The organism is Bacillus sp. FSL R5-0585 (assembly GCF_038004545.1).
Classification (GTDB): Bacteria; Bacillota; Bacilli; order Bacillales; family Bacillaceae_G; genus Bacillus_A; species Bacillus_A cereus.
In genome coordinates this window covers 806,606-1,037,291 of record NZ_JBBORJ010000001.1, presented here as the reverse complement: position 1 = coordinate 1,037,291, position 230,686 = coordinate 806,606, and the positions used below count along the sequence as shown (strand labels likewise).

The window sequence follows — 230,686 nt, the reverse complement described above, 5'->3', positions numbered from 1 at the left end:
AATGAGTTCTTTTATTGAGAAACTTTGATTCTATATCATACATAAAAGGGCAACCAGTGCTAAAACAGCTGGAAGACCTTGTTTCACAATAATTGATTTATTAGATGTGAAACCTCCAAAAATAGCTGCTATCACCACACAAATCACGAAAAATAATTGCACCATATAACCAATTGGATTGAGCCCAAGTACAAGTCCCCAAATGAGACCAGCCGCTAAAAATCCATTATATAAACCTTGATTTGCAAACATAATGGCTACGTTTCGATCTCCTTCTAAATGCTTCGGTAATTTGAAAGCACGTTTCGCTACTTTTGAATCAATAAAAAACATTTCAAGGATCATGATAAACAAATGTTCTAACGCTACGATCCCGACTAAAATAGCTGCGATTATTTCCACACTATTCTGCCCCCCTACACTCTCTATTCTTTAATATTCTCTACATTTTTTTGCATCTGTAATAGAACATGAATAAGTATTTTGCGTTCTTCTCCACTGATATTTACGAACATTTCCTTCATAAAATGTTCCTTTTCTTTCTTGTTAAAATATTAATTGATATATCAATTATTGATATATCAATTAATATACATCTCTCTTTTTATTTTTGCAAGTTTTTTTGCTCAATTGGTTTTATTTTGTTCCAGCAACTTTAAACCAATTCAAAACATCAGTTCGCATTTCTAGAAATCATAATTACTTTAAGTTCATTCTGACAATCATATTTAACTACATATATAAAAGAATCGAGTTATATCTCCATCAATTTATAAAAATTAATTTTTTCTAAAAACAGATACTTTACGTTTTTTATAGTAATAAAAATCATTTTTTGTTTCAGAGGCAATCCATTTTGTTAGCTTGATGGGCATAGGATAGCACCCAGATGACGAACCAATTATCTTTCAAGAAGACGGCTAGAAAACTGGATTTGATACAGGAGTTGCCTACTTCCCCGATTCAGATGGTACTAATTTAGAGCTAATTGCTCCAAAAAGGCCATTCAGACGTGAATAGTTAAAATAAATTAATACCGAAACAAGCCACCTTCTGCCTGGAAGGTGGCTGTTTGTCGGCAAGTTGATAAAATGACTAAAAAAGGACAAACTCTCCAATGTGAGAAGTTTGTCCAAAAAGTTTTTCATATTAACTATTTTTACACTAATACGAATAATAGTGAATTAGAATAATGACTTAATACTTGCTAAGACAGTAAGTACACCTACAATAATAACAAATACGTTACTCATTTTCCCTTTGTATTTAGCTAGTACTGGCACTTTTTGAATCGCATACATCGGTAATAGACATAAGATAGCAGCAACTAAAGGACCGCTTAGAGAATCAATAAGTCCAAGAATACTTGGATTTGTATAAGCAACAAACCAGCATGATAATACAACAAAAGTAAGGATTACTGTCTTAATTGTTTTTTCTTCAATATCTTTTCCACGTGATTTACCGAACTTAATAATCATGTCACGCATTACTTCAAATGCTCCTATATAATGGCCAAGGAAAGACTTTGTAATAGCCACAAAAGCAATAATTGGAGCTGCAATCGTGATTACAGGCGAATTAAGCTCATTAGCAAGATATGAAAGAATTGATAAGTTTTGTTCTTTTGCCATTTTTATATCATCTGGAGTCAAGCTCAATGCGCTACTCCAAACGAAGAACATAACAACAGCGAATGTCATGATATAACAAACCTTTTGTATCTGCGCACATTTAGCATCAGTGGCTTCGATTCCATACGTAGCTCTCTGTTTCACAACAAATGATGAAATCATAGGTGAATGATTAAATGAGAATACGATGATTGGTAGAATCATCAATATCGTCCCAAAATAGCCTGTTCCTGTTGAAGCAGTTGAAACAGCTGAAAAACTAAGCATTGACGTATTCCACTGTGGAATTAAAGATATTGCGATAAAAAGTAGAGAAACTATGAAAGGATACACTAACATACTCATTACCTTTACAGTAATATCTTGACCAAAATTCAGTATAGCGATAAGACCAAGAACTAATACAAGTGATAAAATAGCTCTTGGAGGTTCTGGCATGTGCAATTGATGCACGATAAAACTACTTGCAGTGTTTGTAAGCGCAACCGAATACATTAGTACGATTGTATAAATTGAACCGAAATATACGATGTTAAAAATGATACTCGCTTTATTTCCGAAATACTCTCTAATTGTACCTGTGATCCCCTCATCAGCAGAATTAGAAGCGTATATCATTTTAGCAAGTGCCCTATGTGAGTAGTACATAACTGGATATGCAAGTAATGTAATTAGTAGTAAAGATAATAAACCACCTGAACCTGCATTAATCGGTAAAAAGAGCACCCCTGCTCCAATTGCAGTTCCAAATAGACTGAGTGCCCATGTAGTATCCTGCTTATGCCACTTTTTCGGATCTGCATATTGCTCATTTTTTCGTGCGGTATTTTCAGCTTGAACTTCTATTTTCTTTGCAGTATTCCCGTTCATATAATAACTCCCCCTTGTATCTATTCCTGCATCTCTCTTTGCACCTAACAAATATTCCCGTTTTGGAAAATGAATTCCTTACAAGTTGCCCCACATTGTATGTCCTTCATCATAATGAATCCAAATTGAAACATTCGCTAATTAGCGTCCTAATATAATTGTTAGCGTTCACAAAAAAGTTTACTCGTAATATCCGCTCTTTATATAAAGACCCCTTAAGAGAACAATATAGAATAGACTTCATAAATACGTTGCAACATTTCTAATAACAGTGTATTACTTTAATGGTTTCTCTTTTTTACTTTTAAAAGTAATTTTAGCTAAACCGGCCTCTCTTCATTTGCGAGGCGTTTCTTTCTCAATTCTATACATTACTTTCATAACTTCGGTAGCACTGATGATATTGCTTACACAAGCCACTGAAGCACATTACATACATTTCGCCTCTAATCACACACCTTTCTTACTAGTAATCGCATTTTTTATATTTTCTCCAGAGATAATAAAATTTCTCTCGACGCCCTCATTATAACGTGTATATTTATAAAATTAATATTTTTATATTTTCAGAAATATTAAAGTGGAATAATTTTATATGGATAATATTTTACAGTTAGCATGTAGCCATTGTTTTTATCGCTTAAAGCTGAATTAGTTAGTAAAAAAATACAATAATACATTGTTTTTCTAGGTTACTCATTATAAAGATACTTATATCCCCTTTATCAAAAAATTTCATTTTAAACATAAAAGATATTCTAATAAATAATTAATGTAGGTAAAAAGAAAAAATTCCAAAATAAAAAAACCAAATTTTAGGATATATATTATTAATATTGAATTCATATACATTTTAAAAAGATACACTGAGTAAAAAAACAAAAAAGCTGCCCCATATGGACAGCTCATTTACATAATTATCGTTATCAGGAATATCTCTATGTTTGTAATGAATCGTTTTTACATCATTTCCTTTTATGCGAAAAGTAATTATGTCCTCTCCATAAGGCGGATTGTGTGCATTCTCAAAAGTTTAAATTTTAAAATCCCTCATTAACTAGCTCTTTTATCGAGTTTAATTTTGAAGAAAGCTCGATAAACCATTCTTCATCCCCTGTTAATAATGCAAGATCTATAAGATAAAGGATTTGTTCCTTATTTATTACCTTTGATTCAGGAAGTTTGTTAACGTGTTTACTAAAGAGTAAAATCGCTTCATTTATTGTGTACTTGCCGTCACGTTTCACAATACTAACTGTAACTATATCCTCCACATCATCAAGTGACACAATATAACCAACTATTAACGCACCTTCATTTGATATTCCACGAACCCAATCTCCTACTTTTAAAACATGATTATTATTTGACATCATACCGTTTCACCTTCCTATAAATATTTTTTGTGACGATAAAAAAGATATAAAAACAATTATACTGTAATATTTTTCATTACATTTAAGTGTTAAGAACTCACGGCTATATAATAATTAAGCCGCTTAACGCTCTTGATTGATAAGGTCAACAACTTCTTTCATTGTATAATTCTTTAAGTATTCACCTAGATGCTCTTCAGCACCTAAGAAAATAGCGAAAAGAACTTTTCGCATGTTCGAACCTACAACACACTGATTGTTTGATTCTGGACACTTCGGCTGCAAAGCACCTTCAGAGGTTATCTGATAAATATGCCAAAGATTAATTTCATCTAAATCGCGAGCGAAAATAAAACCGCCACCAGTCCCCTCTTTCGATTGTATAAACTTATGTTTTTTTAACAAACTTAGTACTTTGCGAATGCGTACTGGATGTACACCTGCACTTTCTGAAATAGCATTACTTGTTGACATCCGATCTGGCTGTAAAGCTAAATAAGTTAAACTGTGTATGGCCAAGGTAAAGTCGCTGTTCATGATTTTCCTCCTACGATTCAAAATATTGTTTTTCATATATTAATATACTATAGCCATAAATATTACAGATAGGTTAGAACGTTAAAACATATAGAATACTTCTTGCCATAAAAAATTAATTCTCTTATATTCTATCCGGGCCCACCTATATCTGATAACTTCATTTAGCTTTTTAAGTTGAAAATAAAATTAAACACTCCACTGTTTCTTCACTTGTTCTTCTGCCAGTTGTTTAATTTTTGTCCAAATCGTATCTTTACTCACAATAACATTTGTTTGATAATTTCTATCATTATAATTAACTGTAACACATACTTCAATCATCTTCTGCTTCCTCCTTTCAAGAAAATTTTCCATAAGAAATATTATTTATTAATTAGCCAACTTTTGTAATTCAATGTTTAAAAATGTTCGGACGCTACGTGGTAAAAATTTACGAATTTCTTCTTCGTTAAAACCAATTTGCAATCTTTTTTCGTCCAGCATAATCGGGCGACGCAACATTAGTGGATGCTCAATTATTAATGTATAAAATTCATTTAGCGAGAGCTCATCAATATTTATATTTAAGTCCTGAAAAGTTTTGGATCTAGTTGAAATAATTTCAGTAGCCCCTTCTTCAGTTAAACGAAGAATCGATTTAAGCTCATCAACTGTCATAGAATTTGATACGATGTTTTTTTCAATATAATCAATTTGATGCTCTTCAAGCCATGCTTTCGCTTTTCGGCATGAGGCACAGCTTGCTGTTGTATATAGAATTACCATATTTAACTCACTCCTTTAATGTTATGAAACGTACATTTTAAACATCGGTTATTGAAATGTATTAAAAAAAATTACAGTTTAGAATCAAATACAAGCAATATTATTTATTCGAGAATATTTAATTTATCTACATTTTACAGACGATAACAACTCACTTCTAAAAACTATACTGTAATTTTAAACTTTACAGTTCTATAAATCAAATGTTAAGTCTTGGATGCATTCTATTAACGTATAATAGGAGCAGTTGAGACAATACTTGCCTCAACCGATTTTTATATCTCTTTATAATTTTTTGCAGTAATGACTGTTTCAAACTCAAAGGTTTCGGGTAGATGATCTGCATAAGAATATTCAAAAGTTCGTCCATCCGTTAAATAAGCTACTTGTTCAACTCGCATTAGGAAATCCTGATTTGTTAAGTTCATAAACTGCTTTTCCCTATCATCTGGGCGAATTCCTTTAACCCTGACAACAGATGTCCCTACTTCAAGACCAAGTTTATTTTGAATATGTGAGTATATAGACTCCTCTAAAACAGAAGCCTCAACACCTGGGATAACCGAAATTGGCATCCATGTATGCTCCATAATCGTCGGAATGCTGTGAATGATGCGGAGGCGAATGATTTTATAGACGAAATCACCGATTGAAACTCCCAATTTCTCAGCAACTACTTCATCAGCCCCAACAATCGCAAACTCGATAATTTTACTTTCTACCTCACTGCCGTATACAGCTTTCGTACCCGTTAAAGTTTGAATCATTCGTGCCTTTTCCTGTTGACGCCAATCTTGCACCACTGTTCCGCTTCCGCGCCGGCGGATGATGTAGCCATCTCTAACTAATAGATCCAGCGCTTTTTTAATCGTAAGTGCTGAAACACCAAATTCTTCAGCAAGGACGGGGCTACTCGGAATTTTTTCGTTGATTTTATATTCACCGTCTAAAATTTGCTGTTTAATCTTTTGATAAATGCCGAGGTATTTTACTTGTGTTGATCCGCTTGCCATTTTCATACCTCCTTTATACTGCAAACTCTCTTCTATTCATTCAAATGTAAAGCCTCAAGTTTGTAAACTGAAGGTGATGGGGCAGCAAATCCATTTTCTAAGATTTCAATATTCGTTACCGCTTCTTCGTCTTTCACAAGTTTTGGTGCACCATTTATAATTGTTTCATACGCGGCATCATAGAAACGACCGTAATCACCAAGCGGCGTTTTAATTTGTTTTTCAATCCAGTCACCATTTGCATTACGATATTTAGCAACTCCATAGTACATCGGTGAATCTTCACCAAACCCTGCACTCTCAGGCATAATCCCCGCTTTCAAATCATTTTCCTGCTGATCTTCACCATATTTAATAAATGATCCATTTGTTCCATGGACGATAAAGCGTGGATAATCTTTTGCTACGACATGGTTCGTTTTCAGCTTAATCTTCAACTGATTTCCGTAATGTAAACCAACATCGAAATAATTATCAACCGCACCTTCCACTTCATTATTGCGAATATCGTATGTCACCGTATCTGGACGGCCGAATAGTGAAATCATGCGGTCCATCGTATGAATACCTAAACTGTAAAATGAACCTTCTTCTTTTGGAGCTTCATGAGTGATTGAACCAGGACGGAAATAATCAATATGTGATTCAATCTCAATAATATCACCAAGGAATCCTTGTTCAACTACTTGCTTCACAGCTAAAAAATCACCATCAAAACGGCGGTTTTGATAAGGCATAACTACTACATCTTTTTCTCGTCCTAAAGCTAATAATTCTTTCGCATGTTCCACTGTATCGCAAAATGGTTTTTCAACGATAACTGATTTTCCAGCAAGTATAACTTTTTTCGCTAATTCGTAATGCGTATGTGCTGGCGTACAGACCGTCACCACTTGAATTTCCTTGTCATTCAACAATTCGTCCAAATCAGTAGTGAAGTAAACACCTTTTTCCTTATATGGAGCCGCTAATTTTTCATTTATTTGACGTACAAAAATCGTTTTTATTTTTATATTATTACGCGTGTTTACATAAGGTAAGTGATAGCGGTTAGCTGACTTTCCAAATCCAATAAAGCCCATTGTTAATGTCATATTTTTCAACTTCCTTGCTCATAAATTTTCATTTCTATATTTATTATATAATTTAATTATTAAAAGTATATAGTTTTAACTTTATAATTATATATTAAATAAAAAATCCGCGATAAAATTCATTCTCACTATAAGTTATGGACCTATAAAGTGAAACTTTAATCAGTGGGGCGGTTTATCCCCTACTGATTACTTACCCGTAAATACCGGGATGAAAAGGAGCGTAATGAACATGGCATATACTATTATATCTATGGAAATTTTCGGATCACCTGAACAAGTATGGCAATTAATCGGAGGTTTCAACTCCCTTCCAGACTGGTTACCTTATATACCTAGTAGTAAATTAACTGAAGGCGGTCGTGTACGTCATCTAGCTAATCCAGATGGTGATACAATTATAGAACGCTTAGAAGTATTCAATGATAAGGAACGCTACTACACGTATTCAATCATGAACGCACCGTTTCCAGTCACTAATTATCTATCTACAATCCGGGTGAAAAAAGGTACTGAAAGTAACACATCATTAGTAGAGTGGTCTGGTACGTTCACTCCTGTTGAGGTTAGTGATGAAGAGGCAATAAATCTGTTTCACGGTATATACAGCGATGGACTGAAAGCATTGCAGCAAGCATTTCTAGATTAATTCATGTAATTGATTGAGAAGAAAAAGTTAATTAACAGTCAAACATTCGATTTTGTGGTTAAGTTCATGATGAAAGATAAACAAATACAAATTTCATGCCTGCTTGGTAATGACAAGAAATAAAAAATACTACCTCCAAATGGAAGGTAGTATTTTTTTATTAATCAGGAAAAACAATTAATCCCTCTTCTTTTTCCTCCTGTTTTAAATCTTCTTCTGGGAAGGTTACAGTTGAATTTTTATCCCCGGTTCTTTTTGTTTCTTCACCTGGAAATACGAAAGTTGAATTTTCTTTTCCTTCATTTTTTTCTACGTTATCTGGAAATACCATAGGATCATTGGTAGTCAAATCACTATGAAATCCAAGGTTAGACAAAATCGCTTTTAAATCTGGTAAAACCCCTATTTTATCAGATGATGGATTATTAGACTTTGTGCCTGTATTAGGATTACTTAAAATTGCTCTCAATTCTTTTGGTGTATATGCCTTACCTAAATGTTTTTTAGCAATCCCTTGAATTGATACAGCAGCCCCAGCAATTATAGGCGAAGCGCTAGAAGTACCACGGAAGTTAGAAGTATAACGATTCATTATATTCTGATCTGTAACTTTTTGCCCTTTACTATTTTGATTTTGATATGTATCTAATGTATCAACATACTCTCCCCAACCATATACATCAATTCTACTACCATAGTTAGAGAAACCTAAACGTTTATGAGGAACTCTTGCAGTAGATGCTCCAACTATAATAGCTCCTGAATCTTTAAAGTCTGGACTATTTCGATTTAAAATCTGTTTACCATTGCGGTCTTTAAATTCATCTAAATCAATCCCACCATTACCAGCTGCTTCTACAATAATAATGCCTTTATCTGTACCTTTGCGAATTGCGTTAAATATACTCGGGTATACTTCTACTGGTAAAGGGTCATCTCCATATCCATCATATTTAAAGGATTCTTCTATTAATAAAACATCTCCAGCCTGTAAAGAATCTACGGCACTTAAAATAGCATCTCTTACATCGATTCTCCCATTATCTCGGATCACTGAAATTACTTTTGCCTTTGCTTTTGGTGCAATCCCAATGTTCCCAATCCGATTGTCAGCTGCAGAAACAACACCTAGAACTGAAGTACCGTGAGAAAGATCATTACTCATTTTTCCAGACATAAATTCAATATTTTGACCGACTAAATCTTCATGATTTAATAACCAGCCTTCTTCCAAATCTACAAAGGTTGCTCCTTGACCATCTCCTCCCTTAATTCCCCAAGCATAAGGAGCATTAATTCCTAAAGGTGCCTCTTCAAGATATCCCTGTCTCGAAAATCTAGGTTCATCATAAGGATTGATTGATAATACAGGCAATCTCGAGCTAGTTGTTGTGTTTATACTCTTATTAGAACGAAATTGTATTTTACTAGAATCGTTATTGGCAGCATGTACTGTATTTGTTACAAATGTCGTACCTACCCCAACAAAAGTTGTAATTGCAAGTGATGATATCAACATACCTTTAAAATTTTTCATCTTTCCACCTCTAGTTTTCTATTAGAATTAACATATTTAATAATGTGTATGAACCGAAAAGCTTTTTATCTTATTATAAAAGTTAATAGATTTTTATAACTTTTTGATTTACATAAAAACTCCCTTCATTCTTGTAATTCAATGTGTACATTTCAAAATAACAAACTCACTGTAACTATTATAGTTACACCTTTATTGATTTTCAACTACGAAATATAAATTTTTAAAAATAAATTTATATTACTTTAAAACAGAGCTAACCTTTTACGCATATAAAAAAAACAAAATATCTGTGCAAATTACAGCGGTGAATAAGTTTATAGACTGCAAAAAAACAAGAAAAAGCAAAGCACTAAGTGCTTTGCTCCTTATAAAATTCCTTTTAACTTTTCACCAATTAACCTCGCTACATACTCATAGCCTTCTGGTCCAAAGTGTAATCCATCTTTTTCACCATTTTCTACAAATCTTTTATAATCCCGTTCTTGAATCATTTCAGCGAATACGTTTAGAAAATAACTTCCTGTTTCCCTCGCCACTTTCTCCACCACGTCTGCATACTGACCAAGCACTCTATTTGTTCTATTACGCTGTCTTTCTTCATCAACTGGTGCAGGACTAATCAGTAGTACTTTATCTGATGAAATATGGTTCACAATCTTCTCTAAGTTTTCTTTATATGCTTGTAATGACACTTGAGAAAAAGAAACTGCATCATTCGTACCAAGAAAAACTGTTACGAAATCTGGTTTATATGATATTACATCTTCTTCAATCCTATTTAACGCATCAAATGTATTATCCCCTGGAACACCTGCATTCACTACTTTCCACTTCGGAAACATCTCTTGCAAACGTGGTGTTAATCTCGGCATTCCATCAAAAAATGTTTCATCAGCTGTAATACTATCTCCAAAGCATACTAACGTTTTCATTAAGCTACTCTCCTTTTACGTATGAAACAACTTTCCTTCTATTGCTTTTATATATCTTTCAGCAGAACGTTCAACTGCCTCATTTGCATTTTCTTTTACTACTCGATGAAAAGCATTGTATAAACGATTAAACTGTAACAGCTTCACTCGGTTCACCATTTCTTCCACTTTTCTCGCTGGTAATGGAATTAAGTTTGGATAGCTGTACATAAAACTTACCCACCGCTCATCCGCTACAACTTGAATAATATCACCTGTTAACAAAATCCCTTTTCCGTCATTACCTTCTTCCCAATGTAAGACAGATCCACCTTTAAAATGTCCCCCTAAACGATGAATGACTAATCCATCAGCTAATTGTAAAGACTCACCAGACCAATAAATAATACGACTACTCGGACGCATCACCCACTCTTTATCATCTTCATGTATATAAATTGGTACATCAAATGTCTCTGCCCATTCTACTTGCGTTGAATAATAATGAGGATGAGACAATGCAATCGCATCTAATTCGCCAAGCTCTTTTATTTTCGCAATTGTCGTTTCATCTAAATACGTAATACAGTCCCACAGTAAACGATATGACTCTGTTTTCACTACAAATGCCGTTTGACCGATCGCAAATCCTGGTTTTGTCGTAATACTATAAAGTCCATTTTCCTCTTTGATTATTTCATTTTTATATGTATCATCTGTTTGCAAATTTTCTAAAGTCGTCCAAGACTGCCCTTTCGGATTCACATACTGCCTTTCTTCATCACAAATATGACAACTCACCGGTTCTTCTACACTCGCTGCATACTGCACGCCACACGTTGTACAAACGAAATTTTTCATCATAATTTCCCCTATCCCTATATTTTTATTAAGCTAATTTTTGTTGATAATGATCTGCTTTTTTATTTTCAATTAATAAACTTATAAAAGTAAGTAAATAGACAACTGTAACCGATAATGGAATGACAGTAAATCCTTTTTCTGCAAAAAGAATCCCGCAAACTGACGTTACGAATACAGTCCCTACTGATAATAAACCATAACTTTTGCTTTCATAAATCCATACATACGGGATAAAATGAACACCTATTAACATTGCTACTACAAAAGGTAACCATTCTGGAAATTGAAAATAGGCAAGTAATACAAGTGGAATATTCAATACATTTATCCCACCAATTAATCCAGCCAAAATCCCTAACGGATTTCCTTTCGCAAACATATCAATTTTCAATATAGCAGCTATCATTAAGCCAAAAGGAAACACACAGCCCATACCGATTAAATATACCCACACCACTTGTTTTTCAGAAAGAACAAATCCTGTTATACTCATAACTACCCAAAATAAAACGCCGGCTAATATAATCGGTAAGCCTCTCTTCGTTTTTATTGCTAAATCCTTTTTCGCTTCTGCAACATTCATCTCACTATCTCCCCAAAAATATTTGTACTATAAAGTCACCTCAACCTCACCCATCCAATAACGCCAAGCTTCTAAATAATCTTTTAAATCTTTCGGGTGGTGCCGTAAACATGTATCTATACGAAAATATAATCCTATGACTATTTCTTCATATAAATCACGGTCATTTTTATGAAATACACATTGTTTCATCGCATAACCAATCGTTTCTTTTGTTAAATCTTCCGGAGTTGAACAGAACGCATAAATTAAATCATATATAGGATCTCCTAACACTGGTAAAGGATCAATTACACCGTGCAGTTTATTCTCTTGAAATATAAAATTATGAAATCCAAGATCACCATGCAATAAAAACGGCTGATTTATTCCAGCGTCCCTATTCGCTAACTTAAGAACCGTTCTATACTCTTCTTCACTTATGTAACGTCTTACATTTTCATGAGCTTCTATCACATTTGTTGTTAAAAATTCACTCCAAGATTGAACCGAATTTTCTTTCCATCCCCAGCCATCAACCTCTGTAGCTACTTCATACTCATTGATAACTTCTTTTACAAGTTTACAAAGAACACTCCGTTTATAGCCTAGTTTGCAAGAAGTTGTGCCCTCAAGGAATGAGTAAACAATATAGCGATTTAAAGGTTCCTTATATAAAAGCTTTGGAAATAATTCGTCCTTTTTATAAAACTGAAGAAAATAAGCTTCTTCACGTATGACATCCGATTCATTCAACTTTACAACGTATTGTTCATCTAACAAATATATAGTACTTGCCGTTCCCCCGTTTAATGCTTTTACGCTATTTGGATAATGTGAAATAACTTTTTCCTTAACTAGTTGTGCAGTGATTATTGAAATGTCCATTCTCTCACCCTTTAATTCGGAAGATTCCCTTAATTCAAAAGACAACTTTACTATTATTTGACAAACGCAAGGGAAATCCTCCCAACCATCCTAATATAACAAACAACAATTTTATTTTATTACAATGGCTTTCTTCCATATCTCATTTATGATAACGTGATTTTATCACTCTAAATGCTCTTCATATACTCTAATAATTTCTATTGCAGGGTCTATGTCTTGTAATTTATGAGCCAAACTTTCTACACCAAACACTTCTGTAAACGTATGACTGCCTACAATTAAATTAATCCCTTTAAATTTCGCATGTTGAACTGTATATAATGTTTTTTCACCTGTTATGTACGTGTCACACCCTTTTTCTAATGCACGTTCAATCAAATTTGTATTGTTTCCTGCACCGGTTAAAATCGCGATTCGTTTTACTGGTTTATCGTGATTTCTCCAGCTCTTCACTTTCTCTTCCATTCTTTCTTCAAGTTTTCCAACTAAGTTTGAAAAAGGAATCGATTCTTTATATTCTCCTATTCCCGGTAGTTCTTCTTCCTCATACGTGGAATATTCCAGTATTGTATCTATCCCAATTTCGTTAAATAACGAAGTACACGTGCCAAACTTTACAAAATCTAACGGCAAGTGAATCCAAAAATGATTCATTTCATATTGCTTCAATTTCTCAATACAAGCCTCTTCCATACCAAATAAAAAACTCCACGGCGCATGATGTGTAACTATCATATCGACTCCATTTTTATACGCTTCTTCAATCGTCTCTACTGTCAAATTTGTTGTGTAACCGATTTTGTGAAATTCATCTTTACTTATATGAGTAAAACCATATTCATCATCGCCGTATTTATGAAGGTCCTCTCCAAATAGTGATGTTATATGTTCGTTAAACTGCTTTATATTCATTTTATTTCTCCTTTCCTTTCATTTACTTTTATATTTCATAAATAAGGAAATACTAAATTACAACGTTACATACATATAGGAGGACACATATGAAACCTGAATTTTTAAAAGCTGTACATGATGCAATCGGAAATGTCGAACACATTCATATAGAAGAAAGCGGTGCTGACAGCTTACTTATTCATCATGATGATGCACAGCAATTACAACAAGTTGCTAAGGCGTTAGAAAATAATAATTTCCGCTCCACTTTAAGAACAACTGGAAATGCTTCGTACATTGAAGTATTGAACAGATAATGAAAGTCCGGATGTATTCCGGGCTTTCTTTTTTATCGCGCTATTCACCGAGCAGTAAGACCCCCACTGATTAAAGTTTCACTTTATATCGAAATTTCAAGCTCTTTCACATACACCGCTGTTCCAGCAATATCTATTTTTAACTTTTCGTTTTCTATCCCTTTCGTTACATAAACAGTTACACGACCATCTTTATTTATTTCCTGTCCTTGCTCAACGATTAAACCCAATTCATGTTCAAAATCTTTCTCTAAATACTCCGCATAATACGCTCCCATTACACCTGAAGCTGTTCCTGTCACTGGATCTTCAATCGTCCCAGCGTAAGCTGATGAAAAATGACGGCCGTGCATTTGTGCTAGTTCATCATAAGTTTCTAGACAAATTAGGTAAATAGAAGCATTAGGTATTTCTTTTAATACTGATGGAAATGCAGCATTATTAGGTTTCATTCTCTCAAATGCATTAAGATTTTTAATCGGTACAATTACAGTCCAATTACCAGTACTTCCATATACAATCGGTAAACTTACATCTAAATCATTTACTTCTAAACCGATACTATGAGCTAATTCTTCTTTTGAACCTGTAAATTCTTTAAACTGAGGTGCTGCCTGTCTCATTTTAATAAAGGGTTCTCCATTTTCATTTACACCTATTTGTATCGGTAAAATCCCAGCCTTCGTTTCAATCGTAAGGTTACTTTTCTCTTCTAATAAACCTTTTTCGCGCAAGGCATATATCGTCCCTACTGTCCCATGACCACATAAATCCATTTCAAAACCAGGTGTAAAGTAGCGCATTTTTATATCCGCTACTTCTGAAGGAAGAACGAAAGAAGTTTCGTTATATCCAACTTTTTCAGCAATAATTTGCATTTCCTCTTCCGTTAATCCACCTGCTTCTAATACAATACCTGCTGGATTACCCATATTCGGTTTATTCGTAAATGCGTCATAATGAAATACGTTTATAGTCTTCATTTTCTTTTCTCCTTATTTGTCCATTTCTTTATTTTTATAATCAATAAGAAAATCAATCTAACCAACTTTCATAATCAGCTTTTTGAAATGGACGGATAATGAGTCTATCCGTCTCTACTTCTAATAACGATAGCTTCATTTAATTTCATCCCTCGAAATATTAATTGAATTTTCTTTATTATCTTACACAAAATACAAAATCTAGTAAATCATTATGTTTTTGATACATAAAAACCCAGTCATGCTTTATACATAACTGGGTTCTCCATCGTTTCATAATTTTCTATTTCACAAGAACTGCATCTCGTAATTCCCTCTTCAACACTTTTCCTAAAGCGTTTTTCGGTAACTCATCTATGAATACTACTTCTGGTATTTTATAGCTTGCTAATTTCTCTTTACAATACTGAAGAATACTTTCTTCTGTTAATGTTGTTTCGCCATCCTTCACAATGTAAGCTCTTGGAACCTCTCCCCAAAAGTCATCTGGAACTCCAACTACTGCAACTTCTAAAACACCATGTATTTCATGAATAACATCTTCTACTTGATCTGGATATACGTTGTCACCACCGCGTATAATAACGTCTTTATATCTTCCCATAATATGCAGGAATCCATCATCATCTATCATGCCAGCATCACCCATGTTAAACCAGTTATCTTTTACTACCTTCTTTGTCGCCTTTTCATTATTCCAATATCCTTTAAACATGTATGGACTTTTCACATGAATCTCTCCAACTTCATTTGTCGTTAATTCATGTCCTGTTTCGGGATGAACAATTTTCACCTCTACATTTTTCAAGGTCTTTCCTACAGAAGACATCTTTTCTTTTCCCATCATTGGATGCCATGAGGTTACAACCCAACCTTCTGTACTACCATAGCCTTGCACCATATATATACCTTTTTCCATATATTTTTGAATGAGTGTTTCTGGCACTTTTGTACCACCGCTTTGTGCTACTTTAAAGGTTGAAATGTTACGTTCTTTTTTATTTAGTTCATCAAGCATGTAACTATAAACGGCTGGGAAAGCAAGCATCGTAGTAATTTTCTCTTCTTCAATCTTATCCCAAATAAGAGCAGGATTCGAATCAGCTAAGAAGATCATCGTAACGCCATGATAAATACAATTTAAAATAGAAAGCACGCCACTCATATGAAACAATGGATGCACAGATAAAAAGCGTTCACCTGCTGGGATTTCTCTTTGTCCCGCAATTTCAGCAAAATAATGATGTAAGTTTTTATGTCCAATTACACATGCTTTCGCCTGTCCAGTCGTTCCTGATGTAAACAAGTAAATGGCATCGTCTTCTTCATGAACTTCTACGTTCGGTTCTGTCGTTGGCTGTTTTTGCAACTCTAATTCAAATGAACCAAAGTCTTCTTTTGTCGTTTGAATTACATAAGGAATTTCTTTAACAGCATCAACCTTTAATAACACTTCATTAAATTCTTCATCAATAACTAACACTTTTAATTTCGCTTCTTTTACAATCGTTTCTAATTCATAAACAGTCAGCTGATGATTTAGCGGAATAAATACCGCTCCAATTTTTAAACTTGCCATCATAACGCTTGGAAATGGGTGATTATTTTTGCATAGTATTCCTATACGATCTCCTCTTTGCACACCATTATGTAACAAATAATGTGCAAACTGATTTACTCGTTCATTATATTGCTGAAACGAATATCTTTTCTCCCCCCCTACAAGCGCTTCCAAATTTGGTGATTGCATTGCTCTTTTTTGTAGTAATTTTTGCATCGTTCTCAAGTAAAACTCCCCTTTATATATGTTAGGTTTTTTATTTTACCAGATTAACTATTAATTTACTAAAGATTACACTTAGTGAATATAACGAAAATATAAAATATCCATTTACTTCACAAGTAAATGGATATTTTTCATTATATATTAGAATACTTCTTGTTCATCACATATTGCACATACTCAGGTGCACTTTTATCAATCTCTCCATCACTTAGTTTATATTCTGCACCATATAAATAAAAGGAAGGTATAAATTTCATACCTGTATATAAGCATGTAGCTTGGAATGGTTTCGTCAACTCATCCATTATAATTCCACTATTTTCATAGTCTTTTTCTAATCCACCTATAGAAATAGCTAAACCAAATTCTTTCCCCTTCACTTTATCTCCTTGTGATCCGTACGCAAATCCATACGTTAATACATCATCATACCATTTTTTTAATAATGGTGGTGTGCTGTACCAGTAAAGCGGAAATTGAAATATATATCTGTCATGTTCTACTAATAACTTTTGCTCTTCTTCAATATTAAACTCCCAATTCGGTGCCACTTTATACAATTCATGCACCGTAATTTCATCCGAATATTTCTCAAGTTCTTCAATCCATCTTTTATTAATTTTTGATTTTTCAATATCAGGATGTGCTACAATTACAAGTGTTTTCATCTTTTTTCATCCCCTTTATAAATTATTCAACCCTTTACGTATTAGTATGAATGAGTCACATATAATTGAAAAGTACGTACTTTAAAGTGCTATAGGAACCTTAAAGTACCTGTGGAGGTGTTATATGAATCAAAATGATAATTGCCCAATTGCAACAACACTCGATGTAATCGGTGGAAAATGGAAAGTTCATATTTTATGTATTTTGTCGGATGGAAAAATGCGAACAAATGAAATTAAACGAGAAATCCCAAACATTACACAAAAGGTTCTTACACAACAACTTCGGCAACTTGAAGCTGATGGGATTATCTATCGTACCGTATATCAAGAAGTTCCACCAAAGGTTGAGTACACACTAAGTGAATACGGAAAATCTTTAATGCAAATAATGGATAATCTGTTTGAATGGGGAAAAGATCATCAGATTAAAAGATTACATGACTAAAAAAGCACTATATACTTTGTTTCATCCTCTACGTTCATATTTTTTATTTCTATAAAGTTTATTTTCATCATTTTTTAGCTAACTTGTTTTCTTAGATTGATGGACGTGACCCCACATCCATCAATCTAAAAAGATACAATTAGAAAAATGAGATTTCTATAAAGTTTCGCATATAAACACTACTTCCGCCTCATTAAACGCTCGCTCTACTTTTTCTAATCTCAATTGTACGTAAGCTATAAAGAAGCACCCCTAAACCGAGAATTTTTTCATTATTAGACGCATTAGAACCTAAGGTAATAGTAGGTACATTTAAGCCCATAAACCTTTCGCTCCATTCTATAGGCATATATCCCTGCTTACCAATTGCTAATGTACGTCCGTCTATTGTACGGAGAGTACTTTGAATAAAATCAAACTCAACTTCTACATCTGACAATTTTGTGGCTTTATCTGTCATCAAAGTACCTCGTATCATAGTAAATCCTTGTATCATTTTTTCTTTAAACATACCAATTTGGTTATAATTCGAGTCATAAATTACCCAATCATATCCGTCCACTTCAGTATGAAAATAAGCTAGAATTTCCCCACTACTCGTTTCTAATCCGTAAACATCTTTATTATGTAAAAAAGGTATTACTGAAAAAAGAATATTTGATGAAACCATCTTTGTTCCTGCTATATACTTACCATCAGGATGATATAAACCAAATTGCTTGTTTCTTTTTGGTAATTCTAATACAACTAAAGTATCAACATCCCAAAATGTTGCATTACTTTTTATCATATTCTTTTGTATCAACTTTCCTTTTCTTAACTGCCAAAATCCAATTCCCAAAAAGATAGAAGCAGCGATAACAAAAAAGATAAACTGCCCCCAATTAATATGTCCCCAATCTTCATATACAGCGCATAAAGCAAGAATAAAAATACCCGTCCCAATTAACAGTTTCATCTTTCCTTTTCGCTTATAATAATCAAATAATTCCATTTCTATATCCCCCCTTATTTCTGTTCCCCAACTATTAATATATCAAAAACATAGAATGCCCTCTATTCAAAAATATAAGTTCTTCCACTATCCAGTTCATTGGAAACAAAGTGATAGTCGACCTTTTGAGCTCAAACCCCTGAGAAAGAATAAAAGCGAAAGCAATATTTTTGTATTTTAGAGATAATACCCTTCCACCATCAAGCTAATAAAAAGATACTCCTTAAAAATAAAAAACGCTATTCTCTCTGTAAAATCATAGAAAAGAATAGCGCTTTTTATTTTGAAATAGAAATCATCATTTAAACTAAACATGCTAATATTGATTTTGTGCGATTGTCAGTTACCTCATAATAAATTTCTAATCCTTTCCGAGTACCTGTAACCATTTTAGCAGCTTTTAGTTTAGATAAATGTTGACTAATTGTACTTTGAGGCATTTGTAAATCCCCATACATTGTTGTTACATTAGTAGGACCTTTTGCAAGCATTATTTTTACTAAAGATAGACGAACTGGATGCGCCAATACCTTTAACACCTCAGCGATTTCTTGAAACATTTCTTTTTTTTCTTTCATCTTATTTCTCCCCTTTTTATATACATATTTATGTTATCCATATATATAATTCGAAGGTATATGCGTTTTTGTGTCCGTCATTTTAAAAAAATATAAAAAAAATGTAATCCGAAACTAAAGGATTAGCTTAACATAATGTCTCACCATTAATGATGAATAGGAATCTCATTATAGAAGCAGCAGTTTTTATACTACACCTCTACATTCAACTAACTAAAACCAATGAAAAAAAGAGCAGATAGTCTGCCCTTTTATGATGCCTCCTTATGTTCCGTGGAATGTTTAACACTCCCCAGTCTCTTTAGTTTATTCCACCCTACCGCTACTCCTCGAAGCGATGAGAATATAGATTTAATGACAACATAAGTCATAAATTGACGATAAATAAAACGTTGTAAAATTAACCATGCCAATGGTTTTGGGTTCTCTTCCTCTAATTTAAATGCGAACAGAGAAGCGAGAAGATCCATTAAAAAGAATACAAGATAAAACCCTAAAACTTTTAGCGGATTACTACTAAATAGTCCTATAATCATTAATATATCTGCAAAAGGAGCAATGAATTGCAGAACATATTGGAATAACCACATATTAGGCAGTGCAATAAACCCTAATGTTTTATGTTTTGAATTACACAACGCTTTTCGATGTTTCCAAAGACATTGAAGTGTACCATATGACCAACGATATCGCTGTTTAATGAGACTTTTCACATCTTCAGGTGATTCCGTAAAAGCATGCGCTTTTTCTTCATATACAATTCTATGCCCTTGACGTAAAAATGTAATAGTAAGATCCGTATCTTCTGCTAATGTATCTTCGCTTAAATATCCAGATTCAACTACATTCTTCTTGCGCCACGCCCCAATAGCTCCTGGAACTACTGTAATACAATTTAACTCATCAAAAGCTCTACGTTCTAAATTAAACCCTGTAATATACTCAACATGTTGCCAAGTAGTTAACAAATTCCGTCTATTCCCCACTTTGACATTACCTGAAACTGCAGCTACATTCTGATCTTCAAAGTGTCTAACCATCAGAGAAATAGCGTCTTGCGCAATAATAGTATCCGCATCTAAAGTGACAATGATTTCTCCTCGCGATTGTTGAAACCCTAGGTTCATTGCCGATGATTTCCCCCCGTTTTCTTTCTGAATGAGACGAACTTTAGGGTGTTTATAAAATGTTTCTTGCATTACTTTTGACGTACCATCTGTCGATCCGTCATCCACAACAATAACTTCAAATTCTCTATAATTACTATCCAAAATTGAGTGAATCGTCTTAGCTATCACCTTTTCTTCATTATATGCTGCTATGACAACACTAACAAAAGGTTGATAAGACGAATTAATATATCGAGATAACGTTTTTCTTTTCTGCTTCCATGCAAAATAAATTAAGAATAAAAATCGAAAAATCCCTAATCCAATAGCAATATAAAAAATAGTTGTTAATATATGCTTAAAATATCCAGCTCCTGAAAAGACAGCTTTATTGTAAAGTAAATATTGCTTCCCCTCAGAAGAAACAGGAGGCATAATTTCATCTCGTTCTTTATTCATTAAATCTGAAATTGTTACAAAACTATATCCATGCTTTTTTAAGTCTTTAATAATGATTGGGAGCGCCTCTACTGTATGGGTACGATCCCCTCCCGCATCATGGAGAAGAATAATATTTCCCTCTCCCTTATAAATAGGATTAAGAGCACGTCTTACTAATTCATTTGTTGATGGTGTTGCCCAGTCTTCGGGATCAACTTTTTCCGCTACCATTGTATAGTTCATATTTTGTGCACGTAAAATAGGCAATATTTCATTTGATGAATCCGGGTTAGCATCCGCTTCATATGGCGGTCTAAATAAAACCGTAGAATGTCCAGTTACTTCCTGAATTAAACGTTGCGTCGTATTAAGTTCTACTTTCGTTCGTAGTAAAGACGTATCAGCTATGTTAGGATGCTTGAAAGTATGATTCCCAATTTCATGCCCTTCATCGTATATTCTTTTTACAATACTAGTATTTAGTTGTGCGTTTTCACCAAGTACAAAAAAAGCAGCTTTTATTTGATTCTCTTTTAATATATCTAAAATTTCTGGCGTATATTTCGGGTCTGGTCCATCATCAAATGTTAATACTACTTGTTTCCCATTTGGTTTTCCATATCGTTGCACTTCATATGCAGATGGTAAGGATTGATATACTTCATCTGTAATATAACCATCTTTGCCTACTTTAAAATCTCTCAATCCATTTTTTCTTTCATTCTCAATCTGTAAAATTTCACCTTGTCCAGAATAATTTACTTCATCTAAACTATTGATTTTATGTAATACATTAGGATTTTTTTGTGCCTCAATAGGATTTTTTAAAACTTTCCATATTGTAGGGTCTTCTGCTCCTAGTCTCCATAATGCAAAGCCCTTTGCATTGTTCTCCATTGCAATTTTCACTTGATTATAGAGAGTAACACTGTCTAAGAACCAAGCAGTATGTTCTTTCTCTCCTGTTTTATATCTAAAATAAGGATTTCCACTACTCTTATCCCATTGAATTTTCATATTTGAACCTTGAGCCATTGCCATAACTTCTGAAAAAGTTAATGATTTCGCAGCTTCTTTACTATTTACTTCCCAATCATATCCATAGTTACCGAAAGCAACTATAAGCTTATTAGACGGAATATTCAGTTCTTTCAATGTATGTTGGAACCATTTATTTGAAGCAATTGGTCCTGGTTCCCCGGCTCCATAGTGCTCATCGTACATCATTACAATCATTCGATCTATTATTTTTGCTAACGCACTATAATCAAAAGCCTTATCATTAGCTGGAACATCTTGTGTAACGAGCAAATCATGTTCATGAAATTCCGTAGTAAGTTCTTTCATAAAATTTGTTAAGTTTTCTCTATCACTTTCAGGTACGGCCTCAAAGTCAATATTAATTCCTGAAAAATGATTCTTTTTAACTTGGCTTACTAAATCATTAATAAACTTTGTCTTTACATCATTTGAGGAATTCAGTAACTTATGAATTAGCCCACTATCAGGACCAGAAGCTTCCTCAGTATAGTTAGTAAGCAAAGGCATAATCTTCACTTGATTTTTTTCTGCCAACTTTACTATCTCAGGTTTGATCTCACTTCTAATCGTTAAATCTGCTTTTAAATGATACCACTCTGGTACTAACGTAGTTAAGGAATCGATATTTTCTTTTAAAGAAGCGGTACTATTTTCATCCCAGTTTACGTAAAAACCATACACTTCTTTAGGTTGTTTACTATCCTTCGGCGGATTCACCAAATTTTTATTATCCTTCGTTTCGGTATTTGGGTTAAATTCTTCCTTCTTTAACTGCTGATCACTAAGTTTTTGATTAATTGGTACAAGTTTAGTATCTTGTTGTACAGCGGTATTCATATTTGGAATTTCTGGTGTTGAAAAAATACTTTGAAAGAAAAAATAGAATACAACACCTACACTAACTATTGAGATACATAGAAACGAAATAAAGGCTATGTTTCTCCTTCCTTTCGGATCATAAAAAACAGGTTTTTCTTTATCTTTGTCTTGTTGAATGTTTTTCTCCATTATATTTTTCACATACTCCTTCTTAATAGAACTATAAAATAATAAAGTGTAACTTTAATCAGCCCTCACCAATTGGGCATTTACAAGCAGCCCAACTCCCACCTAACTTCTTTGCCCAGCCAAATTTTGAGATGGGAGTTTTACTGCCCACAATAGCGAGAGAAATCCTTTTAGCTTTGAAATGAATCTCTCACTTCCATATTCTATTGATTCTTCTTTTCATTCCCTTGCTGGTGGCCTCTATTTTCTTGTTGAGACCCCCTACCATTGTTCCCTTGCTCGTTTCCACCATTTTCTTTCTGGGATCCTCTTCCATTGTTCCCTTGCCCATTTCCATTATTCCCTTGTTGTGACCCTCTTCCGTTGTTTCCTTGCTCGTTCCCATTATTTCCTTGTTGTGATTCTCTTCCGTTGTTCCCTTGTCCATTTCCATTATTTCCTTGTTGTGATTCTCTTCCATTGTTCCCTTGCCCATTTCCATTATTCCCTTGTTGTGATCCTCTTCCGTTGCTCCCTTGCCCATTTCCATTATTTCCTTGTTGTGATCCTCTTCCGTTGTTCCCTTGCCCATTTCCATTATTCCCTTGTTGTGATCCTCTTCCGTTGTTCCCTTGCTGATTCCCATTATTTCCTTGTTGAGCTTCTCTACTTTTATTCTCCTGTTGATTCCCTCTATTTTCTTGCTGAGATCCTCTTCCATTGTTTTCTTTTATTTGCTTCGATGGCTGTTCCTCTGTTTTCTTTTGTTCTTTCTGCTCTTGCTTTTCATATTTTTTTTCGTCTACAGGAGATAAATCCATTGATGCATCAGGAGATGACTCCGGCTGTGATTGCACCTCTTCTTCATTTCCCACCGGATTAGGCGGCGTGGCAGGAGGAGTAAGCGATTTGTTTTTCTCATTCTCTTGCTTTATATAGACACCTGTGCCAATTCCAGCTTTTCTAGCATTCTCTCGTACTTGCATCGTGCTACTTTGATATTCAACTGTAATATGTTTTAACTCATATTCTTTCTTCAATTCTTTCATTGCCTTTTCTAACTGTGGTTCTAGCGCCTTGTCCTTTGCAACTGCTGTTAGCATAACTTGCTTATCATTCGTTAAATACTTATCCTCTTGACTTTGCTTTATAATAGTACGTATTACTTCTTGTAATTGTTTATTTTCCCATTGCTTCAATTCTTTTAAAATACGCCTTCCATCATCATTACAAGCCTGTAAATCTATAACACGAAAATCCTTCGTTACGCTCACCTCTAAACTTGGATTTATATCAACTGAGACGTAAGCAAATACTTTTTCTTCTGGTTGGTTGTAGAAAAACAGCACTGCAAATAGAAAACAAGCAACAAGTATTGATGCAGGTTTTAAAAAGGAAGGGATCGAAAAATGCGATGCTTTTTGTTCTTGCTCATCAAATGAGATTTCCTCCCCGATCATGCAAGAATCCCCTTTTCTTTTACACGTAATAAACTCTCCATTTGGTGTTAAAACAACTACGCTATGCTTTTTTATATCCATCACAATTCCTTTATTCATCATGCTTTTCCCCTCTTATGTAATCCAGAATATATGTATAGTTGTTTGCAAAAATAATACACATTGCAATAATGTATTTTCTATGTCGTTCCAACGTTTTACGACTTACTCTAACACGCGGTTCAATATGTTTAAGCGGTAACTTTTTCTTTCGGAACAGCTCTTCCATCATTTCCTCTTCTTTTATAATAATTTTTACAATTTCTATTAAGTGCTCACGCGTATCACGATGCTTAGGAGATTCTTTAGCAAGCTCTGAGAATGTGATTTTAAACTCAGCTAGCACACTTTGAAAATGAAGAATTTCCTCCTTACGGTTACTATTTTCCATCTCTTTCATATACTCCGTAAGCGACACTTGCATTTCTAACATTTCCTCTTGCTCATCTTCTTTTAAAAAGACAAAGTTATGTTTAGACTCCTTACGTATATAGTCAATTACATCTCTTTTTATAAGAAGATCAGCAAACGCTAAAAAGGATTTTCCTTTTGTATAGGAATACTGTTCAATTGCTTCGTTAAATGCAAACAATCCAATGCTATATTCATCATCCTGTTCTGTAATATATCGGCGGCAGACAGATGAGATTGATTTTCTAATAAAAGGCTGATACTGTACGATAAACGCTTCTTTATCTTCTTCGTTGTTTTGTATGTTACATACGATATCTTCTATTTTCGGTTTTCTTAAGATCTTCATTACTAAACTCAACACTTGTAATCTCCCAGCCTCCTTCAAATAGCAAAATGGCCACTACAAAAGTGACCATTTAACCAGATTTTCTTGGTACTTTTCTTCGGTCTTGTTTTCTTGCTGTTAGTTATATTTTTAGAGTCTAACGTTTTCTTAATGATTTTTCCTTTTCTCTCGGCACTAAAGTTAAGTTTGTATTTTTATCTACTTTCTTATTTTCTACCGTTCGTTTTGCTTATTCATTTTCTATTTTATCTGCAATCCTTGAATAACTCTTCTCTATATAATTGGTAATTTCATCCTTCCGTTTTGGATGCCACTTAATCTAGTAATTTTATTAATACTTCTATATTCTTTCATAGTCATTTTTCTTCTATTTATTTTTTTCACTATACATATTCGGAGGAGTACAAAGTTTTATGGGGGTCAAAAAATATTTTTATAAAAAAATACATATTTATTTCAAAAATAAAAACCATCAATTTGAAAAAGGGTAATCAAATTGATGGTTTTCTTATAATATCTATTAAATTAAGTTGGATTCTCAGTATATCTAAAAAAGTACTAGCTATCCTCTTCTGATTTTCTCCATTTTTATCTTTCTTGGTTATCATAATATGTCTTATCTGCGTATTTTCTATCATTTCCTTTTAGATAAGCTAAAATTACTTTTGGATTTTTAAGTAAAGTCCAGTCTCCATATGTATCAAATCTTCTGCATGAAGTTATCATTCCATTTTTAATAGTACCGAATTTCTTATTATTTTTCTTTCCCCACTCTTTTAAACGTTTAGCGAAATCTGCATCTTCTGCCATAAGCATGTTTTCATTAAATCCGTTGATTGCCATAAAATCTTTTCTATAGCACCAAAAAATCCCTACAGATATAGCTCCGTACTTAAAAAGTAAGGGGATTATGATTAACATTGCGGAGAGAAATATTCCTAAAGATATTCTTTCAAACTTCCCATTTACCCCACCACCAATGTATTTACCTGAAGCTAAATATTTATCTACATTAGACAACATAGACTCTGTCATTATCGTATCAGCGTCTATAGTGACGATTATTTCTCCACTAGCTATTTTTGCCCCTGCATTCCGGATTTTAGATAAGTTTTTATCATTATTTTTCAATGTAACACAATTATAAGATTTTGCTATTTCCTCTGTTTTATCTGTGCAACGATTTAAAACAACTATAACTTCCGTTTGCTCTTTATATGCCTCTGATGCCTTTGCAATTGAATCTAAACATTTTCTAATGTACTTTTCTTCATTGTGTGCAGGAATTATAATAGAAAACTTCACATCTTTTTTCAAATTAACTCCTAAAGATTCGTTTGTCTCAGTCATAATATTCCCCCCTTATTTTATAAGGTAAATATCTGTTATACATAACATATATTAAAATTCAATAAATTATATGATAGGAACTGCAGGTAAACTATTACTTGAGTATTAAAAAACAAAAACGTTATTCTTTCTAAATAAGCAAAATTACTAGAAAGAATAACGTTTTTTATTAGTTACATTAATATTTTATTCGTTGCTTTATTTCTTCAAAACGAGCATGTATAATTTTTCTGATATCTGGATGATTCTTATATAAAGTAACAGTATACATGATGGAAGATGCAAGAATAGTAGACCATATTAACCAATCTCCAGCATGAAAAAGAACTTTAATTATTTCACTCGTAAATTCTTCCTGTCCGTCATGAAATGTATAGCTGAGTAGTTACCTTATTTTTAAAAAAACATTCTGATTATTTCTTTTTCACTTCTTCTACAAATTCCCATGTCTCTCCGTTATCTTTTGATTGATAAAGTGCACTACTATCGCCATTGTAGTCTCCATCTGCCCCTTGTCCAACTAACATATTAAAAACCCCATCTTTCTCATATGGCATACTAGGTGAATCAAAAGGAGTTATTGTGGACTGTGTATAATCTAATTTCACTTCATGCGGCGGATATTCTACCTTTTTGAAAGATACTCCCCCATCATCTGTGCGATATAACTCTCCTTCATTACCAGAAGGCCTAATTGCTCCTAAAAACCCAAGTTTATCATTTATAAAAGTGATTCCTGATACACTACCAATCCCCCCATTAAATGGGTCTGGATTGATAACCTCCCATGTTTTCCCTTCATCACTAGTCTTGCTTAATGAATAAAAGGCGCTCCCTAATGCTTTATCTGTCATATTTAGTTTATAACCAACTTCTTTCGATAGGAAAAACTGTTCTTTTTCATTCTTTAAATCTTGTTGTTCCTTCTCTTTAAGCATATCTTCTTTTGGAGGCGTCTTTGATTTACTCCAACTTGCGTCACTTATTAAATTATATCTAGCAGGGACTAGCTCTTTCTCTTTTCCAGGGACAAATATAGATACAGTATATCCAATGATATCAGAAGCTGTTTCTTTAACACTCTGCCTCTTACCATCCTCAGTAATATTAATAATCCCCTCTGTATTGGATCCCCAATTTCTTTTTCCATAATAAATCAACCCATACTTACTTTCATTCCATTTTTTGACCGTTTGCTTAACTGGGATCGCCTTAACCGTTTTAATTAAAGGTTCTACTAATTTATCATCATTATAATCGGGATTTGCATATCCATCTCGTATTATAGTAATATCTTCTGATTTCTTCTTATTATAAGAGATTAAATAAGTTTCTTCTTTCCCATCAACATTTTTCCCATAAACAAATGTATCAAACGCTGTGATTGTTCCATCTGAATGAAATGTAAGATCAAAATCAGTTGCCATATACAATTTCTTTGGCAAAGGATATTTTTTATTTATATCTTCAAAAATACCTTCTACTCCAGATTTATATATATTATTATGTTTAAGTTTAACTGACCTTTCATGTTTTAACTTTTCTATAAACCATGCCAATTTGCCATTGTAATTTATTGCACTTTTATAAATCTGCATCCCATAAAATGATGTAATTGCAACAATAATGATAATAGAAATGGATCTCCATGCTATTGAATTTGTTAATTTTTTAGATTCATATTCTCTATTTTTTATCACCCGCATTGTAGTAAATGTAGTTATGGATATAAAAAGTACTATACACAATAACAAAATGTAAATATTATAATTCATTCTTCCGTACTTACAGTATAAGGCCAACTCATAACAAAAAATCCCGTATACAATTATTAGTATTGGATTTGTTACTAATGACAAAATTATCCTTTTTGTATTTTCTCTAAATATAGAAACCACTCCTAATTACATGAATTACTGATATTAAGTATACTTTATGAATATTCACCATTTTTATCATCGAATTTATACACATTCAAATAATATTTTCCTTGTTTCGCTACGAATTTTCCCTTTATAGTATTTCCTTCATCTTTACCACAAGCTACGTAATTTTACATGTCTGATTCATGATAAAGTACCCATGTCGTCCCAATATTTTGTTCATTTATCACAGAAATATCTACTTCTTTCGGAACTGTAACATCAAACGTATAAACATCTGTCTGATCAGGAGTAATCAGATTCCCTTTTACAAGCCTATGGGGAGTCCTTCTCCTCTTCGAGGGATCCACCTGTTTGCGGATCTTGTTTTACAGTAACTTTTGTTTGTTCTTTACTATCCTCCACTGTTAGTTCCACAGTATATGTTCCTTTTTCTCCATATACATGGGTAAGATTCGCTTCTGTACTTGTTGTACCATCACTATGAAATTTAATTTCTTCATAAAAAAGATTTTCAATTTTTTTAGATACTCTTACTGTCGACGTTCAAAAGCTAAACGTACCGCAAGACCTGTCAAGACGCTTGCCATAAGCCAACGCTGCACTCGCAGCCACATTGGATGTGTGCCAGACCATTTCGCAATTTTACTTGCTGTACATACAATTAGAAGGTTAACTATAAAGCTAACAGTGATTTGCGTAAGCCCCAAAACTGCACCTTGAAAAAGCAACGATCCCTTCTCTGGATCTTCAAATTGAGGTAAAAGTGATACATACAAAATAGCAATCTTTGGATTCAGAAGATTAGTCATGAGTCCCATTAAAAATAATTTCCGTGGTGGTTCATTAGAAATCGTACGAGGTTCCATAATAGATATAGCACCCGGTTTAATCGAATTCCAAGCTAGCCAGAGTAAGTAAGCAGCACCTGCCCACTTTACTACTTCATATACAGCGGGAACAGCAAGGAATAGAACTGTAAGTCCAAACATAGTTGCGATTATATAGATTACAAATCCGAGCATGATGCCCAATAAAGAAATAAATCCCGCCATACGTCCCTGCGTAATGGAACGGGAAATGAGATAAATCATATTAGGCCCAGGTGAACAAACCATGCTAAGCGAAACAATTGCAAAAGCTATCAAGGTACTCAAGCTGACCATAAACCTTCCCCCTTTATGTTACATAAAATTTCCTATTGTACATTTTATCATGATTGAGGAGAGAAAAGATTAATATAAACCGATGCAGCTAAGTAATATTATCGGATCAAATGTAGTATAATCACATATTTCTCATTCTCTTAAGTAAGGACTAAAAATAACCTATCCATAGAGCTACTAAAACCACTACGAATAAAGCAACATGTAATATTTCGAATCCACTTTTGTATATCACCAAAATACCTTTCTATAAATATAGCGTTGATAGTAAGCATAAGAAATAAAACAATGTAAGTAAAAGCACCCAATTTATCGTTAAACTTCTCATTTGTAAATGTACTTACATGAAGGAATAGAAAAACAAACGTTACTATAAATAGCTCAAATAGCCTTTTTTTATTCACCCCACCACCACCTTACAGTAATCCCCTTTTATTCCATTTTATCAGAACATACTATGGAGCAGCATATGAATATTATATTCATGTTAAAAAGGCCAACAATCCAAGATTGTTAGCCTCTACTTCCCATATTTGTACCTTTTATCACTTTACTTCCTAACAACTGGAATCCACATTTCACCAAACACTAAGCCGTTTCTTTTCCCCATCTCAACCGTCGTATTTGGTCCACCAACATAAGCAAACTCATTTGCATCTGGTAAAGCTTGACCGAAGGCGATGCCAGTCAACTTATTACTTAGCTCTTCAGCCGTTTTGTCCTCCCCTTTCACTACTAAGTATTCTCCCCTCGGAAACTGGATTACTCTAGATTCTTCTATTTGTGCTTCTGTCATGACACCCGCATAATACATCATTTTGTTATTCACCGCTTCGCTCACAGAAAAAATGTATTCATTTGTCGCTAAAGCTTTTAAAGCGTCCAGCCTTCCATCTTCTTTAACAGCCGACCAAAAATCTTCCTTTTCTTTATTTATTCCAGCAAAGTCTGTGTATTCGCTCTTAATTTCAGTTCCAATACCTAACACAATAAAGCTATCTTTTTCTTCTATCGTATAATTTTTCATATTCAAAACCTGCCTCTTTTTTTATTAATCAAACGATTTATCTTTTCATCTGATGAGTTTATAATATCTTTAAATCATGTCAAAAAATGATACTGTTTAGGAGACTCCAATGAAAAAAGTTGAACGGATTAATACAATTATGCGATATATCAACAACCGCTCCCACTTTACAATTTCTGAAATCATACGAGAATTTAACATATCACGATCGACAGCTATTAGAGACATTAGAGAAATTGAAGCTATGGGGATGCCACTTGTAGCTGAAGTCGGAAGAGCTGGGGGATATTCTGTTATGCATAATTCTATCTTACCCGTTGTTCGCTTTACTGATAATGAAGTGAAAGCTCTTTTTATTGCCTTTATGGCTACAAGAAATCAACAACTTCCCTATCTAAAGAGTCGTCAATCTTTAGCCGAAAAACTACTAGGACTTATTTCAGAAACCCAGCAAGATGACCTTGTTCTTTTAAATCAACTCTTGCTTTTCCAAGGGACTAACCCTCATAATCCCGATCTACTTGAGCTTTCTGATCTCCCCCATCCTATGTTAGAAAAACTCATTCAAATCCTTCTTTTGGATAACCATTTATTGATTACCATTAAAGAAGATGAAGAAATCAAGTCTTATCCAATTTATCTATTACACCTTTATCAAGAAAAAAGCCATTGGATTATTGAAGGATTTGACTTAAAAGAAGAAAAGAAGTTGATGTTTCCTGTCGATGATCTCATCAATATCGAACCATACACGACGAATAAAAGACTCAATAAGAAAAAGATTTTAGAAAAACTAAGTAAGAAGGACGAAATAATCAACTTGGTACTTGAACTTGGACCAAAAGCAATTGCCCAGTTCAAAAAATACCATCCTTTAAAAATTTCAATATCTTATACTAATCCTTACCAATCCACAGCCATTTTAAAAACTTTTATCAATGTTAACAATCCCGATGAAGTGACGGAAATAATAAATTGGCTGCTTTTTCTAGGGAAGGATATTAAAATCAAAGAAATACCCGATGAAGTATTAGCAGATTTACAAAAACGAGTGTGCTTATACATTCCATAAGCAGTGAGCCTCAAATATTAAGCTTTATCACTGGATAATTATCCTATTTTTAAATACCATTTCATTTACTACAATGAGAGCATGATAAATAATAAAAGCACGGAAAATCTCCCGTGCTTTTCTAAATATATATTATTCCTGAAGGTTTCGTTTATCACGTTTCTTACCCTAACTGACGTTTAAATGCTTTACTGGCGAAAAAGTAAGAGATGACCATTATACCTACGCACCAAGCAAGCGCAATCCAAATATCGTTTCCAACAGTTCCTTCATATAAAAGAGCACGAATCGCATTCACGATTGAAGTTACAGGCTGATTCTCAGCAAATGCACGAACAATTTTTGGCATCGTTTCGGTAGGTACGAAGGCCGAACTAATAAATGGAAGAAAAACGAGTGGGTACGAGTATGCTGTCGCCCCTTCCATAGATTTCGCTTTCAGCCCTGGAATAATAGCTAACCATGTAAGCGCTAGCGTAAACGTTCCTAGTATCCCAGCTACTGCAAGCCATTCTAGAATATTAGCACTGGAACGGAAGCCCATTAAGAGCGCAACAAGAATAACCACCACGATAGTAAGAACATTAGCAACCAGAGAGGTTAAAACGTGAGCCCACAATATCGATGAGCGCTTAATAGGCATCGTAATGAAACGTGCCATCAGCCCACTCTTTACATCCGTAAAGAGTCGAACGGAAGTGTAAGCTACACCGGATGCGATAGCCATTAGTAAAATTCCAGGTAATAAATAATTAACGTAGTTATCCGTTCCTGTCTTTATTGCGCCGCCAAACACGTAGACAAACAATAGCATCATCATAATCGGTGTAATCGCTACTGTAATAATTGTATCCGGACTGCGCATAATATTACGCATTAAGCGCCCTAGTAATACCCCTGTTTTGCTTTTCATTTACATCTCCCCCTTTTTACCGATAATTGCAAGGAAAATTTCTTCCAACGTCGGCTGCTTCTCGATATACTCTACTTTTGCTGGCGGGAACATCTCTTTTAGTTCAGCAAGAGTACCTGTCGTAATAATTTTTCCGCCATGCAAAATAGCGATACGGTCTGCCAGTTGTTCTGCTTCCTCCAAATACTGAGTCGTAAGCAAAATAGTTGTACCGCTACCAGCAAGTTCCTTGACTGTATCCCACACTTCGATTCGCGCTTCAGGATCAAGTCCAGTCGTTGGTTCGTCAAGAAAAATAACTGCTGGCGCCCCAATCAAACTCATCGCGATATCAAGCCGGCGCTTCATCCCGCCTGAATACTGATCTGCCCTTTGGTTTGCTGCATCAGTCAGGCTAAATCTTGCAAGTAGATTGTCAGCAACTTGAGCAGGATTGGAAACACCACGTAATTTGGCGATCATTATCAAGTTTTCCCTCCCAGTCAGCATACCGTCTAAAGCTGCGAACTGCCCTGTCAAACTGATACTTTGACGAACATGATTTGGTTGACTCTGTACATCAAATCCACAAATACTTACTTCACCGCTATCTTGCTTCATTAGTGTCGAAAGGATGTTGACCGTTGTCGTCTTTCCCGCTCCATTTGAGCCTAGCAGCGCGAAAATTTCTCCACGCTGCACCTCAAAATCTACCCCTTTTAAAACTTCCTTATCTTTAAAGGATTTTTTCAAGCCTTTTACAGAAATCGCTGCATGACTCATACTTTTTTCCTCCCTATAAAAATGTTTTGCGAAGACTATTTATTTACCTCTATCTATTTAGTATCACTGATATTCTGTATTACTTAGTACCGAGTTAAAAATATAACTGAATAGCTATGATGGCAATTCATATGTGTAACCAGCTAATCAGTCGGTACTACTTATTCCATTTATTTTTTTCTCAATTTCTTCATAATACTTTCATTCAAATCTTCACGATACTTGGAGACGTAAGTTTTAGCATTTGCCACTAGTTCGTCAGCAAAGGAAGCCACGTCATCCCCAGTAATGTCAAGCACTTGTCTTCCTTCCGCTGCACCCGCTTCGAACAAATCGATTAATTCATACTGTATGTGTAACATATCCATCCCGTTACCCGCTGAAAAATTCCACATGTAGTTTTGAATTTTCTTAAATACAAATTGGTAGTCCTCTGGCAGAGCCTCAACTCGTGCCATCATCATTTTGTACTCTTTTTTATCACCAATTAACTTTTTGAACATTTCTAACATCTTATTTTCCTCCTTTTTTATAAAACCGAACAAGAAATTCCCAAAGTATCGGCCGGAACATTTTATCTTATGAACCTATTTTGACTTCAAGACGTTAATTTTTGACGATACAAAATCCCATTTTTCCCAAAACAATTCAAGCTCCTGGCGGCCTTCTTCATTTAATGAATAAAACTTACGAGGCGGTCCCATATCTGATGGTTTCTTTTCAATATTCACAAGCTTTTTCTTCTCTAATCGTACGAGGATGGTATACACCGTACCTTCCACAACTTCGGTAAACCCAAGATCATTCAGGTGGCGGGTAATCTCATAGCCATACGTTTCACGGCGACTAATGATTTCCAGTACACACCCTTCCAGTGAACCTTTCAGCATTTCAGTTAAATTTTCCATGTCCTGATCCTCCTTTACCCCCTATTCTGTCTGACTTATATTCAGTATCACAGAGTACTAAGGCGAATTTTTTACTGAACAGTTTTTGTGAATCCGAACTATTCAGTATCACTTATTACATCTACATTGTATGACTAAGTAGTTATGGATGTCAACTTTATTTTCAAAAAAATTAAAAATCCGCTTTACCCTAACCGGATACAGCCTACTTTTTTGTTGTAAGGACCATCACACTAGCAAAACAGAACTGATTCAAAGTGTAATTTAAATCAGCTCTGTTTTATTGTTTTTATACCGATATATCTTGTTTTTTCACGATACAAATTGTTTCTCACTACCATTCCCATTGCATATAAAGCATAAAGGCAAGTGCGGTCAGAGAAAATTTCCAGAGATTATCCGTACATGATACGAGCCCCTAAAATACAATTCTGTTAGAAATCTGTCTCTATATTCTCTTTTATTTTATTTCTGATAGTTGACTAGCAACACTATCTAAAAATTTTTCTACCTTTTCTTTTGATGTATCCGGCGCATGATAACCGATCGTCAATGTAAGCCTTCCATTATAAGAGCTTGCTCCCATTGAAAAGAATGGTGCATACATAATAGGTGATGTCATATACCCGTCCTCAGCTTGAATTTCACCAAACTGAATAGATTCATCAGCGATTACTCCCAAATTTGTCAGTAACGGTAACGCCATTCCCATCTGTACAGCCTGTTCATATTGCTGATTAAACATTTCCTTCACTGTAGATAGCTTCATTTCTGCCAGTAGCTCCATTCCTGCTGCTGAAGAAAGACCTGGATTTCGAGACTTTATTTTATCCATTGATTGTTTAACTCGAACAAGAGTCTGCTTAAATGTTTCATCGTCTTCCATTTTAATCACTGGCATTTCCATACCAGATAAGTTGCAAATAGCACCAGTTGTATTATTAGGCAAATATCGACGTAAATCAATTGTCAAGCCAATCATTTTTTCTGCAGTGCGAGGTTCTGCATACACAGTGAAATGTGATAAAGCTCGGAAGTATGCAGTCATGATTACATCATTCAAGGTAGCCTGTTGAGCTTTTGTCCATTGGGTTAAACGTAGAGTTTGCTCATGGCTCAATCGCCGTACGGACATTTGGGGAAATTTATTTTTGTTAGGTTGAGATGGAAAAGACCATAACGATGCCTGTTGTTCTTGGTTAGGACGATACGCACTTTTTATGTCCGATATTCCAGCGTATTTGAATACATGTGATTGATCTCGACAACTCTCATTTCCCTCATCAAATTCCTTTATAATTTGCTTCTTAGACCGTCCCAATGAAAGGTGAGTATATATTGTTCCAAGCAATTTAATATATTCCTTGACTCCTGCACCATCTGAACATAGATGAGATAATTTCACAACTAACATATCTGTTGTAGTGCCCCGTAATAATTTCGTTTGAACCATAGGCCCCTGTATACGATCACCAGGTTCCTTAATAAAATCTATTGCCATTATTTCAAGTTCTTGATTATTTCCTTCTGCAAAAAAGCAAATAGATGAGTTAGTGTCAGATGAATGCTCCTCCCAGTAAGGAATATCATTTTCTACAAACCGGCTGTTCAAAACTGGTTGCAATTGCAACGTTATCCTTACTGATTCTTCAAGTATTTCCTTGGATATACCTACAGGAAAATAAAGAACTGCATTAATTTGTTGATCTGCAGAATAAAGACCTAATACATAATTCATTCGATCTTGTGGTGTTACTGAATACTTTCCTTTCTCCATAATTCCGTCCCCCTTTAGAACTTTTTGTATAACCCTATTTTCCATATGCTTGTAATTTTTCTTCAAGAGCTAATAACGCTTATTTTTCGAATTTTTAATGAAATCATCTTCTCCGTATTGGTTTCATTCTTTTTGCAGGTGATATATCCATTATTTTATTGTTATCAACACTGCCCAACCTTACAATAAAAACAAACGAAAATAAATTAAGTTTACATATACATAAACATTTTATTATAACGTCTATAAATTATCAATACGGCAAATAAATCATTTTTATGTCTGTTAATAAAAAACAATATATTCAAGGGCCACTTTATAATAAAAGGTTGATGGGCATGTATATGTACCCATATCACTTTCAAAATAAGAATGAGAATTTTTTCAACAAAAATAAGCTGCAGTTATTGATTTTACAGTAAAAAAAGCCCCTCCATTTTGAAAATGCGCAATCAAAATGAGTAGGGCTATTTCCAATTTAAATTTTATAAAAGAATGATTATCATAAATAATATTTTACTTTTTAGTCTACCTTATTATTTTCAATCCATTTTCCTAATAAATGAATGGATTTTATTCATATAATTTGAGGTGGTATCGTTGGTTTTTAAAAATAGAAAGCTTATTTTCAAATCAAATGAAAAAGAGGTAAAATTATAGATATTCATGTAGAAATTTCGTTTTGGGGATACTTAAAATCTTAAGGTGATGGGCATGTGGTGTTATACTTTAAAAGCTCTATAAATTTTATAGATATAGCGATTTTCTTTATTAATAATCATTTGTATGTGCGTTTACTCACACACATACAAATGATTTATAAAGCCACAATTAAGTGAAAACATCTTTTCCGTTACGATAACATCATAGCCATGTCTTCTGCTGCATTTGTAATTAGTTTTAAACCAAATGTTTCTTGTAATACATCAAGCACGCCAGGTGAAATAAATTCAGGCGCCTTTGGACCGATGCGAATATCTTGAATTCCAAGACTAAATAGCCCAAGTAAAATCGCAACCGCTTTTTGTTCAAACCATGATAGGACAATACTAACTGGCAATTCGTTCACTTCACATTGAAAAGCATCAGCTAATGCAGCTGCTATTTTCACTGTAGAAATGGAATTATTACATTGTCCTAAGTCGATGTAGCGCGGAATCTCGGTACCAGGTACAACACCGTAATCCACATCATTAAAGCGGAATTTCCCGCAAGAAGTTGTTAAAATAACTGTTTCTGGCGGAAGTGACGTTGCTAATTCACGATAATATTCTCCACCTTTTCCCGGTGCATCACAACCGGCAATAACAAAGAAACGCTTTATCTTCCCCTCTTTTACTGCATTAATAATTTCCGGAGCTAATGATAATACTGTATTATGATGAAACCCTGTTACTAACTGTTCATCCGACTCCATATGTACTTCTGAAAGTTCTAGTGCTTTTTGAATCAATGGTGTAAAATCATCATTTTCAATTTTTTGTACACCTTCTAAACCTGCAATGTCATATGAAAAGAATCGATCAGAGTACGATCCTTTAATTGGCATAACACAGTTCGTTGTAGCTAATATGGCACCAGTAAATTTTTCAAAAAGGCGTCTTTGATCATACCATGCCTTGCCGATGTTTCCTTTTAAATGTTTATATTTTTTCAGCTGCGGATATCCGTGTGCTGGTAGCATTTCAGAATGTGTATAAATATTAATGTCTTTTCCTTCTGTTTGCTTTAATAGTTCTTCTAGTGCAAATAAATTATGACCCGTAACTACAATTGCTTTACCTTCTACACGATTTTGTGTAATTTGTACAGGCTCTGGCACACCAAAATGATTCGTATGTGCCTCATCTAATAATTCCATCACCCGTAAAGCAGATTTCCCCACTTTCATAGCCATATCAATATGCTCTTGTTCGTTAAAGTTAGAATTTGTTAATGTCATATATAAAGCTTCTTGTGTTGTTGCATCTACAAATGCATCCGTATACCCTAGCTGAGCGGCATGTGTGCGATAAGCTGCAATTCCTTTTAGCCCAAACACAATCGTATCTTGTAAACTCGCAATCGTTTCATTCTTACCACAAACACCCATTACTTTACATCCGCCTATTGGCGTTTGTTCACATTGATAACAAAACATATGATCCCACCCTCTCCCAATCATTCATTACACCTTAAGCATAATACCCATTGAAAAAAAGTGATGTGATATCAATCACAATAATATATAAAGATTTGTGACAGTTCATATTGTTGACATAATATTTTTATTGACACTAAAAAATATGCATTAGTGTACACACATCTTTCGATACTTTTAAATAGCTAATTAATTTGGAGAAATATATACAACAAAAAATTTTTTTGAATCCCATGTACAAATAGTTGCAATTCATCACATATGAAATAGATATAAAAATACGCTCTTCTTTCTATCATTCAATAGAAAGAAGAGCGTATTTGTCATTTTAAGGAACTATCATTTTTTATTAAAGTCTTTACTGTAAACCTTTTTATTTACAATACATTTACATTATCTTAACATTACTTACATTATTTATATGATATATTTATATAGAAGCTACTTAAGAAATTTCATATACATTTTATCTTTATGATCTCTTATCTAATCAATAAAAAGATCATGTTATATTTTTATAACAGGGGTGAATTACGATGACTGAAACTTTAAAAACACTTATAATGCTTGATGCTACTTATGTTGTTATAGCAATTATGACAGTACTAGTATTTGTATACTTGGAATTAAAATCTCAGTAATATATGCTGACGTAATCAACAGATTCAGCATTTAAATATAGTTAGAAGAAAGAGAGGAGAAAATTATTTCTCCTCTCTTTTGTATTTCTACAATTTCTTATTTTAATAAATCCAATGTATGTAAAAGTAATCCTTTGTTCCCTACTTCCCCATGACCAGGCACTACTGCATTTATATTTCTATATCGCTTCAGCACATTCTCAATCGATGTAGACCATTCATTTACATAAGCATCCGCAACGTTTCCTAAATCTTTCGCGGACGTAGATTTCACTAAACAGCCTCCAACTAAAATATTGTATTGCGGTAACCATACGACAATATTATCTTCTGTATGCCCTTTCCCTGGATAAAATGTTTCTACTTTCATATTTCCAAACTTCAAATTTGTAACGGTTTGTAAATCTCCAAGCGGTTCTTCATATCCATTTTTCTTTGCTAGTTCTGCGGTTAATGCTGTACTATGCGCTTTAATGCCTCTTTCTTTCAACGCTGTTATTCCGCCAATTCGATCAGCGTGCGCATGTGTAATAATGACATCCGTTACGCGCTTCTGAAATTTCTTTTCTACCATTTCTATTAGTTCCTTCGTTAATTTGTCATCCCAAGAAGAATCCACAAGTACTAACCCTTTAGAAGTATTAAGAACTAGACCGTTCGAAGGAACTGCTTCTCCATTAAAAGAACCTAACTCCGTATGAACCCATACATTCTTGTTTAACTGAGATATTGAAATGGTTCCCGTCTCATTTTTTATTACTGTTTTCTCTACCTTTTGTGATGCTTGTACAGAAGAAATTGTGCTAACAAATTGAATTGTTCCTAGTAAACCTACACATAATCCTACTTTTAACAACGTATTCTTTTTCATGTTATCAACCCTTTCTTTCAAGCTAAATAGTTATTACCTATATTAGACAATTTATCTCAAATGTTTGTTCCATCTTTATTTGCATATTTTTATGTAATTAACAAAAAAGCGTACAAAATTTTGTACGCTTTAAAACTTAATCTTTCATTCCATAATTCTCAAAATCTTCCTCATTCCCATAAAATACATTCAAATCAATATACTTTTCTTTCCCATTATAACCATTTAGTTTCCCGCGGTTCGTGTATTGCCAAAACGTCCATTTTCTCTCATCAGATAAACTCGGTTTTGTAAGAACACTACGAATCCATATATCACATTTGGGATACGCATCCTTTATATATAAATCATACACCTCTTGCGTTGCATACAATATTACTTTCTTACCGTAATGTTTTTCTAGCATTTCAATCATGACCGACAACTCTTTCGTAACATCTTCACGCTTAGGCGGATTATCTTTTTTGTTAGCGTAAAACTCAACATCAATTACGGGTGGCAGTGCTTGTTTATATTTTGGAACAGTTCGTATAAATTGCTCTGCTTGTGTTTCACCCTTACTATCGAAACTAAAAAAATGGTACGCTCCGATGCGCATATCTGTCTTATTCGCATTCGTCCAATTTTTTGAAAAGTACTTATCTACAAACGAGCTTCCTTCAGTAGCCTTTATAAACGCAAACTTCATATTTTGCTTTTCCAACTCTCTCCAATCTATATCCCCTTGATACGATGCGACATCTACACCTTTTATTTCATACTTTTCAGCACTTATTTGATTCGGAATGAATATGCCTTGAAAAACTAAGTAAACGACAACACTTATTACACTAATTAAAGTAAAGATTCCTCCTATAATAAGCTTCTTTTTCATTCATATCACCTATCTTTACAAATTAAAATTCTACTTACCATTCACGCTTTTTATTAATTTCCATTTTTTCTTCAAACGCCTTCTCTAAATCAACATTTAATTTATTTGCTAAATCACATACATTCCAAATTACATCAAACATTTCTAAACCGCTTTCTCTTTTCGCATCTTGTATTGTATCACGCTTTAATATGACTTCCGCTAATTCACCTAATTCCGCCATCATATATATCGTACGCTCTTCAATTGTTGTATCTTGAAATCCTTTTTCTTTACTGAAATTTGATACATACCTCTGAAACTCCACAATATTCATACTTAATCTCCCCTCATTACCAATACTCCATTTTTCTATTACACTTAAAACCAAAATTATATTTTGTTAAATTATAACATTCGGACTATAATTTATTTATAGCCCATTAACGGAGGTGTTTGCAATGACTCTCTTCGCTTCCCCATCATTATTCATAGTGGCAATCCTTTCATTTGCACTAGCTTATTTCATTGGAGTAAAACAATACACTTGGCTCTTATCAGGATTCAACGAACGCCGTGTGCCTGATAAAGTGAAGTTATCAAAAATAGTTGGTCTTTATAATTTAATTGCTGGTGTCATTGCCACAATCGGTAGTGTCTTCACTACTCCTAATGTCACAATCGTTATTCCTAACATTATAATTGGACACTTTATTATCGCCGCTTATGTAAATACACGCATGGTGCAGTGAAAAAGATCACCCAAATGGATGATCTTTTTTATAATTTATCAACATATTGCTTCGCTTCTAGTAAGGAAAAACCAAAAGCTTCTCTTACTCTCTTAACTGCTGTAATTTTTTTGCCTTCTTCTACAAGCTGGCGTAGTTCTTTATTAATTTCAGGTTCTCTTTCTATAATTCCCATTTCTTTCGTAATTAATTGTAATCTATCTTCAATTCTCTTTAAACGCGCATCATTTTTCTTTTCAATTGTAGTTAATTTTTCAGCGATATAAATGAAACCAACAGCTACTATCAGTATAACCATCCAGAATTCCATGAATGTTCCCCTTACTAACTTCCATTTGTTTTATTTCACTAACTTATGTAAATTTTACCACAGGACACATTTACTGTATAATACCACTATATCAAACTGTTAATAAAACCTATTATTTTAGGGGGACACTTTATGAAAAGATTTTTAAATACGTTACTTCAATTTGTAGTTCTTTCAATCGTGCTACATTTATTATTTGATATAGTTGGTTGGCTTGTTCTCAATGCACCAATTAAAAACAAACAAATCATTATTTCTTTAATAACAATCTCATGGGTTATGTACATATACCGAGACAAATTTTTTCAAAAGTTCACTTCAAACTAACTAAAAAAGAAAACACTTCATTGGTGAATGACGAAGTGTTTTCTTTTTTTACTACTGTATAATAAAAATAATATTCTGTCTTTAAAGAAAGGAGTCACCATGAACTTAAAAAGTAGCAATATATACGAGAAAATGAACCAATATTCCGTTGCAGGTTTAAGCCTCGCTGTTATATGTAATGGCAAACTAGATGAAGCGACTGCCTTTGGAACACTTGAAGCTAGAACAACTAGAGCTGTTACTACAAATTCTCTCTTTAATTCTTGTTCTATCAGCAAATTCATCACTACAATGCTAGTACTAACGTTATCAGATCAAGAAATCATACATTTAGATGAAGACATAAATGATAGACTCACATCTTGGAACATACCTACCAACCTATTTACCTCACAGAAAAAAGTCACCCTACGAAATTTATTAAGTCACCAATCTGGAATTATTGATCCTCCTAATAGTTTTGGACATTATACATTTGCACATGGGCGACCAAACATGTCTGAACTCCTTGCCGGTAAAACATCCTATTGCCCAGTACCGATAGAAATAACTTATAAACCAGAAAACGAATTTCACTACTCCGATGCAAACTTTTGTATTATTGAACTACTACTTGAAGATATTACAGGAAGATCATTTAGTCAGTTATTAGAAGAACACATCTTCCAGCCACTACAAATGAAAAATAGTACACTTTTCCCTCCAAAAGACATAGATAAAACCGATGTTTTTGCTTGCGGACATAATAAAGATAGAACTGTAACAAATGAGAAGTATCCATTTTATCCATTCGCAGCTGCTTCAGGTATTTGGACAACACCAACTGACTTATCAGCTTTAGTTATTGAAATCATTCATTCCTTACAAGGAAAGGGTAAACTAAAACTTTCTCAAAAATTAGTAATAGACATGATTTCTCCTCAAGGTTGCTCAAAATGGACTGGATTAGGTGTTTTTCTAGATGATTCTAATGAAGAATTACAGGTTTATTCACTCGGATGGGGCGTTGGATTTCAATGTATGATGGTTTGTTATCCATACTGCGGGAATGGTGCTGTTATTATGACCAATTCCGATTTAGGTGTTCATCAAATGGAAGGGATCATTGGTGAAGTTGTAAAAACGTTACCCTTATAATGAAAATAAAGAAGCTGTTCCTTCCAGCTTCTTTACCTATATAACATTTTTCGCAACAATTTTTATATGTTCTGGTGCGATAATCTCCGTTATACTTTCTTGGAAATCTTCCCGCAACATTTCTTCCAAATGTTCTAACTGCACTTCAACATGAGTGCATTCTAAATTATGTATATTTAACAGTGCATAATGATCTTTTTTCTTAATTACTAAATATTGATTTTCCTCTGTCACAAGTACAGAACCTAATCGGACCCCTAGTAAGCGTTGATCATCAAACTTCATAATTACTTCTCCTTCCCTCATATAAACAAAACTACAATGAAAATAATTACATTTATGGAAAAACACGCTTATTTAGACTATATCATAATTTACTAAAATAGAAATATCTTTTTCTGTTTTAATAAAAATCCCTATTCTTTCATATATTTCGATACAAAAAACTTTCTCAACATTTAATTCGAATTTTCAGTTTTTAATTCCGTGAAAATCTATTATAATAAAGTTAATAAATGTTTGACCTCTCCTAATTCATGTACATATGGATGATCAGTAGTTATCACTACTGATCTATTTTTTTGATTTCAGAAAGTACATACGCTGCATCCTTTCCTACACCACAAATAAGTGCGGAACCCCTTTGAGATTGCCATGGTAAACCGATATAATACAATCCTTTTACTGGACTGATTCCCTTTATATGATTAGGAAATCCATTCTCATTCACTGCCTGTTCAATTTCAATCCAATTATAATTTTGAATAAAACCAGTTGACCATATAATGCTTTCTGCACTATAAGTATCACCATTCTGAAACATGATGTTATTTCCTGATGCACTTACTACTTTTTCTTGCAGTTTAATTGCTCCATTACGAATAAGTTTCTTACCTTCAAAACCGAAAATAGGGTCCTTTCTCTTCTGAAACCATCTTCCCCTCTTTGTATTTATTTCAGCGTACAATAAACCCACTTTTTCTAGCAGATTAAAAATACTTTTTCCAAAAAGTTGTAACGGTAAAAACGTTAAAGGATGACTAATAGACACCGTAACTTCATGAGTCTTTGCCAGTTCTACTCCAATTTGCATTCCTGAATTCCCACCACCTACTACTAGTACTTTTCCCTTAGGAATTTGTGATGGTGATTTATATTGTGATGAATGTATTTGAAAAATATGTGATGATAGATTTGCTGAAACTGAGGGAATAAACGGTTGCTGAAAACCACCTGATGCGATAATAACTTTTTTCGTTTGTAAAATTTCTGTAGGAGTGTGTAATTCAAATATTTCTTTTTCTTTCTTTATCTTTAAAACTTCCGTTTGTAATTGTACCGGTAATTGAAAATGTCTTGCATATTCTTCTAAATAAGTTGCAATTTCATCTTTATATGGAAATTCATTTTTTTCACCTATTAACGTCATACCCGGCAAGCTACTGTAAGACCTTGAGGTAAAAAGCTGCAAAGAATCATATCGATTTCTCCATGAATCACCAACTCGTTTTCCTGCCTCAAGTAATAAAAAATTATTCCCTTCTTGCTTCAAGTAATATCCCATTGTTAATCCAGCTTGACCCGCCCCAATAATAATTAGATCTTTCATTCTAATCCCTCCTCTTCTTAAACATATGAATACTTGTTCATATATTCATACGTTTCCATAATCATAACATTTTCTTTTTATATGATTCAATATCTACTCAAAATAAAAAAGAGCAGTTTACCATAAAGTAAACTCCCCTTCATTCTATCTTCCCAGTCTTTAGCGCCTGTGCCCAGTCATATCTTTCTTGTTGAACAGCCAATCCAGCAGCTTCTTCCCAATTATAAGGAACTGAAATTTGTTCAATTGTCCATTCTCCCAAAACCTTTTCTATCACTACATATTTTGCATGCGGAGTTCCTGATTCCATTTTATGCATAACAGGTAACTCATCTTTGTATGCTGGAAGTCCTACACTTCCTGGATTTATAATGATCTTTCCGTTCGCTAAATAAACAACTCTAGGAATATGTGTATGACCACATACTATTATTTTTTGTTCTATATTTTGGAGTTGATCCATTATATTTTTTTCATTCTTTAATATTGCACCATTCTCATTCATCTCTTCTAACAAATACACTTCATCTGAAGTTGGCGTACCGTGACAACATAACATATCGTCTACAATAAATTGTGAAGGATGTTGTTTTAACCAACCTATATGATAATTTGTTAATTGATTTTGAACAAAAGTTAGTGTAGCAGATTGCTCTTGTATAGGTTCCCAAAGCATGCGATCACAATTGCCTTTAATATGTATCATCTCGCTACTCATTAATATTTCAATTGTCTCTAAAGGCTCTAACGGCCCATACACACTATCTCCTAGATTTATTATCATTTCGACCTTGCGACGTGTAATATCTTTTAATACCGATTTTAAAGCGTGACTATTTCCGTGGATATCTGAAATTATAGCTATTTTCATCTTAATCCCTACTTTAATATATTATTTATAAACATCTGCAGCCAATTCCCTCAAAACTTCTACATTCACTACTTCAAAACAACCATTGTTTTTCTTGATTATATTTTTATCACAAAAGAGATTCAAAGTACGTAATAAATGCCGATAACTCGTTCCTAACAACTCCGCTATTTCCGTTAAATTCCCACTAAACACAATTCTATTTTCATGCTGAACTGCTCGTTCTCCTGCTGCTAACATGTAACTCGCAAGTCTATTTTCAAGCGGATACAATAAATTAATTGTACTGTTTTTGGAAAGTCGGTTTAATTTATGTGCCAATGATCCGCAAATACATCTTAAAAATTTCGCATCATGAAATAGCTTATTTCTCACCTTTCCTAAAGGTAAACCCACACAATACGAATCTGCCATCACTTGTACATTTGAAGTAATCCTTTGGGAATGAATTAACTCCACATCTCCAAGTAACTGCAAACTATCATAAAAACACAGTAATACGGATTTCCCGTTACTTAATGTGTTAAACGCTTTCGCTTTTCCTTCAACAAAGAAATATAAATAATCTATCTCTTCATTTTCTCTACAAATAAACTCATTCTTTTTAAAAAATATAAGTTCCATATATGGCTTCATATCATGACTAAAAAATGAATCAATATTATTTTTCTTCATATACTCTGCTAATTTAATAGAATTACATACTTTCTTCATAGTTCCCCACCTTTACAACTCATCCCCATTGTAATCAAAATTTTCTTCTTCCACTATGACATATGTCATAACAATACACAATTTCAGCATGATACAGTCATTACAAATATGAAATACAAAGGGGATATTACATTGTATAACTTTCTTTCTGTCTTTATTGGTGTGCTCATCGCCGTTATGCTTCCATTGAATGGGATTTTATCTGAGTTAATTGGCAAGTACACAGCAAGCGTGGTCATTCACCTTGTCGGTTTAATTGCAGTTATCTTCATTTTAATCATAAACAAAAATAAAATTCGTTTCGATAAAAGTATTCCACTTTTTTTATATAGCGCTGGAGCGATTGGAGTATTCACTGTTCTTTTTAACAATATAAGTTTCTCCGTCCTTGGTGCTTCTATTACGATCGCATTAAGTTTACTCGGTCAATCTATTGCTTCCATCGTTATTGATCATTTCGGCTTATTAGGAATGAAAGTTGCAAAGTTTGAAAAGAAAAAACTAATTGGATTATGTTTCATCTCTTCTGGAATTATAATCATGACAATTTATTAATGGGGGCAAGAAAATGTTATATATTACGATCGCTATTTTAGCTGGTGTTTCTATCGTTGTTGCTAGAATTATTAACGCGAATTTAGCAAAGGAAATTGGAAACTGGGAAGGCACGTTTTTCAATTATATTACTGGATTATTTTTCTCTATGTTATTTTTAATTTTCAGTTCAGATTCATTGTATATCCCTATTCATACGTTGCAATCTATTCCTATCGCCGTATACTTAGGCGGATTAGTAGGAGTTATCGTTATTTCATTATCCAACTATATTACTCCTAAAATATCAGCCTTTTATTTAACATTACTCATCTTTATCGGACAATTATTTGCGGGGACTATTATTGATTTCTTCCTGACAAATGAACTCTCAATTGGTAAAGTTATCGGTGGCATTTTCGTATTAATTGGGCTCACTTACAATTTACTCATAGATCGCCCGATAAAAACTGTGAAGCATAACCAAGTTCAACTATAATACTTTACGCTTACCTATCATATATTAATAGAAAAGCTCTTCACACGAAGTAATAGAGAGGAGAAAATCCTATTAAAAAAATTATTTTATTGCTAGGTAGCGTATTAATTATTTCTGGAATTGCATGGTTTATAAACTCGGGAAAATCTATTCAAGATCTCTATACTGCAAATAAACCGAAAAAGAAAGCTACTATTATTTCAAGCTCGCGAGATCCAAATGAGCCCCCTGTTTTTTTAGGAAAACAGGAAATAAAAGATATACATGTAGAATCAATTAAAACAAAACAGGATATCTTTCTCACAAAAACAGATGAATTAAAAACGTTTATTAACAGTATGAATACCGCAAAAAAAGGTAAATTAACATTAGATGAAGAAGGATCAGACTTAATAGATTGTGATATGTGGATTACTTTCGAGGATGGAACTTATAAAAAATATTTCATATGGGTAGTTGATCATCACAGCAGCGAAGTGATGATTGCTCAGCAAGATACTCCTGATGATGTAAACCTTACGTACTATCAGTTAAACGAAGATAGTTCAAAAAAAGTTTATAATTTATTTAAAAAAATTATTTAAACGAAAAAGTCATGAGCACGCGAACTCATGACTTTTTGCACTATATATACTCCGGGAACACTCTACAACCCTTTTCCTGCTCTATATCATGACCAAAGAAAACAATCGGTTTCTCTTTTGTCACAACTTCTTTTAAGCGTTTGATTGAAGATAAAGCTAATTCTGGATCAAATCCTGCGAACGGCACTTCATCTTCAAAATTCTCTTTGGTGTACGATGCATCAATTGTTAATAAAACTGAACCGGATTGCTCCGTCTCAATGAATAGCGACTGATGGCCTGGAGAATGACCTGGCGTATACAATACTTGAACACCTGGTACCACTTCATAATCCCCTTCAATAATTTTGTAGTTCAAATGCGGTAATATACATTCTTTCATATATTCTTCTCTATAAAGTGCTGCCTCATATTCGGTTCGCTGCACAATAATCGGTGTATTTGTAAAAGCACCGTTTCCTCCTGCATGATCAAAATGTAAGTGAGAGCTAATAATATATAAAAGGTCGTCTGGCTCATACCCTACACGCTTTAATATATTCACGATTCTATCTTCTTCAGTCATTTTCGGTAAAATCTGTCCTTCAACAAATGTACCGTTAAAAAGCCCTTCATTATTAACTGCACTTTCTGGCATACCTGTGTCTACTAAAATAGGACCTTCTTCCGTCTCCAGAAGATAACACCACACCGGCAAGTTTAATAGTTTCCCCGGTGTTAACGCACTGTTAACAGACGAATGATCCAACATGCAACGACCTGCTGGGATGAAATAAAGTTTCTTTACTGTCATTATGTATCCACCTTTACATTTAGTTTTGGATAAAGTAATACAGTAAAAAATTCTTCTTTTTAGAAATAAACTCCTTCTAGACTATCAGTACAGCTTGCATAAAAAAGAGGGTATTTTTTTACATAGCAGTATTTCACCATCTATAATATAGAAGTAAAGGATTCTTACTTTAAATGAAACATTAACACCGATTAACGCTGAAAACTTAAAGAAAGCACATACACTACTTGAAAGCGGGCACACCATTGGGAAAATCGTATTAGAGAAATTTTAATCATGATAGCGACAGATAGTATGTGAAATTATACCAACGATTTTTCGAATATATCTATCATAACGTACAATATATCAACGATTTTTCAAATATATCTATCATAAATCAAATTATATCAACGATTCGACAAGGTATATCGATCTATCGACAAATAACAACAATAAGAAAAGGCTGTTCCAGATGAACAGCCTCTTCTTTATTTACTTGAAATCTCTTTATTATTTTGAACGTCTAACGGAGCTCGCTTTCCTATTCCGAAAGCATAGAAACTAATTGTAACGATAGCTAAGAAAATAATACCTACAACTAATGAAATGCGTGTATCATCGTTAAACCACATTCCGATTAATACCATAATTAAAAAGGCAATTGTTACATAGTTTGTTATAGGAGCAAATGGCATTTTGAACGGATGATCTTTCATCTCTGCTCCCTTTTCTTTTCTAAAATTAATTTGACTAATTAAAATGACAAACCATGGTACCATTCCAGGAAGTACACTCGCACTATATACATATACGAATAAGTTTTTCGGTGCGATGTAACTTAAAACAACACCAACCGCCAGACCGATAATTACGCCAACTGTACCGAATAAAGGTACACCATTTCCAGAAAGTTTCGTGAAATATTTCGGTGCTTGTCCATTTACACCTAACGTATAAAGCATACGACCAGCACTATAAATACCACTATTACAACCAGACATTGCTGCTGTAATAACAACGAAGTTAATTAATCCAGCTGCTGCCGTAATACCAACTTTCGCAAAAGTTGCTACGAACGGACTACCAATTGTACTTAATTGATCCCACGGATACACAGTTACAATAACGAAAATAGCACCGATGTAGAAAATTAAAATACGCCAAATTGTACTTTGAATCGCTCTTGTAAGTGTCTTCTTTGGATCCTTCGCTTCACCAGCAGTAATACCGATTAATTCCACACCTTGGTATGCACCAACTACAAGTGATAAAGCAAAGAAGAATCCTGAGAAACCACCTGTAAAGAAACCGCCATTTGACCAAAGATTAGATATGCCAATCGCTTCTCCGCCGTTACCAATTCCGAAGAAAATAAGGCCAAATCCTGCAATAATCATTAATAGAATCGTAACGATTTTAATCATCGCGAACCAAAATTCAAATTCACCAAATGACTTCACAGAAATTAAGTTAGCTGCACCAAGAATAACCATTGCAATTATACCTGGTATCCAAGCTGGTAAATCCGGGAACCAATATTGCATATACGCTCCAACCGCGATAATTTCTGACATCCCAACGATAACCCACTGGAACCAGTTACTCCACGCTGTCATATAACCAGCTAGTGGATGAATATACTTATGACCGAATGTCGCAAATGAGCCTGTACTTGGCTCCATATACAACATTTCTCCCATGGCACGCATGATGAAGAAGATGAAAATACCTGCAATTGCATAAGCAAGCATTACTGACGGACCTGTCCATTTAATTGTGCTGGCTGATCCCATAAACAAACCAACACCAATCGTTCCGCCTAAAGCAATCATTTGAATATGACGTGCTTCTAAACCTCTTTTCAATTCTTTGTTTGCCACTTCACTTCCCCCTCTTAGATGATTCATAGCCGCATTTTAACACAAGATGCTTTCCCCTAATTCCTTTCGACCCTGAAAATGATGAAGCAAACGTCATTTTACACTAGCTTTAAAGCTATCCTAAAATCTTTTTGTGCTCCTAATAAAATTCTCAGAACCTTTCATCTTCCAATATTCTATAAATCTTAAAATTACTTACCTTATATTAATTCATTAATCTGAAAAATTCAATTATTTTTTCAATAAATTATTATACATAAGTCTGATTAATTTTTAACTAAATTAACAATAAAATACATATATTCAATATGATTCCGGTATGTATATTATTACAATATAAATAACCGAGGAGAGCATCTCTTCCTCAGTTTCATATCTCAAATACTTCAACCTTTATAGTTAATAACGTAATTTCCCACACATTCAATTTATATACCAATGAGAAATTTAATATATTAATAAACTACTAACTTCTTTATCCCAGCAAAAATATAAAAGAGTCTCATTAAACAATGAGACTCTTTTACAATTTCATATTTAAATCGATTTCGAAGTTTGCTTACCAAAGATAAATACCCTAGTAAACACTGCCATTATAACTACAATAACTAGAAAATAAAATGGCATCACCAGTAACGAGCCCGTATGCAATTGACTCATTCCCCAAATTGTCATCGTTACAATTACATAGTATCCTAAGCTAAACAACGCTCCAGCTGTACCAATGACATCTTGAAAATCTACTAACGCTAAACTTAAACAATTAGGTAACGCTACTCCAATTCCTAATAGCAATATAAACATCGCTATTAAAAATACAACCATATATATTACATTCGGATTTGATCCCACAAACGTAATAACAGATAAAAGGATAGCTCCTCCTGTCATTACGAGACAACCGATATATATAATTTTCTCTGGTTTATAAGTAGCAAGTAAACGTTTCGAAACTTTCGCTCCAACAATAGAAGCAGAAGCAACAACAATTCCTAGAAATCCATACATACTAGGCGATAATTGAAAGTATTCAATAAAGATAAACGGCGCTTCTGCATAATAGCTAAATAAAACACCATTTGCTCCTCCAATTAATAGCCCATACGTTACTACTTTCGGATTTGTAATTAACTTCTTTAAGACTGAAAACACATTTATTTTATTCGTTACTGAGTCTGTCTTTGTTTCGGGAAGAGAAACAAATGTATACAGAAAAATTCCGACACTCATAACTACTAAACTTAAAAATACTATTTTAAATCCAAACATTTGATCAAGAAAGCCACCAATTAACGGTCCTATCGCTGGTGTAAAAGCAATGACTGCCGAGATTTGAGCAAACATAACATGCCTCTTATCCCCTTCTACACTTTCACGAAGAATCGTTTGCGTCACAACTGATCCTGCACTTGCTCCAAACGCTTGAATAAAACGACTTACCAATAAAACTTCAATGGAATTTGCAATAAAGCATAAGAAACTCCCAGTGCCATATACGACAATTCCAAATAACATTGCTGGGCGACGGCCAATTATATCTGATAGCCATCCAATAAAAAATACACCTAAAGCAAATCCAGCAAAATACACACTAAGCGTTAACTGCACCTCATTATTACTTACATGTAACGCCTTTGAAATGTCAGGTAACGACGGTGTGTAAATCGTTTCACTAATTTGCGGAAATGCGACAAGAACAATCATTAACAAAAGTGATGGTACTGAGACTTTTTTCATTTTTCATACCCTCCTATAACTTTGAAAATCTCAGAAATAAAAAGACTTTCCTTAGCTACGGAACAGGAGGGGCCATTATAGAAATCCGGTCATAAAACAACAAAGAAAACACCTCAATTACGTATGTTAATACTTATAGGAGGGTAATATTAACATCGATTTTTAAATATACTTTTTCAATTATATTACATATTACTTTTATTTTTCTAGTATTATCGTTCCGAATGTTCTTTTTATATTAACGAACAACTAATACATGCCATAGAAGATAACGACTTGATATAACCACCTTATTATGGAATAATTAGAAATAGTTTGAATTAATGAGCCTGATTATAAAATGATAAACTCATATATTCCTAATGTCATAAAGCTGAACAAGTAGGAGGACTTTCGTAATGATTGAAATTTTAAGGACAGTATTAAACTTTCTAATTTCTCTATTCTCAGGAGAATTACCAATTGTATATTATGTATGGATTATTAGCCTATTCCTAATTCAAATAACCCAATCTACTCTAAACTATAAACTCTTTAACAAGAAAGACAATTTCAGCACTTATATATTGGAAGGATTACTTGCTTTTATTATTTTATTGTTTGGAGGAATATTAGTATCTAAGTTACTTGCCTACATAATAGACGACCCTACTATTAGTATGACGAATTTAACACATTATTTTGTTTCTCTTATCATATTAACTATATTTGTTGTAATAACCTGTGTTAAAGACTTTATAGAAACATCTATAAAGAATAAAAATATCTCTCTTTTTAGCTTTTTAGTAATTTCCTTCATAACAAGTATACTTTCAGTCAAGTTTTTATCACCTTTAATTGAAAGTTCTTTTTCTCTTTCTAAATCTTTTATAACTACTTTAATCATTCTAGTAACCGTATCCATTCCTCTATTAATTTCTTTAGAGGAAAAATATGCAGGTGAAAAGGAAACAGAAAATTTATAGCTTCTCATTTACATAAAAGAAAGAGGGAGCTCCCCCCTTTCTTTTATATCGTTCTATTTCACAAGACTAAATCATTCCTTTTAATATTAATCCTAAAACTGACATTATTATCGTGCTAATAATAATTCGCAAAATCCAAGTAGTGTTTGTACTTATTTTTTCTAATTGCTTATTGATTGTTGCTATATCTTTCTCATTAATAGTGGTACGCGTTTCTAAATTTCGAATGTCTCTCATCATTTCTTTTTGCTCTGCCTTGAGACTATCAATTTTAGCATAAACATCTTCCATATATTCACACCCTCTGTTCATCTTAATAGAAAAATCTATATATATTATGAGACAACCCTCTTATCTGTGAATACATTGCGTACATTCGCGTACCAAATTTTTTTGTACAATCTAATTGAATTACTCACATGTTTCCATTCTTCTATTTATAAATTAGCGTTAAGATACATTAAAATTTTAAAAGGAACCCCTTGTTTATTTAACAACAAACAAGGTGCAATCCAACATTCGGGAGCACCTACGATAATTTCTATTGTTTTCATATTTACAACTCCATATAATCAGTATGATTTTCTGAAGAAGCCAATTTTTGAACTGCTTAAAGTATACTAATATGAATACGAAATAGCTGTATTGATAAACTCTCTAGAACAATAAATATACTGGCTGAAACGGATCTATATCCGATATTTTTTCCAGTAACATGAATGGTTATTTCTGATAAATGCGTTTGTACATCATTGTTTTCAAAAATTTCATCCTCAACCTTTACAATATCTGCTTCACAATCTACTTCTTTAAAAGTTTTCAATAATTTTGTTTCCAATAAACTACAATCAAAGCTCTCATCTTTTATTACGGCAAATTTAACCTTCATATCGATTTCCCCATTTTTAACAAACTAAAATCACTAAATCAATATAAATATATATTATTCTATTAAATAATTCAAAATATACGCTTCTTATATACATTATTAAAAATCAGTTCTAAAGAATTAAATAGTAGGCGTTCCACTAATCTTTCATATAATTCGTCTCTTAATTATTTTGCTCATTGCGCTTTTTTATTTTCCTCACTATTTCAACTAAACTTTCTGTAATAATACATATTTCAAATACATTATTTCCTTTCACTCATACTTTTATCATTGAGTTTTTATTCACAAATTCGTAACACATACATATGAGTTATCATGCTAAAATTAGTTTATTCACAAGAAGAAGTTCTTCTTAATAAATCAATAATTTTTAATACCCTGTTTAAAGCCTTGCCCCCTGCAAGGTTTTTTCCTATTTAAATAGAGTAGTAGTTTTCGTTATGCTTCTCTCCCCCTTGTTCCTTACCCTACAAATAATACTTCATATTTATTTTAATTTTTCAGCATCCGTACTCGCTCTGTTCGAGAGCTCTTTACCAAATATTCAATCTAATGATAAGATTGACCAAATTAATATTTTCGTCCATAACTGTATCAAAAAGTACACTAAAGAAAAAATAGCACTCTCACAATTAAGTAAACGCGAGCTTTTTCTTCTATCTACTTACTATTTAAGGTTAATAGTGATATAACCAGATTTTAAAATTCGACTTAAATTCATTGATGAATGGAGAGGTTTATATGAAATTGAAAGACAAAGTAGCAATCATAACTGGTGGAGCAAGTGGAATTGGCGAATCTACTGTTCGTCTTTTTATCGAAGAAGGTGCAAAAGTAGTTATTGCTGACTTTTCTGAACGTGGAAAAGAACTATCAGATGAATTGAATGCACATGGATATAATACGTTATTTATTAAAACTGATGTAACAAAAGAGGCAGATATTAAACAGCTAATTCATGAGACAGTAAGTACATACGGTAAATTAGATATTATGTATGCCAATGCCGGCGTTGCTGATGATGCACCGGCAAATGAATTATCCTATGAAAAATGGAAAAGAACTATTGATATTAATTTGTCTGGGGTATTCCTTTCTAATAAATATTCGATTGAACAATTCCTTAAACAAGGTACAGGTGGTGTCATCGTTAACGCTGGTTCGATTCATAGTTTTGTTTCATTACCTACCCCAACAGCATACTCCTCTGCAAAAGGTGGTGTGAAACTATTAACTCAAAATTTATGTACTGCCTACGCTAAATATGGAATACGTATTAATGCGGTGTGCCCCGGTTATATTGACACCCCTTTACTTGGTAGTGTTAATCCTGAACAGAAAGAATATTTAGCTTCACTTCATCCACAAGGCAGACTTGGAACACCAGAAGAAGTCGCTAAAGCTGTCTTATTTTTAGCAAGTGATGATGCTAGTTTTGTTAACGGTACAACACTTCTTGTTGATGGAGGCTATACTGCACGTTAATTTAAAAATTTTGAAGCCCCCTAAGAAATATATAGTCTTCAATAAAAAAAGCGCCATCACAAGTGACGGCGCTTTTCTATGTAAGAGCAACTAGAAGGTATCCTTCTAGCCTACTCCCATTTATAAGTCCAAAATTGTTCAAGTTGCAGCCATTTTAATGTTGCTGCATCTTTGTTTTTTATTTTTGCATGCGTGTCTTCAAGCATTGCTTCTGTTTGTGAACGGTGCGCACCTAATGCAGTTAATTTATGATCAAATACTTCACTAATGTTATTTACAACATCCGGTTCTCCTAATACTGCTTCACGATTTTTCGTAATCGCAACAGCATGAATAACTGGGCGCTCTTCTTTTGGCATACGTGATACAGCGCGAACGACAGCGCGGCCAAATGCATTATGATCTGGATGTACACCGTGCTCTGGATAAAATGTAATAATTCGAGATGGATTTACTTCTTGAATGATTGCTTCAATTTTGTCAGCAACGAAATCAACATCTTCAAATTCTAACGTTTTATCATGGAAGCCAAGCATTCTTAAATCTTTAATACCCATCGCTTCACAAGCATCTTTCAATTCTTTCTTACGGATATGTGGAATCGTTTCACGGTTAGCGAATACGTTCTTACCCATGTTACGTCCCATTTGTCCTAGAGTACCACATGCATATGTTACAGGTACTCCTTGATCTGTTAATAAGCGAATTGTTCCTCCCGCAGCATATGCTTCATCATCTGGATGCGGAAATACAACAAGTACATGTCTCTCCATAAGTTTCCCTCCTTCTTACTTAAATGGTGTTAAGCTTAACTCAAGTGCAACTGCTAGACGACCTAAATTATCATGTCCAGCTAATAATAAACGCTCTTGATCGTCTACTTCCCAGTGCGTAATACCTTCAGCATATACCCAACCGTGATCCATTTTCAGACCAACTCGGTATGGATTTGTTCCAGTTATCTTCCCGCGTTCAAAACGGATAATCGCATTTCGAATGAAAGCACCAACTGTCATCATCTTTTCATTTATGTGTGATGCATACGCTCCGTTTGTCGTTTCTAAATGAATATATACATCTTTATTTACAAAACGTTCAATTTCATTTTGAATAAGAGAACTATCTTTTACTATTTCCATCGGAATTCACCTCTTTAAACCATTTTACGCAAAAATAATGTAAATTGCTATCTCTATATTAGAGGACAACGCTCACTTTTCCTAATAATTTGCACTGTGTTTTTTATATTTTTTATATGATATGTAAAAAATACATTTTTTCCTTCACTTTGTTAAATAGTTTTCTTTCTTTTTTGAATTTGCTACAATATATTTTATCCCGTATTATTGCAGCGAGATACATTTCGACAATTGAATACATAATTTAAAGAAGGTGACATGATTGGAACAGTCAGCACATGAAGTAGCAAATTGGCAATATTATTTTGCAATTGCCGTATTTTTAATCACGTACGGATTTATTATTTCTGAGAAATTGAATCGTGCTGTAATCGCACTATTTGGTGCTGCTATTATGATTATTTTTGGAGTTGTAGATTTACATACTGCTTTCACATCACATATTCAATGGGAAACGATTACCCTTTTAATTGGGATGATGATTCTCGTACATATTACGAGTCAATCAGGCGTCTTTGAATTTGTGGCCATTAAAGCGGCAAAAGCAGCTGACGGAAAACCGATTCGCATTTTATTATTACTATCCCTATTAACTGCTGTCGGATCAGCATTTTTGGACAATGTAACGACTGTTTTATTAATCGTTCCTGTTACATTATCCATTACACGTATTTTAAAAGTAAATCCTGTGCCTTATTTGATTTCAGAAGTGCTGTTTTCAAATATAGGCGGAACAGCAACATTAATCGGTGATCCACCTAATATTATGATTGGATCAGCAAACAAGCATTTAGACTTTAACGCCTTTTTACTTAACTTAGCTCCAATCGTAATTATTATTTCTATCGTGACACTTGGCATTATTTACTTCATGTATCGTAACAAACTAAAAACAACACGTGAACAAATCGAAAAACTAATGGCATTAAACGAAAAAGATTACATTAAAGATCAAAGCCTCCTTTTAAAATCTATTTCGATTTTAGGACTCACTATTTTAGGCTTCGTACTTCATTCGATTATTCATGTAGACGCTGCTGTTATCGCGATGACAGGCGCTACACTTCTTATGTTAATCGGCGTGAAAGAACATGATATTGAAGATGTATTTGCCCACGTTGAATGGGTAACCATTTTCTTCTTCGCCGGATTATTTGTTCTCGTTGGCGGGTTAATTGATATCGGACTTATCTCTTCACTTGCAAGAGAAGTAATCGACGTAACAAACGGTGACATCGGATTCGCAGCTATACTTATTTTATGGGTATCTGGCATCGCATCTGCAACAATCGACAACATCCCATTTGTCGCAACGATGATCCCTCTTATTCAAGACTTAGCTACAGGACTCGGACTATCTGTCGATTCTCCGCAAATCGAAGTACTATGGTGGGCGTTATCTCTTGGAGCTTGCTTAGGAGGAAACGGAACGCTAATCGGAGCATCTGCAAACGTAGTCGTTGCTGGTATTGCAAAACGTGAAGGACATGGCTTCTCTTATATGGACTTCTTAAAAATCGGTTTACCATTAACTATTGTTGCACTCTTGTTATCACATGCTTATATATATTTACGTTATTTAATGTAAAGGTTGTATTGCATGAAATTATATCGTCAAATACAAAAGGTTTGCAGCATCGTGCTGCAAACCTTTTTTCATCACCAAAATATACCGATAATTGCTAAACCACCTAAAATCATACCACCAATTTGTCCGACAATTGTTGGTGATAATTGAACACCTTTTCTCACTTCAACAACTGGTCTTTCGTGCCTTAGTTGCTGCACTTCACTTTGAAGTTGGTGCACACTTCCGTGTAACTCTTTAATAAGTTCTTTTAATTCGGCGACCTCTTCATTTACTGGTTTTGCCTTTTCTAAATTCATTTTACATGACTCCTTATAAATTCAATCAACACACTGTAAATTTTCGCCAATTACCATTATATCTCCTGCATACTACATATATAATTTCGAATGTACTTTCTAACCTTGTAGCTCTATCCATTCATCCCGCAATATCCCCATAATCATACGGTCAAAACACTTCCCATCTCTTTGAACCGCTTCTCTCATACAGCCTTCCATTTGAAAACCCATCTTTTTATACAATGCAATGGCAGGTTTATTATACGAAATCACATCCAGACCGATGCGGTGTAAATTCAATTCATAGAAAGCATACTTTAGAATAAGATGTATTGCTTCTTTCCCATATCCTTTTCCTCTATCATTCGCATCTCCTATACCAATGGCTAATAAACCTGTTTTGTTATTCCACTCTATACCATGAATCGCCACAAAACCAATTAAGCGATCTTCTTGAACTGTCCTTACCATGAAAGAAACACTATTCGATCTCCGTCCTTTTAATAACCCATCACTTGCTATTTCATTTAAAGATTGCGGGAATGCTACATCTGTATCAACATTTCTTAAATACTCACTATCTTCTTGCCACATTGCCATTACTTCAGCATCTGTTTCTCTCATAGCTGATAATTTAATCGTTTTATTTCGAAAAAGATTCATTGTCATTTCAAACTCCCCCTTTTAAATAACAGGGATACTTATTTTAGCCTATTTATCCCCTTGTTCCATAAACTGTTTCATAAACGGGATACTTACAATAAGCACTGACATTGGCACATCTCCTCCATATTGAATTAACTTCATTGTATAATTTTTTATTTATTCTAACAATAACAGAAAGGCCCTCCAAATTTTGAGGGCCTTTCCTAATAGCAAAACTATATTATTTCGTAAACATTTTCTCTGCTTCATCCATTGCCATTTTGTTTCCTAAAGCAGAATAGTCAAGCCATGGTTGATCATTGATAATGTATACGTGCTTGCCTTTTACTGCTTTTAAGTCTTTCCAAATTGGTGTTTCTTGAAGTTGTTTAAATGCTGCTTTTGCTTTATCATCTCTATTTACAACAACGAAAATCGCATCTGCATCAAAGTCAGGTAATACTTCTTGTGAAATGACTTCGAAAGGACGGTTTCCATCAATTTTCTCTACACCATTTGCAGGTTGTAACCCTAGGTCTTGGAATAAAATCGGTCCCATCGGTCTTTTCGTACTAAATACACGCAATTCTTTTGCAGTAACGCGAATTGCCATTACTTTTTCGTTATTACCTAGCTCTTTATCTATTAAACCTTTTACTCGTTTTGATTGCTCTTCGTAATCTTGAATATATTTATCTGCTTCTTTCTCACGGTTTACAAGTTTACCAACTTGTTTTAAATGCTCTCTCCACGTACCTTCATCTAAATTGAAAGAATGTGTTTTTGCAATTTTTTCGTATTTCGCTACATCTTTACCAGCATATTTTTCATCAACATAAATGTCAGTTGGCTTTAATTGAAGTAACGCTTCCATATTCGGATCTGTTACAACACCAAGCTTCTTCGTATCTTTCAACTTCTCTTTAGCGTGCGGTAAGAAATCTTTTAAATCTCCACCAATAACAGAACCTACTGGTGTAATTCCTAATGCAAGTAAATCATTTGTTAAATGAATAGACATTGAAGCAATTTTTGGATCATTACTTTTTTCCGTTTTTTTCGTTGCCTCTTCATTAGCTTTCGTTTGACCACATGCTGCTAATACTAAAATACACATGATGCTAAATAAAATAGTAAGTTTCTTTTTCATATGTTCTCCTCTTTGAAGTATTTATTTTGTTTTTGTAAGTAAATAAAGAAAATACGGTGCTCCTAAAGTTGCCACTACTACACCAGCTGGAATAGAGTTTGGCTCAAATATAGAACGACCTATCGTATCTGCTAGCACTAAAATAATCATTCCGATAATGCCAGCTAAAGGAAGAAAGTGTTGATATGTAGTACCTACTAACTTCCTTGCGATATGCGGAGCAACTAAACCGATAAAACCAATTCCTCCTGCCATCGATACACTTGCGCAAGATAATCCAACCGCTGTAGCTAAAAGTAATAACCGTTCTTTTTGAACAGAAACACCAAGTCCTGCTGCTACACTATCACCTAGTGACAATGCATTTAACGTTTTAGATTTTAGCCACGCATAAGGGGTTAGTATGAAAATCCAAGGTAATAATGCAAGGACATGAATCCAATCCCTTCCCCACACGTTACCAACTAGCCATCTAGAGGCGAATGTATACGTCTCATCATTTAACTTGAGAGAGAAAAATAGCGAAATTGCACTAAAGCCAGCTGAAACTGCAATACCAACGAGAATAAGTCTAATGGGAAGTAAACCTTTTGACCGATCACTCGCAAGTAAAATAATAAGAAATGCAGCTAATACTCCTCCGCCAAATGTAAATAACGGTATTAAAGTGGATGCACTCTCATTAATAGAATGAAAGAGAGTAACAAATACGATAAGACCGAAAGATGCACCTGAATGCAACCCTAAAATACCAGGATCTGCAAGTGCATTACGTGATAACCCTTGCAAAATCGCACCGGAAATACCCAGACCAATACCGGCTAACATCGTGATTATTATTCTTGGCATACGATAATCATATAGCACGGTTGCACTCTCAAAATCACCATAACCCAAAAGTGTTTCAATTACTCTAAGTGGCGCTATACTCAGTGTCCCTGTATTTAAACTAATTAAAATGACAGCGATACTTATACATCCGAAGATTGTAGTTACAGTAATAGCTCTCTTTTTATCCGTATTAAAAAGATCCTTCACTTATAACTCCCTCCCAACTTTACGTGCTATATAGAGGAAGAACGGAACTCCAACAAGAGCTACCATAATCCCTATCGCAAGTTCCTTAGGAGGATTTACTGTTCTTGCTCCTAAATCAGCTACAACTAATAACATAGCTCCTAATAATGCTGACATAGGAATAATGAGTCTATAATTAACACCAACTAATTTTCTAGCAATGTGCGGGATAACTAGTCCTACAAATCCAATAGAACCAACAGCTGAAACAGAAACACCTGCCAGAATAACTACTATAATCATCCCTAGTATTCTCGTTCGGTTCGTTTTCACTCCTAAATTTGTAGCAACATCATCTCCCATTGATATGAGTGAAATAGATCTCCCTAGCATTGTCGCGAAAATAATCGTTATAAGAATAATAGGGACTAAAAATTTCAAGTGTTCCCACTTAACCCCTGCAACACCACCAGCATACCAAAACGCTAAATCTTGGCTTAAATCATAATAAATCGCAACACCTGAACTTAATGAATGTAAAAGCGCTGCCATAACCGCTCCAGCAATCGTTAACCTCATTGGTGTTAACCCGCCTGATGTTGCTGATCCAATAACAAAAATAAGTACTGTACTTAAGACAGCTCCAATAAAGGAAACAATCATTAAATAGGAATACGGCATATGTGGGAAAAAAGCAAAACTAAGTGCTACTACAAACATCGCACCTGCATTTATTCCGAGTACACCTGCATCAGCTAAAGGATTTCGTGTTACACCTTGCATAACGGCACCAGCAACCGCAAAAGCTGCCCCTACAACTGCTGCACCAATTACTCTCGGGAGCCTTAATTCATAAATAATTTGGTGCTGTGTTAGTTTCGGATTGTAATCCAAAACCGCAGTCCACACCGTTTGTAAATGAATATCTTTTGCACCAAATGAAATGGCTAAAAATATAAATCCAATTAAACATAAAATTGTTAAGCTCATGAAACATATGAACTTAATATGTTTCCAGCTGTTATTACCAGCATGTACAGTAGACTTATGTAACATGTTTCATTTCATCCTTTATATTCAGTTGTTTTTTGTAATTATTTTTTATTTATAATTATTATTGATAATAATTATCATTTTCATTTAGATATTATATCCCCACTTTTTTTAAATAGCAAACTATTTTTTCACTTCGCTAAATATTAAAATACTCATTACAATTCCCTTCCAAGACTTACAAATACACGCAAAATAGACTACTGGATTATTTTTTAAATTGTAGTATACTTATTAATTATTTTGATTTTTCTAATAAAAATCCCGAAGGTGACACAATGTTCTATATAAAACAACTACTACACTTCACTTACGAGCAAGCATTATCCTGTTTATTCCCAGTCGTTATTTTCTTAACACTAGCCCTATCAAAAATCATTTCCATCCCAGGGTTATACCGCTATGATTTCATACTCATCGTATGTCTTCTTATGCAGTGGATTATGTATAAGACTGGACTTGAGACGAAAGATGAACTAAAAGTAATTACTGTTTTTCACCTTATCGGGCTTTTACTAGAAATATATAAAGTACATTTCGGTTCATGGAGTTATCCAGAAGAGGCATATTCAAAAGTTTTTGGAGTTCCACTTTACAGTGGCTTTATGTATGCAAGTGTTGCCAGTTACATATGCCAAGCGTGGAGAAGATTACATTTACAAATGTACCATTGGCCGAGGGCTATTTTTGCTATACCGCTAGGCGCTATGATTTACTTTAATTTTTTCACACATCATTTTCTATATGACTTTAGATGGGTATTAACTGTACTTTTATTCATCGTTTTCTTTCGGACATTTGTAGAATTTTCATTACGAGGCGTTACATATAAAATGCCACTCGTTCTCTCCTTTTTCCTTATTGGGTTCTTTATTTGGATTGCAGAGAACATCGCAACATTTTTCGGAGCATGGCAATATCCAAATCAACGGGAAGCGTGGAATCTCGTTCACTTAAGCAAAATTAGTTCATGGTTTTTACTCGTTGTTATTAGCATTATGATTGTTACACAACTCAAACATTTGAAAGAGTCGAAAAAATAATGCTGATTATGTAAAAATAGTTAGCCCATCACTCATTAGAAAGTGATGGGCTTTTTTACCTTCCTTATTAAAGTAGTTACATATTATGAACTACTACTAGCAGAAGATGTTGCTGCAGATGAAGTGGCAATCGTTGCCATCATGGCTGCCTGTTGTGCTTGTATGAGGACTTCTATCATAGTTTGTAAACCTGTGTTGGTAGTTTTACTTTCCTCACCTTTCTGACTTACGAACAGTTGAATAGCAATAAGAATATTTGTATCTGTATGCCAACGGAACAATTTATCCCCCTGCAATTTTTCAATAAATGCTCTAATAGAATGAATCTCTTTTTCTCCGTCCTCGAGTAACGCTAGTAGCCCGATAGCTGGGTAATGCATCTGTTTTACTTTTACCTTTTCTTGCTTTAACAAATTCCATATATTTGTACATTTTGCAACTAATAGTTCTTCCCTGACCTCCTTCTTTAATGAAAGAATATGACTCAAAAATTGAAGATCATTCCCTTTACGCAAACCAGCTGTCGCTAGTTTCTGATAAAGACGTTCCACTCGATCCATAAGTGTTTCTACATGCTCTGATTGTCCTGCTAATAAAACTGCGAGCGGATAATCATTTGTACTTGTAAGAAAGAGATGATCCTTTTTCATGCGTTTATATACTTGCATCGAACGCTGAATGTGCGCGCCATGCTGTTCATCTTCTTCTGTCAAAAGCACAGCTGCTGCGAGATAAGTAAATATACTCCGGCTAAAGCCACCAGTGACCAATTGTTCATATAAATCTAAAAACGTCCGAAAAGCTTTCTTGTAATCTGTAAAGTGAATATCTAATGTTGCGGCCACTACAAAACGATGATAAGACTTTAAGTATGAAAACATCCCTACCTGATTCTTAATATAACTACTAATTTCTAAAAAACGTCCGAGATCAAACAATTTATCACTACCTGCATACATAGCAGCAATCATCATTCCTGTTCGAGAATCACTCGTTTTCCATTTTAGTTCTCCCTTTAACTGTACATATGTATGTTTATATTGCTCCAACTTTTTCTCTAATGTAATCATAGTATTCACCCCTATTTCTAGTTCTTCTCTATCATTATACGTATATTCCATATTTAGGAATACTACAATTAATAATCACAACATAAAAAATTATAAAATTCTCTAATCCTTCAAGAAGTTATACAAAAAAGGTAGATAATAATTTATCTACCTTTTTTGTATATATTATTTAACATTACAACTGTATTGCTTGTTATATGCAATTAAGACTAAAGAGCTTTAATAATACGTTCCATCGCCTTCATTTGCCCAATATGATCAGCTTCATGATAAAGCATCATACCGTAAAGCTCCCCTACTGTTTCCAATCCTAGGAATGGCTCTGGCAGTTTATTTTCAAATGCTTCTGCTGGAATTTCGTTAATACGTTTTGCTTGTTCTTTTAATTGAGCCGTTAACACTTCTAACGATGGTCCTTCTGTCGTCCATTTAGATGGTCTTGATCCATATCCAAACATACCTGGATAGTCAGTTGGCAATTGTTTAAATTCTCTTCCAAACATGAAAGTCTCTGCTGCTGTTAACACATGTCCAATATGCCAACGAATTGTATTGTTAAAACCCTCTGGCTGCGTATCCACAGTTTTATCATCTAACGTTTCCATAAATTTAAGTAACGCCCCGCGCGTTATTTCAAATTGTTTTAAACCCACTAGTCTATTCATGTTATCGTTCCCCTTCTTGATGTACAATTTATTATGAACTAAGAATGTTCAACTTATTAAAGTTTCACCATGTTTAATCTATCAGAAACAAATAAGAAATACATCTAATATGCTTATTAAAAATAATAAAAAGGTTCCCTCCTCGTAAATATAGAATTACTTACTATGTAAATAAAAGAGGAGTGTACTTACATGTTACATATTTTAAAACAACAATATAATCTTATTAGCTCTACAAGAGAAACTCTATTTTCGTTCTTGGAAGAAATCCCACTAGAAAAATTACATAGCACTGTTCCGAATTTCGGGAGCGGTAGTATTATAAAGACACATATTCATGTAGCCGATTGCTATCGATACTGGCTTGGATCATTCGCATTCAAACAAAAGCGAGTAGATTTTTCATTCGCTAGCGATTACGAAATTGAGCATGCAGATGTTGAAAAAGTCCGTGCTAGATTTAAGTTAGTAGATGAGACTGTACAACGTTTTTTAGATGAATACAATGACCGTTGGCTCGCAAATATAGCAAATGAAGTAAAATGGCAAAAAGAACCTTGGAGTACAACCCCGCTATGGCTTTTAACTCATACGGAGACGCATGAGTTTCACCATAAAGGACAAATTGTATCTATGGCTAGGCACCTTGGATATGTTCCTCCTGATACAGACCTTAGTTAATTCAATGGTTCATGATTACCAAAAAAATTAGAATGAATACAAATCGAGCATGTTTTGAAATCCAATCAAAACATGCTCTTAAAATATTCTATCTTACACTCTTCATATCCTCATCAATACCAAATTGTCTCAGCATAATTATAAGCATCGCTATTCGGAATTGCATGTTTCCCCTGCGCTTGCGCTTTCCTTGGATCTAAGTCATATACCATTGGCGTATAACATGATGTTTGCCCTTTATTTACAACACCATTTCCTCCAGCACTTCCACAAGTGTATGCCTTTCCATCTGTTTTTCTAACAATCCTTGCATCAGCTTCGTTATTATAAACTGCCGGGCGGGTTACAGTAACTTTTGCCCATGCTGTTTTACACGTCGTGCTAAATTTTAATTCTACATAAGAATTTGAATCAATCCACTTCTTTTCTTTCGTTACTGCGGATTGATCACAGCTATTGTAGTAAGGGCTTTTTCCATCATATGAATGGTCTTCTGCGTATGCTTTATCGCTATTAGTCGTGCTAAACATACTAGTTACAACGAGTAAAGATAGCAATAAACATGCACTCGTCTTTTTTAAAAGTTTCATATCTTTTCACTCCTTTATTAATAACGTGCTGTTTTCCCATAACCGTTATTAAACGTAACTGCTTCAGCATCTGCTGTGTATCCGAAATCAGCAGTTAAATCAAATACCATTCCTGTATAAGTGCTCGTTTGACCTGTTTTTATTGTGCCGTTCCCCTGATTAGAAGTAACTGATTTTTGGAATACACCATTTTTGTATTTATTCACAACAGCGTACGCGTACACTCCTCCCGAAACAGCTGGTGCTGGTTGATCTAAAACAAACTTAGCCCATGCTGCATGACATTTATTACTGTAACGTAAATACACTGTCCCTACTTTTTTACTACCTTCATATACAGCTGTAGATTTTGCATTAAATCCATCTGCATCACACGTTGTACTTCCCCCGTATACTTTCGTTGTTGCTGGATTTTTCCCGTCATAATAACTACTTAAATCAGTAGCTGCAAATGTACTTCCTTGAAAACTAAATAATACACCTATACTTGCCGCACTTAACACGCATACTTTCATTAACTTTTTAAACATTTTAAATTCCCCCTCAAAATGATTATGTATACTAAACACAACCTATACTGCTGTGTCAGCCCTCCTTCCATGCTTCCTAGAGGCATCTTACAGAAACGAATTAACGTTGTAAATTCCCTTATGATTATTGGAATATACGAAGAACTTTACTTATCCTTGTAAGAAAAAAAGTTGAGAAATACACATTTTATAGCATCCTTTATTTAAAACATAAAAGAACCGATACTTGTTATATTCAAGCATCGGTTCTTTATACAAAATTGCCATTTTTTCTTTTATATAAAATAAATATTTCTCCACTTAATCCGTTACAAAAAACTCCCTCGTTACATCAATAAATTGTCGCAGTGGCACTGTCATCCATTTGTCTTTATGCCAAGCGATTTGCGTATAAATCGGAGAGATTGTATTTTCTAAATGTAACTCTTTTATCGTCCCCTCTCGTATATCTTTTTCTACTACTATTGCTGGTAAAACGGCTATGCCTAAATCTGCAATAACACATTGTTTAATTGCTTCAACACTAACAAACTCAATTTTATTTGCTGGATATACATCTTCCCCGCGAAATAGCTCTTCAAATAAAGTCCGATACGAGCAGCCTAATTCTGTTAGTAAAAGTGTTTCACTCTCTAAATCTTTTATAGAAACAGTAGTCTGTTCAAGTAAACGATGCCCTGGAGCAGCTACTACTTTTAATTCTTCTTTCATAAGTGGTTCCACATGCAAAACATCTTCTGTTTTACATTCGTCCAAAATAAATGCAAGATCTACTTTCCCCTCCATCAATTGTTCCTTCGCATCTTTATTGGAATGTGCTGGTTTAAATATAAGTTTTATTTTTGGGAATTGTATTTTAAACCTCTTTAATATAGAAGGCAGTCTGTATGTACATTGACTTTCTTGTGCACCAATTATTAACGTACCTGCTATTTCCTCATCATCTTTCACAGCCGTCTTCGCTTCGTTACTAAGTGCGATTATCTTGTCCGCATATAGTTGAAACTTTCTTCCTGCTTCAGTTAAGAAAAGACGTTTCCCTAATCTCTCAAATAGTGGTGTACCGAGCTCAGCCTCTAACGTTTTAATTTGTGCTGTAACGCTCGATTGAGCAAAGTTTAATTTCTTCGCAGTTTGTGTAAAGTTCAAAGTATCTGCTGCTACTTTAAATGTAATTAATTGTTTTATCTCCATTTATCATCCCTCTTTTTCAATCGGTATTTCCGATTGATTTCATCGAAATAATCCTCTTTGTCTATTGATATTTATATTGTATGATAAAGAGCATCGACAAACAATAAAATGGAGGTATTCCATATGAAAGCACTTTGTTTCGAAACATTCGGAGACGCTAATGTTCTACACTATAAAGAAATACACGATCCAATCATAAGTCCAAATGAAATTCTCGTCCGCACGAAAGCAATCGGCTTGAACTTCGCTGATATTTATAGACGCCGCGGCGATTATCATCTTGCTGGCAATCCGCCTTATGTATTAGGTTATGAAGGAACTGGAATTGTTGAAAAAGTAGGAGCTGCCGTTACTACTATCAACCTAGGAGACCGTATTGCATTTGCGGACGTCCCATTTGCAAATGCAGAATTAGTTGCCGTTCCATCAGAGAGAGCAATTAAGCTTCCAGATTCTATTTCTTTTGAAACAGCCGCTTCTGTCTTATTGCAAGGTCTAACGGCACATTATTTAACGAAAGATAGCTATCAAATAAAACAAGGTGATACAGCTTTAGTCCATGCTGCGGCTGGTGGCGTTGGTCAACTTCTCGTTCAAATGATTAAACTATATGGCGGAAAAGTAATTGGTTTAACGTCATCAAAAGAGAAAGCAAAGATTGCTACATTAGCTGGTGCCGATCACGTATTTTTATATACGGAATCATGGCATACGAAGGTACTTGAAATGACTAATGGAACTGGAGTAAATATTGTATATGAATCAGTAGGTTCTACATTAGAGGAAAGTTTTAATGCTACTAAAACTGGTGGTACTGTCGTATTTTACGGAATGGCCGGCGGTAATCCTGCTCCCGTTGATCCGCGTATGCTTATGGATACTTCAAAAACTTTAACTGGCGGAGACCTTTGGAACGTGCTTACTACGTATGAAGAACGTAAAAAGCGATCTACTCAATTATTTAATTGGATCGCTACTGGAAAATTAAATATTGAGAACCCTACCACATTCGCCTTACAAGATGGTGCTCTTGCCCATGAATTATTAGAGAGCAGAAAAAGTACTGGGAAGATTTTATTAATTCCATAATTGTTCCAATAAAAAAGGAAGCTAGAATGTAGTTCTTTGCTTCCTTTTTTAACGTTATTTATGTTCAATTGTAAAGTGATAATAAAGTTATTTAATTCTGATCTAAAAATATAAGAGCCTGGCTACAAATCATATTGTGGTAAAGCTCTTTAAAGTTGTTTAATTTCTAACCATTTAAATGTGCTTGTAGACAAAAATTAATAATAAAGTTGTTTAAATCTTGTTCAACTAAAGCACCCGTTAGTTCAATAAGAAAAAATTATCTATTATTATTAAAGTGGCCCACCTTCAAAACCAATAGGCCATCCATCGTTTTTAAATTTTACTTTATACTGAAACTCAAAGTGACCATCATAAATAAAAGCTAAACTAAACCCAGAAAATATATAATCGTCAAAATTAACCATCTTTCCAAAAAATATTGTGGATAGATAGTAGTTCTTCATTTCTTGATTAGGGAAGAATTTCTGTAAATATTTTAATGCACAGCTTATATGTAGATGGAGTTCATCGAATGTTTTTTCTGCCATTTCGATAATCTCCATATCGGGATTTTCATTATTCCCCTGAATAATAATCTCCACATCTTCCCATTCTCCGATATTAATACTATAAAACCACCGTTTTTGAATGAGATACTTCTCTTTTTCGTATACAGGGGGATTAACTAGTTTTAATTTTTTTACCTCATCTTTAGTTAACGGTTTATCAAGAATAAGCTTTTTATGCAAAATTTCTTTGATATTAGAGACAATATATTTAGATTTGTTTAATTCTAAAGAGTCCATTTTCCACCTCATAAATTATAAAATAAAGTAAATTCCCCCTTAAGTATATCATCATCCTTATTCAACTATCCTGCACCGTTAATTCAATAAGAATTAAACAACTTTATTATTTTCAAAGGACTTTATTGTAAATTAAACAACTTTATTATCTCTTAACATCAATCTCGCTTCTTTTCAATAACCCTGTTATTTATATTTTTTCTCTACGCTTCTCTTTCTAGGCCCCTCATTTTTAAGTTTATATAATAAATGAATCTAAATATTAAAGGAAAGAACAAACCTCCTGATATCAACGATCCAATAAATACAGTATCAATAAAAGAAAGAATCCCAAATAATAGCATTCCAAAAAAATAAAATACAACTGCACTCCAATAAATAAAACGTGGAAACTTAGTTTGGAACGAATCACCTTTTTCACACGGTTTTCCAAATAACAAATGAACGAATTTAATCAACATAATCACTTCTCCATATAATTGTTAATATTTTTTTCTCCTTAGAACTGAACATAAATCACATACTATGTACCATCCATATTCACATATTCCTTACTTTGTTTTATCCCGCTTTAATGGGCAGTAAGACCCCCACCTCAAAATACAGCGAAAGCAAAGAAGTTAGGGGGGATCAACTGCCCATAAAAGTCCGATTGGTTCAACTAATAATCATTGGGGGATGAAGAAAACCCCCAATGATTAAAGTTTCACTTTATTTCTCGTATACTTACTTTAGATTCCGAGATGAAATGTAAGGCTAGACTAATGTCCCTCCAACTCCAATACACTGCAAACTAATTTATTGTTCCTACTCTCTAATTATACCATTACAATAATTTCAATAGTTAATTTTTAACAGAATATTCCGATTCATATTAATAAATGATATATTAAAAATAAGAAAAGGAAGCTAGATTTCTCTACCTTCCTTTTCTTATTTCTATTTGAGATTTAATTATATTTCCACACTTTCTTTCCCTTTTGCAACATAACTCATATCTCCAACCGACTCGACTGTATATGTTCCATCTTGATATACAATCTTCGTCACACTAGCATTTTCCACCCCAAGTTTTGTTTTGCTACTGTCTAACATTTCTATTAAAGTAGTAATCAAAAGCCCATGAACGACAACTAAAACGTTACCGCCACCATTTCCAGCAGCTTCTTCACTAATTTTATCTATCTCTTTTTTTATACGAGTAGAAAACAATTCCCAATCTTCCGCCTGTTTCGTAGGATCTGCTACTCTAATAAGATTAATCACTTCTTGAATAGAAAACTTCATAAGTTCTTCTGGTGATGCAACGCCTGCAGCTTTTCCAACCACATCCCACATGTTCTCAAGTTTTTCACCTTCAAAAATACCGAAATTTAATTCTCGCAAATCTTTTCTTTGCTCAAGTTTTAATTTTGATTGCTCACTATATTTTAATACTAAATTAGCAGTTTCAATTGCTCGGCCGCTATCACTACTATACGCATTCATAAAATGAATATCTTTTAATCCTATTCCTAAATTTGTGGCAACTTCAACACCTTTTTCTACTAATGGAGAATCAGCCCAACCTTGCGCGCGATGATTCGTATTTAATATTGTTTTACCATGTCTTGTAACATATAACGTCACTGCATTCTCATTGCTATCTGTTTCTCGCTTATTCATTTCATTCTCTCCCTTTACGTTTCTATATCAATTTTACCACCTCAATTATTCATTGAGCAAAATATACGTCAGTAGATCCGTTTAATAAAAAAAGCTATCTTTCTGTATATCCATACAAAAAGATAGCATCTTTTATGATTACATTTCTTAACCGTTACTCCTACTCAGCAAAAGCACTCGAATATTGTACAATTCCTTCTACACCTCGAAGAGAATTTTCTGTTAATTCCATTATCATAAATACCTCTTCAGGCACTTCAAACGGTGCTTTTATATTCCACTCACTTGCTTTCTTAAAACCAAATTTCGGGTAGTACTCTGGATGTCCCAATACTACAACTGATCCGTATCCACGTTCTTTCGCTTTTTCTAATGCAGCTACAATCAGTTTTCCACCAATTCCTTTTTTCTGATGACCCCTAGCAACTGAAACTGGTGCAAGTGCTAACGATTCTACAGAAGTTCCATCTTGTTCTATTGTAATTTTCGATAACATAATGTGACCAACTATATCTTCATCTACCGCAACAATTGATAACTCTGGAACAAACGCGTCACATTCTCTAATACGTTTTACAAGTTCATGTTCTGTTTTATCACTAAATTCTTCCTTTAAAAATGCTTCTTTTACGACTTCTTCTGTTTTTCTATAATCATTTTTTTGTTCTTGTCTAATCGTTACCATTTTAACTTATCCTCTATTCTTTCTTATTTCTTTTTGAATTTTACGCAGTGCTTTTTTCGATCCGCGCTCAATGTCGTGTTGCATTTTTCTTTCTTTATAATCAACAAATAGTGTATTTAAATCGTATCCTTCTGGATATAACTCCTTCGCTGCTACTTCTAAAGTAATACGTTTTACATTTACTTCAACGAATTCACCGTTATAATATACAACAACGTTATAAAAATTATCTTTTTCCTTATAGATGATACCAAAATCATCATGATCCAATAAATTCACACGATCGCCGATTTTGTACTCATAATGAGATTCTCTTTTTTCTTGTACAAATTTCGGTTTTCTAATTTTACTTTCATTCACTTTTTCTAAAGCGTACTCTTTATTTCCCATATACTCTTTCGCTCTTTTCAGTACATGTTCTTTTACGCTCATTTTATTCGCAATCCAAAGTGCATTACTTTCTCCTGATTTTCCGATAACTAATTTATAAAGCGGCTCTAGCGTTTCACTATTAAACTGCATCGCTGCATTCATAAAGTCATCATGCATTTCTGAGAATCGTTTAATTTCTCCGTAATGCGTACTCGCAACGGTAATACATCCCGCAAGGTACAACTCTTCTAAAATAGAAATTGCAAGTGCTGCACCTTCATTTGGTTCTGTACCGCTCCCTATTTCATCAAATAAAAGTAACGTATTATTATTTGACATCCTCATAATCTCAGAAAGATTTTTCATATGAGACGAAAATGTACTTAGTGCATTTTCAATACTTTGATTATCACCAATATCTACGAATACATTTTCGAAAATAGCGATTTCTGTACCTTTATCTCCTGCAATATGAAGACCTGACATTGTAGCTAATGTTAACAATCCAATCGTTTTTAACACAATTGTCTTTCCGCCCGCATTCGGCCCTGTAATAATTAAACTACGATACTCTTGACCAATTTTAAAATGTAACGGTACAACTTGCCCTGTTAAAAGCGGATGCTTACAATTCACTAAATGAATGTAGCCATGATCGTTTAACTTCGGTTCTATTCCATTGATCGATTTACTAAACTTCGCTTTCGCAAATACCATATCATACTGACTAATTAGCTCCATGTTAATCTTTATACTATAAATGTTTTCTAACACCATTCCTGATAAAGTCGCTAAAATCTGATACTCTTCAACCGCTTCTTCTGCTTTCAAACCTGCTAATTCTGCATTCAATTTCGTAACCGTATGCGGTTCTATAAATACAGTAGAACCTTTTGCCGAGGCTTCAATAATACTTCCAGCAACTTGGTTTTTATAGGAAGATTTAATTGGAATCGTATAACGGTCATCCTTTTTACTAATAAAGAATTCCTGAATGAATTTCTTATTTGCACTACTATTTAAAAACTTCGTTAAACGTTCTTTTATTTTCCCATCTACAGAATCGATATTATTTCGAATTCGTTTTAACTCTTTACTTGCAGCTGCATCAATACTATTTCCTTTAATTGAAAAGTTAATTTCCTCTTCAATACTTTTATATTCAGTCATTGAGTTTGCATAAGAAGCTAATACTGGTGCAAAAAATTCTTTATCTAACATAAACTTTTTAATCTTTCTACATCCACGTAAAAAGTCTGAAACACTCACTAATTCTTCTGGATCTAAAATCATCCCTTTTTCTAATTTTTGAATTGTACTAGCAATATTAGAAATTCCGAAGAAAGGAACATGCCCTTCTGCATCTAATATAGCTCGTGCTTCTGTCGTTTCATTCAACCGATTTCTCACTACTTTTATACTCGTACTCGGCTCTAATTTGTTTAATAACTCCTTACCTAATCCACTTACACAATAAGATTTCACTATATCCTTTAATTCGTTATATTGTAACTTTTCAAAAGTCATCGTATTCATTTTGTTTCTCCTCACTATGATTGATTTTTATCATAAATGAAGATACCTACTCATTAGATTCCAATGAGCTATATATAAAATTCCATAATTATACAATAAAAACATATACAAAAAAGCTGCGGGGATACCGCAGCTTTTACATTTACAAGGCATGTGTAATAACGTATGAGGAAATAAGCCATAAAAAATAGATGGCAGTCCCTTATTACACGCTTTATAAAGTATTGTAGGTATCTTCATAGGTTTTGAAATAAATGCATGACAAAATTAGGGGTATGATGTACATAAAAATCCCCTGGTCTTATCCGATTTATTTCATTAAATTTTTCCTATTTAATACCTACCGCACTCACAAAAAGCACCTCTCATTAATTTATACTATAGTCATTGAAATCTAATTTATTGAAATCATCATACTATATGTTACGTGAGAAGTAAAGGTGTCATACTTTAGTAGTACGTAACTATACATTTCAATATTGCTTAAATTAGGTCTATATTCGCTGAAGAGAAATTATAAGAAGCGCCTCCGCTATTGCGAATGTCATTTACTTCCCCTAATACATTTAATAATTATGACAAGCAATGATAGGAGGTTTACTATATGAATGAAGAATATAGTATTTTACATGGATCTGCTCTGGAACCAAATTTAATCGGTCCCACACTACCATCAATTCCACCATTTACTTTCCCTACTGGAATCACAGGCCCTACCGGAATTGGAATAACTGGCCCCACTGGGGTTACAGGCCCTACCGGAATTGGAATAACTGGCCCCACTGGGGTTACAGGCCCTACCGGAATTGGAATAACTGGTCCTACTGGCGCAACCGGTTTAGGGATCCTTCCCGTATTTGGAACAATAACTTCTGAAGTAGGAATCGGTTTTTCAGCAGTAGTTAATACAAATGTTAATTTTACCATTCCAGGACCTGCTAGTGGAACTACTATAAATCCATTAAATAATTCTATTACAATTGATACCACTGGCGTGTACTCTGTATCCTTTTCAATTGTATTTGTAATACAAGCTATATCGTCTAGTATATTAAATCTTACAATAAACGATTCCATTCAATTCGCAATCGAAACGCGAGTTGGTGGTGATTCTGGGATAAGAGCTACATCCGCCAGAACTGATTTACTATCTTTAAATCAAGGGGATGTTCTTCGAGTACGAATAAGAGAAGCCACGGGTGACATTATATACTCCAATGCCTCTCTTGTTGTTATAAAGGTCGACTAACTCTTTTATTACAATAAAAATTCAGGAAAAATAAAGTGAAACTTTAATAAGCCCTCACCAATCGGACTGACCACAAATAGCGGGATAAATATGCACAATATAAAAAGAAGAGGAAAACTTATATTTCAGTCTACCTCTTCTTTTTCATCACCAAATTACTGCTGAACATATATGGAAACTGATCCTCCACTTACTTGGAATTGTCCCCAACCATCCTTATTAATTGTTACAGTATTTGTTTGATTACCCGTAATATCGTACCATACTTCCCCTGCGTTATTCTTCCCAACATCCATCCACTTTGACCCTCCTGGTCCATCAGAGATTAATGTTGCTAAACCAGAATTAGCATGTACACTATCACCTTCTCTTGTCCAGCCAATTACATCTGGATGATCAAAATAATCCCGCTGCGTACCATATGCAAAGTTTTTTCGTGCCGTCAAAATCGGATCAATTTTGTCCTTTAACGCTGGAATTTCATAGTTACTATTTCCTTTTGTACCATAGTAATCACCATAGAAAACAGAAGGATATCCCTCTGCACGCGTTAAAATAAATGCATATGCCAACGGTTTGAACCAAGGGCTCACTACAGATTCCAATGACTGACCAGGCTGTGAATCATGATTTTCAACTAGAGTAACCGCAAGTGTAGGATGATTCGCAACTACCGTTCCTTTTAAAATATTTCTCATATCATAATTCCCATTTCCTGTTGAAGCATAGTGAAAATTATAATGAAGTGGTGCATCGAACACAGATTGATTATAATTGACCTTCGCTAAATAATTATTTAAAGTCTGGATATCATTTTGCCAATATTCAGCTACTGTAAACATTTCTTTCCCCGTTTGCTGTCTAACATGATTTACCCAATCGCGCAAATATTCATGATCAATATGTTTAACAGCATCTAAACGAAAGCCATCTAAATTTAATTCCTTCGCATACCACGTTCCCCATTTTTTCATTTCATTCGCAACATCTGGATGATCAAAATCAAGATCCGCGTACATCAAATAATCATAATTCCCATTCTCGCTAGACACTTCCCAGTCCCACGCTTTACCTATGCCCCTAAATTTATAAATTCGGTTTAATTTCTTTCCTTCATCCCAATCTGTTCCGTCAAAATGATACCATTTCCATTTGAAATTAGAATAAGAATCTCCACGCCCTGGAAAGTTAAATCCCGTCCACGCACTAATTTCATAATCACCTGATACTTCATTATTTCGATTGCTCGGGTCTACCTCAACTGCTGTGACAGTTTCTGTATAATCAGCCCCACCTTTATGATTCATAACTACATCACCGTATACATCGATGTTTTTCTTATGTAAAGCGTCAATTGCAGATTTCAATTGTGCTTTCGTCCCATATTTCGTCCGCACTGTGCCCTTTTGATTGAATTCCCCCAGATCATATAAATCATATGCTCCATATCCTACGTCATTTTGCGTAGTTCCTTTATATGCAGGTGGTATCCAAACAGATGTAATTCCTTTTTCCGCTAAATTTTCAGCATCAGTACGCAAACGATTCCAATGATCCCCATCATTCGGAGCATACCACTCAAAATACTGCATTAACGTTCCATTGTTAACTGTATCTGCATATGCTTTACTCTCCTCATATATACTAGGTAAAAACATAACAACTGACAATCCGACTATTGTTATTCTTTTAAACATCTGTACACCATCCCCTTCTAAGAAAGCGCTTGCATAGTTTATCAGAATTATTATAATATTCGTCCCACCGTTAGTAAAGTAACAATCTCTCACTCTCCCATATTATTTTTAATCTAATTTCAAATATTCAACGTAGTTTTAATTTCACATCCTATTCAAGATTGTTTACAATTTACCTATAAAAGCATAACGGAGGGATTTCGATGACAGACTTTCAAAAACAATTTTTCGCACGATTACATATAGAAGAAAAAGACACAGTTTCATTTGAAGATCTATCTAACATTATGTACGCAATGGCACAAACTGTTCCTTTTGAAAACTTAAATATTCTCGAAAAGAATTTTAAAGAAATATCAAAAGAAAATTTGAAAGAGAAAATTTTAGTAAATAACCGTGGCGGTCTTTGTTATGAACTCAATCCTACTATGTATTACTTCCTAAAAGATGCTGGATTCGATGTTCATCTCGTTTCAGGAACAGTTTATAACGCTGCAAACTCCATATGGGCTGTTGATTCTGGCCATATCGCAACCGTTTTAACACATCATAATGAACTTTATTTAATTGAAGTAGGATTCGGATCATACTTACCTCTTGCCCCTGTCCCTTTCTCAGGTGAAGTCATTCACTCTGTTACAGGAGATTATCGTATTCGTAAAGAAATGACCGAAAAGGGAAACTACATTTTAGAGATGCGGAAAAACAATGAGTTCTTGGATCAATCTTCTGCTGATGATTGGACGTTAGGCTATGCATTTTATATAGAAGAAGTGGATGAAGAAAAAGCAAATACAGCACAAAAAATTATCGTTGAACATGAAGGGTCACCCTTTAATAAACTACCTCTTATTGTAAAACTAACTGAAGATGGGCATGCCTCTTTAACGAAAGATAGCCTTACAGTAGCGAAAAATGGTAAAAAAACGAAAGAAACCGTTACAGACATGCAATTTACAAACCTTTTACATTCAAAATTTGGAATTACACTATAAGTATGTAAGCCTTGTTATTTTAGCAAGGCTTTTCAATTTTCAGCAGGGATTTTTTGCAATTTGTTGTATTTCATAGTTATATAGAAATATAACTACATGTTTAGAAAGGAAATGATTATGACAGAACTTAAAGATCGATTACAAGTAGCTGATATAGAAAAATGGGATTTAACAGACATTTACCATACAATTGAAGATTGGGAAAGTGATTTTCATAAAATTGAAGTATTAACGAAGGAATTACACGAGTTTAATGGCAATATTCACGACGGCAATAGTTTATTAGCTTATTTAACGAAGAGTGAAGAAATTTCTAGCATAATATCTTTAATGTTCGCTTATGCACGATTACAATCTGACCTTGATACACGCGATACTGACGCGCAATCTCTTGTCGATAAAGTATCACAATTACACGTGAAAGTAAGTGCAGCGAAATCTTTCTTTTCCCCCTTCTTACTTAGCATAGACGAAAACACATTACATTCTTACATAGAAGAAACAGAAGGCTTACAATATTATAAAGAAGACTTATTTGAATTATATCGTTATAAAAAACACGTATTGAATAAGGACCAGGAAGCAATTTTATCACAAATGGGTGAAGCTCTTTCTTCTCCACAGCACACATTTGGTATGTTAAACAATGCAGATATATTATTTGGTGAAGTGACGACTGACGATGGAGAAAAAGTGAACTTAACACGCGGAATGTATGCAAAGTTAATAGAAGATACGAATCGTGAAAAGCGTAAAGAAGCTTATAAAGCATATTACAAACCATATGTTCAGTTAAAGAATTCCATCGCATCTACTTTATCCGCTGCTATTAAAAATAATGTTACCGTTTCGAAGCTAAGAAACTATCCATCAGCGCTAGAGAAATCATTATTTGGCGATATGGTTCCGAAAGAAGTATATGAAAACCTTATTGATACAACGAAAAAAAACATTCAAACATTACATACATACAATGAAATTCGAAAAGAAAAATTAAACGTAGATGAACTAAGACAATACGACTTAGGCGTCGATTTAGTAGAAGGTGCAAAACAAGACATCCCATATAGTGAAGCATTTGACATTATGATTGCATCACTAGCTCCTTTAGGAGAAGAATATATTGAGACATTAAAAAGTTTTAAAGATAAACGATATATAGACGTAAGAGAAACACCAGGAAAACGTTCTGGTGCTTATAACTTTGGTGTATATGGTGTTCATCCTTTCATTCTTTTAAATCATCACGATGATTTAAATAGCCTGTTCACTCTTACTCATGAATGCGGGCACGGTATGCATACGCACTATTCACATGGATACCAACCAAGAATTTCTGCACATTATTCTATCTTTGTGGCAGAAGTCGCTTCTACAGTAAATGAAGTGTTATTAATTCACTATTTATTAAAAGAAGCAAAAGAAACGAACGTGCGTAACCATTTAGTTAACCATTTTATTGAAAAATTCAAAGGTACTTTCTTTACACAAATTATGTTTGCAGAATTTGAAAAAATCACACATGAAATGGCGGAACAAGGTAAACCATTAAATGCACAAGTCTTCAGTGAAATTTATGAAAAACTATTTAAAGAATATAACGGTGATTCACTTGTATTTGATGAAGAAGTAAAATACGGATGGGCTAGAATCCCTCATTTCTACCGCCCGTTTTACGTATACAAATATGCAACTGGATTCGCATCTGCCATTCAAATCGCTGATAAACTATTAAGCGGTGATCCGAATGCTCAGAAAAATTATATTGAATTCCTGAAAGGTGGAAGTTCTGATTATCCACTAAACCTATTGAAAAAAGCTGGTGTTGATTTAACTACGCCAGAACCGATTGAAAGTGCATTGAAACAATTCACTCAACTTGTTGAGGAGTTTTCAACATTATAAAAAGCATGCAGAGTATATGCTCTGCATGCTTTTTCATTTGAATTACTCTATTCTATATGCTGCTGCGTCACACAATGAATCATACCACCGTATGCATACAATTCGTTAACATATATACCAACAATTCTTCTCCCTGGAAATTGACCTTCAATGATTTGAAGCCCTAATTTATCATGTTCATCACCGTATATAGGTACCAACACAACTTCATTACCAATGTAAAAATTTAAGTACGATCCTTTACAATCTGCTTCTTTTACCACTTTTCTTGTTACTGGTACTGGAATGAGCTGAAATGGCTTTCCATCTATATTTTTCGCTTGCCGTAATTCTTGATAATGCTTTTCGTACGCCTCCAAAAGGTATGGCTCTCCTTCATCGAAAGGATCATATTCATACAGTATCGTATTTTCATTTACAAACCGTGCCGCGCCATCAATATGATAATCCGTATCTTCATCATAATTATCTTCTCCGCGTATACCAGTTATCCATATAAAATTTGTTACTCCTAAATATTTCGTTAACTCCATTTCAATTTCTTTCTGACTTAGTGTGGGATTTCGATTTTCATTTATAATAGACGTTTTCGCCGCCATTAAGGTCCCGTTTCCGTTTATCTCAATTCCCCCGCCCTCTAGACAGACACTAGATTCAACTTTTGGAATGCGATACATTTCACTTATTTTATTCGGAATATTAGCGTCTTTTTCGTACGGATATTTATTTCCCCAACCATTAAATATCCAGTGCGTTAGGCAGCGATTCCCTTCCTTATCCGTTACAAAGATTGGTCCGTTATCTCTTATCCAAATATCATCAGTTTCTTGAATTAAGAAATCAATTTTATCCATATTTACATTAGCTTCCATTAACTTCGATTGGACATGTATTTTCTCTTCTTCATCACATACAACAATATGGACATTTTCTCCATAGTGAAGCTCCTTTGCCATCGATATCCAAATATCATCTAACTTAGCTCTATAACCTTCACCTCTATGTGCTTTATCATGTGGCCATTGGAGCCATGTACCTTCATGTTTCTCCCATTCCGCAGGCATATAAAACAAACTATTTTCTATATTTCTCATACGTGTTCACCCCTTATATGAATGTACGTACAGTCTATACTTTGACATCGTGTTAAGGTCAACAGGAATATCTTCATTTACTTGTAGCAACTTTATAAGGTGACTCTTTATTTCGCCTTTTTATTATGATAAATTGCTTTCGTACATAGAATAAGGATTGACATAATGTTAATGTCAATCCTTATTCTCATTCTATTTTCGTAACTAAAAAACAAATTTGTGTCACATACTCTTCTGCTAAACAATCACATTCAGATCCCTTTATATAAACCTCATATGGCGAATTAACTATTACACACCCATTTTTTTCAACCCATTCTTCTAACGCTATATAAGCGTAACCTATATAGTCATAACTTCCATAATGCATAGTAGTAACGATATGATGTGGACTTAGTTGTTTCATTTCATACTTTGGTGCTACGTCTTCATCATTCCCCTGCATAACCGGAATTCTTAACTCAATATCACTGTTACTTGGAATATATTCTTCATCATAAAAGACTGCAGATGGAGAACCGACTATTTGAAAGTTATTTTTTTGTACCTCTTCATATAAGTCATAAAAATAATCATCCATATCATCTATATCTATTTTTACTCTTTGAGTAATTAGCGTTACTTCGTTCCTCATTCCCATTAATATATCGTAACTTCTATGGCGAGCAATATTTAGACTACTATTCACCATTACCATTTCATTCATTTCTGAAATAACCTGTAAATTTTGCTTCACTTCATGAGACAACTCGATAATTTGTGATTGTATATGTTGAACAAACGAATCTTGATCCGATGACTGCAAAACAATTTTAATTTTTGGAAGAGGAAATTTATACTCCCTTAGCTTTTTTATTTTCAATGCTACTTCCAGCTGCTCTTGCTCATAATACCTATACCCATTAACCGGATTCACATATGCCGGTTTTAATATCTCCTCTTTGTCATAATGTCTTAACTTCCGCGTACTCATTTTACAAATCCGAGAAAACTCAGCGATGGTATACATATCAATACTCCTTGAATATATTTTCTTTTCCTTACTTATTTATTAAAACCAATCAAAAATCTTCTTCATTGAAAAATATTTATTCTGATTTTTCAATCTTCTCATTTTCGAAGGTAACAAATGACTTGGACAATACCACGTTAAACAATTCATTGCGCCTCCCATTGTTGATATTTCTCCTACATGAATTTGAATAACTTGTTTCTCCGTATACTGTTGAATATATCGTAAAACTTCCTCATCTTTAGCTAGTCCAAACTTAGGAACATAAAGAGCATCACATGATTCTAACATATTTATATACAACCCTTTTGCTGATGCTATCTCTTGATCATATTGTCCTTTCTCTGTATATGATGAAGGAACAACTATAAATTCAGCTTCTGGCATTTGTTCTTGAATAATCTCTTGAACACTATATCTAAATTCATGATCCCCTAAAAAATCACTAATAAACATTGTATGTTCATCAATAAATTTTACCATTCCGTCTGCGTGTGCTAGTACATCCCCTTCTTCAGCAGGAATAATAATAACTCGGCTCACATCTAAATCCCATTCTAACTGCTCAATAATTTCCTCTTCTGTCCAATCATCGTTATCATCAAATATACGTTCTGTTAATATTACGGTATCTTTTTTATTCCAAATAAGATTACCACCATCTAATATTAATGGGGATTTCACATATTCAAAGTCATTCTTTTTCAACCATTTATTAAACTGTTGATCTAAATATCGCCCTTGATCATCTGGCAAATAATTTGGTCGATATTTAAATTTAACTAGATGATTTGTGACAACCGGTGCAACATCTCTTAGCCAAATATCATCATACTCAAAACAGCTCGTATGAAAGTCTTGTTCTTCAACAGATAAAGATATAAGTTGATCCGCAATTGATTTCTTTTCATTTAAACATTCATTAAAGTAAATCAAGTCTTCATAAAATGGTTGATAATATTCATTCGATTCGTCTGGTATTGCAGTAAAAATAATCCCATTATGTTTTTGTTCCATATTATTTACCTCGCTTTTTAATAGTAGTTACATAACTGATTTCACAAAGTCAACTATTCCTCAATTCATTTCTCTTTTCATTACAACTCATGAACCGCGTATATTTCATGAATGGATTATAGCATGGAGAAATATTATATATTTATATAAAAAATATAAAGCTGACGTTAAGCCTTAAATTGACTCTTGACAAGTTTTTTAAATACCATATTTTAAAACAACAATAAATGATTAAATGATTTTTTTATCAAAATTCAAACCCATTACTTCTAATAGATCGTTTTGATTATATAAATTCACTAAATGCGCTTCTACTCCTATACAAATTCCTTCTAGCGGAAGATCATTTGGATCCTGACCAAAGGGATCTTCAATTTCAACCCCTATTGCTTCAATACCTATGAATGCAAAACTTATAAATGTAAACTATTTTGATTATTGTAATGAACCATATTTACAAAAACCTCTTTCTCTATTAACCTTTTATTCTTTTAAATCACGAAAGTATACAATTAAATAATAGAATCATAAACCCTATCATTATGAGGCTGGTTAAGATTATTTCTTTCAATACCGTTACTCCTTTTTGGCAAAAAGATAAAATATCTTATTTAATTCAACAACAAATGTTCACTATTCTAAATCCCGACGCATCATTTTAGAATTCGCAATGAATAACGCACTAATTAATACAAAGATTGCACAGGCATATAACAATAAATCTAACGGACTATCGTGATCTATAATGATGAGACGCACAATAGCTGTTATACCTATATATATAAAATATCGTAATGGAAAATGAAAATTCATTTGAAAATACTTTATAATCATTACGATGAATTCAAAGTACAAAAAGAATACGACGATACTATCAATTAAATGATAACTAGATTCATTACTATCCAATTTCAGTTCTTGTATAAACTGAATGACTTCTTTCATAAGAAACACACTTAGAACAACCCCTAAGCAAATTAAAGCTACATTTAAAATGTACTGTAAAACGATAGGGAAATACGAAAACACTATTTTAAAATTCTTTAACACAAACATTTTTCTCCTTTACCATATAAAACGAAAAGCGAACATACACTACAATTCAATTATCATCATATTTAAATTTTATTTTTACAAATAATAAGGAACGACAAAATAGGTAAAGATAAGATTTCACCTATTTTGTCCATATAGCAGCACAACGAAATTACAATTAATTACTTCAATGCAATGGGTTGTTGTTGTGTCACACAATGAATCATACCACCGTTTTTATACAACTCTCTCACATCAATACCGACTACTTTACGATCTGGGTATAACTTCTGAATCGTATCGTTTGCGATTTTATCATTCGGATCATTATAATTAGGCACTAATACAACTGTATTTCCGATATAATAATTGATATACGACCCCTTATAATCGAGAGTTTTTCCATTTTCTAAAGCAACCTTTTCTTTACTAAGCGGCAAGTATTCATACTTATATTTCTGTCCTGAAGCATTTTTTGCATCTAACAATGTATCCATATCTTTATTAGATAAACCCCATTCGGCTAGGTCATCTTCTTTCATCGTTACAATGGTAGATTTATTATGGAATTTAGCAAATCCATCAATATGAAAGTCCGTAATATCTAAATTAGGTACTCCGTCTAACCAAATAAAGTTTGATACCCCAAGGTCACTTATATATTTTTCAATTTCCTTTTCTGATAAATCAGGATTTCTATTTTTATTCGTTACTGCACTTCGAGTTAATAAAGCAGTCCCATTGCTGTCTAATTCAATTGCGCCGCCTTCAAGGACAAATTTCCCCCAATCAACTCTTTCAATTCCTGATTGTTTACTAACATTCTTACGTATTTGAGCATCATTTTTATAAGGTGTTTTCTTCCCCCAACCATTAAATGCTGGATCTAATATTTTGAGATTTTTATTGCTGTCATAAACAAAAATTGGTCCACTGTCCCTTGCCCATACATCATCAGTAGGCGCGATAAAGAAATCAATTTTCTCCATATTTAACCCTTCATCTGTTAAAAGGTTATTGATTCTTTCTTTTTCTTCCTGGTCATATGCAACAATGTGGACTTTCTCACCCTCAGTTAAAGCACTTGCCATCTTAACCCAAATAGGTTCAACTTCCTTCTTATACTCTTCACCATATGTGTATTCATGTGGCCATTGCAGCCATGTACCTTCATGTTTATCTTTTTCATCTGGCATCGTATATTTCCCAGCATTTTTCTGTACCTCTACTTTTTCCCCTTCTTTCCCTTTAACATTTTCATTGTTACCCTCAAAAGAGCATCCACTAATAATTGTTGTAGATAATGTAGCTATTAAACAAAACTTTATTGCTTTTTTCATTTTTTCAACCTCCTGTTCTTGTCTCCAATAATATAAAGCTTCACATAGTGTGAAGCTCAAGCTTTTTTATCAATGTAAAAATTACCAATTTTTCTTTGCATTACTTAGCATTTAACTACCTATTTAGATTTATTCATATGTCAATCACCTTTCTTACCTATTTATCCCGCTATTTATGGGCAGTAAGACCCTCACCTCAAAATTCAGCGGAAGCAAAGAAGTTAGGTGGGAGATGAACAAAATCCCTACTGATTAAAGTTTCACTTTATTCAGTAAGTAAAACTTTACAAAATAAAAAAATCGGTATGGATAATTACATATCCATACCGATTTTTTATAATTATTTTCCTTCTATTAAATCATTCGCCATTTTCCTAAATTCTTGATTAAATGCGTCATTCATACCATTTTGGACGTTAGAAAATAATATGACAAACGTTCGTTTATCCCAGTTAAAATTATTAAAAGTGTTCCAGCCAGCTAATACACCGTGGTTATGATAATAATCTGGGTAAATATAGAAACTAAATCCATATTTTCTTGCAGGTGATGCAGAAAACATATCTGATACACTTTGTTTAGAAAGTAGTTTACCATCCATAATAGCTTCATCTAACTTTTTCATATCTTCAACAGTCGTATACATTTCACCACAACCATACAGCCAGTTCATTTTTAAGCGCGGCGTGGCTATTAACTTATTATCTTTTTTCGTATACCCTTCTGCTAAGAAAATATCTTCTGGAAGTGTTGCGCCCATTCCAGATTCATTCATTTCAACGGGAGTCAAAATATTTTCTTTCACATATTCAGCAAGTGGTTTATTCGATATTTTTTCTACAATATATGCAAGCACCATATAATTATAATCTGTATATTTCCATCCTGTCCCTGCTGGAAATTGTAACGTTTGTGCCCCAATCCACGTTACTAATTTTAACCGTGATGCTGCGTCAACACTACCTTGTCCCTGTTCTGGTAATCCAGACGTATGTGTTAACAAGTTTCGTAACGTAATGTTTTTATCTGCCGGAAACGATGGGATATATTTATTTACATTGTCTTCAATGTTCAACTTCCCTTTTTCTTTTAGTTGCATAATAGATATTGCAACAACTGTTTTCGTAATAGAACCAATGCGATATTTCGTTCTTGGCGTTGTTAATACTTGATCTTTCACATTCGCATAACCGTAGCCTTTTCGTAAAATTACATGACCTTTACTTGCTACAAGAACACTCCCATTAAATCCTTTATCTTTTAAGTACTGATCTAGTTTTCCAGCTGCAATTTCATAACGCTTTTTCTCATTCGCATCAATTTCCTGCTTAACATCTTTTTGCTTACTATTTACATTAGAAAATGCCTTTGCATCATATTTTTTTCCTTTATTTGCATGTATTAGCGTAACAATACTTCCACAAAAAACTGCAAAAATAAAGAAAACGATTAACCATTTCTTTAACATACTAGGAACCCTCTTTTATCTAGTTTCACTTAACGTACATCCATTCTATTTTATATCTTTTAATTATCAAGTATATTATAATATTATTTAATATTCACTCTGTTAAAACTAGATTCCTTTTTCTCATTTTCAATTTTGACTACTCTCTATTGTATTTCTTTCTTGCAAAATTTCCAACATACAATCGGATGCATTACACTATAATTTCAAATTCTTTTGTAACATTTGTTACATACTAAAAAGAATGGAGATGTAATATGAAAAACACCGATAAACGCAATCGTTTAGATGATAAGATGTTTCATTATCGGATAACAAAAAATAACATGGTATTAATTGAATATTACGGAAAACAAATAAAAACATTAAAAGGAAATGATGCTGAAAAATTTTTAAATAAAATAAATCATGCAAATAACGATAAAGAAAAACAGCTAATTATGGCTAAAATTACAGGTAATTTCAAAAGAGGTAATGAACGAAATTGAAAACGAATCTCATTTACATTTTGATTATACAACAAATAAAAAAAGAAATGTCGCTCATTCAACATTTCTTTAGACTTTCTTCATAAAAAATTTACATTACTAACATTCCTTCATTTTCTATACTTCCTATATAAGCTAACCGCTGAAATAGTTAGTAATACAACTATGCATAACCACGCATACGTATATCCCTTCTTATCTACAATATAACCAAATAAAGCAGGCGCAGCAATAATGGCAATTTGATTTAATGTAAGTGCAAAACTCACTGTCATCCCTACCGATTCTTCACTTGCTGATTCCGCAACTTCAGTTATAAAAAGGCTAAACCATCCAATTGAAAAGAACCCTAACAATGCACTTACACCATACAATACATTCGTTATTGTATGTATGCTCATTACTAATATTAGAATGAAGAAAATAGAAATACAAACAGTTATAAATAAGAGGGTACGCCTATTCCCCTTATAAAATAAATCACTAGTAGCTGCTAATATAACCCTACCAACCATTCCAGAAAAGAACATAACGGAAAATACTTTTCCAGCTAAAATTGGCGTGATTGATTGTTCCAATACTAAAAATTTTATAAAGTGCGCAACTAACACCATTTGCAATGAAATCATACAAATGCCAGTTATATAAATTGCATATAACTCTTTTTTACACATCACTTCTTTTAACTGCATCCAAAAAGAAAGTTTACTACGTTCTTGTTTAACTTTCTCTTGAATATATGGTTCCTTATAAAATATAAAAAATAAAAACCCTCCAATTATACAAATACATGCAATACTATTTACCGCATAGGCCATATTATATTTTATTGTAAGAACCGGGATCAATACTCCCGCTAATGTACCACCAATCGGTATACCGGCTTGTCTAATCCCCATCGCTAACCCGCGATTTTCTTTTGAGAACCACTTCATTATCACCTTACTTCCTCCTGGCTGCGAAACACTATAAAACGTTCCTACTAATAAAAGTACAAAGAGTAACCCATTAAATCCATTGACCATATTAGTCAGTAAAAACGAACCTCCTAGTAAAAATGAACTTATCGAAATTAACAACTTTTCATTGTATTGATCAAGTAGCCGCCCGACAAAAAGCATACAAAATAGCGGTCCTATATTTACAACACTTACTAACAATCCAATCTCCGTATTCGTAAGTGCATATTCTTCTTTCCAAAATAAAGCAAACGCTCCAACACCATATGTTATAAGTGTCGCTGTTGTTTGAGCAACCGTCGCAAAAATTAACATAACCCACTTATAAGTACTATTCACCCTTTCTTCCATTAACACAATAATCCCTCCATCCCCTTCCATTGTATGAAAGTTCTGATATCATATAAAATAAAGATTTATCATGTAATTCATCAAAAAAAATGATACCTTTTCTGGAGGGATGATACTTGGATATAAAAGATTTAACTGTATTTTACGAAGTTGCGAAAGAAAAAAACATATCTCACGCAGCTAAAAATTTAAACTATGTACAGTCTGGCGTAACAATGCGTATGAAACAACTAGAAAACGAATTAGGTGTGCCTTTATTTTACCGAAACGGAAAAGGTGTAACTTTAACTTCTAACGGTGAGATTTTATTAACATACGCCAAACAAATTATCTACTTAATGGATCAATCTGTTAAAGCAGTTCAAAGTAATGGGATCGAACCAAGAGGCACTTTAAAAATTGGATGTACAGAATCTACAACCGCTGTAAGACTTCCATCTATATTAACGGCCTATTATGAGAAATACTCAAAAGTCGAATTGATTTTAGAATCAAATACGACGGAACAATTGATTAGGCTTGTACTAGAACGAAAACTGGACGGAGCGTTTATAGCTGGCTCTACTCAGCATGCTGAACTTCATACAAATATATTTCGTGAAGAAGAATTAGTTCTCATTAGCAAAAAGCCTTTATCTTCCTTTAAAGACATAGGAGACATGAATTTACTTGCATTTAGTCATGGGTGCTATTATAGAAATTTATTAGAAGATTGGCTTCAAGAAGAAGGAATTTCACCTAAGCGAGTATTAGAGTTTGGAACAATTGAAGCGATTCTCGCATGTGTAAAATCAGGTATGGGCATAGCAATTATGATGAAGTCTATTTTAAGTGGTCATAAACATGACATATCATTCAATCCTTTACCAAATAACTTCAAAAAAGTTCCTACTACTTTTATTACTAGAAAAGATATATATCACTCTGCTGCATTACAAAAATTTATGGAGATGACTCACAATGCGTGAAAAGAAAATACGTGGTATGAACCGAAAAACAAACACTATGATAAACCGAATTGAGGAACATACAAAAACGTTCCCTTCTACTTTCTATAACGATGAATATTGGAATATGCTATTGCCAGTTTCGCAAGCTTTTATTGACTCTCGTAAAACACCTAGAAAAGTAAAACGGTTATGTATTCAAACCTTATTAAATCAAGCAAATCATTTAATAAATATGAAACCGAGCGATACACATACATATCGAGTTGTTGTTTTGATTTCTATAAATAATTTGTGGGATTCGGAAATCATTATATTTAAAAATGAGGACTATTTTCATAATTTCTTTAATAGAAATAGTGAATTTCAAAAATGGATCCTTCTTTCAAATGAAATTGATTTTTGGGAGACATGGGAAATTTCAGTTTATCATTCCTTCCAAACACTTCGCTTTCAAGAAATTATTTATGATGAAGATGAATGCTATGAAAAAGAGATTCTGTTTATCGGGGAGTTAAATTAAAAAGGGTATACCTAAAACACTGGTATACCCTTTTCCACTTATTTTTCCTTCAATACACTATGTAATCGATCCGGATAATTTGTAAACATTCCTGTAGCACCCCATTTGATTAACAGTCTCATATCGGGTTTCTCATTAATTGTATAAGGGTGAATTAACAGTCCATTTTTCCTAGCCATTTTCATATATGACTCATCAATAATTAGTTCTCCGTTATCATTACGTAAGTTTGGTCCAATACCAGCTGCATACTTTTTAATTTCTTGAAAATCATCATTTGTTACACTTTTCGGTTCATGTGTAATACCAGACCATTCAACAATTTCATTGTTTTCATTTGGATAATACCAAAGCAATTGAACTAACGGAATATTTTCATTCATACTATGAATCTTTTTCAAACTATCTTTACTAAATGATTGAATCATAACACGGCTAGAAGACATGTTTTGGCCTACTAAATTATATTTTTGTAACAACGCCAACAATTTCTCTTCCATTCCTGGATACACATCTGGTGATTTTGTTTCAATATAATACTTCATACTTCTTCCATATTTTTGGAATATTTCTTCAAGAGTTGGAACCTTTTGCCCAACATACTCTTGCTTAGCCTTTTCTGGATACGCTTTATTAAACCATGACCCAGCATCTAAACTCTTTATTTCACTTAACGTTTTATCGCGTACTTCGCCTGTTCCATTTGTAGTGCGATCAACTGCTGTATCATGCATTGCAATTAATTGGCCATCTTTTGTTAATTGAATGTCTAACTCTAAATAATCCGCTTTCATTTTTTTCACTAAATCATAAGAAGCAAAAGTATGCTCAGGTGCATGTCCACTGGCTCCGCGATGTGCAATATTTAAAAACTTATTCGTATTCCATTCATGCTTTCCTTCTGCTTTCGCATGAACAGCTCCCCCAGCAAAGATACTTCCCGTCATAAAGAAAATAACTAAAACGCTAATAATCTTTCTCATCCTTCTAACCCTTCCTACGTTGCAAATTTCAACAAGCTAATGAGATTTATACGAAACAGAAGACACACTTTCATTATTTTTATAAACCTATATTAAAATTCCAATCTTACAAATGTTTTCTATATTATTAATATAGAAAACTAGTATTATCCTATTTAATTTCTATAGCCCTCCTTTTCACATGTAACTCCCTATTTTGTACGGTTCATTCAATAAAAAAAGCCATAAATTATTTAGAATACACTCCTGTGTCCCTAAATAAATTTATGGCTTTTCTCAAATATCTCCGGCCTCTATTAACTTGTCGAATTTAATCATATCAAACCTATTGAAATTTGTGAATATTTTTTTCAGTACAGTGAAGCGCATAAAACAATATTTCTGTAGTTACTTAAAAATCACATAATAAATTTCTCATTACCCCTTCCAATACTATATCTGGATTTACTACCGTTTTTTCCGAACGCCATCCGATAAAGCCATCTGGTCTAATTAATACAGCACCTCCATTCTCTATACCATATAATTTGCTAAAAATATCTTCTGGAACAACAAAGTCTCCACTTAAGCCAACACGATACCCTTTTATATGTATTCCTAATTTAGCTGAAACAGCATGTGCTGCCTCAGCCCAAGAACTATTTTCTACTCCTGTAAGTAATACAAAACTGTTACCGAATAAGTCTAATGTAGAAACTTTCTTCCCTTCATACGTTCCCCATAAATGTGGCGCTCGCGTTCCAGGTCTTCCGTTCAACTCTATGCTATCCATTCTATGCGGAGTGACTGAATCATCTATAATTGCCTCTGAAACATACTGATATCCAACTGTAACAGCTAAACCATCCATATTATTCAAACTGCCTTCCTCTCTATTCGCAGCACGAAACAGTAAACTACTTGCATAAGCTGTCGTTAATTTTGCAACAGAGTGTCTCTCCTCATGATATGTTTCTAACAGTTTTGGTTTTGCCTTCCCTTTTATAACAGCCGCTAATTTCCAAGCTAAGTTATGCGCATCTTGTATTCCTGTATTTGAACCAAATCCTCCTGTTGGCGGCATAATATGTGCTGAATCTCCAACTAAAAAGGTTCGATTCCCTTGAAATTTCACCGCTGTACTTTCGGCCGCTTTCCACGGTAAAACACTTAATATTTTTGATTCAACATTTGTACTTCCAATTGCTATTTGAATAATTTGTTTACAACGTTCTATAGTGAAGTCCTCTAGCCCCTCTCCTTTTAATGGATCGTAGGCTACATGATAAATCCATTTTTTTACGTTATCAACCGGGATAAGTGCACCAAGAACCTCCGGATGAAGTACCATCGAAAAACCGAATGCGTCTCCTTGTATAAACTCTCTTAAATCAGCTTCAAAATAAATATTCATATAATAGCCACCAATGGTTCCACGACCCTCAGTTTTAATCCCTAACTGCTCACGTATTTTACTTTTCGCTCCATCCGCTGCAATTACATAGTCACAATGTATGACACTTTCTTTGTCTGTTTCACGATTTCGAAGCTTTGCTTTTACCCCGTTTTCACTTTGTTCAAATGAAACTAATTCATGATAAAAAGATAGTTGTCCGCCTAGCGTTTTTGCTTCTTGTAACATCATCTCTTCTAAAATAATTTGATAACATGCAGTTTGTTTTGATGGACTAATCTTTTCTATTTTTTGAAGTAACTCTTCATCGTTTCTGTATTGCGTCGCTCTCATTTGTTCCAATTCTTCTTTATTCGCTTCAGCTATTGTATGAACCGCTATTCTTCCTCGGCAGTTCTCTAATGCTTTACCTGCCAATTTAATTCTTTGTTCCAAGCCTAATTCTCGAAATAACTCCATTGTACGTAAAGTAAGACCACCTGCTTTCGGATGAATGGCAGTAGATGGATGCCTTTCAATAAGTAAGTACTCAATGTTATGTTTTGCAAGAAATAACGCAGACGCTAACCCAGATAATCCCCCTCCAACAATTAAAACTGGTACATAATTCGATTTCATATATTTACCCTCCACATCATTGTTCTGAGCACAGTGACATAAATATAATCAAAAAAAACATTAAAATATAGACTTATATTTCATTTTGAATTATCATATAGATAGATTACGCCCCAAAATTCCTTTTACCTTTTCATACATCTATAATCTACCTGAATTGTGTCTGTATGAAAGTGTAAAACAAAAGAATGTACTTTACGTTGAACCATGTTCTATCGTAAAAATCAAAAATAATACAAACATTATAAGCGGTCGTAACCTTATGGATTATACAAGGTTACGACCGCTTATTTTATTGTTACATCATTTTTTGTTTTTAAAACTTCATCTATTGTGTTATGTAATCCTTCCAATCCCTTTTCTATCTCCCTATAATTTTCAACAATAAAAAATTCATTCGTCTCGATTTTCTTTCTCAATATTGCACCTCATGCAACAATCATGTAGCATTACCGTATCGAAATAATGGTTTATCATCTTAAACCTTTCGACTAATTACCTGGAGGCAAAGTGATTGAAATGAATAAACAAGAACAATTAAATATTATAAAAAAAGATTTTATTGATTCTCAAAAAGTATTATTGGCAATTGGTGATGAAACACGTCAAGCTATTTTATTAGTGCTAATGGAAACGGAATGTCAAACAGGATTACGTGTAGGAGAAATCACGAAGCAAACACACCTTTCCCGTCCAGCAGTATCACATCACCTTAAGATTTTACGAGAAGCTGGCATTATTTTAATGAGAAAAGAAGGTACAAAAAATTTTTATTATATTGATATACGTACAAAATTAGGTTTATTAAAAAATCTTGTATTAGATATTGAGAAGCTATTGCAAAACTTTTATTAAAACTTGGAGGTATAAGATATGAAAGCAATGATAATTGATAGATATGGAAAAGTCCCAATGCGTATGGCAGAGGTACCTACTCCTGAAATTAATGAGTATGAAGTGCTCGCAGAAATTCATGCAGCTAGTATTAACCCAATTGATTTTAAAATACGTGATGGAAAAGTTAAAATGTTACTGAAATATGAAATGCCTCTAATCCTTGGGAATGACTTTTCCGGTGTCATCACGAAGGTTGGATCAAAAGTGACTCGTTTTAAAGTCGGTGATGAAATATATGCTCGTCCAAGAAAAAATAAGATTGGTACTTTCGCGGAGTATATAGCCATTCATGAAGATGATATTGCTTTAAAACCAAAAAATCTAAGTTTTGAGGAAGCGGCTTCGATTCCACTCGTTGGCTTAACTTCCTATCAAGCTTTACATGACATCATGCAATTACAAAAAGGACAAAAGATTTTAATTCACGCTGGATCCGGTGGTGTTGGTACTTTCGCTATTCAGTTAGCAAAAATAATGGGTGCTACTGTTACAACGACTGCTAGTGAAGCTGGTGCAAATTTAGTAACGTCTCTTGGCGCAGATGAAATTATTAATTACAAAACAGAAAAATTTGAAGATATACTAAAAAATTATGATGCGGTATTTGATACAATCGGCGGTGCAACACTTGAAAAATCATTCAATATTATAAAAAGCGGAGGAAACATTGTTTCCGTTTCAGGTATGCCGAATGCTCGCTTCGGTAAAGAATTTGGTTCAGGATTCTTTAAAACTCTCTTATTTTCATTAGCCAGCAAAAAACTTACTGCACTTGAAAAAAAGCATAATGCTCAATATTCATTTTTATTTATGAAGCCAAGCGGGGATCAATTACGTACTATTGCAAACTATATTGAAGCCGGAAAAATTAAACCGGTAATCGATCGAGTTTTCCCTTTTGAAGATGCGCAAAAAGCAATGGAATATTCAGAGTCTGGAAGAGCAAAAGGAAAAATAATTGTAAAAATTAAATAATAATAAAACCTCCATTTTCTTAAAATGGAGGTTTTAAATTTGCTGTTAAATAGACATAGTGCAATGAAGTCCTTACAATAGATTGCAAGGGGAAATATTATATTATACTTTTAGTTAACTTTACAAAGAATACATACGTACAAATACATAACTTAAAATACAAAAAGGAGGAGATACAATGACTAAAAATAATGAAACAGGTTGGAATTTAGATAATAGTTATACGACTTTACCACAATCATTTTATACAGAAATCCCCCCTACTCCCGTAAGTTCACCGGAGTTAGTTAAACTAAACCATTCATTAGCGATATCTCTTGGCTTGACCCCTGAAGAACTGAAAAAGGAAGCTGAAATTGCTATTTTCGCTGGTAATGCACTCCCAGAAGGAGCTCATCCATTAGCTCAAGCATATGCTGGTCATCAATTCGGACATTTTAATATGTTAGGCGACGGTCGTGCTCTTTTAATTGGCGAACAAATTACTCCTTCAGGTGAGCGTTTCGATATTCAACTGAAAGGTTCTGGCCCTACTCCCTATTCACGCCGAGGAGATGGCCGTGCTGCACTCGGTCCGATGCTACGTGAATATATTATTAGCGAAGCAATGTATGCACTCGATATTCCAACTACCCGCAGTTTAGCAGTTGTCACAACCGGTGAACCAACCTATCGTGAAACAAAGTTACCTGGAGCAATTTTAACTAGAGTAGCTAGTAGCCATATTCGCGTCGGTACATTTCAATATGCTGCAGCTCGTGGTTCAATAGAGGACCTGAAATCACTAGCTGACTATACGATAAAAAGGCATTACCCAGAAATTGAATCTCATGAAAACCGATATACTGCATTACTACAAGAAGTCATTAAAAGACAAGCCAGTCTTATCGCAAAATGGCAACTTGTTGGATTTATTCACGGCGTAATGAACACTGACAATATAACGATCAGTGGCGAAACAATTGATTACGGTCCTTGTGCATTTATGGACAATTACGACCAAGGAACTGTATTTAGCTCTATTGACACACAAGGTCGTTATGCATATGGAAATCAACCATATATGGCCGCATGGGATCTAGCACGACTAGCTGAATCTTTAATACCAATTCTGCACGAAGATGAAGAAGAAGCATTAAAAATCGCTCAAGACGAAATTTCGAAATTTAGCGTACAGTATGAAAAACAGTGGTTCCTTGGAATGAAAAAGAAATTAGGACTATTTAGCAACGAAGAACAAGATCACTCACTTATTGAGCAACTTTTAAAAATGATGGAGAAATATAAAGCGGATTACACAAATACATTCCGTTCATTAACTCTTGATGCTATCGAAAATACAGCTCTATTTGAAAGTCCTGAATTTAAAGAATGGTACAAACTGTGGCAATCTCGATTAGACAGACAAGAACAATCGAAAGAAAACGCCTACGAGATGATGAAAAATAATAACCCATCAATCATCCCGAGGAACCACCGTGTAGAAGAAGCATTAGAAGCAGCTGTTACAAATGACGACTATAGCGTAATGGAGAAACTTCTTGAAGCTTTATCAAACCCTTATGCGTATTCTACAGATCAAGAAGAATACTGCGCTCCGCCTGCACCGACGAATCGCCCTTATCGTACTTTTTGTGGCACTTGATTAAAAATTTGTTTTTATTTTAACCCAAAAATTTATTAAGTTAACTATTAATCACAAACTTAAAAGTTGCTTTCAATATTGAAAGCAACACATTTAGTATCCAACCTTAAACAAGTCACAAATTATAATTTGTGACTTGTTTAATTACCCACGTTCAATAGAAGATTTGTTTTGCAGGCATCGTTGTATCTTCAGAGACAGCATATGGATTTTCATTAGGTTTTATAATTATAAACGTTCCACCATATCCACTTTGAGCTAATTTATTACAAAGACCTTCTACCATAAAACCCCATAACTCCAGCTGCTATTCCCATTATAGATAATCCAAGTTTTTTCTTTATTTCAATGCTTCTTTTTCAAGTATTCTCTTTTTTATTTCATAACTCATAAAAAAATACTTTTCTGCTTTTTCTATATTACCTACTTTATGAAACTCTAATGCCAGACTTTCAGTATATTCGTGAATATACTCCGATAAATTTTTTCTTTCAAAGTAAGAAAAACCTTCGAGAATAATTTTTTCTATTTTTTCTACCTCTAAATGCTGACAAAATCCCTTTAGAATTAAAAAGTGATATCTATATTCATCATTTTTTAATTCCTCACAAACCTTCAATCCACTTTCAATTAATTCCTTCGCTTTTTCTATTTCACCTAATTTATAATATTCTCTTGCCTCTAAAAAGATTGCCTTATAATGAGTAGGCATTTTTTTAGAAACCTCAGATAAGTGTCTAATTGCTAAAACTGAAAGATTTTGACTCGCATACAATAAACCTAAATTATGTCTGATTCTTAATACTAACATTTCAGCATCATTTTTTTGTAAAATGTTTATTGCTGACGCAATATATTCCTCACCTTTATCATGCTGCTTTAATTCCGAAAAAGATAATCCTAATATATTTTCGCACAGCGCTATGTTCACTTCATACCCTGCTTGTTTAACAAAGATATCTCTTGCTTTTGAAGCGTATTCAATAGCTGAATATGCGTAATGCAAGTGGTATTTTAATATAGCAACTCTATAATTAAACTCTGCATATTCAATTTCATCTGAAATATGCTCTAATAACCCTTCAGCTTTTTCAAAATAGTTGCTAGCTTCACTATAATTAGTAAGAATTGTATAATGAATGGCTTTGAATAAATAATAATAATAATAATTAGAATATTCATCATTTGGTTTAGGCAATGCATCTATTTTATCAAAAGCTTTTTTCAAATTACCTAAACCATCTATTAACACTTTATATCGAAATTCTAACAGATAATAGTGAAATGAAACCTTTACATCTGATTCGATAATATAAAGCTTTTTATCGATCTCCCCTTTTAATTTTTTTGCTTCACTTATACGTTGAGCTCTAATATCTCGATACCAATCATTCAGCATCTTAGTAATTAATTCATTGCCAGTGATTTGTATATTCATCAAATCCACTCTCCTTCTTTTAATTATCATAAAAATAACATAATTCGATTTTTTATATCTATCTATATATATATTTCTCAACAATTGAACGAAATTCATTCACTGAATTTCGTTCAATATTTTAATAAATCCGCTGTAAATATGAATACTTTTTCTTATAACCTCTGAATATGAGTATCCTTAAAACCCGTCTCATATTTCAATCCATATCCAAACATTCGATCCATTCCAATATGTGCTGTCCATATTAAGCCAATCATTATAACGGTATCTATCTTAAAATAGACACCTATTAGAACAATTAATATGGATATGATATATGTGTGACATACATTGTATATTTTCGCACCAACGTGATTATTAATCCCATATGCTAACATTGATAGATCCGGCGCTAAAAGGAATACAAAAAATATAATCCAACTAAACTCATATATCGAATACATATAAATCGTGACTAAAAATACAACCATTCCTTCAAAATGTACAATACGTTTTTGCATTATTTATCATTCCTATTTTTCTATATTTATTAATACATTTTCATCGCTAAAAGTATTCTTTTCATTTTTTGCATTTTTTGACCAGATGGTTGCTAATATTGGCCCTGCAATGTTATGCCATACTGCCGCTAATACACTTGGGAGTGCAGCAGCCGGTCCAAAATGCAAAATACTTTCCAGCTACATTACTTATCGCTTCTAGTACTTTCATCCACTCAGCCCCTATCTTTTAATTGAAATACCTTATTCGGATTCAAAATATTTTGCGGATCAAGAGCTTTCTTTATTTTCTCCATTACAAATAATGCTGCCCCATGCTCTTCTTCTTGATACTTTCGTTTTCCGATTCCAACGCCATGTTCTCCTGTACACGTTCCTCCTCGTTTAAGAGCATACTGAACGATACTTTCATTTATTTCGTCTGCCTTCTTCACTTCCTCTTTATCATTTGTATCAATCATTAAGAGTACATGGAAATTCCCATCCCCAACATGACCGAGAATACCGCCAATAAGCCCTACTTTATCTAATACCTCTTTCGCATGTTGAATCGCTCCAGCTAATTCCGAAATTGGCACACATACGTCTGTACTCATTAGCTTTTTACCAGGATAACTATGCACGTAAGAGTACGCTAAGTTATGTCTTGCATCCCACAGTTTATTTCTCGCTGCTGTTTCCATCTCAAACGCAATTTCTATACATTTATGATCAAGAACGATTTCTTTCGTAAATTCAATATCTTGCTTTAACCCTGCTTCATTGCCGTGAAACTCTAAAAACAGTGTCGGTTCTTCTCTGTAACTTGTTTCATTGTAATGATTTACTTGTTTCATAGATAATTCATCAACGAGTTCAATTCTCGCGATTGGAATACCTGCCTGTAATATGTTAATTACAGCTTCTACTGCATCATTTATAGTTGGAAACGATGCCCTCGCAGCCATAACATGTTCTGGTATACCGTATACTTTTAAAGTTAACTCCGTGAAACATCCAAGTGTTCCTTCTGAGCCTACGAAAATACCATTTAAATGATAACCTGATGATGACTTCGCCGCTAAATTCCCGGTATGTATTACTACTCCATCAGCAAGAACGACTTCTAAATCTCGAACTTGATCACGCATTACCCCATACTTTACCGCTGTCGTTCCGCTCGCATTTGTAGCAGCCATTCCTCCTAACGTTGCATCAGCTCCTGGGTCTACACTAAAAAATAATCCATACTTTTTCAATTCTTTATTAAGCTGAGAGCGCGTCACCCCTGGCTGTACTCTCACAAGAAAATCCTTTTCTCTTATTTCAAGTATTTTGTTCATAAGAGAAAAGTCCATTGTAATTCCTTTTTCGTAAGGAATTACATGTCCCTCTAAACTGGACCCTACTCCAAATGGAACGACAGCTGTTCCGTGCTGACTCGCTATTTTCATTATCGCGCTAACTTCTTCGGTCGTTTTTGGAAAAACAACTACATCAGGTAAACTACTAACATGGTAAGATTCATCTTTACTATGTAACTCTCGTACTGTCATATTTATTACTACTCGATCTTCAGGAAGTATGCCTTTTAATTCATTTACTACATGTTCAATTGTTATTTCCATAATCAACTCTCCTTTTTAAATTTAAAACAAGTATACCATCTTTATACAAAATAATTAGAAAAATGAGATTTTTAAACCTAAACATACAAAAAAGAACCTGCAGCACACGCTACAAGTTCTTTTCCACTACATTTTAAACGATTTCTTTATTAACAACATAAACCAAATTAAAGTAACTGCCATCAACGAATGAGAAAATCCTACAATATAAGTTAACCCTTTAAAGTCAGCTCCATTTAACTGAAGAAGCCCTCTCGCTGCTAGCGAACCTAACATTAATGTTAATGCAATGTTATGTAAAACAAACCACTTATTAAACCCTTGCACTTCATGAAACGCGAATACTTTTGCTAATCCTAAAGCAATTAAAAAGAAGAAAAAGCCAAGTACAAGTGTATGTGTATGCAAAAGATTTAACAAAGTAGACCCTAAAATCCCTTTATACTTACCATACTCCCTAGCGAAAATCCCTGATAATAAACCGATAATCAAATACGTAAAAGATGCATTATATAATTTCTTCATTATATACCTCCTTGAGTAGAATGTGTAGTGTGTCATATTTAGTAATAATGATAGTTATATAGTAAAAACTCCTAGTCACCTAGGAGTCATTGTATAAGCATCTCACTCTTTACAATCAATCCTAATTATAAAATATCTCTCTATACAAAACAAACGAACTTTATGTGAACAAACAAAGCTCCATTAAAATATGTTGCACTTTTGTTTTACACAATCCATACTAATTGTTATAACTTTTTAAAGGTGGTGTAATAATTGATAGTTCTTGAAACCGAACGTCTTAACCTTCGTTGGTTTGATATAAAAGACGCTCCTTTTATTCTTGAGTTAGTAAACGATCCTGCATGGATTCAGTTTATCGGTGACAAAGGAGTTAGAAACTTAGAAGATGCAAAAAGTTATATTGTAAACGGTCCCATCGATATGTATAACAAACTCGGATTTGGCCTTTACTTAGTAGAACGAAAAGAAGATCTCACTCCACTTGGTATGTGTGGCCTTATTAAAAGAGATTCATTAGAAGACGTTGATATCGGATTTGCCTTTTTAGAGACATTTCGTTCACAAGGATACGGCTACGAGTCAGCTTCTGCGATAATCGAATACGGTGTACAAAAGCTCAGCATGAAACGAATTGTAGCAATTACTTCTATAGATAACATCGCCTCAGGAAAGCTTTTAGAAAAAGTAGGATTACGATTTGAGAAAATCATTTCAGATTCAGGAGAAGATTTAAAATTATTTGGGTATAACGCATAGTAAAGAAGGTCGCCGTGAATGGTGACCTTCTTTACTATTTTACTGATCTCGTCATAATACTTTTAGTTCCATTATAGTTTTGCAGTAATTCTTGTGATTACTACTATGCCTTTCATATCACATTTTTTGGAAATTCATAGAAATAAAACTTTCACATTTAAATAAATTATATTAATATATCAAATAAAGGAAGTGAGAATAAATGGAACAACCGCTATTTTTATTAGTTCTTCAATTCATTGCATTCATATTAATCATTTGTATCGTATATGGAATGTTGTACAATACCGTATTAAATTTAAATATGCCTAAATGGACTGCACATATAGTAGCTACGGTCTTTTCCCTTGGTATTACCTATTAAGCTTTTAGAAATTTTATTTAAAAAACTTTTGTAGCAATTACTTCTATTGTTGATGCAGTAAAGCTTTTAGAAAAAGCAGGATTGCAATTCGAGAGGGTTATTTCAAGATCAGAAAACGTAACCATTTTTTATAAAGTCTTTCCAGCGCAAAATAGTGAAGAAGTTAGTTCCGCTGAAAGTGTGTTTGCATAAAAAGAAATGAATTTAATTGATGCTACAAAAATTTTATTTTAATTCTGGTTCTATTGTTTGGAATCGTTCTAGGGTACCATTTGTGTGGACTTTAAAAATTTTCATTTGCGCACCAAAATGTTGCGTTAAGTAAAATGTATCACCAGTTATTAAATTTCCAATCTTCCAATCAGGTTGATATGTACTTTCCATGGAACTTTCTAAATCCCCAATCATTATTAAATTGATATATAATGAAGATGAACTACTCAACATTTTCGTTAAAGATAGTCTATCAACCTCTAACTACCTAATGAACTCAAGTAAACACATCTTCAGTCATTTTAAGAGGTACAAAAGGCACCCTTTCGGGTGATTTTTGTATAAAAATTCTATTTTTTTATATTCGATACCAACCACGAACCTTTTTAAAATAATAGTATCATTATGTCTCCTTTTTAGAGATTATTTTTAATTACCTTGAATTTTTTGCACCAGAACCGGAAAATCCCTGACTACTCGAAATATCAACTATCAGGTGCTAATATTCAATAACGCGTACTGAAAATGATTAAACATTTTTATAAACCAGTGGAACATTTAAGAAATCAATTTTTCTCTTATCGAAATTTAATTAGCTTACAGTAATACAGTGGTCATATATTTTTAAGAATAACGGAAGAATATATAGAAATTGCTACAGAAATGTGAAGTTTAATTAATTTAGGAGGAACAAACTTGTTTAATCAGCTTGTAAAAGTTATACCGAATTTATTTACGATTGGAAATTTATTGTGCGGTGTTTTCTCAATCACCTTGAATATGAGTGAATATTTAGGAGCAGCCTCCATTCTCATTTTCTTTTCAGCTGTTTTAGATTTTCTTGATGGAAGAATTGCAAGAAAATTAAAAGTGAACAGTGAGTTTGGCGTAGAATTGGATTCCTTAGCTGATATTGTTAGTTTCGGCGTCGCTCCTGCGCTTTTATTTCATACGATAGCAACACCTTCTATTTTAACTTCTTTGGCATTTATCCTATTCCCAACAATGGGTGCTTTAAGATTAGCTAAATTTAGTATTAAACCAACTATTGGATATTTTAAGGGATTACCTATTCCAGCTGCAGGATTATCATTGGCTGGTATGGCATTGTTTTCATATAGTAATGCATGGATTACTTTAATCCTCGCCCTCTTAATGGTAAGTCCCATTAGGTTTAAAAAATTTTAATGAAGGTCACGCCCAACGCCATTAAGGAGCATTTTAAATGGATTTAACGCGTCAATAAGTATAAAAAAGCGGGACAATAATATTAAATTAGGTGCCCTTCGAAAAATTAAAACCTTGTATTTATGGCTATTGGGTTAATCCATCGATATGTTATTCTGAAACGTCAGTCCACTTTTAACAGGAGCTCCCTTTATCAAGAGAGCTCCTGTTCTTATTTCTTCTTCTTTTCTGTCGGTTGGCTTTGTTTAGCAAAATTAGATGAATCATCAAAATTTGGTTGCTTTTTACCAGCATTATTACTTCTACCTTTTCCCATATGTAATGCACCTCCCCTCCCCCTTACTATTCCCAATAAAAAAATTCTCTTGCATCCAAGAGAATTTTAAATTGGGTTCTTATTGATAATACCTAAGTACTTCCAACACTGCCATTCCATAAAAGATGGATCCAATGTTAAATTATTTAATGCTAAAACAAATATTACATTTTCATATTTAACTGGATAATCAATTAATAATCCTAATGTATTTCCTGAATCTGCGACAATTATGATTCCCTTTTCTAACACGTCATCTATAACTTCTTTTAATTATTCTTACCTAGCATATAATATTTTCCTACACATTGAGATTGCATGTTGTATAAGGAAGCCCTTCTTCTTTCCATGCAAGAAATCCTCCCTTTAAATTCACTACTTCCTTTATACCAGCTCTTTGTAAAATACTAGCTGCTATAGCGGAACGTAATCCGGTTCGACATTGCAAAACTATTGGAAAATCTTTCGGTATATAATCTAGTTGTTCAAATAGATTACCTAAAGTGATATGTATTGCATCATGAAGGTGTCCTTCCTCCCACTCTTTTTTACTACGCACATCGATAACCTTAACGCTTCCACCTTTTATATGCGGATATAATTCAATCGATGTTTTTTCTTTGTAACTTTCAAATCTATCAAGTCTTTGTATTACTTTTAAGGGTGCAAAAGCAATAATATTATCTAACCCAATAGATTCAAATTCTCTAATAACTGCCTCTACTTTAACCTTTTCCTCATCTAGAATTATTAAAGTTTCTTTTTTATAATCTAATAACCATCCACACCAAGTTGTGAAATAATTGTTATAAGGTATGTTAATTGACTTCTCGATATGACCTGCAGCAAAACTCTCTACATCCCTTATATCAACTATTTGATAAACGCTCTTCAAAATTTCTTGAAGTTCTTCTACTGTATTAATAGCAGTACTTTTTCTCTTCTTACGAATTGGCGGACCATACTTATTTAAATTCTTCATTAATGAAAAATACTTTGGAGGCTCTGGCTGTCCCGTCAATAAAGTCGATATAAAATCACTTTCTTCATTACACCGAAATGCCCAATTGAACATCTTTTCATAACCTAATGTAGAAGTTGGAATTGCTCCTAATGCTTTTCCACATGCGCTTCCCGCACCATGTGATGGCCATATTTGCAAATAATCAGGAAGTATTTTTATTTTTTGTATAGAATCAAATAATTGTTTCGCTCCTATTTTTGCAGTATCTTTAATACCGACTGCAGTTTCTAATAAATCCGGTCTTCCTATATCTCCTACAAATATAAAATCACCTGTGAATATTCCTATCGGTTTATCATTCGTATAATTATTTTGACTTGTATCAGTTACTAAAAAAGAAATACTTTCAGGCGTATGCCCTGGGGTATGAATTACATTAAATTTTATATGACCTACTTTAAACTCTGTGCCCTCTCTAACCAATTTGTATCGACCTTCGTTAAGATATTGATATTTCCAATCACAATCTCCTTCATCAGATACATATAAATTTGCATGGTAAAGATTAGAAATTTCTCTAGACCCAGAAAGAAAATCAGCATGAATATGAGTCTCAGCCGCAGCAATTACTTCCATCCCCTCTTTCTTAGCAAATTCTATATATTGTTCTATATAGCGACTAGGATCAATAACGATTGCTACGCCTTCTTTCTGACAACCGACTAAATAGGAAGCATGTGCTAATTTTTCATCATAAAAATATTTTAAAAGCATAGCTATTCCCTCCAATTAGTTATTTCAAATTAATTTTCAATTTTTGTAACCACTTTTTATCTTCTCCTATAGAATCCCTTTCAACATTAAATTCCAATACATATATGGCAACATATATCTTTTAAGTAAAAACATACTATACCGTTCTTTCGCTTGATTAAATGGAAACGTTTCTTGAGGCTCATGTTCATAGTTAAATTCAGCAAGTATAAGACTTTTATATCCTGTAACAATCGGACATGATGTATATCCATCATATTTTGCCTGTAAATCTCTTCCGCTAAGTACGTCCATAATATTTTGTTTTAAGACGGGTATTTGTTTTCGAATTGCTGCTCCAGTTTTAGAGGTAGGTAAATTGGTACAATCTCCAAGTCCAAAAATATTTTTATATTGCACATGCTGCAAAGTATAAGGGCTTATATCTACCCACCCCTGATGATCACTTATCTCACTCTCTTTAATAAAATTAGGTGGCCCCATTGGCGGAACAACATGTATCATACTATATGGTACGGTTTCTCTTTTTAGTGTTTGCGTATCTTCAAAAATTGCCTCTCTCTTTTCGGCGATAATTTCCACTAGATTTTTATTATAATTCGTTATAATTTGCTTTCTTTCTAGTACTTGTTCTAAAGTATTTGCATATCTTGGAACCTGAAATATGTTATTGTTTGCAGAATAAAACATTACTTCACTTCTGTTTCTTAAACCACTATTACAAAAATACTCCTCTGCTAAGTACATAATTTTTTGTGGAGCACCACCGCATTTAATAGGAGTATTAGGGTGGGTAAAAAGCGCATTTCCTCCTTTAAATTTTTCGATTTCTCTCCAAGTAGAATCAACATATGTATAAGAATAATTGCTACATACCCCATTAGTGCCAATAGACTCTTTTAAGCCTTTAATACTGTCCCAATTTATTTGTATACCAGCTGCTACAATAAGAATTTCATACTCAAGTAGCAGTCCGTCATCTAAAAGTATCTTATTTTCAGATGGAAATAACTTAACAACACTTTTAGGGATCCACGTTGCCCCTTTTGGAATAAGCGATTCCTGATTACGCATCGTACTTTCCTTTGAAACAATTCCTCCCCCCACTAAACTCCATAGTGGCTGAAAGTAATGTTTTTTTGATGGATCAATAATTGCTATACTTTCTTTCAATAGGGGTACATTTCGTAATAAATGTGCAGTAGAAGATAGTCCTGCTGTCCCAGCACCAATTACAATAATTTTATAACTATCTCTGGTCTTCATTATCCTCTTCCTATCTAAAATTGATTTTTAAATTAACTAATTAGTAGCCATTTTTTCATCGTAGTAACATTATTATAAGTTAAAAACATCATAGCTTTATCTGATTCAAATGAAAATTTTGTTAATTTTACCATCAACATTACTATATGCGTAAATCCCCTATGTTACTTCCATATTTTAGTTTTAATATCAAAACTATATATTGTTATATAAAATAAAAAATATATTAAAATACTTTTCATGAATCCGGATAAGTAATGTTTAAAAAATAACATCTAACATCTTAGATGTTATAATAAGCAAATTCACATACTTCACAAATATGAAAAGTATTAAATATCACTTAAGTTTCGTTACTTTTTTTCTGTATATATTGATAAAAAATTGTGAAATTTCATCGCATTATGCAAGACATTTAATATCAAATATATTACTTTTACCATGAACTAAATGTGTTTATAGGAAATTTATAGATAAATAAAGTGCTAAATTGACTCTTATGCAGTAATTATCGTTTCATTTGTCTAAAAATTGAAAAAATATGTGTAGATAGATATCATTTAAAACACATATATAATTAATTTTAATTTTCCGACACGTTTTTTCACATAGTTCTTAAACTAGTTTTTTGCGTGCATTATGAAAAAAATTGTACCGTGTCAATCTTAAAAAATTATATATCATAACTTTAAGAGAGGAAGGAAAACTATGAAGATGAAACGAAAAATCATTATGACAACAGCACTTGCAGCAACATTAGCTACAGGTGCACTACCTACCACATCAGTGTTTGCTGCAGAAAAAGAGGCTCCTATCCAACAAAACAAGGAACAAATGAGTATTCAACCATTAGCACAAAATAATTTAGAAACAGCTGTTAATGCTGCCTTAAATGGTCCAGAAGTCAAAAAAATAAAAGTATTTGAGCATGAATTTAACGTAAAGGAAATAGAAGTAGTAAATCTAGGTGCAGGAAAAAAATATGTTAAGGGACAAATTTCTCATCATTTAAGTTTCCGTCCAGATGATCAATTTTATTATGAGTTTACTGTGCAAGATGGAAAAGTAGTAGATAAGCCTGTATTTAGTATTGATAGAGGTGGTTGGACACCATTTGCTGCTCCACTTTTATCAATTCTTGCTGCGTATAATGGAATTCCAGTTAATCCAAATGATTTAAATACACTTGGTCAGCAGATTGGTAAAGTTATAGATGGAAGCTGGGAACATGCAGCCCAATCTATCGCAACTGTAGTTAGTCTAAGTTTTAATGAGTAGAATTTTTCAATTTTTATTAGCATTGTAGGGATTCACTTTTTGTAATCAGCCTTGTTATAAGAGATTCTAAAACAGCTATTAATAAACTTTTACTACTCATTCACATTATTTTGATTTGTTTACCACCTTATCATTCATTATATGTCACAAAATAGAAGTCTTTTTTAAGGCTTCTGTTTTGTTTGTATACAATACGAGCAACGGTTGGTTTTTGGAGGCTATATTTCGATTTTTCAAGAATACGTTTGGCTATTAGGTACAATTCATAAAAACAAATTATTAAAGTCTCAAATAACTTACTCCCCCTGTTTTTAATTATTTTCAAATCCAAAAATTTATTACCTCAAGAATGAAAAACAATAAATATAGTAAAAACATCATCTAGCAATTGTTTAAAGATCAGGAGAGATAAAATGAAGAAAATAAAAATGAGAAATTTCATTAAAATTAGCATCCTCACTTGTATTACACTAGCAAGTTTAAGTACACCATCTACTCTTTTAGCTGATAGTCATCCAGGTTACTCCTATGAATCCAATATAGGATATCAAAATCCATCGTGGATGTCCAAAATAGAAGATTCAACAAAATTAAGTGAAATATCTATTCCAGGGACTCACGGTACAATGGCTTTACATGGAGCAAGCTTTCTTGATGAAAATTTGACAAGAAATCAAACTATGAGTCTATCCCAACAATTAAATTCTGGAATCCGATATGTAGATATGCGTGTTAAACGTGTAAAAGATTCTTTTGCAATGTATCATGGCATTGTAAATCAAAAAGCTGTGTTTGAAGATGTATTAAAAGAGACAATTCAATTTTTAAAAGAGCATCCAACAGAAACAATATTAATGCGCCTAAAAGAAGAAACTACTCCTGAAAGCGGCTCTCTATCATTTGAGGAGATATTTTTAAAATATAAAAACGTTAATGCTTCATATTTTTGGAATCCTAATTCCGTACCAACCTCAGATAGAAATAACCCTACTTTAGGAGATACCCGCGAGAAAATTGTAATCTTACAAAACTTTACATCTACTCAATTGTACGGCATTGATTACGAAAGTTTGAATATACAAGATAAATTTGAAATTGGAAGCGGACCAGACGAAATATATGCAAAATGGATTGCGATAAAAACCCATCTACAAAATACAAATACTAATTTTAATAATGGAAAAATTCATCTCAACCATTTTAGTGGTACGGGAGGCGCAGCAGCATTTTCAAATAATGTATATCCTTGGTTTGTTGCAAGCGGAAAAGAGAGCAGAAATACTGATAGTAGTCCTAAATTGATTCAAACGAATTCCACAAATGCATGGAGTGATTTCCCTCGCGATAGAAACGGACAAGTATACTATGGAGGAATGAATACACTTGGGACCGAACTCTTACAACAAGGCATAATTAAACATTCTGGTATCATCGCAGCTGATTTTCCTGGTCCAGGTTTAATTGATAGTATCATTAAATTAAATGGTATACATTCTAATGAAAAAGAAATATTAATTTCGCAAATATCATCTGAATCTTGTCCTTTATCCGGGCAACAAAATCGATCCAGTCAAAACTTTAAAATTGATAGTTTACCTGTAGGTACCAAAGAATTAAAATGGGTTATTGAGCCTTCAGAAAAAGATTATTCTTCTACTATCTCTTTCAATGTAATGATTGATGTTTCCCTAGGAATAGATTCTACTCGTTGGAAAAACATTTCACATGGATCTAGGACTGAAGCTTACACAAATACTAAATATTATATTGCAAGTCCAATGGGTGCCACTAACAAATTCACAGTGAAAATATACGCTATTACAAATTAGAAAATAAAGAATCCCAATGAAATTCCATTGGGATTCTTTTTTAATTTCATTTCGTAAACATTAGGATGGGGTTTAAATCTTATTGATTTATCATTTAAATCATAAGATAATTCATATTTGGAACAGCCCTTAATTTTTAAAAGAAAACCCAAAAATGTTAACTACCTTTTCCCACCTGTCACTTATTCAAAACTGGCTTCCAAAGCGATAAGGCAAAAATCCAATTTGAGTCGCCATTTCCTTGATGATCTTGAACTGCTTCATACACTTTTCCCTCATGTACTACTCTATCGCCTTTAGTATATGCTTTTCTTGCATCCCATTTTTCATATGTGGAATCCTCTGACTTTGTTGTTACAGTCAAAACATCACTTCTACTAGATTCATTTCCAGCTAAATCAACCGCCGTCACTACATATTTATACGATGTATTAGCCTTCAAATCTTTATCCATAAAGGATGTATTAGCCGCTGTCCCAATTTTATTCATAACCCCAGCGCTTTCTCTATATACAATATAATGGTCAACACCTACATTATCTTCAGACGGACTCCACATCAAATCAACAGTTTTCGCTGTTGTACCCATACTATGTAATCCTTTTGGTTGAGTTGGAGCCTCTATATCTGGGATTGCATGTGTTGTCTTAACCTTTAGTTTTTCACTTTCTTTTGATATGTTTCCAGCAGAGTCTAATGCCTTTATTGTATAGGTATATTCCGTATCTGCTTTTAGTTTTTTATCAATAAAAGTTGTACCTGGTACCGTATCAATTACTTCGCCATTACGTAACACTTGATATTCTTTTACACCTATATTATCAGTAGAAGCCTTCCATGTTATTTCAACACTATTGGCAGAAACTTTAGAGGCATTTAATTCAGTTGGTTGACTTGGAGCTACTGTATCGGGAGTTTCATTATTTACTAGATTTACATCAATTACATTATAAAACGCATTTGACGTATCTGCTACATCCCATACAGCTAAAATAACATGATAACCATTGCGATCAGTTGGTACATTAATTGTATGTGTTAAATTATTTGATGCGGCAGAACCATCATGTTTCACAGTTCCAATTGGTTCTAATTCAGCACGTGTTAATGGTTTATTAGGATCCCATCCCTTTTTTGTAATGTAATAATGCCATTTACTTGTAGGATGTGCAGCTGTATATTTCCATGTAAAGGTATTTGCTCCACCCTTAATCGTGTTTTTGAACCAGCGATTTGATGTTTGTTGGTCAAGAATTCCTCCAAACAGTCCTCCTGCCGAAGCGATTTTTCCATCAATCGGTCCCCCATCTGGGAATCCTTTAGGTGCTTCTAGGCTTTGAGGTTCGTACATTATATTTCCACAATTTAAATTCAATGCTCCATAATTCTGACTACATAAAGCAGCACGGCTACTTGGCTTTTCAACAAATCCATGTGCATAAGCACTTTGAGGAATCATAGTAATAGCCGTTACCCCTGCAGCTAAAACACAAGCACCAATTCCTTTTTTACTTTTTCTTAATCTTTCCAATTTAGATGTAAATTTCAAATTCATTCTTGTCCCCCCAATATATTATTGTTATCGCTAATATAATAGCAATATAGAGATAAACGAACAAATTACTAATAAATATACTAATACCTCTCATACATTGGTACGTTTATTATTATTTTTAATCTCATATAAAAATAAAATAAATACAATAAGTCTATTTTGTAACATTATGTTTTAAAAAAAGAATAAAAACTTCGTTTAATTTCACAAAAAATTCAAATATTAAAACAGATAATTAAATCATGTAGGAAAAATAATTTTTTTATATTACAAAAAAGCAAAAAAAGTCTGGAAGAAGCCGATTATATCCGTTTCTTCCAGACTTTCACTTCTTTTATAACACTCACAAATCCCTTAACCTTAAACATATACACTTGAGGTTAAAACCCACATAATCAATATAACCTATATGTTGACTAGCTTCTAAATGTTAAAATTCATAAATTAATAGTAACAGAACAATTAAAACAAGCCATTTAGCAATCACATATAATATTCTTACTAATTCAATCTAACGCTTAATTACTTATAAAATGACTTAAGGTATCTAGCTTAACTGTATTTTCTTTATTAATAACCATTGTCTATCCTGCATTTTCTTACTTTAAGCAGATTATCAAGAGATTGTTAATATTTAAGGAGAAAACCCATTTTTCATTATCATATTATAAAAATTTATTATATTATTTTTATCTAATAAGGCACAGAAACAACGGGTAAACTTCAGTGTGCTTGAGAAACGTTCTTAGGGTGAAACGTTTAAAGGGTACTTTAGTACTGAGTTTTTATTAAATGTTCCTGTACCTAATATTTAAATTAACGTATGTCAAAATATTTTACAATACGAGTGTTAAACGTTACATATTTCTATATAAAATGATACATTTCATCAGCACGCCTCCCTAATATTTATGCTAAATATAGAAAATTCAGCTCGTTAGGATTTAATTTTAAAATTCTTATAAAAGCATATGATAGATTAGGCACGTAATTGACACAAATTAATAGTCTATCTACTTTTTAATTACCTATAAAAACTCTATTACCGCTTTATTATTTACTCCTAAACCAAAGCACATCTATACCTACAATTTCTTAAAATTCTTTTAGATAATATTTCAAAAGAGTCGATAGTTTTATTTTTTTTATTTTTTTATTGTACATTTGTGCATTTGATGTTAGGATTATGCCTATTAAAATTGAATCCTAACGATTCTTCTTTATAATTTCCATATTTTAATTGTTAAATAAAAATATAGATTCTGATATATATTCAAAATCAGACCGAAAATATCTTTATTTTACAATGATGTCGTAGCATACCTTTAGAATGGAAAGATATATGCAACAACGTGTTAAGGGGTTACAGGAGGAACAAAAATGAGAGACTTTTTTGATGATAAGTACAAAAATATTGAATTAAAAAGGAGGTTAATCAATTTAATAAGTGAAATTAGCGAATTCAAAGGAAAATTAACTGCTTATCAGGAACAAAACCCTGACATATTTAATAGTTTAGAAAAAACTATACCACTACATTACATAAAAAATTTCACAACTATTTATGAGGATATAAAAGTTCCTAATAAAAGATTAAAAGAACTTATTTTAGATGATATAGTACCTCAAAATATTTCTGAAGATGCTATTTTTTGTTATTATCAAACACTTTCTTTTGTACATAAAAACTCCTGTACTTTATCAATTAATCCAGCAACTATACAGGAATTACATTTTCAACTAATACATTACCTTACCTCTGACAGTGCCAAATGGCGTGAAAAACCTTTTATTATTCCAGGTATTCCTGAGCATGGAATGCACTTGAATAGTTACCGCATTCTTCCGCATGAACTCATTCCACAGTTTATGGAGCAATTATGTGATCAATACAACTCATTAAATACTAGTAAGGGGCTACATTCACTTTTATTAATAGCTCGTTTTATATTAAATTTTTATTGCATAGTCCCTTTCAATCAAGGTAATAACAGGCTGGCATTTATGTTAATGCAATTGCTGTTAATTAAGAGTGGACATACATTTGTAAAATATGTATGTTTGGATAAATATATTAAGAAAAATGAATCTGATTATTACAATTCGATTTATAAATCTTCGGTCAATTGGTACTGCGAGGAACATAATAATAGCTTTTGGTTAAAAACGTTTTTAACAATTATATTAGAGGCTTACAAAGATCTTCATAACACAGTTCTAGATTCTATATGTAAACATACTAAAGTTGAGAGAATTCAAGATTTTATACTTAAACAAAAACAACCTTTTACTAAGGAGAGTATTCGTAACACTTATCCAGATATTGCAGAAAGTACAATCAGTAAGGCTTTAAATTCCTTGCAAGTGTTTGGCCATATTAAGCTAGTTACAAAAGGAAGAAACGCAACGTGGATTAAGATTTGACCATATTTTCAATACACATGAGGTTTAAAAATTCAATTATAACCTTATCATTGAATTTCATTTTAATTTTAAGCTAATATTACTTTTTTAGTTATTTCGAATTCCAACAAAACATTTTATAGGAAAAGGTCCGCTTTCCCCCGCCTTTTCCTATAATAAAATGAAATATAAACATAAAATAATTGTCGAAAAAAGTCTAATTTTAATATTTTTTCTTTATTTTCTGGTTGTAAGCGCTTCTATTTCATGTTACCATCTTAATCAAACAATAGATGGTCATAAAAATGAAAGTATTTCTTTCCCTTAGAAACATATAAACGTACGGTAATCTCAAGAAAATAAGGCCAAAGCAATATTTGATACCTACCAAAATAACTAATAGGAATTTTGCGCATATATTTTTCTGTTAATTCAGAAAAAAACATTTTGTCCCTAAACAAAATTTGTTAGCGCGCAAACTTTAATTACACTAGAACACCCAAATAAATATAATGTCTTTTTAATTGAGCATTAAGATATTAAAAAAGAATTCTTCCTACAAAATTCAGCTGATGAACTTAAAGACATCTAAATTACTACCTTAAACGCCATCTATTGTTGACAATATATTTATCAACTATGAAAAAGAGCCTATCAAGGGTTCTTTTTTGTGATAATCATTCAAATTTCAATTCTATCTTGGTACTTAGATTCCCCCACAAATCACCTCTACTTTTTTGCTCTCAATTATTAATTTCCGTTCCCAATTTGTTTAAATTTGTGAATAAAATTCCATCTTATAAAAATAATAAATATAACTAATCGTTATATATTAAAGAGGTGTCAATTTTGTCTTTAAATGAAGAGATCTTAGAAACTAAAACAGATAAAAACATTGAAAAGATCCAAACAAGTAACTTAAAAGAACTTAAAAATACATTAGATAACATCTTTGATATTAGTGCAGATTTAATTGAACACCCTTTGCAATTAAAAACAAACACGAATATTTTACTTTATTATTTTGAAGGCCTTACAGATGGTGTTGCATTAAAAGCCAATGTTGTTACACCATTATTACAAGAAGTAAATGAAGACAGTCAAATTTTTAATTCTAATATTATTGCTACTCATACAAAAATCGTATATACATGGAATGAAATTAAAGAAGGATTACTTGAGGGTCAATGTGTACTGTTTATGGAAGGAGAAAATCGGTCACTTCTAATAAATACAAAAGGCTGGGCAGAGAGAGCCATTCAAGAACCAATTTCAGAAGTTACTATTAAAGGCTCACATGATGGTTTTATTGAGAATGTCACAAAAAATATAGGCCTAATTCGTCGATATATTCCTTCTACAGAGTTAAAAATCAAAAAGCTGACGATTGGAGAACGAGCCACTTCTTTAGTCTATTTAATTTACTTAGGTGATGTAGCAAACGCAGATGTAGTCCAAGAAATAGAAACTAGAATCTGCAAAATCAAAACAGATGCGGTATTAAGTATTGGAGAGCTATCTAATTATACAAAAGATCAAAATTGGACTCCTTTTCCACAGGCTTATTTAAGCGAACGTCCAGACGCCATTTCAAACCATATACTTGATGGGAAAGTAGCGGTGTTAATGGATAGATCCCCTGGTGCTATGGTTGTTCCTATGAATTTGATTGGATTTTTTCAAACCCCAGATGACTATAATATTCATTGGCTCATTGCATCTTTTTTTCGCTTATTACGATTTGCAGGATTTATTATAGCTATTTTTTTACCCGCATTTTATATTGCTATAGTATCCTTTCACTTTGAGATCATTCCTATAGATTTATACACTTCTATTGCAACGTCAAGAGTTAAGGTCCCCTTCTCTCCCTTATTGGAAGCTTTTATAATGGAAATTACACTGGAAATGCTACGTGAAGCTGGTATTCGCTTACCACAACCTATTGGACAAACTATTGGTATTGTTGGAGGGATTGTAATTGGACAGGCGGCTGTTCAAGCTGGACTTGTGAGTAACGTTATGGTTATTATCGTATCTATTACAGCCATTGCATCATTTATTGTTTCTAATTATGATTTATCAAGTTCTATACGCCTTATTCGTTTTCCAATGATGTTATTGGCATACTTTTATGGGGTTGTAGGTATTGTTAGTGGATTAATGCTCTTATTTGCTCATTTTGTTTCACTGACTTCCTATGGTTCACCATACGGATTGCCAATCGCGCCATTTCGGCTTCAAGAGTTAAAAGATTCTTTTGTAAGGTTTCCTATTTCGATGATTACCACCCGTTCGAGTACTGGACAGCCGAAACAAGAAAAGAAAAAAGAAGGTGGTCCGCATGGGGAATCTTAAATTCAAAAATATAACTTTATTCGAATTTATTATTTTCATCCATTCGCTGCAACTTGCATCTGGTATGTTAATTATGCCAAGCCCACTTGCTACTACTGCTGGTACAGATGGCTGGATTTCAATCATTCTTGGATGGATGGTTACTTCTATAATCGGTGTATTTATTATATTAATGTTACAAAAAAATCCCAACAAAAATTTCTCGCAAATCTTAAAAACATACTTTGGTAAATGGCTAGGGACGATTCTTTTTCTTTTATATGCCTGTTATCTATTTTTTGCTGGCTTTAATACTTTATTAAAGGCAACTGATATTGTAAAAGTGTGGATATTCCCTTCCACTCCTACTTATCAAATCACCATATTATTACTATTACCTTTTATTATTTTAACCCTGAGTGGGTTAAGGGCCCTTACTAGTTATTCTATGCTTGTTTTCTTCTTCACTACTTGGATGCCACTATTTCTTCTGTTTTCACTAAAGACTAACTACACCCCTTTACACCTACTACCTATTTTTAAAGATGGATTATACCCTATTATAAAGGCAACAAAAGAAACCATTACACCTTATGCTGGCTTAGAAATTGCATATTATATATACCCGTTCTTACAAAAAAAACAAAAAGCCATAAAAGGACTACTAATAGCGAATACTGGAACTATGTTTTTCTATTTATATGTGACTATTCTTTCTTATATATACTTTAGTCCAGAGGGGATAAAAGACGTAATCTGGCCAGTATTTCATCTGTTAAAAGGGGTTCGTTTTTCTTTCATGGAAAGATTAGAAATTATATATATCGCTTACTACTTGATTGTATTTTCCACTACAATATATCCGTATTTATTTTTCAGTTTTGAATCTATGACCATATCACTTCAAAAAAACGCCCGAAATTGGGCGCTGCTTGCTTTTATGTTATTTATAGTTGGGCTATTTATTTTCCTAAATCCCGATGTGGATCAATATTTGTTTATATATTCTCTTATGGATATCTTAAATGTCATTTTCTTTATTCTTTTACCAATCTTATTTTTCGCTTACAGTATTCTTTTTACTTGGGTTACTAGGAGGAAACAACTTTGATTCGAAAATGGATATGGATTGTAATTTGTTGTGTGTATATAATTGGTTGTAGTCAGAGAGTTCCTCTTGAGAAGGTTTCATTAATCCTTTTAATTGGCTTGGATAGAACCTCTAATGGAGACATAAAAGTTGGAACAAGCATACCACTCTTTCATCATAAACAGTCAAAAAGTACTATAGAGCATTGGACACAAGCATCAACTGTATATACTGGATTCAGTAAGATAGATACAAAGTTAACGGGCTTTATGACAGCTTCCAAAGCTGAAATCATTTTAATTGGGAAAAAATTAGCGCAAGAAGCAAATTGGTTGCAGGAGCTTGATTCTTCTTACCGTGATCCTTACGCTACCATTAATGCTAAAGTAGTACTTGTAGATGGACCTGCAGAAGAAATTTTTAAAATTCACAAGCCTAGTAAACCATCACTTTCATCTTATATAAGTGGTGTAATTGAATCATCAATTCAAAATAACCAATCCGTCTCTTCTACAATTCAACAATTAATGAGAGAACAAAATGAAGAAGGAATGACGCAAACTGTTCCAATTATCAAAAAAACAAAGAATGAAATCGACACAGTAGGAATTGCATTTTTAAATCGAAAAGGGAAATATTTAACTCATATTCCTAAAAAAGATGTTAAATTTTTCAATCTTATAAATAAGCAAAAAAGTAGCGGGCGAATGATACTACACCTTGCGCTTCCTCCTAAAAAGTCCAGCAAGAAAACAAACACTTCTATCTTCGTACAGAACGCGACAAGGAAGGTAGTTGTTGCTTTCCAAAACGGAAAGTTTGTATTTAATCTCGATATATATGCTAATGTAGCTTTAATAGAAAAAACCAATGCGAATTTAATAAAGGGGCACTATGATAATAAAAAAAATGTAAATAATTTAGAAAGTGCTATTCAAAAAGAAGTTAATAAAAAGTTACAAAATATTTTAAATGAAATGCAGCAGAATAAAATTGATCCAATCGGATTATCCCTATATGCTAGAGCCTTTCAATATAAAGAGTGGAAAAAAGTAAAAGGTGATTGGTTGCAAGCATTAGCAGAGGCTAAAATAAATGTAAAGACACACGTTAAAATGAAAGATACTGGTACCATTAGAAATTAAAATAGACTAGTCTATTTTTCTGCTTAAAAGTCTTTCTAAGTGGTTTTCCATCTTCAATATTTATCATATAACAGATGCTAACTCAAAGAAAAATCTACTGGTTAAATGCTAACCAATAGATTTTTCTTTTTTATCTAAGGATTCTTTTAAAAGAACAACAATTTTACTACAGTAATCAAGAACAGGTTTCTAAATTAAGTTACTGGAGAATATATAACTCTGGCGCAATATCCCTACCAGCTTTCATTCCAATAATAACTCCATGATATAACGTCAAAGATGAAATCCCTCAACTTAGGTATTTGACTTTTTAAATTTATACAAATGTCTTAGCTCTATGTACTGTGATATATAGGTCCACATCAATATGTTATTGCATCATATACTGAACAGATAATTTAAATTACTTTTATAAAGGATGATGAGGATGAACCTAGAAGATATACAAAAATCCTATGGCGTAATTGTAAGTTTAGGAGGATTGTGTCAAGTCACCAACCAAATCAAAAGACACAATTTAAGAACATTTTCTGGACCTTTAGATTGGTTTTATTATCCATCACTTTCAGATGTAAACAGATTACTTCAAAATCGATTTAAAAAATTTATGAAGTTAGAAAATATGATTATAGAAGGTTCAGAAAGTTACGGTCTTATTGAATCAGAATTTGATAATCAAATTAAATGGGCAGAACGAATTACCTACTGTATAAAGGACACTTATTATAATTGTTTTTCAATGCATGATTTTCCTATTAATTCAGAAAAGGATTTGAAATCAACCTATCCTTCTTTTAAAGCTAAATTAGACACTAGAATTAATCAATTCCTTGAAAAAATAAATAGTAGTGAATCCATTTTATTCATTAGAATTTGGGGAAATCGAGATGAAGCGGTTGAATTACAAAACGTATTATCTAAAATTACAAATAAGGATTTTAATATCCTTATTTGTAATTTCAAGGAGGGTATATCTAATATTGTTGAACAAAATTGGGGAATATCGCGGGTTTGTTCAATTGAACTCCCACGTTATCAGGATAGATGGGAAGGTGATGATTCCGATTGGGATGTTATTTTAAACAAAATAACATTAACTTAATAATTTTCTTCTTTCTTTTAACATGATTTGGCCCGTAAAATCAAATAGGTGTAGAGAAATAAAATTCCTGTCTAATTGATACACACTTAATTAACAAAACGTTCATATAATAATTCGTAAGTCCTTCTTTATTGAATAAATAGTTCTTTACAAAATTAGTTCCATCACTAGAGCACCTTTATGCGGTGCTCTTTTTTGAATTTATAAAATGTAAAAATAGTTGTTCCATTTTCCTTCAAATGGCTAATTCCCTTTGTTATTCTTCTGTTGATTTCTGTATAATCATTTATGCGATCAGCATATTCTGCTTATGTAGTGCATTCACGACTACTTACTTCCATACTTTATCTTATATTTTGTCTTCTTGGATATTTCATTATAAGCTTCTTCAATTCCCTTGATTTCCTTCCCCTTCTTTTATCTTAAGAACAAGCAATTTCTTTCATTAATATTAAATAAACTAAAGCATAGATTTTAAAAGAACCTAATTTACATATAATTAATGATAAACTACAATGTGTATTCTCCACGTTTAATCAGCATCTGAATTATAAATCTAACATATTTTTTTTAGTTGATTGTCATTATGGTACAACCGTGTATACATTTACCAAACAAACTACATAGTTTAAATTAGTAAAATATATAGAGAGGAAGGAAATAAATCTATGAAAGTCATAATTTTGTGTGGCGGAAAAGGGCTTCGGATGCAAGGAATTTTAGAGGACATTCCCAAACCATTAGTTCGAGTTCAAGGAAAGCCTCTCCTCTTGCATATAATGAATTGGTATAGAAAATATGGACATTCTGATTTCATTTTGCCCTTAGGATATAAAGGTGAGAAAATTAAGGAATATTTTATGGACTTTAGCTGGAAAGAGAATGACTTTAGTTTGAATTTTAAAACCAGTCAATATACGCTACTTCAGAAATTAGAAAATTGGAATATACACTTTATAGATACAGGAATTGATACAATGACCGGGGCAAGACTAAAAAAACTTGAATCCTTTGTACAGGGTGAAACCTTTTTATTAACTTATGGTGACGGATTAGCCAATATAGATATTGATCAACTAATAGCATTCCATAAAGAAAAAGGAAAAATTGCTACATTAACTGGAATTAAAAAAAATAGTCAATACGGACTATTGGCGGTCGAAGATGGAATTGCTATTGATTTTAAAGAAAAACCATTACTTGATGAAGTAATTAATGGCGGTTTTTTTGTATTTAACAAAGAAATATTCAATTATTTAAGTAATAATGATGATTGTGTTCTAGAAGAAGATCCTCTTCGAAATTTAATAAAAGACAATGAGCTCGCAGTCTATGAACACAATGACTTTTGGGCTAGTGTCGATACACCTAAAGATTTAAAAACTGTAAATGAAAGTTGGAATCCAAATAAATTTTAGTGGAGAGGACTGAATAAGCATTGAACTCTAATGATAAAAAAATAAGTTTACCTCGATTGTATATCCCCTCTAATGAGAAAATAGTTAACCCACTTTCAACAGGAATTAAAGCTTCAAATCTCTCCAAAAAAAATACTCAAAAAAGAATTAATCCCCAATTCTATAATCAACAACATGATCTAAATAATCATTTCTGCGTCATTGTAGGTAGTGAGTATGTCTTGAAAATTATTGCTTTACAGCAATCATTAATGCAGTACTCAGAAAAATTCACATTGTGGATTTGTTGTATAGATCCTTTTGCATATTCACTATTAAAAGAAATGAGTTTAATTAATGTAAACCTTTTACAAGTTGAAGAATTAGAAGATCGTGAATTAAAAGCAATTAAGAGAAAAAGAAAAGTAAATGAATATTGTTGGACTTTAAAATCTGTCTTGATAGAATATCTATTGGTCAATTATGATTTACCATCTATTCTATATTGTGATGGTGATTTATGCTTTTTCTCTGACCCTAATATTATTTTTGAGGAATGGGGTGACCATTCTATTTTCCTAACCCCCCAAAGAGATCGTGATTGGGTAGAAAAAATGTATGGAAAATATCAGGCTGGTCTAATTGGATTTAAGAATGATCTCTATGGACTAAAAAGTGTAAGATGGTGGAAAAATAAATGTATAGATTGGTGCAGTGCCGAGGCTGAGGAGGGGAAATTTGGAGACCAAAAGTATTTAGATTATATCCCTATATATTTTCCAAAAGTAAAAATTTCAAATAACTTAGGTATAAATGCTGCGCCTTGGAACTGTATATATAATAACGATTATAAAATTGACAAGACTAAAAACGATATATTTATTGAAAACGACAAACTAGTTGTTTACCATTTTGCATGTATTACTATCTTTACTGAAAATGATTTTGATCTTTGGTCTTTGGGAGAAATTTCAATACCCAATAATATATTAAACCATATTTACACTCCGTATTTAGAGAGAATTCAATTTATTTTAAAGCAATTAAAGGATAAATTCAATAAAGATACTAAACAATTTTTAAGTAAAAAAGATATAAATAAAGCTCAAACTTTATATAAAGATTCACAATTAAGAAGAAAAATGAATCAATCCAATCATTTTATGAACTTTTCCATGATTATAAGTAAAGAACGATTAATTCAAGGATTGACCTCTTATTATTCCTTAGAAAATTTCAACGCTAAATTTACTATATGGATCTGTTGTATGGATGATTTAACGTATCAAATATTAGAGAAATTAAAATTAAAGCACGCCATACTAATTCCGGTCAAGGATATTGAAAATCATGAACTCCTCAGTATAAAAAATGATAGAAGTTTACAAGAATATTGTTGGACATTAAAAGCGCCCCTATGTCTACATGTCCTTAGTCTTTATCCGGAAGTTGATCACATTATATATTGTGATGCTGATATGTATTTCTTTACAGCACCTAATATCATTCTTAATGAGTGGTGGAAATACTCTGTATTCCTTTGCCCTCAAAGAAGCTCTACTGAAATTGAAAGCATACACGGTATATACCAAGCTGGTTTAGTAGGCTTCAAAAATGATCAAAATAGTAAAGAAATTTTAACATGGTGGAAAGATAAATGCCTAGAATATTGCAATAATCAATATGATGTTGAAATGAATAGATGGGGTGACCAAAAATATTTAAATCACATTCCTAACATCTTTTCTAATATAAAAATCATGACTCATAAAGGTATTGATGCAGCACCTTGGAATGTCATTTTAAATAGCAGTTCTATATCCAAAACAGATAATAAAGTTTTTATTGATCAAGATGAATTAATAGCTTTTCATTTTGGAAGTATGCAAATTATTAATCCAAATGAGTTTGATTTATGGAAACAAGAAACTTTAGAATTACCTCCAGCAGTTTTAAATTATATATACATTCCTTATATTGAACAATTGAACAAGACATGTCATACCCTTCATAATACTTTTCAAAAATCTCCCTCCTCTTTATTTGCTGACCAAATTGATACAACAACAATAAAAAATTATTTTAAATACCCCTCCCCTCATCACAATTAAGACTGATACTTTCCTTATTTAAAAATAAATCTATTTATTTCAGCAACTAAAAATACATCTTAATAAAGGATAGATTATCACTATGATTGCTTCATTTAAAAATAAAACTTTCCTTATTACTGGTGGATACGGTTTTATTGGTTCTCACTTGGCACGAAGACTTTTAAATTTACAAGCAAAAATTGTTCTTTTCATAAGAACACCATCAAACTCTTGGAGACTAGAGGATATTCTAAAATATATTGAAACCTATGAAATAGATATACGAGATAAAAAACAAGTACAAGATGCAATAAAGAAAATTAATCCCGATTATATCTTTCACCTGGCAGCCTATGGTGTAAATTCTGCCCATACAGATTACATCCATGCTATAGAAACAAATGTTATAGGGACTTGTAACATTATTCAAGCAGCAAAATTGGTGAATTGTAAAAAAATCATCAATTTTGGGAGTAGTTCTGAATACGGTAACAAGATGGAACCTATTCATGAAAATATGTTACTAACTCCTGTGGACATCTATGGAAGTACCAAAGCTGCTGCTACTATACTCGCCCATCAAATTGCTAGCGAAAACAATACTAATCTTATAACATTAAGACCTTTTGGCATATTCGGAGAAGGCGAAGAGCCGCATAAAATTTTTAGCTATATAATCTTGCGAGTATTACAAAACAAAGATGTAAATTTAACTTTATGTAATCAATTAAGAGATTATTGTTATATAGAAAATGTAATAGATGCCTGTATCCTAGCAGTAGAAAATACTACTATACAAAATGAAATCTTTAATATTGGGAGCGGCACTATTCACCCCTTGAAACATTATGTAGAATTATTATTCAAACATTTGAAAACCAATTCCAGACCAAATTACGGTGCAATTTCCTCTAGAACAAATGAAAGATGGGTTCCTGAAGCGGATGTGCAAAAAATAAAAAACTCTCTTTCCTGGGAACCTAGAATTAATATTGAAGAAGGAATTATAAAAACTATTAATTGGTATAAAAATAATAAACATTTATACCTAACCCCCTAAAAATAGGGTACTAAAGGAGGTGGACTAATTGTTAAACCAAAACTTTAATAATGCTTTTTACGGAAAAAGAATTTTAATTACTGGACATACTGGTTTTAAAGGTTCTTGGTTATCCCTATGGTTGAATGAATTAGGTGCTACTGTAATCGGATATTCATTAGATCCTAAAAATAAAAATGATAACTTTAACATTACTAACCTTCAAAATAATATAATTGATATTCGTGGAGACATTAGAGATTTTAATAAATTAAATAAGGTTTTTACAGATTATAAACCTGAAATTGTATTCCATTTAGCTGCCCAACCTTTAGTTAAGTATTCATATGAATATCCTAGGGAAACATACGAGGTAAACGTTGTAGGAACTATGAATGTACTAGAGGCAATTCGATTACATGAATCAGCTAAAATAGGAATTATGGTGACAAGTGACAAGTGCTATGAAAATAAAGAATGGCCTTGGGGTTATCGTGAAATTGACCCTATGGGCGGCCATGACATATATAGCTCAAGCAAAGGATGTTGCGAACTTTTAATTTCTTCCTATCGTAATTCTTACTTTTCAGAAGAAAAATTTTCTCAACACAAGAAAATAATTGCAAGTGTTCGAGCTGGTAATGTAATTGGTGGTGGTGATTGGTCAATAGATAGAATTATTCCCGATTGTATACGAGCATTAGAATCAAACAAAAAGATTATTATTAGAAATCCTACTGCTATTAGACCCTGGCAACATGTACTAGAACCTTTAAGCGGGTATTTACTCCTTACAGAAAAAATTATAAATAATGGTATCCTTTTTTCAGGAGCATGGAACTTCGGGCCATCCCTAAACAATATTGTTTCAGTAGAAAAATTAGTGACCAGTTTACTAGATATTTGGGGCTGCGGGGATTGGACAGCAGAAAATATAGGTCCAATAAATTTTCATGAAGCAAATTTACTAAACCTTGACATTAGCAAAGCAAAATTCAATCTTAATTGGCAGCCAAAATGGTCCCTACAACAGACTTTAGAAAATACAATAGAATGGTATAAACATTATAATTCTTACACCAGTTCTGAGATGATAAATCTATGTATTAGCCAAATCAAACAATATTGCATGCTTTGAACTACTCCCACTTCCCCATACTTGCTGTGAGTTCCTTATGGAGGGAGTCTTCTTGGTTAAAATAATAAAAGATACATTAATTTTTATAGTCTAAATTATAAACCTACTATACCTAAAATTATGTGATTGTCCATTAACAAAGATTTTATTTCTTCGGTTATTTCAAATCAACTATTGACATTATACTTAAGAATAAAGGAATCACATATTTTTTTAGTGATTCCCTTGTTCTGAGAAAATAATGTCTTGCTTTAACGACAATACAGTATATGCGATTATTAATTTATTTGTTCTAGTTATGAAAAAATCTATTCCTGTCAAAAGAGCTTTCTTCAAAGAAAAACTTCCTATTTTCTTCTACTTATCCTACCCGAAAAGTAACTAAGATGAAAATTTTGATAATTATATCTACTATTATAGAATTATCCCCTTCTTGTAGCTATTCCACTAAAGTTCATGCTTATATATTGATTCTCTGATTTATTATCACCAATGTTGATGAATTCATGCATTGCTTATTCTATACACAAATTGCTTTTTGAATTATCTTTTTAGAATAAGTAAAGAAGGATTTCTCTTTTATGCACTTCTTCCCTACCAGTCTTTAACTTGTCTTTAATCAACAATAAGAACAAATCTTCAATATAGTACCTCTTCTGTAAAACAAAACCATAAGTAAGATAATTTCACTATTACAAATAATGAGATGTTCTGTTTCACCTTTTTACATTATCTAAAAAAAGAACTTGTAGGAATTCTTACAAGTTTTTTTTGTTTTCTTTATTCTCTTCTTATTTACATACGCAAGATTTATATATTTGGTGTTGATACATACTATATGTATCCGATAAAATAATTTGAAAATTAATACGTAATTAATCCGTTTTAAGAAAAGGAAATTTCATAAATCTTCAATCACAGTTTCTAAGTTCACCTGATAGAACGTATAAAGACTCATATCATCTTTTGATAATTTTTGAATGCTTTATTCTAAGTATATTCGACACGAATTGATTATTTTTTATGAATTTTCTTGAAAAATATTGTAATATCACTCCATTTTTTCTTCTATTTTGTTATGATGTTTATAATTAAATTAGATTAGGATTTTTTTAGAAAATGGGGGCGTATATTATGAGTGTCTCAGTAAAAGGAAATGAGCAATTAACCTCTCTATTGAACGACTGGTATCGATCTATGCTATCTCAGCAAGTTATAAAAGCTACTAATCTAAAAAAGAAAATTGATGAAAAAATTAATAAGTTAAGCATTGAACCGGATCAAGAGCATCAGGATCAAAATTTGTTACTATACTATTCACTACTCGAATTTCGTTACAAGGTCTTAACAGATAGCCTTGGTATTCAACAAAATAGTTTTGATACTATTAGCGATTATGATATGCCTACAGATCAATTTCTACAATTCTATTATCATTTTTTCAAATCCATTCATTCCACTTTTATATCAAATTATACTGAGGCAGAGGAACATTATAAACTAGCAGAAAAAATATTGGTAGCTATACCAGATGAAATTGAACATGCTGAATTTTACTATAGAATTGCTACTTTCTATCACCATACCTATAACAATCTCGCTTCTATCGAATACGCAAATAAATCGAGAGCAATCTTTTCAAAGTACGAAGGTTATGAAGTAAAAACAGCCTTTTGTAATAGTTTGCTAGGTGGTTGCTGCATCTATTTAAAACAGTACGAACAAGCAGAAGAATATCTACATTGTGCAATTGATTTACTACAAAAAAATAGGGAAGAAGATTCCTTATTATACGTAAAAAATACTATGGGGTGGCTGTATTCTGATCAAAGTATGTCTACTTTAGCTATTCGTCACCTTTCAGAAGTAACAGAGAAAATCCCTACACACTTCAAGGCTATCTTCCTACAAGCTAAGGAACATTATAAGTTAGGAGAACAATCAATGGCCGGCCAACTCATTGATAAGGGACTACAAATTTGCAGAGAAATTCATAACGAAGAATACACACACCACTTCTCTATTTTAAAAAAATTAAACGAAAATATTCCATTGGAAGAATTAGAAAAAATCATTCAAGAAGGAATCTTATACTTTGAGGAAGAAGAATTATGGGAATATGTTGTCGAATACGCCGAATTATTTGCCACAAAATGTAGACAATTAGAGAACCACCAAAAAGTAAGTGACTATTTCCATATTTGTTATCAAGCAAGACAAAAATCAATCGCAAAAGGAGTGTTAAAATAATGAAAAAAATTAGCTTATTATTATCAGGCATTGCTTTTATTGGGGTATTAACGGTGGGAATTTTTCAGTTTTCTAAAACAGATCAACTTGCTACTCATGGGCATTATCCTGCTCCTTCATATAGTGTTGGCGATTATGGTGGTGCACCACCACAAATTTAATGTAAATGTATTTAAAAACCCTCCAAATGGAGGGTTTTTAAATGGCTTATCTGCCTGTTCAATACGCATAGAGAGTACATATTATACTTATTTACTATGTTATAAGATTTTTCATTTCCACTCTGTAACAAGATTCTAGCATTCTCTCCTAGAATCTCAACTTAAATCTTAAATCCACCAATTAACTCTTGAAGTTCTTCCGCCATCTGTGCTAATTGTATTGCTGAAGAATTTATCTCTTCCATAGAAGCATGTTGTTCCTCAGATGAACCAGCTATCGTTTGCATACTTGAAGAATTTTCTTTTACAGCCATAGCTATTTGATCAATCGATGTATCAACTTTCATTGCATCAGTTGTCATTTTATTTGATAGTTCTACCATACCATGCACTTTTGATACAATATCATTTGCAGATTTTGAAATCTCATAAAAACTTTGTTTTGTATCGTTAGCAACCTTAATTCCCGACTGTACTTCTACGCCTACTTCATTCATAGCTTTTACAGTCTCATGTACGTCTGCTTGTATTTCCTTAATTAAACTTCCAATTTCCATTGAAGATTCGGATGATTGCTCCGCCAACTTTCTAACTTCATCAGCAACAATTGCAAACCCTCTCCCCTGTTCCCCAGCTCTAGCTGCTTCAATCGCTGCATTTAATGCTAATAAATTTGTTTGTTCCGCAATATTTTGAATCGCTTCTAATATACTGCCAATTTGCTGTGATTTCTTATCTAATAATTTTATGACATTATCGGATTGAGAAACAGAGTGATGGATAGACTGCATTTGTGTTACAGTTTGTTCTACTAATTGTTCACCTTCATTTGCTTTTTGTTTAGTGTATATGGATGAAGCCGATACTTCAGAAGCATTCTCAGCTACGTATTGAATATTTCGTGTTACCTCACCAATTAATTCAGCTCCAGACTCAACTTCATTATTTTGAACCTCTGCACTGTTCGAGATTTCTTCCATCTCTTTTGTAATTTGTTCTGTCGCAACACTTGCTTGCTCTACACTAGCAGTTAGTTCCTCAGAAGACGCAGCTACATGTCCTGCAGATGTGTTAATTTGAGAAATAATATTACGTAACGACTCTGCCATTGTATTGAAACTACCACCTAATTGCCCAAGTTCATCCTTTGAACGAATATCTATTTTCTCGGTTAAATCTCCTTGACTAATTCTTTGAGCTGAAATGACTAATTGTCTTAGTGGAGTAATAATAGATCTAAGTATGAATAGAATTACAATTCCACCTAACAATAATGAAGCACCTATTATAGTGAGCGTTTTATAAAAAATAGGATTGGTAGCTTCTTCAATTTCTTTCGTAGGCATTACGCCAGCTATTTTCCAACCTGTTTTTTTATTTGTCTTAAAGCTTATGTTTCGATCTTCACCATTGAGGCTATAAGTAATTACTCCATCTTCTGTCTTGTACAATTCATCCACTAAAGTTTTATCTAATTTCTCTCCAGGTTTTAGTGATGGATGAACAACTATAGTTTTATCTTGACTAACTATAGATACAAATCCTTGCTTCCCAATTTTTATCATTTTGGATGTTTTTACGATATCTTTAATATTCAAATCTACGCCAATGACACCACTTTTATCTGCATTCTGCTTTGCAATTGCAATTACCATATTTCCTGTAGACTTTGATTTATATGGAGATGAAACAATAATCTCTCCATCTGCTTTTACTGCATCCTTATACCAACTGCTTTCTAGCGGATTAAACCCTTCTGGTATTTTCCCAACAGGTGCATGAATAAATTGATTGTTACTGGATGCCGTATAAATTGTTTCTATCTCTGGATGTAACTGTATATATTGATCAAATTTATTCTGTACATTTTGCGATTGTTCAGGATTATAATCCCCTTGTGTGAGTACCTTTGCAAAATGAGTGATATCTGTATGCTTATTTTCTAATTCATCATCAACAATCTTATCTAAAATACTTATATTATCTTTTGCTGATTGTAGAATTGTTTCATTAAGATCTGTTTTTGCTTTATTATAAGATGATACTCCTACGATAAGGCTTGGTATAATTAATATTGCTATAAATGCCATAGACAACTTCGTTTTAAGCTTTATTTGCCCCAATCTTTCTTTTATATTAAACACTAGCTACTTCTCCTTTTCATTTTTACTACTTATATAGTTTATTTAAATTTTTCTCCTTTACTTTTCCACATTCATTTATGGTACCATACGAAATGAAACTACAATTACATCCTATTATCCATACTTTATAATTTAGAGATTTAATTTTCACAGACAGAGTTTTATCTGTCCTCCTTTCGAATATGTTATTTTTCTAGATTCAGCAATTATTAGACTACGAATTATTCCAAATAAACTTGATGCAACATATACTTCATTTAAAAAATAATTATTGGATTTGTTTGGATAAAAATCTAGTTTAGCGCTAATCCAATCGGATGAAATTCTTACCATAATACATTCACTAAACATAAATAAGTAATTTTTTTTTTAATACTTATATTTAGCTGCCTTTTAACCATTCTAACTGTATTATTTCATCGTTTTATCTATTTATTAAAACCACTTTTGTATTATTGAATCACTAAACTATAAATTCTAAATAGGAGAATAAAATAAATTAGAGAATTACATTGTAACACATATATATAAGTTGTTAATATTAAAATTTAAAACTTTACTATTTTTCATATGCAATATTACATGCGAAAAGCCATAATTTTTTTGTTATACTATGCATGTGGATTTTTCATCCAAAATCCACCCAAACGCATATTTATATATATGCCACCCTAATTGATGAAAGTGAGAAGAGTGTTTATCATTTTTCTCACTTTTTTATTTAGGCTCTGTTAATATTGATTATTGATAAAAAGTATTAAATAAGGGAAGACACCTTAGAGTTGGTGCTTCCCTTATTTGTTGATTATTCAAATCTAAAATAGGTATTTTCTAAACCTATTCTTTGCTTTAATGTTCTGCCCAAAGCATAATTATTTGGTAATTCTTTTTCAATGACACAAATAATATAACCTGCTTTTCCTGTTGTTAAATTAGTTAGTTGTAAGTAGTTAGTGTTGTCGTAGATATAAGAAATAATATATTCATAGAAATTATTTTCTCTATTCATACCAACATTGTACAACCTAACTCTTGCTCCTACCCAAATTTCCTCATCATCATCAACATTACTTAAAGGCATCCATTTCGAGTTATCCAATATTTCACCCTTTTCTTAATTCATTCGTTTATACACGAATGTTGCTAGACACAAACTATCATAAGCATCCGTCATTTCATTGATTAGACGACCACCGACAGAGAAAAAAGACTCAACATAGCTTTTTACCCATTGAAACACTTGCTCTTTTAGTTATTTTTACATTTTGAATCTACGAAAATGAATTCCCTTATAAAAACTCTAACAGAGAATCTTCCTTCCAAATTTCACCTAGGGAATTATTTGTTTTCCAAAAAACCTACCAACATCTTTATCAACTCATTTTAGAATATTTAAACAATAATTCCATATACATTACCTGTATAAATTATTCATTTTCTTTTATATAAGACCTACCTTTTTACTTTTAATAGATTATTAGACATTGGATTATTATACATAAATCCCAAAAACATGCGGTATTTTGTAGAATTTTGTCTATCAATATGTATGTACACCCTTTTGTAGTGGATATAGACTGTGAGGTGTAAGGAGATACCTTACAAAATAATAAAAAGGAGATTATAGAATGAGTAGATTAACAAAATTCTCAAAGTTAGTATTTGCAACTTTAATTGCGGGAAGTAGTCTAAGCACCTTTGTTTCGTCACACAGTGTACAAGCTGACACCTTAGATCCTAATTACCAAGACAATGTAAAATTCATACCACCTTCTAGTGCTAGGCCAAAATTGGAACAAAAAAACACTATTGTTCCAGAAGCAAAAGTTGTTAAAAACCATTATGTAAAGTACTCTAAAGCACATTTCCAAACTAAAGAAAGTATACCAAAAGAGATTTATTATTCTTCAGAAGGCTTTAAGGGCTATATACAGGCAAGTACCGTTTGGGATATGGGAGATCATTTCGCAACACTATATTCCGGAACCGTTATTCGATGTTAGACTTTTAATCCATTCTCCCCTAATGCTTAAAATGATTAATAACTCACTGCCAATACTGTAATATCTATTGTTCATAAAATAAACCACAAAATCTTTCGATTTCATGGTTTATCAAATATAAAGATAATGCTAAACGAATACTCTAACATTACCTTCCCCAAAGTTAATTATAGAGTATTTTCAAAAAAAAGACACTCTTGTAGTGTCTTTTTTATAGTATTTTAAAAAGAATTCCACCTACTAACACCTTTTTGTTGCGCCTATTCGTTTATTTCAATATGATACTTTTCCATCTCGTATATGCAATAGACAATGATAGCTAAACTCCAACTGACACTATAATAATTATGTGTGTAGAAGTCATAGCCCGCTTTAATACCTTTCTCTATTACAACTAATGTAAATCCTAAAGCCACCCATCTGTTAATTTTCATCTTTATAAACGTTAAAGAGATAATTATTAAAAATAAAATATTTGTAAGATGATTTATCATTAGCTCATATTTTTGAATGTATACTGCCATTATACAAGCAACGATATTAGTCGCAATGCCAAAGGCAATCACCGCTCCCCAAACCCTGTCCAAAAGTCCCACTCCTGAGTCAGTCCCTTCCTAAACAAATATCCCTTTCTTTAATTCGTTCCTACACCCTATTCAAGATATGCTAAATTATCCTTGTCTGATGAATATCTATTTATCTTTTCATATAGAGCAAACAAAATTTCTACTCATAATTTTTTCTTTATTAGACAAACTATGTCTAAGCCGTTTGGACTAACGGCTTCACTCTTCTGGTAATGGGATAGCACAATTTATTGAATTGACTAACTCATTCAACCCACTGGCACCGGCAGGCAACAAAATAGTTGTCTGCCATTTTCATGTATACTTTTTCTAATTTCATTTCAAACCAAGTGTGTGCTGTACTGATTTCAAAAGGACAGAATTTCATTTTTTAAAATGTAAAAAAGATAAGGTCCTGTCTACTTTTGGTATAGGACTTTTTCTTTTCACACATACTATTTTTGAACCTGTTTACCAATACGTGTCCTAATGGTATCTTGAATTCCTCCTAAAAAGGGCTGCAGATACGACTGCATGCCCTTTTATTTACGTTGCTTCTCTATATTGAATAAAATAATTAAAAACTAAAAATGTAATATTACATATTTTTTCTGTTCAGATTATGTTAGGATTTACTTCGTAGTCGAATTATGGTTTCGTATCTAATTCAGCAATATGTGAACTGTTTACCTAAAGAAAAGACACCCAAAAGGTGTCTTTTCTTCTTTTAATCTAAAAAACATTTTTTCTTTTCAGTAAGATCCAATTATCCCTCTAACCTAAACCTCATAATTAAAGGCAATTTAATCATGGTACTCAAGAGTTTTCATCCATTTCAATATACCTATAGCTTAATTTAAAATCACATTTCCAGCACTATATTTGCTTTCCTACAGATTTTCTGTCTTGTTCTTAATTCTGTCAAAATCCTCATGTAGCTATACAAAGAATATATGCTACTATGATATTAAGAAACTATGCGTTCCCTTAACCCTGTATCCGGCCCTGTATTTATTACAGGGTCTTTGTTTATTTTATTTACTTTTATTGGCTTATAAGGGTTAATACACAACCAATTTCAATTAAAACCGTTTAAATGTTAGTTAGGATTTGAAAAAATATATCTATTAACTTTTTTAACAAATGTAATCTAATATTAAATTTCTAAATCTATACTGTACTATACACCAGTTAACACTATATAAATAGTATTAACTATCTTAATTGAATATTAGTAATAGTAAGTATAAATATTATCAATTTACTACATCTTACATTTATGTAAAAATAAATACATGTTAAGCTTTTTCAAAATCTTTCCCCTAATAAAGATTTGAAGTAGCATTTCATGATTCTCCTTACTGTTAATATGCCTTGAAAAAGAACCCTATAGGGTTCTTTTTCTTCTCATTATAACCTTAGTAAGTCCTTATTTAACATGCAAAAAGGACTGCTAATTATTTGCAGCCCTTTTACACGTTAATATACACTTGTATTACATGCTTAAAACTTTATTGTATTAGGTATTTATACCAACTAAACATGCCATTATCATTTAGATATATAACACTTCAAAGTTTAGAAGTATACAATAACAAATCTTTCCCAGCTTCCAGCTACATAACTAGTAGCTGTTAATTCTCTACCACCATTTGCTGATATATATCTACCATTACTTAGTGCTTGTAATACATATATCCTATTGTCTCCACCATTATATAAAATAAACTTTTCCCATGCACCAATTGATGTACGATCTGCTACTACTCTACCATTTGGCTCAAACGAAACATACTTCCCATTACTTTTAGCTTTTAAAGCGTACGTATATAATTCCCCAGTCGGAATTAATTCGAATTTCTCCCATTCATTAACTGCATTACGATTTGCTATTATATTTCCCGAAGGCTCAGCCGAAACATATTGTAAATTTGCTGCCTGTATAGCAACTGTCCAACTTCCATTAAATAAATTTACGCCTTTTAGTAAGCCTGCTTTTGATAGATTGGCTGCCGATACATCATTCGATGGTATAATCATCACTATCATTAAAACCACCGACAAAACCATTAAAACTAACCTTTTTGAGATTGTATTACCACTTGCACGTGTTATGAGCCTTTTCATTATCATTCCTCCCTTAATATACAGAACTCATATACATTATACTAAATATGTAAAATATTGTAATAAAAGAAAGGGTTTATCAACAAATACCTTACTATTCTGTTTCTTTTTTCTCAAATCTATAGCACTTAAACATGTATCAATTCTCAAGCGCATTTTTTAAATTATTTTCCCCTGATAAAAAATATAGCAGTTGATGACAACGAGAGTATATATAAAAATGAGAGTATTTTCCTTTCACTTTTCTTTAAATAAAAGCCAAATAGCCGTTCACAATGAACGACTATTTGCATCTAATTAATACTTAGAATGTTTTTCATATTAATCTATTTTGTTTAATCCTGTTGAAGTAACTTGATAGATTCTTTTTTTGCCCATATATTCTTGTTTATTATTCTCAAGATTAATAAGTGTAGCTCGTGTCTTTTCCTTTACTGCATCCCCTTCTATATGGGTAAACTCAATGTAATCTCCCACTTTTACGGACACGATTTGGCTTTCAGCAGTTTGTTGTCTATTTCCCACGATTTCCTTATTGTACACAACACTACCGGTTAAACTCTTTACTGTAATACTTGCATACGTATTATTAAAGTAAGAATGTGGTACGCCTGCTTCTAAGTTCACCTGCATTTTCTCTGTTGTCCTATTATAATCTACTTTTGCGATTTCTCTATCACCATATCCTTTTAATGACCACCCAAAATGATTTCCATCTAAAACCGTTGTTTCTGGCATTTTTTCTACTTTCTTCAAGCCTTCTTTTGTAACTTGATATCTTGCTGTTTTTCCAATGGTTTCATTTTTGTTATTTTCAAGGTTAATTAAAGTTGCTCGCGTTTTTTCCTTTGTTGCTTCTCCTTCTATATGGGTAAATTCAATGTAATCCCCTACCTTGACGGGCACAGTTTGGCTTTCAGCATTTTGTTGTTTATTTCCCACGATTTCCTTTTTGTACAGAACGTTACCAGAAGAATTCTGGACCTTAATACTAGCATACGTACTAGCAAAATAGGAATGTGGTACACCTGCTTCTAGTTTTACCTTCATCTCTTCTACCGTTTCATCATAATCTACTTTTGCAATTTCTCTATCACTATATCCTTTTAATGACCATGCAAACTTGTTTCCTTCTAAAATTGTTGCTTCTGGCATTTTTTCTATTTTCTTCAGGCCTTCCTTTGTAACTTCGTATAGGGCTTTTTTTCCAAAGCTCTCTTGTTTACTATTATCTACATTTGTAAGAGTAGCTCTATGTACACCTTCTAGATGTGTTAACTCTATATAATCGCCTACTTTGACTGGAACTTTCTGCGATTCAGCATTTTGCTGTTTGTTTCCATAAATCTCTTTGTTATAGACCACTTTACCTGATGTGTTTTGCACTTTAATACTTGCATATGTACTATCAAAGTAGTCATGTGGTACACCTGCTTTTAGATCAATTTGCATTTCTTCTGTTGATTTATTTAAATTTACTTTCGCAAATTCAAAATCTCCAATCCCTTTCAGCGACCATGCAAATTCATTACCTTCAAAAATGTTTGAAGATTCATTTTTGATTTGTACCTTTTTCTCAACAGTTTGATCAAATATATCCGTTAATACAATTTTTGCATAAGCATTTGTTGGTAATGATATAGATTGACTGATTCCATTTTGATAAGATTTAATATCATTAATTACGTTAATAGGTTGGCCCGTCATATTTTCATTGTTATAAATTTCAATTTTCCCCTTAAATTGCGGTGTACTATTTTCTTTTAGTTTCCAAGATACATTTAATTTTTCATTTTCATAATATATAGATTGGATATCAAAATCTAGTTTTCCTATTTCAGGTTGAGTAGGTTGATTTAGCGTGAATATTTTTCCTGCCCCAATAGTAGACTGCGTATTACCTCCTGCTTTGACCCATACATATTCTGAAGTAGATCCTCCATCATATTGATAAGTATTATCATGCGTTCCAGAAATACTTTGATTATTCCAAGAACTCCATTGTTTATCAACTAATTTTCGGCTATAACCATTTTTCAAGCGCGCTTCTCGAACATTCTGTCCACTATCAGCCCAGTCTTCTTGAAACATTCCTAAACCATGATTAAATACAACATTAGCAACCGGAAAGTCCATAATTGCAATTTGATGCCATTTATTCTTTGTTACATCTTTCATCCATTGTCCAAATTTAGTATGACCATTTTCTTGCCATGAACGCATTGTCATTGTGTACCAATTGTAGTCTTTCCAACCATAAGTTGTTTGAACCTTCATTCCTGTTCCTTCTCCTCCAAAGGGTCCAGCTTGCGAATTCGGAGATAAGTATTCGGCCTTTATTGCTTCTTTAGAGGAAATTGGATCCCATAAGGCAAAATGTAAAGTACGTTTTCCATTTTCATCAAACCCACTTTGTTGTTGAAAACCAGCATATCCTCCAGCTTCACCACCTGCATTCCAGTTGTGTACAGCCCAGTACGTATAAGGTGGTGTCTGAACTGGTGACCAGTCTATACTAATAATATCTGAGGCAGATATATTTTGGGGACTCACATAAACTGCTGGAGCAGCTGAATGTGTTGCAGCTTTAGTGTGCAAAATAGACGTTCCAAACATAGAAAACATGCTACATGCTGCGGTAATTATAATAACTTTATTAAATCTTTGCTTTGTTTTCTGACTAATCACTAATCTACATCCTTTTCTAATTTTTATTATTGAATACTAACGTAGTAGAGAAATCTATCAAAATTCAAACAACATCCAGTAATTCTTTAAAATACTGGATGTTGTTCTATCTTTACATCTGATTCTTACATATTAATTGATTGTAATTGCTTTCCATAACGATAGTGCAAATATCCAATTCGGGTCACCATTTCCTTGATGATTTTGAACAGCTTCATACACTGTCCCTTGATGTTCTACTTTATCGCCCTTTGTATATGCCTTCTTTGGATCCCATTTTTCATAAGATACATTTTGATCTTTGGTTTTTACAAGAAGAATTTCACTTTGGATTGATGTATTTCCAGCTGCATCTACAGCCTTCACTGCATATTTATATTCCTTATTAACTGTTAAGTTTTGATCAGTAAACGTCGTTCCTTGTACCGTTTGAATCAATTGTCCATCGCGTAATACCTGATATTCTTTTACACCTACATTATCTGTAGAAGGATTCCATTTTAGCTCTACACTGTTAGAAGTAAGGTTGCTTGCATATAATCCTTGTGGCTGTGTTGGAGCTTCTGTGTCCGGTTTCGGATTAACAATTTGATTTACTTTCTTCAGACCTTCCTTTGTAACTTCGTACATGGCTTTTTTTCCAAAGCTCTCTTGTTTACTATTATCTACATTTGTGAGAGTAGCTCTATGCACACCTTCTAGATGTGTTAACTCAATAAAATCTCCTACTTTGACTGAAACTTTTTGCGATTCAGCATTTTGTTGTTTATTTCCATAAATGTCTTTATTGTATACTACTTTCCCTGATGCATTTTGTACTCTAATACTCGCATATGTTTCATTAAAATAATGATGCGGTACGCCTGCTTTTAAGTCTACTTGCATTTCTTCTGTCGATTTATTGAAATTAATTTTAGCAAACTCGAAATCACTAATTCCTTTTAGTGACCATGCAAACTGGTTTCCTTCTAAAATATTATTTACATTAGGCATATCTGGTTTAATTGGATTAGAATCCGTACCCTTCCAAATCTCTGCTGTTAAAATTGGATATCCTAATGCAGCTACTTTTTGAATGGTATCGTTATTTGGACGTAATCCCCACTTCTCAAAGAAAGGAATCAAATTTTGTTTGGCTACTTTTGATGCTGAAATCATAAATAATTGTTTTTTATTTTCATCAGTTTGTGGAAGTTCACTTGAAGGCATGTCTCTATACAATTGATGCAATTTAGGATAGAAATCCTCTCCATACGCTAACTGTAGTTGCCAGAGCATAACAAGTTTTACAAAAACATCACTAATTTCGTCATAATTTTTATTCGTTTGTTCTAGATATTGAAACGCTTTTGGATAAACTCCACTTTTCTCTAAGTTGGATGGTTGATTAAATGCTTTTTCTACAGAAAGGCTGTATATATTATTTTGTACTTCTGTCATATTATAAAACTTCCAGGGTGATTGTTGTCTCAAATGTCCTGCCTCATGCCAAGGACCCCATCCATCTGTTACAAATTTATTAATATCTAACACGTATTGGATTGCATCTCCTACATATGCTGTTCGATAAGAAGTTGCATACATATAATAATCAGGAGAATGATTTTCTTCTACGTAATGAACATAATGTTTATCTACTTGTTCTTCAGATAATCCAGCTACTTTGTCTTGAATTCGAGTAGCTTCATCCATCTTTTTTAAGAGTTGTACAGGATCCGTATTAGAACCCAACAAATATTTCTTAACACGTGCAGGGCTGGCCGTAATTAATACACGTTCGCCTTTTAACTCCACTGCATGTGCATTAGGATACTGGTCCAGCATGTTTATTAAATCTTGTTTCGTATGCTTTCCTAGTTCAAAGAAAGGCGTAGTCGTTCCACCTGTTGTGATTGTTGTTCGAATGGTACCACCTTGTTGTTTATTATAAAAATAAATCAGCCCCCCATTTGGAGATTGGATTGTGTTTATACCAGCTTTTAATGTGAATGATTTTATCTTAGAATCTTCTCTCCAAGAAGCATCATACGAATACGTTCCAATATATACCTGAATATCTTGATTACCTTCTACATTAATCGTTATTTGTTCATTTGGCTTTGCATATAAACCAGTTGGTTCATATGGACTAAATGCCATATTTTTTCTTTCCTGTTGTTTCAGTACCTCAACATCCCCTTTTCCTGGGACCGTAAATACTCTATTTTCTGATTTAACTGACTTTTCACTTTGCAGTGATGTCGATAAATTTTTTTGCTGCTCCTTTTGCTCCGCAAAGACATCTGATGAAGAAATCATTCCAGTCGCAAGCATAGTTACTGTAGCAGTGGCCGCAAGTATTTTTCTAGTTTTATGTTTTGAATTATTCCCCATATTATCTCCCTCATTTTTCCTTAGTGCTCTTAAGTTTTTTTGTTTTCTTCTCCATTTTTTTACAATCTAAGCTATTCATACTATTTAAGTTGTGTCTATTACTCTATATTTTTTCATAAATATCTCCTTTTCTTTATGTATTATTGTATATAAATGTTATTTGATGACACATTAAATAACAAATTTACGATAAACTCATCGATAACAGCCTATTATGTTTTGATTCTGTATTCTAAACTTCCATCCAATTAGAGAAATATATCCAATTGGGGAAATAAGTAAATAAATTACAACATTTAAAGGTTGAGATCTCACGAAAAATTCATAAAACTTTTTTCACTTTAAAGGTTAATACAATTGCAAAGACATTTGTTTAAAACTCCACCTTTTTTATAATAAAAAGCATCTAATTCTATTTGAATTAGATGCTTACTTTTTGTCCTTAGAACAAATATTCTAAACTATTTATGTGCTTGTAAATCTTTTTTTATTACATCCCAGAGTGAATTATCTTGACGCATCGGTTTACCCTCTTCATCCCATTTTATTTTTTCTGTTCCCAATTCATAATTCATCCCTGTCCATGTGTCTTCACGGAATGCATAGAATGATTTATGCCATCCTTTTTGGTTAAAGATAGAAATAAGATCTTGCATGTATTGGGTAGCACCTGGAACAGTACGGTTAATTCCAAACTCCTCTGCAATAATTCGATTAGATGGTACATGATTTTTCTTAGACCATTGTTGAACTGGCTTCAAAAACTTCTCTAATCCCTGTCTATTCCACATTACTGGTTTCTCTAAATCCCCTACTTTTACTAATCCTGGATATTGATATTCCTTGTTTTGTTTTTCACCTTGGCTCGTTAATTCATATGGTTCATACATATGAAATGCGTATAGTGTTTTTTTATCCTCTACTGGTTTTAAATATTTAAAGGCCCATGGAGTAGCATATAAACCTGAATCTAAAATAATCGGTGTTTCTTTGTCCACTTCACGAATGGAGTTAATCACCTTTTCATAAAATCTGTTTAAATCAGCTGTCGTTCCTTTTACTTTTGCATACCATTTCTCGTAATCTTCCGTCCAAAAATCATTATATCTATTATTTTTAGCTGTTTCTGGATGTGGTTCATTTATAATATTATAACCAACCACCGCGGGGTGATCTTTTAATTCCAGAGCGAGGTCCTTCCAAAATTGACTTGCTTGTTCTTGATACTTCTCTTCTTCCCATATTCTGTCGTCATTCTTATTCTTATTAAATTGGCGCCATCGATCACCAGGTAAGGATAACATTGTAAGAACGACTTTCATTCCTTGTGATTGTGCGGCATCTAAATCCGCCTTTAATTTTTCTAGATCTTCCTTTACTAATCCCCGATAGTTATCTGTATTACCTATTAGAAAATCCTTTCCAGAAGTATCTAGTTTATCCTCAAATAGAAAATCTTTATCTTTTGCCCATTTATCAGGTGCTAAACGTACATATTCAATATTAGCTTCTTTTGCACTTTTATAGTTTTCAGGTAATGACGTACTATTCATGAAATTAGTACCCTTTCTTTTCGAATCCCAAAAACTAATTTTTGAATCGCCCTTGTGGTATGTATCAGCTCTTACATTCATTTCCTGTACTCCAAAACTCATCATGCCTAATAACGCAACAATTGGCAAAACTTTTTTCACAACTTTTCCTTCTTTCTCTTTATATTTAACACACATAACATACCTTTGTTTTGTTACAGGAATATGGCAATTTTCCAAAAATACCTTTTAAATTTATACATTGGTAGTTCATTCATAAAAAAAGAAAGAGATAATTAGAACGTTGCTTCATTTTAAAAGAAACAAAAAAGGAATCCTTTACGGATTCCTTTTTGCAATGCACTCTTTTTCAAATGGTACATTTTGCACCTACTTTTAGTATAACTTATAATTCCTATAAAATAAATAAGATTAACTGAAATTTACTTCAAATTGTGATAAAAAACATAATTAAAAAGCGCAGATAACTAAATATCATCCCTTTTATTAAATAAAAAAGATTAAATAATTCCCCCTCCAAACTAGGACCCTTTTACACTGTTTGCAAATATTGTTATAATTAGATAAACTAAAGCATTATCCCATTAACAAAGGGACTCCATAATTGGAGTCCTTTTGTTAATTAGCTATTAAAAATGATAGCATGTGATTATTGTATAATTTCTTCCTTTTTTAGATCTGCATATTCGTCTACGAAATCCCATAAACCTTGCTTTTCGAAGTAAGAAATACTTTTTTCACTTCTTCTAAGAGTTTAATTGCTTCATCTTTATTAAGAGAACGTAAAATATTGAAATGATATACATACTCTTCATTTCCTAATTCCATACAAACTGCTAATCCTTTTTCAATAAGTTCTTTTACAATATTTGTTTTTCTTAGCTTATAGTGTTCACGCGCTTGTAAGAACATGCTTTAAAATGGGCAATATTCTTCTCTGTCACTTCTGATAAATGACGAATTGCTAATTTAGATAAATTTTGAGTTGCATATAATAGTCCTAGATTATGCCTTACTATTAAAATCAATTTTTCTTCATTATGTTTTTGCAAAAGGTCAATGGAACGATTGAAATGTTCTTCCGCTTTTTCAAATTGCTTTAAGAATATACGAGCTGTCCCTAATGCGGTTTCACAAGAAGCAACTTTCACCTCATATCCCATTAGCCCTAAATACAAGGAATATAGATACTTATTTTACTTTCAAAGGCTGAAACCTTGCTGCATAACTACTGAAAATAAAGTGAAAAGACGTTCAAATCCATATGGATAGATCGTCTTTTCACTTTATTTCATACATATACTGATTTTTCACTTATTCATTTTGTATTGTACTTAAAAAACCAATAAATTCATCTTCATTTACAGGTTTACTGTAGTAATAGCCCTGAATTAGATAACATGCATTACGTTGTAACACTGTTAATTGTTCCTTCGTTTCTACCCCTTCTGCTATCACTTTCATGTTTAAAGTATGAGCAAGTGAAATAATGGTTTGTATAATTTCATCTCCATCAGTAGAAGTTCCAATCCTATTAACAAATTCTCTTGGAATTTTCAAAGTATCAATTGGATAAAGAGGCAGATACGCTAATGAAGAATAACCTGTACCAAAATCGTCAATTGATAAATGTACACCATATGATTTTAATGCTTTTAACTTCGATAAGGTTTCCTTTTCATCTACCATTGCTATTCGCTCTGTTAATTCCAAATCAATCGAATTAGCAGGTACTCCTATCTCTTCTATGGTAGATATAATGGTTTGAACAAAATCTTTCTGTTCAAACTCTATAGCTGATAAATTTATCCCCATCTTTAGATTTGAAAAGCCCGCAGAATGCCATTCTTTCAGTTGTTGACACGCTTTCTGTAACGTCCACTTCCCAATTGAAATAATCTGCGCCGTTTCTTCTGCGATAGGTATAAACTCAAAAGGAGAAATCAGCCCAAGCTCTGGATGTTGCCAACGTATTAAAGCCTCTGCACCAATAACCTTACCTGCCTTACTATCAATTTGTGGTTGATACAATAAAAACAACTCATTATTTTCAATTGCATTTGGTAAATCCTGTTCTAATCGTAATCGACGAGTTACTTGTTGAGATAATGTCTCGTCATACATACAAACAGCATTGTTACCTTTTTCCTTTGCGCTATACATAGCGATATCAGCGTGTTGTAAAAGTGTAGTAGTATTTATTCCTCCAAATGGATACACTGCTATTCCTATACTAAGAGATAAGTAAAAACTATGCTGATTTACTACAAATGGTTCTTCAGTTATACGAAATAGAGTTTTACACAAATCCAATAGCTGTTGCTCTGTTTGGTTATGGACAATGATCGCAAACTCATCACCACCTATTCTTGCTAGAGGAATAGTCGGTGACAGACATGTCCTAAAACGTTTGGCAACTTCTTTTAAAACCTTGTCACCAATCGAATGACCCAATGTATCATTAATAGTCTTAAAGCGATTTAAATCAATATACAGGAGCCCAAACTTATCCTGTGTTTTTTGTGCACGCTTAATAGATCTATCTAATTCTTGTTGGAAGAATATACGATTTCCAATCTCCGTCACCGTATCATGGAATGCAAGGTAATTTATCTCTTCCTGTTGTTGTTTCATCCTTGTTATGTCTTTTACCATTACATAGCTCCCAAAGGTTTGTCCTTCTATCATAATAGGAACTATAGTGACATACCAAAAGAGTATATCCTTCTCATTGTTATTTTTCACACGTAACTGTAGTGAAGATGAACTACATCGTTTCCCTTTCTTTATAGCTACTTCCAATTCAGATTTATCTTCATCTAAAAAAATAGAGAAGCACTCTTTCCCTATCAATGCAGCACTTTCTTTTCCTAATAACATACTTCCAGCCTGGTTTATATTTAATACGATACCGTTTGAATCAATCGTTAAAATAGGATCCGGATGATACTCATATAATGACTTAAATCTCTCTTGATTTTTTACTAAATCATTAGATTTATTTATTAAATCCCTTGTTCTTTGAGATACTGTTTGTTCTAATTGATTATTAAACACTTTTAATGTTTTAGTTAACTCTTTGTTTTGCATTCGTACGATTGTATGACGAATCAGTACAAATACAAAAGCAATACAATTTCCCGTAATTAATGTAGCTGAAGAAGTTTGCTCTTTCAAAGTAAAGCCAATTAAGACTGCAACTGCAAGATAAGGGAATATACCAAGAAGTTTCTCTCCAAATGTCGGATTAATAATAAAATAATTTCTTTTAGAAGAAGTATTCTTTGGGATTGTAGCAGCAATAGCGATAAATAATAGGAAAACTCTATACAAACACCTTAAAAATATAACTGAACGCTCTGACAAATCACCTTGTAAGTAAAAATACAAATAGTCCGTAATAGCCAATCCAGTTAATACTAGGATAAAAATAAACAATTTACTTTTTGCATTGAAAATAGCAGGTCGAAAGATCAGTGTAACTCCAAGTAATAGAAGCAATAAATCTATAATCGGAAAAATAAATGAGAGAAAAACATCTCCAATTGATAAGAATAAAATATTTGCAGATGGTTTATTAAATAGGTACCACTCTAATGTAAAAATAGCAGTAACAACAATGCATAAATCACAAAGTAAATACGCTTTCTCCCATTTGTTACATTCCATCATAATTTTATAAAAGAACGCAAAAAGAAAGAAGAATAAGAAAAACAGTAGAAATACATCAGAAATATTAAAATTTTGTATTGGCAATTCTACATTAAGTACTTGAAAAGCGGATATGAAATTCCCTATCAAAAAACACCCTATTGCAATAGTAATGCAAACCCAGAATACTCCTAACTTAATTTTTTGGGATAATATAGAATACAGTAATGAGATAAATACAGTAGTTTCAACGACTAAAGATGATAGTCGGATATTAAAATCTGATACGAAATAATGATTCGGAAAAACAAATAAAAATATAAAGCAAAAGCTTATATAAGTTATTAAAGCCAATATCAATACATAAAATTGCACATATACATGTTTACGCAATGGATTCACCTTCTTGATTTTTCTATACTTTTATTAAAAAATGGCTTGATGGTGGCACAAGTCCTACTAATTAAAATGTGTGCTACCTATTATCCATATTATGACCTTTTTAAAAGATTTCTTTCTACACACAACAATCTTATTAACTTTTTGTAGATGTTTACAATTATCAATACTGAGGATTCTAAAAAGGATAAGCTGAAAAATGTAATTTTTTAAGTATTTGAGCATCGTAAATTTGGCGGGTACAACTTATCTACTCTTTACATATGAGATAGAATCTACTCCTCTATTGGATTATAGTTGCTATCTGTCACACTTAAAAAGGAATGAAAATATACTATCATTAAAATAGAAATTCAAATTAGTTTACGAAACCAACCGTAACTATTATAGTTACACAAAAAGTTGATGTCAATTTCATATCCTCCCTTTTTAACGGACAAAAGACATGACCTATTGAACAAAAATGTGATGTTTATAAAAAGGGCGGTAAAGTTTTATCTCCTTACTCAAAGAATTATAAATGATTTAGAATTAGATGAAATTGAAGCTAATATTGCATCTCCCTAAAAAGAATGTTACTCTAAAAATAGAATTATGAAAGGAATGATGGATGAATAATGATTAACTAATTTATATTTTAAGTTGAATTTTATAACTTCAAACTACAAAATATAGGGTTAGTCTATCCATTTTTAAAATTCAGTTCATACTTTATTTGTCATGATTCAAATGATTAATAAGTACTTATTAAGTATAGACGAAAGACTAATCCTTCCGATTACAAATTGGGGGATTTTTTTATTCCCGTTTGTCTTAGTTGAAACTTACTAATTGTTAAATGTACTTCACAAATAAAGGAGCGAGAAAAATGAGTACTTCAGATACTATTGTTACACATGTAATGCTCTATATAAGTCGTTAATATCCATCAAACTTATATAGAGGAATTAAAAAATGGATGGATGTTCCGACTTTATATGAAACGTTTCGATATATAAAGGAGGAATTATTATGTCAATGATAAAGGTCCAAGACTTAACTTTTTCATACCCAGGTAGCTTTGATAATATTTTTGAAAGTGTAAACTTCCAAATAGATACGGATTGGAAGCTAGGATTTATTGGTAGAAACGGACGAGGTAAAACGACATTCTTTAATTTATTGTTAGGGAATTATGAGTATAGCGGGAAAATCCTTGCTTCAGTAGAATTCAATTACTTCCCCTACTCTGTTTCAGATAAGAACAAATTCACTCATGAAATCCTTGAAGAAATTTGTCCCCAAGCCGCAGATTGGGAACTTCTACGTGAGATATCCTATTTAAATGTTGATGCTGAGGTCATGTACAGACCATTTAAAACATTATCAAATGGGGAACAAACAAAAGTGTTGCTTGCTGCACTGTTTTTAAATGCGGGTCAATTTCTATTAATTGATGAACCAACAAATCACTTAGATACAGATGCACGAAAGATAGTCTCCGATTATCTAAGGAAGAAAAAAGGATTTATTTTAATTTCACATGACAGAATCTTTTTAGATGGGTGCGTTGACCATATCCTATCTATTAATAGAGCAAATATTGAAGTTCAAAGTGGTAACTATTCTTCTTGGAAGTTAAATTTTGATAGACAGCAAGAACACGAGAAGGCTACAAATGAGCGTCTACAAAAAGACATAGGGCGATTAAAACAGTCTTCCAAACGTTCAGCAAGTTGGTCTCATGACGTGGAAGCTTCCAAAAATGGAACGAGGAATTCAGGCTCTAAGTTGGATAAGGGGTTTGTAGGACATAAAGCAGCCAAGATGATGAAAAGAGCAAAAAACCTTGAATCAAGGCAACAAAAAGCTATTGAGGAAAAATCAAAATTACTAAAAAATGTGGAGAAAACTGAATCATTAAAATTGGAACAACTACAATTTAAATCAAATGAATTGATTACTTTAGTTGACGTGTCCGTTAAGTACAATGATCAAATTGTGAATGAGCCGGTTAGCTTCATAGTTGAACAAGGTGACCGAATTGTACTTGATGGAACGAATGGGAGCGGAAAAAGTAGTATCCTAAAACTAATTCTAGGACATCCGATACAGCATACAGGCTTAGTTACTTTAGGTACAGGACTCATCATTTCCTATGTCCAACAAGATACTTCTCATTTGAAGGGATCGCTATCAGGCTTTATTGAAGAGCACAAGATTGATGAAACCTTATTTAAGTCCATCCTAAGTAAGATGGACTTTGACCGAATTCAATTTGAAAAAGATATATCTCATTATTCTGGTGGACAAAAGAAAAAACTGCTTATCGCTAAAAGTTTATGTGAAAAAGCTCATATATATATATGGGACGAACCACTAAATTTTATAGATATCTATTCCCGTATGCAGATTGAAGAACTTATTCAACAATTTAATCCCACAATGGTTATTGTTGAGCATGATAAAATATTTCAACAAACAGTTGCAACGAAAACTATATCTATGTAGCTCAAAACGAATACTTGAAAATATAATCATTAACTTGAGTCCTTGAATTATAAAAGCTTTAATGAATTGATAAAAAAAGCCTAATTTCTCTACAATACATTGAGAAATTAGGCTTTAAATAGTAATAATAGAATTCATAAACACTGAATAATTTACACATTAGGTTTATCTGTTAATGCAGTAACAATCCTGTCCACTAAGTCTTCGGGTAATCCATATTCCTTATTAACTACAGCCTGTATACTAGCAAAAGAACTTTCATTGTATTTTGATTGCCTTTTTCCTCTACTATCTTTCTCTTTATTTATGAAGTTTTCACGAGATTCATAGTTCATCTTATCTGGTTCTTTAGCAATAGATTGATTGGTGTAAATTATAAAGATACCTAACATCATAATTACACAAATGAAAATCCCTACTAATTTAAGTCTCATTATTCATTTCCTTCCTGCAACTCTTACTGTTTCTCGTTCATAATATCTCAACCATATCAAATTCATATTAATTTGAAGTAAAATTTTGTTCTTAACATATTTCTTAATAGAAAGACTGTATATCCTTCTATTTGTTTGACATCATTAAGATGCTCATAAATAGAAATAAATTCTATTCCTATATATAGATAAATAATCTAAAAATTTATATAATAAGATTAGAAGTGTAGCATATTATTATTATTATTGAAAGGTCTTGGTATAATGCTAGGCATTAATGTCAAAAAAACAAATGAAGAGTTAATTATTTCATGGCAATTGGCGGAGATTACAATTCCATTACGTGATGTGATTGAGGTTACCGAAGATGCTACCTATGCTGGTGTTGAAGAAGTAGATGTAATACGTATTGGAACAGCTTATGGGACAACAGACCGTATTTTAATTAAAACAGTAAAACAAAATTATGTATTGTTTACTACAAATAAAGTTGCTATTTTAAATGCCATTCACGCTTAAATATAGGAGTCTTCTTGGCTAAAATGATAAAAATAAGCACATCTTGTTATAAAAACAGATGTGCTTATTTTTTAGTTTTTATGCATTTTTACCTTTTAAGAAAATAACTCCACCAGCAATTAACAGTAATGCTCCTGCAGCCATAGAAATCCAACTTGTAAGATTAGTACCTGTTTGCGGTAACCATCCAATTTTAGATTGAACTTCTTTCTTAGATTGTGGTTGCTCTTTTGGTTGTTCTGTAGTTGGAGTATTTTTATCTTGATTCGGCTGTTCTGGTTTTGGTTGCGCTGGTTTTACTTCTTTAAATTTCACTGTTTGTCCCTTATCTTCAATTTCAGCGTGAATAGCTACTAATATATTATCTTGATACAGTTCTTCAAATACTACTACTTCTTTACCTTGTAATGCAGAAGCATTAAATGTGAAATCTAGTGTGATAGAACCATTTTTCTCTTTAGCAGTAAACTTAGATTCTACTGTTACTTCTTTACCATCAACTAATAATGGCTTGTTTGTTGCTTTATCCATTAGTTTGCCTTTTACAACGTACTCTTTACCCACGATTAAGTCTTTGTATTCCACTTTATCTTGGATTGTTACAGATTTAGAAGCATCTAACTCTTTAGAACCATCAGCTTTGTTTGTTGCTGCCGTTTTAATAAAAGGTTCTACAAATCGAACTGTTTGACCTACATCGTTAATGTCAGCATGAGTTGCAATTACTTGACCCTCATGTAATAAATCTTCAAACACGACTACTTCTCTTCCTTGCTGTTCAGCACCAACAAAAGTAAAGTCTAATGTTACAAACCCATTCTTTTCTTTTGCAGTAAACTTCGTTTCAGCTGTTACTTCTTTTCCATCAATTAATAATGGTTTGTTAATAGCTTTGTTCATTAGTTTACCTTTTACAGTGTACTCTTTACCTACAACTAAGTTAGTATACTCCACTTTGTCTTGAATAGTGATAGAATCCTTTGAATGAATCTCTTTTCCACCATCAGCTTTGTTTGTTGCTGTCGTTTTTACTGATGGCTTAACGAACTTAACTGTTTGACCTTTATCATTGATATCAGCATGTGTCGTAACAACTTTTCCGTCTTTCAGTAACTCTTCAAATACTACTACTTCTTTTTCTTCTAAACCAGTTGCATCAAATGTGAAGTCTAATGTAATAGAACCATTTGCTTCTTTTGGTGTAAACTTCGTTTCAGCAGTTACTTCTTTACCATTTACAACGAATGGTTTATTAGTCTTTTTATCCATTAATTTACCTTTTAAAGTGTACTCTTTACCTACTTGTAGGTCTTTGAATTCCACTTTATCTTGGATTGTTACAGACTTAGAAGTGTGCATTTCTTTTGTACCATCTTTTTTATCAGATGCTGTTGTTTTAATTGAAGGAATCTTTTCATCCTTGACAATGTGTTTAATGATTTGACCATTCTCTTTAATTTCAAAAGAGAACGTTTCTTCATTTAATACATAACCGTTTGGTGCAACAGTTTCTTTATATGTGTATTTTCCAAATGGTAACTTTTCAAATTTAGCGATACCTTTATCATCTGTTTTACCTTTTACTACTTCTTTTCCTGCTTCGTTATAAATCGTAAATTCTGCATTTGGAAGCTTGTTATTTCCATCAGCTACATCTACCTTTGTAATTTCTAGATCACCTTTGATAAGATGATTAACTGCCAATAGCTCAATAATCTTTCCATGTTCCTTTATTTCGAACACAATCCGTTCTTTAACAAGAACGTAACCATTTGGAGAAGCCTTTTCTACAAATGAATATTTACCATACGCTAAATCTTTGACGTTAATCTCACCATTTTTATCTGTCTTATATTCCCCAACTACTTTTCCACTTGCATCTTTTAGCTCGAATGCTGCACCTTCTAATTTTTTACTAATATCTTCATTATCTACTTTTAGTAATTTTACACTACCTTTCACTTCGGTATTTTCCACTGTAAAAGTAAGTGTTTTATTGTGCTCTTTAATTTCAAAAGGATACTTTGTTTTATTTCCAATATATCCATTAGGTGTTTTTGTCTCTAAGAAATAATATTTACCATACGTAAGACCTTCAACGTTTGCAATTCCATTTTCTTTTGTTACTACTTTTTTCACTTCTTTTCCATCTTCAGTGAAGACTGTGAATTCAACATTTGGTAAAATCTTTCCTGAATCACTAAGCTTTTTAATTTCGATGCTACCTTTTACTTTGTTATTTACTATTTGGACAGCTCCTGTTTCTCCTGTCTTAACTTCAATAGTTTGTGGTTTATCAGCTGAAACATAGCCTGTTGGTGCTTTAATTTCTTTTAATGTGTAAGTACCAATTGGTAAGTTGTTTAATTCTGCCATACCATCAGCACCAGTCGTGATTTTTCCGACTGATTCATTATTTGCATTAAAGACCTCAAATACTGCACCAGCTAAAACTTCTTCATTTTCTCCAACCTTTTTAATTTTTAAAGAACCAGCTGCTTCCCAATTTACTGCAAGATCACTACTAAGCTTTTCTTCATTTCTCTCTAATAGTACTGTAGCATTCTGAACAGTATCCGTACCACGGTAAGCAATTGCTTGAACTTTAGTTAAATTAGCAGCAACACTTAAATTAAATTCACCCGTTTTTGTATTCTTAGGAATTTGGATACGAAATTTTTCTCCAACTGAAAGCTGATCTTTCACTTCTCCACTTTCACTAACAATTCTAACTCCATTAGGTGCATTTTTCGCTACTACCTTATAAGAACCACTCTTAGCATTTGTTTGTACTGAATATAGATTTGTTTCGAAGAATTCACCCTTTAATTCTGCTTTTTGCTTTTCAGCAGGAATCACATTCATAAAAACATCTTGAGTCTCTTCACTATTATTAGCATTACTAATAATAGCCTTAGCTGCTTTTTCAACATTTTTATTCTCATGTTTTAATTCATTTACATCGAGTTGACCTAATGCATTCCAAACCGCAAGTTGCGTTGCATAATGCGCTTCATTTTTATTAGCTACTCCCAGCTGTTCAGCACTTTTTTGCGGGAAACCATTTAATAAGACTCTATATACTACATTATCTGTTTTCCCCATTTCAGGAAGATCTTCACCATTTGGTGATTTTAATCCAAGGGTTAAGCAATAAGCAATTTGACCACTTGAATTTTTAATCATTTCAGTGCGAATGTACTTACCTAGACTATTACTATAACTCCAGTCCATTGAATATTTCTCATGCGTCATAACCTCTGCACTAGCCCTAGGTAAAAATACATTAAGGAATAATGCCAGTACTGATAATAATGTAAAAACTCTTATAATGACTCTCTTACCCAATTTTGTAACCTCCCTAGAATAAATTAATCCGAGTATATATCGCAATATCTAAAACATTCACGATCGACCCAATTATCATTATAAAACAATAAATTACAAATATTAAATAATTTTAATAAAATAGTCAAAAAATTTACACATTTTATTATTTATCAAGTTTTTTAACGAATTTACTATATACAAATTCTAAAACACGCCTACAATTTAAAAGACAAATATGTATGTTAAATATATAAATAGCAATTCCTTTACTCCAGTTATTAAGCTTTCCCCTATTTAAAATAGCCTTTTCATTTTCTTGTTAACCTGAGTAATTTATATACCTCTTTTAATCTATTACACTCCTCCATTTAAATATAAAGGTGAGTTCTCGTTCAAATAATAAAGTGAAACTTTAATCTGCCCGATTCCCACCTAACTTCTTTGCTTTCATTGAATTTTTGGGCGGGAGTCTTACTCCCCAAAAATAGTGGGATATATTATGCAATATTGCATTTGATAATCATTTTCACTGTAACTATAATGATTACAGGGTTACTATTAATCCAATATTCTATATGGAGGTTTTATTATGTTTAAAAAAATTATTGTATCTTCTATGGCGCTTACTATGTTCGGTGGAGCTGCAACTATGCTAGAGGCACCTACTGCTCAAGCAGCTTCTTATAACTCAACGTCATCCTCTTACTTTGATGTCACTCCTGAAGAGGCCGTGGCTTTCTATCAATCTCAAGACTATAAAAAATTAAAAGTATTTTTGGATGACTTTGAAGCTAGAAACCCTTATACTCCAGGTGGAGGCTACGCTCAAGGGAGTGTACGTATGCAAAAATTCAACGATGCTCTTAGAGATGCCAAATTAACAAATGTCTACCAAGAATTTATTAGAATCTCATACTACAATCATTATCCAGAACCAAAATAATAACAACGGATTAAATGTTTATTATTTCTATAACTTAGCCTAATTTTAAATGTATAACCTAAAAATAATTACTAAAACCACTCATATAAGGGTGGTTTTTCTATTTCCCCATATAATTTAGCGGAATGTTACATCATCTTTATTTTAATATGTTTTATAGTAGACATTCTCTAGTTGACACAATCTAGTAGGTTAGCAATGGGAATATCAAAATATATTTATAATTATTTTCTGTTTAATAGCAAAAAACGAACACCCTCTCACAATTAGATAAGGTGCTCGTTTTCATTTTTATCGGTAATTCTCAATTCATTTTAGCTTCTTTCCAATAAGCAAAGATTAAATTAATTTAAAAACAAAGCGTTTTAAATTTAATTCATAGATCTTACTGAAACTTGGAATTGCCCCTTAGAACCATCATCATTTGAAACGTAAATTTTATATGTTCCATTCGGTAATGGAGATACAGCATTCCGTACATTTGTAACATTAATTTGTTGTTCTCCAGGTTTTATATAACCACCAACAATTAGCTCTGTATTTGGACCTTTTACACTATATCCCATTGTATTTTGACCATTATTTTTCATAGAGAAGCTTAAGTCAGCACTCCCATCATATACGAAAGAAGTTACAGCCTCGCCACTATAATCCATTGTTTGGGTTAATAATAAGTCTGCAGAAACATGTTCAACTACATGAATTGGATCGTTCGTTTTGTGTACTTCTTCAGCATAAGTATTATTCCCTAACACACCAAGTGTTAATGCTGAAACTACTCCACAACTAAGCACTAGTTTATTTAACTTCATTTTAAGTTCCCCCTTGATGTTTGTATTCTATTACCATCATACATCCTTTTTTAAGTGCGTTTTTATGTAATAATTCATATCTATAAACCTATATATTTTAACTTTCCGCCTTAATAGTTATTGAGAAAGCCACATAGATAAAGCTACAATATTACACTTCATAAAAAACATGTAAATTTTAAAATCTTTTTCTAACAAAGTTTTCTACGATTAAGTACCAAAATACTCAAATAAATAGCATTTCTATTTCAGATAAAATGTACTAATAAAATTTTTCTAAAATTTCACTTTGTAATTTGATATATTCCATGTTAATATAACGAAGGCTACAAAACAGGAGTCACCACGCATATCATTTTCACAGAATATTCATACTTAAAAAACCTTATTTTATCAGTAACTCAATCCCAATTTTACCTATACAAAAGTTAGTTTATAATTTCATATATACATAAATTTAAATAGATTTTTTATCTATTATTTTTTCTATTTTCCTTATCAATTTTAATACGAGTAATATAACAGCACTTTTCAAGTACCCTTCCTTTTTTAGATAAAAAGTCTACTAATACTAAACATCTATGTCCAACTCATACATAATTCTACTTACAAACTATCGGAGATGCAAAACTATGGGAATTTCTACTCTTTTATTAAATACCTTTATTATAATAATTTGTATCCTTAGCTATCACGTATTTTGGCTAGAGTTTAAAGAAAAAATAACATGTAATAATATGTTATTTTCTATCCTTTCCTCCATTGCTATTATTTTTTGTATGACTTTTCCTTTTCATTTACATGTGGGATTTATTTATGATTTACGTTTTATTCCTATAATATTAGTTTTTCTATATGGAAATACAAAAAACATTGTTTTTATAGGGATTTTATATCTTTCTTACCGGTTTTACTTAGGCGGAAATGGCGTTCTTCCATCATTTATTATCTTTACTATCATTTCTGTTATAACAATGCTCTTTCGTTACTTATTACCTATGTATTTTAAAGAAAAAAAGATATTATTAAGCTTACTTCTTATTTTAGTATGTACAGCTTCCCTTTCTATTTGCGGTATTGTAACTCAAATAAATACAGGAGGTAAAATAGACTCTACTCTCATAGAATTTTTATTAAATTATATAATCATTAATATTTTCACAGTATTATTATCAGTTTATTTTATAGAGGAAATGATTGAGAAATATAAAATGAAAGAAAAACTGCAACGGGCTGAAAAATTTTATATAGCTAGCGAACTAGCAGCGTCAATTGCACACGAAATCCACAATCCACTAACCACGGTACATGGATTCACTCAATTATTAAATGAAAAACATGCCTCTAAGCTATCTCAGGATCAATACTTAGAAATCATGTTAATTGAAATGCAGCAAATACAATCTACTATTAATAACTATTTATCTTTAACCAAACCACAGAATACCCTAAAAGAAAAAATAGATATTAATCACATTTTAAATCAGGTGAAAGATACTATTTCACCACTCGCTTTATCATACAAAGTTGAAATCAAACAAAATAGTACAGATTCCTTTTATATAAATGGGGACCCCGAAAAATTCAAACTCTGTCTAAACAACATCATCCAAAACGGAATTGAGGCTATGAAAAATGGTGGATTATTACAAATAAATATACAAAAAGTAAAAGGAAATATCATAATTGATATTATTGATTCAGGAATTGGGATGTCATCTCAACAAATAAAACGAATTGCTTTGCCATTCTATTCAACAACAGAAAAAGGAACTGGGCTTGGTACTATGATTGCTTATAGTATTATTAGAGAATTAAACGGAGATATAGAAATAGAGAGTGAATTAGGTAAAGGGACACGCTTTTCTATTAGTATCCCTTGCTAATGTGATAACAATTTTCTGTTTAGTTAATTACATAAATGAATTTTAAGAATCCCGCTAGCTAGCTTATTTATTAATTATCTTAAATTCATATGCGTTAATTAAATATAATAAGGATCAGAGCTTATCTATTGTTACAGATACACTCTGATCCTTTAGTTTAACTACATTAAACGCACTTAATATTTATAACTTTTCTTACATCGTGATGAAATACTAGTTCATCGATTTTATCTCATTTACTGATTAGATTTGTTTAATGTAAATATAATATCTCGCGATACTTAATTTGTTATTATCATTAGGTACATTTCCTGCAGTTGTTTTTTCATTAAAGTACAGACCTTGTGCCATTCATTGAAAAAGACAACTCCCTTTTTACTACTTCACTTCCACCGTATAATTCCCTGTTCCACCACCATACTGATACACATGTAAATAATACTTCCCTGGATACGTGTAGTAACTACCTACTAGTTTATTCCCTTGTTGCTGAGCATACGTAACATAATTATTTAAATCTGCTTCAGAATAAAGTACCCAGTTCATTCCGATATTATTTTCATTCGTTACGTTAATTTGAAGGTTTTTAGCATTCTCCACATTAATTTCAAAGAAGTCACTTGTATCGCCATTTCCTAAACTAGCACGTAAAACTTGATTTAACTGCAGTTTGTTTGCTGTTTGGAATGAGTTATTCGGTTCTTTTTCTACACTGTTATCTTCTTTCTTTTGAACAGTTACAGTCGCTGTAGCAGTATTAGTTGCTCCTTTATCGTCTGTTACTGTTAATTTAGCCGTATACGCTCCTTCTTTTGTATATACGTGAGTTGGATTTTGCTCATTACTTACTGCTCCATCACCAAACTCCCATTTATATGAAATAATTTTCCCATCTTCATCTTTTGATCCGTTGCTTGTAAATGAAATTGCTTCATTTACATTTCCACTATACGGACCGTTTATAACCGCAACTGGTGCTTTATTCTCTGCCCCTTCTTCCGTATCAATACCATGGAACACAACATCATATTCAAATTGTCCTGATGCATTCACGCGATAATTTACGAAGTATGCTGTTACTGTTTTATAGCCTGTCCATTCCTTTACACTTAAACGTTTTAACGTATCATTAACGTTTTGTGTAATTGTTTTCCAATCTTCATATTCTCCTTTTGCTGCAGTTCCTGTATATGTTCCTTGTAGTGTGAATGTATTAAAGAACTGTGATTTATTTTTCTTCACTGATACATTTTTCAATTTTGCTTCCGCTGTTATTTCTGCTGCAATATCTGAAACTGGCTTCGATGCATGATTCGCTAAATAATCGTCTGATACTAATGGCACATTATACTTCTCACGATTATCAACTAGCATTTGCATATAGTCTTGATATTCTTTATTTAAATTCGCATCTTTACTTAATGTAGAGCGATATGCATCATATGCTGTTACATCATTTTCCCTAATAAGATCATGTATTTTATCGAACATATCATATCTCTTATTGTACATATACGATTGTAAAGCAAAGGAATAATTATAGAAATCCCACGTTCCATACTTTGCATTTAACGTTCGCTCTGCCGTATAACGCTCTGCTGGATTTGAAGATAATCCTCCTATAATACTCTTTCTCGGTACAACATTATCCGTTCTCGTTGCCCCTGCAAAAAATTCAGCATTCCCTTCTTCAAACCAAGATAATCTTTCATTTTCATATATTTTCCCTTGTCCCCATAACCCTGGTACTTCATATCTACCTTGTAAATAATGCGTGAACTCGTGTCTGAATAATTCTTCTAGACTATAAATACTTTCTTCTGGCGTACGCTCATAAGTAAAGAACGTACCTGTTCCTTCTATATAAAGACCACCGTTATTCGTTTCATAACCGTACAATTGACGATTAAATTGATATTCTGCTGGGCTATTATAAATAACCATCGTTAGTACATCATCAGGATTTCCTTTTTCTAAAGGTTGATCACTTTCAACCGTACGATGGAATTGTGCCTTCACTTCTTTTGCCGCCCAATATAAACGTTTTACTTTTTCTTCTGTCACTTTATCTCCAGCTTTTAAAACAATTGCCCCATCATCAAACGTATACGTTTTTGGCAAATATTTTTTCTTTCCATCTTCTCTTATTTGATCTAAATTCACCACTTTACCATTTGCATCTTTTCCGCCATAATTCGTTGCGATTTGCTCAGCAGCTACGAAATATTGCTCCCCTAAATACGGATAAATTTTCATCGCATCTGTTACAACTTGTAACCCTTTCGTTCCTGTACTATGGAATGTACCGAGTCTACCTGTATAATAAATGCCATTATTAATAAGCCAACCGTTTTTTGCTGTAATCGTTCCCATTAATGCAAAACGACTTAGTTCATTAATATAACTATCTATTTTCTGATACCATACTGTATCTTTCGGTGCTTTCCTCGTATCGTACAAATACGATTGAATGTCGTAATCAACACCTTGCATAATATCGTAAATAGCATTTCCAGCTGAAAGATTATCTACTAATGTAGAAAAATTATCATTATATTGTTTAAAAATCTTTGCAGCTGATGTTATCGTTTCCACATCACTCGAAGCGTTTCCTATTAACTTTCCGTATGATGATACCACTCTATTTTGCTCTAATGTACCCAGCTTGAAATTTGAATTGTTAGCTATCGCTTTTAATGCAGGTAAGCATTTATCATGATAACTCCGTTCATTTAATTTACTAAGTTCCGAATTATAAAATCCTAAATAAAATCCTGAACGCAATACCTCCACTAATGTCTCAATCCCTTTTGAATCATCCTTCGTATAGGCTTGTCCTTGCTGCTTCAATTTATCAATAATCGCCTGCATCCTACTATCATTTTGATAGAATGCTAGACTGTCTGTATTAAACTGAAATAGCCCCGTAATTTGCTCCCAATCAATTGTTACAAGTAAATCTACTAACTGCTGATTGCTTAATTGATTTAATTCAGCAATTGTATAAGTTTTCGCTACAGCTAATTGCTTACTTTCTTTTTTCACCTCAGGTGGTCTTTGTGATAAATCGGCAAATTGTAGCCTTTTCTCAAAAGACTTGCTTTCGAGCACTTTCGATGAATGAGCTAATTCTTGTACTGGTAGTTGTACACCGACTGGCTCCATTTTGAGCACATTTCGATAAGAAACTTGCTCTCCCTTAGTATCTTCTGCCAAACTGCCCCCTTGAAAACTCCCTAACATTAAACTAGCAAAACTTACCCCTACTAACATTTTCTTTGAATAGCTTTTCATGCTCTCCCCTACCTTACATTTTTAGTGTCCCGCTCCATTATTTTACTATTTTTACTTTTTGTCCTGTATTGAGAAAAAATAAGGTAACGTTCACACATATATTCATTTCATGTAAAATTAACGCTTGACTTTCCGTGCATTTTAGATCAAAAAAAGATAGATAATAGCAAAATTTCTGCTACATCTATCCTCGTTTTCAACACTATGATTTTAACTTTATAAACGTAACTTCCGGTAATGTTTGCATATGCTGAATAAACTCATTCTTTTCTTCTGACGATATATTTTTCAGCTGCATTCCTACCTTATAAACAGTTTCTGTACCTTGCTGTGAAGCTTCCACCTCATATGAGAGTATTGGGATGCCTTTCACTTGTAGTGTTTCTAATATTTGTTGTATCGCTTCATGTTTATTTACAAACATTTGCACTGTTATATTTTGTGGAAATAGAAATTGCACCTTAAAAATACGACTTACAATTTCTAAACCAATTAAAACGAGAATTGTCGCTCCAATGCCTACTACATACATTCCCGCTCCAATTGCTAATCCTATACCGGCAGTAGCCCATAAACCAGCCGCGGTCGTTAATCCTTTCACCGCCTGCTTTTGAATAATAATTGTGCCTGCACCTAAAAAACCAACTCCACTAACGACTTGTGCTGCAATCCGACTTGGGTCTAGAGACGTATGCTCTTCATACACAATATCTGAAAAGGCATATTTCGAAACAACCATTATTAACGCACTTCCTACCGCTACGAGGAAATGAGTCTTTAATCCAGCTTCTTTCGATCGAATTTCTCTTTCAATACCAATCATTGCTCCTAACAAGCCAGCAACACCGATTCGTATAATAAAATCAAAATCTACACTCACGGGCACTTCCCCCTTTCATTCATTATAGATAGATAAAACAAAAATTATCACAAACATCCATTTATCACCATGAAAGAATACCACTAAAATACACTTAATACTCCGACTGTTTTATGTTAATATTTTAAATATTAACATAAAATAAATAACTCCTGATTTTAAACCTTCACTAATTTTCTAAAAAACCAAAGGTGGATTGCATGAAATTAGGTTGAGAAATTTTAGAAAACGCTTTCATTTTGTTTCATAATTTTTTATAAAAAATACATAAATAAAGGAGCTTACTAACAATGAACGTCTCGTTACTTACACCTACTACTGATTTACAAGAAGAATACTTAGATTTCTATAACGAATGGAAAGATAGCGGTGAAACAATGATCCCGTGGGTTATCTCAAAAAATCCTGCCAACTTCCCAGCTATGGTTCAAGAACTTCTCGATGCGCATAACGGAATAAATATCCCTGAAACTTGGGTACCAGACTCTACATATTGGCTTGTTACAGATGAAAATAAAATTGTGGGAGCTGTTAATATACGTCATAGTTTAACCGAACATTTATTTAACGCTGGCGGTCATATTGGTTATGGCATTCGCCCTTCTGAAAGAAGAAAAGGTTATGCTACGAAGTTACTAGCATTATCATTAGAAAAAACGAAGGAATTAGACATCACGAAAGTACTTGTCGTTTGCGACGCAGTGAATACCGCTTCTGAAAAAACGATTTTACATAACGGCGGGCTTCGTGATGATGATTTCACTGAGGAAGATGGGAATGTAGTAAGAAGATATTGGATTGAGCTATGAATGATCACAAATAAGCGAGAAAGTGATTATACACTTTCTCGCTTATTTTACACTGCTTCTATTTCAAACTGTACTGTAATACCACTTGGATCTACCACCACAAACCCATTTGTAGTTTCATTTATTTCATGTTGTTTTTCTATTAATCTTTCTTTCACTTCATCTAACGCTTCTTTATACGGTAGTACAATCGTATACACCTTTAGCCCAGTTGCATGTACTGGTGGGTGTGGATTGTTTACTCCGTTCCACGTATTTGCACCAATATGGTGATGATATCCCCCTGCTGAAATAAATAAGCAATCCTCTTCACGCTGTTGTACTTCAAAACCTACTGTTTCCACATAAAATTCATGTGATTTCTCTACATCAGCTATTCGTAAATGTACGTGCCCAACGACAGTATTAGCAGGCAAACCATCAAACTCATAATCAACGAGTGTTGCCAATTCTTTTAAATCAAGTGGTGTACTTCCTCCTGGCCCTTCTCCCCATTGATCACGCGGACGGTCTGCATAAATTTCAATACCATTCCCCTCTAAATCTTGCAAATAAAAAGCTTCGCTATATGTATGATCACTTGCACTATTAAACCTTGAAATTGGTAAAATTTCATTTGAATATGTATAACGCCCTTCTTGCTCATCCGGGCTGTCAATTACATTCTTATTACGAAGAACCCCAAATAGCGCAGAAGCAAAAGCTTCACGAGTCGGAACTAAAAAGGCTACATGATATATACCAGTCGTACGCGGTTCTTGCAGTACCCCGTCCTCTAACCTTTCAAGAACAAGTAACGCGTTCTTTCCACCTTTTCCAGATAAATATGCTTTATTCCCCTCTTGCTTAATTACCTCTAATCCTACAACATTCTCATAAAAAGCAATTTGACGCTCTAAATCTTTCACTTTAAATTCAACATGACCAATACGTGTTTTCGGATGAATTTTTACCATGAATAACTTCATCTCCTTATCCCTATATTTTCCCATTACATATAACCGTTACTATGAAGGATACAACTAAAATCATCCTATGTAAATAAGAAAAGTCAGAATTCACATACATTTTTATTTTCATAATAAAAAGCCATCTTTTCTAACTTTTAGAAAAGATGGCTTTTTAACTCTTATCTCATTTTATGTACTTCAGCAACTAGCTTTCCACCCTGAATGCCCATATAAAGCTTCACAGGTGCATCATTCGTATTTTCAAATACTAAATCTAAGTATGGATATGCAATTGTAGCATCTCTTCCTTGTGGAACATAACCTACCGTTTTAGAATGTGTAGTTCTCTCCACCATTTTCAGACCAGCTTGATCTGCTGCATTGTATAAAGTTGAAGATGTTTGACAAACACCACCGCCATATCCATCTACTAATTTACCATCAACTATTTCTTTCCCTAATTGATATCCTTTATCTGGTGTTGTATCACCGATTAATGAATTAAAAGAGAAACGGTCTCCTTTTGCTAACACAACTCCATTTATGCTCGCTGCTGACAAACGAATATTCTCAATACGGCCACCTGTTGAACCACCTAAGTTCGTTTCATATCTACCAATTACCGTACCATTTCCTTGCGCATCACTTAATGTTGCGACTGGTTTTTTCTCCACGATCGGCAACTGATACGTAGCATCCCACATACCAACATTTAACAATTTATCTACTAATTCTTTTTCCATTAATTCATAAGAAGGTTTTCCTTCTTGCCAACTTCCATCAGGTGCTATACGTGAAGGAACCATTTTTTTGTCGACGCTTTTTCCAACCTCACCAACAACCTTTGTTACAGACTTTTTAAATTTCGCTTCATCTTCAAAATAGCCTAAACTAGATAAATCTAATTTTTTCACTTCAGTACCAGTTCGACCATCAACTAAACTAATAGTATCCTGCACTTCTGCTTTAGCCTCTACAGTATGCCCACCAATATCACTTACCAATGCAACATCACTTACTTTTGCACCACAGCCACTCATTATAGCTACACATAACACCCCAACCAATATACCCTTTACTTTACGGAACAATATACTCTCTCCCTTTCCCCAACATCACTATTATGTATTTATTTCATTTTTATGTATGTTTTGTTACAATCATTTTACAATATGTTTATAAAATGTTACAAGTTATTTTTCACTCTATATAAATTACTCTTTTCTTTTATAAATGTCTATACATATTTACATAAAAGTTTGAGTTTGATAGAATTGTAACTTTTATGTAAACTCTCTCTTTTATCCAGTATATACCATTAAGCAAAAGAAATACAAATCAAAAACCCTCAAGCTATTTTTTATAAAGTGAAACTGTAATCAGTGGGGGTTTTACGGGCATCCCGACCTTCTTTGTTTCTGCTGAATTTTGACATGGGGGTCTTATTGCCCAGCAAATAGCGGGATAAAGAGAAATCCCGTCAACATAAATAGGTATTTGCCGTGCCACCACTCCGCTTTTGCACATACATTATGGTGAATTCAACCTATTTTAAAGAAATGGAGGATGTTATTATGTATCCCTACAATCCATATGATCCATATAATCAATATGCGTACCAACAACCACAGTATGACTTACAAACACAATATCAATCTTATATAGATCAAGCAGAGCACACGAATCCATATGACCAAAATAGACAATTCCAACTTCCAATCTCTTTTCCTGGCACTGGAAATCGTCAATTAGAAAGACGCGTAAATGAGCTTGAACAAAGAGTTCGTCAACTAGAAAATACAGTTGAGCGCCATACACGTAGACTAAACCGCTTAAACCAACGTTTACGCACAGTAGAAAACAGACTAAACATTCCATTCGCAGCATTAGAAGACGGATTTTAATCGAGAAAATAAAGATTATATAAAGGAAGGGGCTTCCCCTTCCTTATATAAATTGACGAAAGTTTTTTCCATCTCTATACTGATAAGAGTTAATGAAATGAAACAAGGTGATAAATATGGATTTTGAAATAAATTATCTTTCCTTTTATGTTGTACAAGTAGAAGGAAAAGGTGAAGCAGTTGATAAACGCTACAAACATTTTCAAACTTTAGACGCTGAAGAATATGAAGATAGTTCCTTAAAAGAATTTTTGAATGGTGAGTTATTAAAAATATCGAAGCGAAAAGTAGAACGTCATGCAAAAACAGAACAAGCCCCAACAAAAATTGGTCGCTTTATTGTAGAAGAAGGGCACGAACTTGATTCAAACCCTCATTACAACCTTTTTAATCGTATTCGCTTTGCAGAAACAAAAGAAAACTTTAAAGATATGAGCGAACCTCTCGTTTATACATATCTTGACACAAGCGCTGTACGTGGTGGTGTATTTTTAATTGCTCAGGCAAAACTACGCAAATACTTTGATGATCCCTTCGTATTCGTAATGAAATGCGACTTTGAACCAAAGGTTGCTTCTATTTCTGATGAATCAACACTGATTCGTAACGTTGAAATGGCCATCACAACAAAGAATATGAAATCTATCCAATATCCGTACATGCCTGAAGAAGGTATGGTTGAAGTAGGCGAACTAAAAATACACCAAGCATCACATGCCCGCTACTTTGAAGACTTCTTAAAATTCGTCGAATACGAACGCTCTATGCCTGAAATTATGAAAACACAAGTAATGGACATGGTATACGACCAAATTGAAGATGTATTTGAAGAAGGTACGGAAGAACGCGAACAATTCGACCAAGCGATGGAAGTATGGGCTGCCAGTCCGAAACGCGAAATTATGGAACAATTTTCAACCGAAGAAGTAATGGAAGCAACCGCTCAAATCGTCGAGCATGCTCCTGAAGTCGAATTAAAACTAAAAGCAGATCATATCTCTGTGAAGGCCCTGCTTGCTGATTTCGGGGATCAAATACATATTGCGAAGGTAAATGATCGATATGTACTTATGATTGAAGCAGACACACTTACGTTTGAAAAAGGCTTCTCTCCGATTGAGTTTCTGAAGCCAGATGAGCTGCAGGATGTGATTGAGCGGATTGAGAATAAGCAGCAGTATTCGTTTGATCCGAGCGGTATTGAATAAAATGAAACTTTAATCAGTGGGGTTTTGTTCATCCCCCACTAATTATTAACCCTCACCAATCGGGCTTTTACGGGATAAATACTTCCATATAACTGTTGTTACTGGGCGCTTATAATAAGCGCTCTTTTGTTTATATTAAAAACCGATTCTACTAAGAATCGATTTTTCTGCTTTATAATAAAACATGTTTATTTTCAAATTTTTTTGATGCAAGATGACATTTGTTGCAGAATCAAATACATCCCTTCCTTGTTATACAAGCTTATTTCCATTAGAAATATCTACTTCAATATTTCTAGTTGACCAAGACCTTCTATAAGTTGTTAAGATGCAAATTTCACTTTACTACCTCAAATTTATTGTACTCGTAAAAAGATAATTGAAAACGATATTCCGGATGTTCTCTCACCCAATCGTAGGCTTCTTCTAAAATTTCCATTTTGTTTTGCAAGTCATTAAGTTCACTACATTCGTCCCTTTTCTGTTTGCACAGAGGGCAGAATCCATTCACTATTTCCGCACTCGTCGCCCTAATAGTTTTACTTTCTAAATCAACTACTAGACGAAGAATAACAGAATGCTCTTCTTTTGTAGTCACCTTCATTTCAGCAATCCGATCCTCATTCCAAAAGACACCGTTTAATTCCATCTTTACTGTGACATCTTTAATATCCAAGTCTACCACTATCACACCTCCCTTGTACAAAACTCAATCTTACTCTTCTATTTTAAACTTTAATACACCACAACTTAAAGAGATATTAAGTTTTTTCCAATTCTTCTTTACTATGAAAGAAAGTGTAGTTAATGCTAATTGTGTGGTAAATATTATCCCAAAAACTAAAACAGTTAAAATGTTAAAGATCGTTTCCATTAAACTACACTGTTTTCTTTATATATATTTTTATTTTATTAATACGGTTTAAAACTCTTATTACATCTTAACAATCCCAAAGCAATTATAATGCACAATCACAACAACAAGTTGATGCCTATTTAATATCAATACGCTGTTATTACATGTATGTAGTTAGAGGGGGAGGAGAAATTCATTTAACCTCTGTATTCTCCTCCATCTCAGCCAAATACCTAATCTGCCGTTCCGCTTTTCTCACTGCTGTACGAAAATGTTTTTTCAGGAGTTCCACTGTATTTTCACTTATATAATATCTTTCCGTTATACTTTCCCACGTGTCACCACTTTCAAATGTACTCCATTCAAAAGGGCGTTCTGTATTTTTCTTTAGTTCTTTAAACACCCATTTTCGCATCTTTTTTTTCGCTTTTTCTGTTAGTTTTCCGTTTTTTACAAGTTCAAGTTCACCATGTCTTTTGTATCGCTTATTGATATCTCTCTCGCTATATACTTTAAGAAGTATATTTGCTGTATTTTCAGCATCTGCTAAAGCACGGTGCTGTTTTCCTTCCCACGTTAAAGCGAGCTGTTCTACCGCAAATTGTAAACTTGGCGTATGTTCAAACAATTCCTCATATGCTTGGAAAACAAATTTTTGCAAATCAATTCTATTTTCTTTTTCTATACTTGGGCATTCAACACCATATAATGTACAATCATGAGATAGAAAGCGATAATCTTCTTTTCCCCATGAAACAAATATAGAACCTTCGCCGATGAACTGAATAAATTTCTCTATAATTTGAGGGAATTTTTCTACACCCATTAAATCTTTTTTCGTAATACCGGTTAATTTTGTTGTATGACGAGTTAATCGTGCACTTGGTTTTACTAACTCCGAAAATTCTTCAATTATCTTCATTGTACCTATTTCTATTTTTACAGCTCCGATATCAACTATTTCTGATGGATCTTCTGATTTATACGGTCTGAAATTCCTTTCAATATCAAACACAATGAAATGTGTAGCGTTTTTCAATTTATTTACCTCTTTCTAAATTCCTTTTCACACAAACACTTTATTTTCAGTATTTATTTATTCATGTACTTTATACAAAAATACTCCGAATAAATAAATGAAAATTCAGTCTTGTTATGATATGTAAGTAGGAGGACATCTATAAAAATGCAAAAAAAAAGAAGGGCGAGCCCTTCTTTTTTCAAAAATTACTTCTTGTTTACGTTAGTAGCTTGAGGTCCACGGTTACCTTGTTCTACTTCGAAAGTAACTTCTTGACCTTCTTCTAAAGTTTTGAAGCCTTCGCCTTGGATAGCTGAGAAATGAACGAATACGTCTTCTCCGCCTTCAACTTCGATGAAACCGAAACCTTTTTCTGAGTTAAACCATTTTACTTTACCGTTTTGCATGAAAAAAATCCTCCTACAATGTACCTATATGTACATATTCATTTTCAACCACCTTACAATAATAAGCCAGATATTAAAAAACTGCAACCCCTGAGGAGATTTAACATTGCTATCCTCCTCGGAAGTTACAGCTCATTTAAATCTCTATATTATTAAAAGTAAAATGGTTTAAATATACTATATCATATCAATATAATAAAAGTAAAGTTTTTTTCTTAAATTATTTTTTGTTCCCACTGCATTGCTTTTAATTCACCTGATCCGGCTACTACATAACCATCTTTTTGATTAACAATGCGCCATCCGTGCCCTTTAACTGAATCACATACTGTAACAATACCTTCTTCAAGAAGCACACGGCACACACTACTAATCCCCGCCTTATTTTGCGTTGAAGTTGTATATAAAACATGTTGATCTACACTTAAGTCTAAATAACTACTTGCTTTCTGCTCACTTTGACATGTATGCCAATATATTTTTTCACTTGCAATACTTTCATCTATTTTACAATAAGAAATATTTCCGCTAACTCCCTTGCACGATCCACTTGCCGCTACTAAATAAGAATTGTGTAAAGTCAACGCGGAGATCATTTGATTCATCGCAATTTTAATCCTCTTTAATTTACGTATCTTCAAATCAAAGAGCCAAACACCACCATATTTAGCATGTATTTTCGTACCAATAAATAAGTAATGTTTATATAAAAATAATGATCGAATAGACGGTGCCGCACTGCCATACTCAAGAAACGGATGAATAGTTTCCCATGTCAAACCGAAATTATTAGAAAGATACAGCGTTTTTTCTCCATGAGCAACAACAGTTCCTTGTACATTGCTACATACATTCCAACTCGTTGCTTTTGTTGGAAAACGCTGAATTGTCCAGTTCTCTCCACCATTCATACTGCGAATAAAAATCCCTTCGTCACCTACACCATAAACTACATTATCTTCGCTATGTAAATCCCTAATTCGTTTTTGAAAACCATTTAAAATTCGTTTCCATTCTCCGTCTTGTTCAACAAATAAGCCATTATATGTAGTAGCTAACAACAGTTTTCCATCTCTTAACTTTGTAATAGCAGTTACACTTAACATTGTCTCCACGTTGACACTCCCATTCTTAGAACTTCTCAGCAAATGCAATTGCAAAATTACTGCATTTTTCAACATCCTCTTCATCTTCTGGAGCTAATTCAATTTTCAGCCCTTCTTGTACAAGCTCTGCACCGCGTTCCACAAGACGTTCTTCAAATATCGTTACCGCTTCACAAAACAGTTCATACGCTGTATCACCCGATCCGAATACCGCTACCTTTTTCCCAGCTAAATCTATATTTTCTAAGTCATCATGAAAATCTTCTGCTTCAAATGGTAATTCACCATCGCCCCACGTATAAGATCCTAAAATGATTCCATCATAAGCTAATAATTCTTCAGCGTCCATGCCTTCCATTTCTTGCAATACTACTTCATGATCAAAAGCATCTAAACTAACTTTAATTAAATCAGCAATACTCTCTGTATTTCCTGACATACTTGCATAAGCTATTAAAATTTTTGCCACTTTGGCATCCCCCTCTAACGATAAATGATTCTCATTCTCATTATATTAATAATGAGAATCAATTTCAATTGATTTTTTCTACTTTTATTTACGTTTCACATTACTTATTTCAAATAAAGTGAGGGTATTCATCCCCCACCTAACTTCTTTGTTTCCGCTGAATTTTGAGGCGGGGGGTCTTACTGCCCGGCAAATAGCGGGATAAAGTGAAAGTTTAATGAGTCCTCACCAATCAGGCTTTTTCAGACAGCCCACAAAGAGCGGAATAAATAAAAAAGCACAGATGACTATACAATCATCTGTGCTTTTTTATTATTTTTTAAAAATACCAAAAGGCTTTCCTACTGGTAAAACAACTTTTCCGAAGTGTGTATTTAACACTGCTGCTGCTGAACCGTAGAAAGATAATAACGAAATAAGAAGTTCAGAATATGCTGCTAAATTATGCATTGCATGCGGCATAACACCTAAAGTACTTAATGAAAGACCGATAAATAAGAAATCAATAAGGACGAAAATCATAAATAATACTTTATGTGTTTCCATTGCACCAATTGTCATAAAGATTGTGAAAATCAAATATCCGATAAAGGCTACACCAAGCTGTTTTGAATCTGCAGCTTGTGCTAATTTTTCGCCAAATACTCCAAGTTGAATTAACCAAGTCATTCCAACACCTAGCCAAAATAGACCGTACGCACCGAATGCTGTTGTACCGAATGTATTGTTATGCTTTGCATCATGAATGCAAGCAAAGATTTGTGCAAATCCTCCTAAAAAGATTGCCCACGGTAATACAAGTGAAACGCCATCTGTTAAGCCTAACTTTTGAGATGATGCTACAAGTGTTACCATCGCTAATCCAAATAGACCAATTCCAGATGGATCCGCTGTTGTCATTTTCACATGATGTGTAGTAGTTTGATTGCTCATATAAACCTCCTGATTATAAACATACTCGAATACAATACTTAAATCAGAAGACTATGTCAATGGTTTTTTTTGTATGTTGTCAGACGTTATATTTTATAATGATTAAATATATTTCTGACCACTCCATAAGGTTTTATATTCACTTTTTCCAACTCGTTTATCGGTAGCCATAACGGAATATAATTTCCCCTACCTTCCAGCTGAAATTCCTCAGCTGTTCCGCTTCCGAACACTCCGCCTGTAATATAGGCAGCATAATAATATTCATTTCCTTTATATTTTACCTTTGCAATAAGGTGCTCCACTTGTATATGTACCCCTAATTCTTCGTATACCTCTCTTTTCGTTGCCTCTTCAGGCGTTTCACCTTCCTCAATCCCTCCGCCAGGAAAAACATAATATCTTTCCTCTTCTCGAATACGTTTTATAAGAGCGATTTTTCCTTCCTGTACAATGATGGCGGCTCCGCGATTTCTTATCATTTTATTACCTCAATACGAATCGCAACTGTTCCCCACTCTTTTTCTTGTTCTTTCGTATATATTTTGTATGTACTTTCTAACATTTCCTCTAAACTATCATTTTCACAATCCAATAATTTTTTATCGATTTGTTCATATATAGCTTTAAAGCTCTCGTATCGCTTTATTTCCGTTACTTTTACCGTCATCATTTCTGTTGTCTTAAGATTCGTAAATACGATTTCATCGTCTTTGTTTATTAGTTGACGTTTTTTATCGTATAGGCGTACTTCATATACTTTTTCCCCTGATCGAATTGACTGAAACGGTTTATTATATAAACCCATTTCGTATCGCATACATCCCACTCCCTTTTGTTCATTTCACCTATTAATACAGTTCACATTACTACATCTTGCATATAATATTCCATACGTATCACTTAATTGAGAAAGGAGGCTGAAGAAGCATGTTATATTTAAATCAAAAACCTGAATATAATAAATATGATATTGGTGATTATACTTATAGTAAAGTAGGGCCAACCATTTTTTCTTGGAACGATGAAACAAAATTGAAAATAGGTAAGTTTTGTTCATTAGCAGAAGAAGTCGTTTTCATACTTGGCGGTGAACATCGCGCAGACTGGATAACGACTTATCCATTTAATGCACTTTTTGATGAAGGAGCACATATTACTGGTCACCCTTCTTCAAAAGGTGATATCGTAGTTGGCAATGATGTATGGATTGGTTATCAATCCTGCATTTTATCTGGTGTTACAATTGGTAACGGTGCCATTATTGGTGCAAAGAGTGTTGTTACAAAGGACGTACCGCCATATGCAATTGTGGCTGGTAATCCTGCAAAATTTATTCGATATCGTTTCCCGCAAGAAACAATTGACAAACTAGAGAATCTCGCATGGTGGGACTGGGACATTTCTGTTATAAAAGGAGCTATTCCATTACTACTTTCCGACAAAATCGACGAATTTTTCACCTCGCCCGAAAAAGAATCTACATGATTAATGAAGAAAGAGCATCCTTCTCTTACAGGATGCTCTTTCTTCATTTATTTTTTCTTTATTTGCAAATGATCACACGGAGAACATTGAAAAGGAATTTTCCCTAAGCAATTAAGATTCGTTTCGCAAATTTGTTCAATCGTTGGAACAAATGGAATGACAACTATGTTACTTTCTACTATTTGTGTAACAGGTGGCAATACTGTGCCTACTTGATGTTCAAAACGAATACTCGCTTGATTTATATAATTTCCTGAACCATTTGGCGCGCTCTGTACTGCTACTTGGAACGAAACTGTCCTTGCTTCACCAGGATTTAAACTTCCGATAAGAAACCCTACTGCCGGGCTTACATTCGGCACTGGCGTATTATCAACCGTTACACTTCCAGGAACAAATCGAACACTACTATCTAACATATCTTGAAAACGAATATTTTGCATTACAGTATCACCCGTATTTGTGATGACTGTCGTAAACGTAATGACATCTCCAATTGTTGCTACCTGTAAATCTGCCGTTTTTACGACTGTCGTTGAGACATTTTGAGGAATAAACGGGATAACAACTGTATTACTATCACCTTCAACTACTACTGGCGGCTCATTCGGATTTACAGTTGCAAGCCCATTCGCTGTAGCAGTATTTGTAACTAAATTATTTATTTGCCCTCCTATTATTACAACTTGGAAATTAATAATTGCTGCATCATTTGGCTGAAAATCACCTAATGGAATACCAGTATTCGGGTTAGCGAATGGAAAAGATACATCATTTACCGTTACCGTGCCATTTATAAATAGCGTATTCGGATCAATGATATCTGTTAACACAATGTTGGTCACAGGAACTGTACTATCATTTATAACAGCGATTCCGTAAGTGACAACATCCCCTATCATTGCTACTTCAAAGTTTGCTCCTTTTGCAACAAATAAGATTGCAGTATTTACCGTCACTATAACGGTATTGCTCGTATCCATCACTGTAACTGGCGGCTCCCCTGGTACTAAAATATATTCTGCTAACGCCCCAGCAACGTTCACTACTGTACCACCATCTGGAAAACTTGTAATCGTAGCTTCATATGTTACAATCGCCGTCTCACCGACTGGAATGTCTACAATCGTAAATCCAACCTGCGGATTTACTCCCGGACGAGCTACTCCATTTACAGTTACACTATTTGGTACAAAAACAGCTTCCTGAGATAGGACATCGATAAATTGAATATTCATCGCATCAGCAGTACCAGTATTTAATATTCGAACCGTATACTTTACTGTTTCTCCTACTCCAACAATTGAATGATCTACTTCTTTTTGCATATCTAAACTGCCTCTATTTACTGGTGTGACTGTCGTATTACTTGAATTCGTAATTGTAAACGGAGGTTCTCCTGGAATTAATTCAAAATCACCCGTTACTCTTGCTGTATTCATAATGCTACTAGAAGGCGGAACTGCGATTACATTTACTTCAAATGTAATTAATACGCTATCCCCTACTGCAAGATTAGGCAATGCAAAGCCTACAAATGGATCTAAACCTACTTGCGGAATCCCATTTATTTGTACACTTCCAGGAACGAATTCTAAACTAGGTGATGGAACATCGATAAACTGAACATTCGTTGCTGTTACCGTTCCCGTATTTGTAACTTGCACACTATACGTTAACGTATCTCCTAATCGTGTCGCTTCTTTATTTACAGATTTTATAATGCTGAATCGTCCTCTATTCACTCTAGTTATCGTCGTATTACTCGGCTCTGTTACTACAACTGGCGGTTCTCCTGGCACTAAAGTAAAGCTTCCTGTTATATTTGCAACGTTCGTAATTGTTCCTGATGACGGGATGTTTGTAACTGTCGCTTGAAACGTCACTATAACTGTTTCACCAACTGGGATATCTCCAACTCCAAATCCAGTAATCGGATTTAAGTTTGGTTGCGAGGCTCCATTTATCGTTACACTATTTGGTACAAATGACGCCCCTGCTGAAATGGTATCAACAAACTGAACAGCATTAGCTGTTACTGTTCCAGTATTTGTTATTTGAACCGTATACGTTAATATATCTCCAACGAGAGTAGCAACCCTATTTACTTGTTTAATAACATTAAATTGCCCTCTATTTACAGTTGTAAGTGTTGTATTGCTCGGCTCTGTTACTATAACTGGTGGTTTTCCTGGTACTAATACAAAACTTCCAGTTACATTTGCCGTATTGGCAATTGTTCCGTTTGATGGCGCACTAACAACGGTTACTTGGAAGATGACTTCTACACTTTCACCTGGGTTTATATCTGGAAGCGGGAATCCATTATTCGGATTGAATCCAGGTTGTAACACACCGTCTATCGTTACAGTGTTCGGCACGAATGCTATAGAGGAAGGTAATACATCACTATATTGAACATTCGTTGCTGGCACTGTTCCTGTATTTTGAACTACTGTTGTATATGTGATTGTATCGCCTACTGCAACAACCGGCTGACTTACTGATTTTAAAACATTCAAACCAGATTCATTTATTTCTGTTAATGTCGTGTTACTTGTCGTCGTTTCCGTAATAGGCGGCTCTGTTTCACTTACAGCAAACGTAGCTGTAACATCTACAAAGTTAACAATCGTTCCACCTTCTGGTATGCTCGTAACCACTTCCTGATATGTGACGAGTACAAAATCATCTACAGGTATATCTGGAACTGTAAAACCAATGAAAGGATCTAATCCTGGTGCTGGTACCCCGTTTATACTCACGCTTCCTGGTACGAATGCTACACCGGCGGAAGTAGTATCGATAAATTGAACATTCGTCGCTGGCACTGTTCCGAAATTAAAAATCAATACATCATACGTTAATATTTCTCCTACAGTCGCTACTTCCTTATCTACTATTTTCACTGGAAAAATAAACGCTATATTAATTGTCGTAACGACTAAATTCGTTAATATCGTTTCCGTAATCGGTGGTTCCTGCGGATTTGGTTGTGAAGTAAATGTAACGTCTGCATCATTTAATATGACTTCATTATCTGGAATTTCTGTAATCGTCACTTGGAATGTGACCTCAATACTTCCACCAGCGATTAATAATGGCGTAACTGTAAATCCTATTTCTGGATTTAAACCAAGTTGCTGCACTCCACCTATCGTTACACTATTGTCAACAAACGTCGTTCCTTCTGGTATGACATCTTGGAAGAACACATCTGTAACAGGGATAATTCCTACGTTTGAAATGAGCACGGTATACGTTAATACATCCCCAACAGCCCCAGTTGCAACATCAACTGTTTTTGTTGCTGTTACTTCACCAGGAGGAGGTAACGGTATTGTAACTACCGTTGTATTACTTGAATTCGTTGTTGTTACAGGTGGTTGTAAAGGATTTAATAAGAAAGTGGCTGTAGCAGATGCTGTATTTAATACCGCTCCACGTGTAGACGGTGCAACTACCGTAACTTGGAACGTTACTGTCAATGATGTTCCAGCTGCAATATTAGGAAGCGGGAAACCAACATTTGGGTCAAATCCAGGTTGTGGCGTTCCATTTATCGTTACACTATTTGCTACAAAAGTTGTTTCTAAAGCAATTGGATCAAGGAAAGAGACATTCGTTGCTGTTACTGTACCGTTATTTCGAATGACAACAGAATACGTGTAAGTTTCTCCAAGTGCTGCTTGTTGTACAGATGAAGATTTTTGTATATTTAACTGTGCTGTGTTTACTTGCGTCACTACAAAATTACTATTTGTAACAGTCGTTATTGGAGGGTTTGCTGGATTTATAAGAAAACTTGCAGTAACGTTCGATTGGTTTCTTATATTTCCACCGCTCGGAATACTCGTCACTGTAACTTGAAACGTAATCGTAGCCGTTTGCCCGACCGGAATATTTGGTACCGGGAAACCTAGCATAGGATCCGCGCCTTGCTGTACGACTCCATTTATCGTCACACTATTTGCTACAAAGGCAGTACCAGACGGAATTGGATCTTGAAAAACAATATTCGTTGCAGGAACAGTTCCTGTATTTTGAATAAGAATCGTATACGTTAACGTATCTCCTACACCGGCTTGTAGTGTATTTACACTCTTCATTACATTAAGTGATCCTACATTCACTCGCGTCACAACAATATTACTAATCGTTACAATTGTAATTGGTGGCTGGAGAGGACTTACTTGGAAATCAGCAGTGACATTCGCATTATTCGGAAGAACTCTATTTGGTGGTACACTCGTGATTGTCACTTGAAAAGTGACCGTCACCATTCCTCCTACTGGAATATTAGCAAGTGGAAATCCAGTTGTCGGGTTTAAACCTGGTTGAGGTGTCCCGTTTATTGTTACACTATTCGCTACAAAAGTGGTTCCAACTGGAATCGGATCAAGGAATGATACATTTGTCGCTGTCACCGTTCCACTATTTTGTATACGAACTGTATACGTTAACGTATCTCCTACACCGGCTTCAGTAGCACTTACACTTTTCATTACATTTAACCCTGAAGAATTCACGATCGTCATAACAGTATTACTTGGTACTGTTACAGTAATCGGCGGCTCTGTTGGATTTACAAGGAAATCTCCAGTTACATTCGCATTATTTACAACATTATTTCCTTGGGGAATTTCATCAATTAATACTTCAAATGTAACAATAACACTGGCGCCAGTAGGCAAATTATTTAATGGGAATCCAAGTTCTGGATCTGCCCCTTCTTGTAAAACACCATTCACAACTACACTATTTTCAATAAATAATGTCCCTTGGGGAATTGAATCTTGGAAAAATACATTCGTAGCTGGTACACTACCTGCATTTATGACTTCTATTGTATATACTAAAATATCCCCTACTGTTGCAACATCCGTATTGACTGCTTTCACAACTTCAAAGTTTCCTGATTGTACTGTCGTATTCACAACATTACTCGGTACATTGATTGTTACTGGTGGTTCATTCGGATTCACTTGAAAGCTTGCTGTTACATTTGCTTGATTTAAAATATCTTCATTTTCTGGATTCTGTACAATTACTACGTCAAATGTGACTACAACCGTTTGAGCCGCAGGAATATTCGGAAGAGAGAATCCTGTATTCGGATTTAGTCCACTTTGCTGTACTCCATTAATTGTTACAGAATTTGCAACAAATGAAACAGCAGAAGAAATAGGGTCTTGGAAAAATACATTTGTTAACGGAACATTCCCTGTATTTTGAACGGCAATTGTGTATGTTAAAGTGTCTCCTACTGCCGCTTGCGTTGTATTCACTTCTTTTATTACATTTAAACCGCCTGTATTAACTTGTGTCACAACTGTATTCGTTTGTCTATTAATCGTTATTGGTGGCTGATTTGGAATAACGACGAAATTAGCAGTTACATTTCCGCGATTCGCAATTGTGCCTCCTGATGGCGTTGATGTCACTCGTACTTGAAAAGTCACTGTCCTACTTCCGCCGGGAGATATATTTGCTACTGTAAACCCAGTCGCTGGATTTACCCCAGGTTGTGAAACCCCATCCACAGTCACACTATTTGCTATAAATGTCGTTCCAATTGGTATTGGATCTTGAAAAATAACGTTCGTTGCAAGTACATTTCCTGTATTTTGAATTGTTACCGTGTACGTAAGAACATCGTTAACCGTTGCAAAAGCTCTATCCACTGTTTTTCTCGTTGTTATATCAGCTATATTAATTGTCGTAACTACAGTATTACTTGTCGCTTGCCCTGAAACTGGTTGTTGACCAGGCACTGGAGTAAAGGTAAATGTTGCACTTGCACGGTTTGGAATTGGATTGACAAGAGGGTTCGATGTTACTCGAACTTGAAAGCGCACTACAGTCGTTTGCGAAGCATTAATACTTCCTAGATTAATACTACTTGCTGGATTCGCTCCTGGACGCGCTACTCCATTTACCGTAACGCTATTTGCGACAAATGTTGTTCCAGCAGGGATACTATCAACAAAAATAACATTGCTCGCAGTGACATTTCCATTATTTATGATATTAACTGTGTACGTTAATACATCATTAAGCGTTGCCGTCTGTAAATCTACAGATTTCTGCATACTTATAGTTGCTTGATTCACTGTCGTTTGTACTGTGTTTGAAGAAGACGTACTTGTAATAGGAGGACTACCAACGAAAGGACGAAATTGATATGACACCATTGCACGATTTAAAATAGGATTGGGATTCGGGAATGATATTATTCGAACTTGAAATGTAACAATTCTTTGCGTGTTATTTGGGATTGTACCTAAATTAATTCCATTAGAAGGGTTTGCATTCGGCTGTGTTACTCCCCCTACCGTAACACTACCTGCAACAAACGTCGTTCCGTTCGGAATACTATCACGTAATACAACGTTTTCTGCACTTCCTGTTCCTGTATTTGGGACCGTAATCGTATAAGTGAGGGTATCCCCTACCCCTGCGACTGTTCTATTAACTGATTTAACAGGATTAATAATTGGACCTGTTGCATCAATTTGAACACCAAAACCAGCTGCTGCGTATCCATCTCCATTTGTAACAAATCGAACCGTTGCTGATGTTTGACTGTTTACTAAAGATAAGGAGGCATCTACATTCGTAATATCCCACCCTTGTCTTCGGACGGCCAAAGCTACCCCTAACGGCTGATTCAAATCTCCAAACGTGCCGCTCGTATCTAAATTTCCACTATCATTACAAATTTGTGACTGAAAGAAATTATTCGCAGGATTTCTCGGTCCGAATAATGCAACTGTAGCATTTGCATTCGGCCCAAAGCGAAGTTGATCTCCAACAATGTTAGAATCACCTTCTTGAGCAGTTACGAGCACTCTTCCTGTAACAGCTCCTGTTGCCGGCGTAGCAAAACCTGAAATTGTAGCATCAACTGGCGGGGATGAAGCATCGATAATTTCTTGACCTGCATATACTGACAAATTTCGAAGTGGTAAACTTGCATTTTGATACACAACCTCAAGCGTCCATCCAGCTGAACGACTGATTGTTGGGTCGGCTGAAGTTCTTGCAGCTGGCACAGCACCCGTTGTATATGTGCCTGCCCCACCTGCACTAACAAGATTCGTTACATTGGCAGAGCGAGCATAATAAAACTGATTTCCTACTGAACCTTGCTGCGCGGTAGCAGGATCTGGCGTAACAGAAAACGTCCCTGCTGGCGTTGTAAATGTAATGTTATCATTTAAAAATGGTAACACATCTTCCGTATCAGTCCGGAAAGTACCAGCCCAAACTAATTCTGCATATAATACACTGCTTCCCGCTGGAAGATTTAAAATTGCACTTGAAGAATTCAATTGCCATTCATCTGTTGTCCCTGCTGGGAACCCTGGTACTTGCAATGCTGTATTTACTGTCGTAAACACAGCAAGTGTACCAAAAATATTACCTGGTGCAGGTGATGTAGGGCTAAGTCCCAGCGTATTCCCAGTAAACGTGACGGCACCAGGTACTGTTGTCGTAAACCTATTTATAAAAGGCACACAATCATCTCATTTCAATTATAGTAAAAAGTGCTCTATACTATAAAATGTAGACAAACTATACAATGTACGTTGTCCAACAAAATTCCGCACATATGAGAGGGGTTTATAAAACTATGCGCTACGTTATCATAACAGGAACTTCACAAGGTTTAGGTGAGGCAATCGCTACGCAATTATTAGAAAAAAATACAACTGTCATCTCTATTTCTAGAAGAGAAAATAAAGAGCTTACGAAACTTGCAGAGCAATATAACAGCAATTGCATTTTTCATTCCCTAGATCTTCAAGATGTACATAACTTAGAAACTAACTTTAAAGAGATCATTTCATCTATTAAAAAAGACAATGTATCCTCTATTCATTTAATTAATAATGCGGGTACAGTTGCACCTATGAAGCCAATCGAAAAAGCTGAAAGCGAACAATTCATTACGAACGTTCACATTAATTTACTTGCACCTATGATTCTTACATCTACATTTATGAAACATACGAAAGACTGGAAAGTAGATAAACGCGTTATTAACATTTCATCTGGTGCAGGAAAAAATCCTTACTTTGGCTGGGGCGCTTATTGTACAACGAAAGCTGGTGTAAATATGTTTACACAGTGCGTAGCAACTGAAGAAGCAGAAAAAGAATATCCAGTAAAAATCGTCGCTTTTGCACCTGGCGTTGTTGATACTAATATGCAATCACAAATTCGTGAAACAAATAAAGAAGATTTCATAAACTTGGACCGCTTCATTGCATTAAAAGAAGAAGGAAAACTATTATCACCTGAATATGTTGCGAAAGCTATTCGTAACTTACTAGAAACTGAGGACTTTCCTCAAGGCGAGATTATTAGAATTGATGAATAACAAAAAGGTGTGCTAAAATCGCACACCTTTTTGTTTTACTTCTCTAAAAATATAAGCACAGACTCCGCAATTTTCTCATAACCAATTTCTTGATAAATTTTATTCGATATCGGATTCGCTAAATCAGTATATAACGTAGTCGTCTTGTACCCTTCATCTAACATACGTTGACTAAGTGCTGCTACACACTTAGATGCGTATCCCTTTTTCCTTGCTTCTTTCGGCGTATATACAAAATTAACTGTTATATTATTTTTAGTTGGTCTCGTTTTTGCAGCTACAGAAACGAGTTTCCCATCCACTTCCAAACCAAACAGTCGATTTGTAGTTATTAATGTATACGCAGTTTGTTTTGCTTCTTCTTTCGTAGTAGGAAGCTTTACGTCTTCACAAAATTGATATATCCACTGTTCTATTAATGGTAATTCATCATTATTTACCGCTCGAAAAAATCCATTCGCATTACACTTCTTCTTTACTCTGTTCAACTTATACACACCTTGCTCCATTGCAACATGCGTTTTTTTATTTTCTAATACTGCAATCTCTTCCGCTAATTTCTGTACAATTTTCTTATTACCGATCAATCCAGGAATATCCGGATATACTTTCGTTAATTCTTTTGCAAGTTCCTCAATAGTTACTCCCGCAATTTCAGAAGTTGCAACAATGATTTGTTTCTTCTCTTCTGTTTGCAGAAATACAACCGCAATTTCTTCTCCTTGTTTCGCTATCCCCATAAATGTTGGTTGTTGGACCATTTGTAATACACCTAATATGAGATTGTTTTCCTGCTCATTCTTTTCTAGAAATGGTGTAACATCTTCTTTAAAATGAAAAATCTCTTCATATACATGTAATTGAATCATCGACAATCTCTTCTCTCTATTTATATTTTAATTAAGTATTGGCGATTAATTCATTAAATCCCTCTTTTACGATTCAATAATATTCAAAGCTAATGTATTCAAAGCATTTTCAGCTTGTAAAATTCTCTGTTTTTCCTTTTCAAATACATCTTCTTCTTTTCGAAATGACTCTTGTCGATTTTTAATCATACGATTCATTTCTTTTTTACTCGGTCCACCGTATACATTTCTTTTTTGAATAAAAGCTTCTGGCGATATAATTTCTTTCCACTCTTTTTCTAATAAATTTATTTTAAAATGTTCTTGCAAGTACATATTTACCTCTTTGAAGTGTAATTCATGTAGTTCTTTTTTCTGCTCCAATAACATATTTGCAATAGCACTTGCTGCATGATGAGCATGCCGAAATGGAATTTCATAGTTTTTTGTTAAAACATCGGCGAAATCCGTTATCGTTATTGCATGTTTATAGGAACGACTTTTTAACGTTTCTTCTTCTACTTTCATCGTTCGGATCACTGCATTCATCATACAAAAAACACGAATTGCCTTTTCAATCCCTTTATATAAATATGGCTGCAAGTCATCTTCCGTATCGACAATATCACCAAATGGTGTATTATGAATCATTTGAAATACTGTAAATGCTTCTCCTAAAGCACTACTCGTAATTGCACGAGCGTGTTCAATTGAAACCGGATTTCGTTTTTGCGGCATAATACTACTGATTTGTACATATGGCTTTGCAACAGTAATACCGTCATATTCTTTCGTTGCTAACAACAAAAAGTCATGAATCCATCTACTCGTATTCGTCATCATTACCATAAGTAGCGAGCTAACTTCTAATAAATAATCCGCTCCAGCAACAGCATCATATGAGTTCTCAATTACATTTGTAAATCCAAGTAGATGAGCAACTCGTTCTCGTTTAATCGGGAAACTTGTTGTAGAGAGTGCAGCTGCCCCCATTGGAGACTGATTTAAAAGCTGGTACGTTTTTTTCATTCGTTCTAAATCTCTTTGCATCGTATCATAAATTGCTAACGTATAATGACCAAATGTTGTTGGCTGTGCTGGTTGTGTATGTGTATAAGCTGGCATGATCGTTTCCTTATGATCAACGGCAAGTTGCAGTACACTTTCTTGCAATAACAAATGATGTTCTATTAATCGTAATACATATCGCCTTAAACTCATGCGATACATCGTTACGCCCATATCATTTCTACTTCTACCAATATGCATATTACTTACAAAATCGCATTTCGCTTCTTGAGAAATTAAATGTTCGACTAAAAAAAAGAGATCTTCATGCTGCTCTGTATAGAGCAATTGCTCTTCTGGAATTCCCTCTACCTTTTTTAATGCGTGTAATATAACTTTAGCTTCTTCCTTTTTCATTAAATTTTCTTCCGTCAGCATCGTAATATGTGCTTTATGCACTTGAAACATATCTTTCAATAAGTAATTTCTTTGAAAATGAAATACATGTTGTAATACACAATCCACATATGTTTTCCCAGGGAAATCAGCGCCTTCACTCTTTATAAACTCTTCTTTACTTTGTTTCATCACCTTTTCCCCTCTCACCTAAGTATTACTACCCATCATACCCAGAGATAGAAAAAAAGTGCTTGTACATAAAAATAAACTCGGTGCTCTCTGCACCGAGTTTATTTAATAAAAGTCGCATCATACTTATCACTTTGCAACACTTGGAAATGTAAGTTTGCTAAATGTTTCCGTATTTCTGCACTATCGTCTTCATTTAAATTATTCGCCAAAAACACAATCTCCGTACAGTTTCCACGTTTATCCATAGCGTAAACTGCTTTTGTAACCGTCCATGGTGTGTAACCATTCTTTTGCCCCGCATGTCTGAATGTTTTACGGTATTTCTTGGCACTCATGTCTGTTTCAACGATATTTGCCCACACTTTTTCTTCAGCCTCTGTCAAGCCACCTTTATGGTTTGCCTTTTGAAGTAATACCATATAATCATTTGCAGAAGCTGCTGGTAATCTATCTGACCAAATTTTGTCGTAACGTTCCTCTAAATAAAGCGGAATTTCCTTCTGTAATAATGGTCCCTTCTTCTTTAAGCGTTCATGAATAATCATCGCATATTCACGATATTGCTCTTGAGACATTTCTTTTAACTTTTTCTCTATTTTATATTTTGGAACATGTAATTCTTTATGCAAATATCCCGGGATATACAAAGATGAAACGATTGGAAATAGTGGTTGATGTGCAGGAAGTGATAAACTTTGTAAATTTCGATTGATGTTATCTAATCCTAACAATTCCATTAAGTATTCAGCATTTGCATTCGAACTAAACTTAACCATTCCTTTTGCCACTTCTTCTAAAGAAACCGCTCCTTCAGTTATCTTGCCCGTCTTCTCCAAATACTTTTGCCATCTATCTTGTGCACCACCATCTGTATTCGGCACATAATAACGATTCACATCATTAATCGACACGAAACTAGAAGAATCAATTTTCCCTTCAGTAACTTGTTTCGTATATTCAAGCGCCACAATTAATTTCATCGTACTAGCAACTGGCAATACAACATTTGGGTTTACAGAATAAACAACTTTATCATTTCTCTTTACTAGAAGCGCACTATTTTTTTCATCTTTATGTTCTTCAATAAAAGATGCAATATACTGTGCATCATCATTATTTGAACTCCACACTTTTTTCACTAAAAAGTTACCCGATATTAGCAAAACAAAAATACCCACAATTACTGCGCATACTATAGTTTTTTTCAAGTAAAATTCCTCTCCTATTGTGTAACTCTTCTCTATTTATCATTTAAAAACAAAATAATGGAGATGGTCATTTAAATAACCATCTCCATTATTTTAACTTGTATGCTCCTATTATGTCTACGTCATAAATTTCACAAAATCCTCAAGAAACTTTTTATAATGTAACGACCAACCAATTCGCACCCAATTTTTTAATGCTTTTGCATCAGGTTGAGGCCGAAAATCAGCAATACTCTCTCCTTTTGCAATTCCAACTGTATCTACATCGACACGACGATATACATAATCTAAAATGGATGGATTTGCCGCAACCATCATTGTAACGACGTCATGTACTGGACTACCTGTTATTTTCGGGTTTAACTTTTTATATGCTTTATAATAATACGTAAATATCGGCTCGATTAACTTATTAAAACTCGTTTTAGAGTGTTTCGTAATATATTTTACCATTTCCGGTGTAATAATTGCTTCAGATGTAACGTTAAGTGGCACTAATGTCACATTTTTGGCATTTTGCATAACTAATTGTGACGCAATGGGATCACCATGAAAATTCGCCTCTGCGACTGGTGTTACATTGCCAGGCATTAAGAAAGCACCGCCCATTATATAATATTCTTTCACATACTTCATCATCGGCTTTTCTAAAATAAATGCTGTCGCTAATGTTGTTGATCTACCAGCATCGACTATTATTAATTCTCCTTTATATTTTTCAAGAAGATCAAAAAATGTACAAAAAGGCTTTATATTTGGTGAAAAAGTTTTTGGAGGTTTAATTGGCCCTAAACCGTCTGTCCCATGAATTTCTGGATAATACGTCGTAATATCTCCGGATAAAGGAATTTTCGCACCATTAATAACAGGTATATCTTCCCGTCCTGCCATTTGCAATAAATATGCGGCATTACTTGTCGCCTTTTCTTGTGTTACATTTCCATATCCCGTTACTACACCAACAATATCAATATCAGGATGCAACAATCCATACATAATTGCTAAAGAGTCATCAATTCCTGGGTCTCCTAAAAATAACACTTTTTTCATCGACCTCAACTCCATCCCCTCAGTTGTTATTAATTTATGAATAACCGTGGATATACAGAATAAAAAAAGAACAAATTCATAAGAAAAAACGCAGTCTTATAAGGACTAAGTTCTTCAGCTAACCTATACTGTTTTTTTTACAGCACTCATACTTCCAATAACATAAGCGATAAACGCAAAACAAATCGGGAAGACAACTGTATGTATACCGAACGGATTTGGATAGAAAAGATGAATACACATATATGAGCCTACCCCAACTAAAATAGACGCAAGCGCTCCTGTAGCATTTCCTTTCCTCCAATATAACCCTAATACGATTGGCCAAATGAATGCTGCTTCTAATCCACCGAAAGAAAATAAATTTAGCCATATTAAAAAATCTGGTGGTTTAATCGCCGCTGCATAAACGAGTAGTCCTACAATACCAGTAATCCATAAACTTCCTTTTTTTATCGTACTGTCTGCTGCATCTTTATTTATGTAATTTACGTATATATCTTTAATAATTGACGAGCTTACAAGTAATAATAAAGAGTTTACTGTAGACATAATCGCTGCCATCGGTGCAGCTAAGAAAACTCCAGCTAACCAAGGAGGTAACACTTCCATCGCAAGTAGCGGCATTACTTTATCTGGTACCGTTATACCTGGAAGTACTACTCTTGCAAATACACCAGTTAAATGCATACCGATCATAATTGTGCCAACGACAACGGTTCCAATTATTAAAGCTTGATGCATCGCTTTTGAATTTTTATAAGACATGGCACGCACGCTAATTTGCGGTAAGCCGACAACGCCAATTCCAATTAAAATCCAAAATGATGTAACATATGATTTCGTTAAACTGCCATCTGCTCCGAATGGTGTAATTAACTTTGGATTAATTTGAACAAGTTCCTGCATAATCTTTTCAATTCCACCACCAGCAATGACAGTAGCAATTAAAATGATTGTCGTTCCAACTAACATAATGATTCCTAATAATGTATCTGATAGAGCAACTGCACGAAATCCACCAATTAATACGTACACAAGTACAGAAAAAGTAAATAAAAATAGTGCTGTTGTATACGATAGACCCGTTAGTGACTCGATTAATCGTCCACCACCGACCCACTGGGCTACTGTCGCTGAAAATAAAAAGATAATAATACATAACGCAGAAAGTATAACAACTGCTTTATTATTGTATCTCCCTTTTAAATAATCGATAAGAGTAATTGCTTCCATCTTCCTAGCGATAATTGCAAACTTTTTACCGATAACCGTTAAAACGATATAGCCTGTTACAACTTGAATCGCAGATAACAGTACCCATCCAAGCCCCATATTGTAAGCAATACCAGGGCCACCAATAAAGCTACTTGCACTACCGTACGTAGCAATCATTGTCATCGCTAATAATAAACCGCCTAGCTCACGCCCACCAAGAAAATATTCTTGTAAAAATTTATTATGAGCAGTTGCTTGCACACGTCTTGAAGCATATACACCAATTAAAAATACAACGATAAACGAAATTATCATTGGAATGATTACATACCAATTCATCTATTATTCCTCACTTTTTTCTTCCTCATCGAGTGAAATATCTTGAAATACAAAACGAACAACTAAACTAAGTAAAATAACCATAACGATAAATCCAACGATACAGCTATAAAAAAACCATGCGGGAAAACCTAATACATATGTATATTCATTCGGATTTTTACTACCAAGCCCATAAGCAAATCCGTACCATATTATAAAATTAATAATAGCAAGTCCAAGACCAATTAACGCTTCTCTATGGGCTATTCGAAAGCGTGGATCATCATGATAATCTTTCATTTTTACCCCTCCTCTCACGATGTATTATTGTACCATTGTTCTTCTAGTTTTTCCTACTAGAAAGCAAAAACAAGCAGGATTTTTTATAATCATATAGAAGCTTCTCTTACATTACATATTTTTTACAATTGTAACACAAATGAAATTTGAATTTTCAGTATTTCTTAATTATGATTTTAATTAGAGGCTTTCCATCTAGTTTCCACATCCTTGATTTCGGAATAAGCGCCGTCTCGTACTGCGTTTACATTATATTTTCAAGGGGGTTATACAATGAGTCAACTAGCTGTAAATCTTCATGAAAAGGTAGAGAAATTTCTTCAAGGTACAAAAAAGTTATATGTGAATGGATCTTTCATCGAAAGCGCTTCCGGTAAAACATTTAAAACACCTAACCCAGCAACTGGTGAAACTCTTGCCGTCGTTTCTGAAGCTGGTCGCGAAGATATTCATAAAGCTGTAGTCGCAGCTCGTATGGCTTTTGACGAAGGTCCTTGGTCTCGTATGAGCACCGCTGAGCGAAGCCGTCTTATGTACAAGTTAGCTGATTTAATGGAAGAACATAAAGAAGAGCTTGCACAGCTCGAAACATTAGATAACGGAAAGCCAATCCGTGAAACAATGGCAGCAGACATACCACTTGCAATTGAGCATATGCGCTATTACGCTGGTTGGGCTACGAAAATCGTTGGTCAAACAATTCCTGTTTCCGGTGATTACTTTAACTATACACGCCATGAAGCTGTTGGTGTCGTTGGTCAAATTATCCCTTGGAACTTCCCGCTCCTTATGGCAATGTGGAAAATGGGAGCAGCGCTTGCTACAGGATGTACAATCGTTTTAAAACCTGCAGAACAAACTCCACTATCTGCTCTATACTTAGCTGAATTAATTGAAGAAGCTGGATTCCCGAAAGGTGTTATTAATATCGTACCTGGATTCGGTGAATCAGCTGGACAAGCTCTCGTTAATCATCCACTCGTTGACAAAATTGCATTTACCGGTTCTACTCCTGTCGGTAAACAAATTATGCGACAAGCATCCGAAACATTAAAACGCGTTACACTTGAATTAGGAGGTAAATCACCAAATATCATATTGCCAGATGCTGATTTATCTCGCGCGATTCCTGGTGCACTTTCTGGTGTTATGTTTAACCAAGGACAAGTATGCTCTGCTGGATCACGCTTATTTGTTCCGAAGAAAATGTATGATAATGTCATGGCTGATCTCGTCCTCTATTCTAAAAAACTAAATCAAGGTGTCGGTCTTAACCCTGAAACAACAATTGGCCCTCTCGTTTCCGAAGAACAACAAAAACGTGTAATGGGCTACATTGAAAAAGGGATTGAAGAAGGCGCTGAAGTACTTTGCGGAGGAAGTAATCCATTCGATCAAGGCTACTTCGTTTCTCCTACAGTATTCGCTGACGTAAATGATGAAATGACGATCGCAAAAGAAGAAATTTTCGGTCCAGTTATTTCTGCAATACCGTTTAACGATATTGACGAAGTAATTGAACGTGCAAATAAATCACAATTCGGCTTAGCGGCTGGTGTGTGGACAGAAAATGTTAAAACAGCACACTATGTTGCAAGTAAAGTACGTGCAGGTACAGTATGGGTAAACTGTTATAACGTCTTTGATGCAGCATCTCCATTTGGAGGATTTAAACAATCTGGTCTTGGCCGTGAAATGGGATCTTACGCATTAAATAACTATACAGAAGTAAAGAGCGTTTGGCTTAACTTAAATTAATGAGAAAGAACCTGACCTACCTGGTCAGGTTCTTTTCATTATGTATTCCTTTAAACTTGCAGTCCTCCGCTCACATTTAATACTTCACCTGTAATATAAGATGCGTATTCTGATGCTAAAAAGGCTGCTGCGTTCGCAATATCTTCTGGCGTTCCAATTCTACCAACTGGAATAGCGCCAACCATCTTTTCTTTCACTTTATCTGGTATCGTTTTGGTCATATCTGTATCCATAAACCCCGGACAAATCGCATTACAAGTAATACCGAAACTTCCAACTTCTTTCGCTGCTGTTTTCGTTAATCCTACAACTCCTGCCTTTGTAGCCGCATAATTTGCTTGACCTATGTTTCCTTCTCTACTAATTGAAGATATATTAATAATGCGTCCATACCCTTGTTGTCTCATGTAAAGAAGCGCGGGTTGCATACAATAAAAAACTCCAGTTAAATTCACTTGTAATACTTGTTCCCAGGCAGACTTCTCCATTTTATGTAACATTGCGTCTCTTGTAATTCCAGCATTATTCACCAAAATATGTAACGTACCAAATTTTTGAACCGCATATTCAATTAACGACTTTGCTTCATTTTGATTACTCACATCACATCGATATGAGCACACTTCATATCCTTCATCTGATAACTCATGTGTCGTTTTTTGTAGATTCTCTTCATTTACATCGCTAATTAATACTTTCGCCCCTAGTTTTGCATAAACCCTTGCAATCTCTTTTCCAATTCCCTGTGCAGCTCCTGTTACAACAGCTGTTTTCCCATTTAAAAACTCCATTCCTATCCCCCCATTTCTATTACTTATACTGTATATTTCGGCTCCTTGCTTTCCAATTCCTCTTTGTATAAAAAAGTCTATTTGTGTCAAACTAACTTTGCAACGTCGCATAAACGCAAGGAGATTGTGTCGAATGAACAAAAAGAATTTCAAACAAAGCAAAGCAACGGATGGCATTGATGTTGAGTTCTCTCGCGAACTCGCTGACCACAATGACTTAGAAGCAAACGCACGTGCAAATGCCGCTGATGCACGTCAAAAGCGCCAATCAACCGAAAAATAAGGTACATCACAACCTTATTCTTTTCAAAAGGGACCTACTACCCAACAAAATAAACCGAGAGACATCTCTCGGTTTATTTTCTATATTTTTTTGCATAATGAGCCAAAGTAAGCAACGGATATATATGAGCATAACTATGATAACGAATATAAAACCCACCTGGTAAACCTGTTCCAGTAGGATATTTTTCATTTATATAAGAGTTGGAGAGCAAATATGAAATACCTTTTCGAATAACTGGCGTTTCTTTATCATAGTAAGAAATGAGGGCATCTAACGCCCATGCTGTTTGGGATGGTGTACTAAATGGCAAAGTAACAAATCTTTTTTCCACACTACTTTGGCAAGATTCTCCCCAGCCACCATCTTCATGCTGTATATGTTCAAGCCATAAAGCTGCTCGTTTCACTGATGGATCGCTAGATGGTATTCCTAGTGACCGTAAACCAGTCAACACTGCCCACGTACCATATATATAACAAATTCCCCATTTCCCATACCACGATCCATTTTCCTCTTGTACATTCATTAACCAATTTATCGCACTTTGTTTTTGTTTCTCGGGCAATTCATTTTGCGTATACGTTCCGAAAAATTCTAATACTCTTCCTGTAATATCTGGTGTAGAAGGATCTGTAATCATATCACTTGCATTTTCGATTGGTAAATTTGCTAATATACGGCTCGTTACCCCTTTTTCAAAAGCCCCCCAACCACCATCATTATTTTGCAATCCTTTAACCCAATTAACCGCTCGCTTCCAAGCAGTGTCTACATTTTCGTTCCCTCTACTTCGCGCCAATGCTCTTAACGCAGCAGTTGTATCATCAATATCTGGAATCGTCGTATTCACATCCGAAAAACCCCAACCACCTGGGAAGAGATCCGGTGCATGTACACTCCAATCTACTTTCTTCGTTTGCTGTTTTCTTAGTAAATATGCTGATGCATTGTGAATCACTTTACTTGCTTTCGGAACTTGAGCTTCTTGCAAAGCATAACTGAGTAAAGCTGTATCCCATACAGTTGATGGAGAGTTTTGCAAATGGCTCCCTCTCTCCATCTTCCATATATAAGATGTGATTCCCGTTATAGCTTTTTGAATAATTGGTGATTGAATAGAATGTCCTAATGCAAGTAAAGCATAAATCATATAAAACGAGGCAGTTGCGTAGCTATATAATGTTCCATTTTCATCAATACGCTCTTTCATAAAACGTTCTACTTCCTCATATCCTTTATGATGCAAAGAAAGTGGATACGTTATAATTTTCTTCACGTCACTTACTAACGTTTGAAAAACTGGAGACCGATCCTCCCGAAACCATTCTCCGCCCCCGCCTGCAATGTGATTTAAATTTGGCAATAACTTTTTCCCTACTCGAAATCTTTTATTTAAACACAACATCATCGGAATTAAATGAATACGTGCTGAGCTACTCAGTTCAAAAATACTGAGAGGGGAATCATTCTGCAGAAACATAATTGGTGTTGGCAAATGAAAGAGAGAAGGATATTCATATTCTCCATGAATCGCTAATAAAAACTTCGTCATAAAATGAGCACGCGCTACCCCACCGCGCTCATTTATAAACATTTCCGCTCGCTTCATATTCGCATCTTCTTTTGTATATTTTTCCGATGCAAGTAAGGCAGCATAAGATTGAATTGTAGCAGATAAATTACCACCCATTTCATCTTCATACAATTTCCATGTTCCTTCATTTGTTTGAAGTGATGCTAATCTTTTTACAAACGGTTCTATCTCTTTATCTTTACCTAATAATTTTAATAAAAAAATCATATGACAATCTGTTAGTGGCGCTCCTTCAAAACAAAACCGCCACGTACCATCTTGCCGTTGCATTGTTTGAAGTGCAGTTGTTCTTCTCGCTATTTCTTCATGCACTTTTTCATATAATAACAAGTTGCTCACCCACCCTTTCGAAATCCGTATAACGATATTCAAAAAGGTAGCTGAATATGTATAAAAACAAAGAAAAGCAGAACATATAAAATGTTCTGCTCATAAACAATACCCTACTCCGACAATAATCCCTAATAAAGCACCGACTACTACTTCATACGGTGTATGCCCAACAAGTTCATTTAACTTCTTATATTCTGTTTCTCTACCGTGAAAAAAGTCATTCAATATTTTTGCTTGCTTACTTACTGCAAGCCTTACTCCTGAAGCATCATACATAACAATAATGGCAAAAATTGTAGCAACCGCAAACATCGAGCTTTCCACACCTTCCACTACTCCAACTCCTGTAGCAAGCGCTGTAACTGTTGAAGCATGAGAACTTGGCATCCCACCTGAAGCAAAAAACTTTGCAAAATCAAATTCACCTGTTTTAACTAATTTGAAGACTACTTTTGTTAATTGTGCTAAAAACCATGAAATTACAGCTGCCATAAGCGGATCATTATGTAAAATTGTTTCCATGTTCTCAGCTCCTTACTGACTATAATGGAAATTCTATATAATATAAGTATAAAGAAAAATGCGTAGAAAATACTACGCATTATGATACTTTTGCTGATTTATTTTTTATAAATTTCGGTTGTTTCTGCACTAAAAACTTAGTCTTCGCTACCGAGAATACAAATAATGCAACCCATATACAGAAAAATGCAATCATATGAGTAGATGTGAAATGTTCACCAAATACGAATACACCTAAAATTAAGCTAATTGTTGGTGCAATATATTGTAAAAAACCTACCATATAAAGCGGAATAAGTTGGGCTCCTTTTGCAAAATAAAAAAGTGGTAGAGCTGTAACAATACCTGCTCCTATTAATAGTAATGTGGATAACATTGAAATAGATCCAAATGAGCCGAAACCATGGACGCCTGTCATAACAAGGTAAATGATTGCAAGCGGTGTCACTAACATCGTTTCCATCGTAAGTCCAATTGTAGCATCATAGTTTAACAGTTTTTTCGTTAATCCGTATAATCCAAATGAAAAGGCAAGTGAAAGAGAAACCCACGGAATAGATCCGAAACGCACTGTTAAAATGATAACCCCCACTCCAGCTAAACCAACTGCAACATATTGCCAGAAGTTTAACTTTTCCTTTAAAACGACTGTACCAAGTAAAATACTAATAAGCGGATTAATATAATAGCCAAGACTCGCTTCAATAACATGATTATGATTAACGGCCCATATGTAAACAAACCAGTTTCCGCTAATCAAGACTGAAGCTATTGTTAATGACATTAATAATTTAGGTCGTTTAAAAAGATTCACAAATTCCCCAATAAACTGACGAAACCTCTTCGTAACACCTAATACGAGTAACATAAAAACAAATGCCCAAACGATGCGGTGTGCTAATATTTCATCTGCTGGAACTTCCTCAACCCATTTCCAATAAATCGGTAGGATTCCCCACATCGTGTAAGCACCAGCCGCGTATAATATCCCTTTTTTTTGCTCTGCTGATTGACTCCCCATCTTCCTTTTTCTCCTCTTCTCATTTTTTCTCCATTATACGGTCTCACATGCTCACTTTACCAATAATCAATCTGCATTTCTTTCGACATTTCTCATACAACGAATAATAAACATACCGTTATTACAACAAGTAACGGTATGCCGAAAACAAATTTCTTTTTATGAGTTTTATGATGAAACATATACATGCCGATCCAAGCTCCAACTGCTCCTCCAGCTGCCGCCGATAAAAACAACGTACTTTCTGGCGTTCTCCACTGTTTCTTCTTTGCTTTTCGTTTATCAAGCCCCATAAGGCTAAAAGCTATAACGTTAATAATAAGAAAATAAATCCATTTCATCGCTTTCTCTCCTTATGAAAAATTCGATTAATAGTAACACGAAAAAACGACGGAAACAACTGAAGAACTCTTTTTATCCAACTAGTTTCATTCCTTTTTCTTAATTAGCTACCTTCATATTTACATAACCAACTAAAATCGCAGTTAAAACATTTAATATAGAAAAATGTTATGAGTAGAATCTTATATTTCATTACATTCATCCACTACCATATCATCAAAAAAATTGCTCTCAATCACTTTCTCATCAAAACGAAGAACTACAATTAGCCCTACATATAAAGAAACAAAATTTAGAAACCATTCCCCATTCTCATCTTTCTTAGCTAAGCATTTAAATATCTCTTGAAATTGCACACGCTCGTCTGCAGCAACAATGGGACATACACCAAAATATTTCAATACAAGATTCAGCTTCAGCTGTACGGATAATGATAAAATATATTTTAATAGCTTCGTATACTCTGCACTATCTTTTTGACTATACAACTTCACAAGCTTTGGATGTAAATTCGAAATCGATAATTCCTCGTCAGTCACTCTAGTTACTTCTATCGTTTCAATCATCTTTTTCATATCCATCACATTCACCCCTTCTGAAAAAATTCTAAAGCCAAAGAGTACTTAATTCAAAATGTACAACAATTGTGCGTTTCTCGTCTCTCGTTCTTCCTCACTGACTAAATCATACTTTTTTAGGAGGTGAAAAACATCATTTAATAATTTCTGTGAATGAATACCTTGCAAAAAACTCTTTAACTCTTTAAAGATCCCTTCAGGTAAAAAATTCTTTTGACTTTCAAGCTTATTCATCACATCTTCAATAGAATGATCAATGTTACATGCCATACTAAACTTCCCCCTCTATCCTCTATAAATAATATCCTCAGCTAACGATGTAAACACTTCTCCAACAAGAGAATCTTCATCATATACAGATGAACCATTATTTTCTTCACGTTTCGCAAAAGGTATTTTGGCAATTACTTCTGTTTGCAATTGTTCTGCAAGCATTTCGCCGCCGCCTTTTCCGAAGAGATAATTTTTCGATCCATCTTGTTCTTCATAATAAGCCATATTTTCCACAATACCTAAAATCTCATGCTTCGTATGTTTTGCCATTACACCAACTCTTGAAGCAACGAATGAAGCTATATTGTGCGGAGTTGTAACAATTATTTCTTTCGCTTGCGGAATCATCGCTGCAACATCAATCGCAACATCTCCTGTACCTGGTGGTAAATCAAGTAATAAATAATCTAATTCTCCCCAGTGCGTATTCGCAAGGAAATTTTGAATCCATTTATTTAGCATCGGTCCGCGCCACATCACTGGGTTATTTCCTTCTGTAAAGAATCCCATCGACATGATTTTAACACCGTGACTAATGACTGGAATTGCCGTTTGATCAATCATCGTTGGTTTCTTATTCGTTTCCATCATAGCTGGAATACTAAAACCATATATATCTGCATCTAATATCCCCACTTTTTTGCCCATACGAGCTAGTGCAGTTGCAAGATTAATTGTCACCGTTGATTTTCCAACTCCGCCTTTTCCGCTCGTTACAGTAATAAAACGTACTCCTGAATCCGGGCGAAGCATGCTCGGCATACCAGTTTCTGTTCTAGTATTTTTCTTTAACTTCTCTGTTAAAGCTGCACGTTCTTCTTGTGTCATAGAACCAAATGTTACCTCCACTTTAGAGACACCAATTGCGTGAAGCGATTCTTCAATATCTTGTTGAATTTTTGCTTTTAACGGACAACCTAGGATTGTTAGTACTACTTCAAGTTTAACCTCTGTTCCGTTCATTTTTATATTTCTAACCATATTTAATTCTACAACACTTTTGTGTAACTCTGGATCCTCTACATGTTTTAATGCATTCATTATTTGTTCTTGAGTAAGCATAGAACTCATCCCTTCTCTTATTCTAATTTATATACAACATTTTCTTGGCACTTCATCTGGTGAAAAAGCTTATTATCCCCCGCTAACGGGTGGGATTAATGCGACTATATCTCCGGCTTCTATCATCTCTTCATTCATTACAAACTCTTCATTAACAGCCACCATCACTTTATCCAGCGATTGTAAACAATAGCTGGCTTTGAGCCATTCTTTTAATTGCTGCACTGTCATTTCTTGCTTTTCTGAAATCACTAATCGATCCAACCCAACTTCCTCACGCAAATTTGCAAACAGTAAAATTGTAATCATTTTCTCATTCTTCCTTCTTTGGTTTTCCTTCTGAATATGGTGTGTTTTCAAGTTGATCTCCAACCCACATCGTTCCATCTTCCCAAAATTCTTTTTTCCAAATTGGAACGATTCGTTTTATACGTTCAATCGCGTACTCATTCGCTTCATAAGCTACTTTACGATGCGGTGATGAAACTGCAATGACTACTGCAATATCCATTATTTCTAGCCGCCCTACACGGTGCGTAATTGCTACTTTTGTATCCGGCCATCTTTCACAAATTTCTTCTCCAATTCTCATAAGTTGTTTTACTGCCATCGGTTTATATGCTTCATACTCTAAATGTAGCGTTCGTTTTCCTTTTGTTAATTCTCTCACCGTACCAATAAATGTTGTAATCGCACCTGCTTCTCTTCTTGCGACTTTATTCGTTACTTCTTCAACTAAAATCGGATTATCTACAATCTCAAATAGCACTTGTTCCATTAAAACCACCTCTCACTTTATGAAATGTCCAAGGCCATTCACTACCTTCGTTATCTTCTAATAAAAGAACATCGACAAACATATCTTTTTTATATCCTCTTGTCCCGCCCGGCAATACGATAAACGCGTTGGATTCTGCCAATGAAGAAACTGAGCTAGATTTATCAAACCCTGATGGATAAGCGATTAATTTCCCCTCATCATATTGCAGTTTTGCTCGTACAAATCTTGTAAATGGATTCGGTTTTAGAAAATCTTCTCCTAATAACGCTTTTTCTCTTTTTAAATGTACTTTTTCACTAAACATATACGTCCGAATACACGGTCTTACGAATAATTCAAACCCTACGTAACAAGCTGATGGATTCCCTGATAAACCAAATAATAACTTGCCATTTAATTGTGCTACAGTCGTAACACTTCCTGGTTGCATTGCAACTTTATTAAAAAGAACAGATGCACCTAACTTTTCGTAAATAGCTGGTAAATAATCATAATCTCCTACTGATACACCGCCCGTTGTAATTAACATATCTACTTGGCCAAGCGCTTCTTTCACAGCTGTAAAACACGTATTAAAATCATCACTAAACTTCCCAAAACATTTTACTCTTCCGCCCGCTCTTCGAATTTGAGACAATATCATGTACGTATTACTGTTTCGGATTTTCCCTGGCTGTAATGAATCATTGACATCCAGTAATTCACTCCCAGTCGCTAACAGTCCAATTACAGGCTTTCTCGCAACTGGTACTTCACTATAACCGAATGTAGCAAGAAGAGCTGAAATACCTGGATTAATGTACGATCCCTTCTTTGCAAGAACTGTTCCTTTACGAGCATCTTCACCTTGAAAAGAAATATTGTCGCCCGTTTTGAATGATCGCTTCACTTCCATATAATTGTTGCCATTCTTCTCATATTGACGAGTCAGCTCTAACATAACAATCGCATCACACCCATTCGGAATTTGTGCTCCTGTCATAATTCGAACTGCTTGAAATGGACCTACTTTCTCATGGAATAGCGATCCTGCACCAATTTCACCCACTACTTCAAATACAATTGGCGTTTCATAACTTGCTAAATTAGTATCTTCTGCTCGAATAGCAAATCCGTCATACGGCGAACGATTAAATGACGGTATATCATGGTCAGCTACTAAATCCTCTGCTAATATACGTCCATAAGCTAATTCAATTGGTAATAGCTCCTTTAAGCCCTTATCAGCAAATCCCATCACTTTACAAACAGCTTCTTCAACCGTAATTGGCACTCTTCTTTCCATTGTTAACACCCTCTCTATTAACCGAATACGCGATAATATAGTTGTTTCGCTTTCGAAATATCATTTGTACCATGAATAAAAACACGACCATCCCGAAAAAAAACGATGCGGTAATCATCGAATTGGCAAGATAGTAAATACGGATTCCGATCTACTTTTCCCAGTTTTTTTAATACTTTTTCTATATCATCAAAATTGTATTTCCTATTGTCTACTGTTCTAATTTGAACTGTATTTCTTCCGCACAAAACAGCTGCTTTCGTTTGATTTTCGTATGATAAATAAGGATAAGTTCGATTCAAACCGCATGAGAGACAAGCGTCTGTTTTTATTTTCCCTAATTTTATAAAATGATTTTGATTACTCCATATATCAAACATGAAAAATGTTTTTCTAATTGCTGAGAAATCTTCCACTAAAATTTTGAGCGCTTCTGCCACTTGATATGCTGCGACGATTTGAACAGTCGGGCTAATAATCCCAGCGGTATCACACGTCACACCTGTAACAGGAATATTTTTCAGCATACAATGTAAACACGGTGTCTCTTGCGGAATAATTATATAACTCATACCATATGATCCAACGCAAGAACCATATACCCACGGAATATTATGTTTTTGTGATAAATCATTTATTACAAATCGAATATCAAAATTATCTGTTGCATCAATGATTACATCTACATTTTTTAATAGACCTTCCATATTTTCTGAAGTTGCATCCATGACGAAAGCATGTATTTGTACTTCCGAATTAATTTGTTCTAGCCGATTTTTTGCAGCAATTGCTTTCGGCATTTTCTCTCTCGCATCTTGTTCAGCGTACAATTGTTGCCTTTGTAAATTACTCCATTCAACGTAGTCACGATCAATAATCGTCAACTTGCCAACACCTGCACGTACGAAACTTTCGGCACTTGCACTTCCTAATGCGCCTGCCCCTACAATTAACACATGTTTATTTCGAATTTTTTCTTGTCCTTTACTCCCAATTGGTTTGAACAACTGTTGTCGTGAATACCGATCAGCCATTACATACCCTTCCTCTCAAGAACTCTATTTCATATTAGAATGTTGTTTCTGATAACAAGCAAAGTAAGCAAAACCAACAAACCCAGCTCCTCCAATTACATTTCCGATAAAAACAGGAACAAAATTTTTAGCCAAATCCATCCACGTTAGATGACCAGCAAAAATAACAGCGGAAATGACAAACATATTTGCTACTACTTGCTGAAATCCAATCACTACAAATGCCATAATTGGAATCCAAATTCCGATGATTTTCCCGACAAAATCACTCGTCCCGTAAGCGAGCCAAAGAGCAAGACAAACGAGCCAATTACAACCAATTGCTAAAATCAAAGTTCTCCCAAATGATTCATGTAACTTCCCTTCCGCTATCGCTACCGTTTTATTTAAATACTCTCCCTCTGTTAATCCGCCAAGATGTCCAAAGCAATACGCAACGAAAATTGCCCCAATAAAGTTCATGAGAGTAATCCAAACCCAGTTATTCAGTACACTTATCAATGTAATTTTCTTTGCATAAAGCGCCATAGACAGTGACATCATATTTCCCGTAATTAATTCTCCTCCTGCTAATACTACGAGCATGAGTCCAACAGGAAATACTGCTCCTCCTAAAACATTCACTAGACTTCCCCAGCGCTCAGGTAAATTCCCTAAAACTCGAATGTTAAGTAAAAAACCTATCGCAATAAACGCTCCTCCTAAAAAACCGAGAATAAGCATCGCTGGCAATGTCTGTCTTACTTTTTGAACACCGGCCTCAATGACAAGCTCAGCAATTTGTTCCGGCTTATGAAATGCCATTACCCATTCCTCCATTTTCTCCAAATAAAAAAGCAGCTTCAAAAAACCTCCTCAAAATAAAGGTTTTTGAATGCTGCTTAATTTCTCTGCACATCTTTTACAGAGATATCAATCATCACTTTTACTATAAAATAGAAAATCCACAACTCTTGTAAATTTTCCATTTTTCACTATGACGCTAGCTTTATATATTAACCACCGATATGTGACATTTCAATTTTAGGTATTGTTTTCTTATTTGTATGATTTAAGCGTTCATCTGAATAACGATTTTCCCTATTATTCCATATATCGCGTACTACATCTGTAATGTCCTCATCTGTATGTTCAGAACGAAGCAATTCTCTTAAATCATTTCCTTTAGAAGCAAATAAGCAAGTATATAATTTTCCTTCTGCAGAAATACGAGCTCTCGTACATGATGAGCAAAAAGAATCTGTTACTGATGAAATAATACCTATTTCCTCATCGCTTCCTATATAACGATACCTAGTAGCCACTTCACCAGAATAATTTGCTTCTATCCGTTCTAACGGCATAACTTGATGAATCGTATCTACTATTTCTTGTTTAGAGACGACCTCTTTTAAATCCCAACCATTATAATTTCCAACATCCATATACTCAATAAAACGAAGAATATGCTTATTTTCCTTAAAATATTGCGCCATCTGCAAAATGTCCTGTTCGTTTTTTCCCTTTTGAACGACCATGTTTATTTTAATTTTCATTCCAACTTCAGCTGCAGCCTGTATTCCTTCCAGAACCCTTTGCACTTTGCTCCTATTACCATTTAAATAGAAAAACCGCTCTTCTTCTAAGGAATCTAAGCTAACTGTTACACGTGATAGTCCCGCCTTATATAAATCAGGAGCAAACTTTTTAAGTAACGATCCATTGGTTGTTAAACCGATATCTTCTACACCATCAATTTTATTAAGACGCTCAATAAGCTTTGGAAGCCCTCTTCGAAGTAACGGTTCTCCGCCTGTAATCCGTAATTTTCTCACACCTAAAGAAACGAAAATACGTGTTATCCTTTCAATTTCATCAAAAGATAAAATTTTATCATTAGACAAAAACGAGTAATCAGGACCAAATATTTCTTCTGGCATACAATATCGGCAGCGAAAATTACAGCGATCAGTAACTGAAATACGTAAATCCTTTAACGGACGTTGCAACTTGTCTAATGTAACTGATTTCATCTTCATTGCCTCACTTTTATTTTATATTTAAAACACGTTCTGGATGGGTATATACATTTAAGGAATGATTACGAATAAATCCTATTGTCGTAATACCTAAATCTTCCGCTAGTTGCAAGGCTAACTCAGTTGGAGCTGATTTTGATAGTATAATTTCACAACCGATTTTTACAACTTTCAATAATATTTCCGAAGAAATACGACCACTAAAAACAATGATTTTATCTTTTATAGAAATATCGTTTCTTAAACAATAACCGTAAATTTTGTCTAGTGCATTATGCCTACCAATATCCATTCGGCTTAAAATAATACCATTCACATCACATAAAGCTGCATTATGAACCCCACCAGTATGATGAAACGTATCCGCAGATTGCTGCATTTCTTTCATTAACCGAAAACAATCATCGGCAGCAACCTGTACATGGACACCCTTCATTTTTTTTGCACTTAGTGCATCATTTGCAAAAACAAACCCTTGCCTACTCATACCACAACAAGACGTAATATAGCGTTTATTTTGCATTTGTTCATAATACGGATTTACTTTTGTCGTTGTTACATGCACAAATCCTTCTTTCTCCTGCACCCATACACTATCAATATCTTCATACTTCCGAATGATTCCTTCAGAAGCTAAGAAGCCTATTACCATATCTTCTATATATTCTGGAGTACTAACCATTGTAACAAACTCCTGTCCGTTCATTTTAATGGTGACAGGAAACTCTGTTACAATGCTGTCCTCTATATGTTTAAATGCTCCCTGTTCATAACGAAAGATTTCTCTTTCTACCTGTATCGGTTTCACGATCAGTATCCTTCTCTCACGTTATATTTTTATCAAAAACAAATACAGAAACTGCAATATCTTCTTCTACTTTCATATCTGAAAACAAATTCACTAATTTCGCTCCAACAAGTTCCTCCAAATGTTCACGGGAATTCGCAGCATACACTTCTTGAATCATTTTCGTTCTAGCCATATGAACCATTTCCGCACCGTCCATCGTACTTGAAATAAATTTTTCAGTAGGTGTTAAGTTTCCATAAAGAGTCGCTATAGCCATATTTTCCGCAAAAACAGTATGAATTCGTTCTGGTCCTTTTCCGAAAAGTTCCTTTCGAAGTTTTCGTATCATATCATTAAATTCATGTACTTTTTTTGACATACAATTATACCTCCCAAAAGCCTCATTTTACTCTATTATATATTTTACCAAAATGAGCCTTCCGCCCAAACTATTTCCTACAAATATTTGGGCGAAAAGGTTCATTTCATGAAGTTTATTCGTCTTTTAACCCTTTCCCCATACCTTTTAAGAAATGAAGCCCAAACCCGATAGCACGGTTAATATCTGGGTCTTTCAATACTTTCATAAGATCGAATACCCCTACTTTTTTATTACTTTCTAGATGTTCATTACCTTCTTCTAGCCCGACTAATAAACTACCTATAAGCTTTTTCGTAAGTTCTGGGTCAAGTTCAGTTAACGCACCTGCAGCGCCCATCATATTATTAATTAAATTTGTAACAGGCTCACGAGTTACTTGACCTAGAACAATTTTCGCAATTGGTTCTTTCGCTTTTAGCATTGAATTTGCAGCTTCTAGCATTCCAATGTCATTTAATTCCCCTACTATATTAAACATCTGATTTAGAGCTTCTTCATTATTAGTTAGAAGCTCTTTTAAATCATCTAACTTTTGCTGTTTTATTTCTTCCTCAGTTAATTCTTGTTTTTGAATCATTTTTATAGGTGCAGCCATAGTTTTCTCCTCCTACTTATCCGTTAAATGCACATACCCTGGACGTGCCCACTTACGATGTACCTCAATTCCAGCTTGAGGGTGACGTTTTTTATTGCGTGGGTTCGCTTTTGGCATCGGATTTTCGCCATCAACTTCTAATACTTCCATACGTACTTTTGTTTGTTTATACGCAGGTGTATTCGTACGTACATCCACAGCAGGACCTGTTAAGAAATTAATTGCCGTTTCGTTATCTGTAGAGTTCATCGGTAAATATAACTCATTCGCTTTTACACGATCTGTAACGAGTGCACGTAATTTTAATGCTCCAAAAGGAGAGACAAGACGAACTAACGAACCTGTTTTTACGCCACGTTCTTTTGCAAGGTCTGGAGAGATTTCAACGAAAACACCAGGTACTTTCGTTTGAATACCTGTTGATTTATTTGTCATATTCCCTTCATGGAAATGCTCAAGCATACGACCATTGTTAATGTGAAGGTCAAACTCAGCTGGAAATTCAGCTGGACGTACCCAGTCAGCAATCGCAAAACGAGCTTTTTTATCTGGGAAGTTAAATCCGTCTTGGAACAGAAGTGGTGTATTCGTTCCATCAAAACTTCCCCAATGGAAACTATTCCATCCTTCAAGCACTTCATAGTTCGCTTGCGAGAACAATGGTGATAAACTTGCCATCTCAGCAAAGATTTCACTTGGGTGGCTATAATTCCAGTTTGCACCTAGTTTATTCGCAACTTCCTGGACGATCCACCAGTCTGGTTTCGCATCTCCTAGCGTAGGAAGAACTTGATATAATCTTTGGACACGGCGCTCTGTATTTGTGAAAGTACCTTCTTTCTCAAGAGATGGCGCTGCTGGTAATACAACATCTGCATATTGAGCAGTTTTAGAAAGGAAAACATCTTGCACAACGAAGAAATCAAGGCTCGATAACACTTCATGTACATGATTTGCATTAGAATCTACAAGAGCCATATCTTCTCCGACAAGATACATTGCTTTCATTTTTCCTTCGTCAATTGCATGAAGCATTTCTATATTATTAAGACCTGGTTCACTATCAATTTTCACTCCGTAAGCAGTTTCAAATTTCGCACGTTCCATTTCGTTAGTAACGTGCTGATACCCTGGAAGCCATCCTGGTAAAGTACCCATATCACAAGCACCTTGTACGTTATTATGGCCTCGAAGTGGGTATGCACCTGCTCCTGGACGACGATAGTTCCCTGTTGCAAGAAGTAAGTTTGAAATTGCAGCGGAGGTATCAGAACCACCTGTATTTTGCGTTACCCCCATACCCCAAAGGATACATGTACCATCTGCATCACGAATCATTTCAGCCATTTGAATAAGTGTGTCTTTTGAAATGCCTGTTACTTCTTCTGCATATTCAAGTGTATATTCCTCTAGGCTTTCTTTGAAATCTTCAAAGAAGTTTACATTCTCATTAATGAATTCCTGATCATGCCAACCTTGATCAATCATATATTTCGTAACAGCCATTAACCAAACTTGATCTGTTCCTTGTTTTGGACTAATAAAGACATCTGATCGCTCTGCCATTTCGGTTTTACGAAGATCAGCTACAATTAACTTTTGTCCGTGTAATTTATGTGCACGTTTAATACGTGTAGCTAGAACAGGATGACCTTCTGTCGGATTACATCCTACAATAATAACAAGACCAGATTGCGCAATATCTTTAATGGTTCCGGCATCACCGCCCATACCAATTGTACGGAACAAACCATCCGTTGCTGGTGATTGGCAATAACGTGAGCAGTTATCGATATTATTCGTTCCAAATACTTGTCGAGCTAATTTTTGAATTACATAATTGTCTTCATTTGTAATTTTAGAGGAAGAAATAAATCCGATAGAACCTTTACCGTACTCTTCTTTAATAGCACCTAATTTATTTGCAACTACATTCAGTGCTTCTTCCCATGTAGATTCAACAAACGTTCCATTTTTACGAATTAAAGGTTTTGTTATTCGTTCTTTAGAATTTACGAAATCCCAACCAAATTTCCCTTTTACACAAGTGGAAATTGCGTTAACTGGTGCATCTGAAGATGGCTGTACTTTAAGAATTTTACGCCCCTTCGTCCACACTTCAAACGAACAACCTACACCACAAAATGTACATACTGTTTTCGTTTTCTTCGTGCGAGTATCACGCATGGCCGCTTCCACTTCTGATACCGCAAAAATACCGCTATATCCAGGCTCAACTTCTTTAATTAAATCTACCATCGGTTCAAGAATATCTGGTTTTAATCCCGTCATAAATCCAGCTTCACCGAGCATCGTTTTCTCCATTAAAGCGTTACAAGGACAAATCGTTACACATTGACCACAGCTAACGCATGAAGAATCATTAATATTTACTCCTTCATCCCAAATAACTCGTGGGCGTTCCGCTTCCCAGTCTATCGATAACGTTTCATTTACTTGTAAGTTTTGACACACCTCAACGCATTGACCGCATGCAATACATTGATTAGGATCATAGCGATAAAACGGATGCGTCATATCAACTTCACTTACATCTACTTTCGGTTCATACGGATATTTTTGATGTTCAATTTCCATTAATTCTGCTGTATTATGCAGTTTACAGTTCCCATTGTTATTGTCACATACTGTACAGTATAATAAATGATTTTCTAGTAACCGATCCATCGCCTCTGTTTGTGCTTCTTTTGCGCGAACAGAAGCACGTTCAATGTTCATACCTTCCATCACTACTGTCGAACAAGATCGCATTAACTTTCCGTCAACTTCTACAATACAAGTGTCACATGTTTGAATAGGATCTACTTCTGGCACGTAACAAATTTGCGGATGTTCAATCCCGTTCTCATTAATAACACCCAATATCGTTGAACCTGGCTCCGCTGTATACTTTTTTCCGTCAATTGTAATATGAACCATGTTGTTATTCATGGTCTTTCCCCCTTTTTGAGAATAAAAAAACTCCACCACGAAAATATACGCACCGCATTTCGGCACGTTATTATCATGGTGGAGTAGTTTATTAGCACATCTTGCTAAAATACCAATCCATTTATTCATAAATAAAACGATAGAGTCATAACAGGTCATATCACGATTCCATCTTTAACACTATAATTATAGCGTTAAAGTTAAAAATATACAATATAAAATTTAAACTACGCATATGTCAGCTTGTAACTATCCATAATAACCCATATAAAGTGAAACTTTAATCAGTGGGGGTTTTCTTCATCCCCCACTGATTATCAGCCCTCACCAATCGGGATAAAACATAACAAGGAGTAAGCGAACAAATGGGGTCTTTTAATAAATGGATTCGTGGTGAAAAATCTTTTTCTACCCAAGAGCAAGCTGATTACGCATTAAATAAATCTATCTCTTCTTCCCTTTCCCTTAATTTAAAGCACTTGTCCAAAATGTTTAGCGGTATTCCAGAATTAATAACACGCACTTTTCCATTAAAAAACGGACAGGAAGCTGCACTTATATATATGGAAGGACTTGTAGACAAAACTGTTATTAACGTAAACATTCTTCGTCCTCTCTTATTTAAAGAGTGGGATGAAGACGATTTTTGGGAAGCCTCTGTTTCTATCGGAAATATTAAAAAAGTTCAACAGTGGACAGACATTGAACAATCTCTTTTACACGGCAAAAGTATTTTATTTATAAACGGACAACTATCCGCTTTAGAGCTTGATACGCAAGCGGCACCAAAAAGGAGCATTGAAGAACCTACAACAGAGAGCTCCATAAAAAGCTCACACGAAGGATTTAATGAAGTAGCGAGCGACAGCCTTGCACTTATTCGTCGATATATTCCAAATCGCGAATTGAAAGTGAAGGAATTCACTGTTGGTGAACGAGCTACTTCAAAGGTTTTTTTGCTTTATCTAGCAGATGTTGCGAACGAAAATGTCGTAAAAGAAATGGCATCCCGTATCGAGTCAGTAAAAGTTGATGCGATTCTTACTACTGGTGAATTAGAGGGGTTTGTTGAAGATAATTCCTTTACTCTCTTTCCGCAATTATCAATAACTGAACGCCCTGACACAACAGCACATCATATTCTTGATGGGCGAATTGCCGTTGTTGTAGATCGCTCACCAGGCGTATTAATAGGACCTATGACCTTTTCATCCTTTTTTCAGACGATAGATGATTACAGCTTCAGACCTATGATTCCATCTTTTATACGACTTCTTCGTTTCACTGGGCTATTTATTGCAATATTTGCTCCTGCTCTTTATATTGCTATGATTTCCTTCCATTATGAAGTGATTCCGCTCAAATTGTTGTTAACGATTGGAGAATCTCGAGCCAAAATTCCTTTTCCTCCCATATTAGAAGCTTTATTAATGGAATTAGTTCTCGAAATGCTCCGAGAAGCAGCGATTCGGCTTCCTGGTCCTGTTGGACAAACAATCGGCGTCGTAGGAGGAATTGTAATTGGACAAGCTGCCGTTCAAGCTGGGATTGTTAGTAACGTTATGGTTATCGTTGTATCAATTACTGCAGTCGCTTCTTTTATCATTCCTAACCTGGAAATGTCAGCAGGAATTCGACTTCTTCGCTTTCCGATGATGATAATTGCCTCTTTATTTGGCGTCATTGGAATTATGGTTGGGATGGCGATCATTATTATTCATATACTTTCTATGGAATCTCTCGGTGTTCCTTATGGTAGTCCTTTTTCTCCGTTATTTGCTTCGGATTTAAAAGATATTCTTGTACGTTTACCATGGAAAATAATGAAGAAACGCCCACTATCTCTTAACTTAAAACAAGAAAATCGACAAAGTGATATGGAAGAAATGGAGGAAGATAAGTGACAAAGCGTGCAAAGAGGGAGATTAGTTTATTTCAATACATTTTAACGATTAGTGGTGTTCAAGTAGGATTCGGTGTCCTTACACTTCCGCGTGAAGTTGCACAAGGTGCGAATACAGATGGCTGGATGTCTATTATTATCGGATGCGCTATCACTACTTTAGTCAGTTTATGTATTGTAAAAATTATGGAAAAGCATCCTGGATATACTTTACTTCATGTTCTGACTCGTTATCTTGGGAAGTGGCTAGGAAGAATAGGAATGATTTTTTGGATTTTATATGCTGTCCTTGCAGCTATTTCCTTAATTTTTTCCCTCTTATACGTTATTCACATTTGGATTTTACCTAGAACTCCAATGTTTTTAATTATGATTTTACTATCTATTCCAATGTTAATGCTAGCATGTAAAGGCGTTCTTATTATAAGTCGCTATGCTGTTTTCACTGTATTTTTCACACTATGGATGCCTTTTCTATTGTTTATTCCGCTTAAAGATGGGCATTGGATTTATCTTCTTCCTCTTCTTAAAGAAGGCTGGATACCAGTTTTAAACACAGTAAAATCAACTATCATTGCGTTTCTCGGATTTGAGTTTGCATTTGTCCTTTATCCTTATCTCAGTAATAAATCATCTGCAAAAAAAGGAATTGTTCTTGCAAATTTGATTACGCTATTTATTTATCTTCAAGTCACGTTTGTCTCTTTTGTTTATTTTAGTCCAGATGGTATAACAAAGTTTTTATGGCCGACTCTTTCTCTTGTTACACCATTTCACTTCTCATTTCTTGAACGATTTGAAATTATCTTTTTGTCATTTTATCTCTTTATTATTTTTGATTCCTGTATTCCTTATATTTTCACTGCTTCAGATGGAATTAATCAATTACTTAACAAAAAAAGCAGTTCATTACCTATTTATGTTTTATTATTCGGGTGTATTTTCATCTTATTCTTTTATATCCCTTCCTCTTACCAAATAAGTTCGTTGCGAGAATTTTGGGGAACTGCAAGTTATTTTATCGTTTTTCTATTCCCAGTCGTATTTCTCTTATACATGACACTTTATCAGCATTGGAAAAGGAGAAGAGTTTAGATGAGGCGCTTTATTCATTTCACTATACTTTACTTTCTCATAACCTTTTTAACAGGCTGTGGAGATCGCCTCGACTTAGAAAAACAATCGATTTCATTAATTTACGGCTTTGACGCAAAAGCAAAAGGAAAATTAATTGTGTACCACGTAAATCCTATTTTTAATGAAGACGTAGAAAAAAAGTACGAAACACATGAAGCGAAAGTACGTACACCTCGAGAAGCAAAAGCAACGTTTAATAGTTCAAGTGGCGGTTTAGTATCTACAGAAAAGTTACAGCTCATTTTATTTAGCACAAATTTTTTAAAACAAGAAGGGGCTATGCCTTACCTTGATGTTTGGTATCGTGATCCTAAAAACACTGGAAACATGCGCATGGTTGCAGTAGACGGTCCAATTTCTTCAGTTATATATAATAACTTTAAAGATAAGCCTGCCCTTCCCGAGTATTTAACAGATTTAATTAACACGAACAAACTGTACAATCGGACCGTTTTTACGACATTCCATGAATTTCACAGGCAAACGTTTAATAAAGGTATAACACCTGCTATTTCAGAAATAAAAAAAGGTAAAAAGGATGTTATCGTTACTGGTTCCGCGCTATTAACTTCTCGCGGAATTTATAAAATGTCATTAAATCGTTATGAAAGCGCCCTTCTTCTTTTGTTACAAAAGAAAGCGAATACACCGGTTTCGCTTACATTGAAAATCCCTTCTACTTCAGTTGAAAGTAATAGTGATTTAAAAGATACCGATGGCGGCGATTTCGTAACAATAAATGTTCTTAGCATGAATCGTGATATCCATACAGACTATAGCGATAACCACTTCAAATTTAATGTTAAAATGGATTTAAAAATTGCTGTCTCTGAACTTACATTCAATATGGATATAGACAAAGATAGAAAGAAATTAACTTCTCTTATTACAAAACAACTAAACAAAGATTTGAACGATTTAATCCACAACATTCAAAAACAGCAACTTGATCCATTCGGATTTGGTGATTATGCGAGAGCGTTTCAATATAAAGAATGGAAACAAGTCGAAGATGATTGGCCGAGTGCCTTTTCAAAAGCTAATGTGAAAGTGGCACCAACTATTAAAATTTTAGAAAATGGGATTATTAAATAGAAAAAACACGCTACTTGTTCTTATATGAATAAGTAGCGTGTTTTCATTTCCATTACAAGTATTATTTCAATGGACTATACTTTATTTCTATTTCTAACATTACTATGTTTTTTAGCATATACAAAATATATGAAAACCCCTACTATAATCCATGCCACAAAACTAATTAAAGTAAGCTTAGAAAGGTTCAAAGCTAAATATATACAACTTACTATCGAAACGATAGGTAAAAAAGGTACTAGAGGAGCACGGAATGGCCTCTTCATATTAGGATGTGTCTTTCTTAATACAATGACAGCTATAGATACAAACACAAATGCTGTTATCGTTCCCATATTCACCAAATTAGCTAATAAATTCAAATCCACTAATCCCGCTAATAAAGCTGCTAGTATACCTGTAACCCATGTATTAAAAAATGGAGTTTGTAAACGTTTATGGACACTTGAAAGTCTTTTTGGTAACAATCCATCTCGACTCATCGAATAAGATACACGAACAAATGCAAACATAGCTACTAACAGAACTGTTGTTAGCCCTGCTATCGCTCCCACCGATAACAACCCAGCAATTCTATCTTCTCCTACAATGCGCAACGCATATGCAACCGGATCAGCAACATTTAATTCCGTAAACGGAACCATTCCAGTTAACACGAATGAAACACCTACATATAGAACCGTACAAATGAACAAGGAAACAAGTAGCCCAATTGGCACGTTACGTTGTGGACGCTTCACTTCTTCTGCGGCTGTTGCAACTGCATCAAATCCTAAAAAAGCAAAAAATACAGTAGCAGCGCCTCCTACCACACCGTGAAAACCAAACGGTAGAAATGGTTGCCAATTCTCTGGTCTTACATATTGTGTCCCTACAACAATAAATCCTACAATAACAGCCAGTTTAATAATAACCATTATATTATTTATTCGTGCACTTTCTTTTGCACCACGGCTTAATAAAAATGTAACAACTAAAATAATAAGAACTGCTGGTAAATCAATGATTCCACCCTTCCCCATTCCTGGTGCCGAAGCAAAAACCGTAGGAATGTGAATATTAAAACCTAGTAGCAATGACTGAAAATATGCTGACCAGCCTGCTGCAACCGCAGAAGTCGCTAATAAATACTCCAGCATAACACACCAGCCAACTATAAATGCAAAAATCTCACCTAGTGTCATATATGTATATGAATATACACTTCCCGAAACTGGAACTGTAGATGCAAATTCAGCATAACAGAAAGCTACACATGCACATATAATTGCCGCTAATACAAAAGATAATACAATCGCCGGACCAGCATGTTTCGCTGCTACAATACCAGTTAATACGAAAATACCTGTACCAATAATTGCTCCAATACCTAAAAGAGTTAAATCAATCGCTCCTAAAGTTTGATTCAATACTTTTTTCTTTTCTTCATCCATTGCTTTCTTTATGAAAAGACTCATTCTTTGAAACCTCTTTTTCAAGTTTATCTCTTACTTGTTACATTCTTTATTACTGTTCTATTTTAAAAATAAAAATATACATAGTTCACTTCCCCTATAGACTTAGTAACCCACCTCAAAAAAACAGAAAAATCAATTCCCTTATAGCATATTGAATTTTCAAAATATTAATGGTACAAAAAAACCATTAAGAATGCTGATTGAATTTATCATACAATTAATTATATTGTCAATAATAAATCAATCAAAAATAATCGGTTGATTATGTATCAAATGTTATTTTTATACATAATTATTTTCTCAAAAACATTGTTGTTTTCCACCTTAATATTCATACACATTTTATTACATTGATTTTCATACAATTTTCATTGCATACAATGCAATGAAAATCATAATAACCTCAAATGAGTTATTATTTAAAAATAATAATTCATTTGAGGTTATTTTACCATTTTAATACTAACAAAAAAGTGCAGATTTTCATCTGCACTTTTTTTATTCTTCCGCTTCAGCTTCTGCACTACTATTTTCAAGATGCTCCTTCTGAGCTTCCTCTTGCAGCTCCGCTGAAATCATCCCATAATAAAGTTCCGGATATAACCCAAATATTTGATATACACTTCCTAAAAACGGCATCAGAATCCCTCTTTTCTAAAGTTGTATTGCCACTTTTAAGGATTCCCTTTTCATTCATTATACATTCGTTTTTGACGTTTCTTCTTCATCTTGAACACCTAATAAATTTTGCCATTTTTTATACGGAGCGCTATTTGGATCTACATATCCTTTTGCATGCGAGCGATCCCACAATTGTTTAATAAACATTTCTTTCTCTTTCTTTGCCACCATATCGGCACCTGTACCGTAATAGTTCTGGAAATACAACTCGATTTCATCAAGGAATAGTCTTAATAATTCATCTGATGTTTCTTCTAACGTCGGATCATACTTCGCTTCACGGTCATACATTAAAATCATATCTAAAAGATTGTGGACATGTTCTTTTCTAAGCCATCTTACATCTTGGGCTCCTAATACGAACGGATGTGTATATAAATGTCCACCTTGTATCATCGCCTTTTCTTGCTCTTCTTCAAATCGTGACAAGATGTTTTCATAAATAAACGGATTATGAAGCAACGCTCTGTGTAATTTATAACTTTCGCTTGAAATATTTTTCCCCATCGACTGAATTAAAAAGCTACGTCCTACACCGTTATATTGATACACAAACTGTCCATCAACAGCAACTAAACTAATCCAGCGATACATATATGCGTATAGTAATGCACGATTACATTTATCATAATCTAATTTTGTTTGAGTCGCGTTTAAATCTGGCATAAAGGCTGGTAAATGCCAATACTTATCTAAATGCGGCGTTAAACTAGATTTTTTACTATTTAATTTGTTTACACGGCGATAATACGATTGGAAATAGTCACCTTTATCATTCATAAATCCATTTGAAATATGTCCTGATGATAATTTAGGAAAGTCTTGCAGCGATAAGCCGTAATGCGCTCGATAACAGATCACTTCAAATGGCGAAAAGGCTTCATGTACTGTATCTTTTTCTTTAAACATTTCTTGAATTAATTCCTCTTGCAACTCTTTCTTTAAAGAAGGATGTATACCCCAATATTGTAATTCCCTATGATGAGCAACTTTCGGAACGAATGGACTCGCTAAATGGAACAGGTCTTCAATTTTTTCACGAACGTATTCATCGCGATCACGTTTCTTATAATCTGCTTCTTTTCGCAACGCTTCAATAATATTCAGTTCTAATTTATCACGATAGCGTACTTGCAGTTCGTCATAACAATAGCTCAGTATATGTTCTCGGTAGAAATCCTCTACCTTTTTCGACTGAATCTCTTCTGTTTTCGCATCACGACAGTATTCCCCGTACAAACTCATATAAATTTCCGCTGATATATCTTTCGGTAGTACACCTAAATTTAAATGTTGCTGCATATCTTGCCATATCTTTTCTTGCAGCTGTTCCTCAGCTAATACATATACATTCGTCGGGTTTGTTTTCCCTTCAAATTCCTTACTGCGCTTTTGGATTTCAAACAGTAAATTTTCACGTGTTTCATGTAAATTATCAAAAAATCTTTCCCAATATTGAATCATTTTATTAACTGCTTGATATAGCGATTGATATACAAGTTCTAATAGCATTTCTTTTCGATATTCATTTAATTTGTGTACATATTGCGTTACGATGTCTTCAAATTCTCTTTTGAATAAACGTTGCTGATTATTAATCATTTTTCCGAACCAGCCTTGTTGTTGAGCAATTTCTACTCGGCGTACAGCCGTTACCGTTCCATCAATATTACCCACATTAAATTTTTTATCGTAATTTTGAATTACATTACGCTTTTGTTCATTATTTTCATGTAGTCGATTCATTTTTTCTACTAACTGCTTTCGAATTTCATATAACATAAAACGTGCTGCTACTGGGTGAACGGGATCTGTTTTCTTTAAAAACCATGTATTTAATTGATAGGACTGCCCTTCAGAGCCACTTGGTGAAAAGCGGTCTGATTCAATCATGTCATATAAAAGTGTCGTTACATGTTCATGTACCCGGCTCGGAATCGCATACGCATATAAACGAACCGCATGATCCACTCTTGCCACTTCACCCTTCATTTGTTCCATCATTTTCAATTTCGTAGCTGAAATTTTACACTCATGTTGCAGACGATTTAATTCCTCATCTTTTTGCACCGTTCGTTGTACATAACTTTCTACAGCTTCTAAAAAAAGTTTTGATTTCGCAACTCCGAGCTTACCACCCTCTGCTCCTTCACGTGTTTCATTGTACATTTGTCTATAGAAAATATGAGCTTGCTCTGGACGGGTAGCAAGATGCTCCAAGTCCTCTAAATAACTTTTACCTCTCTCCGGTTTTTCACGTTGCATCCCACGTTTTACATCTTGATCGTATCTTTGCTTCTTCTCTTGAAACAGTTGATCTAAATGAAGCCACGATTCATCTAAACCTTGCACAGCCCATTTTAAAGCACAATATTTTAACACATGTTCATATGGATAAATGAGTTTTGCCGTTCCTGCCCCGCAATATCGTCCTTTTCCGCTTGATTCTGCTAATTGCTGAATTTGATTGTCTTCCTGTGCAAAATGACTTGTGGACATCGGGCTAAATAACTGTAAATAAATTGTATTTGCCATCTGTTCCATATAGTCTGATAAATTGTGTAAATGGTGTCCATGTAGGTTTTCGTAATCGTATAAGAAACAATAATTGTACGGTAAATGATGTTGTTTAATTGTATGATTCGTTCTTCCGTCTTCATCTACTTGATCAGGGCGATACTCTAATTCAATTGTTACACCGCCGCGTTTTGATAATTCTCCAGTAGACCCGAGCGTAATAGCATGTAATTCTTTTAACGATGCATAGCCATTTGCTTGCACCGTTTCAAATTCTTTCGCGCTAACCGTTCTCGTCTTTACTAAAACATCCGGCATTAAAAACGCACCGCGTATTAAAATGTTATGATGCTGCAATTTCTTCCGAAGCATTTCACGTAAATATAAAGCAATTTGCAGAAACATCCCTGAACCTGTTCCGCCTGCTAGTGATGTTACTATAATGACACGCACACCATATTCCGTTTGATCACTTGTAACCGGAAAAATCTTCTCGATTTCTTGCCAAAAAGACGTCAATTTATCTTCTTTCATCGCAGCACGTAACGCTAAACGTGAAATGACGCGTAACTGTCCTGCTCCTTCTGTTAATGGTTTATCAAGTATAGTCGGATCCATCGGAAACCACTCTGGGATCGTTGGATCTCCCGCAATATACTCCCTAGGCGTTTTACTAGAACTTGTTTGTGTCTTAAACTTTCGAATATGATCGAATTTACTTAATGTATTCACATCTGTATCAAATACGTGCATTGCTACCTTTTTCCGGCGCTCTTCAGGCAGTTTTTCATATATTTGATGCGTCACAGTACTACCGATTCCACCTAAACCAATTAATATTGTTGGAACTTGTAATGTCATGTGAACCACCTTCCTATTCTTGCTTGTTTGAAAAAAGGGAAAGAGGATCAATACTCCATCCCCTTCTTATCCCTACCTACTATTCACATTCGTACTTGTAAATCTCTTTACCATATCCCCTATCAATTAGTAAAAGTTCATTTGGATATAGTGTCTTATGTTCCATTCCTACTTCATCCTCTGCTATAAACATTCCATCAATAATCATTCCAACTACTTGTGATTCTTTCGCTACAAAGACAGATTTCGAACCTTTCTTCGCTATAAACGTAACGGATTGCACGGTTTTTCTTTCTGCTCTAAATGGGATACCAAAATAATGGTTCCACCATTTATTTCGAAGTAATTCTGGTTCAGATTGATATAGCCAATCTTTCGCTACCTCTTGATCCCATTCATAATACAGTAGTGCTTTCCGGTGAAATCTTGGCCGAACAATCCATCCTAAAACAATGATTCCTACTGCTAGCAGTAATAAAGTGATAGGAATGACAAACTTAAAAATAAGCGCATATTTTTCATAAAACGGAGCATCTTGAATATGGAATGTTATGTTTTTCTTTACTTCTTGTAACTTTGAATCCTGCATTACGATGGTAGCTTCTACGGTGCCGGTATCTGTAAAATTAAATGTGTCGGAGTAATAGGGACGAGGATAAACATAGATTTGATTTCCATGTTGCTTTATTTCATAATTGATTGATTGTTTAGATGTGACACCAGTAGATTTTAATAGTTTTTTTACAGCTTCTTCTGTCATTAACTTACCATCTAACTGTGGTTGTAAAACAAATGGTTTACTATTCTCTAAATTTGTCACTTTTTCTTCATAATCTTTTGTAACAGTTTGAAGTGATAATTTCGGTTTCTCAGCTGTTTCGATTTTAAATTCTTTCGTCTGTCTATAAAACCCCTTTATATTCATATGAACTTTCCCGCGTACTAACCCTTTACCAAGCTTCGTTTCGTAATAAAACACATGCCTTTTATCGTTCCACTTCATTGCATATTGTTTTCCATCTATTTCTACTTCTGCCTGAAAGTAAGAAGACTGAACTGGCAACTCCGTAGGCTTTGCTTCAATAACAGCAGTAACACCTTCGTACATGTTCTCTACATTTTTTTGACTACTATCATCTTTGTCATAAGTAGAAACCGTATAATTAAGCGCTGGTTCAACTAATACTTGTAGTCCTTCTTTCTCAATGTCCTGATCCACTTCTATCGTATAAGTTCCTGGTTTAATAACTTCCTCATTTTCCGTACTTATATGAACTATATTTCCGAACAATTTTGCTTCTCCTGGTGCATGTATGGAAAAAGAAGATTGTAATTGTAATGGTTTAGAAATTTGTGTGACCTGATAATCGGGCAGAGAAGGCGATTGTCGTACAAGCGTCATACGCTTTAACGGAAATGGTGTTGTAATCTCTACTCTTTTCCCCACTACTTTCGTTTTTACAATCGATTCAACAGAGGAGAATGGATCACGATTTGCAACTAATGCTGCCACTTGATTTACACTTTTTACAATGCCATCTTCTCCGCTTGACGGCATCGTAACACCATTTATCTCTTTCTTCCATATTTCCTTGAACGTATTTAGTTGTTCTTTTTCTTGTTGTCCTAAATCTTCTTCCATCGTAATTAAGACTGGATGTAACGATATCTTTTTTGTATCCATTTCTTTCTTAAACTGGGCTAATTTCTGCAAAATTTGTTCTTTTCCGCCAACCTTATCTTTCTCTAAATCATTAAATGCCCCGTCAGTTAATACAATAAGCCAAAATTCACGTTTTCCATCTATATCTGCTTCCTTTTTTATAGATTGCATCGCCGTTTCTACCGCGCTAAATGGAGTATTTAAATACGTTTTCCACGCTCCAATTCCCTCAATTTCTGTTTGCCTTTTATCCTTCGTTAACGAAATGTTTAATGGATCATTCGGCTTACTCATTGGAACGTAAGAAAATTTATCTTTTTCATCCAATAGCGCAACTAAACTTTGCAAAGCATAATTGGCATATTTCCAGCGATCGTTATTTCTCATGCTGCCCGAATCGTCATATACAAGTGAAACGACCCTTTCCTTTGCCTCCTCTCCTTTTGCAAAAGCTGATAAAGGTAAACATATAAATAGAAACAACATGAACGTGGCACAAATTCGGATTTTCATGATGAGGCTTCGCCACCTTTGTAGACAAATTCCTATGTTTAAATTTATGAGAGGAAACAAGATATATGACTTGTATTTTAGGACAACTAACCCACCATAACCTTATTATGTAAACAGATCATACACTTGGTAATATTCCTTCTAGCATTCTCTATCCAATTATATAAGTAAAAAAGCCTGTTTAAGCTCCACGCTTAAAACAGACTTTTCCTACTTTTTATTTTAAAAACACATAACAAAAAGTTTGATTTTTGACTTAACACATCACTTCTATTGTAAATCCACCAGGTGCTTCAATATAAAACGTATACGCATGGGCATGCTTAGGAGGCTCGACCAAAAATCCATCTTCCTTCAATCTTCGATTTATCTTGTCTACTTGTTCTTCACTTTCTTGTGGAAATCCTACATGAAATGTTTTTGGATACTGAACTTCTTTCCCTTTCATTAACGTTAGTATAAATCCATCATTATCACGCATAACTGCAAAGGCATTCCCCCTTGTTCCACTACAAGTTAAGCCAAAATACTTTTCTAAAAACTCTCTTGCAGCTACTACATCTGCAACTGTTAAATTAAGATGTTTAATTCCCAATTCATCACCTTCTTTCTTAATTTTCTAACATTTTATCATACAATTAAAAAACACGCCTTTCACAGCGTGTTTCATTGCTTTACATACACTTCAACAATCGGATTCTCTTTATGATCCGCATGCAAGCGTATATTCTCTTCACCTGTATTATAAATACTAGCTAATAACATTATCGTTAACACATTAGGTGTCTTCGCATCACTTCCGTATTTTCTCTCAAGCGCTTCCTTATATTCAAAATCTAAATCCCCCTGCACATATGTATACACTTCAAAACCATCTTCTAAATTGCAAACTACTGTATCAATAATATCTGTCCCTACTTGCTTCTTCATTTCCTCTCGTAACGCTTCAATAAAATCTTCCCATGGTACTTCGTATGTCTGAAACTGATCTGTAGATTTCATGCCTTTTCCTCCTTATATATCCTCTTCTTATATTTCCCCTTTCCTACAACAATTATGATAGATAGGGCATTCGTACAAGCCGCACTTGTCCCCCTTACATATCGTATTACTGTAATGCGGAAGGAGGAAAGAACATGCATAGACAAAAATGTTATGATACATGCCGACGTTACTTCGGAAAAGTTGTTCGGATTGAAGACCGTGATGGCCGTATACATTTAGGTAAAATAATCGATGTGACACAAAACTCTGTATGGATTGAACCGGTGCAACAGCGCTCATCTTTTGATTCAGGGTTCGGATACTACGACGCTTATGCAAACGGTGGTTGTGACCTTTGTGGAGGCCTTAGCAGGTGTGATAGTTGTGGATTCGGATGCGGTGGTGGATTCAGCAGCTGCGGATGTGGTGGTCGTGGTTGTAGTAGTTGTGGTTGCGGCGGCTGGGGAGGCGGCGGTTGTGGCTGGGGTGTTGAACTCGGATTTGGTTTCATCTTCGGAATTACATTAGCTGCATTATTTTTCATTTAACATAGTAAAGAGTTGGCTACCTTTAGCCAACTCTTTTTCTTTATTTTTCACATATAAAAATACGATGCCCTAAAATGTGTTGGTACATAAGCCGTACATTTTCATGCTGTGCCCACGCCTCATATAACTCATTCGGAATATGTGAGGATACATTCCATTCTGGCTCTTCTACAGAGCCAGAGATTGTTTCTGCAATCGTGCCACCACCCGCAATTGTAATTCTTTTAAAATTTGCTTTCTGAAATAATTGTACCCACTCATTCTCAGTTAACAGTTCTTTCATACCATATAATTGGGCGATTTTTTCTTCCTCACCCTTATCAATGTGCCTATCAATAATCATTTCAATGACAACAAGCTTACCGTCCTGCTGTAATACACGATAACACTCCGAGATAACCCTTTCTTTGTCTGTAAAAGCGATGATTGATTCTCCAAGTACGAACTCAAATGAGTTATTCAAACACGGTAAATTCTCTACATTTCCTTCAATTAATTGTATATCTAACCCTTCAAACAACCATCTATCTTTTGCCTTTTGAATCATAATTTCATTCTTTTCAACCGCTGTTACTTTATAACCAAATTCCCTTGTCATATATGCCGCTGTTTTCCCCGTACCGCAACCTATCTCAAGGACATTCGCTCCATATTTAAAAGGCAGTTGTGCTAACAATTGTTTTGTTAACGTAAAACCACCAGGATGAGCACTTCCTATTCCGTAATAAGCTAGGAAATCGATGTATGTGTTTCGTTTCATGGGATTCTCCCTTTTTTATTTTATATATTCGAGGACGGAAGAAAAGTGCATAGAAAAAGGGGGCGTATTGTACGCCCCTCATCTTATTTATCCTCTGTAATATATGCCCATTTATAGCTGTAGTCTCCACCAACTGGATGGTGAACAATACCTTTTACTTTCTGTCTTTGAACGATAGCATCACCACGTTGATATAATGGTGCAATTACAGCATCATCAAGTAACATTTTCTCAGCTTTTAGTAAGCTATCCCAACGTTCTTTCGTTTTCGTTAATAGCTCGCCTTTACCTTTTTCTACAATTTCATCATATTTTGGATTTGAATATCCAGTTTGGTTATGAGGACCATTTGTAACGAACATATCAATGAATGTCATTGGATCTAAGTAATCAGGGCCCCAACCAGCGTAAGATAAATCATAATCTAAATCTGATTCTAATTTTAACTTTTGTTTAAACGGTTGATTTTTCAAGTTCACTGTTAACCCTGGTAAGTTTTTCTCAAGTTCTCCTTTTAAGAACTCCCCTACTTTTTTCGCATTATCGCTATCGTAGTTTAATAGCTCAATCGTTACTTGCTCTTTTCCAAGTTCTTTTTTCGCTTTTTCCCAATGCTCTTTTGCTTTTTTCACATCTGTTTTTAAAATATCTCCGTTATCTTTACGGAAGTCTTTTCCATCTGGACTCTTCGCAAATTCTTTTGGTACTAAGTAATCTGCCGGTGTAGATCCGTCATTTAAAATAACGTTCGTTAAGCCTTTTTTATCATATGCCTTTGCAATCGCTAAACGTAAATCTTTGTTTTTTAATACTGTATCTTGCCCACCACGTTTTTGGTTTAAACGTAAGAAGAACGTTGATGGTGTTTTTTGTGTATAGAAGTCTGGATTTGATTTATATTTGTCAACCATTTCAGATGTAAGTCCCGCACGATCGATTTGTCCACTTTCATATAAGTTTACACGTGTACCGCTATCTTTTACTACGTTAAAGTTGATTTCATCTAACTTAACTGTTTTATTATCCCAATATTGTGCATTTTTCTTTAATTTCCATCCTTCTTCATGTTTCCAGTCTGTTAATGTAAATGGTCCGTTGTATAACGTTGTATCTGCTTCTAAACCAAATTTTTCACCTTTTTCTTTTACGAATTTTTCATTTAACGGATAGAATGTTCCGAATGAAGTTAATTCTACAAAGTAAGGAACTGGATTTTCTAATTCTACCTCTAATGTGTAATCATCTACAGCTTTTACACCTAACGTATCAAGTGGTGCTTTCCCATCATTAATTGCTTTTGCGTTCTTTAAATCAAACATAATGTATGCATATTCCGCTGCTGTATTTTTATCTACCGCACGTTTCCAAGCAAACACGAAATCCTTCGCTGTTACAGGGTCTCCATTTGACCATTTTGCATTTTTATTTAATGTAAATGTATACTTTTTACCATCATCACTCTTTTTATATGATTCAGCAACCCCTGGAGCTGCCTTATTATCTTTATCAAGTCGATATAAACCTTCCATTACGTTGTTTAAAGCTAGAAACGATACTTGGTCTGTCGCTTTAGCAGAGTCCATAGATGGAATCTCTTGAGACTCTGTTAAATTAAGCACTTGCTTCGCCGCTAACTTTCCGCCTTCTTTTTCACCACTTTTCGGTGTTGTGCTTGCCTTCTCTTTATCTCCTGATCCAGAGCAAGCTGTTAATGCCATACTCATTACTAAAACTGGTGCTACGACCGCTGTCAATTTTTTCATCTTTTTTCTCTTCATTTTTTTGTACCCTCCCCAATTATATGTACGATATTAACATTTAGAAATTCTCTACTAACTTTCGTTATCAGAAAATTCTTATTAATTAATATTCTACTGTTTTTTTAGATTTTGTAAAGTATTTTTGTAAATTTCTAAATATTTATTTTTTTATTATAGTAACTTGCTGTTTTAACTACTATATGAATTATCCCCCGTCTACTATATGTAAACATCCCTTCCCTTATTCCAATCTATTACTACGTTCTATATTTTTCTTATTAGCATGAGGTCTCTTACTATCATTCATCTGTCTTACTACTTACTGACCTCTCTATTTTCCTCCGATAGAACCTTCCTAATTACCTACCCGATTCTCAATAGGCTAACGAGATTTATTCCCTTATGCATACTAAAAAGCATTTCAAAAGCAGCTCAGCCACTTTTGAAATGCTTTCACTTTATTTTTTTCCGCCATCCTCAGTTACATACGCCCACTTAAAGCTATATTCTGGACTGATGTTATGTTTCACAATTCCTTTTACATTCGGTTTCATTACGTACGATCTTCCTGTTTGATATAAAGGAACTAACCCTGCATCTTCTTCAAGGAATAACTTTTCAGCTTTCCCTAACGTTTCCCAGCGTTTTTTCGCATCACTCATTAATTCATTACCTGCTTTTCCTACCATTTCATCGTATTTTGGATTTGAATAACTCATTTGGTTGTACGGGCTCTTCGATTCAAACATATCAATAAATGTCATTGGATCCGCATAGTCTGGACTCCAACCTGCATAAGAAATTTCATAATCTTGCGCAGTTTCTAATTTTAATTTTTGTTTGAACGGCTGAATTTTTGTATTAATCGTTACACCTTTTAAATTTTTCTCAATTTGATCTTTTACATAGTCAGCAATCTTTTTCGCAGTTCCATCATCATAACTTAGCAATTCAATTGTAACTTGATCTTTTCCAAGTTCTTTTTTCGCTTCTTCCCACGCTGCTGCTCCTTTTTTCGGATTATATTTCAGACCATTTTTAAATGTATCTTGATAATCTTTACCATCTGGCCCTGTCGCAAGTCCTTTTGGAACCAATTGATCTGTTGCTTTTGATCCATTATTTAAAATTACATTTGCCAATCCTTTTTTATCAACTGATAATGCAATTGCTTCACGAAGTTTTTTGCTCTTTAAAGGCGTGTCTTGTCCGTTACGTTTTTGATTTAAACGTAAGAAGAATGTACTTGATTCCGCATACTCACCATATTCTTCTTTGTTCGATTTATATTTATCTACAAACTCTCCTGATAGTAATGTAAAATCAATTGATCCTGTATCATATAAGTTTACTTTCGTTGCAACCTCTTTTACTACACTATAGTTAATTTCTTCTAATTTCACAGTCTTTTTATCCCAGTACTTATCATTTTTCTTCAGCTGCCAACCTTGTTCATGTTTCCATGAAGACATAACGAATGGACCGTTATACACAGTTGTATCTGCTTCTAAACCGTACTTATCACCTTTTTCTTTTACGAATTTTTCATTTAATGGATAGTATGATGGGAATGCTAATAAATTTAAGAAATACGGTACCGGTTTTTCTAATTCTACTTCCAGCGTGTAATCATCTACCGCCTTCGCTCCTAATTCAGTTACAGGTTTTTCTCCTTTATTAATCGCTTCCGCATTTTTAATATAGTAAGCAATAAATGCATATTCTGCCGCAGTATTCTTATCAAGTAAGCGCTGCCATGCGAAAACGAAATCTTTCGCTGTTACAGGATCACCATTTGACCATTTTGCATCTTTTCGCAGTTTAAACGTATACTTTTTACCATCTTCACTTTTCGTACTAGACTCTGCCGCAGCAGGAATTGGCTTATTATCTTTATCAAGGCGATATAGGCCTTCCATCGTGTTCCCTAAAATTTGCGCACCTAATGTATCAGTAGATTTAGAAGTATCCATCGTCGGAATTTCTTGGTTTTCCGTACGATTTAATACTTGTTTCGCTGCATATTTAATATCAGATTTTTTTTCTTCCCCACTATTTGATGTAGTAGTCGTTTTCTTTTCCCCACCTGACCCAGAACATGCTGTCAATGCAACACTCATCGCTAAAACTGGTACTACAACTGCCGTTAACTTTTTCATCTTTTTTCTCTTCATTTTTGTACCCTCCCTAATTATATGTACATTACCAACCCTTGAGAGACCCCTTACTAAAGATTCTTTTTTCAGAAAATTACAACTAATGTTATTCTACTCTTTTTTTCGCATTTGTAAATAGTTTAATTTTAAATATTCTGACTTTTTATTCTAGTAGGATTTATCCCCCATCTACTATATGTACATACTATACACCTTATTCTCCTCTATTTAACCATACTAAAAATTAGTATTTTAAGCTCACAAAAAAAGCATTTCAAAGTAGCTAAGCTACTTTGAAATGCTTTTTTAACTCTATTATTTTTCAGTTACATATGCCCATTTAAAGCTAAATTCTGGACTGATATTATGTTTTACTACTCCCTTTACATTTGGTTGTAAAACATAAGAATCTCCACGTTGATATAAAGGTACAATCGCTACATCTTCTTCAAGTAATGTTTTTTCAGCTTTTCCTAACTCTTCCCAACGTTTTTTCGCATCGCTCATTAATTCCGTTCCAGCTTTTTTCACCATGCCATCATATTTAGGGTCAGAGAAGCTCATTTGGTTATGAGAATGTCCAGTCTCAAACATATCTAAGAACGTCATTGGATCTGCATAATCCGGATTCCATCCGCCATACGAAATATCATATTGTTGTTCAGTTTCTAATTTTAGTTTTTGCTTAAATGGTTGAAGTTTAATATTAACTGTTACACCTTTTAGGTTTTTCTCAATCTGATCTTTAATATATTCGCCAACTTTTTTCGCATTACCAGTATCGTAGTTTAAGAATTCAATCGTAACTTGATCTTTTCCAAGTTCTTTTTTCGCTTCTTCCCAAGCTGCAGCAGCTTTTTTAGGATTTGGTTTCAAACCGTTTTTAAATGTTTCTTGGAAATCTTTACCGTCCGGTCCAGTTGCTAACCCTTTTGGTACTAAGAAGTCAGCTTCTTTTGATCCATCATTTAAAATTACATTTGCTAAATTCTTTTTATCAATTGATAGCGCAATTGCTTCACGTAATTTTTTGCTCTTTAATGGCGTGTCTTGTCCATCACGTTTTTGGTTCATACGAATGAAATACGTACTCACTTGTGAATATGTGCCAAATTCATCTTTCTTGCTTCTATATTTATCAACGAACTCTCCATTTAATAAAGCAAAGTCAACTTGACCGCTATCATATAGATTGACTAAAGTCGCAGCCTCTTTAACAACACTAAAGTTAACTTCTTCCAGTTTCACAGTCTTTTTATCCCAATATTGATCATTTTTCTTTAATTGCCATCCTTGTTCATGCTTCCAATCTTTAAGAACGAACGGTCCGTTATAGACAGTTGTATCAGACTCTAAACCGAACTTCTCGCCCTTTTCTTTTACGAACTTTTCATTTAATGGATAATATGATGGGAATGCTACTAAGTTTAAGAAGTACGGTACTGCTTGCTCTAACTCAACTTCAAGCGTAAGATCATCTACTGCTTTTACTCCTAATTCAGTTACAGGTTTTTCTCCTTTATTTACTACTTCTGCATTTTTAATCGGGAATGCGATAAATGCATACTCAGCAGCTGTTTTTGGATCTAATAGACGTTGCCAAGCGTATACGAAATCTTTCGCAGTTACTGGATCTCCATTTGACCATTTTGCATCTTTGCGTAGTTTGAACGTATATTTTTTACCATCTTCACTTTTCGTGCTAGATTCTGCTGCTGCTGGAATCGGCTTATTATCTTTATCAAGACGATATAACCCTTCCATCGTATTACCTAGCATTTGTGAAGATACTGTATCAGTTGATTTTGAAGAGTCCATCGTCGGAATCTCTTGTGTTACTGTTCGATTTAACACTTGTTTTGCTGCTAATTTTTCCCCTGATTTACTATCTCCACTAGAGCTAGAATTTGTGCTTGTCTTCTTATCTCCACCTGATGTAGAACATGCTGTTAACGCCATGCTCATTGCTAAAACCGGTGCTACAACTGCTGTTAGTTTTTTCATTTGTTTCTTTTTCATTTTGTACCCTCCCTAATTCTTAACGATAGCTATTAAAGAATTTTCTGATAATTCTGTTTTTCTCTATATATTTATCAGACGATTCTTACTAATTCTTATTCTACTAATTTTTTAATTTTTGTAAAGTATTATTATTGAAAATTTTTAAAAAATTATTTTTTTACAGTAATATTCATAAAAATTCCATATTTTGTTCAAACCTTATTTCGCATTCATACACATTCGTTGTTTTAATCACTTTCATCTCATTTACCACTTGAATACTTGTTAATTATTGCTAATAAATAATGCATATATCTAAAAACATCTTTTCTACAAAAATAAAAAAGTCAGCAAAGCTGACTTTTTACCCGACCATTTTCTCTCTTTTCATTTCCTCTACTACTCTCGTATACTTCTCATCATCAAATTCATTTTCACTTTTCGCAACAACTACAGTTGCAATACCGTTACCAATTAAATTAACGATAGCACGTGCTTCTGACATGAAACGATCTACACCAAGTAATAACGCTAAACCTTCTAATGGGATAACATTCATTGCAGATAGAGTAGATGCTAGTACAATGAATCCCCCGCCGGTTACTGCTGCTGCTCCTTTAGATGTAACTAACAAAATAGCTATTATAGTTAATTGTTGACCTAGTGAAAGATCGACGTGAAAAACTTGCGCTAAAAATATAGTTGCCATTGATAAATAAATCGTTGTTCCATCTAAGTTAAAAGAGTAACCTGTTGGAATGACTAAACCTACTACCGGCTTCGAACACCCGAAGTCTTCCATCTTTGTCATCATCCGCGGCAGTACTGATTCTGACGATGATGTCCCGAGAACAATAAGTAATTCTTCTTTAATATGCGCTAAATATTTCCACAAACTAAATTTGTACAGTTTACAAATAAAATTTAAAACAATAAAAACAAATAATGCCATTGTCGCATATACACAAATCATTAATTTACCAAGTGGTATGAGCGTGCTTAAACCATACTTCCCAATTGTAAATGCCATCCCACCGAATGCTCCAACCGGTGCTAATTTCATTACAATTGATAAAATGTTAAAAAATACTTTCGATAATCTTTCAAAAAAGTCAATAACCGGTTGTCCATTTTTCCCTAACATCGTTAACCCTGCGCCGAATAAAATGGAGAAGAACAGAACTTGTAAAATATCACCTTTGGAAAATGCTTCAAACATGTTAGACGGCACGATATGTAAAAAGAAATCCATCCATTTCATTTCTTGTCCGCTTTGAACATATTGTGAAACATCTCCGCCCTTTAGTTTTGAGGGATCTAATCCATCTCCTGGACGTACAACATTCGCTACGATGATACCAATAATTAAAGCCGCTGTTGTAACAATTTCAAAATATAATAGTGCCTTCCCACCAACACGGCCTACCTTTTTCATACTTCCCATACTTGCAATACCTAGCACAATTGTTAAAAAGATAATCGGTGCAATAACCATTTTAATCATATTGATGAATGTTTCACCAATTGGCTTCATTTGTTGTCCAACACTCGGCCAAATTGCCCCTACTGCAATACCACAAATAATAGCCACAATAACTTGGAATGTTAAATTCTTTACGATTCTCATTTTTGATACTCCCCTGTATTTTCATTTCTCCCATACTATTTCAATAATTGCTAATGATATATTCTATGTAATAGCCCCCCTGTTATTTAACTTAAACTATAATTTATGTTACACTATTATCTTAAATTTGAAAATAGTATATAACATTTAATGATAAAAGACATACTATTTAACATAATAAAAAAGCAGACATTACATCTGCTTTAATTCTCCTCAATCTGTTTTTCACTTAATCCTAGATGTGTTCTAAGAGTATTACTCAAACTCTGTAGATCTTTTTTATTAGGATTATAATAATATACACGTTGCCCGTTTGGGCCATTAGGTAAGTATAAATCATCACCAGCTAATTGTATTTTTTCAACTGAACCGTTTAAACCGTATTTATAAAAAGATAAAATATCATCCATTACTAAATTTGTTTTAAAATCACCATCAACCGCCTCAACTATTTTTTCTAGCTTCGTAACCGATCCTACACTTTTTAATTTACTTAAAATCGCTTCAATAACCAGTTGTTGGCGCTGTCCTCTAATTGCATCACTATCAATATGGCGCGTTCTTGCTAGTGCAAGTGCTTCTTCCCCATTTAATTTTTGTAATCCTTTTTTCAAATGAATCGCATCAGGTTCATCTTTACTATTTTGCTCCGTAAATTCAACTGGGACATCCACTTCAATACCATCTAACCCATCAACAATTTTAGTAAAGGAACCAAAATTAAATTTCACAAAGTAATCAACAGGCACCTGTAACAATTTCTCTACCGCTTCCACAGAAGCTTGCGGTCCTCCATCTTTACCATTTTTAACGAAACCACTTCCATATGCATGGGTTATTTTATCTTTTTTCTTTTCAACTGGAACATATGTATATGTATCACGCGGTATGCTCGTTAATTTCACTGTTTTATCGTCTTTATTAAAAGTCGCTAACAATAATGCATCTGTATGAAATGCACCATTATATTCCTTTTGTCGTTCTTGATTTTCATCAATTCCCATAATTAAAAGTGAAACATGATTTGCAATTGGCTTTACAGATTTCTCACGTAAATTAGATTTTTCACCTCGTGCTAAATTCAAATTAGATTTTTGTACAAGACTAGAAGTTTTCATATATACATAGGCTCCATAGCCAATTCCACCAAATAGTAATACCGCCAGTAGTAAACTTATTATCTTTTTCTTTTTATATTTTTGCTTATTTTTCTCTTCTCTTAAAAATGAATGATTCCCCATTTACTCTCCTCCTGTTTCTATTCATCCAATATGTTTTTCATTTTTTCATATTTAGCGCTATCCTTTTGAAACATACTTTCTTTCAATCCCTTATCTATTTGTATCCATTCAGTCGTAACTGAATATTGAATCAAGCCTTCTTGAAAACTAAGAAATTTCAACATAATCCCTGTATTTTTCTCCACAACCATTTCGAATTTCCCTCTTAAATCTTCAGAGGTGCTAACAGGCATCTCTATGTTTATAACTCCTTCAATTTTGTAGCAATCTAATCCAAGATATTTCGTTTCTTTATAATTCCAATCTTTATATCGAATTAATAAATCTGCGAATTCTGATTGAATACTATATTTAGCTAGCCCTACATATTCATCATCATATCTCTTTTTCTCATCTGATTTTCTCACTAACCTTTCCGTAGGATTTAATTTTAATAGTTCATTGTTTCTTTCTTTCGGGTTCCATTTTGTCTCTTTATAGGTATACTTCTCATCATCAAACTCTTTTTTCTTGCCCTCGTTATATATAATTGTTCGTTTTTTGGCTAGTTTATCTTCTTTCGAAGAGATACCTCTTTGTTTCTCCGTATCAATCGCATACTTATATGTTGTAGCAATTCTTGATGAGCTAGAATATTCCTCAAATTGTCCTGAAATATTTTTAAAATAATCAATAGAATCTAGCATTTTTTGATGAATCTTTTCTTTATCTGGATAATGTACATTCGATTTTATTTCTTCTTCATTTTCATAATCAGAAAACGTTTTTTTCTTTACATATTCAAATACTCCACCATTTTGCGCAAAACTTTGTATAGAAAACTCAGACATAGATACCACTGAAAGTATACAAACCGCTGCACTAATTATCATCATATGAATTTTGTAACTCTTCTTTTTTACCTTAAGATTATGTAGCGTGCCATTAATCTTTTCATTTAACTCTGGAGGTACTATAACAGTTTCATCTTTTATTCTCTTTTTTAATTTCTCATCAAATAATTTTTCATTATCCATCCTTTACACCCCCTATTCCATCTTTAATCGTTTTTGTAGTTGTTCCCTCGCACGTGATAATCTTGATTTCACTGTTCCTTTCGGTATTTCTAACAGCTTTGCTATACTCTCTTGATTCATGTCTTCATAGTAATAAAGCACCGTAACAGCTCTTAATTCTTCATGTAACGATTGAATCGCATTACACAAATCTATATCTTCATACTGATCACACGCACTCATAATATAATCATTCTCTTCTGTCACAATTACATTTTTATACGCTCTAATAATATTGTTACACTCATTTATTAGTATTCGAATTAACCAAGTTTGAAAAAATTCTTCTTTTTTTAATTTTTTTATATTTTCATAGGCTTTTAAAATTGTTGTCTGTATCGCATCCTCTATATTTGTCTCATCACGTAACATCGCCTTTGCTATTCGATACATCTTCGCTTTTTCTGTATGTATAAGCGCTATAAAGGCTTCATGATCACCTTTTTTCGCTAAAGAAACATCCGTTTCTTCTTTTACAATCATTTTATATAAAGGGATTACTTTCACAATTGCTCCTCCTGTTTCATCCTCACTTCATCACTTCCAATTTAACTTTACATATATTAGACGTATGAACCTAGAAAAAGGTTCACTTTTTTGAATATTTTTGTAACTAAAAAGATAAATATCCTTTATAAGGATGCAATAAACATAATAGTTTAAATTTACAAATAAAAAAAGCCCACTTTCTCAGTGGACTTTCTACTCTATAACGGTAAATCCCTCTTCCTAAATACTACAATCGCTACGATAAAAATACAAAGCGCTACAGTAGTTAAACCTATACTTACCGGCCATATATTATATGATCCTTCAGCAATTTCTTTCGGACGAAACAGCGTGAATAATGATAGGTTTTTCATCCATTCTAACTTATCACTTAACTTCCCTACCATATCCAATACGAAAAATAAGATAGTTAAACTCGCTGAATAACTTAGTGCTTTTCTTTCTTCATTACATATACAAGAAAAGAAAAATGAATACGCACTAATGACTAAAAATATGAGCCCTCCGACTACATTTATCTTCAAAAATAATTCTTTATTTAAGTTATTATCTTGTAAAAACCATTCTGCACCTACTAACCCAGCTACATACGTAACAGATACAATAATTAGAAGTCCCAATATGAGAACAGCAGCTTGTGTAATCGCAATTTGCACTCTAGATACAGGTGTTGCTAGCAAGTATGCCATTGCGCCTTTATCTACATGACGAGCAATTAAATGTGTCGCAACTGTTACGCAAAAAATTGTTAAAATGATAATAAATAATAGACTATAGTATTCGCCCGCTAGAAAATCCATTACGTTTTGAATCGGACTTTCCATACCAACGATTTTTTTCACGCTATCAGGCATGGCAGCTATTAATTCATTTAGCCCTTTCGCTGATACCATTGACGGGAATATCCAAATTAATAACCACAGATATAAAGCTGCACCAGACGCATAACTCAAAATATTTTTTTGTGTTTCTTTCAAACTAGCTAAAAATAATTGCTTATTCATGCGTTACCCCTTCTTTCTTATCGTAATAATGCATAAATAAATGTTCTAAATCCATCGCTCTCGTTTGAAGTGCCGTTACATTATAGTTTGAAAGTGTTTGTAAAACAGTTTGATAGTTTCCTTGTACAATGATAGATGCCTCTCTGCCTTTTACCGCTTCAAATTGCAAATTACACTTTGTAAGGGACTCAATCTCTTCTTGTGATGATACTGTTACATCTATCACCTGTCTTCTCATACTTTGTAAATCGTGAATATTTTCAACCGTTACGAGTCGACCATCTTTAATAATAGCTACTCTATCACAAGTTCTCTCAATTTCAGTAAAAATATGTGATGACATTAGGATTGTTTTTCCTCTTTGCTTTTCCTCTAATATTAAATCTATAAATACTTGCTGCATAAGTGGATCAAGTCCAGATGTTGGTTCATCTAAAATTAACACCTCTGGATCGTGCATAAATGCAGCGACTATCCCTACTTTTTGCTTCATTCCTTTAGACATTTTGCGAATCGGTGTTTTCACATCAAATTGCAGACGCTCTATCAGTTCATCTCGTCTTTTCGTATCCTTTAATCCTCGCATTCCTTGCATTAATTTTAAAAACTCTAATCCGTTCATTCCTTCAATAAAAGAAATTTCACCCGGTAAGTAACCAACTTCCCTTTGAATTTTCGCCGCTTCATTCCAACAATCTAATCCAAAAATTGTCGCTTTACCAGTTGTCGGTTTTATAAATCCCATTAAATTACGAATCGTCGTTGATTTCCCGGCACCATTCGGTCCTAAATAACCAAATACTTCTCCCTCTTTTACATCAAATGTAATATGAAACAAACCTTTTCCGTTCGAAAATTGTTTTGTGACATCTTGAACTGAAATCATAAT

The 230,686-nt window shown here is 33.8% G+C and carries 203 protein-coding genes and 10 pseudogenes; 59 read left to right on the top strand and 154 right to left on the bottom strand.

The window, feature by feature from the left end:
* Positions 1 to 30: 30 nt before the first annotated feature.
* Positions 31 to 402: a DUF1304 domain-containing protein gene (locus MKY38_RS05405; RefSeq protein ID WP_000402472.1), complete on the bottom strand. Its 372-nt coding sequence runs from the start codon at positions 400 to 402 to the stop codon at positions 31 to 33.
* Between the two features lie 483 nt (positions 403 to 885).
* Between MKY38_RS05405 and MKY38_RS05400 the strand changes: the two are divergent.
* A pseudogene (locus MKY38_RS05400) lies at positions 886 to 1,020 on the top strand (VOC family protein); the annotation flags it as partial.
* Between the two features lie 164 nt (positions 1,021 to 1,184).
* Here the strand turns inward: MKY38_RS05400 and MKY38_RS05395 are convergent.
* From MKY38_RS05395 to MKY38_RS05360, 8 genes and pseudogenes are all read right to left on the bottom strand, one after another.
* Positions 1,185 to 2,504 carry an aromatic amino acid transport family protein gene (locus tag MKY38_RS05395; protein ID WP_001014190.1) on the bottom strand — a complete coding sequence of 440 codons (1,320 nt, stop codon included), beginning with the start codon at positions 2,502 to 2,504 and terminating at the stop codon, positions 1,185 to 1,187.
* Between the two features lie 853 nt (positions 2,505 to 3,357).
* Positions 3,358 to 3,537, bottom strand: a pseudogene (locus MKY38_RS05390) (DUF3888 domain-containing protein); the annotation flags it as partial.
* Positions 3,538 to 3,544: 7 nt separating this feature from the next.
* A complete protein-coding gene (locus tag MKY38_RS05385) occupies positions 3,545 to 3,880 on the bottom strand; it encodes an IDEAL domain-containing protein (protein ID WP_070180361.1) in 336 nt (111 codons plus the stop codon).
* Positions 3,881 to 4,003: 123 nt separating this feature from the next.
* On the bottom strand, positions 4,004 to 4,417 hold the full coding sequence (gene saiR, locus MKY38_RS05380; protein ID WP_001083465.1) for an Rrf2-family transcriptional regulator SaiR: 414 nt from the start codon (positions 4,415 to 4,417) through the stop codon (positions 4,004 to 4,006).
* Positions 4,418 to 4,606: 189 nt separating this feature from the next.
* Complete coding sequence (locus MKY38_RS05375) at positions 4,607 to 4,741, bottom strand: BA3454 family stress response protein (protein WP_000573532.1); 135 nt, start codon at positions 4,739 to 4,741, stop codon at positions 4,607 to 4,609.
* 48 nt (positions 4,742 to 4,789) lie between these two features.
* The gene (gene spxA, locus MKY38_RS05370; RefSeq protein ID WP_000236189.1) at positions 4,790 to 5,185 is read right to left on the bottom strand and encodes a transcriptional regulator SpxA; all 396 of its coding nucleotides are present in this window, start codon (positions 5,183 to 5,185) and stop codon (positions 4,790 to 4,792) included.
* A gap of 275 nt (positions 5,186 to 5,460) precedes the next feature.
* Positions 5,461 to 6,198 (bottom strand): GntR family transcriptional regulator, encoded by a 738-nt coding sequence (locus tag MKY38_RS05365; RefSeq protein ID WP_000146278.1) that lies wholly within the window; start codon positions 6,196 to 6,198, stop codon positions 5,461 to 5,463.
* A 32-nt stretch (positions 6,199 to 6,230) separates the two neighbouring features.
* On the bottom strand, positions 6,231 to 7,292 hold the full coding sequence (locus MKY38_RS05360; RefSeq protein WP_341048299.1) for an oxidoreductase: 1,062 nt from the start codon (positions 7,290 to 7,292) through the stop codon (positions 6,231 to 6,233).
* Between the two features lie 232 nt (positions 7,293 to 7,524).
* Here MKY38_RS05360 and MKY38_RS05355 point away from each other — a divergent pair, with 232 nt between their 5' ends.
* Positions 7,525 to 7,941, top strand: coding sequence for an SRPBCC family protein (locus MKY38_RS05355; RefSeq protein ID WP_000331939.1), 417 nt, complete (start codon positions 7,525 to 7,527; stop codon positions 7,939 to 7,941).
* 160 nt (positions 7,942 to 8,101) lie between these two features.
* On the opposite strand, the gene MKY38_RS05350 is transcribed toward MKY38_RS05355, so the two are convergent.
* From MKY38_RS05350 to MKY38_RS05325, 6 genes are all read right to left on the bottom strand, one after another.
* The gene (locus MKY38_RS05350) at positions 8,102 to 9,478 is read right to left on the bottom strand and encodes a S8 family peptidase (RefSeq protein ID WP_341048296.1); all 1,377 of its coding nucleotides are present in this window, start codon (positions 9,476 to 9,478) and stop codon (positions 8,102 to 8,104) included.
* A gap of 368 nt (positions 9,479 to 9,846) precedes the next feature.
* Positions 9,847 to 10,413, bottom strand: coding sequence for an SGNH/GDSL hydrolase family protein (locus MKY38_RS05345; protein ID WP_000855202.1), 567 nt, complete (start codon positions 10,411 to 10,413; stop codon positions 9,847 to 9,849).
* Positions 10,414 to 10,428: 15 nt separating this feature from the next.
* On the bottom strand, positions 10,429 to 11,256 hold the full coding sequence (locus MKY38_RS05340) for an MBL fold metallo-hydrolase (protein WP_070180363.1): 828 nt from the start codon (positions 11,254 to 11,256) through the stop codon (positions 10,429 to 10,431).
* Between the two features lie 25 nt (positions 11,257 to 11,281).
* Entirely contained in the window at positions 11,282 to 11,839 is a 558-nt protein-coding gene (locus MKY38_RS05335) for a DUF7010 family protein (RefSeq protein WP_078384839.1), read from the bottom strand.
* Positions 11,840 to 11,866: 27 nt separating this feature from the next.
* Positions 11,867 to 12,706 (bottom strand): phosphotransferase, encoded by an 840-nt coding sequence (locus MKY38_RS05330; protein WP_025708814.1) that lies wholly within the window; start codon positions 12,704 to 12,706, stop codon positions 11,867 to 11,869.
* A 165-nt stretch (positions 12,707 to 12,871) separates the two neighbouring features.
* The gene (locus MKY38_RS05325) at positions 12,872 to 13,621 is read right to left on the bottom strand and encodes a Nif3-like dinuclear metal center hexameric protein (protein WP_341048294.1); all 750 of its coding nucleotides are present in this window, start codon (positions 13,619 to 13,621) and stop codon (positions 12,872 to 12,874) included.
* Positions 13,622 to 13,710: 89 nt separating this feature from the next.
* Between MKY38_RS05325 and MKY38_RS05320 the strand changes: the two genes are divergently transcribed.
* Positions 13,711 to 13,920, top strand: coding sequence for a hypothetical protein (locus MKY38_RS05320; protein WP_070180365.1), 210 nt, complete (start codon positions 13,711 to 13,713; stop codon positions 13,918 to 13,920).
* An 83-nt stretch (positions 13,921 to 14,003) separates the two neighbouring features.
* On the opposite strand, the gene MKY38_RS05315 is transcribed toward MKY38_RS05320, so the two are convergent.
* The 4 genes and pseudogenes from MKY38_RS05315 to MKY38_RS05300 all read right to left on the bottom strand — a co-directional run bounded on the left by MKY38_RS05315 (position 14,004) and on the right by MKY38_RS05300 (position 17,357).
* Positions 14,004 to 14,903, bottom strand: a complete 900-nt coding sequence (locus MKY38_RS05315; RefSeq protein ID WP_341048290.1) for a PhzF family phenazine biosynthesis isomerase — start codon at positions 14,901 to 14,903, stop codon at positions 14,004 to 14,006.
* A 55-nt stretch (positions 14,904 to 14,958) separates the two neighbouring features.
* A pseudogene (locus MKY38_RS05310) lies at positions 14,959 to 15,042 on the bottom strand (GNAT family N-acetyltransferase); the annotation flags it as partial.
* A 144-nt stretch (positions 15,043 to 15,186) separates the two neighbouring features.
* Positions 15,187 to 16,680: an AMP-binding protein gene (locus MKY38_RS05305; protein ID WP_170965735.1), complete on the bottom strand. Its 1,494-nt coding sequence runs from the start codon at positions 16,678 to 16,680 to the stop codon at positions 15,187 to 15,189.
* 143 nt (positions 16,681 to 16,823) lie between these two features.
* The gene (locus MKY38_RS05300; RefSeq protein ID WP_065224199.1) at positions 16,824 to 17,357 is read right to left on the bottom strand and encodes an NAD(P)H-dependent oxidoreductase; all 534 of its coding nucleotides are present in this window, start codon (positions 17,355 to 17,357) and stop codon (positions 16,824 to 16,826) included.
* A 124-nt stretch (positions 17,358 to 17,481) separates the two neighbouring features.
* On the opposite strand from MKY38_RS05300, the gene MKY38_RS05295 reads away from it, so the two are divergent.
* Positions 17,482 to 17,805 carry a winged helix-turn-helix transcriptional regulator gene (locus tag MKY38_RS05295; RefSeq protein ID WP_001072981.1) on the top strand — a complete coding sequence of 108 codons (324 nt, stop codon included), beginning with the start codon at positions 17,482 to 17,484 and terminating at the stop codon, positions 17,803 to 17,805.
* 193 nt (positions 17,806 to 17,998) lie between these two features.
* Here MKY38_RS05295 and MKY38_RS05290 read toward each other — a convergent pair whose 3' ends face one another.
* From MKY38_RS05290 to MKY38_RS05235, 12 genes and pseudogenes are all read right to left on the bottom strand, one after another.
* Positions 17,999 to 18,799 carry a hypothetical protein gene (locus MKY38_RS05290; protein ID WP_044584716.1) on the bottom strand — a complete coding sequence of 267 codons (801 nt, stop codon included), beginning with the start codon at positions 18,797 to 18,799 and terminating at the stop codon, positions 17,999 to 18,001.
* Positions 18,800 to 19,101: 302 nt separating this feature from the next.
* Complete coding sequence (locus MKY38_RS05285; RefSeq protein ID WP_000660066.1) at positions 19,102 to 19,377, bottom strand: ArsR/SmtB family transcription factor; 276 nt, start codon at positions 19,375 to 19,377, stop codon at positions 19,102 to 19,104.
* A gap of 251 nt (positions 19,378 to 19,628) precedes the next feature.
* Positions 19,629 to 22,976, bottom strand: coding sequence for a glycosyltransferase (locus MKY38_RS05280; protein WP_341050253.1), 3,348 nt, complete (start codon positions 22,974 to 22,976; stop codon positions 19,629 to 19,631).
* A gap of 203 nt (positions 22,977 to 23,179) precedes the next feature.
* Positions 23,180 to 24,517: an anti-sigma factor domain-containing protein gene (locus tag MKY38_RS05275; RefSeq protein ID WP_000981224.1), complete on the bottom strand. Its 1,338-nt coding sequence runs from the start codon at positions 24,515 to 24,517 to the stop codon at positions 23,180 to 23,182.
* Positions 24,507 to 25,229: an RNA polymerase sigma factor SigI gene (gene sigI / locus MKY38_RS05270; RefSeq protein WP_002082432.1), complete on the bottom strand. Its 723-nt coding sequence runs from the start codon at positions 25,227 to 25,229 to the stop codon at positions 24,507 to 24,509. Before sigI ends, MKY38_RS05275 begins: the two co-directional genes overlap by 11 nt.
* A gap of 573 nt (positions 25,230 to 25,802) precedes the next feature.
* Complete coding sequence (locus tag MKY38_RS05265) at positions 25,803 to 26,564, bottom strand: glycosyltransferase (RefSeq protein ID WP_065224196.1); 762 nt, start codon at positions 26,562 to 26,564, stop codon at positions 25,803 to 25,805.
* Positions 26,565 to 26,742: 178 nt separating this feature from the next.
* Positions 26,743 to 26,937, bottom strand: a pseudogene (locus MKY38_RS05260) (hypothetical protein); the annotation flags it as partial.
* Positions 26,938 to 26,977: 40 nt separating this feature from the next.
* A complete protein-coding gene (locus MKY38_RS05255; protein WP_078384663.1) occupies positions 26,978 to 28,462 on the bottom strand; it encodes a WD40/YVTN/BNR-like repeat-containing protein in 1,485 nt (494 codons plus the stop codon).
* 35 nt (positions 28,463 to 28,497) lie between these two features.
* A pseudogene (locus MKY38_RS05250) lies at positions 28,498 to 28,951 on the bottom strand (pre-peptidase C-terminal domain-containing protein); the annotation flags it as partial.
* A gap of 29 nt (positions 28,952 to 28,980) precedes the next feature.
* Positions 28,981 to 29,613, bottom strand: coding sequence for a LysE family translocator (locus MKY38_RS05245; protein ID WP_341048289.1), 633 nt, complete (start codon positions 29,611 to 29,613; stop codon positions 28,981 to 28,983).
* Between the two features lie 151 nt (positions 29,614 to 29,764).
* Positions 29,765 to 30,017, bottom strand: a pseudogene (locus MKY38_RS05240) (DUF3963 domain-containing protein).
* Positions 30,018 to 30,163: 146 nt separating this feature from the next.
* Positions 30,164 to 30,640: a GyrI-like domain-containing protein gene (locus MKY38_RS05235; protein ID WP_065224193.1), complete on the bottom strand. Its 477-nt coding sequence runs from the start codon at positions 30,638 to 30,640 to the stop codon at positions 30,164 to 30,166.
* A gap of 109 nt (positions 30,641 to 30,749) precedes the next feature.
* On the opposite strand from MKY38_RS05235, the gene MKY38_RS05230 reads away from it, so the two are divergent.
* The gene (locus MKY38_RS05230) at positions 30,750 to 31,712 is read left to right on the top strand and encodes a helix-turn-helix transcriptional regulator (RefSeq protein ID WP_341048288.1); all 963 of its coding nucleotides are present in this window, start codon (positions 30,750 to 30,752) and stop codon (positions 31,710 to 31,712) included.
* A 163-nt stretch (positions 31,713 to 31,875) separates the two neighbouring features.
* Here the strand turns inward: MKY38_RS05230 and MKY38_RS05225 are convergent, their stop codons facing one another.
* From MKY38_RS05225 to MKY38_RS05185, 9 genes are all read right to left on the bottom strand, one after another.
* A complete protein-coding gene (locus MKY38_RS05225; RefSeq protein ID WP_065224191.1) occupies positions 31,876 to 32,625 on the bottom strand; it encodes an ABC transporter permease in 750 nt (249 codons plus the stop codon).
* Positions 32,626 to 33,387 (bottom strand): ABC transporter ATP-binding protein, encoded by a 762-nt coding sequence (locus MKY38_RS05220; RefSeq protein ID WP_065224190.1) that lies wholly within the window; start codon positions 33,385 to 33,387, stop codon positions 32,626 to 32,628. It lies immediately after the preceding gene.
* Positions 33,388 to 33,557: 170 nt separating this feature from the next.
* Entirely contained in the window at positions 33,558 to 33,899 is a 342-nt protein-coding gene (locus MKY38_RS05215; RefSeq protein WP_000891986.1) for a DUF1048 domain-containing protein, read from the bottom strand.
* Between the two features lie 75 nt (positions 33,900 to 33,974).
* The gene (locus MKY38_RS05210) at positions 33,975 to 34,295 is read right to left on the bottom strand and encodes a PadR family transcriptional regulator (protein ID WP_000429487.1); all 321 of its coding nucleotides are present in this window, start codon (positions 34,293 to 34,295) and stop codon (positions 33,975 to 33,977) included.
* 460 nt (positions 34,296 to 34,755) lie between these two features.
* Entirely contained in the window at positions 34,756 to 36,072 is a 1,317-nt protein-coding gene (locus MKY38_RS05205) for a condensation domain-containing protein (RefSeq protein ID WP_341050249.1), read from the bottom strand.
* A gap of 853 nt (positions 36,073 to 36,925) precedes the next feature.
* A complete protein-coding gene (gene hcp, locus MKY38_RS05200) occupies positions 36,926 to 38,212 on the bottom strand; it encodes a hydroxylamine reductase (RefSeq protein ID WP_065224306.1) in 1,287 nt (428 codons plus the stop codon).
* Between the two features lie 738 nt (positions 38,213 to 38,950).
* The gene (bla2, locus tag MKY38_RS05195; protein ID WP_025708834.1) at positions 38,951 to 39,724 is read right to left on the bottom strand and encodes a BcII family subclass B1 metallo-beta-lactamase; all 774 of its coding nucleotides are present in this window, start codon (positions 39,722 to 39,724) and stop codon (positions 38,951 to 38,953) included.
* Between the two features lie 136 nt (positions 39,725 to 39,860).
* On the bottom strand, positions 39,861 to 40,598 hold the full coding sequence (locus MKY38_RS05190) for a glycoside hydrolase family 25 protein (protein WP_065224187.1): 738 nt from the start codon (positions 40,596 to 40,598) through the stop codon (positions 39,861 to 39,863).
* 34 nt (positions 40,599 to 40,632) lie between these two features.
* Entirely contained in the window at positions 40,633 to 40,914 is a 282-nt protein-coding gene (locus tag MKY38_RS05185; protein WP_044306817.1) for a MazG nucleotide pyrophosphohydrolase domain-containing protein, read from the bottom strand.
* A gap of 124 nt (positions 40,915 to 41,038) precedes the next feature.
* On the opposite strand from MKY38_RS05185, the gene MKY38_RS05180 reads away from it, so the two are divergent.
* Complete coding sequence (locus tag MKY38_RS05180) at positions 41,039 to 41,329, top strand: DUF3784 domain-containing protein (RefSeq protein WP_044306816.1); 291 nt, start codon at positions 41,039 to 41,041, stop codon at positions 41,327 to 41,329.
* Between the two features lie 28 nt (positions 41,330 to 41,357).
* Here MKY38_RS05180 and MKY38_RS05175 read toward each other — a convergent pair whose 3' ends face one another.
* Complete coding sequence (locus MKY38_RS05175) at positions 41,358 to 41,639, bottom strand: hypothetical protein (RefSeq protein WP_000397724.1); 282 nt, start codon at positions 41,637 to 41,639, stop codon at positions 41,358 to 41,360.
* Between the two features lie 132 nt (positions 41,640 to 41,771).
* Between MKY38_RS05175 and MKY38_RS05170 the strand changes: the two genes are divergently transcribed.
* Both MKY38_RS05170 and MKY38_RS05165 read left to right on the top strand, forming a co-directional pair.
* The gene (locus tag MKY38_RS05170; RefSeq protein ID WP_025708838.1) at positions 41,772 to 41,966 is read left to right on the top strand and encodes a hypothetical protein; all 195 of its coding nucleotides are present in this window, start codon (positions 41,772 to 41,774) and stop codon (positions 41,964 to 41,966) included.
* A gap of 99 nt (positions 41,967 to 42,065) precedes the next feature.
* Positions 42,066 to 43,103: a serine hydrolase domain-containing protein gene (locus tag MKY38_RS05165; protein ID WP_341048277.1), complete on the top strand. Its 1,038-nt coding sequence runs from the start codon at positions 42,066 to 42,068 to the stop codon at positions 43,101 to 43,103.
* Between the two features lie 36 nt (positions 43,104 to 43,139).
* Here the strand turns inward: MKY38_RS05165 and MKY38_RS05160 are convergent, their stop codons facing one another.
* The 4 genes from MKY38_RS05160 to yeiL form a co-directional block, all read right to left on the bottom strand.
* Positions 43,140 to 43,388, bottom strand: coding sequence for a hypothetical protein (locus MKY38_RS05160; protein ID WP_000666948.1), 249 nt, complete (start codon positions 43,386 to 43,388; stop codon positions 43,140 to 43,142).
* A 280-nt stretch (positions 43,389 to 43,668) separates the two neighbouring features.
* On the bottom strand, positions 43,669 to 44,712 hold the full coding sequence (locus MKY38_RS05155; protein WP_341048276.1) for a flavin-containing monooxygenase: 1,044 nt from the start codon (positions 44,710 to 44,712) through the stop codon (positions 43,669 to 43,671).
* A 139-nt stretch (positions 44,713 to 44,851) separates the two neighbouring features.
* Positions 44,852 to 45,583 carry a metallophosphoesterase family protein gene (locus MKY38_RS05150; protein ID WP_000684254.1) on the bottom strand — a complete coding sequence of 244 codons (732 nt, stop codon included), beginning with the start codon at positions 45,581 to 45,583 and terminating at the stop codon, positions 44,852 to 44,854.
* A gap of 21 nt (positions 45,584 to 45,604) precedes the next feature.
* Positions 45,605 to 46,297, bottom strand: a complete 693-nt coding sequence (gene yeiL / locus MKY38_RS05145; protein ID WP_000754829.1) for a transcriptional regulator YeiL — start codon at positions 46,295 to 46,297, stop codon at positions 45,605 to 45,607.
* A 108-nt stretch (positions 46,298 to 46,405) separates the two neighbouring features.
* Here yeiL and MKY38_RS05140 point away from each other — a divergent pair, with 108 nt between their 5' ends.
* The 3 genes from MKY38_RS05140 (at position 46,406) to MKY38_RS05130 (ending at position 47,914) form a co-directional block, all read left to right on the top strand.
* On the top strand, positions 46,406 to 46,852 hold the full coding sequence (locus MKY38_RS05140) for a DMT family transporter (RefSeq protein ID WP_002039063.1): 447 nt from the start codon (positions 46,406 to 46,408) through the stop codon (positions 46,850 to 46,852).
* 13 nt (positions 46,853 to 46,865) lie between these two features.
* Entirely contained in the window at positions 46,866 to 47,330 is a 465-nt protein-coding gene (locus MKY38_RS05135; protein WP_000965812.1) for a DMT family transporter, read from the top strand.
* Positions 47,331 to 47,419: 89 nt separating this feature from the next.
* Positions 47,420 to 47,914, top strand: a complete 495-nt coding sequence (locus tag MKY38_RS05130) for a hypothetical protein (protein WP_000901701.1) — start codon at positions 47,420 to 47,422, stop codon at positions 47,912 to 47,914.
* A gap of 40 nt (positions 47,915 to 47,954) precedes the next feature.
* Here MKY38_RS05130 and aiiA read toward each other — a convergent pair whose 3' ends face one another.
* Complete coding sequence (gene aiiA, locus MKY38_RS05125; RefSeq protein ID WP_065224184.1) at positions 47,955 to 48,707, bottom strand: quorum-quenching N-acyl homoserine lactonase AiiA; 753 nt, start codon at positions 48,705 to 48,707, stop codon at positions 47,955 to 47,957.
* A gap of 166 nt (positions 48,708 to 48,873) precedes the next feature.
* Here aiiA and MKY38_RS05120 point away from each other — a divergent pair.
* A pseudogene (locus tag MKY38_RS05120) lies at positions 48,874 to 48,981 on the top strand (zinc-binding alcohol dehydrogenase family protein); the annotation flags it as partial.
* A 196-nt stretch (positions 48,982 to 49,177) separates the two neighbouring features.
* Here MKY38_RS05120 and MKY38_RS05115 read toward each other — a convergent pair.
* Together MKY38_RS05115 and MKY38_RS05110 are read right to left on the bottom strand one after the other, a co-directional pair.
* The gene (locus tag MKY38_RS05115; RefSeq protein ID WP_065224183.1) at positions 49,178 to 50,569 is read right to left on the bottom strand and encodes an amino acid permease; all 1,392 of its coding nucleotides are present in this window, start codon (positions 50,567 to 50,569) and stop codon (positions 49,178 to 49,180) included.
* A 537-nt stretch (positions 50,570 to 51,106) separates the two neighbouring features.
* Entirely contained in the window at positions 51,107 to 52,306 is a 1,200-nt protein-coding gene (locus tag MKY38_RS05110; protein WP_065224182.1) for a multidrug effflux MFS transporter, read from the bottom strand.
* A gap of 398 nt (positions 52,307 to 52,704) precedes the next feature.
* Here MKY38_RS05110 and MKY38_RS05105 point away from each other — a divergent pair, with 398 nt between their 5' ends.
* Positions 52,705 to 53,271 (top strand): DUF5823 family protein, encoded by a 567-nt coding sequence (locus MKY38_RS05105; RefSeq protein ID WP_070180374.1) that lies wholly within the window; start codon positions 52,705 to 52,707, stop codon positions 53,269 to 53,271.
* 66 nt (positions 53,272 to 53,337) lie between these two features.
* On the opposite strand, the gene MKY38_RS05100 is transcribed toward MKY38_RS05105, so the two are convergent.
* The gene (locus MKY38_RS05100) at positions 53,338 to 53,562 is read right to left on the bottom strand and encodes a hemolysin XhlA family protein (RefSeq protein ID WP_000390471.1); all 225 of its coding nucleotides are present in this window, start codon (positions 53,560 to 53,562) and stop codon (positions 53,338 to 53,340) included.
* A gap of 319 nt (positions 53,563 to 53,881) precedes the next feature.
* Positions 53,882 to 54,160 carry a hypothetical protein gene (locus tag MKY38_RS05095; protein WP_000865018.1) on the bottom strand — a complete coding sequence of 93 codons (279 nt, stop codon included), beginning with the start codon at positions 54,158 to 54,160 and terminating at the stop codon, positions 53,882 to 53,884.
* Positions 54,161 to 54,904: 744 nt separating this feature from the next.
* Here MKY38_RS05095 and MKY38_RS05090 point away from each other — a divergent pair.
* Positions 54,905 to 55,648: an SDR family NAD(P)-dependent oxidoreductase gene (locus tag MKY38_RS05090; RefSeq protein WP_000768020.1), complete on the top strand. Its 744-nt coding sequence runs from the start codon at positions 54,905 to 54,907 to the stop codon at positions 55,646 to 55,648.
* A gap of 110 nt (positions 55,649 to 55,758) precedes the next feature.
* On the opposite strand, the gene bshB2 is transcribed toward MKY38_RS05090, so the two are convergent.
* Both bshB2 and MKY38_RS05080 read right to left on the bottom strand, forming a co-directional pair.
* Complete coding sequence (gene bshB2 / locus MKY38_RS05085) at positions 55,759 to 56,421, bottom strand: bacillithiol biosynthesis deacetylase BshB2 (protein ID WP_000439483.1); 663 nt, start codon at positions 56,419 to 56,421, stop codon at positions 55,759 to 55,761.
* 15 nt (positions 56,422 to 56,436) lie between these two features.
* A complete protein-coding gene (locus MKY38_RS05080; protein WP_000407045.1) occupies positions 56,437 to 56,787 on the bottom strand; it encodes a YojF family protein in 351 nt (116 codons plus the stop codon).
* Between the two features lie 262 nt (positions 56,788 to 57,049).
* Here MKY38_RS05080 and MKY38_RS05075 point away from each other — a divergent pair, with 262 nt between their 5' ends.
* The gene (locus MKY38_RS05075; protein WP_065224180.1) at positions 57,050 to 58,375 is read left to right on the top strand and encodes an ArsB/NhaD family transporter; all 1,326 of its coding nucleotides are present in this window, start codon (positions 57,050 to 57,052) and stop codon (positions 58,373 to 58,375) included.
* 71 nt (positions 58,376 to 58,446) lie between these two features.
* On the opposite strand, the gene MKY38_RS05070 is transcribed toward MKY38_RS05075, so the two are convergent.
* From MKY38_RS05070 to MKY38_RS05050, 5 genes are all read right to left on the bottom strand, one after another.
* Positions 58,447 to 58,674, bottom strand: coding sequence for a hypothetical protein (locus MKY38_RS05070; RefSeq protein WP_001047304.1), 228 nt, complete (start codon positions 58,672 to 58,674; stop codon positions 58,447 to 58,449).
* Between the two features lie 99 nt (positions 58,675 to 58,773).
* Entirely contained in the window at positions 58,774 to 59,325 is a 552-nt protein-coding gene (locus MKY38_RS05065; protein ID WP_065224179.1) for a GNAT family N-acetyltransferase, read from the bottom strand.
* A 217-nt stretch (positions 59,326 to 59,542) separates the two neighbouring features.
* Positions 59,543 to 60,451, bottom strand: a complete 909-nt coding sequence (locus tag MKY38_RS05060; protein ID WP_070180375.1) for an iron-hydroxamate ABC transporter substrate-binding protein — start codon at positions 60,449 to 60,451, stop codon at positions 59,543 to 59,545.
* 21 nt (positions 60,452 to 60,472) lie between these two features.
* Positions 60,473 to 61,489, bottom strand: a complete 1,017-nt coding sequence (locus MKY38_RS05055) for a FecCD family ABC transporter permease (RefSeq protein WP_070180376.1) — start codon at positions 61,487 to 61,489, stop codon at positions 60,473 to 60,475.
* Entirely contained in the window at positions 61,490 to 62,524 is a 1,035-nt protein-coding gene (locus tag MKY38_RS05050; protein ID WP_070180377.1) for a FecCD family ABC transporter permease, read from the bottom strand.
* A 275-nt stretch (positions 62,525 to 62,799) separates the two neighbouring features.
* On the opposite strand from MKY38_RS05050, the gene MKY38_RS05045 reads away from it, so the two are divergent.
* On the top strand, positions 62,800 to 63,564 hold the full coding sequence (locus MKY38_RS05045; protein WP_000499382.1) for a DUF817 domain-containing protein: 765 nt from the start codon (positions 62,800 to 62,802) through the stop codon (positions 63,562 to 63,564).
* 83 nt (positions 63,565 to 63,647) lie between these two features.
* Here the strand turns inward: MKY38_RS05045 and MKY38_RS05040 are convergent, their stop codons facing one another.
* Together MKY38_RS05040 and MKY38_RS05035 are read right to left on the bottom strand one after the other, a co-directional pair.
* Complete coding sequence (locus MKY38_RS05040) at positions 63,648 to 64,685, bottom strand: DUF4003 domain-containing protein (RefSeq protein WP_070180379.1); 1,038 nt, start codon at positions 64,683 to 64,685, stop codon at positions 63,648 to 63,650.
* A 158-nt stretch (positions 64,686 to 64,843) separates the two neighbouring features.
* Complete coding sequence (locus MKY38_RS05035) at positions 64,844 to 65,299, bottom strand: DinB family protein (RefSeq protein WP_070180380.1); 456 nt, start codon at positions 65,297 to 65,299, stop codon at positions 64,844 to 64,846.
* A gap of 192 nt (positions 65,300 to 65,491) precedes the next feature.
* Between MKY38_RS05035 and MKY38_RS05030 the strand changes: the two genes are divergently transcribed.
* On the top strand, positions 65,492 to 65,980 hold the full coding sequence (locus MKY38_RS05030; protein WP_065224174.1) for a DinB family protein: 489 nt from the start codon (positions 65,492 to 65,494) through the stop codon (positions 65,978 to 65,980).
* A 113-nt stretch (positions 65,981 to 66,093) separates the two neighbouring features.
* On the opposite strand, the gene MKY38_RS05025 is transcribed toward MKY38_RS05030, so the two are convergent.
* The 3 genes from MKY38_RS05025 to MKY38_RS05015 form a co-directional block, all read right to left on the bottom strand.
* Positions 66,094 to 66,570 (bottom strand): DUF2690 domain-containing protein, encoded by a 477-nt coding sequence (locus MKY38_RS05025; RefSeq protein ID WP_063548184.1) that lies wholly within the window; start codon positions 66,568 to 66,570, stop codon positions 66,094 to 66,096.
* A gap of 17 nt (positions 66,571 to 66,587) precedes the next feature.
* Positions 66,588 to 67,100 (bottom strand): YjfA family protein, encoded by a 513-nt coding sequence (locus tag MKY38_RS05020; RefSeq protein ID WP_000473732.1) that lies wholly within the window; start codon positions 67,098 to 67,100, stop codon positions 66,588 to 66,590.
* Positions 67,101 to 67,400: 300 nt separating this feature from the next.
* The gene (locus MKY38_RS05015; RefSeq protein ID WP_025708865.1) at positions 67,401 to 68,294 is read right to left on the bottom strand and encodes a LysR family transcriptional regulator; all 894 of its coding nucleotides are present in this window, start codon (positions 68,292 to 68,294) and stop codon (positions 67,401 to 67,403) included.
* Positions 68,295 to 68,417: 123 nt separating this feature from the next.
* On the opposite strand from MKY38_RS05015, the gene MKY38_RS05010 reads away from it, so the two are divergent.
* Entirely contained in the window at positions 68,418 to 69,383 is a 966-nt protein-coding gene (locus tag MKY38_RS05010) for a quinone oxidoreductase family protein (RefSeq protein ID WP_070180381.1), read from the top strand.
* A gap of 272 nt (positions 69,384 to 69,655) precedes the next feature.
* Here MKY38_RS05010 and MKY38_RS05005 read toward each other — a convergent pair whose 3' ends face one another.
* The 5 genes from MKY38_RS05005 to MKY38_RS04985 form a co-directional block, all read right to left on the bottom strand.
* A complete protein-coding gene (locus MKY38_RS05005) occupies positions 69,656 to 70,171 on the bottom strand; it encodes a hypothetical protein (RefSeq protein WP_030026782.1) in 516 nt (171 codons plus the stop codon).
* A gap of 203 nt (positions 70,172 to 70,374) precedes the next feature.
* Positions 70,375 to 70,632 (bottom strand): hypothetical protein, encoded by a 258-nt coding sequence (locus MKY38_RS05000; protein WP_000905655.1) that lies wholly within the window; start codon positions 70,630 to 70,632, stop codon positions 70,375 to 70,377.
* Between the two features lie 493 nt (positions 70,633 to 71,125).
* On the bottom strand, positions 71,126 to 71,836 hold the full coding sequence (locus MKY38_RS04995) for a histidine phosphatase family protein (RefSeq protein ID WP_070180382.1): 711 nt from the start codon (positions 71,834 to 71,836) through the stop codon (positions 71,126 to 71,128).
* Positions 71,837 to 71,996: 160 nt separating this feature from the next.
* Positions 71,997 to 72,521 carry a GNAT family N-acetyltransferase gene (locus tag MKY38_RS04990; protein WP_070180383.1) on the bottom strand — a complete coding sequence of 175 codons (525 nt, stop codon included), beginning with the start codon at positions 72,519 to 72,521 and terminating at the stop codon, positions 71,997 to 71,999.
* A gap of 6 nt (positions 72,522 to 72,527) precedes the next feature.
* Positions 72,528 to 74,429, bottom strand: coding sequence for an endonuclease MutS2 (locus tag MKY38_RS04985; protein WP_065224169.1), 1,902 nt, complete (start codon positions 74,427 to 74,429; stop codon positions 72,528 to 72,530).
* A 604-nt stretch (positions 74,430 to 75,033) separates the two neighbouring features.
* Here MKY38_RS04985 and betA point away from each other — a divergent pair.
* On the top strand, positions 75,034 to 75,678 hold the full coding sequence (gene betA / locus MKY38_RS04980; protein ID WP_341048252.1) for a collagen-like exosporium glycoprotein BetA: 645 nt from the start codon (positions 75,034 to 75,036) through the stop codon (positions 75,676 to 75,678).
* Positions 75,679 to 75,833: 155 nt separating this feature from the next.
* On the opposite strand, the gene amyS is transcribed toward betA, so the two are convergent.
* A complete protein-coding gene (amyS, locus tag MKY38_RS04975) occupies positions 75,834 to 77,375 on the bottom strand; it encodes an alpha-amylase (protein ID WP_070180386.1) in 1,542 nt (513 codons plus the stop codon).
* A 203-nt stretch (positions 77,376 to 77,578) separates the two neighbouring features.
* On the opposite strand from amyS, the gene MKY38_RS04970 reads away from it, so the two are divergent.
* Together MKY38_RS04970 and pepF are read left to right on the top strand one after the other, a co-directional pair.
* Positions 77,579 to 78,370: an arylamine N-acetyltransferase family protein gene (locus MKY38_RS04970; protein ID WP_070180387.1), complete on the top strand. Its 792-nt coding sequence runs from the start codon at positions 77,579 to 77,581 to the stop codon at positions 78,368 to 78,370.
* A gap of 117 nt (positions 78,371 to 78,487) precedes the next feature.
* Complete coding sequence (pepF, locus tag MKY38_RS04965; RefSeq protein ID WP_070180388.1) at positions 78,488 to 80,275, top strand: oligoendopeptidase F; 1,788 nt, start codon at positions 78,488 to 78,490, stop codon at positions 80,273 to 80,275.
* Between the two features lie 47 nt (positions 80,276 to 80,322).
* Here the strand turns inward: pepF and MKY38_RS04960 are convergent, their stop codons facing one another.
* The 7 genes and pseudogenes from MKY38_RS04960 to MKY38_RS04930 all read right to left on the bottom strand — a co-directional run bounded on the left by MKY38_RS04960 (position 80,323) and on the right by MKY38_RS04930 (position 87,241).
* Positions 80,323 to 81,369 carry an agmatine deiminase family protein gene (locus MKY38_RS04960; RefSeq protein ID WP_070180389.1) on the bottom strand — a complete coding sequence of 349 codons (1,047 nt, stop codon included), beginning with the start codon at positions 81,367 to 81,369 and terminating at the stop codon, positions 80,323 to 80,325.
* Between the two features lie 187 nt (positions 81,370 to 81,556).
* The gene (locus MKY38_RS04955; protein WP_070180390.1) at positions 81,557 to 82,378 is read right to left on the bottom strand and encodes a MerR family transcriptional regulator; all 822 of its coding nucleotides are present in this window, start codon (positions 82,376 to 82,378) and stop codon (positions 81,557 to 81,559) included.
* Positions 82,379 to 82,420: 42 nt separating this feature from the next.
* On the bottom strand, positions 82,421 to 83,398 hold the full coding sequence (locus MKY38_RS04950; protein WP_078384650.1) for an agmatine deiminase family protein: 978 nt from the start codon (positions 83,396 to 83,398) through the stop codon (positions 82,421 to 82,423).
* Between the two features lie 231 nt (positions 83,399 to 83,629).
* Positions 83,630 to 83,821 (bottom strand): annotated as a pseudogene (locus MKY38_RS04945) (bestrophin family protein); the annotation flags it as partial.
* Between the two features lie 210 nt (positions 83,822 to 84,031).
* Positions 84,032 to 84,448 (bottom strand): phosphate-starvation-inducible protein PsiE, encoded by a 417-nt coding sequence (gene psiE, locus MKY38_RS04940; protein WP_000916573.1) that lies wholly within the window; start codon positions 84,446 to 84,448, stop codon positions 84,032 to 84,034.
* A 167-nt stretch (positions 84,449 to 84,615) separates the two neighbouring features.
* Positions 84,616 to 85,773, bottom strand: coding sequence for an agmatine deiminase family protein (locus MKY38_RS04935; protein ID WP_000709181.1), 1,158 nt, complete (start codon positions 85,771 to 85,773; stop codon positions 84,616 to 84,618).
* Between the two features lie 340 nt (positions 85,774 to 86,113).
* A complete protein-coding gene (locus MKY38_RS04930) occupies positions 86,114 to 87,241 on the bottom strand; it encodes a serine hydrolase domain-containing protein (protein WP_000915192.1) in 1,128 nt (375 codons plus the stop codon).
* 257 nt (positions 87,242 to 87,498) lie between these two features.
* Between MKY38_RS04930 and MKY38_RS04925 the strand changes: the two genes are divergently transcribed.
* Positions 87,499 to 87,729, top strand: a complete 231-nt coding sequence (locus MKY38_RS04925) for a hypothetical protein (RefSeq protein WP_065224164.1) — start codon at positions 87,499 to 87,501, stop codon at positions 87,727 to 87,729.
* Positions 87,730 to 87,839: 110 nt separating this feature from the next.
* Here the strand turns inward: MKY38_RS04925 and MKY38_RS04920 are convergent, their stop codons facing one another.
* Positions 87,840 to 89,069 (bottom strand): MFS transporter, encoded by a 1,230-nt coding sequence (locus MKY38_RS04920; RefSeq protein ID WP_046392925.1) that lies wholly within the window; start codon positions 89,067 to 89,069, stop codon positions 87,840 to 87,842.
* An 86-nt stretch (positions 89,070 to 89,155) separates the two neighbouring features.
* On the opposite strand from MKY38_RS04920, the gene MKY38_RS04915 reads away from it, so the two are divergent.
* On the top strand, positions 89,156 to 90,007 hold the full coding sequence (locus tag MKY38_RS04915; protein WP_065224163.1) for a LysR family transcriptional regulator: 852 nt from the start codon (positions 89,156 to 89,158) through the stop codon (positions 90,005 to 90,007).
* Positions 90,000 to 90,509: a DUF3916 domain-containing protein gene (locus MKY38_RS04910; RefSeq protein WP_078384648.1), complete on the top strand. Its 510-nt coding sequence runs from the start codon at positions 90,000 to 90,002 to the stop codon at positions 90,507 to 90,509. The genes MKY38_RS04915 and MKY38_RS04910 overlap by 8 nt, the downstream gene beginning before the upstream one ends.
* 38 nt (positions 90,510 to 90,547) lie before the next feature.
* On the opposite strand, the gene MKY38_RS04905 is transcribed toward MKY38_RS04910, so the two are convergent.
* From MKY38_RS04905 to MKY38_RS04895, 3 genes are all read right to left on the bottom strand, one after another.
* Complete coding sequence (locus MKY38_RS04905) at positions 90,548 to 91,492, bottom strand: glycerophosphodiester phosphodiesterase (protein WP_001226340.1); 945 nt, start codon at positions 91,490 to 91,492, stop codon at positions 90,548 to 90,550.
* 391 nt (positions 91,493 to 91,883) lie between these two features.
* Positions 91,884 to 93,503, bottom strand: a complete 1,620-nt coding sequence (locus MKY38_RS04900; protein WP_078439908.1) for an FAD-dependent oxidoreductase — start codon at positions 93,501 to 93,503, stop codon at positions 91,884 to 91,886.
* Between the two features lie 287 nt (positions 93,504 to 93,790).
* Positions 93,791 to 93,922: a hypothetical protein gene (locus tag MKY38_RS04895; RefSeq protein WP_001227549.1), complete on the bottom strand. Its 132-nt coding sequence runs from the start codon at positions 93,920 to 93,922 to the stop codon at positions 93,791 to 93,793.
* A 91-nt stretch (positions 93,923 to 94,013) separates the two neighbouring features.
* Between MKY38_RS04895 and MKY38_RS04890 the strand changes: the two genes are divergently transcribed.
* The 3 genes from MKY38_RS04890 to MKY38_RS04880 all read left to right on the top strand — a co-directional run bounded on the left by MKY38_RS04890 (position 94,014) and on the right by MKY38_RS04880 (position 97,020).
* A complete protein-coding gene (locus tag MKY38_RS04890) occupies positions 94,014 to 94,358 on the top strand; it encodes an ArsR/SmtB family transcription factor (protein WP_000571870.1) in 345 nt (114 codons plus the stop codon).
* An 18-nt stretch (positions 94,359 to 94,376) separates the two neighbouring features.
* The gene (locus MKY38_RS04885; RefSeq protein ID WP_000646442.1) at positions 94,377 to 95,375 is read left to right on the top strand and encodes an NADP-dependent oxidoreductase; all 999 of its coding nucleotides are present in this window, start codon (positions 94,377 to 94,379) and stop codon (positions 95,373 to 95,375) included.
* A 178-nt stretch (positions 95,376 to 95,553) separates the two neighbouring features.
* Positions 95,554 to 97,020 carry a protein adenylyltransferase SelO gene (locus tag MKY38_RS04880; RefSeq protein ID WP_088346236.1) on the top strand — a complete coding sequence of 489 codons (1,467 nt, stop codon included), beginning with the start codon at positions 95,554 to 95,556 and terminating at the stop codon, positions 97,018 to 97,020.
* Positions 97,021 to 97,174: 154 nt separating this feature from the next.
* Here MKY38_RS04880 and MKY38_RS04875 read toward each other — a convergent pair whose 3' ends face one another.
* From MKY38_RS04875 to MKY38_RS04850, 6 genes are all read right to left on the bottom strand, one after another.
* The gene (locus MKY38_RS04875) at positions 97,175 to 97,306 is read right to left on the bottom strand and encodes a hypothetical protein (protein ID WP_000229167.1); all 132 of its coding nucleotides are present in this window, start codon (positions 97,304 to 97,306) and stop codon (positions 97,175 to 97,177) included.
* 54 nt (positions 97,307 to 97,360) lie between these two features.
* Positions 97,361 to 98,458, bottom strand: coding sequence for a response regulator aspartate phosphatase (locus tag MKY38_RS04870; protein ID WP_341048240.1), 1,098 nt, complete (start codon positions 98,456 to 98,458; stop codon positions 97,361 to 97,363).
* Positions 98,459 to 98,613: 155 nt separating this feature from the next.
* Complete coding sequence (locus tag MKY38_RS04865) at positions 98,614 to 98,961, bottom strand: DUF4260 domain-containing protein (RefSeq protein WP_341048239.1); 348 nt, start codon at positions 98,959 to 98,961, stop codon at positions 98,614 to 98,616.
* A gap of 12 nt (positions 98,962 to 98,973) precedes the next feature.
* Positions 98,974 to 99,129: a transporter gene (locus MKY38_RS04860; RefSeq protein WP_000545391.1), complete on the bottom strand. Its 156-nt coding sequence runs from the start codon at positions 99,127 to 99,129 to the stop codon at positions 98,974 to 98,976.
* A gap of 47 nt (positions 99,130 to 99,176) precedes the next feature.
* Positions 99,177 to 100,568 (bottom strand): FAD-binding oxidoreductase, encoded by a 1,392-nt coding sequence (locus MKY38_RS04855; RefSeq protein WP_000406584.1) that lies wholly within the window; start codon positions 100,566 to 100,568, stop codon positions 99,177 to 99,179.
* Between the two features lie 126 nt (positions 100,569 to 100,694).
* Positions 100,695 to 101,093: a DUF2871 family protein gene (locus MKY38_RS04850; RefSeq protein WP_000737896.1), complete on the bottom strand. Its 399-nt coding sequence runs from the start codon at positions 101,091 to 101,093 to the stop codon at positions 100,695 to 100,697.
* A 255-nt stretch (positions 101,094 to 101,348) separates the two neighbouring features.
* Between MKY38_RS04850 and MKY38_RS04845 the strand changes: the two genes are divergently transcribed.
* Together MKY38_RS04845 and MKY38_RS04840 are read left to right on the top strand one after the other, a co-directional pair.
* A complete protein-coding gene (locus tag MKY38_RS04845) occupies positions 101,349 to 101,852 on the top strand; it encodes a GNAT family N-acetyltransferase (protein ID WP_000636205.1) in 504 nt (167 codons plus the stop codon).
* A gap of 202 nt (positions 101,853 to 102,054) precedes the next feature.
* On the top strand, positions 102,055 to 102,216 hold the full coding sequence (locus MKY38_RS04840) for a hypothetical protein (protein WP_341048237.1): 162 nt from the start codon (positions 102,055 to 102,057) through the stop codon (positions 102,214 to 102,216).
* A gap of 225 nt (positions 102,217 to 102,441) precedes the next feature.
* Here MKY38_RS04840 and MKY38_RS04835 read toward each other — a convergent pair whose 3' ends face one another.
* Entirely contained in the window at positions 102,442 to 102,624 is a 183-nt protein-coding gene (locus tag MKY38_RS04835; protein WP_002000399.1) for a DUF5065 family protein, read from the bottom strand.
* Between the two features lie 501 nt (positions 102,625 to 103,125).
* On the opposite strand from MKY38_RS04835, the gene pssA reads away from it, so the two are divergent.
* A complete protein-coding gene (gene pssA / locus MKY38_RS04830) occupies positions 103,126 to 103,617 on the top strand; it encodes a CDP-diacylglycerol--serine O-phosphatidyltransferase (RefSeq protein ID WP_000483080.1) in 492 nt (163 codons plus the stop codon).
* Between the two features lie 617 nt (positions 103,618 to 104,234).
* Here pssA and MKY38_RS04825 read toward each other — a convergent pair.
* Positions 104,235 to 105,671 carry an MBL fold metallo-hydrolase gene (locus MKY38_RS04825; protein WP_341048236.1) on the bottom strand — a complete coding sequence of 479 codons (1,437 nt, stop codon included), beginning with the start codon at positions 105,669 to 105,671 and terminating at the stop codon, positions 104,235 to 104,237.
* A gap of 66 nt (positions 105,672 to 105,737) precedes the next feature.
* Positions 105,738 to 106,937: an FAD/NAD(P)-binding oxidoreductase gene (locus MKY38_RS04820; protein WP_025708911.1), complete on the bottom strand. Its 1,200-nt coding sequence runs from the start codon at positions 106,935 to 106,937 to the stop codon at positions 105,738 to 105,740.
* A gap of 708 nt (positions 106,938 to 107,645) precedes the next feature.
* On the opposite strand from MKY38_RS04820, the gene MKY38_RS04815 reads away from it, so the two are divergent.
* On the top strand, positions 107,646 to 108,215 hold the full coding sequence (locus tag MKY38_RS04815) for a hypothetical protein (protein ID WP_025708912.1): 570 nt from the start codon (positions 107,646 to 107,648) through the stop codon (positions 108,213 to 108,215).
* A gap of 413 nt (positions 108,216 to 108,628) precedes the next feature.
* Positions 108,629 to 110,044, top strand: coding sequence for a phosphatidylinositol-specific phospholipase C (locus MKY38_RS04810; protein WP_065224156.1), 1,416 nt, complete (start codon positions 108,629 to 108,631; stop codon positions 110,042 to 110,044).
* Between the two features lie 178 nt (positions 110,045 to 110,222).
* On the opposite strand, the gene MKY38_RS04805 is transcribed toward MKY38_RS04810, so the two are convergent.
* Positions 110,223 to 111,599 (bottom strand): lytic polysaccharide monooxygenase, encoded by a 1,377-nt coding sequence (locus MKY38_RS04805; protein ID WP_048535908.1) that lies wholly within the window; start codon positions 111,597 to 111,599, stop codon positions 110,223 to 110,225.
* A gap of 1,380 nt (positions 111,600 to 112,979) precedes the next feature.
* Here MKY38_RS04805 and MKY38_RS04800 point away from each other — a divergent pair.
* The 11 genes from MKY38_RS04800 (at position 112,980) to MKY38_RS04750 (ending at position 127,754) form a co-directional block, all read left to right on the top strand.
* On the top strand, positions 112,980 to 114,023 hold the full coding sequence (locus MKY38_RS04800) for a Fic family protein (protein ID WP_025708915.1): 1,044 nt from the start codon (positions 112,980 to 112,982) through the stop codon (positions 114,021 to 114,023).
* Positions 114,024 to 114,851: 828 nt separating this feature from the next.
* A complete protein-coding gene (locus tag MKY38_RS04795; protein WP_025708916.1) occupies positions 114,852 to 116,360 on the top strand; it encodes a spore germination protein in 1,509 nt (502 codons plus the stop codon).
* Positions 116,347 to 117,450 carry a GerAB/ArcD/ProY family transporter gene (locus MKY38_RS04790; RefSeq protein WP_025708917.1) on the top strand — a complete coding sequence of 368 codons (1,104 nt, stop codon included), beginning with the start codon at positions 116,347 to 116,349 and terminating at the stop codon, positions 117,448 to 117,450. Before MKY38_RS04795 ends, MKY38_RS04790 begins: the two co-directional genes overlap by 14 nt.
* Positions 117,447 to 118,574, top strand: coding sequence for a Ger(x)C family spore germination protein (locus MKY38_RS04785; protein WP_065224155.1), 1,128 nt, complete (start codon positions 117,447 to 117,449; stop codon positions 118,572 to 118,574). Before MKY38_RS04790 ends, MKY38_RS04785 begins: the two co-directional genes overlap by 4 nt.
* A 427-nt stretch (positions 118,575 to 119,001) precedes the next feature.
* Positions 119,002 to 119,676 carry a papain-like cysteine peptidase gene (locus MKY38_RS04780; protein ID WP_341048232.1) on the top strand — a complete coding sequence of 225 codons (675 nt, stop codon included), beginning with the start codon at positions 119,002 to 119,004 and terminating at the stop codon, positions 119,674 to 119,676.
* A 668-nt stretch (positions 119,677 to 120,344) separates the two neighbouring features.
* Positions 120,345 to 121,094, top strand: a complete 750-nt coding sequence (locus tag MKY38_RS04775) for a sugar phosphate nucleotidyltransferase (RefSeq protein WP_000864434.1) — start codon at positions 120,345 to 120,347, stop codon at positions 121,092 to 121,094.
* Positions 121,095 to 121,114: 20 nt separating this feature from the next.
* Positions 121,115 to 123,184 carry a glycosyl transferase gene (locus tag MKY38_RS04770; protein WP_341048230.1) on the top strand — a complete coding sequence of 690 codons (2,070 nt, stop codon included), beginning with the start codon at positions 121,115 to 121,117 and terminating at the stop codon, positions 123,182 to 123,184.
* A gap of 82 nt (positions 123,185 to 123,266) precedes the next feature.
* Positions 123,267 to 124,226, top strand: coding sequence for an NAD-dependent epimerase/dehydratase family protein (locus MKY38_RS04765; RefSeq protein WP_025708921.1), 960 nt, complete (start codon positions 123,267 to 123,269; stop codon positions 124,224 to 124,226).
* A 28-nt stretch (positions 124,227 to 124,254) separates the two neighbouring features.
* The gene (rfbG, locus tag MKY38_RS04760) at positions 124,255 to 125,343 is read left to right on the top strand and encodes a CDP-glucose 4,6-dehydratase (RefSeq protein ID WP_025708923.1); all 1,089 of its coding nucleotides are present in this window, start codon (positions 124,255 to 124,257) and stop codon (positions 125,341 to 125,343) included.
* A 1,134-nt stretch (positions 125,344 to 126,477) separates the two neighbouring features.
* Positions 126,478 to 127,593, top strand: coding sequence for a Rap family tetratricopeptide repeat protein (locus MKY38_RS04755; RefSeq protein ID WP_025708925.1), 1,116 nt, complete (start codon positions 126,478 to 126,480; stop codon positions 127,591 to 127,593).
* Positions 127,593 to 127,754 (top strand): hypothetical protein, encoded by a 162-nt coding sequence (locus tag MKY38_RS04750; protein WP_000724107.1) that lies wholly within the window; start codon positions 127,593 to 127,595, stop codon positions 127,752 to 127,754. The genes MKY38_RS04755 and MKY38_RS04750 overlap by 1 nt, the downstream gene beginning before the upstream one ends.
* A 161-nt stretch (positions 127,755 to 127,915) precedes the next feature.
* On the opposite strand, the gene MKY38_RS04745 is transcribed toward MKY38_RS04750, so the two are convergent.
* Both MKY38_RS04745 and MKY38_RS04740 read right to left on the bottom strand, forming a co-directional pair.
* On the bottom strand, positions 127,916 to 129,898 hold the full coding sequence (locus MKY38_RS04745) for a methyl-accepting chemotaxis protein (protein WP_065224151.1): 1,983 nt from the start codon (positions 129,896 to 129,898) through the stop codon (positions 127,916 to 127,918).
* A gap of 805 nt (positions 129,899 to 130,703) precedes the next feature.
* On the bottom strand, positions 130,704 to 130,979 hold the full coding sequence (locus MKY38_RS04740) for a hypothetical protein (protein ID WP_065224305.1): 276 nt from the start codon (positions 130,977 to 130,979) through the stop codon (positions 130,704 to 130,706).
* A 547-nt stretch (positions 130,980 to 131,526) separates the two neighbouring features.
* Here MKY38_RS04740 and MKY38_RS04735 point away from each other — a divergent pair.
* On the top strand, positions 131,527 to 131,901 hold the full coding sequence (locus MKY38_RS04735) for a hypothetical protein (protein WP_000088960.1): 375 nt from the start codon (positions 131,527 to 131,529) through the stop codon (positions 131,899 to 131,901).
* Positions 131,902 to 132,161: 260 nt separating this feature from the next.
* Here MKY38_RS04735 and MKY38_RS04730 read toward each other — a convergent pair whose 3' ends face one another.
* From MKY38_RS04730 to MKY38_RS04700, 7 genes and pseudogenes are all read right to left on the bottom strand, one after another.
* Positions 132,162 to 132,497, bottom strand: coding sequence for a hypothetical protein (locus MKY38_RS04730; protein WP_025708929.1), 336 nt, complete (start codon positions 132,495 to 132,497; stop codon positions 132,162 to 132,164).
* Positions 132,498 to 134,045: 1,548 nt separating this feature from the next.
* Positions 134,046 to 134,594 carry a fascin domain-containing protein gene (locus tag MKY38_RS04725; protein WP_025708930.1) on the bottom strand — a complete coding sequence of 183 codons (549 nt, stop codon included), beginning with the start codon at positions 134,592 to 134,594 and terminating at the stop codon, positions 134,046 to 134,048.
* A gap of 321 nt (positions 134,595 to 134,915) precedes the next feature.
* A complete protein-coding gene (locus tag MKY38_RS04720; RefSeq protein WP_341048221.1) occupies positions 134,916 to 137,282 on the bottom strand; it encodes a putative mucin/carbohydrate-binding domain-containing protein in 2,367 nt (788 codons plus the stop codon).
* 132 nt (positions 137,283 to 137,414) lie between these two features.
* Complete coding sequence (locus MKY38_RS04715; protein WP_048535921.1) at positions 137,415 to 139,655, bottom strand: M60 family metallopeptidase; 2,241 nt, start codon at positions 139,653 to 139,655, stop codon at positions 137,415 to 137,417.
* A 461-nt stretch (positions 139,656 to 140,116) separates the two neighbouring features.
* Positions 140,117 to 141,385: a glycoside hydrolase family 5 protein gene (locus tag MKY38_RS04710; RefSeq protein WP_074619236.1), complete on the bottom strand. Its 1,269-nt coding sequence runs from the start codon at positions 141,383 to 141,385 to the stop codon at positions 140,117 to 140,119.
* Between the two features lie 496 nt (positions 141,386 to 141,881).
* Positions 141,882 to 142,368, bottom strand: a pseudogene (locus MKY38_RS04705) (tetratricopeptide repeat protein); the annotation flags it as partial.
* Positions 142,369 to 142,522: 154 nt separating this feature from the next.
* A complete protein-coding gene (locus MKY38_RS04700; protein WP_025708933.1) occupies positions 142,523 to 145,252 on the bottom strand; it encodes a sensor domain-containing protein in 2,730 nt (909 codons plus the stop codon).
* Positions 145,253 to 146,269: 1,017 nt separating this feature from the next.
* Between MKY38_RS04700 and MKY38_RS04695 the strand changes: the two genes are divergently transcribed.
* On the top strand, positions 146,270 to 147,748 hold the full coding sequence (locus MKY38_RS04695; RefSeq protein ID WP_078384639.1) for an Lsa family ABC-F type ribosomal protection protein: 1,479 nt from the start codon (positions 146,270 to 146,272) through the stop codon (positions 147,746 to 147,748).
* A 200-nt stretch (positions 147,749 to 147,948) separates the two neighbouring features.
* Here MKY38_RS04695 and MKY38_RS04690 read toward each other — a convergent pair.
* Positions 147,949 to 148,182 (bottom strand): annotated as a pseudogene (locus tag MKY38_RS04690) (hypothetical protein); the annotation flags it as partial.
* A 264-nt stretch (positions 148,183 to 148,446) separates the two neighbouring features.
* Here MKY38_RS04690 and MKY38_RS04685 point away from each other — a divergent pair.
* Complete coding sequence (locus tag MKY38_RS04685) at positions 148,447 to 148,701, top strand: SunI/YnzG family protein (RefSeq protein ID WP_000900695.1); 255 nt, start codon at positions 148,447 to 148,449, stop codon at positions 148,699 to 148,701.
* 78 nt (positions 148,702 to 148,779) lie between these two features.
* Here MKY38_RS04685 and MKY38_RS04680 read toward each other — a convergent pair whose 3' ends face one another.
* On the bottom strand, positions 148,780 to 152,049 hold the full coding sequence (locus MKY38_RS04680) for a VaFE repeat-containing surface-anchored protein (RefSeq protein ID WP_341048215.1): 3,270 nt from the start codon (positions 152,047 to 152,049) through the stop codon (positions 148,780 to 148,782).
* A gap of 571 nt (positions 152,050 to 152,620) precedes the next feature.
* On the opposite strand from MKY38_RS04680, the gene MKY38_RS04675 reads away from it, so the two are divergent.
* Entirely contained in the window at positions 152,621 to 152,974 is a 354-nt protein-coding gene (locus MKY38_RS04675) for a hypothetical protein (RefSeq protein WP_000473483.1), read from the top strand.
* Positions 152,975 to 153,345: 371 nt separating this feature from the next.
* Here MKY38_RS04675 and MKY38_RS04670 read toward each other — a convergent pair whose 3' ends face one another.
* Positions 153,346 to 153,786, bottom strand: coding sequence for a hypothetical protein (locus MKY38_RS04670; protein ID WP_000773520.1), 441 nt, complete (start codon positions 153,784 to 153,786; stop codon positions 153,346 to 153,348).
* A gap of 632 nt (positions 153,787 to 154,418) precedes the next feature.
* On the opposite strand from MKY38_RS04670, the gene MKY38_RS04665 reads away from it, so the two are divergent.
* Positions 154,419 to 155,672, top strand: a complete 1,254-nt coding sequence (locus tag MKY38_RS04665) for a sensor histidine kinase (RefSeq protein WP_000513016.1) — start codon at positions 154,419 to 154,421, stop codon at positions 155,670 to 155,672.
* A gap of 378 nt (positions 155,673 to 156,050) precedes the next feature.
* Here MKY38_RS04665 and colA read toward each other — a convergent pair whose 3' ends face one another.
* Together colA and MKY38_RS04655 are read right to left on the bottom strand one after the other, a co-directional pair.
* Positions 156,051 to 158,966 (bottom strand): collagenase ColA, encoded by a 2,916-nt coding sequence (colA, locus tag MKY38_RS04660; RefSeq protein WP_069604595.1) that lies wholly within the window; start codon positions 158,964 to 158,966, stop codon positions 156,051 to 156,053.
* A 202-nt stretch (positions 158,967 to 159,168) separates the two neighbouring features.
* The gene (locus tag MKY38_RS04655) at positions 159,169 to 159,846 is read right to left on the bottom strand and encodes an MgtC/SapB family protein (protein ID WP_000109728.1); all 678 of its coding nucleotides are present in this window, start codon (positions 159,844 to 159,846) and stop codon (positions 159,169 to 159,171) included.
* Between the two features lie 290 nt (positions 159,847 to 160,136).
* Between MKY38_RS04655 and MKY38_RS04650 the strand changes: the two genes are divergently transcribed.
* The gene (locus MKY38_RS04650) at positions 160,137 to 160,655 is read left to right on the top strand and encodes a GNAT family N-acetyltransferase (protein ID WP_001103118.1); all 519 of its coding nucleotides are present in this window, start codon (positions 160,137 to 160,139) and stop codon (positions 160,653 to 160,655) included.
* Between the two features lie 47 nt (positions 160,656 to 160,702).
* On the opposite strand, the gene MKY38_RS04645 is transcribed toward MKY38_RS04650, so the two are convergent.
* Both MKY38_RS04645 and MKY38_RS04640 read right to left on the bottom strand, forming a co-directional pair.
* Positions 160,703 to 161,647, bottom strand: coding sequence for a VOC family protein (locus MKY38_RS04645; RefSeq protein ID WP_002024552.1), 945 nt, complete (start codon positions 161,645 to 161,647; stop codon positions 160,703 to 160,705).
* 137 nt (positions 161,648 to 161,784) lie between these two features.
* A complete protein-coding gene (locus MKY38_RS04640; RefSeq protein ID WP_000488973.1) occupies positions 161,785 to 162,696 on the bottom strand; it encodes a VanW family protein in 912 nt (303 codons plus the stop codon).
* 483 nt (positions 162,697 to 163,179) lie between these two features.
* Here MKY38_RS04640 and MKY38_RS04635 point away from each other — a divergent pair, with 483 nt between their 5' ends.
* Together MKY38_RS04635 and MKY38_RS04630 are read left to right on the top strand one after the other, a co-directional pair.
* Positions 163,180 to 163,509, top strand: coding sequence for a hypothetical protein (locus MKY38_RS04635; RefSeq protein WP_000283715.1), 330 nt, complete (start codon positions 163,180 to 163,182; stop codon positions 163,507 to 163,509).
* Between the two features lie 116 nt (positions 163,510 to 163,625).
* Entirely contained in the window at positions 163,626 to 164,717 is a 1,092-nt protein-coding gene (locus tag MKY38_RS04630) for a DUF3900 domain-containing protein (RefSeq protein WP_000345046.1), read from the top strand.
* A gap of 337 nt (positions 164,718 to 165,054) precedes the next feature.
* Here the strand turns inward: MKY38_RS04630 and MKY38_RS04625 are convergent, their stop codons facing one another.
* The 8 genes from MKY38_RS04625 to MKY38_RS04590 all read right to left on the bottom strand — a co-directional run bounded on the left by MKY38_RS04625 (position 165,055) and on the right by MKY38_RS04590 (position 170,329).
* Positions 165,055 to 165,402, bottom strand: coding sequence for a hypothetical protein (locus tag MKY38_RS04625; RefSeq protein ID WP_000227983.1), 348 nt, complete (start codon positions 165,400 to 165,402; stop codon positions 165,055 to 165,057).
* A gap of 364 nt (positions 165,403 to 165,766) precedes the next feature.
* Positions 165,767 to 166,612 carry an exonuclease gene (locus tag MKY38_RS04620; RefSeq protein WP_000786417.1) on the bottom strand — a complete coding sequence of 282 codons (846 nt, stop codon included), beginning with the start codon at positions 166,610 to 166,612 and terminating at the stop codon, positions 165,767 to 165,769.
* Between the two features lie 188 nt (positions 166,613 to 166,800).
* Positions 166,801 to 167,001: a cold shock-like protein CspB gene (cspB, locus tag MKY38_RS04615; protein ID WP_001179150.1), complete on the bottom strand. Its 201-nt coding sequence runs from the start codon at positions 166,999 to 167,001 to the stop codon at positions 166,801 to 166,803.
* A 215-nt stretch (positions 167,002 to 167,216) separates the two neighbouring features.
* Complete coding sequence (locus MKY38_RS04610; RefSeq protein WP_048558146.1) at positions 167,217 to 168,116, bottom strand: WD40/YVTN/BNR-like repeat-containing protein; 900 nt, start codon at positions 168,114 to 168,116, stop codon at positions 167,217 to 167,219.
* Positions 168,117 to 168,132: 16 nt separating this feature from the next.
* Positions 168,133 to 168,576: a flavodoxin gene (locus MKY38_RS04605; protein ID WP_001062752.1), complete on the bottom strand. Its 444-nt coding sequence runs from the start codon at positions 168,574 to 168,576 to the stop codon at positions 168,133 to 168,135.
* A gap of 312 nt (positions 168,577 to 168,888) precedes the next feature.
* A complete protein-coding gene (locus tag MKY38_RS04600; protein WP_000070938.1) occupies positions 168,889 to 169,509 on the bottom strand; it encodes an acetate uptake transporter in 621 nt (206 codons plus the stop codon).
* A gap of 86 nt (positions 169,510 to 169,595) precedes the next feature.
* A complete protein-coding gene (locus MKY38_RS04595; RefSeq protein WP_000620823.1) occupies positions 169,596 to 169,991 on the bottom strand; it encodes an NUDIX hydrolase in 396 nt (131 codons plus the stop codon).
* Positions 169,988 to 170,329: an ASCH domain-containing protein gene (locus MKY38_RS04590; RefSeq protein WP_001268366.1), complete on the bottom strand. Its 342-nt coding sequence runs from the start codon at positions 170,327 to 170,329 to the stop codon at positions 169,988 to 169,990. The genes MKY38_RS04595 and MKY38_RS04590 overlap by 4 nt, the downstream gene beginning before the upstream one ends.
* Before the next feature lie 110 nt (positions 170,330 to 170,439).
* Between MKY38_RS04590 and MKY38_RS04585 the strand changes: the two genes are divergently transcribed.
* A complete protein-coding gene (locus tag MKY38_RS04585) occupies positions 170,440 to 170,997 on the top strand; it encodes a CatB-related O-acetyltransferase (protein ID WP_000966302.1) in 558 nt (185 codons plus the stop codon).
* 47 nt (positions 170,998 to 171,044) lie between these two features.
* Here MKY38_RS04585 and MKY38_RS04580 read toward each other — a convergent pair whose 3' ends face one another.
* On the bottom strand, positions 171,045 to 178,517 hold the full coding sequence (locus tag MKY38_RS04580) for a DUF7507 domain-containing protein (RefSeq protein ID WP_341048198.1): 7,473 nt from the start codon (positions 178,515 to 178,517) through the stop codon (positions 171,045 to 171,047).
* A gap of 116 nt (positions 178,518 to 178,633) precedes the next feature.
* On the opposite strand from MKY38_RS04580, the gene MKY38_RS04575 reads away from it, so the two are divergent.
* A complete protein-coding gene (locus tag MKY38_RS04575; protein ID WP_001271056.1) occupies positions 178,634 to 179,383 on the top strand; it encodes a (S)-benzoin forming benzil reductase in 750 nt (249 codons plus the stop codon).
* 35 nt (positions 179,384 to 179,418) lie between these two features.
* Here the strand turns inward: MKY38_RS04575 and MKY38_RS04570 are convergent, their stop codons facing one another.
* From MKY38_RS04570 to MKY38_RS04545, 6 genes are all read right to left on the bottom strand, one after another.
* Complete coding sequence (locus tag MKY38_RS04570) at positions 179,419 to 180,252, bottom strand: GNAT family N-acetyltransferase (RefSeq protein WP_000615383.1); 834 nt, start codon at positions 180,250 to 180,252, stop codon at positions 179,419 to 179,421.
* Between the two features lie 66 nt (positions 180,253 to 180,318).
* Positions 180,319 to 181,827, bottom strand: coding sequence for an argininosuccinate lyase (argH, locus tag MKY38_RS04565; RefSeq protein ID WP_025708950.1), 1,509 nt, complete (start codon positions 181,825 to 181,827; stop codon positions 180,319 to 180,321).
* Between the two features lie 101 nt (positions 181,828 to 181,928).
* A complete protein-coding gene (locus tag MKY38_RS04560; RefSeq protein WP_000751366.1) occupies positions 181,929 to 183,038 on the bottom strand; it encodes a serine hydrolase in 1,110 nt (369 codons plus the stop codon).
* A gap of 117 nt (positions 183,039 to 183,155) precedes the next feature.
* The gene (locus MKY38_RS04555; protein ID WP_000756457.1) at positions 183,156 to 184,088 is read right to left on the bottom strand and encodes a nucleoside hydrolase; all 933 of its coding nucleotides are present in this window, start codon (positions 184,086 to 184,088) and stop codon (positions 183,156 to 183,158) included.
* Positions 184,089 to 184,211: 123 nt separating this feature from the next.
* Positions 184,212 to 185,645, bottom strand: coding sequence for a sodium/pantothenate symporter (gene panF, locus MKY38_RS04550; RefSeq protein ID WP_001104820.1), 1,434 nt, complete (start codon positions 185,643 to 185,645; stop codon positions 184,212 to 184,214).
* A 3-nt stretch (positions 185,646 to 185,648) separates the two neighbouring features.
* On the bottom strand, positions 185,649 to 185,927 hold the full coding sequence (locus MKY38_RS04545) for a YhdT family protein (RefSeq protein ID WP_000656239.1): 279 nt from the start codon (positions 185,925 to 185,927) through the stop codon (positions 185,649 to 185,651).
* A 273-nt stretch (positions 185,928 to 186,200) separates the two neighbouring features.
* On the opposite strand from MKY38_RS04545, the gene dhaS reads away from it, so the two are divergent.
* Complete coding sequence (gene dhaS / locus MKY38_RS04540; protein WP_000080281.1) at positions 186,201 to 187,685, top strand: aldehyde dehydrogenase DhaS; 1,485 nt, start codon at positions 186,201 to 186,203, stop codon at positions 187,683 to 187,685.
* A 50-nt stretch (positions 187,686 to 187,735) separates the two neighbouring features.
* On the opposite strand, the gene fabG is transcribed toward dhaS, so the two are convergent.
* Positions 187,736 to 188,476, bottom strand: a complete 741-nt coding sequence (gene fabG / locus MKY38_RS04535; protein ID WP_025708953.1) for a 3-oxoacyl-ACP reductase FabG — start codon at positions 188,474 to 188,476, stop codon at positions 187,736 to 187,738.
* Positions 188,477 to 188,609: 133 nt separating this feature from the next.
* Here fabG and MKY38_RS04530 point away from each other — a divergent pair, with 133 nt between their 5' ends.
* The gene (locus MKY38_RS04530) at positions 188,610 to 188,759 is read left to right on the top strand and encodes a YfhD family protein (protein ID WP_001035815.1); all 150 of its coding nucleotides are present in this window, start codon (positions 188,610 to 188,612) and stop codon (positions 188,757 to 188,759) included.
* Between the two features lie 73 nt (positions 188,760 to 188,832).
* Here MKY38_RS04530 and MKY38_RS04525 read toward each other — a convergent pair whose 3' ends face one another.
* From MKY38_RS04525 to fdhF, 17 genes are all read right to left on the bottom strand, one after another.
* Complete coding sequence (locus MKY38_RS04525; RefSeq protein WP_341048194.1) at positions 188,833 to 190,686, bottom strand: terpene cyclase/mutase family protein; 1,854 nt, start codon at positions 190,684 to 190,686, stop codon at positions 188,833 to 188,835.
* Between the two features lie 99 nt (positions 190,687 to 190,785).
* Positions 190,786 to 191,211: a divergent PAP2 family protein gene (locus MKY38_RS04520; protein WP_000447820.1), complete on the bottom strand. Its 426-nt coding sequence runs from the start codon at positions 191,209 to 191,211 to the stop codon at positions 190,786 to 190,788.
* 79 nt (positions 191,212 to 191,290) lie between these two features.
* Positions 191,291 to 192,232: an EamA family transporter RarD gene (gene rarD, locus MKY38_RS04515; RefSeq protein WP_065224131.1), complete on the bottom strand. Its 942-nt coding sequence runs from the start codon at positions 192,230 to 192,232 to the stop codon at positions 191,291 to 191,293.
* A 92-nt stretch (positions 192,233 to 192,324) separates the two neighbouring features.
* Positions 192,325 to 192,573, bottom strand: coding sequence for a DUF1294 domain-containing protein (locus tag MKY38_RS04510; protein ID WP_000871349.1), 249 nt, complete (start codon positions 192,571 to 192,573; stop codon positions 192,325 to 192,327).
* A gap of 183 nt (positions 192,574 to 192,756) precedes the next feature.
* Positions 192,757 to 193,155: a hypothetical protein gene (locus tag MKY38_RS04505; protein WP_065224130.1), complete on the bottom strand. Its 399-nt coding sequence runs from the start codon at positions 193,153 to 193,155 to the stop codon at positions 192,757 to 192,759.
* Positions 193,156 to 193,197: 42 nt separating this feature from the next.
* Positions 193,198 to 193,422, bottom strand: coding sequence for a hypothetical protein (locus MKY38_RS04500; RefSeq protein ID WP_000752375.1), 225 nt, complete (start codon positions 193,420 to 193,422; stop codon positions 193,198 to 193,200).
* A 15-nt stretch (positions 193,423 to 193,437) separates the two neighbouring features.
* On the bottom strand, positions 193,438 to 194,487 hold the full coding sequence (locus MKY38_RS04495; RefSeq protein ID WP_078439713.1) for a P-loop NTPase: 1,050 nt from the start codon (positions 194,485 to 194,487) through the stop codon (positions 193,438 to 193,440).
* A gap of 72 nt (positions 194,488 to 194,559) precedes the next feature.
* A complete protein-coding gene (gene moaD, locus MKY38_RS04490; protein WP_065224128.1) occupies positions 194,560 to 194,796 on the bottom strand; it encodes a molybdopterin converting factor subunit 1 in 237 nt (78 codons plus the stop codon).
* Positions 194,797 to 194,800: 4 nt separating this feature from the next.
* Positions 194,801 to 195,265 (bottom strand): molybdenum cofactor biosynthesis protein MoaE, encoded by a 465-nt coding sequence (locus tag MKY38_RS04485; protein WP_065224127.1) that lies wholly within the window; start codon positions 195,263 to 195,265, stop codon positions 194,801 to 194,803.
* On the bottom strand, positions 195,246 to 196,553 hold the full coding sequence (locus MKY38_RS04480) for a molybdopterin molybdotransferase MoeA (RefSeq protein ID WP_341048188.1): 1,308 nt from the start codon (positions 196,551 to 196,553) through the stop codon (positions 195,246 to 195,248). The genes MKY38_RS04485 and MKY38_RS04480 overlap by 20 nt, the downstream gene beginning before the upstream one ends.
* A gap of 17 nt (positions 196,554 to 196,570) precedes the next feature.
* On the bottom strand, positions 196,571 to 197,587 hold the full coding sequence (locus MKY38_RS04475) for a molybdopterin-synthase adenylyltransferase MoeB (protein ID WP_076876425.1): 1,017 nt from the start codon (positions 197,585 to 197,587) through the stop codon (positions 196,571 to 196,573).
* Between the two features lie 24 nt (positions 197,588 to 197,611).
* The gene (locus tag MKY38_RS04470) at positions 197,612 to 198,391 is read right to left on the bottom strand and encodes a formate/nitrite transporter family protein (RefSeq protein WP_000863998.1); all 780 of its coding nucleotides are present in this window, start codon (positions 198,389 to 198,391) and stop codon (positions 197,612 to 197,614) included.
* 191 nt (positions 198,392 to 198,582) lie between these two features.
* Positions 198,583 to 199,599 carry a GTP 3',8-cyclase MoaA gene (gene moaA / locus MKY38_RS04465; protein WP_065224124.1) on the bottom strand — a complete coding sequence of 339 codons (1,017 nt, stop codon included), beginning with the start codon at positions 199,597 to 199,599 and terminating at the stop codon, positions 198,583 to 198,585.
* A 16-nt stretch (positions 199,600 to 199,615) separates the two neighbouring features.
* Positions 199,616 to 200,413: a formate dehydrogenase accessory sulfurtransferase FdhD gene (fdhD, locus tag MKY38_RS04460; protein WP_065224123.1), complete on the bottom strand. Its 798-nt coding sequence runs from the start codon at positions 200,411 to 200,413 to the stop codon at positions 199,616 to 199,618.
* A 16-nt stretch (positions 200,414 to 200,429) separates the two neighbouring features.
* Positions 200,430 to 200,774: a DUF2294 domain-containing protein gene (locus tag MKY38_RS04455; RefSeq protein ID WP_000039582.1), complete on the bottom strand. Its 345-nt coding sequence runs from the start codon at positions 200,772 to 200,774 to the stop codon at positions 200,430 to 200,432.
* 115 nt (positions 200,775 to 200,889) lie between these two features.
* Positions 200,890 to 201,372 carry a DUF1641 domain-containing protein gene (locus tag MKY38_RS04450; protein WP_000729897.1) on the bottom strand — a complete coding sequence of 161 codons (483 nt, stop codon included), beginning with the start codon at positions 201,370 to 201,372 and terminating at the stop codon, positions 200,890 to 200,892.
* Between the two features lie 12 nt (positions 201,373 to 201,384).
* Positions 201,385 to 204,324 (bottom strand): formate dehydrogenase subunit alpha, encoded by a 2,940-nt coding sequence (gene fdhF, locus MKY38_RS04445; RefSeq protein ID WP_065224122.1) that lies wholly within the window; start codon positions 204,322 to 204,324, stop codon positions 201,385 to 201,387.
* A 365-nt stretch (positions 204,325 to 204,689) separates the two neighbouring features.
* Between fdhF and gerSA the strand changes: the two genes are divergently transcribed.
* From gerSA to gerSC, 3 genes are read left to right on the top strand one after another with little or no spacing between them, the layout of a single operon-like run.
* Positions 204,690 to 206,228, top strand: coding sequence for a spore germination protein GerSA (gene gerSA / locus MKY38_RS04440; RefSeq protein WP_065224121.1), 1,539 nt, complete (start codon positions 204,690 to 204,692; stop codon positions 206,226 to 206,228).
* Complete coding sequence (locus MKY38_RS04435) at positions 206,225 to 207,322, top strand: endospore germination permease (RefSeq protein WP_341048179.1); 1,098 nt, start codon at positions 206,225 to 206,227, stop codon at positions 207,320 to 207,322. Before gerSA ends, MKY38_RS04435 begins: the two co-directional genes overlap by 4 nt.
* Entirely contained in the window at positions 207,323 to 208,459 is a 1,137-nt protein-coding gene (gene gerSC, locus MKY38_RS04430; RefSeq protein WP_001252217.1) for a spore germination protein GerSC, read from the top strand.
* Positions 208,460 to 208,533: 74 nt separating this feature from the next.
* Here the strand turns inward: gerSC and MKY38_RS04425 are convergent, their stop codons facing one another.
* The 6 genes from MKY38_RS04425 to MKY38_RS04400 form a co-directional block, all read right to left on the bottom strand.
* The gene (locus MKY38_RS04425) at positions 208,534 to 209,916 is read right to left on the bottom strand and encodes an APC family permease (protein WP_000051661.1); all 1,383 of its coding nucleotides are present in this window, start codon (positions 209,914 to 209,916) and stop codon (positions 208,534 to 208,536) included.
* Positions 209,917 to 210,414: 498 nt separating this feature from the next.
* Positions 210,415 to 210,555, bottom strand: coding sequence for a hypothetical protein (locus tag MKY38_RS04420; RefSeq protein WP_001116192.1), 141 nt, complete (start codon positions 210,553 to 210,555; stop codon positions 210,415 to 210,417).
* A 57-nt stretch (positions 210,556 to 210,612) separates the two neighbouring features.
* Positions 210,613 to 213,975: a tubulin-like doman-containing protein gene (locus MKY38_RS04415; protein WP_000175124.1), complete on the bottom strand. Its 3,363-nt coding sequence runs from the start codon at positions 213,973 to 213,975 to the stop codon at positions 210,613 to 210,615.
* A 79-nt stretch (positions 213,976 to 214,054) separates the two neighbouring features.
* Positions 214,055 to 216,151: a vWA domain-containing protein gene (locus MKY38_RS04410; protein ID WP_006928458.1), complete on the bottom strand. Its 2,097-nt coding sequence runs from the start codon at positions 216,149 to 216,151 to the stop codon at positions 214,055 to 214,057.
* Between the two features lie 256 nt (positions 216,152 to 216,407).
* Positions 216,408 to 216,746, bottom strand: coding sequence for a VOC family protein (locus MKY38_RS04405; protein WP_000511518.1), 339 nt, complete (start codon positions 216,744 to 216,746; stop codon positions 216,408 to 216,410).
* A 71-nt stretch (positions 216,747 to 216,817) separates the two neighbouring features.
* Positions 216,818 to 217,153: a hypothetical protein gene (locus MKY38_RS04400; RefSeq protein WP_000842887.1), complete on the bottom strand. Its 336-nt coding sequence runs from the start codon at positions 217,151 to 217,153 to the stop codon at positions 216,818 to 216,820.
* 134 nt (positions 217,154 to 217,287) lie between these two features.
* Between MKY38_RS04400 and MKY38_RS04395 the strand changes: the two genes are divergently transcribed.
* On the top strand, positions 217,288 to 217,683 hold the full coding sequence (locus MKY38_RS04395; RefSeq protein WP_114555557.1) for a hypothetical protein: 396 nt from the start codon (positions 217,288 to 217,290) through the stop codon (positions 217,681 to 217,683).
* Positions 217,684 to 217,723: 40 nt separating this feature from the next.
* On the opposite strand, the gene MKY38_RS04390 is transcribed toward MKY38_RS04395, so the two are convergent.
* The 10 genes from MKY38_RS04390 to MKY38_RS04345 all read right to left on the bottom strand — a co-directional run bounded on the left by MKY38_RS04390 (position 217,724) and on the right by MKY38_RS04345 (position 230,683).
* Positions 217,724 to 218,443, bottom strand: coding sequence for a class I SAM-dependent methyltransferase (locus MKY38_RS04390; protein WP_000828241.1), 720 nt, complete (start codon positions 218,441 to 218,443; stop codon positions 217,724 to 217,726).
* Positions 218,444 to 218,526: 83 nt separating this feature from the next.
* On the bottom strand, positions 218,527 to 220,221 hold the full coding sequence (locus MKY38_RS04385) for a peptide ABC transporter substrate-binding protein (protein ID WP_000823441.1): 1,695 nt from the start codon (positions 220,219 to 220,221) through the stop codon (positions 218,527 to 218,529).
* A 440-nt stretch (positions 220,222 to 220,661) separates the two neighbouring features.
* Positions 220,662 to 222,377, bottom strand: coding sequence for a peptide ABC transporter substrate-binding protein (locus tag MKY38_RS04380; protein ID WP_000823467.1), 1,716 nt, complete (start codon positions 222,375 to 222,377; stop codon positions 220,662 to 220,664).
* Between the two features lie 297 nt (positions 222,378 to 222,674).
* A complete protein-coding gene (locus MKY38_RS04375; protein ID WP_000730167.1) occupies positions 222,675 to 224,378 on the bottom strand; it encodes a peptide ABC transporter substrate-binding protein in 1,704 nt (567 codons plus the stop codon).
* Positions 224,379 to 224,724: 346 nt separating this feature from the next.
* The gene (locus tag MKY38_RS04370) at positions 224,725 to 225,987 is read right to left on the bottom strand and encodes a dicarboxylate/amino acid:cation symporter (RefSeq protein WP_001223633.1); all 1,263 of its coding nucleotides are present in this window, start codon (positions 225,985 to 225,987) and stop codon (positions 224,725 to 224,727) included.
* Between the two features lie 203 nt (positions 225,988 to 226,190).
* Positions 226,191 to 227,228: an LCP family protein gene (locus MKY38_RS04365; protein WP_341048169.1), complete on the bottom strand. Its 1,038-nt coding sequence runs from the start codon at positions 227,226 to 227,228 to the stop codon at positions 226,191 to 226,193.
* A gap of 17 nt (positions 227,229 to 227,245) precedes the next feature.
* Positions 227,246 to 228,244: a hypothetical protein gene (locus MKY38_RS04360; protein WP_044306930.1), complete on the bottom strand. Its 999-nt coding sequence runs from the start codon at positions 228,242 to 228,244 to the stop codon at positions 227,246 to 227,248.
* 12 nt (positions 228,245 to 228,256) lie between these two features.
* Positions 228,257 to 228,790 carry an RNA polymerase sigma factor gene (locus MKY38_RS04355; RefSeq protein ID WP_000864730.1) on the bottom strand — a complete coding sequence of 178 codons (534 nt, stop codon included), beginning with the start codon at positions 228,788 to 228,790 and terminating at the stop codon, positions 228,257 to 228,259.
* Positions 228,791 to 228,990: 200 nt separating this feature from the next.
* Positions 228,991 to 229,797: an ABC transporter permease subunit gene (locus MKY38_RS04350; RefSeq protein WP_341048167.1), complete on the bottom strand. Its 807-nt coding sequence runs from the start codon at positions 229,795 to 229,797 to the stop codon at positions 228,991 to 228,993.
* On the bottom strand, positions 229,790 to 230,683 hold the full coding sequence (locus MKY38_RS04345) for an ABC transporter ATP-binding protein (protein ID WP_000626577.1): 894 nt from the start codon (positions 230,681 to 230,683) through the stop codon (positions 229,790 to 229,792). The genes MKY38_RS04350 and MKY38_RS04345 overlap by 8 nt, the downstream gene beginning before the upstream one ends.
* Positions 230,684 to 230,686: the final 3 nt, after the last annotated feature.

What these genes read in the sequence shown, in the direction of transcription:
- MKY38_RS04450 (WP_000729897.1), bottom strand. Translation starts at nt 201,372, where the DNA reads ATGGCTGCACCTATAAAAATGATTCAAAAACAAGAATTAACTGAGGAA.
- MKY38_RS04585 (WP_000966302.1), top strand. Translation starts at nt 170,440, where the DNA reads ATGTTATATTTAAATCAAAAACCTGAATATAATAAATATGATATTGGT.
- MKY38_RS05190 (WP_065224187.1), bottom strand. Translation starts at nt 40,598, where the DNA reads ATGAAAAAGAAGCTTATTATAGGAGGAATCTTTACTTTAATTAGTGTA.
- MKY38_RS04695 (WP_078384639.1), top strand. Translation starts at nt 146,270, where the DNA reads ATGTCAATGATAAAGGTCCAAGACTTAACTTTTTCATACCCAGGTAGC.
- colA (WP_069604595.1), bottom strand. Translation starts at nt 158,966, where the DNA reads ATGAAAAGCTATTCAAAGAAAATGTTAGTAGGGGTAAGTTTTGCTAGT.
- MKY38_RS04775 (WP_000864434.1), top strand. Translation starts at nt 120,345, where the DNA reads ATGAAAGTCATAATTTTGTGTGGCGGAAAAGGGCTTCGGATGCAAGGA.
- aiiA (WP_065224184.1), bottom strand. Translation starts at nt 48,707, where the DNA reads ATGACAGTAAAGAAACTTTATTTCATCCCAGCAGGTCGTTGCATGTTG.
- MKY38_RS05155 (WP_341048276.1), bottom strand. Translation starts at nt 44,712, where the DNA reads ATGAAAGATCTAATTATTATTGGGGCGGGTCAAGCTGGATTAACAATG.
- fabG (WP_025708953.1), bottom strand. Translation starts at nt 188,476, where the DNA reads ATGGAGTTTTTAAATGGGAAAACAGCTGTTGTAACAGGAGCTGCACAG.
- MKY38_RS05320 (WP_070180365.1), top strand. Translation starts at nt 13,711, where the DNA reads ATGAAACCTGAATTTTTAAAAGCTGTACATGATGCAATCGGAAATGTC.
- MKY38_RS04740 (WP_065224305.1), bottom strand. Translation starts at nt 130,979, where the DNA reads ATGCCTTTAAGTAATGTTGATGATGATGAGGAAATTTGGGTAGGAGCA.
- MKY38_RS04930 (WP_000915192.1), bottom strand. Translation starts at nt 87,241, where the DNA reads ATGTTAAAGAAATGGTTAATCGTTTTCTTTATTTTTGCAGTTTTTTGT.
- MKY38_RS05060 (WP_070180375.1), bottom strand. Translation starts at nt 60,451, where the DNA reads ATGAAAAAGAAACTTACTATTTTATTTAGCATCATGTGTATTTTAGTA.
- MKY38_RS04955 (WP_070180390.1), bottom strand. Translation starts at nt 82,378, where the DNA reads ATGTATACCATCGCTGAGTTTTCTCGGATTTGTAAAATGAGTACGCGG.
- MKY38_RS04575 (WP_001271056.1), top strand. Translation starts at nt 178,634, where the DNA reads ATGCGCTACGTTATCATAACAGGAACTTCACAAGGTTTAGGTGAGGCA.
- MKY38_RS04645 (WP_002024552.1), bottom strand. Translation starts at nt 161,647, where the DNA reads ATGGGAAAATATAGGGATAAGGAGATGAAGTTATTCATGGTAAAAATT.
- MKY38_RS05170 (WP_025708838.1), top strand. Translation starts at nt 41,772, where the DNA reads ATGAAAAGATTTTTAAATACGTTACTTCAATTTGTAGTTCTTTCAATC.
- MKY38_RS05215 (WP_000891986.1), bottom strand. Translation starts at nt 33,899, where the DNA reads ATGTTAGAAATGTTCAAAAAGTTAATTGGTGATAAAAAAGAGTACAAA.
- MKY38_RS05355 (WP_000331939.1), top strand. Translation starts at nt 7,525, where the DNA reads ATGGCATATACTATTATATCTATGGAAATTTTCGGATCACCTGAACAA.
- MKY38_RS04805 (WP_048535908.1), bottom strand. Translation starts at nt 111,599, where the DNA reads ATGAATTTGAAATTTACATCTAAATTGGAAAGATTAAGAAAAAGTAAA.
- MKY38_RS04570 (WP_000615383.1), bottom strand. Translation starts at nt 180,252, where the DNA reads ATGATTCAATTACATGTATATGAAGAGATTTTTCATTTTAAAGAAGAT.
- MKY38_RS05135 (WP_000965812.1), top strand. Translation starts at nt 46,866, where the DNA reads ATGTTATATATTACGATCGCTATTTTAGCTGGTGTTTCTATCGTTGTT.
- MKY38_RS04390 (WP_000828241.1), bottom strand. Translation starts at nt 218,443, where the DNA reads ATGAAACGAAACACATACATCGATTTCCTAGCTTATTACGGAATAGGA.
- MKY38_RS04520 (WP_000447820.1), bottom strand. Translation starts at nt 191,211, where the DNA reads ATGGAAACAATTTTACATAATGATCCGCTTATGGCAGCTGTAATTTCA.
- betA (WP_341048252.1), top strand. Translation starts at nt 75,034, where the DNA reads ATGAATGAAGAATATAGTATTTTACATGGATCTGCTCTGGAACCAAAT.
- MKY38_RS04665 (WP_000513016.1), top strand. Translation starts at nt 154,419, where the DNA reads ATGGGAATTTCTACTCTTTTATTAAATACCTTTATTATAATAATTTGT.
- MKY38_RS04410 (WP_006928458.1), bottom strand. Translation starts at nt 216,151, where the DNA reads ATGAAAATCCGAATTTGTGCCACGTTCATGTTGTTTCTATTTATATGT.
- MKY38_RS04815 (WP_025708912.1), top strand. Translation starts at nt 107,646, where the DNA reads ATGAAGATGAAACGAAAAATCATTATGACAACAGCACTTGCAGCAACA.
- MKY38_RS05285 (WP_000660066.1), bottom strand. Translation starts at nt 19,377, where the DNA reads ATGAAAGAAAAAAAAGAAATGTTTCAAGAAATCGCTGAGGTGTTAAAG.
- MKY38_RS05330 (WP_025708814.1), bottom strand. Translation starts at nt 12,706, where the DNA reads ATGGACATTTCAATAATCACTGCACAACTAGTTAAGGAAAAAGTTATT.
- cspB (WP_001179150.1), bottom strand. Translation starts at nt 167,001, where the DNA reads ATGCAAAACGGTAAAGTAAAATGGTTTAACTCAGAAAAAGGTTTCGGT.
- MKY38_RS04735 (WP_000088960.1), top strand. Translation starts at nt 131,527, where the DNA reads ATGAGTAGATTAACAAAATTCTCAAAGTTAGTATTTGCAACTTTAATT.
- MKY38_RS05315 (WP_341048290.1), bottom strand. Translation starts at nt 14,903, where the DNA reads ATGAAGACTATAAACGTATTTCATTATGACGCATTTACGAATAAACCG.
- gerSC (WP_001252217.1), top strand. Translation starts at nt 207,323, where the DNA reads ATGAGGCGCTTTATTCATTTCACTATACTTTACTTTCTCATAACCTTT.
- MKY38_RS05065 (WP_065224179.1), bottom strand. Translation starts at nt 59,325, where the DNA reads ATGACAATGAATCTTTTTCGAAATAAAACGATTAAATTATCAGCTATG.
- MKY38_RS04865 (WP_341048239.1), bottom strand. Translation starts at nt 98,961, where the DNA reads ATGCAAAAACGTATTGTACATTTTGAAGGAATGGTTGTATTTTTAGTC.
- MKY38_RS05105 (WP_070180374.1), top strand. Translation starts at nt 52,705, where the DNA reads ATGATTGAAATTTTAAGGACAGTATTAAACTTTCTAATTTCTCTATTC.
- MKY38_RS04555 (WP_000756457.1), bottom strand. Translation starts at nt 184,088, where the DNA reads ATGAAAAAAGTGTTATTTTTAGGAGACCCAGGAATTGATGACTCTTTA.
- MKY38_RS05360 (WP_341048299.1), bottom strand. Translation starts at nt 7,292, where the DNA reads ATGACATTAACAATGGGCTTTATTGGATTTGGAAAGTCAGCTAACCGC.
- MKY38_RS05100 (WP_000390471.1), bottom strand. Translation starts at nt 53,562, where the DNA reads ATGGAAGATGTTTATGCTAAAATTGATAGTCTCAAGGCAGAGCAAAAA.
- MKY38_RS05205 (WP_341050249.1), bottom strand. Translation starts at nt 36,072, where the DNA reads ATGGAGAAAGGAAAGTATTCAGTAACACCACAAGATCGAATGAATTAT.
- MKY38_RS04810 (WP_065224156.1), top strand. Translation starts at nt 108,629, where the DNA reads ATGAAGAAAATAAAAATGAGAAATTTCATTAAAATTAGCATCCTCACT.
- MKY38_RS04880 (WP_088346236.1), top strand. Translation starts at nt 95,554, where the DNA reads ATGACTAAAAATAATGAAACAGGTTGGAATTTAGATAATAGTTATACG.
- MKY38_RS05180 (WP_044306816.1), top strand. Translation starts at nt 41,039, where the DNA reads ATGACTCTCTTCGCTTCCCCATCATTATTCATAGTGGCAATCCTTTCA.
- MKY38_RS05300 (WP_065224199.1), bottom strand. Translation starts at nt 17,357, where the DNA reads ATGAAAACACTTGTAATTGTAGCACATCCTGATATTGAAAAATCAAAA.
- MKY38_RS05025 (WP_063548184.1), bottom strand. Translation starts at nt 66,570, where the DNA reads ATGAAACTTTTAAAAAAGACGAGTGCATGTTTATTGCTATCTTTACTC.
- MKY38_RS04920 (WP_046392925.1), bottom strand. Translation starts at nt 89,069, where the DNA reads ATGGAAGGGGATGGAGGGATTATTGTGTTAATGGAAGAAAGGGTGAAT.
- MKY38_RS04685 (WP_000900695.1), top strand. Translation starts at nt 148,447, where the DNA reads ATGCTAGGCATTAATGTCAAAAAAACAAATGAAGAGTTAATTATTTCA.
- MKY38_RS05225 (WP_065224191.1), bottom strand. Translation starts at nt 32,625, where the DNA reads ATGAAAAGCAAAACAGGGGTATTACTAGGGCGCTTAATGCGTAATATT.
- MKY38_RS04850 (WP_000737896.1), bottom strand. Translation starts at nt 101,093, where the DNA reads ATGAAGAAATTATATAATGCATCTTTTACGTATTTGATTATCGGTTTA.
- MKY38_RS05040 (WP_070180379.1), bottom strand. Translation starts at nt 64,685, where the DNA reads ATGGAATATACGTATAATGATAGAGAAGAACTAGAAATAGGGGTGAAT.
- MKY38_RS05140 (WP_002039063.1), top strand. Translation starts at nt 46,406, where the DNA reads ATGAAATACAAAGGGGATATTACATTGTATAACTTTCTTTCTGTCTTT.
- MKY38_RS04670 (WP_000773520.1), bottom strand. Translation starts at nt 153,786, where the DNA reads ATGAAGTTAAATAAACTAGTGCTTAGTTGTGGAGTAGTTTCAGCATTA.
- MKY38_RS05280 (WP_341050253.1), bottom strand. Translation starts at nt 22,976, where the DNA reads ATGGAGAAAAACATTCAACAAGACAAAGATAAAGAAAAACCTGTTTTT.
- bshB2 (WP_000439483.1), bottom strand. Translation starts at nt 56,421, where the DNA reads ATGGAGAGACATGTACTTGTTGTATTTCCGCATCCAGATGATGAAGCA.
- MKY38_RS04835 (WP_002000399.1), bottom strand. Translation starts at nt 102,624, where the DNA reads ATGATTGGGGATTTAGAAAGTTCCATGGAAAGTACATATCAACCTGAT.
- MKY38_RS04455 (WP_000039582.1), bottom strand. Translation starts at nt 200,774, where the DNA reads ATGTCAAAAAAAGTACATGAATTTAATGATATGATACGAAAACTTCGA.
- moaD (WP_065224128.1), bottom strand. Translation starts at nt 194,796, where the DNA reads ATGATTACAATTTTACTGTTTGCAAATTTGCGTGAGGAAGTTGGGTTG.
- MKY38_RS04495 (WP_078439713.1), bottom strand. Translation starts at nt 194,487, where the DNA reads ATGCTTACTCAAGAACAAATAATGAATGCATTAAAACATGTAGAGGAT.
- MKY38_RS04420 (WP_001116192.1), bottom strand. Translation starts at nt 210,555, where the DNA reads ATGCCGTTTTTAGGAAGTGTATATCAAATATTTGGGTTATATCCGGAA.
- MKY38_RS05010 (WP_070180381.1), top strand. Translation starts at nt 68,418, where the DNA reads ATGAAAGCACTTTGTTTCGAAACATTCGGAGACGCTAATGTTCTACAC.
- spxA (WP_000236189.1), bottom strand. Translation starts at nt 5,185, where the DNA reads ATGGTAATTCTATATACAACAGCAAGCTGTGCCTCATGCCGAAAAGCG.
- MKY38_RS04885 (WP_000646442.1), top strand. Translation starts at nt 94,377, where the DNA reads ATGAAAGCAATGATAATTGATAGATATGGAAAAGTCCCAATGCGTATG.
- MKY38_RS04985 (WP_065224169.1), bottom strand. Translation starts at nt 74,429, where the DNA reads ATGAATACGATGACTTTTGAAAAGTTACAATATAACGAATTAAAGGAT.
- MKY38_RS04995 (WP_070180382.1), bottom strand. Translation starts at nt 71,836, where the DNA reads ATGAATAAGCGAGAAACAGATAGCAATGAGAATGCAGTGACGTTATAT.
- MKY38_RS05095 (WP_000865018.1), bottom strand. Translation starts at nt 54,160, where the DNA reads ATGAAGGTTAAATTTGCCGTAATAAAAGATGAGAGCTTTGATTGTAGT.
- MKY38_RS05385 (WP_070180361.1), bottom strand. Translation starts at nt 3,880, where the DNA reads ATGATGTCAAATAATAATCATGTTTTAAAAGTAGGAGATTGGGTTCGT.
- MKY38_RS05395 (WP_001014190.1), bottom strand. Translation starts at nt 2,504, where the DNA reads ATGAACGGGAATACTGCAAAGAAAATAGAAGTTCAAGCTGAAAATACC.
- MKY38_RS05160 (WP_000666948.1), bottom strand. Translation starts at nt 43,388, where the DNA reads ATGAAGTTTGATGATCAACGCTTACTAGGGGTCCGATTAGGTTCTGTA.
- MKY38_RS04840 (WP_341048237.1), top strand. Translation starts at nt 102,055, where the DNA reads ATGGAACAACCGCTATTTTTATTAGTTCTTCAATTCATTGCATTCATA.
- MKY38_RS04825 (WP_341048236.1), bottom strand. Translation starts at nt 105,671, where the DNA reads ATGCTTTTAAAATATTTTTATGATGAAAAATTAGCACATGCTTCCTAT.
- MKY38_RS05335 (WP_078384839.1), bottom strand. Translation starts at nt 11,839, where the DNA reads ATGAATGTTGCAGAAGCGAAAAAGGATTTAGCAATAAAAACGAAGAGA.
- MKY38_RS05295 (WP_001072981.1), top strand. Translation starts at nt 17,482, where the DNA reads ATGAATCAAAATGATAATTGCCCAATTGCAACAACACTCGATGTAATC.
- MKY38_RS05030 (WP_065224174.1), top strand. Translation starts at nt 65,492, where the DNA reads ATGTTACATATTTTAAAACAACAATATAATCTTATTAGCTCTACAAGA.
- MKY38_RS04425 (WP_000051661.1), bottom strand. Translation starts at nt 209,916, where the DNA reads ATGAGTCTTTTCATAAAGAAAGCAATGGATGAAGAAAAGAAAAAAGTA.
- MKY38_RS05035 (WP_070180380.1), bottom strand. Translation starts at nt 65,299, where the DNA reads ATGAATAGACTAGTGGGTTTAAAACAATTTGAAATAACGCGCGGGGCG.
- MKY38_RS05210 (WP_000429487.1), bottom strand. Translation starts at nt 34,295, where the DNA reads ATGGAAAATTTAACTGAAATGCTGAAAGGTTCACTGGAAGGGTGTGTA.
- MKY38_RS04675 (WP_000473483.1), top strand. Translation starts at nt 152,621, where the DNA reads ATGTTTAAAAAAATTATTGTATCTTCTATGGCGCTTACTATGTTCGGT.
- MKY38_RS05230 (WP_341048288.1), top strand. Translation starts at nt 30,750, where the DNA reads ATGAAAAAAGTTGAACGGATTAATACAATTATGCGATATATCAACAAC.
- MKY38_RS05290 (WP_044584716.1), bottom strand. Translation starts at nt 18,799, where the DNA reads ATGGAATTATTTGATTATTATAAGCGAAAAGGAAAGATGAAACTGTTA.
- MKY38_RS04905 (WP_001226340.1), bottom strand. Translation starts at nt 91,492, where the DNA reads ATGAGAAAGATTATTAGCGTTTTAGTTATTTTCTTTATGACGGGAAGT.
- MKY38_RS05110 (WP_065224182.1), bottom strand. Translation starts at nt 52,306, where the DNA reads ATGAAAAAAGTCTCAGTACCATCACTTTTGTTAATGATTGTTCTTGTC.
- MKY38_RS04365 (WP_341048169.1), bottom strand. Translation starts at nt 227,228, where the DNA reads ATGGGGAATCATTCATTTTTAAGAGAAGAGAAAAATAAGCAAAAATAT.
- MKY38_RS04530 (WP_001035815.1), top strand. Translation starts at nt 188,610, where the DNA reads ATGAACAAAAAGAATTTCAAACAAAGCAAAGCAACGGATGGCATTGAT.
- bla2 (WP_025708834.1), bottom strand. Translation starts at nt 39,724, where the DNA reads ATGAAAAAGAATACGTTGTTAAAAGTAGGATTATGTGTAGGTTTACTA.
- MKY38_RS04790 (WP_025708917.1), top strand. Translation starts at nt 116,347, where the DNA reads ATGGGGAATCTTAAATTCAAAAATATAACTTTATTCGAATTTATTATT.
- MKY38_RS04755 (WP_025708925.1), top strand. Translation starts at nt 126,478, where the DNA reads ATGAGTGTCTCAGTAAAAGGAAATGAGCAATTAACCTCTCTATTGAAC.
- MKY38_RS05345 (WP_000855202.1), bottom strand. Translation starts at nt 10,413, where the DNA reads ATGAAAACGTTAGTATGCTTTGGAGATAGTATTACAGCTGATGAAACA.
- MKY38_RS04400 (WP_000842887.1), bottom strand. Translation starts at nt 217,153, where the DNA reads ATGAAATCTACAGATCAGTTTCAGACATACGAAGTACCATGGGAAGAT.
- dhaS (WP_000080281.1), top strand. Translation starts at nt 186,201, where the DNA reads ATGAGTCAACTAGCTGTAAATCTTCATGAAAAGGTAGAGAAATTTCTT.
- pepF (WP_070180388.1), top strand. Translation starts at nt 78,488, where the DNA reads ATGACAGAACTTAAAGATCGATTACAAGTAGCTGATATAGAAAAATGG.
- MKY38_RS04635 (WP_000283715.1), top strand. Translation starts at nt 163,180, where the DNA reads ATGTATCCCTACAATCCATATGATCCATATAATCAATATGCGTACCAA.
- MKY38_RS04380 (WP_000823467.1), bottom strand. Translation starts at nt 222,377, where the DNA reads ATGAAGAGAAAAAAGATGAAAAAGTTAACGGCAGTTGTAGTACCAGTT.
- MKY38_RS04345 (WP_000626577.1), bottom strand. Translation starts at nt 230,683, where the DNA reads ATGATTTCAGTTCAAGATGTCACAAAACAATTTTCGAACGGAAAAGGT.
- MKY38_RS05015 (WP_025708865.1), bottom strand. Translation starts at nt 68,294, where the DNA reads ATGGAGATAAAACAATTAATTACATTTAAAGTAGCAGCAGATACTTTG.
- MKY38_RS04710 (WP_074619236.1), bottom strand. Translation starts at nt 141,385, where the DNA reads ATGTGTGTTAAATATAAAGAGAAAGAAGGAAAAGTTGTGAAAAAAGTT.
- MKY38_RS04900 (WP_078439908.1), bottom strand. Translation starts at nt 93,503, where the DNA reads ATGAAATCGAATTATGTACCAGTTTTAATTGTTGGAGGGGGATTATCT.
- MKY38_RS05150 (WP_000684254.1), bottom strand. Translation starts at nt 45,583, where the DNA reads ATGAAAATAGCTATAATTTCAGATATCCACGGAAATAGTCACGCTTTA.
- MKY38_RS04715 (WP_048535921.1), bottom strand. Translation starts at nt 139,655, where the DNA reads ATGGGGAATAATTCAAAACATAAAACTAGAAAAATACTTGCGGCCACT.
- MKY38_RS04510 (WP_000871349.1), bottom strand. Translation starts at nt 192,573, where the DNA reads ATGAAATGGATTTATTTTCTTATTATTAACGTTATAGCTTTTAGCCTT.
- MKY38_RS04875 (WP_000229167.1), bottom strand. Translation starts at nt 97,306, where the DNA reads ATGGTAGAAGGTCTTTGTAATAAATTAGCTCAAAGTGGATATGGTGGA.
- MKY38_RS04725 (WP_025708930.1), bottom strand. Translation starts at nt 134,594, where the DNA reads ATGAAAAGGCTCATAACACGTGCAAGTGGTAATACAATCTCAAAAAGG.
- fdhF (WP_065224122.1), bottom strand. Translation starts at nt 204,324, where the DNA reads ATGAATAACAACATGGTTCATATTACAATTGACGGAAAAAAGTATACA.
- MKY38_RS04545 (WP_000656239.1), bottom strand. Translation starts at nt 185,927, where the DNA reads ATGAAAGATTATCATGATGATCCACGCTTTCGAATAGCCCATAGAGAA.
- MKY38_RS05365 (WP_000146278.1), bottom strand. Translation starts at nt 6,198, where the DNA reads ATGGCAAGCGGATCAACACAAGTAAAATACCTCGGCATTTATCAAAAG.
- MKY38_RS05090 (WP_000768020.1), top strand. Translation starts at nt 54,905, where the DNA reads ATGAAATTGAAAGACAAAGTAGCAATCATAACTGGTGGAGCAAGTGGA.
- MKY38_RS04480 (WP_341048188.1), bottom strand. Translation starts at nt 196,553, where the DNA reads ATGGAAAGAAGAGTGCCAATTACGGTTGAAGAAGCTGTTTGTAAAGTG.
- MKY38_RS04780 (WP_341048232.1), top strand. Translation starts at nt 119,002, where the DNA reads ATGAACCTAGAAGATATACAAAAATCCTATGGCGTAATTGTAAGTTTA.
- MKY38_RS05050 (WP_070180377.1), bottom strand. Translation starts at nt 62,524, where the DNA reads ATGTTACATAAGTCTACTGTACATGCTGGTAATAACAGCTGGAAACAT.
- MKY38_RS05275 (WP_000981224.1), bottom strand. Translation starts at nt 24,517, where the DNA reads ATGATGAATAAAGGAATTGTGATGGATATAAAAAAGCATAGCGTAGTT.
- argH (WP_025708950.1), bottom strand. Translation starts at nt 181,827, where the DNA reads ATGAAACAAAGTAAAGAAGAGTTTATAAAGAGTGAAGGCGCTGATTTC.
- MKY38_RS04415 (WP_000175124.1), bottom strand. Translation starts at nt 213,975, where the DNA reads ATGACATTACAAGTTCCAACAATATTAATTGGTTTAGGTGGAATCGGT.
- MKY38_RS04360 (WP_044306930.1), bottom strand. Translation starts at nt 228,244, where the DNA reads ATGGATAATGAAAAATTATTTGATGAGAAATTAAAAAAGAGAATAAAA.
- MKY38_RS04855 (WP_000406584.1), bottom strand. Translation starts at nt 100,568, where the DNA reads ATGGAAATAACAATTGAACATGTAGTAAATGAATTAAAAGGCATACTT.
- MKY38_RS04820 (WP_025708911.1), bottom strand. Translation starts at nt 106,937, where the DNA reads ATGAAGACCAGAGATAGTTATAAAATTATTGTAATTGGTGCTGGGACA.
- MKY38_RS04970 (WP_070180387.1), top strand. Translation starts at nt 77,579, where the DNA reads ATGACAGACTTTCAAAAACAATTTTTCGCACGATTACATATAGAAGAA.
- MKY38_RS05220 (WP_065224190.1), bottom strand. Translation starts at nt 33,387, where the DNA reads ATGAGTCATGCAGCGATTTCTGTAAAAGGCTTGAAAAAATCCTTTAAA.
- MKY38_RS04990 (WP_070180383.1), bottom strand. Translation starts at nt 72,521, where the DNA reads ATGGTAACGATTAGACAAGAACAAAAAAATGATTATAGAAAAACAGAA.
- MKY38_RS05005 (WP_030026782.1), bottom strand. Translation starts at nt 70,171, where the DNA reads ATGGACTCTTTAGAATTAAACAAATCTAAATATATTGTCTCTAATATC.
- MKY38_RS04925 (WP_065224164.1), top strand. Translation starts at nt 87,499, where the DNA reads ATGAAAAACACCGATAAACGCAATCGTTTAGATGATAAGATGTTTCAT.
- rarD (WP_065224131.1), bottom strand. Translation starts at nt 192,232, where the DNA reads ATGGGGAGTCAATCAGCAGAGCAAAAAAAAGGGATATTATACGCGGCT.
- MKY38_RS05070 (WP_001047304.1), bottom strand. Translation starts at nt 58,674, where the DNA reads ATGAATTTAGAAAAGGCAAAACCAGTAAATGAAGAGGTCGCCGAATTA.
- MKY38_RS05020 (WP_000473732.1), bottom strand. Translation starts at nt 67,100, where the DNA reads ATGTTTAAAAAGTTAATGAAAGTATGCGTGTTAAGTGCGGCAAGTATA.
- MKY38_RS05305 (WP_170965735.1), bottom strand. Translation starts at nt 16,680, where the DNA reads ATGCAAAAATTACTACAAAAAAGAGCAATGCAATCACCAAATTTGGAA.
- MKY38_RS04870 (WP_341048240.1), bottom strand. Translation starts at nt 98,458, where the DNA reads ATGAATATACAAATCACTGGCAATGAATTAATTACTAAGATGCTGAAT.
- saiR (WP_001083465.1), bottom strand. Translation starts at nt 4,417, where the DNA reads ATGAACAGCGACTTTACCTTGGCCATACACAGTTTAACTTATTTAGCT.
- MKY38_RS05340 (WP_070180363.1), bottom strand. Translation starts at nt 11,256, where the DNA reads ATGATGAAAAATTTCGTTTGTACAACGTGTGGCGTGCAGTATGCAGCG.
- MKY38_RS05235 (WP_065224193.1), bottom strand. Translation starts at nt 30,640, where the DNA reads ATGAAAAATTATACGATAGAAGAAAAAGATAGCTTTATTGTGTTAGGT.
- MKY38_RS04485 (WP_065224127.1), bottom strand. Translation starts at nt 195,265, where the DNA reads ATGGAACAAGTGCTATTTGAGATTGTAGATAATCCGATTTTAGTTGAA.
- MKY38_RS04395 (WP_114555557.1), top strand. Translation starts at nt 217,288, where the DNA reads ATGCATAGACAAAAATGTTATGATACATGCCGACGTTACTTCGGAAAA.
- MKY38_RS04350 (WP_341048167.1), bottom strand. Translation starts at nt 229,797, where the DNA reads ATGAATAAGCAATTATTTTTAGCTAGTTTGAAAGAAACACAAAAAAAT.
- MKY38_RS04950 (WP_078384650.1), bottom strand. Translation starts at nt 83,398, where the DNA reads ATGGAACAAAAACATAATGGGATTATTTTTACTGCAATACCAGACGAA.
- MKY38_RS04650 (WP_001103118.1), top strand. Translation starts at nt 160,137, where the DNA reads ATGAACGTCTCGTTACTTACACCTACTACTGATTTACAAGAAGAATAC.
- MKY38_RS05080 (WP_000407045.1), bottom strand. Translation starts at nt 56,787, where the DNA reads ATGGAAATAGTAAAAGATAGTTCTCTTATTCAAAATGAAATTGAACGT.
- MKY38_RS04590 (WP_001268366.1), bottom strand. Translation starts at nt 170,329, where the DNA reads ATGCGATACGAAATGGGTTTATATAATAAACCGTTTCAGTCAATTCGA.
- panF (WP_001104820.1), bottom strand. Translation starts at nt 185,645, where the DNA reads ATGAATTGGTATGTAATCATTCCAATGATAATTTCGTTTATCGTTGTA.
- MKY38_RS04595 (WP_000620823.1), bottom strand. Translation starts at nt 169,991, where the DNA reads ATGATAAGAAATCGCGGAGCCGCCATCATTGTACAGGAAGGAAAAATC.
- MKY38_RS04600 (WP_000070938.1), bottom strand. Translation starts at nt 169,509, where the DNA reads ATGAGCAATCAAACTACTACACATCATGTGAAAATGACAACAGCGGAT.
- MKY38_RS05245 (WP_341048289.1), bottom strand. Translation starts at nt 29,613, where the DNA reads ATGGTCAGCTTGAGTACCTTGATAGCTTTTGCAATTGTTTCGCTTAGC.
- MKY38_RS05185 (WP_044306817.1), bottom strand. Translation starts at nt 40,914, where the DNA reads ATGAATATTGTGGAGTTTCAGAGGTATGTATCAAATTTCAGTAAAGAA.
- MKY38_RS04800 (WP_025708915.1), top strand. Translation starts at nt 112,980, where the DNA reads ATGAGAGACTTTTTTGATGATAAGTACAAAAATATTGAATTAAAAAGG.
- MKY38_RS04750 (WP_000724107.1), top strand. Translation starts at nt 127,593, where the DNA reads ATGAAAAAAATTAGCTTATTATTATCAGGCATTGCTTTTATTGGGGTA.
- MKY38_RS04765 (WP_025708921.1), top strand. Translation starts at nt 123,267, where the DNA reads ATGATTGCTTCATTTAAAAATAAAACTTTCCTTATTACTGGTGGATAC.
- MKY38_RS05375 (WP_000573532.1), bottom strand. Translation starts at nt 4,741, where the DNA reads ATGATTGAAGTATGTGTTACAGTTAATTATAATGATAGAAATTATCAA.
- MKY38_RS05325 (WP_341048294.1), bottom strand. Translation starts at nt 13,621, where the DNA reads ATGAATATAAAGCAGTTTAACGAACATATAACATCACTATTTGGAGAG.
- MKY38_RS05350 (WP_341048296.1), bottom strand. Translation starts at nt 9,478, where the DNA reads ATGAAAAATTTTAAAGGTATGTTGATATCATCACTTGCAATTACAACT.
- MKY38_RS04500 (WP_000752375.1), bottom strand. Translation starts at nt 193,422, where the DNA reads ATGGCATGTAACATTGATCATTCTATTGAAGATGTGATGAATAAGCTT.
- MKY38_RS04475 (WP_076876425.1), bottom strand. Translation starts at nt 197,587, where the DNA reads ATGGCTGATCGGTATTCACGACAACAGTTGTTCAAACCAATTGGGAGT.
- hcp (WP_065224306.1), bottom strand. Translation starts at nt 38,212, where the DNA reads ATGTTTTGTTATCAATGTGAACAAACGCCAATAGGCGGATGTAAAGTA.
- MKY38_RS04910 (WP_078384648.1), top strand. Translation starts at nt 90,000, where the DNA reads ATGCGTGAAAAGAAAATACGTGGTATGAACCGAAAAACAAACACTATG.
- MKY38_RS04960 (WP_070180389.1), bottom strand. Translation starts at nt 81,369, where the DNA reads ATGAGAAATATAGAAAATAGTTTGTTTTATATGCCTGCGGAATGGGAG.
- MKY38_RS05165 (WP_341048277.1), top strand. Translation starts at nt 42,066, where the DNA reads ATGAACTTAAAAAGTAGCAATATATACGAGAAAATGAACCAATATTCC.
- amyS (WP_070180386.1), bottom strand. Translation starts at nt 77,375, where the DNA reads ATGTTTAAAAGAATAACAATAGTCGGATTGTCAGTTGTTATGTTTTTA.
- MKY38_RS05000 (WP_000905655.1), bottom strand. Translation starts at nt 70,632, where the DNA reads ATGTTGATTAAATTCGTTCATTTGTTATTTGGAAAACCGTGTGAAAAA.
- MKY38_RS04370 (WP_001223633.1), bottom strand. Translation starts at nt 225,987, where the DNA reads ATGAGAATCGTAAAGAATTTAACATTCCAAGTTATTGTGGCTATTATT.
- MKY38_RS04470 (WP_000863998.1), bottom strand. Translation starts at nt 198,391, where the DNA reads ATGGCATTTCATAAGCCGGAACAAATTGCTGAGCTTGTCATTGAGGCC.
- MKY38_RS04385 (WP_000823441.1), bottom strand. Translation starts at nt 220,221, where the DNA reads ATGAAGAGAAAAAAGATGAAAAAATTGACAGCGGTCGTAGCACCAGTT.
- MKY38_RS04375 (WP_000730167.1), bottom strand. Translation starts at nt 224,378, where the DNA reads ATGAAAAAGAAACAAATGAAAAAACTAACAGCAGTTGTAGCACCGGTT.
- MKY38_RS04505 (WP_065224130.1), bottom strand. Translation starts at nt 193,155, where the DNA reads ATGGATATGAAAAAGATGATTGAAACGATAGAAGTAACTAGAGTGACT.
- MKY38_RS05265 (WP_065224196.1), bottom strand. Translation starts at nt 26,564, where the DNA reads ATGACTGAGACAAACGAATCTTTAGGAGTTAATTTGAAAAAAGATGTG.
- yeiL (WP_000754829.1), bottom strand. Translation starts at nt 46,297, where the DNA reads ATGAAGAAAGTATGTAATTCTATTAAATTAGCAGAGTATATGAAGAAA.
- moaA (WP_065224124.1), bottom strand. Translation starts at nt 199,599, where the DNA reads ATGAAATCAGTTACATTAGACAAGTTGCAACGTCCGTTAAAGGATTTA.
- MKY38_RS04935 (WP_000709181.1), bottom strand. Translation starts at nt 85,773, where the DNA reads ATGAAAAAAGCAATAAAGTTTTGTTTAATAGCTACATTATCTACAACA.
- gerSA (WP_065224121.1), top strand. Translation starts at nt 204,690, where the DNA reads ATGGGGTCTTTTAATAAATGGATTCGTGGTGAAAAATCTTTTTCTACC.
- MKY38_RS05175 (WP_000397724.1), bottom strand. Translation starts at nt 41,639, where the DNA reads ATGGAATTCTGGATGGTTATACTGATAGTAGCTGTTGGTTTCATTTAT.
- MKY38_RS05045 (WP_000499382.1), top strand. Translation starts at nt 62,800, where the DNA reads ATGTTCTATATAAAACAACTACTACACTTCACTTACGAGCAAGCATTA.
- MKY38_RS04630 (WP_000345046.1), top strand. Translation starts at nt 163,626, where the DNA reads ATGGATTTTGAAATAAATTATCTTTCCTTTTATGTTGTACAAGTAGAA.